Annotated in this window: 224 protein-coding genes, 3 pseudogenes and 1 riboswitch (2 of these 228 only partly in view); of the genes and pseudogenes, 81 read left to right on the top strand and 146 right to left on the bottom strand. The window is 52.4% G+C overall.

Annotated features, from left to right (window positions below; all coding sequences use genetic code 11):
* The 3 genes from NST04_RS05215 to NST04_RS05205 all read left to right on the top strand — a co-directional run.
* Positions 1 to 465, top strand: partial view of an ATP-binding response regulator gene (locus NST04_RS05215; protein ID WP_341183440.1) — the end only. The gene continues 735 nt to the left of window position 1, outside the view; 465 of the gene's 1,200 nt are visible here — the last part of the coding sequence; its start codon lies beyond the left edge, outside the window; its stop codon occupies positions 463 to 465.
* A gap of 123 nt (positions 466 to 588) precedes the next feature.
* On the top strand, positions 589 to 1,449 hold the full coding sequence (locus NST04_RS05210) for a helix-turn-helix domain-containing protein (RefSeq protein ID WP_341183439.1): 861 nt from the start codon (positions 589 to 591) through the stop codon (positions 1,447 to 1,449).
* Between the two features lie 81 nt (positions 1,450 to 1,530).
* Positions 1,531 to 1,914 carry a VOC family protein gene (locus NST04_RS05205; RefSeq protein ID WP_341183438.1) on the top strand — a complete coding sequence of 128 codons (384 nt, stop codon included), beginning with the start codon at positions 1,531 to 1,533 and terminating at the stop codon, positions 1,912 to 1,914.
* 229 nt (positions 1,915 to 2,143) lie between these two features.
* Here NST04_RS05205 and NST04_RS05200 read toward each other — a convergent pair whose 3' ends face one another.
* The 3 genes from NST04_RS05200 to NST04_RS05190 form a co-directional block, all read right to left on the bottom strand.
* Positions 2,144 to 3,070 carry an AEC family transporter gene (locus NST04_RS05200; protein WP_340750983.1) on the bottom strand — a complete coding sequence of 309 codons (927 nt, stop codon included), beginning with the start codon at positions 3,068 to 3,070 and terminating at the stop codon, positions 2,144 to 2,146.
* A gap of 686 nt (positions 3,071 to 3,756) precedes the next feature.
* Positions 3,757 to 4,239 carry a transcription elongation factor GreA gene (gene greA / locus NST04_RS05195; RefSeq protein WP_036691918.1) on the bottom strand — a complete coding sequence of 161 codons (483 nt, stop codon included), beginning with the start codon at positions 4,237 to 4,239 and terminating at the stop codon, positions 3,757 to 3,759.
* 116 nt (positions 4,240 to 4,355) lie between these two features.
* On the bottom strand, positions 4,356 to 5,822 hold the full coding sequence (locus NST04_RS05190; protein WP_341183437.1) for an MDR family MFS transporter: 1,467 nt from the start codon (positions 5,820 to 5,822) through the stop codon (positions 4,356 to 4,358).
* A gap of 226 nt (positions 5,823 to 6,048) precedes the next feature.
* Here NST04_RS05190 and NST04_RS05185 point away from each other — a divergent pair, with 226 nt between their 5' ends.
* From NST04_RS05185 to NST04_RS05170, 4 genes are all read left to right on the top strand, one after another.
* The gene (locus NST04_RS05185) at positions 6,049 to 6,480 is read left to right on the top strand and encodes a MarR family winged helix-turn-helix transcriptional regulator (RefSeq protein WP_341183436.1); all 432 of its coding nucleotides are present in this window, start codon (positions 6,049 to 6,051) and stop codon (positions 6,478 to 6,480) included.
* Between the two features lie 96 nt (positions 6,481 to 6,576).
* Positions 6,577 to 7,746, top strand: a complete 1,170-nt coding sequence (locus tag NST04_RS05180) for an ATP-grasp domain-containing protein (protein ID WP_341183435.1) — start codon at positions 6,577 to 6,579, stop codon at positions 7,744 to 7,746.
* A gap of 13 nt (positions 7,747 to 7,759) precedes the next feature.
* Entirely contained in the window at positions 7,760 to 8,512 is a 753-nt protein-coding gene (locus NST04_RS05175) for an esterase family protein (protein WP_341183434.1), read from the top strand.
* A 12-nt stretch (positions 8,513 to 8,524) separates the two neighbouring features.
* Positions 8,525 to 8,995 (top strand): hypothetical protein, encoded by a 471-nt coding sequence (locus NST04_RS05170; protein WP_341183433.1) that lies wholly within the window; start codon positions 8,525 to 8,527, stop codon positions 8,993 to 8,995.
* Between the two features lie 148 nt (positions 8,996 to 9,143).
* Here the strand turns inward: NST04_RS05170 and NST04_RS05165 are convergent, their stop codons facing one another.
* The 11 genes from NST04_RS05165 to NST04_RS05115 all read right to left on the bottom strand — a co-directional run bounded on the left by NST04_RS05165 (position 9,144) and on the right by NST04_RS05115 (position 19,571).
* Positions 9,144 to 9,431, bottom strand: a complete 288-nt coding sequence (locus tag NST04_RS05165; RefSeq protein WP_341183432.1) for a DUF6509 family protein — start codon at positions 9,429 to 9,431, stop codon at positions 9,144 to 9,146.
* 33 nt (positions 9,432 to 9,464) lie between these two features.
* Complete coding sequence (gene rlmN / locus NST04_RS05160) at positions 9,465 to 10,553, bottom strand: 23S rRNA (adenine(2503)-C(2))-methyltransferase RlmN (protein ID WP_341183431.1); 1,089 nt, start codon at positions 10,551 to 10,553, stop codon at positions 9,465 to 9,467.
* Between the two features lie 191 nt (positions 10,554 to 10,744).
* Positions 10,745 to 11,101, bottom strand: coding sequence for a nucleotide excision repair endonuclease (locus NST04_RS05155; protein ID WP_036722768.1), 357 nt, complete (start codon positions 11,099 to 11,101; stop codon positions 10,745 to 10,747).
* Between the two features lie 98 nt (positions 11,102 to 11,199).
* Positions 11,200 to 11,748, bottom strand: coding sequence for a TetR/AcrR family transcriptional regulator (locus NST04_RS05150; RefSeq protein ID WP_341183430.1), 549 nt, complete (start codon positions 11,746 to 11,748; stop codon positions 11,200 to 11,202).
* A gap of 53 nt (positions 11,749 to 11,801) precedes the next feature.
* Complete coding sequence (locus tag NST04_RS05145; protein WP_341183429.1) at positions 11,802 to 12,986, bottom strand: nitric oxide synthase oxygenase; 1,185 nt, start codon at positions 12,984 to 12,986, stop codon at positions 11,802 to 11,804.
* Between the two features lie 47 nt (positions 12,987 to 13,033).
* Positions 13,034 to 13,882, bottom strand: a complete 849-nt coding sequence (locus NST04_RS05140; protein ID WP_341183428.1) for an EcsC family protein — start codon at positions 13,880 to 13,882, stop codon at positions 13,034 to 13,036.
* Positions 13,883 to 14,042: 160 nt separating this feature from the next.
* On the bottom strand, positions 14,043 to 14,324 hold the full coding sequence (locus NST04_RS05135) for a hypothetical protein (protein WP_341183427.1): 282 nt from the start codon (positions 14,322 to 14,324) through the stop codon (positions 14,043 to 14,045).
* 90 nt (positions 14,325 to 14,414) lie between these two features.
* Positions 14,415 to 15,836, bottom strand: coding sequence for a hypothetical protein (locus NST04_RS05130; protein ID WP_341183426.1), 1,422 nt, complete (start codon positions 15,834 to 15,836; stop codon positions 14,415 to 14,417).
* Between the two features lie 159 nt (positions 15,837 to 15,995).
* Entirely contained in the window at positions 15,996 to 16,541 is a 546-nt protein-coding gene (locus NST04_RS05125; RefSeq protein ID WP_341183425.1) for a hypothetical protein, read from the bottom strand.
* 76 nt (positions 16,542 to 16,617) lie between these two features.
* Positions 16,618 to 18,609 carry an FAD-dependent oxidoreductase gene (locus NST04_RS05120; protein WP_341183424.1) on the bottom strand — a complete coding sequence of 664 codons (1,992 nt, stop codon included), beginning with the start codon at positions 18,607 to 18,609 and terminating at the stop codon, positions 16,618 to 16,620.
* Positions 18,610 to 18,749: 140 nt separating this feature from the next.
* Entirely contained in the window at positions 18,750 to 19,571 is an 822-nt protein-coding gene (locus NST04_RS05115) for a MerR family transcriptional regulator (protein ID WP_341183423.1), read from the bottom strand.
* A 204-nt stretch (positions 19,572 to 19,775) separates the two neighbouring features.
* On the opposite strand from NST04_RS05115, the gene NST04_RS05110 reads away from it, so the two are divergent.
* On the top strand, positions 19,776 to 20,879 hold the full coding sequence (locus tag NST04_RS05110; protein WP_341183422.1) for a GIY-YIG nuclease family protein: 1,104 nt from the start codon (positions 19,776 to 19,778) through the stop codon (positions 20,877 to 20,879).
* Between the two features lie 20 nt (positions 20,880 to 20,899).
* Here the strand turns inward: NST04_RS05110 and NST04_RS05105 are convergent, their stop codons facing one another.
* The 6 genes from NST04_RS05105 to NST04_RS05080 form a co-directional block, all read right to left on the bottom strand.
* Positions 20,900 to 22,135 (bottom strand): alpha/beta hydrolase family protein, encoded by a 1,236-nt coding sequence (locus NST04_RS05105; RefSeq protein WP_341183421.1) that lies wholly within the window; start codon positions 22,133 to 22,135, stop codon positions 20,900 to 20,902.
* Positions 22,136 to 22,273: 138 nt separating this feature from the next.
* On the bottom strand, positions 22,274 to 22,708 hold the full coding sequence (locus NST04_RS05100; protein WP_341183420.1) for a DUF3021 family protein: 435 nt from the start codon (positions 22,706 to 22,708) through the stop codon (positions 22,274 to 22,276).
* A gap of 15 nt (positions 22,709 to 22,723) precedes the next feature.
* A complete protein-coding gene (locus NST04_RS05095; RefSeq protein WP_341185181.1) occupies positions 22,724 to 23,008 on the bottom strand; it encodes a LytTR family DNA-binding domain-containing protein in 285 nt (94 codons plus the stop codon).
* Positions 23,009 to 23,451: 443 nt separating this feature from the next.
* Positions 23,452 to 25,080, bottom strand: coding sequence for a copper amine oxidase N-terminal domain-containing protein (locus NST04_RS05090; protein WP_341183419.1), 1,629 nt, complete (start codon positions 25,078 to 25,080; stop codon positions 23,452 to 23,454).
* Between the two features lie 232 nt (positions 25,081 to 25,312).
* On the bottom strand, positions 25,313 to 26,167 hold the full coding sequence (locus NST04_RS05085; RefSeq protein WP_341183418.1) for an SDR family oxidoreductase: 855 nt from the start codon (positions 26,165 to 26,167) through the stop codon (positions 25,313 to 25,315).
* 130 nt (positions 26,168 to 26,297) lie between these two features.
* Complete coding sequence (locus NST04_RS05080; protein WP_036722791.1) at positions 26,298 to 26,882, bottom strand: NAD(P)H-dependent oxidoreductase; 585 nt, start codon at positions 26,880 to 26,882, stop codon at positions 26,298 to 26,300.
* Between the two features lie 121 nt (positions 26,883 to 27,003).
* On the opposite strand from NST04_RS05080, the gene NST04_RS05075 reads away from it, so the two are divergent.
* On the top strand, positions 27,004 to 27,438 hold the full coding sequence (locus NST04_RS05075) for a MarR family winged helix-turn-helix transcriptional regulator (protein ID WP_341183417.1): 435 nt from the start codon (positions 27,004 to 27,006) through the stop codon (positions 27,436 to 27,438).
* Between the two features lie 31 nt (positions 27,439 to 27,469).
* Here the strand turns inward: NST04_RS05075 and NST04_RS05070 are convergent, their stop codons facing one another.
* Positions 27,470 to 28,900, bottom strand: coding sequence for a DHA2 family efflux MFS transporter permease subunit (locus NST04_RS05070; protein WP_341183416.1), 1,431 nt, complete (start codon positions 28,898 to 28,900; stop codon positions 27,470 to 27,472).
* A gap of 73 nt (positions 28,901 to 28,973) precedes the next feature.
* On the bottom strand, positions 28,974 to 29,579 hold the full coding sequence (locus tag NST04_RS05065; RefSeq protein ID WP_341185180.1) for a TetR/AcrR family transcriptional regulator: 606 nt from the start codon (positions 29,577 to 29,579) through the stop codon (positions 28,974 to 28,976).
* Positions 29,580 to 29,828: 249 nt separating this feature from the next.
* Here NST04_RS05065 and NST04_RS05060 point away from each other — a divergent pair, with 249 nt between their 5' ends.
* On the top strand, positions 29,829 to 30,869 hold the full coding sequence (locus NST04_RS05060) for a C40 family peptidase (RefSeq protein ID WP_341183415.1): 1,041 nt from the start codon (positions 29,829 to 29,831) through the stop codon (positions 30,867 to 30,869).
* A 155-nt stretch (positions 30,870 to 31,024) separates the two neighbouring features.
* Here NST04_RS05060 and NST04_RS05055 read toward each other — a convergent pair whose 3' ends face one another.
* Complete coding sequence (locus NST04_RS05055) at positions 31,025 to 31,366, bottom strand: zinc ribbon domain-containing protein YjdM (RefSeq protein ID WP_341183414.1); 342 nt, start codon at positions 31,364 to 31,366, stop codon at positions 31,025 to 31,027.
* 149 nt (positions 31,367 to 31,515) lie between these two features.
* Between NST04_RS05055 and NST04_RS05050 the strand changes: the two genes are divergently transcribed.
* The 3 genes from NST04_RS05050 (at position 31,516) to NST04_RS05040 (ending at position 34,063) form a co-directional block, all read left to right on the top strand.
* Positions 31,516 to 32,001: a GNAT family N-acetyltransferase gene (locus NST04_RS05050; RefSeq protein WP_076156467.1), complete on the top strand. Its 486-nt coding sequence runs from the start codon at positions 31,516 to 31,518 to the stop codon at positions 31,999 to 32,001.
* Positions 32,002 to 32,070: 69 nt separating this feature from the next.
* A complete protein-coding gene (locus tag NST04_RS05045; RefSeq protein ID WP_341183413.1) occupies positions 32,071 to 33,045 on the top strand; it encodes a catalase family peroxidase in 975 nt (324 codons plus the stop codon).
* Between the two features lie 130 nt (positions 33,046 to 33,175).
* On the top strand, positions 33,176 to 34,063 hold the full coding sequence (locus NST04_RS05040; protein WP_341183412.1) for a diacylglycerol/lipid kinase family protein: 888 nt from the start codon (positions 33,176 to 33,178) through the stop codon (positions 34,061 to 34,063).
* Between the two features lie 62 nt (positions 34,064 to 34,125).
* On the opposite strand, the gene NST04_RS05035 is transcribed toward NST04_RS05040, so the two are convergent.
* From NST04_RS05035 to NST04_RS05025, 3 genes are all read right to left on the bottom strand, one after another.
* Positions 34,126 to 35,001 carry a phosphotransferase family protein gene (locus tag NST04_RS05035; protein ID WP_341183411.1) on the bottom strand — a complete coding sequence of 292 codons (876 nt, stop codon included), beginning with the start codon at positions 34,999 to 35,001 and terminating at the stop codon, positions 34,126 to 34,128.
* Between the two features lie 177 nt (positions 35,002 to 35,178).
* Positions 35,179 to 35,655: a DinB family protein gene (locus tag NST04_RS05030; RefSeq protein WP_341183410.1), complete on the bottom strand. Its 477-nt coding sequence runs from the start codon at positions 35,653 to 35,655 to the stop codon at positions 35,179 to 35,181.
* 219 nt (positions 35,656 to 35,874) lie between these two features.
* Positions 35,875 to 36,420, bottom strand: a complete 546-nt coding sequence (locus NST04_RS05025) for a hypothetical protein (protein ID WP_036691837.1) — start codon at positions 36,418 to 36,420, stop codon at positions 35,875 to 35,877.
* 118 nt (positions 36,421 to 36,538) lie between these two features.
* Here NST04_RS05025 and NST04_RS05020 point away from each other — a divergent pair, with 118 nt between their 5' ends.
* The gene (locus tag NST04_RS05020) at positions 36,539 to 37,453 is read left to right on the top strand and encodes a phosphatidate cytidylyltransferase (protein ID WP_341183409.1); all 915 of its coding nucleotides are present in this window, start codon (positions 36,539 to 36,541) and stop codon (positions 37,451 to 37,453) included.
* Between the two features lie 74 nt (positions 37,454 to 37,527).
* Here NST04_RS05020 and NST04_RS05015 read toward each other — a convergent pair whose 3' ends face one another.
* From NST04_RS05015 to NST04_RS05005, 3 genes are read right to left on the bottom strand one after another with little or no spacing between them, the layout of a single operon-like run.
* Entirely contained in the window at positions 37,528 to 39,744 is a 2,217-nt protein-coding gene (locus tag NST04_RS05015; protein WP_341183408.1) for a carbohydrate-binding domain-containing protein, read from the bottom strand.
* Between the two features lie 27 nt (positions 39,745 to 39,771).
* A complete protein-coding gene (locus NST04_RS05010) occupies positions 39,772 to 40,455 on the bottom strand; it encodes a DUF4956 domain-containing protein (protein ID WP_341183407.1) in 684 nt (227 codons plus the stop codon).
* Complete coding sequence (locus tag NST04_RS05005; protein WP_341183406.1) at positions 40,448 to 41,191, bottom strand: polyphosphate polymerase domain-containing protein; 744 nt, start codon at positions 41,189 to 41,191, stop codon at positions 40,448 to 40,450. The genes NST04_RS05010 and NST04_RS05005 overlap by 8 nt, the downstream gene beginning before the upstream one ends.
* 166 nt (positions 41,192 to 41,357) lie before the next feature.
* Here NST04_RS05005 and NST04_RS05000 point away from each other — a divergent pair, with 166 nt between their 5' ends.
* Both NST04_RS05000 and NST04_RS04995 read left to right on the top strand, forming a co-directional pair.
* On the top strand, positions 41,358 to 42,035 hold the full coding sequence (locus NST04_RS05000) for a response regulator transcription factor (protein ID WP_341183405.1): 678 nt from the start codon (positions 41,358 to 41,360) through the stop codon (positions 42,033 to 42,035).
* Complete coding sequence (locus NST04_RS04995) at positions 42,035 to 43,309, top strand: sensor histidine kinase (protein WP_341183404.1); 1,275 nt, start codon at positions 42,035 to 42,037, stop codon at positions 43,307 to 43,309. Before NST04_RS05000 ends, NST04_RS04995 begins: the two co-directional genes overlap by 1 nt.
* A 109-nt stretch (positions 43,310 to 43,418) precedes the next feature.
* Here the strand turns inward: NST04_RS04995 and NST04_RS04990 are convergent, their stop codons facing one another.
* Positions 43,419 to 44,486, bottom strand: coding sequence for a polysaccharide deacetylase family protein (locus tag NST04_RS04990; protein ID WP_341183403.1), 1,068 nt, complete (start codon positions 44,484 to 44,486; stop codon positions 43,419 to 43,421).
* Between the two features lie 318 nt (positions 44,487 to 44,804).
* Here NST04_RS04990 and NST04_RS04985 point away from each other — a divergent pair, with 318 nt between their 5' ends.
* Positions 44,805 to 46,460, top strand: coding sequence for a cellulase family glycosylhydrolase (locus NST04_RS04985; protein ID WP_341183402.1), 1,656 nt, complete (start codon positions 44,805 to 44,807; stop codon positions 46,458 to 46,460).
* A 452-nt stretch (positions 46,461 to 46,912) separates the two neighbouring features.
* On the opposite strand, the gene NST04_RS04980 is transcribed toward NST04_RS04985, so the two are convergent.
* The 4 genes from NST04_RS04980 to NST04_RS04965 form a co-directional block, all read right to left on the bottom strand.
* On the bottom strand, positions 46,913 to 47,440 hold the full coding sequence (locus NST04_RS04980; protein ID WP_341183401.1) for an SMI1/KNR4 family protein: 528 nt from the start codon (positions 47,438 to 47,440) through the stop codon (positions 46,913 to 46,915).
* 14 nt (positions 47,441 to 47,454) lie between these two features.
* On the bottom strand, positions 47,455 to 48,072 hold the full coding sequence (locus NST04_RS04975; protein WP_341183400.1) for an HNH endonuclease signature motif containing protein: 618 nt from the start codon (positions 48,070 to 48,072) through the stop codon (positions 47,455 to 47,457).
* A gap of 180 nt (positions 48,073 to 48,252) precedes the next feature.
* On the bottom strand, positions 48,253 to 48,999 hold the full coding sequence (locus NST04_RS04970) for a nucleotidyltransferase family protein (RefSeq protein WP_341183399.1): 747 nt from the start codon (positions 48,997 to 48,999) through the stop codon (positions 48,253 to 48,255).
* Positions 48,996 to 49,691, bottom strand: a complete 696-nt coding sequence (locus NST04_RS04965) for a TetR/AcrR family transcriptional regulator (protein WP_341183398.1) — start codon at positions 49,689 to 49,691, stop codon at positions 48,996 to 48,998. The genes NST04_RS04970 and NST04_RS04965 overlap by 4 nt, the downstream gene beginning before the upstream one ends.
* A gap of 195 nt (positions 49,692 to 49,886) precedes the next feature.
* Between NST04_RS04965 and NST04_RS04960 the strand changes: the two genes are divergently transcribed.
* From NST04_RS04960 to NST04_RS04950, 3 genes are all read left to right on the top strand, one after another.
* On the top strand, positions 49,887 to 50,687 hold the full coding sequence (locus tag NST04_RS04960; RefSeq protein WP_341183397.1) for an SDR family NAD(P)-dependent oxidoreductase: 801 nt from the start codon (positions 49,887 to 49,889) through the stop codon (positions 50,685 to 50,687).
* Entirely contained in the window at positions 50,687 to 51,820 is a 1,134-nt protein-coding gene (locus tag NST04_RS04955; RefSeq protein ID WP_341183396.1) for an SMP-30/gluconolactonase/LRE family protein, read from the top strand. The genes NST04_RS04960 and NST04_RS04955 overlap by 1 nt, the downstream gene beginning before the upstream one ends.
* A gap of 223 nt (positions 51,821 to 52,043) precedes the next feature.
* On the top strand, positions 52,044 to 52,247 hold the full coding sequence (locus NST04_RS04950; RefSeq protein ID WP_341183395.1) for a hypothetical protein: 204 nt from the start codon (positions 52,044 to 52,046) through the stop codon (positions 52,245 to 52,247).
* A 29-nt stretch (positions 52,248 to 52,276) separates the two neighbouring features.
* Here NST04_RS04950 and NST04_RS04945 read toward each other — a convergent pair whose 3' ends face one another.
* Positions 52,277 to 53,092, bottom strand: coding sequence for a DNA-binding protein (locus tag NST04_RS04945; protein WP_341183394.1), 816 nt, complete (start codon positions 53,090 to 53,092; stop codon positions 52,277 to 52,279).
* A gap of 161 nt (positions 53,093 to 53,253) precedes the next feature.
* On the opposite strand from NST04_RS04945, the gene NST04_RS04940 reads away from it, so the two are divergent.
* The 4 genes from NST04_RS04940 to NST04_RS04925 are packed head-to-tail and all read left to right on the top strand — an operon-like array spanning position 53,254 to position 54,563.
* Positions 53,254 to 53,604: a helix-turn-helix domain-containing protein gene (locus NST04_RS04940; RefSeq protein WP_341183393.1), complete on the top strand. Its 351-nt coding sequence runs from the start codon at positions 53,254 to 53,256 to the stop codon at positions 53,602 to 53,604.
* Positions 53,594 to 53,953 carry a helix-turn-helix domain-containing protein gene (locus NST04_RS04935; RefSeq protein ID WP_341183392.1) on the top strand — a complete coding sequence of 120 codons (360 nt, stop codon included), beginning with the start codon at positions 53,594 to 53,596 and terminating at the stop codon, positions 53,951 to 53,953. Before NST04_RS04940 ends, NST04_RS04935 begins: the two co-directional genes overlap by 11 nt.
* A 12-nt stretch (positions 53,954 to 53,965) precedes the next feature.
* Complete coding sequence (locus tag NST04_RS04930; protein ID WP_341183391.1) at positions 53,966 to 54,313, top strand: helix-turn-helix domain-containing protein; 348 nt, start codon at positions 53,966 to 53,968, stop codon at positions 54,311 to 54,313.
* Positions 54,314 to 54,332: 19 nt separating this feature from the next.
* Positions 54,333 to 54,563 carry a hypothetical protein gene (locus NST04_RS04925; RefSeq protein ID WP_341183390.1) on the top strand — a complete coding sequence of 77 codons (231 nt, stop codon included), beginning with the start codon at positions 54,333 to 54,335 and terminating at the stop codon, positions 54,561 to 54,563.
* A 345-nt stretch (positions 54,564 to 54,908) separates the two neighbouring features.
* Here NST04_RS04925 and NST04_RS04920 read toward each other — a convergent pair whose 3' ends face one another.
* The 4 genes from NST04_RS04920 to NST04_RS04905 form a co-directional block, all read right to left on the bottom strand.
* The gene (locus NST04_RS04920) at positions 54,909 to 56,639 is read right to left on the bottom strand and encodes an Imm51 family immunity protein (protein WP_341183389.1); all 1,731 of its coding nucleotides are present in this window, start codon (positions 56,637 to 56,639) and stop codon (positions 54,909 to 54,911) included.
* Between the two features lie 366 nt (positions 56,640 to 57,005).
* On the bottom strand, positions 57,006 to 57,518 hold the full coding sequence (locus tag NST04_RS04915; protein ID WP_036691785.1) for an SRPBCC domain-containing protein: 513 nt from the start codon (positions 57,516 to 57,518) through the stop codon (positions 57,006 to 57,008).
* A gap of 23 nt (positions 57,519 to 57,541) precedes the next feature.
* Positions 57,542 to 57,862, bottom strand: a complete 321-nt coding sequence (locus NST04_RS04910) for an ArsR/SmtB family transcription factor (RefSeq protein ID WP_036692208.1) — start codon at positions 57,860 to 57,862, stop codon at positions 57,542 to 57,544.
* A 140-nt stretch (positions 57,863 to 58,002) separates the two neighbouring features.
* Positions 58,003 to 58,461: an Lrp/AsnC family transcriptional regulator gene (locus NST04_RS04905; RefSeq protein ID WP_076156441.1), complete on the bottom strand. Its 459-nt coding sequence runs from the start codon at positions 58,459 to 58,461 to the stop codon at positions 58,003 to 58,005.
* A 172-nt stretch (positions 58,462 to 58,633) separates the two neighbouring features.
* Here NST04_RS04905 and NST04_RS04900 point away from each other — a divergent pair, with 172 nt between their 5' ends.
* Both NST04_RS04900 and NST04_RS04895 read left to right on the top strand, forming a co-directional pair.
* Positions 58,634 to 59,812 carry a serine hydrolase domain-containing protein gene (locus tag NST04_RS04900; protein ID WP_341183388.1) on the top strand — a complete coding sequence of 393 codons (1,179 nt, stop codon included), beginning with the start codon at positions 58,634 to 58,636 and terminating at the stop codon, positions 59,810 to 59,812.
* A gap of 23 nt (positions 59,813 to 59,835) precedes the next feature.
* A complete protein-coding gene (locus NST04_RS04895; RefSeq protein ID WP_341185179.1) occupies positions 59,836 to 61,056 on the top strand; it encodes an MFS transporter in 1,221 nt (406 codons plus the stop codon).
* A 136-nt stretch (positions 61,057 to 61,192) separates the two neighbouring features.
* On the opposite strand, the gene NST04_RS04890 is transcribed toward NST04_RS04895, so the two are convergent.
* A complete protein-coding gene (locus tag NST04_RS04890) occupies positions 61,193 to 62,041 on the bottom strand; it encodes an anti-sigma factor (RefSeq protein ID WP_341183387.1) in 849 nt (282 codons plus the stop codon).
* A complete protein-coding gene (locus NST04_RS04885; RefSeq protein ID WP_341183386.1) occupies positions 62,034 to 62,615 on the bottom strand; it encodes an RNA polymerase sigma factor in 582 nt (193 codons plus the stop codon). The genes NST04_RS04890 and NST04_RS04885 overlap by 8 nt, the downstream gene beginning before the upstream one ends.
* Positions 62,616 to 62,817: 202 nt before the next feature.
* On the opposite strand from NST04_RS04885, the gene infC reads away from it, so the two are divergent.
* Both infC and NST04_RS04875 read left to right on the top strand, forming a co-directional pair.
* Positions 62,818 to 63,324 carry a translation initiation factor IF-3 gene (gene infC, locus NST04_RS04880; protein ID WP_341183385.1) on the top strand — a complete coding sequence of 169 codons (507 nt, stop codon included), beginning with the start codon at positions 62,818 to 62,820 and terminating at the stop codon, positions 63,322 to 63,324.
* A gap of 372 nt (positions 63,325 to 63,696) precedes the next feature.
* Entirely contained in the window at positions 63,697 to 65,103 is a 1,407-nt protein-coding gene (locus NST04_RS04875; protein WP_341182742.1) for a transposase, read from the top strand.
* Positions 65,104 to 65,417: 314 nt separating this feature from the next.
* Here NST04_RS04875 and NST04_RS04870 read toward each other — a convergent pair whose 3' ends face one another.
* The 4 genes from NST04_RS04870 to NST04_RS04855 form a co-directional block, all read right to left on the bottom strand.
* Positions 65,418 to 66,011 (bottom strand): GNAT family N-acetyltransferase, encoded by a 594-nt coding sequence (locus NST04_RS04870; protein ID WP_341183384.1) that lies wholly within the window; start codon positions 66,009 to 66,011, stop codon positions 65,418 to 65,420.
* A gap of 101 nt (positions 66,012 to 66,112) precedes the next feature.
* Positions 66,113 to 67,819 carry an ABC transporter ATP-binding protein gene (locus tag NST04_RS04865; protein WP_341183383.1) on the bottom strand — a complete coding sequence of 569 codons (1,707 nt, stop codon included), beginning with the start codon at positions 67,817 to 67,819 and terminating at the stop codon, positions 66,113 to 66,115.
* Between the two features lie 326 nt (positions 67,820 to 68,145).
* Positions 68,146 to 68,613, bottom strand: coding sequence for a tetratricopeptide repeat protein (locus NST04_RS04860; protein WP_341183382.1), 468 nt, complete (start codon positions 68,611 to 68,613; stop codon positions 68,146 to 68,148).
* 86 nt (positions 68,614 to 68,699) lie between these two features.
* Complete coding sequence (locus NST04_RS04855; protein ID WP_036722843.1) at positions 68,700 to 69,938, bottom strand: ATP-binding protein; 1,239 nt, start codon at positions 69,936 to 69,938, stop codon at positions 68,700 to 68,702.
* A 224-nt stretch (positions 69,939 to 70,162) separates the two neighbouring features.
* Here NST04_RS04855 and NST04_RS04850 point away from each other — a divergent pair, with 224 nt between their 5' ends.
* Positions 70,163 to 70,960, top strand: coding sequence for an AIM24 family protein (locus NST04_RS04850; RefSeq protein WP_036722844.1), 798 nt, complete (start codon positions 70,163 to 70,165; stop codon positions 70,958 to 70,960).
* Between the two features lie 35 nt (positions 70,961 to 70,995).
* Positions 70,996 to 72,294 (top strand): GNAT family N-acetyltransferase, encoded by a 1,299-nt coding sequence (locus NST04_RS04845; protein ID WP_341183381.1) that lies wholly within the window; start codon positions 70,996 to 70,998, stop codon positions 72,292 to 72,294.
* Between the two features lie 79 nt (positions 72,295 to 72,373).
* Here the strand turns inward: NST04_RS04845 and NST04_RS04840 are convergent, their stop codons facing one another.
* Complete coding sequence (locus tag NST04_RS04840) at positions 72,374 to 72,658, bottom strand: alpha/beta-type small acid-soluble spore protein (protein ID WP_341183380.1); 285 nt, start codon at positions 72,656 to 72,658, stop codon at positions 72,374 to 72,376.
* A gap of 72 nt (positions 72,659 to 72,730) precedes the next feature.
* Complete coding sequence (gene hprK, locus NST04_RS04835; RefSeq protein ID WP_076080767.1) at positions 72,731 to 73,648, bottom strand: HPr(Ser) kinase/phosphatase; 918 nt, start codon at positions 73,646 to 73,648, stop codon at positions 72,731 to 72,733.
* 148 nt (positions 73,649 to 73,796) lie between these two features.
* Here hprK and NST04_RS04830 point away from each other — a divergent pair, with 148 nt between their 5' ends.
* The 3 genes from NST04_RS04830 to NST04_RS04820 all read left to right on the top strand — a co-directional run bounded on the left by NST04_RS04830 (position 73,797) and on the right by NST04_RS04820 (position 77,998).
* Positions 73,797 to 75,458, top strand: coding sequence for a histidine kinase N-terminal 7TM domain-containing diguanylate cyclase (locus NST04_RS04830; protein ID WP_341183379.1), 1,662 nt, complete (start codon positions 73,797 to 73,799; stop codon positions 75,456 to 75,458).
* 88 nt (positions 75,459 to 75,546) lie between these two features.
* Positions 75,547 to 76,476: a phosphotransferase enzyme family protein gene (locus tag NST04_RS04825; RefSeq protein WP_341183378.1), complete on the top strand. Its 930-nt coding sequence runs from the start codon at positions 75,547 to 75,549 to the stop codon at positions 76,474 to 76,476.
* 118 nt (positions 76,477 to 76,594) lie between these two features.
* Complete coding sequence (locus tag NST04_RS04820; RefSeq protein ID WP_341183377.1) at positions 76,595 to 77,998, top strand: S-layer homology domain-containing protein; 1,404 nt, start codon at positions 76,595 to 76,597, stop codon at positions 77,996 to 77,998.
* Positions 77,999 to 78,059: 61 nt separating this feature from the next.
* Here NST04_RS04820 and NST04_RS04815 read toward each other — a convergent pair whose 3' ends face one another.
* On the bottom strand, positions 78,060 to 78,569 hold the full coding sequence (locus NST04_RS04815; RefSeq protein ID WP_341183376.1) for a GNAT family N-acetyltransferase: 510 nt from the start codon (positions 78,567 to 78,569) through the stop codon (positions 78,060 to 78,062).
* 152 nt (positions 78,570 to 78,721) lie between these two features.
* Between NST04_RS04815 and NST04_RS04810 the strand changes: the two genes are divergently transcribed.
* Positions 78,722 to 79,090 carry a DUF1304 domain-containing protein gene (locus NST04_RS04810; RefSeq protein WP_341183375.1) on the top strand — a complete coding sequence of 123 codons (369 nt, stop codon included), beginning with the start codon at positions 78,722 to 78,724 and terminating at the stop codon, positions 79,088 to 79,090.
* Between the two features lie 38 nt (positions 79,091 to 79,128).
* Here NST04_RS04810 and NST04_RS04805 read toward each other — a convergent pair whose 3' ends face one another.
* The 5 genes from NST04_RS04805 to NST04_RS04785 form a co-directional block, all read right to left on the bottom strand.
* Entirely contained in the window at positions 79,129 to 79,950 is an 822-nt protein-coding gene (locus NST04_RS04805; protein WP_341183374.1) for a methyl-accepting chemotaxis protein, read from the bottom strand.
* Between the two features lie 231 nt (positions 79,951 to 80,181).
* Complete coding sequence (locus tag NST04_RS04800) at positions 80,182 to 80,730, bottom strand: DinB family protein (RefSeq protein ID WP_341183373.1); 549 nt, start codon at positions 80,728 to 80,730, stop codon at positions 80,182 to 80,184.
* Positions 80,731 to 80,806: 76 nt separating this feature from the next.
* Positions 80,807 to 81,754, bottom strand: a complete 948-nt coding sequence (locus tag NST04_RS04795) for a helix-turn-helix transcriptional regulator (RefSeq protein ID WP_341183372.1) — start codon at positions 81,752 to 81,754, stop codon at positions 80,807 to 80,809.
* Positions 81,755 to 81,787: 33 nt separating this feature from the next.
* Complete coding sequence (locus tag NST04_RS04790) at positions 81,788 to 83,164, bottom strand: amino acid permease (protein WP_341183371.1); 1,377 nt, start codon at positions 83,162 to 83,164, stop codon at positions 81,788 to 81,790.
* A gap of 141 nt (positions 83,165 to 83,305) precedes the next feature.
* Positions 83,306 to 83,385: riboswitch (glycine riboswitch) on the bottom strand.
* Between the two features lie 128 nt (positions 83,386 to 83,513).
* Positions 83,514 to 84,446, bottom strand: a complete 933-nt coding sequence (locus tag NST04_RS04785) for a DUF5643 domain-containing protein (RefSeq protein WP_341183370.1) — start codon at positions 84,444 to 84,446, stop codon at positions 83,514 to 83,516.
* A gap of 243 nt (positions 84,447 to 84,689) precedes the next feature.
* Here NST04_RS04785 and NST04_RS04780 point away from each other — a divergent pair, with 243 nt between their 5' ends.
* The 5 genes from NST04_RS04780 to NST04_RS04760 all read left to right on the top strand — a co-directional run bounded on the left by NST04_RS04780 (position 84,690) and on the right by NST04_RS04760 (position 91,794).
* The gene (locus NST04_RS04780) at positions 84,690 to 85,643 is read left to right on the top strand and encodes an ABC transporter permease (RefSeq protein WP_341183369.1); all 954 of its coding nucleotides are present in this window, start codon (positions 84,690 to 84,692) and stop codon (positions 85,641 to 85,643) included.
* Between the two features lie 15 nt (positions 85,644 to 85,658).
* On the top strand, positions 85,659 to 86,573 hold the full coding sequence (locus NST04_RS04775) for a carbohydrate ABC transporter permease (protein WP_341015813.1): 915 nt from the start codon (positions 85,659 to 85,661) through the stop codon (positions 86,571 to 86,573).
* A gap of 69 nt (positions 86,574 to 86,642) precedes the next feature.
* A complete protein-coding gene (locus tag NST04_RS04770) occupies positions 86,643 to 88,238 on the top strand; it encodes an ABC transporter substrate-binding protein (protein WP_341183368.1) in 1,596 nt (531 codons plus the stop codon).
* Positions 88,239 to 88,425: 187 nt separating this feature from the next.
* Positions 88,426 to 90,162 carry a sensor histidine kinase gene (locus tag NST04_RS04765; protein WP_341183367.1) on the top strand — a complete coding sequence of 579 codons (1,737 nt, stop codon included), beginning with the start codon at positions 88,426 to 88,428 and terminating at the stop codon, positions 90,160 to 90,162.
* Between the two features lie 6 nt (positions 90,163 to 90,168).
* Positions 90,169 to 91,794: a response regulator gene (locus NST04_RS04760; RefSeq protein WP_341183366.1), complete on the top strand. Its 1,626-nt coding sequence runs from the start codon at positions 90,169 to 90,171 to the stop codon at positions 91,792 to 91,794.
* A 136-nt stretch (positions 91,795 to 91,930) separates the two neighbouring features.
* On the opposite strand, the gene araA is transcribed toward NST04_RS04760, so the two are convergent.
* Genes araA through NST04_RS04745 form a run of 3 tightly spaced genes read right to left on the bottom strand, consistent with a single transcriptional unit; the run spans position 91,931 to position 95,722 of the window.
* Complete coding sequence (araA, locus tag NST04_RS04755; RefSeq protein ID WP_341149929.1) at positions 91,931 to 93,355, bottom strand: L-arabinose isomerase; 1,425 nt, start codon at positions 93,353 to 93,355, stop codon at positions 91,931 to 91,933.
* Positions 93,356 to 93,409: 54 nt separating this feature from the next.
* On the bottom strand, positions 93,410 to 94,105 hold the full coding sequence (locus NST04_RS04750; RefSeq protein ID WP_340750843.1) for an L-ribulose-5-phosphate 4-epimerase: 696 nt from the start codon (positions 94,103 to 94,105) through the stop codon (positions 93,410 to 93,412).
* 3 nt (positions 94,106 to 94,108) lie between these two features.
* On the bottom strand, positions 94,109 to 95,722 hold the full coding sequence (locus tag NST04_RS04745; protein ID WP_341183365.1) for a xylulokinase: 1,614 nt from the start codon (positions 95,720 to 95,722) through the stop codon (positions 94,109 to 94,111).
* 281 nt (positions 95,723 to 96,003) lie between these two features.
* Between NST04_RS04745 and NST04_RS04740 the strand changes: the two genes are divergently transcribed.
* The gene (locus tag NST04_RS04740; protein WP_341185178.1) at positions 96,004 to 97,104 is read left to right on the top strand and encodes a GntR family transcriptional regulator; all 1,101 of its coding nucleotides are present in this window, start codon (positions 96,004 to 96,006) and stop codon (positions 97,102 to 97,104) included.
* 123 nt (positions 97,105 to 97,227) lie between these two features.
* On the opposite strand, the gene NST04_RS04735 is transcribed toward NST04_RS04740, so the two are convergent.
* The 3 genes from NST04_RS04735 to NST04_RS04725 all read right to left on the bottom strand — a co-directional run bounded on the left by NST04_RS04735 (position 97,228) and on the right by NST04_RS04725 (position 100,178).
* Positions 97,228 to 97,971, bottom strand: a complete 744-nt coding sequence (locus NST04_RS04735; RefSeq protein ID WP_341183364.1) for a hypothetical protein — start codon at positions 97,969 to 97,971, stop codon at positions 97,228 to 97,230.
* Positions 97,972 to 98,082: 111 nt separating this feature from the next.
* Positions 98,083 to 99,456, bottom strand: coding sequence for a sensor histidine kinase (locus NST04_RS04730; RefSeq protein ID WP_341183363.1), 1,374 nt, complete (start codon positions 99,454 to 99,456; stop codon positions 98,083 to 98,085).
* Positions 99,457 to 99,479: 23 nt separating this feature from the next.
* Positions 99,480 to 100,178: a response regulator transcription factor gene (locus NST04_RS04725; protein WP_341183362.1), complete on the bottom strand. Its 699-nt coding sequence runs from the start codon at positions 100,176 to 100,178 to the stop codon at positions 99,480 to 99,482.
* A 299-nt stretch (positions 100,179 to 100,477) separates the two neighbouring features.
* Between NST04_RS04725 and NST04_RS04720 the strand changes: the two genes are divergently transcribed.
* From NST04_RS04720 to NST04_RS04695, 6 genes are all read left to right on the top strand, one after another.
* The gene (locus NST04_RS04720) at positions 100,478 to 100,735 is read left to right on the top strand and encodes a GlsB/YeaQ/YmgE family stress response membrane protein (RefSeq protein WP_036722871.1); all 258 of its coding nucleotides are present in this window, start codon (positions 100,478 to 100,480) and stop codon (positions 100,733 to 100,735) included.
* Between the two features lie 132 nt (positions 100,736 to 100,867).
* A complete protein-coding gene (locus NST04_RS04715; protein WP_341183361.1) occupies positions 100,868 to 101,584 on the top strand; it encodes a lantibiotic protection ABC transporter ATP-binding protein in 717 nt (238 codons plus the stop codon).
* Complete coding sequence (locus tag NST04_RS04710) at positions 101,577 to 102,305, top strand: lantibiotic immunity ABC transporter MutE/EpiE family permease subunit (protein WP_341183360.1); 729 nt, start codon at positions 101,577 to 101,579, stop codon at positions 102,303 to 102,305. The genes NST04_RS04715 and NST04_RS04710 overlap by 8 nt, the downstream gene beginning before the upstream one ends.
* Before the next feature lies 1 nt (position 102,306).
* A complete protein-coding gene (locus tag NST04_RS04705) occupies positions 102,307 to 103,065 on the top strand; it encodes a lantibiotic immunity ABC transporter MutG family permease subunit (protein WP_341183359.1) in 759 nt (252 codons plus the stop codon).
* A gap of 33 nt (positions 103,066 to 103,098) precedes the next feature.
* Positions 103,099 to 103,761, top strand: coding sequence for a response regulator transcription factor (locus NST04_RS04700; protein ID WP_341185177.1), 663 nt, complete (start codon positions 103,099 to 103,101; stop codon positions 103,759 to 103,761).
* Positions 103,749 to 105,146, top strand: coding sequence for a HAMP domain-containing sensor histidine kinase (locus tag NST04_RS04695; RefSeq protein WP_341183358.1), 1,398 nt, complete (start codon positions 103,749 to 103,751; stop codon positions 105,144 to 105,146). Before NST04_RS04700 ends, NST04_RS04695 begins: the two co-directional genes overlap by 13 nt.
* A 14-nt stretch (positions 105,147 to 105,160) precedes the next feature.
* Here the strand turns inward: NST04_RS04695 and NST04_RS04690 are convergent, their stop codons facing one another.
* From NST04_RS04690 to pnuC, 4 genes are read right to left on the bottom strand one after another with little or no spacing between them, the layout of a single operon-like run.
* On the bottom strand, positions 105,161 to 105,601 hold the full coding sequence (locus NST04_RS04690; RefSeq protein ID WP_341183357.1) for a DUF6097 family protein: 441 nt from the start codon (positions 105,599 to 105,601) through the stop codon (positions 105,161 to 105,163).
* Positions 105,602 to 105,621: 20 nt separating this feature from the next.
* Entirely contained in the window at positions 105,622 to 106,515 is an 894-nt protein-coding gene (locus NST04_RS04685) for an NUDIX hydrolase (RefSeq protein ID WP_341183356.1), read from the bottom strand.
* Between the two features lie 25 nt (positions 106,516 to 106,540).
* On the bottom strand, positions 106,541 to 107,551 hold the full coding sequence (locus NST04_RS04680; RefSeq protein WP_341183355.1) for an AAA family ATPase: 1,011 nt from the start codon (positions 107,549 to 107,551) through the stop codon (positions 106,541 to 106,543).
* On the bottom strand, positions 107,548 to 108,225 hold the full coding sequence (gene pnuC / locus NST04_RS04675; RefSeq protein ID WP_341183354.1) for a nicotinamide riboside transporter PnuC: 678 nt from the start codon (positions 108,223 to 108,225) through the stop codon (positions 107,548 to 107,550). Before pnuC ends, NST04_RS04680 begins: the two co-directional genes overlap by 4 nt.
* 381 nt (positions 108,226 to 108,606) lie before the next feature.
* Between pnuC and NST04_RS04670 the strand changes: the two genes are divergently transcribed.
* Together NST04_RS04670 and NST04_RS04665 are read left to right on the top strand one after the other, a co-directional pair.
* Positions 108,607 to 112,152 carry a DUF3289 family protein gene (locus NST04_RS04670; protein WP_341183353.1) on the top strand — a complete coding sequence of 1,182 codons (3,546 nt, stop codon included), beginning with the start codon at positions 108,607 to 108,609 and terminating at the stop codon, positions 112,150 to 112,152.
* Positions 112,153 to 112,180: 28 nt separating this feature from the next.
* Positions 112,181 to 112,687: a hypothetical protein gene (locus NST04_RS04665; protein WP_341183352.1), complete on the top strand. Its 507-nt coding sequence runs from the start codon at positions 112,181 to 112,183 to the stop codon at positions 112,685 to 112,687.
* Between the two features lie 121 nt (positions 112,688 to 112,808).
* Here the strand turns inward: NST04_RS04665 and NST04_RS04660 are convergent, their stop codons facing one another.
* A complete protein-coding gene (locus NST04_RS04660) occupies positions 112,809 to 114,920 on the bottom strand; it encodes a TerD family protein (protein WP_341183351.1) in 2,112 nt (703 codons plus the stop codon).
* 532 nt (positions 114,921 to 115,452) lie between these two features.
* On the opposite strand from NST04_RS04660, the gene NST04_RS04655 reads away from it, so the two are divergent.
* A complete protein-coding gene (locus tag NST04_RS04655) occupies positions 115,453 to 115,854 on the top strand; it encodes a RidA family protein (protein WP_341183350.1) in 402 nt (133 codons plus the stop codon).
* 103 nt (positions 115,855 to 115,957) lie between these two features.
* On the top strand, positions 115,958 to 116,749 hold the full coding sequence (locus NST04_RS04650; protein ID WP_341183349.1) for a hypothetical protein: 792 nt from the start codon (positions 115,958 to 115,960) through the stop codon (positions 116,747 to 116,749).
* A gap of 58 nt (positions 116,750 to 116,807) precedes the next feature.
* Here NST04_RS04650 and NST04_RS04645 read toward each other — a convergent pair whose 3' ends face one another.
* From NST04_RS04645 to NST04_RS04600, 10 genes are all read right to left on the bottom strand, one after another.
* Entirely contained in the window at positions 116,808 to 119,330 is a 2,523-nt protein-coding gene (locus tag NST04_RS04645; protein ID WP_341183348.1) for a hypothetical protein, read from the bottom strand.
* Between the two features lie 30 nt (positions 119,331 to 119,360).
* Positions 119,361 to 120,449, bottom strand: coding sequence for a HAMP domain-containing sensor histidine kinase (locus NST04_RS04640; protein ID WP_341183347.1), 1,089 nt, complete (start codon positions 120,447 to 120,449; stop codon positions 119,361 to 119,363).
* Positions 120,442 to 121,140 (bottom strand): response regulator transcription factor, encoded by a 699-nt coding sequence (locus NST04_RS04635; RefSeq protein ID WP_341183346.1) that lies wholly within the window; start codon positions 121,138 to 121,140, stop codon positions 120,442 to 120,444. The genes NST04_RS04640 and NST04_RS04635 overlap by 8 nt, the downstream gene beginning before the upstream one ends.
* A gap of 23 nt (positions 121,141 to 121,163) precedes the next feature.
* Complete coding sequence (locus NST04_RS04630) at positions 121,164 to 122,489, bottom strand: ABC transporter substrate-binding protein (protein ID WP_341183345.1); 1,326 nt, start codon at positions 122,487 to 122,489, stop codon at positions 121,164 to 121,166.
* Positions 122,490 to 122,540: 51 nt separating this feature from the next.
* On the bottom strand, positions 122,541 to 123,701 hold the full coding sequence (locus NST04_RS04625) for an RND transporter (RefSeq protein WP_341183344.1): 1,161 nt from the start codon (positions 123,699 to 123,701) through the stop codon (positions 122,541 to 122,543).
* A gap of 44 nt (positions 123,702 to 123,745) precedes the next feature.
* Positions 123,746 to 124,621: a carbohydrate ABC transporter permease gene (locus NST04_RS04620; protein WP_341183343.1), complete on the bottom strand. Its 876-nt coding sequence runs from the start codon at positions 124,619 to 124,621 to the stop codon at positions 123,746 to 123,748.
* A gap of 13 nt (positions 124,622 to 124,634) precedes the next feature.
* Positions 124,635 to 125,501 (bottom strand): carbohydrate ABC transporter permease, encoded by an 867-nt coding sequence (locus tag NST04_RS04615; RefSeq protein WP_341183342.1) that lies wholly within the window; start codon positions 125,499 to 125,501, stop codon positions 124,635 to 124,637.
* A 145-nt stretch (positions 125,502 to 125,646) separates the two neighbouring features.
* Positions 125,647 to 126,597: a hypothetical protein gene (locus NST04_RS04610; protein WP_341183341.1), complete on the bottom strand. Its 951-nt coding sequence runs from the start codon at positions 126,595 to 126,597 to the stop codon at positions 125,647 to 125,649.
* Positions 126,594 to 127,151 (bottom strand): RNA polymerase sigma factor, encoded by a 558-nt coding sequence (locus tag NST04_RS04605; protein ID WP_341183340.1) that lies wholly within the window; start codon positions 127,149 to 127,151, stop codon positions 126,594 to 126,596. Before NST04_RS04605 ends, NST04_RS04610 begins: the two co-directional genes overlap by 4 nt.
* 152 nt (positions 127,152 to 127,303) lie before the next feature.
* Positions 127,304 to 130,846: a family 16 glycoside hydrolase gene (locus tag NST04_RS04600; protein WP_341183339.1), complete on the bottom strand. Its 3,543-nt coding sequence runs from the start codon at positions 130,844 to 130,846 to the stop codon at positions 127,304 to 127,306.
* 380 nt (positions 130,847 to 131,226) lie between these two features.
* On the opposite strand from NST04_RS04600, the gene NST04_RS04595 reads away from it, so the two are divergent.
* From NST04_RS04595 to NST04_RS04565, 7 genes are all read left to right on the top strand, one after another.
* Entirely contained in the window at positions 131,227 to 132,642 is a 1,416-nt protein-coding gene (locus NST04_RS04595) for an alpha/beta hydrolase family protein (RefSeq protein WP_341183338.1), read from the top strand.
* Between the two features lie 60 nt (positions 132,643 to 132,702).
* Complete coding sequence (locus tag NST04_RS04590) at positions 132,703 to 133,395, top strand: response regulator transcription factor (RefSeq protein WP_341185176.1); 693 nt, start codon at positions 132,703 to 132,705, stop codon at positions 133,393 to 133,395.
* Between the two features lie 100 nt (positions 133,396 to 133,495).
* Positions 133,496 to 134,314, top strand: coding sequence for a sensor histidine kinase (locus tag NST04_RS04585; RefSeq protein WP_341185175.1), 819 nt, complete (start codon positions 133,496 to 133,498; stop codon positions 134,312 to 134,314).
* Between the two features lie 5 nt (positions 134,315 to 134,319).
* The gene (locus NST04_RS04580; RefSeq protein ID WP_341183337.1) at positions 134,320 to 135,273 is read left to right on the top strand and encodes an ABC transporter ATP-binding protein; all 954 of its coding nucleotides are present in this window, start codon (positions 134,320 to 134,322) and stop codon (positions 135,271 to 135,273) included.
* On the top strand, positions 135,251 to 135,985 hold the full coding sequence (locus tag NST04_RS04575; protein WP_341183336.1) for an ABC transporter permease: 735 nt from the start codon (positions 135,251 to 135,253) through the stop codon (positions 135,983 to 135,985). The genes NST04_RS04580 and NST04_RS04575 overlap by 23 nt, the downstream gene beginning before the upstream one ends.
* Positions 135,986 to 136,316: 331 nt before the next feature.
* On the top strand, positions 136,317 to 137,222 hold the full coding sequence (locus NST04_RS04570) for an alpha/beta hydrolase (RefSeq protein WP_341183335.1): 906 nt from the start codon (positions 136,317 to 136,319) through the stop codon (positions 137,220 to 137,222).
* A gap of 94 nt (positions 137,223 to 137,316) precedes the next feature.
* On the top strand, positions 137,317 to 138,078 hold the full coding sequence (locus NST04_RS04565) for a class I SAM-dependent methyltransferase (protein ID WP_341183334.1): 762 nt from the start codon (positions 137,317 to 137,319) through the stop codon (positions 138,076 to 138,078).
* 390 nt (positions 138,079 to 138,468) lie between these two features.
* On the opposite strand, the gene NST04_RS04560 is transcribed toward NST04_RS04565, so the two are convergent.
* The 10 genes from NST04_RS04560 to NST04_RS04515 form a co-directional block, all read right to left on the bottom strand.
* Positions 138,469 to 138,888: a VOC family protein gene (locus NST04_RS04560; RefSeq protein WP_341183333.1), complete on the bottom strand. Its 420-nt coding sequence runs from the start codon at positions 138,886 to 138,888 to the stop codon at positions 138,469 to 138,471.
* Between the two features lie 75 nt (positions 138,889 to 138,963).
* A complete protein-coding gene (locus NST04_RS04555; RefSeq protein WP_341183332.1) occupies positions 138,964 to 139,941 on the bottom strand; it encodes a sigma-70 family RNA polymerase sigma factor in 978 nt (325 codons plus the stop codon).
* 17 nt (positions 139,942 to 139,958) lie between these two features.
* Positions 139,959 to 141,047 (bottom strand): ankyrin repeat domain-containing protein, encoded by a 1,089-nt coding sequence (locus tag NST04_RS04550; RefSeq protein ID WP_341183331.1) that lies wholly within the window; start codon positions 141,045 to 141,047, stop codon positions 139,959 to 139,961.
* A gap of 25 nt (positions 141,048 to 141,072) precedes the next feature.
* Entirely contained in the window at positions 141,073 to 141,810 is a 738-nt protein-coding gene (locus NST04_RS04545) for a hypothetical protein (protein ID WP_341183330.1), read from the bottom strand.
* A gap of 44 nt (positions 141,811 to 141,854) precedes the next feature.
* Positions 141,855 to 142,415, bottom strand: coding sequence for a DUF4303 domain-containing protein (locus tag NST04_RS04540; protein ID WP_341183329.1), 561 nt, complete (start codon positions 142,413 to 142,415; stop codon positions 141,855 to 141,857).
* A gap of 29 nt (positions 142,416 to 142,444) precedes the next feature.
* The gene (locus tag NST04_RS04535) at positions 142,445 to 142,915 is read right to left on the bottom strand and encodes an SMI1/KNR4 family protein (protein WP_341183328.1); all 471 of its coding nucleotides are present in this window, start codon (positions 142,913 to 142,915) and stop codon (positions 142,445 to 142,447) included.
* 32 nt (positions 142,916 to 142,947) lie between these two features.
* Positions 142,948 to 143,484 (bottom strand): hypothetical protein, encoded by a 537-nt coding sequence (locus NST04_RS04530; protein ID WP_341183327.1) that lies wholly within the window; start codon positions 143,482 to 143,484, stop codon positions 142,948 to 142,950.
* A 37-nt stretch (positions 143,485 to 143,521) separates the two neighbouring features.
* Positions 143,522 to 143,794 (bottom strand): hypothetical protein, encoded by a 273-nt coding sequence (locus NST04_RS04525; RefSeq protein ID WP_341183326.1) that lies wholly within the window; start codon positions 143,792 to 143,794, stop codon positions 143,522 to 143,524.
* A 34-nt stretch (positions 143,795 to 143,828) separates the two neighbouring features.
* Positions 143,829 to 144,452: a hypothetical protein gene (locus NST04_RS04520; protein ID WP_341183325.1), complete on the bottom strand. Its 624-nt coding sequence runs from the start codon at positions 144,450 to 144,452 to the stop codon at positions 143,829 to 143,831.
* 6 nt (positions 144,453 to 144,458) lie between these two features.
* Entirely contained in the window at positions 144,459 to 145,031 is a 573-nt protein-coding gene (locus tag NST04_RS04515) for a hypothetical protein (protein ID WP_341183324.1), read from the bottom strand.
* 103 nt (positions 145,032 to 145,134) lie between these two features.
* Between NST04_RS04515 and NST04_RS04510 the strand changes: the two genes are divergently transcribed.
* Positions 145,135 to 145,764 (top strand): pentapeptide repeat-containing protein, encoded by a 630-nt coding sequence (locus tag NST04_RS04510; protein ID WP_341183323.1) that lies wholly within the window; start codon positions 145,135 to 145,137, stop codon positions 145,762 to 145,764.
* A gap of 85 nt (positions 145,765 to 145,849) precedes the next feature.
* On the opposite strand, the gene tnpB is transcribed toward NST04_RS04510, so the two are convergent.
* The 3 genes from tnpB to NST04_RS04495 all read right to left on the bottom strand — a co-directional run bounded on the left by tnpB (position 145,850) and on the right by NST04_RS04495 (position 148,568).
* Positions 145,850 to 146,923, bottom strand: coding sequence for an IS200/IS605 family element RNA-guided endonuclease TnpB (gene tnpB, locus NST04_RS04505; protein WP_341183322.1), 1,074 nt, complete (start codon positions 146,921 to 146,923; stop codon positions 145,850 to 145,852).
* Between the two features lie 6 nt (positions 146,924 to 146,929).
* Positions 146,930 to 147,331, bottom strand: a complete 402-nt coding sequence (gene tnpA, locus NST04_RS04500) for an IS200/IS605 family transposase (RefSeq protein WP_341183321.1) — start codon at positions 147,329 to 147,331, stop codon at positions 146,930 to 146,932.
* 193 nt (positions 147,332 to 147,524) lie between these two features.
* Entirely contained in the window at positions 147,525 to 148,568 is a 1,044-nt protein-coding gene (locus NST04_RS04495; protein WP_341183320.1) for an SDR family oxidoreductase, read from the bottom strand.
* 117 nt (positions 148,569 to 148,685) lie between these two features.
* Between NST04_RS04495 and NST04_RS04490 the strand changes: the two genes are divergently transcribed.
* Positions 148,686 to 149,219, top strand: a complete 534-nt coding sequence (locus tag NST04_RS04490; RefSeq protein WP_341183319.1) for a TetR/AcrR family transcriptional regulator — start codon at positions 148,686 to 148,688, stop codon at positions 149,217 to 149,219.
* Between the two features lie 63 nt (positions 149,220 to 149,282).
* On the top strand, positions 149,283 to 149,939 hold the full coding sequence (locus tag NST04_RS04485; RefSeq protein ID WP_341183318.1) for a glycosyltransferase: 657 nt from the start codon (positions 149,283 to 149,285) through the stop codon (positions 149,937 to 149,939).
* A 107-nt stretch (positions 149,940 to 150,046) separates the two neighbouring features.
* Here the strand turns inward: NST04_RS04485 and NST04_RS04480 are convergent, their stop codons facing one another.
* From NST04_RS04480 to NST04_RS04465, 4 genes are all read right to left on the bottom strand, one after another.
* Positions 150,047 to 150,412 carry a GntR family transcriptional regulator gene (locus NST04_RS04480; protein WP_341183317.1) on the bottom strand — a complete coding sequence of 122 codons (366 nt, stop codon included), beginning with the start codon at positions 150,410 to 150,412 and terminating at the stop codon, positions 150,047 to 150,049.
* A complete protein-coding gene (locus tag NST04_RS04475) occupies positions 150,409 to 151,065 on the bottom strand; it encodes an ABC-2 transporter permease (RefSeq protein ID WP_341183316.1) in 657 nt (218 codons plus the stop codon). Before NST04_RS04475 ends, NST04_RS04480 begins: the two co-directional genes overlap by 4 nt.
* Positions 151,058 to 151,912, bottom strand: a complete 855-nt coding sequence (locus NST04_RS04470) for an ABC transporter ATP-binding protein (RefSeq protein ID WP_341183315.1) — start codon at positions 151,910 to 151,912, stop codon at positions 151,058 to 151,060. Before NST04_RS04470 ends, NST04_RS04475 begins: the two co-directional genes overlap by 8 nt.
* A gap of 83 nt (positions 151,913 to 151,995) precedes the next feature.
* Positions 151,996 to 153,252 (bottom strand): acyltransferase family protein, encoded by a 1,257-nt coding sequence (locus NST04_RS04465; protein ID WP_341183314.1) that lies wholly within the window; start codon positions 153,250 to 153,252, stop codon positions 151,996 to 151,998.
* A gap of 249 nt (positions 153,253 to 153,501) precedes the next feature.
* Between NST04_RS04465 and NST04_RS04460 the strand changes: the two genes are divergently transcribed.
* A complete protein-coding gene (locus NST04_RS04460; RefSeq protein ID WP_341183313.1) occupies positions 153,502 to 154,416 on the top strand; it encodes a helix-turn-helix transcriptional regulator in 915 nt (304 codons plus the stop codon).
* A 24-nt stretch (positions 154,417 to 154,440) separates the two neighbouring features.
* On the opposite strand, the gene NST04_RS04455 is transcribed toward NST04_RS04460, so the two are convergent.
* The 4 genes from NST04_RS04455 to NST04_RS04440 form a co-directional block, all read right to left on the bottom strand.
* Positions 154,441 to 155,463 carry an alpha/beta hydrolase family protein gene (locus tag NST04_RS04455; protein ID WP_341183312.1) on the bottom strand — a complete coding sequence of 341 codons (1,023 nt, stop codon included), beginning with the start codon at positions 155,461 to 155,463 and terminating at the stop codon, positions 154,441 to 154,443.
* A complete protein-coding gene (locus NST04_RS04450) occupies positions 155,460 to 156,110 on the bottom strand; it encodes a GNAT family N-acetyltransferase (protein ID WP_341183311.1) in 651 nt (216 codons plus the stop codon). Before NST04_RS04450 ends, NST04_RS04455 begins: the two co-directional genes overlap by 4 nt.
* Positions 156,107 to 156,892 (bottom strand): MerR family transcriptional regulator, encoded by a 786-nt coding sequence (locus NST04_RS04445; protein ID WP_341183310.1) that lies wholly within the window; start codon positions 156,890 to 156,892, stop codon positions 156,107 to 156,109. Before NST04_RS04445 ends, NST04_RS04450 begins: the two co-directional genes overlap by 4 nt.
* Positions 156,893 to 156,956: 64 nt before the next feature.
* Positions 156,957 to 157,847 (bottom strand): LysR family transcriptional regulator, encoded by an 891-nt coding sequence (locus NST04_RS04440; RefSeq protein ID WP_341183309.1) that lies wholly within the window; start codon positions 157,845 to 157,847, stop codon positions 156,957 to 156,959.
* A 137-nt stretch (positions 157,848 to 157,984) separates the two neighbouring features.
* On the opposite strand from NST04_RS04440, the gene NST04_RS04435 reads away from it, so the two are divergent.
* Complete coding sequence (locus tag NST04_RS04435; protein WP_341183308.1) at positions 157,985 to 159,133, top strand: MFS transporter; 1,149 nt, start codon at positions 157,985 to 157,987, stop codon at positions 159,131 to 159,133.
* Between the two features lie 120 nt (positions 159,134 to 159,253).
* Here NST04_RS04435 and NST04_RS04430 read toward each other — a convergent pair whose 3' ends face one another.
* The 3 genes from NST04_RS04430 to NST04_RS04420 form a co-directional block, all read right to left on the bottom strand.
* Complete coding sequence (locus tag NST04_RS04430; protein WP_341183307.1) at positions 159,254 to 160,777, bottom strand: malate:quinone oxidoreductase; 1,524 nt, start codon at positions 160,775 to 160,777, stop codon at positions 159,254 to 159,256.
* 174 nt (positions 160,778 to 160,951) lie between these two features.
* A complete protein-coding gene (locus tag NST04_RS04425) occupies positions 160,952 to 162,160 on the bottom strand; it encodes a hypothetical protein (RefSeq protein WP_341183306.1) in 1,209 nt (402 codons plus the stop codon).
* Between the two features lie 481 nt (positions 162,161 to 162,641).
* Positions 162,642 to 163,190, bottom strand: coding sequence for a pyridoxamine 5'-phosphate oxidase family protein (locus NST04_RS04420; protein ID WP_341183305.1), 549 nt, complete (start codon positions 163,188 to 163,190; stop codon positions 162,642 to 162,644).
* Positions 163,191 to 163,339: 149 nt separating this feature from the next.
* On the opposite strand from NST04_RS04420, the gene pdxR reads away from it, so the two are divergent.
* Positions 163,340 to 164,773, top strand: a complete 1,434-nt coding sequence (gene pdxR / locus NST04_RS04415) for a MocR-like pyridoxine biosynthesis transcription factor PdxR (RefSeq protein WP_341185174.1) — start codon at positions 163,340 to 163,342, stop codon at positions 164,771 to 164,773.
* A gap of 22 nt (positions 164,774 to 164,795) precedes the next feature.
* Here pdxR and NST04_RS04410 read toward each other — a convergent pair whose 3' ends face one another.
* The 9 genes from NST04_RS04410 to NST04_RS04370 all read right to left on the bottom strand — a co-directional run bounded on the left by NST04_RS04410 (position 164,796) and on the right by NST04_RS04370 (position 174,129).
* Positions 164,796 to 165,062, bottom strand: a complete 267-nt coding sequence (locus tag NST04_RS04410; RefSeq protein WP_341183304.1) for a hypothetical protein — start codon at positions 165,060 to 165,062, stop codon at positions 164,796 to 164,798.
* 76 nt (positions 165,063 to 165,138) lie between these two features.
* The gene (locus tag NST04_RS04405) at positions 165,139 to 165,549 is read right to left on the bottom strand and encodes a collagen-like protein (protein WP_341183303.1); all 411 of its coding nucleotides are present in this window, start codon (positions 165,547 to 165,549) and stop codon (positions 165,139 to 165,141) included.
* 126 nt (positions 165,550 to 165,675) lie between these two features.
* Positions 165,676 to 166,227: a GNAT family N-acetyltransferase gene (locus NST04_RS04400; protein WP_341183302.1), complete on the bottom strand. Its 552-nt coding sequence runs from the start codon at positions 166,225 to 166,227 to the stop codon at positions 165,676 to 165,678.
* A 24-nt stretch (positions 166,228 to 166,251) separates the two neighbouring features.
* Entirely contained in the window at positions 166,252 to 167,229 is a 978-nt protein-coding gene (locus NST04_RS04395; protein ID WP_341183301.1) for a phosphotransferase, read from the bottom strand.
* Positions 167,219 to 168,118, bottom strand: coding sequence for an NAD-dependent epimerase/dehydratase family protein (locus NST04_RS04390; protein WP_341183300.1), 900 nt, complete (start codon positions 168,116 to 168,118; stop codon positions 167,219 to 167,221). The genes NST04_RS04395 and NST04_RS04390 overlap by 11 nt, the downstream gene beginning before the upstream one ends.
* A gap of 13 nt (positions 168,119 to 168,131) precedes the next feature.
* Entirely contained in the window at positions 168,132 to 169,676 is a 1,545-nt protein-coding gene (locus NST04_RS04385) for a class I adenylate-forming enzyme family protein (RefSeq protein WP_341183299.1), read from the bottom strand.
* A 70-nt stretch (positions 169,677 to 169,746) separates the two neighbouring features.
* The gene (locus NST04_RS04380; protein WP_341183298.1) at positions 169,747 to 171,069 is read right to left on the bottom strand and encodes an SMI1/KNR4 family protein; all 1,323 of its coding nucleotides are present in this window, start codon (positions 171,067 to 171,069) and stop codon (positions 169,747 to 169,749) included.
* Positions 171,070 to 171,229: 160 nt separating this feature from the next.
* Positions 171,230 to 172,990 carry a dihydroxyacetone kinase subunit DhaK gene (gene dhaK / locus NST04_RS04375; protein ID WP_341183297.1) on the bottom strand — a complete coding sequence of 587 codons (1,761 nt, stop codon included), beginning with the start codon at positions 172,988 to 172,990 and terminating at the stop codon, positions 171,230 to 171,232.
* Complete coding sequence (locus NST04_RS04370) at positions 172,987 to 174,129, bottom strand: glycerol dehydrogenase (RefSeq protein WP_341183296.1); 1,143 nt, start codon at positions 174,127 to 174,129, stop codon at positions 172,987 to 172,989. Before NST04_RS04370 ends, dhaK begins: the two co-directional genes overlap by 4 nt.
* 171 nt (positions 174,130 to 174,300) lie before the next feature.
* On the opposite strand from NST04_RS04370, the gene NST04_RS04365 reads away from it, so the two are divergent.
* Positions 174,301 to 175,302: a PocR ligand-binding domain-containing protein gene (locus tag NST04_RS04365; RefSeq protein ID WP_341183295.1), complete on the top strand. Its 1,002-nt coding sequence runs from the start codon at positions 174,301 to 174,303 to the stop codon at positions 175,300 to 175,302.
* A gap of 33 nt (positions 175,303 to 175,335) precedes the next feature.
* Complete coding sequence (locus NST04_RS04360) at positions 175,336 to 175,605, top strand: hypothetical protein (RefSeq protein ID WP_341183294.1); 270 nt, start codon at positions 175,336 to 175,338, stop codon at positions 175,603 to 175,605.
* Positions 175,606 to 175,634: 29 nt separating this feature from the next.
* Here the strand turns inward: NST04_RS04360 and NST04_RS04355 are convergent, their stop codons facing one another.
* Positions 175,635 to 176,777 (bottom strand): DUF7832 domain-containing protein, encoded by a 1,143-nt coding sequence (locus NST04_RS04355; protein ID WP_341183293.1) that lies wholly within the window; start codon positions 176,775 to 176,777, stop codon positions 175,635 to 175,637.
* Positions 176,778 to 176,802: 25 nt separating this feature from the next.
* Positions 176,803 to 177,645, bottom strand: a complete 843-nt coding sequence (locus NST04_RS04350; RefSeq protein ID WP_341183292.1) for a hypothetical protein — start codon at positions 177,643 to 177,645, stop codon at positions 176,803 to 176,805.
* Positions 177,646 to 177,784: 139 nt separating this feature from the next.
* Between NST04_RS04350 and NST04_RS04345 the strand changes: the two genes are divergently transcribed.
* On the top strand, positions 177,785 to 178,639 hold the full coding sequence (locus NST04_RS04345) for a LysR family transcriptional regulator (RefSeq protein ID WP_341183291.1): 855 nt from the start codon (positions 177,785 to 177,787) through the stop codon (positions 178,637 to 178,639).
* 27 nt (positions 178,640 to 178,666) lie between these two features.
* A complete protein-coding gene (locus NST04_RS04340) occupies positions 178,667 to 178,921 on the top strand; it encodes a helix-turn-helix domain-containing protein (RefSeq protein WP_341183290.1) in 255 nt (84 codons plus the stop codon).
* 362 nt (positions 178,922 to 179,283) lie between these two features.
* On the opposite strand, the gene NST04_RS04335 is transcribed toward NST04_RS04340, so the two are convergent.
* The 5 genes from NST04_RS04335 to NST04_RS04315 all read right to left on the bottom strand — a co-directional run bounded on the left by NST04_RS04335 (position 179,284) and on the right by NST04_RS04315 (position 183,971).
* Entirely contained in the window at positions 179,284 to 179,748 is a 465-nt protein-coding gene (locus NST04_RS04335; RefSeq protein ID WP_341185173.1) for an SMI1/KNR4 family protein, read from the bottom strand.
* 128 nt (positions 179,749 to 179,876) lie between these two features.
* Positions 179,877 to 181,082, bottom strand: coding sequence for a hypothetical protein (locus tag NST04_RS04330; protein WP_341183289.1), 1,206 nt, complete (start codon positions 181,080 to 181,082; stop codon positions 179,877 to 179,879).
* Between the two features lie 155 nt (positions 181,083 to 181,237).
* Positions 181,238 to 182,206: a helix-turn-helix transcriptional regulator gene (locus NST04_RS04325; RefSeq protein ID WP_341183288.1), complete on the bottom strand. Its 969-nt coding sequence runs from the start codon at positions 182,204 to 182,206 to the stop codon at positions 181,238 to 181,240.
* 68 nt (positions 182,207 to 182,274) lie between these two features.
* Positions 182,275 to 182,742 carry a hypothetical protein gene (locus NST04_RS04320; RefSeq protein ID WP_341183287.1) on the bottom strand — a complete coding sequence of 156 codons (468 nt, stop codon included), beginning with the start codon at positions 182,740 to 182,742 and terminating at the stop codon, positions 182,275 to 182,277.
* Positions 182,743 to 183,143: 401 nt separating this feature from the next.
* Positions 183,144 to 183,971 (bottom strand): helix-turn-helix transcriptional regulator, encoded by an 828-nt coding sequence (locus NST04_RS04315; RefSeq protein ID WP_341183286.1) that lies wholly within the window; start codon positions 183,969 to 183,971, stop codon positions 183,144 to 183,146.
* Positions 183,972 to 184,087: 116 nt separating this feature from the next.
* Between NST04_RS04315 and NST04_RS04310 the strand changes: the two genes are divergently transcribed.
* A complete protein-coding gene (locus NST04_RS04310) occupies positions 184,088 to 184,930 on the top strand; it encodes an NAD-dependent epimerase/dehydratase family protein (RefSeq protein ID WP_341183285.1) in 843 nt (280 codons plus the stop codon).
* Between the two features lie 21 nt (positions 184,931 to 184,951).
* Here the strand turns inward: NST04_RS04310 and NST04_RS04305 are convergent, their stop codons facing one another.
* From NST04_RS04305 to NST04_RS04295, 3 genes are all read right to left on the bottom strand, one after another.
* Positions 184,952 to 185,356: a VOC family protein gene (locus NST04_RS04305; protein WP_341183284.1), complete on the bottom strand. Its 405-nt coding sequence runs from the start codon at positions 185,354 to 185,356 to the stop codon at positions 184,952 to 184,954.
* Positions 185,357 to 185,453: 97 nt separating this feature from the next.
* On the bottom strand, positions 185,454 to 186,449 hold the full coding sequence (locus NST04_RS04300) for a zinc-binding dehydrogenase (RefSeq protein WP_341183283.1): 996 nt from the start codon (positions 186,447 to 186,449) through the stop codon (positions 185,454 to 185,456).
* A 320-nt stretch (positions 186,450 to 186,769) separates the two neighbouring features.
* Positions 186,770 to 187,138, bottom strand: coding sequence for a DoxX family protein (locus tag NST04_RS04295; protein WP_341183282.1), 369 nt, complete (start codon positions 187,136 to 187,138; stop codon positions 186,770 to 186,772).
* A gap of 191 nt (positions 187,139 to 187,329) precedes the next feature.
* Between NST04_RS04295 and NST04_RS04290 the strand changes: the two genes are divergently transcribed.
* Positions 187,330 to 187,692 carry a winged helix-turn-helix transcriptional regulator gene (locus tag NST04_RS04290; RefSeq protein ID WP_341183281.1) on the top strand — a complete coding sequence of 121 codons (363 nt, stop codon included), beginning with the start codon at positions 187,330 to 187,332 and terminating at the stop codon, positions 187,690 to 187,692.
* Positions 187,693 to 187,735: 43 nt separating this feature from the next.
* Here NST04_RS04290 and NST04_RS04285 read toward each other — a convergent pair whose 3' ends face one another.
* From NST04_RS04285 to NST04_RS04260, 6 genes are all read right to left on the bottom strand, one after another.
* Entirely contained in the window at positions 187,736 to 188,143 is a 408-nt protein-coding gene (locus NST04_RS04285) for a hypothetical protein (protein WP_341183280.1), read from the bottom strand.
* Positions 188,144 to 188,282: 139 nt separating this feature from the next.
* Positions 188,283 to 188,978: an ABC transporter ATP-binding protein gene (locus NST04_RS04280; protein WP_341185172.1), complete on the bottom strand. Its 696-nt coding sequence runs from the start codon at positions 188,976 to 188,978 to the stop codon at positions 188,283 to 188,285.
* 5 nt (positions 188,979 to 188,983) lie between these two features.
* The gene (locus tag NST04_RS04275; protein ID WP_341183279.1) at positions 188,984 to 190,105 is read right to left on the bottom strand and encodes an ABC transporter permease; all 1,122 of its coding nucleotides are present in this window, start codon (positions 190,103 to 190,105) and stop codon (positions 188,984 to 188,986) included.
* Between the two features lie 121 nt (positions 190,106 to 190,226).
* Complete coding sequence (locus NST04_RS04270; protein ID WP_341183278.1) at positions 190,227 to 190,793, bottom strand: TetR/AcrR family transcriptional regulator; 567 nt, start codon at positions 190,791 to 190,793, stop codon at positions 190,227 to 190,229.
* A 51-nt stretch (positions 190,794 to 190,844) separates the two neighbouring features.
* Positions 190,845 to 191,456 carry a suppressor of fused domain protein gene (locus tag NST04_RS04265; RefSeq protein ID WP_341183277.1) on the bottom strand — a complete coding sequence of 204 codons (612 nt, stop codon included), beginning with the start codon at positions 191,454 to 191,456 and terminating at the stop codon, positions 190,845 to 190,847.
* 30 nt (positions 191,457 to 191,486) lie between these two features.
* A complete protein-coding gene (locus tag NST04_RS04260) occupies positions 191,487 to 192,074 on the bottom strand; it encodes a TetR/AcrR family transcriptional regulator (protein ID WP_341183276.1) in 588 nt (195 codons plus the stop codon).
* 263 nt (positions 192,075 to 192,337) lie between these two features.
* On the opposite strand from NST04_RS04260, the gene NST04_RS04255 reads away from it, so the two are divergent.
* The gene (locus NST04_RS04255; RefSeq protein ID WP_341185171.1) at positions 192,338 to 193,492 is read left to right on the top strand and encodes an MFS transporter; all 1,155 of its coding nucleotides are present in this window, start codon (positions 192,338 to 192,340) and stop codon (positions 193,490 to 193,492) included.
* 220 nt (positions 193,493 to 193,712) lie between these two features.
* On the top strand, positions 193,713 to 195,374 hold the full coding sequence (locus NST04_RS04250; protein ID WP_341183275.1) for an ABC1 kinase family protein: 1,662 nt from the start codon (positions 193,713 to 193,715) through the stop codon (positions 195,372 to 195,374).
* Between the two features lie 70 nt (positions 195,375 to 195,444).
* Here NST04_RS04250 and NST04_RS04245 read toward each other — a convergent pair whose 3' ends face one another.
* The 5 genes from NST04_RS04245 to NST04_RS04225 form a co-directional block, all read right to left on the bottom strand.
* The gene (locus tag NST04_RS04245) at positions 195,445 to 196,752 is read right to left on the bottom strand and encodes a sensor histidine kinase (RefSeq protein ID WP_341183274.1); all 1,308 of its coding nucleotides are present in this window, start codon (positions 196,750 to 196,752) and stop codon (positions 195,445 to 195,447) included.
* A complete protein-coding gene (locus tag NST04_RS04240; RefSeq protein ID WP_341183273.1) occupies positions 196,727 to 197,425 on the bottom strand; it encodes a response regulator transcription factor in 699 nt (232 codons plus the stop codon). Before NST04_RS04240 ends, NST04_RS04245 begins: the two co-directional genes overlap by 26 nt.
* 23 nt (positions 197,426 to 197,448) lie before the next feature.
* On the bottom strand, positions 197,449 to 198,378 hold the full coding sequence (locus NST04_RS04235) for a phosphatidylinositol-specific phospholipase C/glycerophosphodiester phosphodiesterase family protein (RefSeq protein WP_341183272.1): 930 nt from the start codon (positions 198,376 to 198,378) through the stop codon (positions 197,449 to 197,451).
* A gap of 164 nt (positions 198,379 to 198,542) precedes the next feature.
* Entirely contained in the window at positions 198,543 to 200,165 is a 1,623-nt protein-coding gene (locus NST04_RS04230; RefSeq protein ID WP_341183271.1) for a response regulator transcription factor, read from the bottom strand.
* Positions 200,143 to 201,969 carry a cache domain-containing sensor histidine kinase gene (locus NST04_RS04225; protein WP_341183270.1) on the bottom strand — a complete coding sequence of 609 codons (1,827 nt, stop codon included), beginning with the start codon at positions 201,967 to 201,969 and terminating at the stop codon, positions 200,143 to 200,145. The genes NST04_RS04230 and NST04_RS04225 overlap by 23 nt, the downstream gene beginning before the upstream one ends.
* A gap of 210 nt (positions 201,970 to 202,179) precedes the next feature.
* Here NST04_RS04225 and NST04_RS04220 point away from each other — a divergent pair, with 210 nt between their 5' ends.
* The 5 genes from NST04_RS04220 to NST04_RS04200 all read left to right on the top strand — a co-directional run bounded on the left by NST04_RS04220 (position 202,180) and on the right by NST04_RS04200 (position 207,825).
* Positions 202,180 to 203,448 (top strand): sugar ABC transporter substrate-binding protein, encoded by a 1,269-nt coding sequence (locus NST04_RS04220; RefSeq protein WP_341183269.1) that lies wholly within the window; start codon positions 202,180 to 202,182, stop codon positions 203,446 to 203,448.
* A 102-nt stretch (positions 203,449 to 203,550) separates the two neighbouring features.
* Positions 203,551 to 204,426 (top strand): carbohydrate ABC transporter permease, encoded by an 876-nt coding sequence (locus NST04_RS04215; RefSeq protein ID WP_341183268.1) that lies wholly within the window; start codon positions 203,551 to 203,553, stop codon positions 204,424 to 204,426.
* A 13-nt stretch (positions 204,427 to 204,439) separates the two neighbouring features.
* Positions 204,440 to 205,285, top strand: a complete 846-nt coding sequence (locus NST04_RS04210; protein ID WP_341183267.1) for a carbohydrate ABC transporter permease — start codon at positions 204,440 to 204,442, stop codon at positions 205,283 to 205,285.
* Between the two features lie 21 nt (positions 205,286 to 205,306).
* Positions 205,307 to 206,416 (top strand): glycoside hydrolase family 172 protein, encoded by a 1,110-nt coding sequence (locus NST04_RS04205; RefSeq protein ID WP_341183266.1) that lies wholly within the window; start codon positions 205,307 to 205,309, stop codon positions 206,414 to 206,416.
* Positions 206,417 to 206,511: 95 nt separating this feature from the next.
* Positions 206,512 to 207,825, top strand: coding sequence for an ABC transporter substrate-binding protein (locus NST04_RS04200; protein ID WP_341183265.1), 1,314 nt, complete (start codon positions 206,512 to 206,514; stop codon positions 207,823 to 207,825).
* A gap of 134 nt (positions 207,826 to 207,959) precedes the next feature.
* Here NST04_RS04200 and NST04_RS04195 read toward each other — a convergent pair whose 3' ends face one another.
* From NST04_RS04195 to NST04_RS04170, 6 genes and pseudogenes are all read right to left on the bottom strand, one after another.
* A complete protein-coding gene (locus tag NST04_RS04195; protein WP_341183264.1) occupies positions 207,960 to 208,826 on the bottom strand; it encodes an SDR family oxidoreductase in 867 nt (288 codons plus the stop codon).
* Positions 208,823 to 209,362 carry a hypothetical protein gene (locus tag NST04_RS04190; protein WP_341183263.1) on the bottom strand — a complete coding sequence of 180 codons (540 nt, stop codon included), beginning with the start codon at positions 209,360 to 209,362 and terminating at the stop codon, positions 208,823 to 208,825. Before NST04_RS04190 ends, NST04_RS04195 begins: the two co-directional genes overlap by 4 nt.
* 99 nt (positions 209,363 to 209,461) lie before the next feature.
* On the bottom strand, positions 209,462 to 210,010 hold the full coding sequence (locus tag NST04_RS04185) for a MarR family winged helix-turn-helix transcriptional regulator (RefSeq protein ID WP_341183262.1): 549 nt from the start codon (positions 210,008 to 210,010) through the stop codon (positions 209,462 to 209,464).
* A gap of 52 nt (positions 210,011 to 210,062) precedes the next feature.
* A complete protein-coding gene (arr, locus tag NST04_RS04180) occupies positions 210,063 to 210,485 on the bottom strand; it encodes an NAD(+)--rifampin ADP-ribosyltransferase (protein WP_341183261.1) in 423 nt (140 codons plus the stop codon).
* Positions 210,486 to 210,649: 164 nt separating this feature from the next.
* A pseudogene (locus NST04_RS04175) lies at positions 210,650 to 211,508 on the bottom strand (hypothetical protein).
* A 40-nt stretch (positions 211,509 to 211,548) separates the two neighbouring features.
* Positions 211,549 to 211,884: a winged helix-turn-helix transcriptional regulator gene (locus NST04_RS04170; RefSeq protein ID WP_341183260.1), complete on the bottom strand. Its 336-nt coding sequence runs from the start codon at positions 211,882 to 211,884 to the stop codon at positions 211,549 to 211,551.
* Positions 211,885 to 211,988: 104 nt separating this feature from the next.
* Between NST04_RS04170 and NST04_RS04165 the strand changes: the two genes are divergently transcribed.
* Positions 211,989 to 212,369, top strand: a complete 381-nt coding sequence (locus NST04_RS04165; RefSeq protein ID WP_341183259.1) for a RidA family protein — start codon at positions 211,989 to 211,991, stop codon at positions 212,367 to 212,369.
* Between the two features lie 215 nt (positions 212,370 to 212,584).
* On the opposite strand, the gene NST04_RS04160 is transcribed toward NST04_RS04165, so the two are convergent.
* From NST04_RS04160 to NST04_RS04135, 6 genes are all read right to left on the bottom strand, one after another.
* On the bottom strand, positions 212,585 to 213,001 hold the full coding sequence (locus NST04_RS04160) for a hypothetical protein (protein ID WP_341183258.1): 417 nt from the start codon (positions 212,999 to 213,001) through the stop codon (positions 212,585 to 212,587).
* A 216-nt stretch (positions 213,002 to 213,217) separates the two neighbouring features.
* Positions 213,218 to 214,519: a helix-turn-helix domain-containing protein gene (locus tag NST04_RS04155; RefSeq protein WP_341183257.1), complete on the bottom strand. Its 1,302-nt coding sequence runs from the start codon at positions 214,517 to 214,519 to the stop codon at positions 213,218 to 213,220.
* Positions 214,520 to 214,553: 34 nt separating this feature from the next.
* A complete protein-coding gene (locus NST04_RS04150) occupies positions 214,554 to 215,495 on the bottom strand; it encodes a hypothetical protein (RefSeq protein ID WP_341183256.1) in 942 nt (313 codons plus the stop codon).
* A gap of 119 nt (positions 215,496 to 215,614) precedes the next feature.
* Entirely contained in the window at positions 215,615 to 221,131 is a 5,517-nt protein-coding gene (locus tag NST04_RS04145) for an S-layer homology domain-containing protein (protein WP_341183255.1), read from the bottom strand.
* Positions 221,132 to 221,403: 272 nt separating this feature from the next.
* The gene (locus tag NST04_RS04140) at positions 221,404 to 222,114 is read right to left on the bottom strand and encodes a transglutaminase-like domain-containing protein (RefSeq protein WP_341183254.1); all 711 of its coding nucleotides are present in this window, start codon (positions 222,112 to 222,114) and stop codon (positions 221,404 to 221,406) included.
* 29 nt (positions 222,115 to 222,143) lie between these two features.
* Positions 222,144 to 222,908 (bottom strand): AraC family transcriptional regulator, encoded by a 765-nt coding sequence (locus NST04_RS04135; protein WP_341183253.1) that lies wholly within the window; start codon positions 222,906 to 222,908, stop codon positions 222,144 to 222,146.
* A gap of 89 nt (positions 222,909 to 222,997) precedes the next feature.
* On the opposite strand from NST04_RS04135, the gene NST04_RS04130 reads away from it, so the two are divergent.
* Together NST04_RS04130 and NST04_RS04125 are read left to right on the top strand one after the other, a co-directional pair.
* On the top strand, positions 222,998 to 223,999 hold the full coding sequence (locus NST04_RS04130) for a serine hydrolase domain-containing protein (RefSeq protein ID WP_341183252.1): 1,002 nt from the start codon (positions 222,998 to 223,000) through the stop codon (positions 223,997 to 223,999).
* A gap of 91 nt (positions 224,000 to 224,090) precedes the next feature.
* Positions 224,091 to 224,981: a hypothetical protein gene (locus NST04_RS04125; RefSeq protein ID WP_341183251.1), complete on the top strand. Its 891-nt coding sequence runs from the start codon at positions 224,091 to 224,093 to the stop codon at positions 224,979 to 224,981.
* Positions 224,982 to 224,998: 17 nt separating this feature from the next.
* Here NST04_RS04125 and NST04_RS04120 read toward each other — a convergent pair.
* The 4 genes and pseudogenes from NST04_RS04120 to NST04_RS04105 form a co-directional block, all read right to left on the bottom strand.
* Positions 224,999 to 225,280 (bottom strand): annotated as a pseudogene (locus NST04_RS04120) (putative quinol monooxygenase); the annotation flags it as partial.
* A 66-nt stretch (positions 225,281 to 225,346) separates the two neighbouring features.
* Positions 225,347 to 226,312 (bottom strand): annotated as a pseudogene (locus NST04_RS04115) (helix-turn-helix transcriptional regulator); the annotation flags it as partial.
* A 44-nt stretch (positions 226,313 to 226,356) separates the two neighbouring features.
* Positions 226,357 to 226,887: a DinB family protein gene (locus NST04_RS04110; protein ID WP_341183250.1), complete on the bottom strand. Its 531-nt coding sequence runs from the start codon at positions 226,885 to 226,887 to the stop codon at positions 226,357 to 226,359.
* Between the two features lie 118 nt (positions 226,888 to 227,005).
* A complete protein-coding gene (locus NST04_RS04105; RefSeq protein WP_076156184.1) occupies positions 227,006 to 227,587 on the bottom strand; it encodes a TetR/AcrR family transcriptional regulator in 582 nt (193 codons plus the stop codon).
* Positions 227,588 to 227,805: 218 nt separating this feature from the next.
* Here NST04_RS04105 and NST04_RS04100 point away from each other — a divergent pair, with 218 nt between their 5' ends.
* Complete coding sequence (locus NST04_RS04100) at positions 227,806 to 228,828, top strand: MBL fold metallo-hydrolase (RefSeq protein ID WP_341183249.1); 1,023 nt, start codon at positions 227,806 to 227,808, stop codon at positions 228,826 to 228,828.
* Positions 228,829 to 228,935: 107 nt separating this feature from the next.
* Here the strand turns inward: NST04_RS04100 and NST04_RS04095 are convergent, their stop codons facing one another.
* Together NST04_RS04095 and NST04_RS04090 are read right to left on the bottom strand one after the other, a co-directional pair.
* The gene (locus NST04_RS04095; protein WP_341183248.1) at positions 228,936 to 229,376 is read right to left on the bottom strand and encodes a hypothetical protein; all 441 of its coding nucleotides are present in this window, start codon (positions 229,374 to 229,376) and stop codon (positions 228,936 to 228,938) included.
* A 122-nt stretch (positions 229,377 to 229,498) separates the two neighbouring features.
* Positions 229,499 to 230,443, bottom strand: coding sequence for an MBL fold metallo-hydrolase (locus NST04_RS04090; RefSeq protein ID WP_341183247.1), 945 nt, complete (start codon positions 230,441 to 230,443; stop codon positions 229,499 to 229,501).
* 188 nt (positions 230,444 to 230,631) lie between these two features.
* Here NST04_RS04090 and NST04_RS04085 point away from each other — a divergent pair, with 188 nt between their 5' ends.
* Positions 230,632 to 230,686 carry the 5' end (the start) of a MerR family transcriptional regulator gene (locus NST04_RS04085; RefSeq protein WP_341183246.1) on the top strand. The gene runs 341 nt beyond the window's last position, so only the first 55 of its 396 coding nucleotides appear in the window; the start codon lies at positions 230,632 to 230,634; its stop codon lies off the right edge, out of view.

Genomic DNA, 230,686 nt, shown 5'->3' with positions numbered 1-230,686 from the left:
TGCCTCAAGGAGACCGTTGATCTGTTCCGGGCGCTGGCCAGGGAACGCAGCCTGACCCTGGAGACCTCCATTGATCCTGACATTCCTGCCCTGCTCATCGGTGACCCCAACCGTCTGCGGCAGGTACTGAATAACCTGATCGGCAATGCCATCAAGTTCACGCATTCCGGCGGCGTCAAGGTGGATGTCCGCCTCCGGCAGGTCATAGACAAGCTGCTGGAGCTGGAGTTCATTATCGAAGATACCGGCATTGGCATTCCGGCGGACAAGATGAAATATCTGTTCCAGCCGTTCACCCAGATCGGTGCCACCATCAACCGCAAGTTCGGCGGCACCGGACTCGGCCTGTCCATCTGCAAAATGCTGGTCGACCTCATGGGCGGCAGGATCTATGCTAAGCCTGATGTAGTGGGCGGAGCTACCTTCATCTTCACCATCCAGGTCGCTGAAGGCCAGCCGGACTAAATCCAACTCCACGGAAGACACAAGAAGCTCCCCTTCAGATGATGAAGAGGGAGCTTCTTTGTTATGAATAAGGTTTATTGTAGAATGGAATGAACAAGCCGCGGAAGGGGATGAGCTCTATAGATGGGAACCTCCAGATTCCCTTTGTTCCAGCGGAACTTCGTTCTGCAAGCGAGAAGTAAAACTCATCATTGGGAAGGCGCTGGCCCCCTTTCGATAAAGACATTTCGGAATGGCCGTGCCTATTACAAAACAAAGCTCGGGCATTATGCTGTGGAGGAAGAGGGCTATCTCCTTTTAAATGAGGGGGAGCCGTACGGAATAGACATTGAGTCAGACACAGAGGTCGACTCTTTTTGTGTATTTTTCAAGGCAGGTTATGCTGAAGAATTTCTTAAAGCTATTCATGTCGGAGCAGAGAAGTCTTTGGACGATCCATTCTCAGAATCTAAGCACCCGCTGCAATTTTATACAAAGTCATACCGTCATAGTCACTTGATCACTCCACTTATCGAGAACTTCAAGAATTCCTTGCCTGTACTCGGCAGCGAGAATCTCTGGATCGATGAACAGTATCACAATCTAATCCAAGCACTGCTTAACGTCCATCAGAAGATGGCTCAAGAAATTAATACCGTCCCCGGCACGCGCCCGGCCACCAGGGAGGAGCTGTTCCGGCGGTTAACCGTAGCATACGAGTACTTGCATGCGTATTACAACCAAAACGTGTCTCTTGAAGAAGTCTCCAAAGTCGCATGTCTCTCTAAAAACCATCTGATCCGCAACTTCCGTCACTTTTTCAAAAGAACACCACACCAGTTCATCCTCGAAAAAAGGATATTTGAAGCACAGCGTCTCCTTTCTCAAACGGAAAACAGTGTAACCGAGATTAGCCTAAGCATTGGCTTCGACAATGTCTCTTCCTTCAATAAAGTGTTTAAACAAAGAACGGGATTATCGCCCCAGATGTTTAGAAAAAAGTGATTTTGGAAAAGTAATGCTTCATCGGCACATGTTACATTTACAGCGTGGAACATACAACCTACACAAGGGAGCGATATTTATATGAATTCAGAATTTCAAATTAAAGGCATCGGGCAAATATCTATTGGGGTACATGACATGGAAGCTGCTACCCGGTTCTATCAAGATACTCTAGGACTCAACCTGTTATTTCAGATCCCAAACATGACTTTCCTGGAGTGTAACGGAATTCAGCTGGTCTTGAGTATTGCTGAAGACCAGCGGTTCGATCATCCCAGCTCGGTGTTCTATTTCCAGGTTGACAATATTCACGCATCGTACGAAACGTTGGCCAGGCGGAATGTACATTTCCTGGACAAGCCGCATAAAGTAGCTGAGATGGGTCAAACCGCAACCTGGATGACGTTCTTTCAAGACCCTGATCAAAATGTACATGCACTGATGAGTGAAGTGCCTGTGTCTTAATAATTACTTCTGAGGGCTGACGCGGCACACCCCATCCCATTGTGGTCGGTTTTCCGATTACATTTGGCTGATGCGGCACACCCAGTCCCATTATGATCGGTTTTCCGATTACATTTGGCTGATGCGGCGCACCCAGTCCAATTATGATCGGTTTTCCGATTACATTTGGTCCGCGTACCCCGTGCCAGCAAATTGTATGCTGTTTTTCGCATACAATCGGCCCGTGGGCCTATCCCCCCACCGCCGCAATCAGCACGGGCAGGACAAGGAAGGAGGCCAGTGTCGTCCAGACGATACAGCGCGAGACCAGCGCAGGCGAGCTGCCGAAGCGTTCGGCCAGGACGACGGAATTGACTGCCACCGGCATGGAAGCCAGAATCAGCAGCACCGAGAAAAGGGGGCCTGTGATGTTCAGGGCGAGCAGCACCAGCGCGGCCAGTAGCGGAGCCAGCACCAGCCGGACGGTCAGCCCTGTCCAGAAGGCCAGCTGCACATTACGCTCCGTATGCGCTGCGCGGACCTTCACCATCTGCGCACCGAGGATCGCGAGCACTACCGGCGAATACGCTCCGGCGGCCATGGATACGCCCGAGGCCAGCTCATGCGGCATATGCAGACCCAGCGCCCGCAGCAGCAGCGCCAGAATGGCGGCGTAGATGGCCGGCAGCGAGAAGACTGACTTCAACGCGCTGCGTACAGAGAACTGTGAACGGGCGGCAAAATACACGCCGATCGTATTCACGATCACCATCTGGGCGATGACGTAGACCGATGCCTTGTCCAGGCCCAGCTGGCCGAAGGCCAGCAGCACCAGCGGCAGGCCGTAATTGACGCTGTTCGTGAAGGTGGAAATGAGCGTAAGGCCGGCGGCTTCCGGCGGAGCCAGCTTCAGTATTTTGCCGATCAGCGTTGCCACCCCCCATAAGAGGAACAGGTTCAGCAGCGAGAATGAGAGTGTCTTATAGACATCATCGAAGGAGATATCTGCCGTAGCCAGCGTGTCGAGAATAATAGCCGGACTGAGAAAATACAGGTACAGCGTCAGCAGAGGCTTCGTATCGAGCTGTTTATACCGTCCAAGCAGCGCTCCGGCGGCCACCGGAATGGACAGCGGCACGATGACCTCAACAAGTGTCGTGAGTACAGTCTGAATCACAAGCCAGGACTCCTCTATGTAGTAGTTATTTCTACTATAACCCTCCTTAGCAGGGAGCGTCTAAGACAAGGAAGCAATATCCTTGATAGCAATTGCCTATGGCAGCCCGCTGCATACATTCCCAACCAAACAACCGCGCAGCAGCACGGCTTCGCGGTTTTTTGGTGCATGAAATAAATAATTCGGGTGATTGCCGGACTGGGAGTCTCTTATATTGCCAAAAAGACACCTATCCTGCTATTGCGGACTGAGGGGCCGTTATTGGGTCTGGACGAGCCGAAAACAAGAGCAAATAAGTTAGTTAAGAGCACCTCAGTCCTCCGAGCGTGCAGAATAGCCCAAACGTCTGAAATAACGGCCTCCCAGTCCGCATGGATTGCGGTAGCATGGATGATATATGGCTGCGATAGGCAAAACTACTGAATTCTACGTACGTACCCAAGACTATACAAAATAACCCCACAAAGCCATCCATGCCGCTGACGCGGCACCACAGAAAATGGAAATGGTTACACGCTTATCTTCATCTACAAGTGGAAACGGCTTTGCCGTCCTTTTAAAGGACGGGACCGTTTCAGGGAGAAATAGAAGGATAAGTTATCGTGTGCAACATATAATTTCTTATATTTTTAAAAAAATCCCGCACCCTTAAATTAAGGTCACGGGATTCCGGTTAGTTCTTCGATTTACAGCATTTTGATCTCAAGCAGCTCGTATTTGATGATCCCCATCGGGGCGTTGACGCTGATGATATCGCCTACCTTTTTGCCGATCAGCTCTTTGCCGAGCGGGCTCTCGTAGGAGATCTTGTTGTCCAGCACATCGGCTTCCGCCGGTCCAACCACTCTATATTCGATCTTCTCCGAGTACTCTACATCGTTAAGGATAACGATGCAGCCTACGCTGACTGTACTCAGATCCATATTACTGGCATCCACGATCTGGGCCTTGATCAGCATTTTCTCCAGAATCATAATGCGGGTCTCCATGAAGGATTGATCCTCCTTGGCGGAGTGGTATTCGCTGTTCTCCTTCAGATCGCCGTAGCTGATCGCCAGCTTAAGCCGGGCTGCAAGCTCCTTGCGTCCTGCTCCCTTGAGTTCCCTCAGTTCTTCCTCCAGCTTAGCCAAGCCTTCTTTAGTCAAAAACACTTCGTCATTATTAGACATGTATACAACTCCTATTATTTGCTCGCTTTATAGTATTCTAACTCATAATCGCCCAACATGCGAAGAGAAAGCGCTATAACGCATGATAAAGGAGTATTTACGGCAGAGTCACAGCTTCAAGTCTCCACCTGTGGAGCAGGGGCAGCTGCGGGCTTGCCGCTACTGCCTCGCAGGAGGAAGGTCAGCGGAATAGCCAGCAGTCCCACTGCCGTAGCGATCAGGAAAATATCCTGTACGCCCATCGTCATCCCCTGCGCCTTCAGCAGAGAACCCGCTGCCCGGGCCGTCCCGTCCGCCAGCTCCTGCTGATGGGCCAGCGATCTGGAAGCGAGCAGCGAGCTGAATACGGCAATGGACAAGGCACCTGTAGCCTGGCGGACCCAGTTGGTTACAGAGGAGGCATGGCCGGTTATGGCTCTTGGCACCGCCGACATGCCGGCATTGGTCACCGGCATGAAGGCCAGTGCAATGCCGACATTGCGCACCGCCATAAGCACCGCTACACGGGTATGGGTCACGGCCAGCGTGATGTGGGCAAGCTCCCAGGTCGAGGCGCTTAGCAGCAGAATGCCGCCCAGGATCAGCCAGAACGGGCCGATCCTGGAGTACAGCTTGCCGACCACGGGGGACAGTACAGCCATCACGATCGAGCCCGGCAGCAGCACCAGCGCGGTCTTCAGCGGGGTGGACTGCTGGATATCCTGCAGGAAGACTGGGATTAGGAAGGTCCCCGAGTATAACGCAACGGTGATAATACAGTTGATGATCAAGCTGTAGGTGAACCGGCTCTGCCGGAAGACCTGCAGGTTCAGCAGCGGCTCCTGGAGCGAAAGCTCCCTGCGGATGAAATACGTTAAGGCCGCCGCCCCGACCAGCAGCAGGGTAAGGGTATTCCATGACGTCCAGCCCCAGGCGCCCCCTTTGTTGAAGGCCAGAATAATGAACGCGCTGCTCAGAATGACTGTGACGAAGCCCGGCAGATCAAAGCTTCTGCTCCCGGTGTTCTGCCGCTGGAACGGCAGGCACTTCAGAGCTACGGCAATGGCAATCAGGCCAATCGGCAGATTAATCACGAACAGCGATTTCCAGCCGAAGTATCCGGTCAGCCAGCCGCCGAGTGTCGGGCCGAAGGCAGGCGCCAGCATCGAGGACAGGCTCCAGAGGCTCATGGCGAAGGCCTGCTTTTCTTTGTCGATAAACTGATAAATCATCGTCATGGTGGTGGGGATAATCAGGCCGCCGAATATTCCCTGGATAATGCGGAAGGTAATCAGTGAGTGAATATTCCAAGCCACCGTACATAGTGCCGAGAACAAGGTGAAGCCCGACAGGGCGAATACGTACAGAACCTTATAGCTCCATTTATCCCCGAAATAACCCACCACAGGCGCAATGACGCCGGTAGCCAGCAGATAGCCGGTAATCATCCACTGTACGGTGCTGATCCCGGCGTGAAAGTCCTTCAAGAAGACCGGGAACGCTACGTTAATGGTGGTTGTACTGAGAATAGCCATGAAATTTCCGAAAAAAATGGCCAGAATAATCAGCCAGAATGATGAATGTTTTGCCGCCGGACTGCTCAAGGGCGCTCTCTCCTCTATTTTGCGGTTCACCTTAATATAGGTGTATGATACAATAAATTTAATATATGTGTATGATACAACTATATGTTTGAAAGTCAATGTGACTTATTTCATGCTTCTTTCATAATGAGGCGAGAATATCAGGCGGCCTTAGCATAAGGCCGGTATTATCAATTATACTAGGGAGACATATGACAAAGTAACCGGTAAAGGACGGAATCTAACTATGGCTGACGAACAGAAGGACAAGCACCTCGAAGCTCTGAACCAGGAGCTGATTACGCTGATCCGCCACGGCTCGCTGGATAAGAAGCATGGCGGTCTGGACCGCTCCTCGTATACCCTGCTCCAGCATTTGTCGACGCACGACAAGGTAGGCGTTAAGGCGCTTGCCGAACAATTCGGCCTTGACACCTCTACCATCAGCAGGCAGACAAGCGTCCTGGAGGCGAAGAACTATGTGGAGCGGGTGCCTGATCCGCAGGACGGGCGCTCCAGCTATTTTCAGCTAACTGCGCTTGGTGCACAGACCTTCGCCGAGGCCCGGGACATCCGGCTTGCGCGCTACGGGGAGATCTTCGAGGACTGGTCCCCGGAGGACTGCGGACTCTTCAGCGGACTGCTCGCCCGGCTCAACCGCACCCTGCAGCAAAAATAGCACGAAGAGGATTGACGGATACTGGCGAAGCTGGTAGATTGAATTAATCATACAAAATAACTCGGAATTATATTTTAGTCAAAGGGGCCGGTCTGCATGAACTTTATTTTCTTTTCCCCGCATTTCCCCAAGAACAGCGCTGAATTCTGTACGCATCTGCGGGAGCAGGGGGCCACGGTGCTCGGGATTGGCGATGCAGCCTATAACCAGCTGGAGGACAAGCTGAAATCGGCACTGACCGAATATTATAAGGTAAGCAATCTGGAGAGCTATGAGGAGATTCTGCGGGCTGTCGGCTATTTCACCCATAAATACGGCAAGATTGACCGCTTCGAGTCGCTGAACGAATACTGGCTGGAGCAGGATGCTGCCATCCGTACGGACTTTAACATCTACGGCACCAAGTCGGATTTCGTCCATAATCTGAAGCAGAAGTCCAAGATGAAGGAATTTTTCCGCAAAAGCGGGGTAAGCACCGTCCAGTTCTCCACCGGCACAACGCGTGAGAGCGTCGAGAGCTTCATCCAGAGCGCCGGCTTCCCGCTGGTGGTGAAGCCCGATCTTGGCTCCGGGGCCAGTAATACGTATAAGATCAATAACGAAGAGGAGCTACAGCACTTTTTTGACACGAAGCCGGAGAATGTTGCCTTCATTATTGAGGAATTCATAGACGGGGTTATTCTCACCTATGACGGCCTGGTGGACAGGGACGGGAATGTGCGCTTCGCGGTCAGCCACCTGTTCGAGAACAGTGTGATGGATGTCGTCAACACGGACAATCACCTCTACTACTTCTGTCTGCGGGAGATCAGCCCGGAGGTGGAGGAGGCGGGGCGGAGCATTTTGCAGGCTTTTGACATCCGGGAACGGTTCTTCCATATCGAGCTGTTCAAATCGCACAAGGATGGCCGGATCATTGCCCTGGAAGTGAATATGCGTCCGCCTGGCGCCTGGATGACTGATGCCATTAACTTCGCCTATGATGTCAATGTGTATAAGGAATGGGCCAGCATGGTTGTGCACAATGAGGTTGGCGGACCATACGAAGGTAAATATTATACCGGCTATGCCAGCCGCAAGAATCATAAGCATTACGCTCACAGCCATGAGGACATCTACCGGGCATTCGGCGGGAAGATTGTCAATTATGACGAGATTGAAGAAGTCTTCAGCAGAGCAATGGGCAACCGCGCTTATCAGTTCCGTTCCCCCGAGCTATCGGAGGTCAGAGACATTAGAGGCTATATTCAACAAGAAGAGGGATAGGATGTGTTAACGGATGAGGATAAGCTACCATAAGGAGTACAGCCACAACCTGGGCAGAGACATGGAGTATAAAATATACGGCCACGCCGGCAAACCGATGCTCGTCTTCCCCACCTCACTTGGACGCTTTTATCAATATGAGGATTCGGGCATGATCGATACGCTCTCGTCCTTCATTGAAGCGGGCAAGCTGCAGATCTGGGCCTGTGACAGTCTGGATGAGGAGACCTTCTTCTCCACCCACTGGAACAATGAGGACCGGATACACCGTCATGAGCAGTATGACAAATATATTGCGCATGAGCTGATTCCCGGCATCCTCCATGAGAGCAAACAGAATAACGGCGGGACCAACCAGCGCATTCTGATCTCCGGCTGTTCGATGGGGGCTTATTACAGCGCCAGCTTCTTTTTCCGTTATCCGCACTATTTCGATACCTTAATCGCCCTGAGCGGCGTTTACTCCACCTACTACTTCTTCGGCGACTATATGAGCGGGAACGTCTATCTTAATTCACCGCTGCATTATCTGCCGGGGCTGACGGATGAACATTATCTGAACCAGTACCGCAGCAGCACTATTATCGCCTGTGTCGGTCAAGGGGCGTATGAGGACGAGATGCTTCATGAGACCCGGCTGCTTCAGGAGGTGCTGGCGCAGAAGGGTATTCCGGCCCGGATCGACTACTGGGGCCATGATGTCAGCCATGACTGGCCGTGGTGGAACAAGCAGATTCATTATTATGTGGAAGGCTGCTTGGGCTAGTGAGGCCGGGAATTGAATTCATTTGAATACAATGATCCTATCGGATGGATGGGATTACCTGCGCTGCGCAATGTATGCTGTTTTTCACATACATTCGGCAGCGCGAGGGCTTCCGGGCTGATTGTAATCGGAAAACCGATTACATTCGGCAGCGCGAGGGCTCCCGGGGCGATTGTAATCGGAAAACCGATTACATTTGGCAGCGCGAGGGCTTCCGGGCTGATTGTAATCGGAAAACCGATTACCTTCGGCAGCGCGAGGACTTCCGGAGCGATTGTAATCGGAAAACCGATTACATTCGGCAGCGCGAGGGCTTCCGGGGCGATTGTAATCGGAAAACCGATTACATTTGGCAGCGCGAGGGCTCCCGGGCTGATTGTAATCGGAAAACCGATTACATTCGAGCCATATACCTACATCCGAGTACAATGTATGCTGTTTTTCACATACATTCGGGCCAGATGCCGCTGTACCAGCCAATAGTACTCGTTTTTCAGCATACCAAGTTCACTCTTGCTCCTCGCGGCTAACCTTAGCCACATTCAGCAACTAAGTACTCTGCGAATCAAGCATCAAAAAAGGAACTGCTGAAATGAGCAGTTCCTTTTTCTTTGTCGGCTGCCGCCTCTTACTATGCAGGTACATGCTCCGAACAGAACTGAAGCAGCGCCGCTTCCTCATCTTCTTCCATATCGAAATCGAGCAGCTGGCCTGAGGAGGTCTCCAGCAGATCGTAGCTGACCATGCTTGTCTGCTCTTCTTCCACTTTGACAATCACGCGGGCGGACACGCCGTTCTCCACGTACAGCTCATCATCCTCCGGCACATCAATGTTCACGACGAACTCATATCGCTTGCCGCTTAGGATATTAAATGGATCTCTTACGTTCTCCACGGTGTAGCTTGTAAATGTCAACAAGTTGCATTCCTCATTTCTCAATTCACTGCCAGATTATTGTAACACAGTATCTGCGGCTTTGCCTTTGGTCTTCTTGATCTGCTTGCTGCGCAGCTGTCCGCAGGCCGCATCAATATCAACGCCCTGCTCCAGACGGGTGCTGACGCTGACGCCCTGCTTCTTCAGCGTATCGAAGAAGGCACGCACCGACTCCCGGCTGCTCCGCTGATACTGGCTATGCTCATCCACGGGATTATACGGAATCAGGTTGACGTTCGCCAGCTGGCGGCGATCCCCGATTAACTCAGCCAGCTCCAGCGCATGCTCCTCGCGGTCATTGATATCCTTCAGCAGGATATACTCCAGCGTGATTCTCCGGTTCGTCTTCTCCAGATAGTAATCAATCGCCGGCATTAACTTCTCTATAGGAATGGCCCGGTTAATCTTCATAATCTGTGTCCGCAGCTCATTATTCGGGGCATGCAGCGAGATCGCCAGATTAACCTGCATATTGGCGTCGGCGAATTCTCTGATTTTGTCCGCCAGGCCGCTGGTGGATACGGTGATTCCTTTGCCGGCAATCGCCAGACCCTTATGATCCTTGATGGTAATCAGGAAGTTCAGCAGATGCCGGAAGTTATCGAACGGCTCGCCGATCCCCATAACCACGACATGGGTGACCTTCTGGCCGTGGCCTGCCTGATCCAGATAATGCTGAACCTTCATAATCTGCTCCACAATCTCGCCGCTGGTCAGATCCCGGCTCTTCGCCAGCAGTCCGCTCGCACAGAAGCTGCATCCGATATTACAGCCGACCTGAGTAGTGACACATACGGACAAGCCGTATTTCTGCCGCATCAGCACGGTCTCAATCAGGTTGCCGTCATGGAGGCGGAAGAGGAACTTCACTGTACCGTCGGCTGATTCCTGCTTCACATGCTCTTCCATCGTCTGGAACACATAATGCTCTTCCAGCAGCGCTGTGCATTCCTGATTCATTCCGTCCATCTCGGCGAAGCTGGTAATCCGCTTGCGGTACAGCCATTCCCAGACCGCAGTGGCCCGGGATTTCTTGTGCCCATGCTCCAGCAGCCATGCCGTTAATTGCTCCAAAGTCAATCCATAAATGGATTCTTTATTCATTTCATATCCTCTTTTCAAAACATTAAAGTTCAACCTATCTATTTTACCTTGACAGGGACATTAGCAGCAACAATACCTTATTGTCTCAAATTTCGTTAGTTAAAACAAGAGGAAACGCTGCGGAATCGGGGTCTTGGAGCAGGGAAAATAAAAAGCGCAGTCCGCAGGGACCACGCCTTTTCCGTCAAACCTTATTTATACAGAACCTTCTCGACATTGTATTTCGCGCGAAGCTTGTTCACAATGTAGGTCTCATAGATCTCTCTGTCCACCGGATCTTCGACGAGGCAGACTTCAATGCGGGTAACCTCATCGCGGTGGGGCTTCATCACAGATACATTGTCCTCGAAATGCTTCTTGATCCGCGGTCTCAGCTTGCGGGCCTTGCCCACAAATAACAGCTCGTCCTGATCATTGTAGAACATGAAGATGCCGCCTGCTTCGCGGGTAATCAGGTGGAAATCGGTAAATCCGTAAATGTGGCTCAGTTCAGGGTTAGCTTGCTTGTAAATAATAACTTCCGGTGACGGAATGGTAATGCTGATCATTAAGCTTCACTTCCTCATTGGATATAGAAATAAATAGTATCACAGAATGGGTAACGTGACTATTTGTATCTTGTGCAAATTGCCCGCTGGCCCATAGATTACTTACGCTTCGGCTTCAATTCCGGCATACCCAGCGTAAGAGCCATATTGCACAGCATCGAGTTAGCCAGGAAGGTGCTCACCTTCACCTCAGGATGCGCAAACCCGGCTGCGGTAAACTTACTCTTCATCAGACCGGTTACCTCCTGCATTCCAGCTTGCATGGCCTGCCGGATCGCTTCATCCCGGATGCCGCTTGCCTGCACCTGCAGAATCAGCTCGTTCGGATAAGTCTCCATCAGCTGCTCATATAACTGGATGGCTTCGGCTAGCATTTGTTTTTTGGGGGCGCGAAATCCGGCAAAAGTACGGAGAATCCGTTCAAACGCACGCTCCAGTGCAGCTAAGAACAGCTCCTCCTTATTCTTGAACAGCTTGAAGATATACGGCTGAGAGATTCCCACCTTCTCCGCCACCTGCGCGGTTGTTGCCCGGTAATAGCCATACTCGGCAAAAACAATCACCGCCGCCTCCAAGATCTGCTCCCGGCGATTCACAGTAAGGGTCTCATCTCCCTGTAAACGGATCTTAGCGGATTGCTTATTCATATAGGCTTCCCCCTTATGCCGAAGCATCCGCTCCCGCAACGATTGGTAATTGATCAATCACTCTTCATGGACTGATGGAAAGGGCATCCTTTCGCTTCCTCAATCTCACGCTGTCCAGAGTCGGCCTGTTGCTTCTTCCGGTAGACGAAGCGCGGGCTTAGCTGCAAATCACGCAGCTTATTATCATTCCAGATCGGCGTGGAGGACGGCGACATCGGCGGAATCAGCCAGCCCCACTTGCCTGACACTTCCCGTCCCTGCTGCTGCTCCTGCTCCTGGAAGCGGACGAACTGGTCTGCGGCGGTATGGTGGTCCACAATACTGACCCCCGCCTGCTTGAAGGAATGGAGGACGGCGCGATTCAGTTCCAGCAGTGCCCGGTCCTTCCATAGCGAGGTATTCGTGGAGCGGTCCAAGCCCAGCAGATCTGCCACCGCAGGCAGGCGGTTGTAGCGGTCCGTATCGCCGAAATTCCGCGAGCCGATCTCCGTCTCCATGTACCAGCCGTTAAATGGCGCTGCCGGGTAACGGATGCCGCCAATCTCCAGGCACATGTCCGAGACAATCGGAACGGAGTACCAGCGCAGGCCCAGCTCCGTGAATTGAGGGATCTCCGGGTGGCTGAGCGGCACCTCCTGTACAAGTCCTGCCGGGATAGGGAAGCAGCGGGGTTCCTCCCCGCCGATGCTGATCACGAGCGGCAGAATATCGAAATCCCCGCCCGTGCCCTGCCAGCCCAGCTTAAGGCAAACGGCAGTGAATTCATCGGAAGCCGGATCACCGGCACGCGGATGCTCCCCGTTATCGGGATAACCGGCATAACGGATGAGCTGATGATTCCAGATCCGGATGGCACGGCCTTGCTCCTCTTCACTGCGGAAGACGGTAATGACCGGCCGTATCCGGCCGCCGTTATTCGCATGCTTCATATGATGCAGCAGCGCCTCCGCCACCTCTTCTACAGTCTCTGCTCTGCGGGCGTCAATCACATCTAAGGAATGCCAGAACAGTCTTCCGATGCAGCGGCTGTTATGGCGCCAGGCCATCCTTGCCCCGTGCGCCAGCTCTTCTCCTGTATGCCTGTATGTACCTGTGCGCTGCACCTCTTCCCGTATGTCCGCCAGACGCAGGTCCCGTTCACCCTCTGTTAACCCCAGTTCCAGATAGCAGGCCGTGATGAAGGATTCCGCCTGCCCGATCAACTCCTGAGTGTTATGCTGTGAAACTGTGTGTTTCATCTTCTCTCTCCTATCCATGCGTGCCCTGCTGCAGTACCCTCAGCGTATCATCTCTGCTCCAGCTCTGCCAGTCTGGAGATAATCCGTCTTTTGCGGTAGAGCATCCGCGCTGCCTCCGTCACCTCTTCCAGCGTCTTCCGGTTAAGGTAAGCGCCGAAGAACATGCCTGCGACCGGAACGGTCTGAAGCAGCTTTTTCCAGCCCCAATTGTCACGGTATACGGTCACTACCTCCTTCCAGCCCTGAATCCTGGAGACGGTCTCCTTGGTTGCGGCCAGAATATTGCCGTCTCCGCCCGCCTGCAGATTCAGTTCCTTCAGCAGCGTGCGCTTCCCCACTACATCGGAGGAGGCGAACTGCATCACCTTAACGGTGAAGATCCGCTCCGTCTTATCGGTCGGATCATAGCCATAACAGAGGCCAATCTCCTGAATCGCCTTCAAAGAGAGGCCCAGCACAGCCGGAATATCGGCAGCCAGTGTGAAAATCCCGCCGAAGCCTGTAGTCGCCCCCTGGGCCGTAGCCGTATTCCGGCTTCGCCCCGCGATCTTCATTGCCACTTCATCCATCACAGCCAGAGGAAACGGCCCATCTTCCGGAGCTCCCGCCGCCCGGCTTGTCTCTTCCATCAGCTTGCCCACCTTGCGCCCGGCCACCAGATAGTTGCCGCCGTTCTGGATGTAGCCGCCCAGTTCATCGAGCAGCCGGCCTACCTTATCGTGGATAACCTTTGGCGTAATTGCATCAAGCAGCTTGAACGGCAGCCGGGTAATCCGGTCCCAGATCATCAGCCTATTCTGCTCTTTCTCCCACTTGGTAATCTCCTTAAGCGCGGCATACAGCATCTCCGGTGTCTCCGGAGGACTCCATGAACCGGTGTTGTCTGCTTCTGGCATAGTATGTACCTCCCCTGAATGGTCTTGTCATTACCTTATAACCTATTTCATAACAAATGATTGCAGAGGCCTCCCATTCGCTCCTTGGGTACCATCAACAGCAAACAGGCACCCCGGATCAACTCCGGGAATGCCTGTTCACCTTAGCCCGCTTCAGGCTTTAATCTTGGAATTCGCCTGCCTGCTCATCCAGCGAAGACAATCTCCGCTTCTCTTCCACCAGTCTCTCTTGGACCAGCTCGACCCCTTGTCTGCCGACTGAACCTTCCGGGGCATGGCGCACAGCTTCTTCAGCGTGCTCCAGACTGCTCTCTGCCTGATCTATTATCTGCCCGGTCGGATGACTCGAAGCCTGGGTTACAGCGTTGTGCAGCTTCGTCACCGCATCGTGCGCCTGATCCACCGTACTGTTGGTGCGCAGACTGGATTCGTAATGCTTCATAAAATCCTTCCCCCTCCATCTCGGTTTCTGTTCCTCTCTAGGATGGATTGGAGAGCGCAATCTTATGCGGCGATCCCGGCTCAGAATCGCCTACACCAGGAACATGGCGACAATCGTCATGGCCGTCAGACCCAGCAGGACCGGCTTCAGATTGCGCCGGGCCAGCTCGAACGGGCTGACGCCGCAGATCGCAGCGGCGGGAATAAGCGCCCACGGGATCAGGGTGCCGCCGCCGACCCAGATGGCGGCCACCTGCCCCAGGGCGGTCAGGGTCGCCGCGCCGGAATGGATCGCGGCGGCGAACAGCCCGGCAATCGAGCCGGCCAGCGAGATGCCGGAGAACCCGGAGCCGTCGAGGCCGGTGATCGCGCCGATCACCGTCAGCGTTACGGCGCCTACCGCCCCGTTCAGCGGCACGTGATTGGCCAGGGCCACGCCCAGGTCGTTCACGATGCCGTGCGAGCCGTCCGGCAGCACCTTGCCGTACAGCTCGGTGAAGGCGGCGTCGCCCAGATAGAAGAAGGCGGCAATCGGGATAACCGGCCCGAAGACCTTGAAGCCGAAGGTGAAGCCTTCTATGAGATAGGCGGTGATCTTCTCCAGTCCCTGCCCCTGGCCGCGATGGGCCAGCAGGGTAACGGCAATCAGGATCAGCACGGCGGTCCCCCCAACCAGCGCGGTAGCATCGCCGCCTTGCAGGTGAAGCACGAACATGCCGATCACATCCAGCAGGAACAGCAGCGGAATAGCGATAGCCAGACCTTTGCGCAGACGGTCACTCATGAAGACAGGCTGGTCAGCCTCCGTCCCCGCATCAGCGAGCGGCTCTGCTGTTCCCGGGGAAGCGACCAGACCGTCTCTCCAGGTGCCGTTCTCCTGGTCCCGCTTCATCATCCAGAATGCGCTCACCGTCGTGACAATCCCCATCACAGCAACCAGGGGGATACTGGCTTGCATCACGCTGGATACTGGAAGACCGGCGGCATCCGCCGTAAGCTTCGGAGCGCCTTGAATAATATAGTCGCCGGAGAGGGCGATCCCGTGCCCGAACAGGTTCATGGCTACCGCTGCGCCCAGCGCAGGCAAGCCGACCCGGACCGCCACCGGCAGCAGAACCGCCCCTACCAGCGCTACCGCAGGGGAAGGCCAAAAGAAGAACGAGGTTACCATCATAATCAGTCCGATTCCCCAATAGGCCATCGCCGGTGTGCGCAGGAACCGGGTGAGCGGCGATACCATCGTCTCATTAATGCCTGTTATAATCAGAATCCGGCTCATCGCCACGATAATGGAGATAATCATGATGGTGCCGAGCAGCTCCTTAGTCGCATAGACAAAAGAGTTAAAGATCCCCGACACCGACCCGCTAAGCGTCGCCGTTGCCAGCAGCCCGAGCGCCAGAATCCCGGTCACACAGATCATGGTTGTATCACGCCGTTTGATCAGAAGCGCCAGAATGAACACAATAAACACCAGATACACCCAGTGAATCGCAGTAAGCTGGATACCCATTAGCCATACGCCCCCTTTCTACTTACAAATAGCAAGCAGGTGCTATATGCTATGCAGGAGGATAGGCTATTGTTCGCCTCAGGGACGGCAGGATCGAACAAAAAGACCCCCGCCTCCACATCACATGGATTCAGGGATCTTATTTGCGATTACACTCTGTTACCGGTGCCTGCCTGCTCTCCTGGCCCGGAGGAACGCGAGCTGCTTCAGCCTGTCCTGATCGTATAAGCTGCCCGCGATTTCCGGTTGCCCGGTATGTAGATGGGTAATCTCCTGCACTGCTGCCGGTCTTGCGGCGGCAGGAAGAAGCGTGGAGGTGCCGTCCCTGTAAACGATCAGGCTATGGCCGGGCGAGGGGTGCGGCTCGCGCACATACTCGTCAAGGTAGCCATATACCTTACGCTGCATCACAGGATCTTTGCTCATCTGCTGCAGAATATTCGGAGCGATTACAAGCTCTCGCTGATCCCTCCGGTCTCCTGCATCAGTCTTCTTCCCCTTGCTGCCGTCTTTGGCTACCGCCATAATGCGGACGGACAGACCGTACCTTGCCTTGATTCTGCGTGCCTGATCTTCAATTGCCGCTCCCACAGCCGCCATCATCTCCGGGAAGCTGAGCTGCGAGGACCCGGCGGAAGTGTGCTCCGCCTGTTGCGGTGAGCGGGTCAGCGAAGCGGCGTTGATTCGTGATATGGGAATATACATCGAACGTTCCTCTTCTCGCGCGTAAAGTTCAGGACAACTCTTTATCGGCAAAAAGAGGAATATTACTTATAACGCGCTATTCCTTAGCCAATGCGCCCGCAGCCGCATCCTCGCCGCCGAGCCGCCCGGAGGTGAAGGAGTAACCCAGTCCAACGCCGTTGCCTACATAGGTATCGTTGAATAGCACCCCTTCAGACTCTACGCCCACGGCATACAGTCCTTTGACCGGCACACGCTTATCATTCAGCACCTGGAACTTGGTATTGACCAGCAGACCGCCCACCGAACAGAGGTTGTTGATCTCGGCAATAACGGCGTAATACGGTCCGCTGCTGCCCATAGGAACCAGATATTCCTTCGCCTTGCCGAACTCCGTATCAGTGCCTGTCTTCGCTGCTTCCTCATAGAGCTTGAAATCAGCGGCAAACACCGCAGGGTCCATCCCTGCATTCTTCGCCAGCTCCTCCAGCGTATTGCCCTTGAAGCCGTCGCCGTTCGCTACCATGGATTCGAAGACTTTATCGGCATCCTTCCATGGCTGGTCCAGCGTGAACTTGTCTTTATAGGAGGCATAGAATTCAGGCGGCATACCCGGCAGCTTAGGCGCCTGAAGCCCCTTCATCCCCTTGGTCTTAAGCGCATCCAGCTGCGCCTGTGAGACAATAACCAGATGATACGCTCCGTTAAAAGCACTGGTATTCGCTGCCGCTACCGCTGTAAGCGTCGCGGCCTCATCTCTGAATCTCGCGCCCGAAGGGCCGACATTCATCAGGGTTGGCAGGTAAGACAGCATCATTGGATAGCTGGCTTCAAACGGCTCATACTCCGTCTTCAGCTTATCTGTAGCTCTGGCCAGCGTCTGGTGCAGCATCTGCCCGCCGAAGTTGTCAGGCACCTTCGCGCCGATCTCCCAGGACATCTTCAGCCCTTCGCCGATGTTCTGCCCAAGCCCGCCGTTCACGCCTTCGAAGCCAAAAGCTTCCTTAACCATCTCTTTATTCCCGGCATAACCGCCGGTAGCCATTACCACGCTCGCTCCTGATATCTCCAGAGTAGTTCCGTCAGACTTCTTGGCCACGACTCCGGTAACCTCTCCATTAGCGCCCGTCATCAGCTTCTGTGCAGTGGCCTCCGTGATCACCTGTCCGCCGCCCTTCTCTACGGATGCTGCAAGCATCTTGCGCAGCAGCTCCTGGCGGGTCTCATAAGGAGGCAGCATATGGAGCTGTTCCCCGGCGAAGTTCAGGAAGGTAGTGGTGTAGCCCTTGCCGGTCAGCCAGTCATAGGTCTCGCCCGACTTCGTGACGTACTGGCGGATCGCCGCCGCATCCACACGCCAGTGGTTATTCACGATCCAGTCAGCAATCTCCTTCTCAACTTCCACTTTCAGCCCGCTGCTTAGCGCGGCAGAGGAGTTGTAAAATTTACCCGCCCAGGACAGGTTGCTCGCGCCGCCGATCGTCGCTGTTTTCTCGATCAGGATGACCTTCGCGCCCTTATCCGCTGCTGATACCGCTGCCGATACACCCGAAGCACCTGCTCCCACAACGACAACATCCGCCGACAGCTGCTCGGTCTTGCCTTCTCCCGATTTCACTACAGCCTTCGTTTTAAAAGCCTCCACATTGCCGCCCGCCTGCTTAAGCGCTTCCTCCACAGCGGTCAGAATCGCCTTGCTGGACTCCGACGCCCCGCTGACGGCATCAATATTCAGGGTCTGGCCGGATAGAATCTCCTCCTTGACCTTGTTGATCGCCTCTACCCCGATGCCGGCGGTTTCGTTCTGGCTGACCACATTGATTCCGGTAATGACCGAATGATCATCAAGAGTCACCTCAACCTGAATCTTGCCGTCTTTGCCTTCAGCCTCTGTTTTATAGGTTCCCGCTTTGAAGCCTGCCGGTACAGCACTTGTATCCGCTGGCTGCGACGCCTGCGGCGAGGCAGACGGCTGCTCTGAAGCTGCCGGTGCAGCGGCATTGTTACCGCTGCAGCCGCTAAGGAGCGACAGGACCAATACCAGACATACGGCGAATAAGAACATTTGCTTTGTTGCTTGCTTACGCATCAATTTCTCCCCCTGTGTGGTTAATGCAGCCCTGTTTCTCTCTCTAATAGAACTGCTGACTACCGCACACAGTGTAAACCTTGGTACAGTACCAAGGTCAATGAACAATATGTGAAATTTTTCTCAAAGTAGAGCGGATGCTACTCCGCTTCTACCGGAATATTAATCTCCAGATACGTTTTGCTGCCGTTACGCGTGCGCTCGGTGAACAGAATTTTACCGCTGATATCTCCGCAAATCTTATAATTCCTTGACTGCACATACTCCAGCATGAACCCGAAAGCCCCCCGCTCCAGGTAATCCTCGTGGCCGCTGACAATGACAGCAGAGATGCAGACCGCCGGCTCCAGAACCTCTACACCATCATTCAAGCAAACCCCGAGCTTCACCTGATCCTCCGCAAGCAGGCCAAGTCCCCAGCTATACTGCAGATCCCCTAATCCGCAGACGCATTCGCCTGCCTTATTCTCTACCCGGAAGGAATAGAAGGTGAACGGCAGCAGCTCCATCCACGCCTGGACCGTGTCTTTGAGCTCCTCCTTGTGCAGCAAATGATTCTTGTTCGTCTGCTGAATCCGGTACATGCCCGGCACCTGCTTCATCTTGCACGTATACAGGGATGCGCTGACCTGCGCCAGCTCCGCCTGAATCTCCTGAATCTTGCCGAGCAGCAACGTGCTGCGCCGGATCTCCTCCTCCAGCTGCATACCCGCAGCGGCAATCGATTCCATCACTTGCTCACACGGCGCTTCCTTAATCAGCCCGGCCACATCCTGAAGCGGAATTTGCATGCTCCGGTACCATCTGCTCGTCAATAAATTCCGTGCATCGAGATCGTTGAAATACCTGTAGTTATTATGATGATCCTTCATCGGCCGGACAATATCATGTTTCTCATATAAGCGCAGTGTATCTGCCGTCACTCCAAGAATGGATGCAAATTCACCGATCGAATACTTCATCAGCAGCCCCCCAGCTTACTTGATCGCATACGTTCATGCCTGTCGTTCATGTCGTTAATGATAGAGGGTTTGGCCGGGAGACATTGTGGGTTATGTCACACGCTTCTGCCGGAGGACCGGGAAGAGCTTTTCCTGTCGCAGGTGGCGGCGGCATGGTCTATACTTGAAAGATACGGAAGAAACTGATGAACGGAGGCGGCTGCCATGCCCGCACAGCTAACAGACAAGGTCGCCGGCCTGCCCTTGACGCCTGGCGTATATCTGATGAAGGACGGCCTGGGTCATGTGATTTATGTCGGCAAGGCGAAGCAGCTGAGGAAGCGGGTCCAGTCTTATTTTTATAATAATAAGGGGCATTCGCCTAAGGTGAAGCAGCTGGTTAAGCATATCCGCGATCTGGACTACCGGCTGACCGATACAGAGCTGGAGGCCTTCATGCTGGAATGCCAGCTGATCAAAGAGATCAAGCCGATGTATAACCGCAAAATGAAGAATCCGCTCGCCTACAGCTATATTTCCATCGTGGACAAGGCGCCTTACCGGCAGATTGAGATAGGCTACGAGCCAAGTACAGAGGCGGGCAGCCTTGTATATGGCCCCTATACCAGCCGGAGTACGGTGGAGAGAGCGGTGCTGGGCATCAAGGAATCACAGCGCATTCTGTGCAGCAGTCCCCATGCCCGCAGCTCCCGCTGCCTGAACCATTCGCTGGGCTTATGTATCGGCATGTGCGGTGGCGGGGAGGCAGCTGTGGCGCAGTATGAAGCCGTCATAGACGAGATGATCTGCTTGCTGGAAGGCAAGGACAGCGGAATTGTAACCGGACTGGAAGCCCGGATGGAGGACGCTGCGCTGCGGTTCGACTTCGAGACCGCAGCCAAATTCCGCGATTATCTGGGAGCCGTCCACTCGCTGCTGCAGAAGGAGCAGGTGATTGAATTCACCGGAGCGAACAAGAATATTATCGTGCTGGAGCCGGTGGACGAACAGTCCCATAAGCTGATCCTGATTAAGGGCAGCGTGATTCTCTACCGCACCCTGCTGGCAAGAGACGCGCTGAACGAAGGGCAGCTTACCGGGATGATCGCGGCATCCGCCCGGGAGGTCTTCCGCAGCAGCAGCCAGACCGCCGCTACGGAAGAGATGAGCCGCCACAAGATCGACGAGGCCCAGATCATCTACAGCTACCTGAAGAGCAGCTCCAGCCATTATCTGCTCGTCCCGCCGGAGTGGCTGGAGGATGAGGGTCTGACGGGGTTAGAGGAAGGGATAGCGGAATTGGTTCAGTCCTCTGTCTTGGATATGTAGCAATTGATTCTTCTTCACCCTCAATACACCGCCTGCGGTGCAAACTGCCCAGTGCCTTTTAACGTATAGTCGTAAAATTCAAGAATCAGCCTATTCATCGTCTCAATACAGTAATACTTATCGATATCCGCCCGTCCGTGTTGAAGCACATTGGCAAGTATCGGGGAGAACAGCGGCAGGTCGGTCAGGCTTAAGTGCTTGGCCCCCTCAAAATGAACGGTATACGCGTCCTTGAAGTTCGGATTGGCGTTGTTATTCGCTGCGTAAGCCGAGTTCTTCCCGAGCTGTCTCCACACATCGTCCGTATATAGGTTCAGCAGCGGTACGCGGTAGGGCTCATTAGTGGCAGCCAGATCATTGATCTTCCGGTCATAAACCAGCTCGGTGAAGAACGGGGCATCCAGATTCACAACAGCATCCACATCGCTGCGCTCCCGGCCAAGCGCGACGCTTGCCGCACCACCCATAGAGTGGCCGATTACGCCAATGTGCTCCGTATCTATCCGTTGGTACACGGGGTCTCCGCTACTGGCGGCTTTCTCCAGAATATTATCAATCACCAGATTCATATCCGCGGTCCGCAGCTTCATCCATTTACGCGTAAGTCCGTACAACTCTTCTACGGTGTACACTCCATCTTTGTTAGAATCGCTAACCTCCCGCATATACGCTGCATTAACCGTAGTGACTTTCCCGTCCACACCCTGTGTATAAAAAGAATGGTATGGATGATCGATGGATACCACAACATAGCCGTGACTGGCCAGCTCCGTGAAGGTTGAAGCGTTGCTCTCTCTAACCCCGAAGGCTCCATGAGAAAAGACGATCAGCGGATACTTGCCCTCCGTATGGCGCGGATACCAGAATTCCACATTCACCCGCCGGTGCTCCCCCGTATCTGTAAACTCCTCTACTCGGATAGGGTCTGTATAGGTGTATACAGCCGTACTGACTTCATACTCCCCGGTCACTTCAGGTGCACGGTACTGCGGGAACAGAATAGGCGGGATAAGTGCGATTAGCAGCGCCACAGCGGTTAGCAGCCTTTTCCACACCCGGGTTGAACGCCTGAACGGTCTCACGTCTGTCTTCTTGCGGATCAGATCCACCGAGCCTTTCAGCGCAAAAACAAACAGTAATACCGCCAGTAATACCCAACTGAAGCTCCAATCGATAACGGGGGACCATGTCAGAATAACGAAAACGATAAACAGGGTAATTCTAATCCAGCTTATGAGCTTAATGCGGCTGTGCATAGGGATTCTCCTTTTCGCGTCAGATGATGATCTCATCATAAAAAACTGCGAAAAGGGTGTATACCCATTTACGGTAAGCTGTAGCTACAGGGCAATAAGATGCAAAAATTCTTCATGAAACGGGGGTTAACTCCAGGATTACTCGCGGACTTCCTGCTTCACCGCCTTCAGCCGCTCATTAATCTGCTCCGCTTCCTTCTTATCCTTCTCATAGGACAGCAGACGGACAATGGCATAGACTACAGCGATTTGCAGGGCAAACAGAAGTGCAGCGGATACACTGGCCACAGCTCCGATCAGGCTGGCAAGGGTGATCAACAGAAGCTCCAGCAGGAGAAAATGAATAACAATTCTAACACGCATCGCCCGCTCGCTCACCTCTTCAGGAGCGTACAACATCAAGCCTGTCAATGCTCCAAGCAGGGAGAAGCCCATAATCGTATAGATGGATATCAGGTCAAAGGCGAGTTCCGGGATAAAAATCTGCCGCAGCACCGTAATGATAATGATGATGGATGCGAAGATAACCAGAAAATCGCGGATGATGTCTTTGGCAACCTCAGAACGCTTCATGCTGTGACCCCTCCTTTATAATCCAAGTCTTTGTTTGAGTGCGGGTACATACTGTCTTGAAATGACTACACGTTCCCCATTATCAAGCAGTGCCGTGAACCTGCCGCTGAGGGACGGACGCACGCTCTCGATCTTGGCGATATTCAGAATCGTTGATTTGGAGGCGCGAAAACAGTTCTTGTCCCGGCACAGCTCCTCCAGCTCATACAGCTTTTGCTTCACTTCATACACCTGGTTCTCGCTGTAGACGAATACTTTACCGTCCACGGCTTCGAAATAATAGACATCACTGAGCTTAATGCGGCTGACCCTCTCTTCCTGGACTCCCAGTAGGACAAGGGTCTCTGCCTTAAGCTTATGTACTATCTGACTGATCTCTTCAGTTGCTTCATAGCATCTGATGATGATTTCCTCTTGCTGCTCCCTGCTAATATGCTCAATAGAAATTCGGATAGGATCACCTGCGATAATTCAGATTTGAAGGTCTGTTGCCTAATTAATGTACATGATACGGGAACCGCTCCCATACGACAAATATAACTACTACAGGTACGCCAAAAGGCTGGTGCTGTTCATGTGTGGAACCTTCCTTATCTGATAGGTTGTCAATGTAAAATATGGATTCCGCGCGCAACAAAAACCCGCAAACGGCACCTGTTACAGTGAGCCGCTTGCGGGTTTGATCTACTTTTGGCCTCGGTTTAATCCTGGCCTAATATAGAGGGTTAACTTCTGCACCTTAATTACATACTCTTAGTCAAAGTAATAGACTGATCTGCATTGCCCCATTGTACGTTCCAGCCCAGCAATTCGGTGATGAAACGAAGAGGAACTACGGTTCTGTTGTCGTCGTTCACGAAGACTTTGGCGCCGACGGATTTTCTCATGCCGTTGACTTCCATGAAGTCTTTATTCATCCAGAATACAAGGGTGTCGTTGCCTGCCATAATAGTAACCTGCTGCGCTTGCTTATCCCATTTGACCTCTGCCCCGATGCCTTCACTCAGGTAGCGAAGCGGGATGTAGGTCATTCCGCTCCAGATGAACGGCTTGGTATCCATTTGAGTTACTTGTCCGTTAATGTTCAGGACGCCGCTGCCCACCTTCATCCAGACTTTCACCATGGAAGCAGGATCTGCCGGTGTTGCAGGTGCGGGTGCTGCTGCATCCTGGAACTTGTCGTTGAACTGCGTAACAATCGCATTGCCCAGCGCTTGGCCTACACCGAACATCGTCTTGTAGCCCTCGCGGTTCGTCTTATAAGAAGCGTCATAGCTGCCCGCTGCATATTGCGTAAGCACCTGCTGCACCTGGTTCTCGTGAGTGGTCAGTGCAGATTGCCCCGCTGACTTCGGCAGATTGCCTGCTGTAGCCGAATCAAGGAAGGCTGCGAATTCAGTGGTGAAGCCGGCGATACGCGCTTCCACTGCCGCTTTTGCCGCTGCATCATTGTTCTTCACTGCTGATACGAAATCAGCCTGGGCATTCACATGATTCGTGACCCAGATCTTCTCGAAGGCCGCCGCCCCGTCCGCACCATAGATGGAAGCAATGGCTGCCTTGAAGTCTGCCGTATTCATGGCTTCGGCTGCAATCAGCGCATTGGAAGCCGCTCTTCCGTCATATTGCTCCTGCATTTGCAGGACGGACAAGGCGAAGTGTTCACCCGCTAACTGGTTGAGTGCGGATCTCAGATCAGCAGCCTTGGTATCTGCCTTGGTATTCTCGAATTTAGCAGGCATTTGCGTAGTAATCGCACTGGACAGGGCCTTGCTGATGCCGAACATCTCTGCGTACCCCTTACGGTAGGCTTCATAAGCGCCCTTGTAATCGCCGGCTGCATAATCCTCGAACACTTCCTGGACATGGTTCTCATGACTGCGGATAACCTGCTTCGCGGCAGCTGCCGGAAGCTTGCCCTCTGTTGCCGTGCCGAGGAAATTCCCGAACTCGTCTACAAAGCCGCTAACTTTATCTTCTGCTGCTTTGACGGCCACCGTGTCCTTGTTCTTCGTCGCCTTCACCAGATCGTCGGTGTACTTGTTATGTGCACGGAAAATCCGTTCAAATTCTGCCGCTCCTGCATCGCCGTACAGTGAAGCAATGGCGGGCTGCATATCGAGCGCGTTCTGATCAAGCGCCTGGTAGGCCGCTGCCGCGTCCTTGGTGCCGTCATAAGCCGTCGTCATTGCAGTTACGGCAAGGGTGAAATGCTCGGAGAGCAGATAATCCAGGCCTGCTCTCAGCTCGGCAGCCGGTGTATTCACCGAAGCCTTCATCATCGCGGCTGCCGGGGCTGCCTCCGCACCTGCCAGCGCAGGGATCATCAGGGTCAAGCTTAACATCGGAACGACTAATTTCTTCATCTTCATCTCACTTCACTCCTTAGATTGGTGTAATATGTGTTGTTCACGTTGCCTGTTTGCCTATACATATACTGAAACGCAGCGAATTCAGGTTTGGATCACAATCCCGGCTAAAAAAATAAACACCACCCTCAACAGCCGAGAAATCAGAATTCCTATACACAAAAAAGCCGCCCGCCGGTATCAAATACCGGAACAGGCAGCCTCTTGTAATAATATAACCTGCTTGCAGATTGAGTTACGCCAGCAACGCGCGTACACCTTCACTCAGCGGGGTAAGCGGACGGTTCAGCAGCTTCGCAAGGTCGCCGCTCTCGATATTCAGCGCACCATCACGGATGGCTGCCTGAATGGCAACCACGATCGGCAGCGCCGCTTCCGGCACACCGGCTTCGCCCATTACCTTCGCATAGGTGGCATCATCCACCTGTTGCACGGCAACCTCCTGGCCCAGAACCTCGCCGACCACCGCTGCCAGCTCTGCCTGGGTAAGCGGAGTGCCGGACAATTCGTAGATGACGCTCTCACGGCTCTCTCCAGCCAGAACAGCCGCTGCCGCTTCAGCATAATCGCCGCGTGTAGCCCAGCCTACCTTGCCGTCTTCGGCTGAGGTCAGCCAAGGAGCGCCGGCCTTCACGGCCTGAATGGAGCCGGCTTCGTTCTCCAGGTACCAGTTGTTGCGCAGGAAGGCATACGGAATACCGGATTCACGGATGAACTCTTCTGTGGCACGGTGTACCGGAGCCAGGAACAGGGAGCTGTTATCAGCATCGCCTACACTGGTGTAGACGATGAAGCGTACACCTGCACGGACAGCGGCATCTACAGCTGCCTTATGCTGGCGGATACGGGTGTCATTGTCGCCGTCAGCCGAGACGATCAGCAGGCGCTCCACTCCGGCAAAAGCGGTATCCAGTGTCTCCGGCTGATCAAAATCGCCATGGCGGACATCGACGCCGCGTGCCTTCAATGCTTCTGCCTTCTCCGGGTTTCTGACACTGGCTACAATATTCTCAGCGGGTACGGTCTTCAACAGAGTCTCTGCTACGATGGAACCAAACTGGCCTGTTGCCCCTGTTAATGCGATCTTCATTCTTCATTCCTCCATTTGGGTTGTTGTATTTCAATCCCGGCTATCAAAGCTCACGTTGACAGCGGTAATTACTAATCATGTAACCATTGTAGTTACAAGTTGACCGAATGTCAAACCAAATGTTTCGTCCTCAGCCCACTGTCTTGAAATAGCGGTAGATCTGCTCCAGCTTCTTGCTATGCTTCCCCTTCTTGCTCTCCATGTTACCGAATTCGAAGAACTTCACCTTACGGATGCCCACGTAGTTGAACAGGGCTTTGCGCATCAGTATCTTATGCGAGTTCCCCAGCCACAGCAGCGGGTAGTGGGTCGGCCCCTTCATGCTGGAAATGCAGATCACGCTCTTCCCCTTGAGCAGCCCCTCAGGCAAAAGTCCGCCCTTATCCCGGTAGGCGAAGCCCGATGCAAACATCCGGTCGATGTAGCCCATCAGCATCGCTGGCGGGCGTCCCCACCAGATCGGATAGACCAGCACGATCTGATCGGCCCATAGCAGTTGCTCCCTGTACTCTGCAAGCTCCGGTTCCCGGTACATATCCCGTCTGCGCCGATTTTCATTGAACACCAGGACCGGATCGAATCCGGCCTCATACAGATCAAGCACCTTCACTTCCGTAATCTTGGCATTCTCCTTGCTGCCGCGCAGTACTTCCTCCAGGAAGGCGTAGCTCAGGCTCTTATGGTTCGGATGGGTGTAGATCACAAGTGTATTCATCAGTGGTATTCCCCTTTAGTTGTCATTTGATAACCAAAACATAGCACAGCCGTAAATTACTTGTCAAATGATAATTGTTTTTTGATAATTATTCTGGTATCGTGACCTCTGAGGTGATCTTATGGACAACAACCATCTATTTCAGAAATTTATAGCCTTCACTGCCGCCGTCCATCAAATAACGAACGATATTTCCAAAGATGTGAACTCAGACGGCTTAACGCCGCTGCAATATAAGATTGTCGAATACATCGCCGTCAGCCAGCCTGTTACGCTCAGCGAGATCAGCGACTGCATGAACATGTCAATGCCCAATACCAGCAGGGAGCTGAAGAAGCTTAGCGAAAAAGGGCTATGTACCCGTGTCACCGACCCCGCTGACCGCCGCAGACAGGGAATTACGCTCTCCGCTGCAGGCGAGGCGTTGATGAATGAGGCCTTCGGACAGATCGCTGTCCGGTTCGAGCAGCGTATTGCGGCTCTGAGCGCTGAGGAACGCAAAGAGACCGAGCGGGCGCTCGATCTCTTGCAACAGAAGGTATTTTATTTGAACTGAGGATAAGGGCTGCCCTGCATTCTATGAGCGGTTATTTCACAGCAACGCCCTTCGCTGCAATCTCCGCAGGCGCAGGAGCAGGAGCCTCCTTGCGCTTGAGGAACAAGGACAGGATCAGCGCAGCCACCGCGGCGCCTGTGGTGACCATAGAAGCCACATTCATTCCGTGAATTAAGCTATGGACATCGCCCGTCTGCTTCAAGCCGCCGCCGCTGTAGGTCATAATAGTGACAAGCAGGGCCGTCCCAATGGAACCGGCGACGGTACGCAGTGTGGTATTCACGGGAATTCCGTGGCGGATCAGGTCAGGCGGCAGAGAATTCATTCCGCTGGTGATGACGGGCAGCAGGGTCAGGCTGACGCCAGCCATCCGCAGAGAGTAGCCGACCATCAGGAACATATAGGACGTGTGCTCCGTCAGATTGGAGAACAACAGTGCAGAGATGACCGTCAGGCTGATTCCGGTAATGACCATCGTTCTGGCACCTATTTTATCGAATATTCTTCCCGCTATCGGGGACATGATACAAATCAGAATCGCACCCGGCAGCAGCATCAGACCTGACTTCAGCGCAGTATAGCCAAGCATGGTCTGCATATACAGCGGCAGCAGGAGCTGCGCGCTCAGCATGATAATCATCAGGATCATACTGATTACTGTAGCCATCGTAAAGGCAGAACTGGTGAACACCCGCAGCTCCAGCAGAGGATTCTCCATCTTCAGTTGCCGCCACACGAACAGGCAGAGCGCGATGAACCCGACCGCGAGGGAAATTAGCACCTCGGTGCTTCCCCATCCTTGACTGCCGGAGACACTGAATCCGTACAGCACACCGCCGAAGCCGAGCGAGGATAACGTCATGGAGAGCGCGTCGGCCTTACTTTTTACCTGTGGCGTCACGTTCTTCACCAGAAACACGCCCAGGAGCGTAAGCAGCAGCGAGCAAGGAGCCAGAATATAGAACAACAAGCGCCAGGAATGATCCTCCACGAGCCAGCCGTTCAGCACAGGTCCGATCGCCGGAGCGAAGTTAATCGCCAGCCCGATCAGCCCCATCGTGAACCCGCGCTTGGCTACCGGGATGAGAATGAACGTCAGGGTCTGGACCAGGGGAAGCATAATGCCCACTCCGACCGCCTGCACAATTCTTCCGGTGAGCAGCAGGCCGAAGCTCGGGGAAACCGCACACAGAAGCGTCCCCGCAGTCAGCATGCCCATCGCAAAGACGAATACCTGCTTCGTCGTGAAGCGCTGAATAAGATAAGCTGTAATCGGAACAACAATACCCGTCACCAGTGCAAAAGCGGTCGTTAACCACTGCACGGTGCTCGCAGACAACCGGAACTCACCCATAATGTTAGGCAGTGCCGTATTCAGCGAGGATTGATTCAATAGCCCCGCCATTGTCCCGATAATTAGAATAGCCATGATTAGATTGGTTCCCTTTGGTGCCTTCTCCATCTCTGATTCTCCTTTATCTGTTCATTTAAAACTAACTAGTTGTTTATAATTACTGAGAAGAAAAAGCCGCCCCTTACAGTAAAGACGGCTCCATGACGCCATGGATAATAAATTGTACGATCTGACTGGTGGCCTGCTCTCTATTTTGCGGGGAATCCAGATTGCCGAACACGTGCTCGAACCTTGAAGACGACTGCAGTGTCATAGCAATCATGTTCATGGCCAGCATCGGAAAAAGTGCGGGGTCCAGATCCCGGCGGAGGATTCCGTTCCTCTGGGCGGCCAATGCAACCTTATACATCTGAGGATCATCGTCAAGACGGTAGCTGATCTGATTCAAGGTCTTCCAGCCTTCCGCAGCCTCCCAGAACAGGATTCTCAGGTAAGTCCGGTGCTCCAGCAGGAAGGAGACCGTCTGACGGGTCCAGTAATCCACGAAATTTTTGAATGCGGACGGGTCCTTGAGTTGCTGCTCATCCTTCAGCAATTCGCTGATGAACGAGCCGGTGATCTGTTCACTAACCTGGTCCGCCCGCTTGACCACTTCCGTGTACAACCCTAATTTGTCGCCATAATATTGGTAGATCAGGCTTTTGTTATACCCGGAAGCCTTCGCAATGGCATCAATCCGTGCCGCTGAGAAGCCGGACTCGGCAAAGATCTCCTCGGCTGCATCCAGGATAACGCCCCGGGTCCGGGCGGCATCGTAGATTTTGGCGCTGCGTTTGTTCCCAGTTGTGGTTATGGTTGTTACCCCCTATTCCTATTTATAACTAACTGGTTAGATTGTAATCTGCATCCTAGCGGATGTCAAGCGCGGTTCTTACAGCCTTGTCTGCGAAACGTTGCCAACAATTGGCACAAAACCAATTCACACCAATCGCGTCTAACTGGAGAGAGTTAAATCTATCCATAAGGTGATGAATCCATGACAACCAGAACAACTATACTGCTGTCTCTGCTAGGACTGGCCCTGACCGCTACGGCGGGCGGTAATGCCCATGCAGATGCAGCACCCTCACCCCGGCCCATCTCCATTTACCTGGACGGGCAGCAGCTTCAGCCGGAGACCCGGCCGCTGAACATCAGCGGGACTGTACTGGTTCCCATGCGGGGGCTGTTCGAGGCCCAGGGGGCTGAGCTCTCCTGGAACAACGCAAGCAAGACCGTAACTGCCGTCAAAGGCGGCACTGCACTTACCTATACCTTAGGCTCGTCCACTGCTCTGCTGAACGGGAAGACCACCCAGCTGGCGGTACCGGGACAACTATCGCAAGGCTACAGTATGATTCCCCTGCGCTTCGTCAGTGAAGCCCTGGGCAGCGAGGTGAGCTGGGAGCCGGCTTCGGGCTCTGTCCTTATCTCCTCGGCGTCCGCCTATGAGACCTCGGTCACCTGGGGGGTCAACCTGCGCAGCACCCCGGATGCCGGGAGCAGCGCCACCAGTCTGGGCCTGCTGCCCGCCGGAAGCAAGGTCCATGTCATCCGTGAGGTTAATGCCCTCTGGCTGGAGGTTCGGACCACAGATCATATGAGAGGATATGTATCTTCCAAGCCGAAATTCACGGATTACAGAAGCCCTTCCCTGCTGCAGAAGCAAGGGGAAGCCCTGATTGCTTCAGGTAAGAAATACCTGAATACCCCTTATGAATTCGGCGCTTCTCCGAACCAGACGAATACGTTCGACTGTTCTTCTTTTGTGAAGCGTGTATTCGGGGATACGCTTGGGATTGAGCTTCCCCGCGTCTCTTACGATCAGGCAGATGAAGGCCGGAAGGTTGGCCTGGACGAGCTGCGCACCGGAGATCTGCTCTTCTTCACCGCCAGGGGTCTCGACATCGGACATGTAGCCATCTACGCCGGAAATAACCGGATACTGCATACCTACTCCAAGGAGCAGGGTGTACATATGGAGGATTTCAGCAGCAAGTGGAAGCAGCGGTTTGTTACCGCGCGGCGGATTCTATAGCGGGGAGAGAAAGCGGGAATTCAGCGGTCCCCTGTAACAGTTGGATTTTCTACACTTGCTGCCTAAGCAAATGTCGCATTCAGGAGTAACAGTTGGAAAAAAGGCACTTAATCTGACAAGTGCCTTATTTCCATCTCTTCCGCATCAGCTTCATGCTAGGCCTTGCGCACAAACTCCGATTTCAGCTTCATTGCGCCGAACCCGTCGATTTTACAATCGATATCATGGTCGCCGTCCACCAGACGGATATTCTTCACCTTCGTGCCTATCTTCAGAACGGACGAGCTGCCTTTGACCTTGAGATCTTTAATCACCGTTACGGTGTCTCCGTCAGCCAGGACATTGCCGTTAGCATCCTTCACTACCTTCTCATCCTCGCCGCTTGCGCCCGCTGCATCCAGAGACCACTCATGGGCACACTCCGGGCAGACCAGCAGCGCTCCATCCTCATAGGTATACACAGAGCCACATTGCGGGCAATTTGGTAATTCACTCATTGATTAATAATCTCCATTTCTGCTTAATGCATGTTGTATTGGGTAAGTCTGCTTTATTTTAGCATATTCCTGCGCATGGTAGTTGAATAGTTCATATAATTATATTAATATCTAATTAGATATATAATTAATTTTAAGCGGGTGATGATATGATTTGGTTAGAACCAGTACTGGACCCGTTAGCGCCGGAGAGTCTGGATATTCAGGCCTCCATCCTGAACTCTCAGCCTGAATTCAACCAGATGGTCCTGCATAAGGCGTTTCTGGAGCCCCTGGAGCTGGAGGAGGAGAACCGCAACAACCTCACTATGGGGGAGAAAATGCTATACATCAGAAGCCATGACCGGATTGCCGGTCTGATCACCTACCTGCCTGACTATAGCGCGGATCATTATCCGTGGATCGGCCTGCTGGTGATTCACCGGCAATACAGCCGGCAGGGGATCGGAAAAACCGCCGTACATGAGCTGGAGCGAATGTTCAGGAATCATGGCCTCAGCGCCGTCAGACTAGCCGTTCAGCTGGAGAACAAGGCCGGGGAGGCCTTCTGGACCCGAAACGGGTTCGCCCCGGTCAGAAGAGCGACCGATAACCACAATAACGAAGTGGATGTTTACGAGAAGCAGTTTAGATGAATGGCCGGTGTGGTAAGAATTAGGATGTAGATTATTCCATTTCAATGGATATGCGGGAGGGGTATGAGCGTGAATGAGGGCAAGAATGAAGCTGAACTGGACGGACAACTGCCGGCAGGGGAGCAAGCTGCGGCTGAAGGGCTGGCCGCCGAGGCGGTAGACGCGATCGAGAACCTGTCCGGTGTCCATCCCGGATACCGCCGTGCCCATGCGGCGGGAGTCTGCTGCCGCGGCTTCTTCCGGCCTAGCGGACTGGGAAAGGAATTCACGGAGGCGGAACACCTGCAGGAGCAGCAGGTGAACGCCATTATCCGCTTCTCGGGGAGCTCGACCGATCCGGCACTGGCGGATCTGCTCTCTCCTGCCAAGGGAATGGCTGTCCAATTCATCCTGCCGGATGGCGAGGTTACAAATCTGGTTGGAGTGAGCGTCCCTGTCTTTTTTGCCCGGACTCCGGAGTCCTTCATCGACATTGTACATATGGCCCACCGGCTGCGGACCGGGACACTCGGACCGATTGAGCTGATGAAGGAGATTGTCAGCCACTTCAGCGAGAGCAAGGAGGCCCTGCTCGCGGTGCGGCGGCTGATGCCGCCTGCCAGCTATGCCGAATGTCATTACTACTGCATACATGCTTATGTGCTGGTCAATGCCGAAGGCAGGCAACAGCCTGTCCGGTTCGAGTGGGTTCCCGAGAAGGGCGTGCGCACACTGACGCTGGAAGAGGCTGCGCAGCAGCCGGACCGCTATCTGGAGGAGGAGCTGGAGCTGCGCCTGAAGGATGAACCGGCCATTTTCCAGCTTGTCGCCGTTCTGGGCGAGGAAGGCGATGCTACGGACGATCCCACGCGCGCCTGGCCCGAAGAGCGCCGCAGAATCGATCTCGGCCGGCTGCATATTTCCGAGATCTACCCCGATCCGAAGTATCTGCTCATGGACCCTACGATCCTTACAACCGGCATGCTTCTCTCGGATGACCCGATTCTGAGGTTCCGCAGCGCGGCCTACGCCGAATCTTATGGACGGCGGATCGAAGGAAGATAGCCGCTGCCTGCTGCGGCAGATATATCGCTCAGCGCCAAAGGGACACTGCGCCCTTTGGCGCTTTTGATTCAAACGCTATACTTAGTTGGTTAATGGATATTAATCCGGTTACAACAGAGAGGAGTGCAGTATGCAGCAGGCCATGGTCATCATGAACCCGTCGTCGGGCAAGGCAGAGGCGCGGGATTATATCCAAGCAGCGGAAGAGGTGCTGCAAGGTGCAGGATATCAGGTTACCGTCCAGGAGACCACAGGGGAAGGAGACGCAACCGCCTTCTGCGTTCAGGCCTGCGCCGAGTGTTATGATCTGGTGGTTGCCATTGGAGGAGACGGCACACTCCACGAGACGATGAACGGCCTCACAGATCAGCAGCACCGCCCCACACTTGGCATTGTGCCGATGGGCACCGTCAATGATTTCGCCCGCGCGCTACAGATTCCGCTTGTTCCTGAAGAGGCAATCCAGAGCCTGGCTTCGCCACGGACCCGAAGAGTCGATATGGGCCGGCTGAATGACCGGCTGTTCGTCAATGTGGTGGCCGCAGGCTCTCTGGCAGGCTCCCTCTCCTCGGTTAGCTCCGAAGACAAGAGCCGGCTCGGGTTCCTTGCTTATCTAAAGGAGGGCATTAAGGAGTTGGCCAGCAATAATGCACATACCCTGACGATTACTCACGACGGGGAGATCTGGGAAGGCTCCTCCCCGCTGTTCATTGCTGCGCTGACGAATTCCGTCGGCGGCTTCGAGAAGCTTGCCCCCGCTGCCGCTGTAGATGACGGCCTGCTCCATTGCTTCATCGTCAAAGACCTGCACCTGCTGAATTCCGTTACGGTCAGCATCTCCCTGCTGCTAGGCAATCTGCGGAATCATAAGGATGTCATCTACTTTACAGCCAAGGAGGTCTCCGTCCGCTCCACCGAGCCGGTACAGACGAATGTGGACGGCGAGCAGGGTCCGCCGCTGCCGATCCGCTTAAGCACCATTCCGCGCCATATTCAGGTCGTGGTGCCGGAGGACTGATCAGCCCGGACAACTCAGGCGTTCCAAGCTACAGAGTACAAGCACCAGCAAAAGCATCTACCTTAGCGGATTCCATGAAACTCTGCGAAGTCCTCATCCAGTGTCCATTCGAGACGTCTGACCCATTCACGCTGCACCTCCTTGGGCGCTATCTGCAGGCGGTGCAGGATATTCCATACCCTGTACAGACTCGCCGCCTTCATCTGGTGCGCAGTGAAGGATAACGGGTTAACAGACAGATAGCCCTGCATGAAGGCCGTGTTGAGCAGTACGGATTGTACGGGATAATGGTGCTTCGTGAACCAGCAGACCCAGGCTACATCATTCAGCGGGCTGCCCCATTCCGCCCATTCCCAGTCCAGCACATGCAGCAGATCATCGGCTTCACAGAGCAGATTATGTACTCCGTAATCGCCATGGGTCAGGACCCAAGGAAGCTCTCCGGCCTCCGCAGCAGACAGAAGGTGAAGCGACTGCCTGCCGAGAGCGGCGGGGACGAATTCCAGCTTCTGAATCACCTCACTCAGTGCTGACCTGTTGCTGATCCGGATCTGTGTCTCTTGCGGCTGATAAGATCGGGAATGAATCTGGGCAGCCAGCAGCTGCCCCATTCTGCTGTAGATCCGCTCGGCTCTTGACCAGTCCCTGGCATCCAGAACGGATTGGGCGTTCCCGCCCTGCATGCAGTCCATAATGATGATGCGCATTCCGTCCATCTCTGCCACCTCATGCACCACCGGGGTATCACAGCTTCCCTGTACCAGCCGCATGACCTCAACCTCATTGAGCGTATCTTCATTGGACATATTTGTTATTTTGGCTACAAGCGGCGGCTCCGCCCCCGCCATCAGATAGGTGAGATTCGTATATCCCCCTGTCAGCCGTTCCAGCCGGCAGGCATACCTTGCTTCCAGACCTCTGATGATGTTCTCAATCATGATATGATTCCCTCTCTTTTTCCTTCTGTAAGCCTTTATCCCAAGAATATCACATGCTCCAGTTAATTACAGGTTAAGGTATTCTGCACAGCAAAAAGACCGGCACGGGAAGTCTCAGCCAGTCTGTCTGTCCGGGTTATACCGCTCACCGGGCCGCTATGCCCCTGAAGGCAGCTCCTATTGCCGGGCCTGCGCGTACAGCTTATGCAGCAATACGATCTGGCCGATATGATAGGCATTATGCGTCGCCGCATTGCTGATCAGCTCCCACCATGCCGCCGGCTCCGGGAACCCGTTCACCTGATTCTCCAGCCCTTCCTCGGACAAAAGGTTCTGCCAGGCCAGCAGGGTATCCAACAGTCGGCCGCGAAGCTCGCCGAAGGAAGTATCCGCAGGAAGCACGAAGCTCAGACGATTATCGCCCACCGGAGGCACGGCATCCATATGCCCCTCCCGGTACCGGGTCTGCCAGGCTTCATTCCAGTACAGCAGATGAGCGGTAAGCTCGGCAATGCTGTACAGCCCTTGGCCGGGTTTCCAGAAGGCTTCCTCCTCTGTAACTTCCTCTGTTGCCTGCATATACGGCAGATGCCAGCTGGGGTCATTGGCGCCAGCCAGCAACTGATTGGCCAGCACATCCTTAGCATGAACCATTTGCTTCACGCTCCTTTTTCCCTGAAAATATCAAACTCCGGGCGGAATAAGCCAAGTAAACTTCTTGTATAAATAAAGTCACCCTGCAGGTGACGGATAATGGCGCTTTCTCTCACCAGCCGCTTGTAAGGAGCAGAATTGTTGCACTTTTTGCAGGATTCCTCTATAACTATTTCCTAAAAAACAAAGTCCCCTCCCCTACCGGGAACGAGGACTTCTCTACTGGCTGGAGGGCTTGTATTCGCTCAGCTTGCCGTAATAGACCAGATGCAGCCGGTCGCTCTGCCGGAAATCATCCGGGGTGACAAGCGCTGGCAGCTTGTTCCATAGCTTAATGCCCGAGCGCTCCAGAATCTCGGCAACGAACTGCGAACAGAAATACGAGTTACTGAACTCCACCGGCTCCTTGAGTGCAATACCGATGACGCCGAGGATATTGTAGAGATACTTCTGGCGGCTGCGGATGAAGACCTGGAGCACCCGCTTCATTTTCTCAACCTCACGGTCCGTAACCTGAAGCTCGTAGATGACGCAAGTCGTCTCTGGATATTTACTGTAGGTACCTGTGCGGATATCCTCCTTCACGAACCCGCCGTTCAGCGGATTGGCCGGATGCTTCCTTCCAAAGCTATATAGCTCGGACAGCTCCCTGTTAAACGAGATCGAGGCATGATTATACGGCGCTTTGGTATACCCCTGAATGAGCTTCGTGAACAGCGTTCCCGTATTGGTGAGCATGATGTACACCGATGGATCTGCTGACATTTACAATATTTCCCCTTATCAAGTCAGTTGTTTTACTTCATAATAAGCTGGACGCTCTGTCTATTTTAGCATAAAATCCCTATATTGAAATGATACCCGAGACAAGTTGGTGATTGTAATGAACCGTTCTTTATTCACACTAGTTCTAATCTTTGCAGCTCTATCGGTGATCCATGTGCTGTATCTTGTGGTAAGCAGACTACAGAAGGACAAGGATTATACCGGAATCGGCTTCCGCATCCGAACCTGGTGGGGCATGCTGTTCATCTTCTGCCTGGCTACCCTGTCCAACGCCCTGGTGTCCCTGCTGTCCCTGATGGTCCTGAGCTTCTTCGCCCTTAAGGAATACTTCTCCATGATCCGCACCCGAAAAGCAGACCGCAGGCTGTTCCTCTGGGCATACCTGTCCATTCCGCTGCAATTCTACTGGATCTACATTGAGTGGTACGGGATGTTCATTATTTTCATTCCGGTCTATGTGTTCCTGCTGCTGCCGCTTCCCCGGCTGATCAACAAAGGCACGCTAGGCTTCCTGCGCAGTGTCAGCGCAACCCAGTGGGGACTGATGCTGATGGTATTCGGGCTCAGCCATCTGGCTTACTTCCAGTTCGCCACTCCGGAGTACGGGGCAGGTCTGGTCCTCTTCCTGGTGGTGCTGACTCAGCTCAATGATGCCATTCACTATCTGGCTTCGATCTATTTCGGCAAACACCGGATCGTTCCGACCGCGAATCCCCATCTGACCTGGGAAGGCTTCGTCTGCGCGTTCGTGGTGACTACAGCAGTCTCGTACCTGAGCTATTCTCATCTTACACCGCTGAATCCGGCCTTTGGCTATCTCTCCGGCATGCTGATCAGTCTCAGCGGCTTCTTCGGCAGCCTGACAGTCTCCGTACTCAAGCGGGATCTGCTGATCGGGGATGACGACAAATTCGCAGCGCTGCAAAAAAGCTACCTGAGCCGCGTAGACAGTCTTGCCTACACCGCACCGGTATTCTTCCATGTCATCCGCTACTATTTCGACTTCATGTAGCCGCTGATCACACTTAATATTGTGCAAAAATAGAGACTATCCGCTAATGGATAGTCTCTTCTATACTGTCCCGCTTAATTCGTGCTAGTACCTGCACCCTCTGGAGCTGTAGTGCCCGCATCGGCCGGCTTCGTCGTACCCGCATCTGCTGGCTTCGTTGTACCAGCGTCCGCAGGCGGCGTGCCTCCTGCTCCGCCAGGTCCGCCTCCGGCTCTGTTGCCTCTGCCGCCGCCGAAGCCGCCGCCTCCCGGCCCGCCCATACTGCTTCCGCCTGTGGTTACACCCGAAGCATTCACCCAGGTCACCGTATTGGTGATGTCAAAAGCAACAAATTTGCTGCCCCCGCTGTACGTCCCGCCGGTATACAATCCGTCTGTGGCTGTTCCGGTAGAGCTGCCTCCGGTGTAGACGGTATAAGAGCCGTCCGTAAGCTCTGGAGCGCTGACCACTACAGTCTGGAAGCTCTTCGCCGGAGCGAAGGTCAGAATGGCCTTGCCGTCAGCATCTTCCAGATGAACCATCGTTCCAGCCTGCTGAGTTGCTGCGAATTCCACGCTTACCGAATACTGGCCGGAGTCCTCGCCCGGAGCCTGTGCCATTCCTGATGCACCTGCGGCTACCAGGAATCCGCCGGTGATGTTGAAGGCTCCGTCATAATCCAGGGCGCCGTTGCCGGAGTTCTCGGGGCCATACACAATGACGGTGCCGCCGGTCATAGTCACTGAGCCGTTGGAGTCCAGGCCATCGCCTGCGGCATCTACGGTCAGGGTCCCGCCGCTGATGGTCAGCAGGTTGCTGCCGGTGCTGCTGAACGAATCCTGTGCCTGCGTTCCTGCTGCCGCATTGGTATCGTTGCCTCCAGCCACATTGACGCCATCGTCTGTGGCTGTCACATGAATCTCACCGCCGGATATGGTGATGTCCGCTCCTTCTATCCCTTCATAGCTCTCCGTAATATTGACGGTGCCGCCTGATATGGAGACCAGAGCATCGGCGTGAAGCCCGTCATCCCCTGTAGCGATCTGGAATTCTCCATCCGTTACCGAGATACTGCTGTTGCTGTGCAGCGCATCATCTGCGGCATCCACCGTGAAGCTTCCGCCGTTCACCGTCAGGTCCCCGCCTGCCTTAATCCCTTTGGCGCTGACGGATTCCGTCTCCGCCGCTGCTGCGGTGTCAGTCTGTGCCGCTGCCGCGGTGCTGCTCTCCGCTGCTTGGGGCTGGTCAGCCGCCGGCGCAGCATCCATCGCAGGCGGCGTACCCCCGGCTTCTCCCGGAGCAGGGAAGCTGCCGTCTTCCGGCCTCTGGCCGAAGCCGCCGCCACCCATCCCCGGCCCGCCCTGACCGCCGGTCTTCACTTCGGCGTTCACATAGCCGCCGCCAGTCACCAGCGTATAGGTGCCGCTGTCGATGACAGCAGCGGTCTCCGCTTGAAGCCCGTCATTACCGGCTGTAATGTCGAAGGTTCCGGCGGCAATGGCGATGAAGCCCTTGGTGGCATCCTTGTCATTGGTCGATTTGATGCCGTCGCCTTCGGCATGAATTGTGATATTGCCGTCCTGAATGGCAATCATGTCCTTACCGACAATACCGTCATCCGCTGCCTTCACTTCGAGGGTGCCGGATATGATTGTCAGATCATCCTTGCCGGTGATGCCGTCGTTGTAGTTGCCGGTGACCGTCAGCTTGCCGGTGCCGTTAATCGTCAGGTCCGCTTTGCTGAAGAGCGCAGCGCTTGGCTCATCCTCAGCTCCATCTGCGAATACATACGCAGCTCCATCTGTCACACTGTTATCCGTGCCTTCCTGCAAGGTGATGACTACTTTGCCGGCTTCCTTGATGTAGACGGGAGCATTATCGTTGTCCGTCAGGTGGGCACCGTTCAACACGAGTCTTACAGTACCTTTTGCCTGCTCATCTACAATAATCTGTCCGTCACTTAGTGTGCCGCTGAGCACATAAGTGCCTGCCTCCGTAATGGTCACTGTGCCCTCTTGCGCTGTGGCACCTGCGCCATCTACCACGGCATTAGTTCCAGCCAGAGTTATAGCGGTAGAATCCGCTGCCGTCCAGGCGGTTACAGCATCCTCTTCCTCCCAGGCCACAAGATCCGCTGTCTTCACACTTGCCGGCTGCACCGCGGCAGAGGTACTGCTCTGAACGGCCTCAGCTGTTGTACTCACGTTGTTACTTGTATCGGATGGCGTAGCTGCTTTTGCACTGCATGCCGACATAACTGCGGCGCATAGCAGCATAAGTCCAATTTTACCGGCTGTTAATCTGTTCTTCATCAGTCATCATTCCCTTCCTGTAGCGGATTAATATTCGTTCATGACGGGCGCCATGGTCAGTGAGAGATCCAGGTTCCCGTTGCGGGTACGGATGGCGTCCAGCAGCTCCTTCTGGCTTGTCTGCTCATTAATCGTTACGGCATAGACCAGCTCATACAGGCTGCCCAGCTCCGTGGTTCTGATCTTCTTCAGCTCGTAGGCCACATTGAAGGTGTTGAAGACCTCCGCGAAGGCTTCCTCATAGCCCAGATTCTCAGGAATCGTTACCTTCAGTGTCTTGTGCATCGACTGCTTGCGCCCGAAGCCCGTCCGGTTAAGCAGGACCATCAACACGCAGAGAAGCAGGGTGAAAAATACTGCATAACCGAATGCTCCTACGCCGCAGGCCAGCCCGGAGGCCATAGTGAACAGGACGAAAGTGATGTCCTTCGGATCACCGGGGGCGCTGCGGAACCGGATGATCGAGAAGGCGCCCGCCAGGCTGAAGGCCCGGGCCACATTGCTGCCGATAAGCAGGATGATAATCGCTACAATAACCGGCAGCAGAACCATGGTCAGCGTGAAGCTCTGTGAGTATCCGGCAGGGCTCGTCTTCATGTAGGTGAAGCTGATCAGACCGCCGAGGATAATGGCGATGACCATGGTTAAGGCAGCATTCATGAAGGTTAGTTCCGAAGTAGACTCAGCTACGGAAAATATCGAATCAAGCATAGCGGACACGCTCTCTTTCTGATTGGCTGTTTCGCAGCATTTTTTTATATTCGTTGCCGTATTTGGAGAAGCTGGTGCGGTACATCTGATGCTCCGACAGCATCCTGGCCAGCCAGACCGGAATGGTCTTCTCCGCCTTCACTTCCATCAGCCATTGCCCCGGCTCCAGCAGCTCCTCGCCATACACACCATGCTCCATCTTCAGATCATACCGGCGGCAGCGGATATTGGTGTCGAAGGTGATGCGGAGGTCCCGGTTGTTTTTGCAAAACATGGCTTTGCGGTCATAGGACAGATACAGCTTCGGCTGCAGATCATAGCGGGTCAGCAGGTACTTGATCTCCCCGATCACCTGCTTGTTCATATAGCTCTCGAATTCAGGCTCCCTGCCGCTATCGATGAATGCATAGGCTTCATCCAGCTTCAGCGGGGTTCTTCTTTTGTTGACCAGGCCCAGCACCTTCTTCTTGATCTCCAGATAGACTCTGGTGTCGCCTTCAGGAATGCCGTAGGCTCTGATGCGCAGCTTCTCCCTGTACTTCGGCTTCGCCAGGCTGCTGCGGATCAGGGAATTCTGCGGGGTGTCATAATACAGATTGGTGATGGAATAATATTCGTGCTGCTTGTTGTATGCATCAGGCTCCATATATTCCAGCAGTTCGTGATAGAGCTTCAGATAGGATTCATGGTCGAACAGATACTTGTTCTCGTAACGGTTGAAGACCTCAATAGCCATGGGGATCAGTTCCTTTCAGGGGGGTAATGGGTGCCGCTTGCTTATGAATGTATCTTAGCCTCCGAACCTTTAGTGAATCTTAAATGGATTAAGGTTGATTAAAGGTCACCTTGATATAATGGCACCAGCGGCAAATACATTACTTAGGAAGAGGATGAGCCAGCCCATGAGAATATTAATCGTAGAAGATGAGGTCCATCTGGCGGAGGCCTTAACCCAAATCCTCAAAAAACACAATTATTCGGTAGACGCGGTGCATGATGGCCGAGCCGGTCTCGATTATGCGCAGAGCGGGATCTATGACCTGCTGCTGCTGGATATTATGATGCCGGAGCTAGATGGAATCAGCGTGCTGAAGGAACTCCGCAAGGACGGAATCTCCACACCTGTCATCATGCTTACCGCCAAAGGGGAGATTACCGACATGGTGACCGGACTCGATCATGGAGCAGACGATTATATCGCCAAGCCGTTCGCTTCGGAGGAGCTGCTGGCCCGTATCCGGGCTGCCCTGCGGCGTAAGGGCGAGGTGATTCCTGACGATGCCCTGAAGTTCGGGGATCTGGAGCTGAACACGGCCAACCCGAAGCTGACGGTGAAGGGCAAGGAGATGAAGCTGAATCTGAAGGAGACGGAGCTGCTGGAGCTGCTGATCCTAAGGAAGCAGGCGGTCACCTCGAAGGAGCAGATCATTGAGAAGCTGTGGGGGTTCGATTCCGATGCGGAGCATAACAACGTGGAGGTCTATATTTCTTTTTTGCGTAAAAAGCTGGCCTTCCTGAACTCGGAGGTGCGCATCAGCACGATTAGGGGCGTAGGGTATGTGCTGGAGGGGAGTGCCTGATGTTCAATAAACTCCGAACCCGGTTCCTGATTGTCAATCTGGTCACCATCTCCATTATCATGCTGGTGGCCTTCGCCGCCATCTACATCTTCACGTACCGCAATGTGCAGGCAGACATCTATATGGCGCTCCACCGGATTGCGGACATGCAGCAGCGGAGTCCGGGCGATGGACAAAGTCCGCCTGGGGCAGGAGGCGGCGGGGGCAGAGGGACAATGCCCATGGATCAGGGGCCGATCGACCCTTACCAGCCGGAGCGCTCCGTCTCGTTCACGGTGCAAACAGATGCCAGCGGTACGCTGACCGGCAAAGAATCGAAGTTCACGATGGACGATGAACTCTATAGCGCCGCGCTGAAGGAGGCGCTCAGCCAGGGCAAGGACACCGGCCAGTTCACGCTGGACGGCAGCCGCTGGATCTTCATGGTGAAGCCTGTAAGCAGCGGACAACAGTTTGTCTTCATGGACATCACCGCCCAGCAGCAGATCCTGACGAACCTGATCTATACCTTCGCAGCTGTCGGCCTGCTGACGCTGGTCATCCTGTACTTCACCAGCCGCTACTTTGCGGGGCGCTCGATTGCGCCGGTGCGGGAGGCTTTTGACAAGCAGAAGCAGTTCATTGCCGACGCCTCCCATGAGCTGAAGACGCCGCTGACGATCATTAACACCAACGCGGATGTGCTGCTGGCGAACAGTGAGGATACAATCGGTAATCAGGCAAAATGGCTGCAATATATCAAGTCCGAGACCGGGCGCATGACCCGGCTGACTAACGATCTGCTGTACCTGACAGAGATGGATGACTCCCGGACCGGGAAGCTCCACAGCAGATTCAATATGAGCGAGGCAGTTGAGAATATTATTCTGACCATGGAGGCGGTCATCTTCGAGAAGAATCTCTCCTTCGACTATGACCTTCAGCCCGGGCTTACCGTGCTGGGCAACAGCGAACAGGTGAAGCAGGTGGTCATGATTCTGCTGGATAACGCAGTGAAATATACGAATCCCAAGGGCGCTATCCATATCTCCCTCCATAAGCAGAACAGCGATGTCCTCCTCTCCGTCTCGAATACCGGGGAAGGCATCGCTGCGGAGCATCTGGCGCGGATCTTTGACCGCTTTTACCGTACGGATACCTCCAGAGCGCGCAAGCAGGGCGGCTACGGGTTGGGTCTGGCTATCGCTAAGTCGATTGTGGACCAGCATAAAGGGAAGATCTATGCAAAGAGCGTGGCCGGAGAGTCCGTGACATTCTATGTACAGTTGCCTTGAGGGAGCTGTAGCAGATCTGAAGACTGACAGAGAAGGATTGGGCTATAAAAGGGGGTGCCCCGTCAGCTATGTTCTAGCCGGCTGGGGCACCCCCTTCAATATTGTAGCTTTAGTTGATTTCCAGATAATCAATATAAGCATCCCAAGTCCCGTCATCGGCGGTAACCACCAGCTCAATCACCTGATTGCCGGTTCCATGGCTGACATTGCTGATCGTATAGACCGCGGGGCTGCTTCCGCCATAGTAGAAGGTCCCCTTCGTCACCCCGCCGATTTTGAGGTCCACCCTGGCCATATTGGCGTTATTGGAGGCTCCGCGCAGGGAGAAATTATGGGTGCCGCTGGTGAAATTCTGAGTGTACTTCACGGAATCATTATTGGCGTATAAAGCGACTCCAGCGAACGGGGAACTGATGTTAGCAGTATATTGGCCCGCCTTAGTCATACTCTCCGCCTCTACCTTCGTTGCAGCGGGGCCAGGACCATTGCCGCCATCAGGCGCAACCGCCTTGCCGGTGGACGGGGAGATCATGCCTGAACACAGGTTACGGTTCTTGAGGTTCTGCGCAATCTGCGGAACCGCCTGGAGCGTGGGCTGATACTGGTCATGCATCAGGATGACATCCCCATTCTTCATCGTGCCCACAGCGGCCACGATCTGGGCGGTTCCCGCTCCGTTCCAGTCCTGAGAATCCACGTTCCAGAGCACTTCGGTAAGTCCGTTCTGGGCCTCAATGGATTTGAGAGTCGCGTTAGTCGCCCCGTACGGCGGACGGAACAGCTTCGGAGCAGTGCCGGTAATGGATTGCAGCGTCTGCTGCGCCTGCGTAATCTGAGACGTGACCTGGGAAGCGCCCAACTGTGTCAGATTAGGATGCGACCAGGAGTGATTGCCGATCCACATTCCTGCGTTCTTCTGGGCCAGTACAAGCGAGGGATTGTTCTGCGCATTCTGCCCGATATTGAAGAACGTGGCCCGCAGGCCATTCTGCTGCAGAGCATTAAGCAGATTCGTCGTGGTGCTTGGATTCGGACCGTCATCATACGTTAGTGCTACATACCCGGCCGAGCAATCGGCAGCGAACACCCTCTCCCCGCCCACCGCCAGCGACCCCACAAATAAAGACACGACAAGCGACCCGATAGCTGCCCATTGTATAGCTTTCATTCTAAACATTCTCTTAATCTCCTCTCTCGGATTGAATAGTTTGCTGACTGTACCCGTTAAGGCTGTAACTGTATGTATACGCTCTGTTGATATCAATCGCTTACATTAGTAATTATAGCAATAATTCCCTTTTTAAGCTAGATGTGATTCTTGTAATTTGTGATTTTAATAGCCACTAAGGAGAGATACGGCGACGCCGGTAAGGCGCTCCTAATTTATTCAATAATTTCCCATAATTCAGACCTGTCCGGGATGAATAGGTTTTCATTTTACCCGTATGATATAAAGTTCGGCTTTATCAAGAACCATATACGAGGAGGAAGATGAATGACCTTTGGTTTCAGGACACTGGGGAAAATGCTTTTGGCTCTAACACTGCTTGCAGGTACCGCCGCTATTGCCGGACAGCCGGTGAAGGCTGAGGGGGCAGCGAAGCTTTTTTATCACACCTCGGGCAGCCGGATTGTAGATTCGCAGGGGAACCCGGCCGTGTTCAACGGATTGAACTGGTTTGGCTTCGAGACGCCGAACTATTCCCCGCACGGATTATGGTCGCGTTCCATGGATGATGTGCTCGATCAGGTCCGCGCAGAAGGGTACAACCTGATTCGCCTGCCGTTCAGCAGTCAAATGTTCGACCCCGCTTCCCAGGCCAACAGCATTGATTATGCCAAAAACCCGGACCTGGCCGGTCTGACTCCGATCGAAATTATGGATACCTTAATCGAAAAAGCCGGCCAGCGCGGCATTCAAATCTTCCTGGACCGGCACCGCCCCGATTCCGGCGGGCAGTCGACGCTCTGGTATACGGCCGCATATCCTGAATCCCGCTGGATCAGTGACTGGGTGATGCTGGCTGCACGATATGCGAATAATCCTACGGTGATCGGTGCCGACCTGCATAATGAACCTCATGGCCCGGCAAGCTGGGGGACCGGTGATCTCAGCACAGACTGGCGGCTCGCAGCCCAGCGGGCAGGGAATGCCATCCTTGCGGTGAATCCGCATTGGCTGATCATCGTCGAAGGGATCGAGCAGAATGTGCAGGGTAACACCAGCAAGTACTGGTGGGGAGGCAACCTGACCGGGGTGCGGAATTATCCGGTAACGCTTACCGTGCCGAATCAAGTGGTGTATTCCCCGCATGATTACGGTCCCGGGGTGGCGGAGCAGCCGTGGTTCAGCGATCCTGCTTTTCCGGCAAACCTGCCTGCGATATGGGATCAGACCTGGGGCTATATCAGCAAAGAGAACATTGCCCCTCTAATCATGGGTGAATTCGGAGGCCGCAGCGTGGACACCCTCTCGGTGGAAGGGAAGTGGCAAAATAAACTAGTCGATTACATCGGCACGAATGACCTCTACTGGACCTACTGGACACTGAACCCCAACAGCGGGGATACCGGCGGTCTGCTGCAGGATGACTGGGCAACCTGGAACCGGCCGAAGCAGCTCATGCTGAACCGGATCATGAAAACGGTCACTTTCCCTCCTATTGAACAGCCCGGCGGCCCCGGGACAGGACCTATAACCGCCACTCCGCTCTACCGCAGTGATGAGACCGGCAACAATGTGGGCTCTATCCGGGCAAGTCTTCAGCTGAAGAGCACTTCCACCGTTCCCGTCCCGCTCAGCCAATTCACGATCCGTTACTGGTTCACGCAGGATGGCAGCACCGCACACACCATGGAGATTGACTACGCCGTCGTCGGCAAAAACAATATCCAGACCACCATCGTCCCGCTCACAGCGCCGGCCCCTGATGCCGATGCCTACGCTGAAATTTCCTTCAAGGACGGGGCCGGCAACCTGGCTGCTTCCGGCTCGACCGGAGAGATCCAGTTCCGCATTCACAAGGATAACTATGCGAATTACAGCCAGGCTAACGATTACTCCTTCCGGCCGCTGCTAACCAGCTTCACCGCCAATGACCGGATCACTGTATACCATAACGGCACGCTCATTTACGGTATAGAACCATAACAAATGGAAGGAGCTGTCCCAAAATTCATTGAATGGATTCTTGGGACAGCTCTTTATTTTTGAGTAAGGCCAACGTGCACACTTGGTTGGATGCTCTGCGAACGGACCGCTGTTTGGGTCACTGGAGAGGTTGCGGATTATAAAGAAGACTACATCTTAGCGGTATGTCTAATGAAGATGCCAAAAAGTTTATTTGGACAACTGAAGAACAAACGGGGTTCCGACGATTTTGGCGATGCGGCTTGGGGAAAGTGAAGTTCGAAGTCGGTTGGCTTTCGTTCGCCCATCATAGATCACTATTCAAAATAGGAAAAGCGAGAGGAGGTACACCCCGGTTAAGCGCCGCAGTGCGTCTCACTCTCGCCTGATTTCTACAATACAAATATCATGACTAAAGCCCATCAAACGGCCAAAGACGCCAAATATCAGTCATTAAAAATCTAAAGTCATCTCTAAGAATTATGATTCCAAGACCAAAAAAAAGCTCCTTGTGCTGTTATAAGTCTATCAAACCATATTTCAAAGTTCAGGTTTATTGGTTCACCTTCATACTCTGCTGAATCATAAACAGATCGATCGAGTAGGTAGTCTTCCCTACCTTCCTTTACTCTGTTGGCATTTACACAAATAAGTGTCTGATCATATTTAGCTATCACGTAGATATGAGACGGGGCAGGATAACGTTCTAAATAATCTTCAATCTCATCAAGTCCCAAAACATACCACGATGGCTCGACCTTCTCTTCTTCGTCTTTAAATAACTCTGCACCATTATGGATTGAAAGAAACAGTTTTAAGCTATTAGGTAGAATTAATCCAGTTTCCTTTTGAAAATCATCAATTTCTCTTATAGATGCAGGTTTTGAAAAGGAACATGAAGTGTTTAGTGTATAACCTTGAGTTCTTTGAATAACGTTTAAAGAAGATTTACTTAGTCTTCTTTTTAGTCCATCCAGTGTTAAATCAAGTAAATTGGGCACTATTTTCATCCTTTTTATTTATAATATGAAAACCAGAACGAAAATTTAAGATGATGATCTGCCCATAAAGGAATTAGGTTAGAAAAATCATTGTTTCCTCCATATTCTAATGGACGAATATGATGAATTTCAATCGGTTGCGTCCAATTGACATAACCATAATTACTATCATAATAATTTCTATAAGCTGTTCTTACTGAATTATTAAAAGTTTCTCTAAGTGGCGCTGTATAGGATGAACTGTAAGTAGGCCACTCAGTTGAACTAGGCATTGTAGCGTTGAGATAACCATGAACATCCACATTTTTCCAAGATGGATATCTCTGGCCCAATCTATTTAACAATATATCTACTTCCCAATAGTTATTACCTGCTGTTCCAAGTTGACCTGTTTGGGGGTTTACAACCCATATGCCAAAAGCACTATTATACGTTGAATAAAAATATGTTTTATTGACCGTTATAGGTTTTGTTACAGCTTGGCCAACCCATATTTGACCTGCACTCCATGCAACGTTGAGTTGGGTGAACAAACCTAAGGAAGCAAATCGTTCTGTTCCTCTGTATAATGCACTCACAGCCTCAATACTTGTTGGCGGTGTGCCAATAATGTTATTTATTTTTATAACCAAATAAGGGGATGTAGTCTCGGTAACTACAAGGCCTGATTTAAGCTCTACATAATCTGTTCCTATACCGATTGCTTTTTGACTTTCATTAGTTAAATCACGATCATAGAAATTTTTAACTTGTGAATTTTCACTAGATTCTTCCTCTGCCCGTGCGTTTTGTTGATTTTTAACTAACCCAGGTTACTCTGCCTGTTCCTCCAGCCTCGCCCGCATCTGCGCATAGGCCTCCGGGGTGCCGACATCCTCAATCGTGCCCTCCGTATAGTAGGCCCGCATCTCCTGACGGGAATGCAGCCACTCGGGAAAATAACTCGGCGCATCCGGGTTGCCCCCTTCCGCCAGATAACGGGAGAACAGCGGCAGCGTAGAACGTTTGTAGATGTACAGCGCAAATACGCCAATGTTCGAGCGGGGCGCCTGCGGCTTTTCCTCCAGGGACAAGACCCGATTCTGCGCATCCAGCTCCGCCACGCCGATACTGCGCAGCTCCGCCGGATCATCTACCGTCCGCACCAGAATACAGTCGGTATCCACCTTGTGAAAATAGTCCAAATACCCCGCCAGGCCGAAGCCCAGCACATTATCGCCCGCCAGCACCAGCAGATCCTCCTGCGGCTGCTCCTGCTCCAGCACAAACTGGATATCGCCAATCGCGCCTAAACGCCCCTCGGGAGAAGAAGTGCCGTCGTTGAGGATACGAACCTGCTTGCTCCCTTGGTACTGCCCGGCCCACTGTTCAAAAGCATGGAAAAAGCGCTCATTCGTCACCACAAGAATCTCCGAAATCTCCTCCAGCACCTCCAGCCGCGCGGCCAGCAGATCCAGAATCGTCCGGCTTCCCTGCACCGGCAGCAGCGGCTTCGGGGTGTCCAGCGTTAACGGATACAGACGGGTGGCATACCCCGCAGCCAAGATTAAAGCAATCATCCTTTGCTCGCCCCTTTGCCTGGTCCGGGTGCCGCAAACAAGGATTGGGATAGCAAAGCCATCGTCTGTTTGTATACGGTATGGGCGGTTAAGGTATCTCCAAGGAATCCACCCATATACAGATGAATTACACCGTGCAGTGAGGACCATATGACGGCGACAAGAGCCCCGGTCTCTTCCTGATCCGAAATAAGCCCCTGCTGCTGGGCGGTAATGATTAGAACCTGTAGTCGGCTTATGGCGGTCAACGTTCCCTGCATACTCTCCGCATCCGGCTTGAATTCGGCAAAAGCCCCTCCGAACATCAGCTTGTAATAGCTGCTGTAATCCTGTCCGAACTGCCAGAAGGCTTCGCCCAGCTCCAGCAGATGCTGCCGGAGGTCAGCGGACGGCGGCACCTCTTCAAAACGCAGGGCCAGCAGCTTACAACCTTCAAGATATAACTGCTGGGCCAGCCCCTCTTTATTGACAAATAGACTATAGATAATTTTGGTGGAACAGCCCATTCTTTGCGATACTCTGCGTACAGTGACGGCCTCCGGCCCCTCTTCCTGCAGAATATCTGCGGCTGCATCTACCACTAGCTTACGGAGATTCTCCGTATTTTGCAGACGGGCTTCCTGATAGGTCTTCAGTGTCCGGCCCGTGGATGGCGAGGACTTGTCTTCGTTATGGATAGGAATCACCTTCATTCGGTTATCAATGTTATTGACCAGCAACAGGGTTGCCGGGTTCTAACAGGAATTCTAAACATTCGCACCTGGGATGTCAATTAAACCCTTACGTGAAAAAATTAGATTGACACACGTGTGATGTTTTGGTTACTATGATTCACATAGGTAACGTTGTTACCAAAACAAAACATTGGTTCAGAAGGAGAATTGAAAATGAATATTAAAGGGAAATGGTCATTGGTCACCGGAGCCTCTTCGGGAATCGGAGAACAGTTTGCAAGACAATTAGCCAAGGAAGGCAGCCATCTGGTGCTGGTCGCCAGAACCAAAAGCAAACTCGAGGCGCTCGCAGCCGAATTGACGCGCAGCCATGGAGTTCAGTGCCGGGTGATTCCGCTGGATCTATCGCTCGAAGGCGCTGCCGGAGAGCTGTACCAGCAATGCCAGCAGCTTGACCTGAATATCGATCTGCTGGTGAACAATGCGGGTTTTGCCACCCATGGCCTGTTCGAGCAGGTCTCCGGCGAGCGCCAGCATGAAGAGGTCATGCTCAACGTAGCCGCTGTAGTCGATATGACGCATCTCTTCCTTCCCGGAATGCTCCACAGAGGAGCAGGTGCTGTGATCAATGTATCGTCTACCGCAGGCTTTCAGCCGCTGCCTTATATGGCCGTCTATGGGGCGACCAAAGCTTTTGTCTTATCCTTCACCGATGCCCTCTACTGGGAGAATCGTGATCGTGGCGTACAATTCTTCGCCCTGTGTCCAGGCTCGACGGAGACTAATTTCTTCAACGTGGTAGGTACGGAGGATGCCTCTGTCGGCGGCGCGAAGGACTCGCCGGAGCGGGTAGTGGCCCTTACACTGCGCGCTATGGCCAGAGGAAAACAGTACGTTGTTCCGGGGCTCCGCAATTACCTGAGTGCCCAGATCACCCGGTTCATGACCCGCAGACAAAGCCTGCGCCTGGTCGGGGGTATGCTTCGCCCTACAAACCCTAAGGAGAATGTCTAATGTCTACAGAAACTAATCAACGCAAACGGTCCGCCGGTAAGCATATCCGTAGATGGAGCTTGATCCTGCTCGGAATAATCGTGCTGGGAATCGCCGGATTCCTGCTGATGCCAGCCCCGGTAGAGCCTGCCGTGTGGTCTGCACCTGCCGCCCCTTCTTTTGAGCAGGAGGGTCCCTGGAAAGAGAACAGCAAGCTTAGCTCCGCAGAGCTTGTGACAGACCGCGCGAAGTTCCCGGAATTTATCACTTTTGATGCTACGGGCCGCCTGTATACAGGCGACTCTGACGGTAAAATTTACAGAGTGGCCTTCGATGCGGAAGGTAAAGCGCAGCCAGCCGAAGTGTTCGCCGATACCCAGGGAACACCTAACGGGCTGAAATTCGATGCTGCCGGAAATCTGATTGTGACGGATATTCAGAAGGGGCTGCTGTCGATTGGCAAGGACGGGAAGATTGAAGTATTGGCCACAGAAGTAGATGGAGGGCCGATCTATCTGGCGAACGAGCTGGATATCGCGCAGGACGGAATGATCTATTTCTCCGATACCTCTAACTACGGCAAGGTCATGTTCAAAGAGATCGCCGAGAACAAACCGCATGGACGGTTGTTGAGATATGATCCGCAGACCCGGCAGACCACCGTTCTGCTGAAGGATTTATATTTTGCCAATGGGGTCGCATTGTCTGCTGAAGAAGATTTCGTGCTTGTTGCTGAATCGTACCATTATCAGTTGACCCGATACTGGCTGAAGGGGCCCAAGCAAGGCACCTCGGATATATTCGCGGAGAATCTGGCGGGGTTCCCGGACAATATCACCCGTGATGAACAGGGGCATTTCTGGGTAGGGGTATTTACAACCCGGCTGGCTTTTGCCGATTACATGCACAGTCATCCTTGGGTAGCCGCGACGATGTCCAAGGTTCCGCAAACCTTGTTAGATGGAGCAAGTGCCCCGGTAAAACACGGACTTGCCGCAGAATACGGCCCCGAAGGCGAGCTTGTGAGCAGCTGGCATGATCCGGAAGGAACCTTGTACGGGATCACCACTGCCGTAAGCCAGGGAGGATATTTATATCTCGGAACTGCACCGGGCGGAAGCCAAGGGGTTCACCGGGTGCTTTTGAAACCGTAAGATTGCCACATTGAGGCAGCCCAATAGTAGCTCACTCCGGCAGGAGGGGCTGCTGTTGCGGTTCACCACATCCGCAAGCTTAAGACCCACCTGCTCCAGACGACCATTCATATGATTCAGTGCACCTTCCACCTGCTTGTCTGGTTATTTTGCAGGGTAATTATGGTAGAATTACAAGGGAGTCATTGAGATAACGGGTATCATACCTGAATGGAGGATAAGCATGAAAACATTCCTTGCCTCAAAATCTTTTCTGGTCACATCAATCTTGTTCAGTCTGCTATTCATTGTGAATCTGACTGCAACACCAGATGGTACAGCCATAGACATGGTATTCAGTATCCTGAAGTCTGTCTTGGCGGGGGTAATCAGCGGATTTTTGATTGGCGGAGTGATTTTTCTTTTACGGAAGAAGGACAAGATTTGAACACAACTCCACTTACAATGACGGGATCTTCATACTATTTGACCGAGGCACTCCTGTAGCAATTCATGATATCCCCCGGCCTGTTCGTCCGTCACTCCTTCCCGCAGTGCTTCGAACAGCGCCAGACAGCGCTTGAAATTCCCGTCATGTCCGGACTGATGGGCCAGTCTTAAAGATTGCATCATCCAGTCCAGCGCCTCCTGTATTCTGCCTGTCCGTTTATGATATAGCGCTAAATGATAACAATAGCTGAAATAGTGCGAGAGATTGCCTGCATCTTCATAGTCCCCAAACCCGGCACTCTGCTCCGCGAACGTATGCAGCAGATCATCCACATCTAGCCCGTAATCCACCGCAGCCTGCAAAATAGTCCCTAACCCCGGCAACAGCTCCTCCGGATGATCCTGCAAGAAACAGCAATATTCCTCCAGAAGTCCAGTCTGCCCTGAGAGAATATCCACCATATACAAGTTAGCACGCGCCAAGCCTCTGAACTCCTCGGCAATCACCTCTCCTTCTTCCCCCAAATCCTCCATCCAGCCCAGCTCAGCATAGCGGTATATCATCTCTCTAGCGTCGTCATACTTCTGCTGCTTCTGATAAGTGATGCCCCGCATCAAATGACTGAACCCGAAATAATATACAAGCGGACGCTGCATGTCCATAAGCGGTACCGGAATTCCTTTAGCCTTGTGATACTGCCGCTCCTCATAGATACACTGCGCATAGCTGTAAAGAATACCTGCTGTATTCAGCATCTTATCCCAATCCTCTAAGCGATTTGCCATTTCCAGCATTTCAACGATAATGTCCGGATTGAGTATTTTTAGAATAAAAGGGCGCATGGTTGTGCCTCCTTTTTCCATTTTAAGTTAATTGTATAACTAAATATACATTTGGTCAAGATAAAAAGTACTTTTAAGTACTAATATTATAAAGATTACTTTGTCTTTGATGATCTGTAATGGTTAACATACCTCTTCTAACCTTAAGTGGAGGTGATCCCATGAATTTACCAGAAAGTGTAGGAAGTCGGATACGTGAGCTTAGAAAAGCTAAAGGATGGACCCAGGAGCAACTGGCGGAAGCTGCATCACTTCACTACAGCTATATAGGTGGGGTTGAACGCGGAGACCGCAATATTTCTTTGGAGACCCTGGAGAAAATAATAGCTGCCTTCCAAATCCCCGCTGAAGAAATTTTTCGTTTCGAGGATCATACCGACCGCCGTAAGGTGTTAGATGAACATATGACTTTGATAAGTAGCAGGAGTACTAATGAGATAGAAGCGCTGACCAAGATCAATCGGGAAGTGGTGGCTACATTAGATAGCTCCGAAAATAAAGATGGCAGATGAATTCAAACCCGAGCTTGTAAAAAGAATCGGGGAACGCATCCGAAGATTACGCAAAGAAATGAACCTCTCGCAAGAACAGCTTGCAGAACGGTCCGGTCTACATACTAATTATGTGGGTCAAGTTGAACGCGGAGAAAAGAACCTCACGCTTGAGACCTTGGAAAAGGTCGTTACAGGGTTAAACATATCGCTAGAGGAACTGTTCCGTTATATTGGACCCATGGAGCAAAAGGATGCTCTTAGTCAGATTATAGAGTTACTGGTTGAGCGCCCCTCAGAAGATCAGAAAATGGCACTTAGTTTGCTAAAATCGGTTTTAGAGTGGGAAGAGAAGAAACATGACCTTTGAGAATACTACGCTATGACAGACTTACGGAATACAGTCGGAGACCGAATGCGCGCTATAAGAAAGGCCCAAGGATTAACACAACAGCAATTAGCCGAGCTATCCAACTTGGATGATGCGTACATAGGAGCAGTTGAGCGTGGGGAGCGGAATTTTTCTATAGATACCTTAGAGAAGATCGTAACAGCATTACAAATTCAACCCAGCGAGTTATTTCTCCATTCTCAGGGTCTTAACGAGACTGAGGCTGCGCAGCAGAAAGCCCTTGATGAATATGCGGGTATTGTCAGCAGGTTAAGTGTGAAGCAAATCACTACTCTGCAGAGGATTGTTAGCGAGGTAAAAGGAGCTTTTGAAGCATAAGCATTCCTGAGGTGATCCCATGAATTTACCAGAAATTGTAGGAACGACCCTGGAGAAAATAATAGCCGCCTTCCAAATCCCTGCTGAAGAAATTTTTCGTTTCGAGGATCATACGGACCGCCGGAAGGCGTTAGATGAACATATGACTTTGATAAGTGGCAGAAGGACACACGAGATAGAAGCTCTCACTAAGATCAATCGGGAAGTGCTGGCTACCCTGGATAGCTCCGAAAAAAAAGATGCCAGATGAATCCAAACCCAAAGGGATGCTGCTTAGTAAACTGAACTCGGTTTTGAGAAAAGAGGAGTATTATGGGATCTCCAAGTGGAATGATTATTTTCTCAGCAATATCAACTATATTTTTGGTTGTATGGGTTATCGGAGCTCTGTTAATAGCAATATTCCCCTTTAAGTCCTGGGAGCTACTACAAGGATGGAAGGCACGCAGAGAGCCATCCTCCTCCTATTTTATAATGGTAAGAGTACTGGCATTTATTATGCTTATCATTGGTATTGTTCTACTTTCCTTAAACTTGTTTCACAATTAATAAAAAACAGGACTGCCCATATACAGGCAGCCCCGTCTGATTCGTCCTAATCCAGCTCCGCACGCGAGAACAGATCGCGGATGAGCTCATTATCCTCACAGGCCCGCTTGAAGGCAGTGGCGAACTTGACCAGCGCCTCGCCATCGGAGGAATAGGCGCAGAACATATCTGCTTCCGGGTCAAACCGGATGATCTGGGCCAGCTCAGGCATCCGCTCCTCCAGGAAGACTGCTGCCAGAGAGGCCCAATCATACCCGCCCCCTTCGAAGCCCTCGTCTTCCCGCGCGGCGAATACCTCCGTCTTATAGCTTCCTGCATTCAGAATCACGGACTTGCCGCCGTTATCCTGCTCCACGATAATAAAAGGCTTCAGATCCGCAGCTCCCGCCGATTCCGCCTCTTTCAGCTTCTTCAATAACTGTTCCTTCGCCTCATCCGTGAACCGGAGCGTCCCGTTCGTGTTCACGATCATGCCTTGGCGGACCCGGTCGTCCAGCCAGTCCGAGATGAAGCCCGGGGCATATCCGCCTGTGCTGAATTCACCGCCGAACGCGATCATTTTGGAATATACCTCAAGATATTGGTCACGGCTCGTATTCGGGTAGACGCGCGTATAGAGCCAGAATTGCAGATCATACATCAAGGTGGACCGCTCGTCCGCATGAAGAGAGAAGTGGCCCTTCTCCTCCACAATGGCGGTGCTGATCCTGCGGATAACGCCCTCTATATCGTCCACTTCCGTAACCTTGTCGCACAGCTCCTGCAACAGCGGTGAGAACGCCCCGGACGCCACTGTCTTCAGGTCATCCTCCTTATCCTCCTCCGAGGTATCAAACACCTCATCGTTCACCAGCCCGCGGATGAAGGTTTCGAAGTCGGGGGCCAGGAACGTAATCTCATAATCGCCCTCCTGGTCCACATGAATCACCTCAGGTTCACCCTCCGGGCCGCAGTGGCGGTAATCCAGCATGATGACATCATGTCCGGCAGAAGGACAGTCTCCGAAGACCACGCCAATGTCGGGGTAACCCCACTCCTCAATCATGAAGCGGCTGCCCAGCTCTCCGCAGAGGGAGTAGCTTTTGTCACGGCCGATCCCGGCAATTCCTGATATCGCGACATGGTTCTCCGCCCAGGAGGTAGATTCATTCACCGGAAAACAAGTATTCCGCGGAATCCCCCCGTTATGCTGCTTCATCATGGCAATGTAAGAAGCTGGCAGCTTATAGCCCAGTTCTTGCTCGACTGAAGCAATCAGCTCGTCACTGGGCAGCGGAGAGACATACTCCTTCAAGGCGTAGTCGCTGTCCTCCCAGAAATCCGCACAGAAATCAAGGAAAGACCCAAGGTCTCTGCCGCCGCTCTCTCTGAGCAATTTAGCATTATGTATCGCTTCGGCACGCCTGGCCTGCTCTCTGGCCTCACGCTGCAAGCCTTCCCGGCTGTACTCCAGCATATTCTGAATATCTCCGTCTCCCGGCTCCAGTTCATCTGCACGTGCAAACGCTTGGACAGCCTGCTCGTACTGCTTCAGATAATAGTAGGAGTACCCTGTGCGAAAATGCCACAGCGAATCCGCCTTGCCTTCCTCTGCAATGCTGAGCAGCAGCTCCAGCGCTTTGTCGTAATCTCCCAGGTTGTTATAGGCTCTGCCCAATTGGCTGATACATTCATAATCTCTTGCCTCCGGAGGAATCTCCAGAAGACGGTCCACAATCTGCTGAAATTCATTCTTGTCAAGCCAACGCTTCACTTGTGCCAGCAACGCTTCATCCATACCTTTTAGCCTCCCTGTTTGGACACTGCAAAACAAGCCCATCCCCAAATTCCGCAGGCGCGCTTGCCGTCAGTTCATTCACTATTACCCATTCACCGGAAAATCGGGAAATTAAACAGGCCCCGGTTAACATAGATATCTCCCGGCTCAAGTGGAAACGGCTTTGCCGTCCTCTCAAGGACGGTACCGTTTCAGCGAGAAATAGAAGGATAACTTATAGCGTAAAACATATAAGTTCTTATATTTCAAAATAACCCCGCAAAACGAGGCTTTAGCTTCGGCTTCTATACCAAAAAGAGGCTGTCCCTGCCTATATCCGGCATCAGGACAGCCCCCTATAATATCATTCCTATACATTCCGGCAATTTACTGAATCGACTGCAGATGCTCCCCGAGACGGTCCCAAGTTTCGGTAATTCCCTGGATCATCCCCATATCCATGACAGTACGGAGCGCTTCTTCGGACTCATATTTCGAGCGGCTGATCAGCTTCGTTCCGCCCCCCTCCGTCTCTTCAAAGATCATGCTGACCAAAGTAGACGGCATTCCTTCGGTTTCATTGCCTTCGGCATCCGAGAAGTAATCGGTGTAGACAAAGCTCTCGCCATCAGTAATTTCATGATAGACGCCCTTGCCCCAGGATTCCATTCCGAAGAATTCCCCCTGCTTCTCATCGACACACTTCATACAGTAATGCCAAATACCGCCCGGACGAAAATCAACGCTGCAGAAGGGAACAATCCAGCCGCGCGGGCCCCACCACTGCTTCAGATGCTCTGCCTCAGAAAATACTTTGAATACCAGCTCACGCGGGGCATCGAATACACGTTCCAGAACCAGCTCAAGACCTTCTACTCGGGAAATCATTGTGCCAGACATTCCTAATCCCTCCTGATAGTCATTCATTTGTCTTCGGACTGTAACTGCCGCAGATAGTCATCCAGATTGTCGAAGCGTTCACTCCACAGCCTGCGGTAAGCTTCCAGCCAGGCATCCATAGCCTTCAGCGGCTCCGTACGCAGCCTGTAGTTCCGGCGGTTAGCCGCCGCTTCCACCTCAACCAGTCCGGCTTCCAGCAACACACGCAAATGCTTCGAGGCCTGAGGCTGACGGAGCGTGAGCCGCTCGGCGATATCGCCTACGCTCATCGGCCCGTCTTTCAGGATCTCTACCATCCGCAGCCGCGTAGGCTCAGCAAGTGCGCTAAATGTCGTTGTGTCCATCATTTCAGCATTCCTTTAATCAAGCCTTTTAGTATTTCGGGTACATTCAAAATATACCCTAATGGGAATATTCCCGTCAAGGAATATTTTAAAATTGTCGGACGGCTTCTGCTGCTCTTTTGCTTCTCATTACTTGTTGTCTATTCGAGCAGGTTAACGCCTGCCGCTTCCAGCGAAGGAATAAGATATTTATGGTCTATGGGCGATGACATCACAATTAGAATCGTATAGTTCCCGTATTTATCGCATTCATTGCCGAACTGCTCCAAGGCTTGCGTGGAATCGGTCATTACTTTTAACAGATAGTTGTGCTCTCCGCTGATCCGGTAACATTCAACGACCTCCGGAGAGGAGCGGCAGAATTCCATGAAGGCAGTACATTCTCTGGAGTGGAACAGCATATAGGCAGCCGCATGTTTTCCAATCTTCTCCGGTGAGATTATGGTGCGATACCCGCTGATTACCCCATTTTCCTCCATACGTCTAACTCTTTCTGTCACTGCGGGTTGTGATAGGCCCACACATTTCCCGAGTTCCGTCATAGATATTCTCGCTTGGCTCTGAAGATGAAACAGAATCTGCTTATCCGTATGGTCCATTCCATTCAACTCCTTTAATTTTAAAGAACTTTGTGCAAACTGCCTTGTTTTTAACCGCCGGACGGCTATTATAGCTTGGTTGCCTTATGTAATCCGATTAACTTATTTTATATAATATACTTACATTAGTAAAGCAAACCTTGCTTTAACTATAGTGAAAGGATGATAACTGTTGAGTACACAGTATTTGAACACGATTAATCCAGACCGCCTCCCGGCGCGCATTGATAAAGTTATTGAGCAGACTCTTACTGACAAGCGCCTGGCGGGCGCTGTCATCAAGGTAGCGTTAGATGGGAAGCTCCTATATAGCCGGGCTGCCGGCTTTGCAAGCCGTGAACTGAAGCAGCCCATGCGGGAGGATACCTTATTCCGGCTGGCATCGGTTTCCAAGCCGATTACCTCAACAGCTGCTCTGGTACTAGTGGCCCAAGGCCGCTTGCTGCTTGATGACCGGGTGGACCGCTGGCTACCGGAGTTTCAGCCACGTCTGAAGAACGGCAAGCGGGCGGAAATCACGATACGCCACCTAATGACGCACACCGCTGGTCTAACCTACCGCTTCTTTCAGGAAGAAGGCGGCTCCTATGAGCAGGCCGGGGTATCCGATGGCATGGATCAGTCTGGTATTACGCTTGAAGAGAATCTGAAGCGGCTAGCGTCTGTTCCACTCCTCTATACACCAGGCACCGAGTGGAGATATTCTATCGCAACAGATGTGCTGGGGGCGGTGATCGCAAGGGTTACCGGAACCACGCTCAGTGAAGCCATAGATATACTCGTGACCCGGCCACTCGGCATGAAGGATACCGGCTTCCTTGCAGTGGAACCGCAACGGCTGGCCACCGCTTACGCCGATGACGTTCCGGGCCTGCGGCCTATGGAGAATCCGGACAGGTTGGCCTTTGTAGAAGGAACGGCGGGATTCCGGCTCGCTCCGAGCCGGGCGCTAGACAGCACCGCCTATGCTTCCGGGGGAGCCGGTATGATCGGCAGCGCCGGAGACTTCCTCCAATTGCTGGAGACGTTGCGGAAGGGCGGGGCGCCCCTGCTGCCGGAATCACTGGTCCGCGAAATGACTACCAACCAGATTGGTGACCTCTCCATGCCCTTCTGGCCGGGACGAGGCTTCGGCTTGGGATTCACAGTGCTTAAAGATCCTGCTGCAGCCGATACTGCAGAGTCCCTTGGCACATGGCGCATGGGCGGTACCTATGGGCATTCGTGGTTCGTCGATGCCAAGCAGCGACTAAGCGTGGTCGCCTTCACCAATACAGCACTGGAGGGCATGTCGGGTCCGTTCACGGTTGACCTGTGTAATGCCATCTATGGCAGATTGGACCCGTCATGAACAATACCAAAGAGAACGCCGGGATGAGCAGCAGCACCATTGCTTCCCCGCAGCAGAGCTCCAGTTCTCCTGCTTCCGTACGCCTTCCCTGGGCTGGATTACTTGCCCTGGCGATGACCGGGTTTATCTGTATTCTGACTGAAACGATTCCTGCCGGACTTCTGCTTCAGATCAGCAAGGGGCTTGGAGTCACAGAGGCCATGGCAGGCCAGCTTGTTACCCTCTATGCCCTGGGCTCGTTAGTCGCCGCCATTCCATTGACCACGGCAACACGCGGCTGGAGGCGGAGACCCTTGCTGCTAGTATGCATCCTTGGTTTTCTCATATTCAATACCGTTACTGCCTTATCTTCGAACTATCCCCTGACGCTAACGGCCCGCTTCTTCGCAGGTGTGTCCGCTGGTGTCCTGTGGGGAATGATCGCAGGTTATGCCCGGCGCATGGTACCGGAGCAGTTGAAGGGACGGGCTATGGCTATTGCAATGGCGGGAACACCGCTTGCTTTGGCGTTTGGCGTGCCAGCCGGAACGTTTTTGGGTAACCTTACAGGCTGGCGTAATATCTTTGGCGTCTTGTCGCTGTTCGCTCTGCTGCTGACCATTTGGATACTCTGGAAGCTGCCGGATTATCCGGGAGAAGCTGCAGACAAGCAGCTAAATAAGGTCTTCACAAGGCCCGGAGTGCGGCCGGTCCTGTTTGTAGTGCTGGCCTGGGTATTGGCCCACAATATCCTGTATACCTATATAGCACCGTTCCTTACTCAGGCCGGGCTGCCAGGGATCGTGGATTTGGTGCTTCTTATTTTCGGTATTACCGCACTTCTTGGCATCTGGTTAACCGGTATCTGGATTGATCGTCACCTGAGGCTGTTGGTTCTGATTAGCCTCACTGCATTTGCATTGGCATCTGTCCTGCTTAGTATAGGCAGCAGCAAGCCTTTCGTGATCTATCTGGTAGTTGCTGTATGGGGCTTAACGTTCGGAGGAGCAGCTACGCTGCTGCAAACAGCAATGGCCACAGCTGGCGGAAAGAGCGCAGATGTAGCGCAATCCATGCTTGTAACCGCATGGAATCTGGCCATTGGCGGGGGCGGTGTAATTGGTGGAATTCTTCTCGAAACAACGGGTGTTATGACATTTCCTTGGGCGTTGTTTGTCTTGCTGGTCCTTTCCTTATGGATAGCAAGACGCAGCAGAACACATGGATTTCCTCCCGGAATCTTGGATAATCATCGCAATAAGTAACCTCACCACTCTGCGTCCTTCATTTGCAGCCCTGTATAATAGTCTGCATAGCGATAAAACAGCCGGGAATCCTCCCGGCTGTTCAGCTTTTAGTCTATTCATTTCCGCTCGACCGCCTGCGGCATTACACTGCCCGCTACCCCTGCTTAAGCGGCGCTGTGAGAATCATCTTCCCGCGCGGGGTAACGCCTGCGCCATCCGGCTCCAGTGTAACGGCTATGGTATCATAGGCCTTCGGGTCAAACGAATAATACAGCGCCCCGTTTCCGCCCTGTGAGATGAAAGTGCCCGCATTCACCGGCGAGTCCCCTTTGATCAGCCATACCTGATAGACCTCCGTGCCGGTAAGCTCCGGCAGATCTTCTGCCTGAAGCACAAGGTGGGTGCCGGTAGGGTCTGCGACAATCGTTGCTGTACCCTTGGCGGTAACCCCTTCTCCCGCCGGACTAAGCGCCACCGCCTCATTCACCTTAAGCCCCTGAAGCGGTCCGGTGCCGGAAGCCAGCTGCTGCTTCAGCTCAGACACATTGCCGCGCAGCTGGCCAGTGTAGACGACCAGGAGCAGCACAGCCACAGCCAGTCCAAGGCTCAGGTACCCCCAGAACCGGGTTCTCTTGGGCTCCGGGATGCTTAATTGGGGCAAACCCTGCTCTGCCGGAGGAGTCCTCGCTGGCTCATGCTCCGCAGCTCGCTCTGCATCAGGCTGGATATTCAGCAGACGGGTCTCCGGCCGGGCTGCCGGTGCGCCCGCATTCCCGGATTCCAGCACCCGTGACAAGATGCGCTCCTTCATGCCGGAGGGCGGGTCTACGGGCACAGAGGCAAGCGGAAGATGGTCCAGTACCTGGCGGTATTCCTCCACCAGCTCCCTGCATTCCGCGCATTCTGCTGCATGGGCAGCGAATTGCTGCATTTCCTCCGCCGTCAGTGCGCCCAGCGTATATAATTCGGCCAACTCACAGAGTTCCTCATTGTGTTCACTCATGTGCATGATCCCTCCTTCCCCAGTGCCGTAAAGATTTGTGAAGCTGCTTCATCGCCAGCCGGACTCTTCCCTTGACCGTTCCCAGCGGGATTGCCGCAAGCTGGGCTACCTCCTGCTGGGTGTAGCCCTGGTAATAGATCATATCCATTACCTGCTGCTGGTCGCGGCTTAATCCCAGCAGCGCCTCCCTGATCTCTTCCCCCGCCATCTGCAGCTCAACGAGATCCTCGGTGAGCGCACTGTGGTCCTGAACCTGCTCCAGATTCCCGGAATCGGCCGATTGCCGCGGCAGCCTGGCGTCCCGCTTACGGAGATAATCAATCGCCAGATTGCGGGTCACTGCGAACATCCAGGTCAGCAGCTTGCCCTTACCGAAGTCAATCTGCCCCGCATTCTTCCACAGGCGCAGGAACAGCTCCTGCATAACCTCCTCGGCAGCCATCGAATCCTTCACGATCTGGTAAGCAAAGCTATAAATGACCCGTTCATACCGGTCATAGAGCAGTTCGAGGGCATTCGAGTCTTTCTGTGCAATAAGCAGAATTAACTGCTTATCGTCAGCTGTGTCATTCAATTGCCATCCCCCATTCAACAGAAAATATAGTAGTGCCAGTGGTTCCATGCTGAAAAACCTGCGTCCACTGAGTATAACCGCTTTGCACAACCGTCTCAACCTGCCGGCCTGACGGGTGCAGGCATCCGGCAGCTGTTATTGAAGCCCTGCCCGCTTCCATATATGATAGCTATATCATATCCGCAAAGGGAGGATTATTTCCGTGGCCGTACTGATTAATGAACAGATTAAGGCAGCCGAGGTCGAGCTGACCGGGCTGAGGGGCGAGAAGCTCGGCACCGTATCCAGAAGCGAGGCTCTGTCCATGGCCAGAGCCGCAGGGGCCGACCTGGTCTGCACCTCGCTGATGAGCAGCCCGCCACCCTGCAGCCTGGTCGCCAAGGGCAAAGGCAAAGCGGCTGCGCAAGCCGCACGCAAAGGCGATACCAGTCGTCCGCAAGGCGGCAGCAATGAGAAGGTGAAGGAGCTGCGCTTCACCGCTCATATTGAAGAGCATGACTACGACACGAAGCTGCGTCAGGCGGACAAGCATCTGCGCTCCGGCAAGCCGGTGCAGCTCGTCGTGAAGTCCTCCGGCGCCAAGGAGGCCGCCGCTGCGAAGGCAGTGCTGGAGCGGCTCGTGGCCGATCTGAAGGAGGCCGGAACCAAGGCCTCCGGGCTGCAGACCAGCGGCAAGGGCGCACAGGTACGGATAAATCCGCGTACTTAAGTTGTCTGATCAAGGCACCCTTAAGCCTGAATGATGTGCGGGTTCAGAACTGGCTGGACTCTACTTCTGTTGCACTTTATACATTAGCTGACCCCGAAATTGGTCTAAAAATTGATTCTATTGCACTCTGTACAGCAGAATCTGGACAAATAAGGGCTTTCGGGCAGAATTCAAGAAAACCATTGTATAAAAGAGACAATTTCATAATTCAAAACCCTTGCTATATCTGGTTTTTTTGAGCATAGAAAAAGGAGTACCTCCCCAAATTCTCGAAGTTATAGGCGACGAAACCAACACCCGAGAAGAAAAGAGGTAATCCCTATCTATTCTATTCGACAAGAAGAACTGTTTTCCTTTGAGGAATTGCTCCAGATGGCTCCGGAAGATAAATACAGCCAAATCTTTGAACACTTACATTTAGCTCCAGTTCTATTCGCACTGGGGAAAAAGAGCCATCGCGGACGGCCTGAAAAATTAAACGTACCTGCCATGATCTACTCGCTGCTGATTGCTAAAATGGAGAACATCGAGTTTGTCTCTGCCTTGGTCCGGCGATTGAATCATAGCAACGAATTTCGAGTCCAGTGCCGGTTTACGGGCTCGGACAACATTCCCAGCCAGGCCTCCTATTCTCGTTTGATTCATGCGCTGGAGCAAACGGGAATGCTGGAACAACTGCAGGATCGCCTAGTCACATCTGCCCTAGAAGAAGGGTTTGTGAGCGGCACCCATCTTGCTGTGGATTCCTCCATGGTCGAGGCGTGGGATTGCCAATTTAGCGAATCGGCCTCCAAGCGTCGTGCGGCTCGCCGGGAGCAAAAGAAAGGTGAAGCTCCGGTGGCTGAACAACTTCAGCTCGAACATTCCGAGCCTGAGCCGAAGACGGTGAACAAGCCGCTGAAGAAACCCAGGTATAGCAAGCCTGGTCGTCCGTCCCCGGCGGAAAAGGAACGTCGGCGCGAGGAAATGGAAGCTTATGAACAAAGTCTCGGACCGTTCCAGAAAACCATTGAAGCGATGTTGCCCTACACGTACGATGAACTGCTGACCGCGTTGCCCCGGCATGCTGCGCGTTGTGACAAGAAAAATACGAAGGGCCGAATGACCAGCTATTACGGGTTCAAGGCGAATCTGCTGGTCGACACGGACAGCCAGTATATCCTAAGCGGCCTCTGGAGTTCAGCCCATCCGAATGACCAGCGTATGGCGGTCGTCCTTCTCAAAGGCCTGCTCCTGAAGTTTCCCATGCTAAAGGTCAAGCATATCTTGGGCGACAAGGGCTACGACTGCGCGGCAATCTACCAGTTGATTCATTCGCTCGGCGCCTATCCTGCGATTTCTCTGATTCACCACAAAGACCCGCCTGCGGGAATGAATCTGGATTACACGCCGGTGTGCGCTCAAGGGCATGCGTACCGTTACGACAGTTTTGAGGCCAAATATGAGACCCTGAAGTACACCCGGCCTAGTGAATGCCAAGGCTGTGCGCTGTCCGGTACCTCTTGCCAAAAAGTGTTTAAAATTCGCATCCAAACGGATTTGCGTTTGCATACCTATCCCGCCAGAGGCAGCGAAAGTTTTACCACGCTATACAACAAGCGGACGGCCGTGGAGCGTGTATTTGCCTATCTCAAAGAGTATTTCGGGTTGAAACGCACACGCCACCGCGGTGTCCGGGCAAGTGTCGATTTCCAGCTCAGTACGCTCGCGTACAATTTGAGCAAGTTTGCGTTAGACAAGTTGAACCAACAGTTGAAAGACTCCCAGCAAGTAGCCTGATTTTTTAAAAATTGATTTTAGATTTTGGCCAAATCTTGCTATTTAGCAAACTGAATTATGAAATTGACTCTAAAATACAACAGATGATTATTTAGCTTAGCTAAGCCCGAATTCTATTGCAGAAAATACAATCAGTCTAAAAAAGTGCTGCAATGCCGCGTGAGACAGCGATAGGGAGTCCTGCTCATACACAACAGGTGCCATCCTATAAGGACGGCACCTGTTACTAAAATACGGCTTAGCAAGCCGTAATCTCTAATCTTCCGGTCTTCTTCCACGCTTCTTCCAATTATATATTCCGCGCATATCCCTCGTCAGTTCATCGCCCGCCCGCTCAGCATATGGTCATTTCCCGCCTTGAAAGCCCGCTCTACAAACCGCTCCTTCGTCAGCACATGCAGCAGTTCCCCGTTGCAGTCCTCATAATCACCGGTCAATCCGGCCAGCTCCTGCTCCACCCGGAAGCCCAGCTTCCGGAGCACCCCGAGCGACGCGGTGTTGCGCGGATCTGCCTTGGCGTATAGCTGCTCCAGTCCGATCACATCGAAGGCGTAGTCCGCCAGCGCCGCAGCGGCTTCGGTAGCATATCCCCGGCCCCAGTGTTCACGCCCGATCAGATAATACAGCTCTGCATCCGGCGCCCTGAACTCCAGCACACCGGCCCCGCACCAGCCGATCAGCTGCCCGGTCGCCTTATCGCAGATGGCAAATGAATACTTGAACGGCAGCTCAAACGGCGTATGATAGCTGAACATCAGCCAGCGGAACATGCCCTCATACTCATGCCTCGGCATGACCTCCATATGCATGAAGGCCAGCACCTCCGGGTTCTGCATGAGCTCGAACGAAGCCGATAGATCACTTTCAATATATGGACGGATGATTAAGCGCTCCGTTTCGAGCCTCATTGTGGATAATACCGGATTCATAATACGCAGCCTCACCTTCGGGTTCTCTCTGTACCCCAGCATAGTTCAGGCACAAGATCGTCCACAAGGTAAAAGATAGTTTAATCCGTTTGCCCCCTGCCGTTATTCCACAGCGTACGGAATGAAGGGCAGTCCCGGATCAGGGAATCGAAATCCCCTTCCCCCGCCAGCCTGCCTTGCTCCATGACCAGAATCTGATCCACGCCGCTGATGAAGTTCAGCCGGTGTGCGATAATAATGACCGTCTTATGCCTGAACTCTGCGAACACCGTCTCCATCAGGCTGCGCTCCGTTATATTGTCCAGCGCCGATACCGGCTCATCGAGGATGATCAGATTCCGCTGCTGCAGGATCGCCCGGGCAAAAGCCAGCCGCTGCCGCTCCCCGCCCGACAGCTTCAGCCCGCGCTCACCGACCCTCGTCTCCAGCTTCTCCGGCAGCGACAGCACCTTCTCCTTCAGGTGAACCTTGTCCAGCACCGCATACAGCTCTTCATCCGGGACGTCTTGCTCAAACACCATGTTGCCCCGGATGGTGGTGTCGAAGATCGGACTGTCCTGCGACAGATATGAGATGTGATCATAGTAGCTGTCCAGACTCAGCTCGTCGATATCCGTGCCGTCGACCAGCAGCTGGCCGCTATTTTTTTTGAGCAGGCCCGTAATCAGCTTAATAACCGTTGACTTGCCGCTGCCGCTTAGTCCGACCAGAGCAACTGAGGTTCCGGGCGCGACTGAGAAGGACAGCCGGTCCAGCACCTGTACCTCTCCATAGCTGAATGATACATCCTTGAATTCAATGCTGCCCTGTAGCTGCGCAAGCGCCTTGCCCTGCTCCAGATTCCGGTCCTCCGGGGCATTCAGGAAGGCCTCGAACCGCTGATAGGTGACCCTGTTCAGCTTATAGCCGACGAATAATACGTTGAAGATGGCGATCGGCGTATAAATTTTCTCAATGAACATGAACAGCGCGACCATGACCCCGACAGAGGCCTGCCCGGAGATCACATTCTTCACGCCGTACAGCAGCACAACCACCTTAATGACCGTAATGAACAATTCGAATAAGGCGAAGAAGGATTCATGAATCATCTGCAGCTTCGCGCTCTGCCTGATGATCTGTTGTGCGGCTCTGTTCAGTCTGCCGATCTCCTGCGCGTACTTCTTGTTGGTGCGGAAGACGACCAGCTCCATGAAGCCGCGGACCCCGTACCGGGACATGGCCTCCTGCTGCATAAGCACCGATTCCTTGATCCGGTAGAGAACTTTGAGCAGAATATTCGTTAACAGGAAGATAACCACGTACCCGCCCGCAATCACCAGCATGATTCTGGTGTCATAGTAGCTGATGAAGAGCAGGCTGAAGAGAATCGTAGGCAGCAGCTCATGCAGCGTGTGGAGGACAAAAGAAAACAGAATACTGTTCCCGGCCGCCGCGCCGTTCTCAATCACCTTAATCATCTGGCCTGTGCCCATGTTCTGATAGGCGGAATAATCCATTCTGGAGATTTTGGACAAGGCCATAATCTTCAGTCTTTCTGTGATGCTGTTCGATAGATAAGCGCTGGGATATTCATCCGCATAATTCAGCAGGACGTTCAGGCCGAGCAGTATCCCGTAGACGACTACTCCGTAGAGGATTTCACGGAAGCCCGTTCCCGCCACCGCCTGATCCAGAATCTTCTGGAAGACTACAATACCCAGGCTGCTTAAGAGCTGAATGGCGAAGCCGAGACCTATATACAGAGCGGCCCACCCTCTGAGGTGGACAAGACATTTTTTTAACATGATCACAATCTCCAATCTTATTCATAAGAGTATGGCAAAAAAGCCGGGAACTCTCCTCGCCACTCCGCGCCAAAGACTCCTGCCTCAGCAGTGTAGTCTTCAAGCGGAATAACTCAGTGTCCCGGCTCACAAAGAATGACCTTCCAGGCACCGTTCAAGAATCCAGTTAGCTGTGACCAAGAGGACAGACCTCCCCCTTGGTGGCTGGTACGCGTTCTACCCAGCCCGATAACTAGTTCCTTGCGACGGTACGGAATGGCATCCATTTCACCTCTTTGATAAGATTGACTTTCATTGTATGCCTCGGCCAGACCGGCCGTCAAGCCCTAGTGCTTCGTCTCTTTTGCCGCATCCGAATCCGCATCGGGACTGGCATCTGCGGCAGAATCCGCTTCGGCAGCTTCTTCTGCATCCTCGCTATCCTCGTCCGCAGCGGCCAGCGCCGCCTTCTCACTGCGGCTCCATTCCAGGAATTCGAGGGTATCCTGATCCTCAGGGTCCAGCTTATTCGCCTTCTTGAACGCCTTGATCGCCTGATCGTACTCGTCCAGATAATAGTGGGCGTAGCCGACGCGGAAATGCCACAGCGGGTCTTTTTTACCCTGATCTGCCGCTTTGTTGAACCATTTAAGCGCTTCCCGGTAGCGGCCCAGATTGTTGAGCGCCCGGCCCAGATGTACCGCCAGCTCTTCATCGATCAGCGGTGTAGGCACCTCTTTGATGCGGGATACGATTTCTTCATATTCGTCCGCCTCATGCCAAGCGTTCAATTGCGCGATTAATTCTTCTCTCATTACCCATAGCCTCCCGGTTAATAGTTCCAAGTTCTCTTAGAGATACTTTATCATTTTCACACCAAGTTTCCCACTGTTGCCGTGCGCTAGGCCGGGATAATGATCCGGAAGACAGTTCCCTTGCCCTTTTCGCTGGTAACCTCAATACGGCCCTTGAGCTTGTTAATCGTGTTATAGGCCATGACCATTCCGAGCCCTGTCCCGTCTGCCTTGGTGGAGTAATACGGCTTGCCCAGCCGCGAGATCTCATCCTTGGTCATTCCGACACCGGTGTCGCGGATGGTAATGATAATACTCTGTCCGCTCGCGAAGACAGCAATAGACAGGACCGCATCCTCCACCCCATCCATCGCTTCAATCGCATTCTTGTACAGATTAATCAGGCATTGCTGCATCTCATTACTGTCATAATGGGTGCTAAGCGGGTTGTTGAAGCTGAATTCAACCGCAACCTTGTGGATCGTGGCATACGGCAGGATCACATTCTTGGTGTACTCACATTCAGCCTTCAGGTTGGAGTAGACCCGGCTCTCCGACTGCGGCTTGGCAAAAGACAGATAATCGCTGATAATCTTCTCCGCCCGGTTCAGCTCCAGCAGTGACAGCTCAACATACCCCTTCTCCTCCGGGGAGAGGTTCTTGGAGAGATTCAGCAGCTGCAGGAAGCCGCTGGTCACGGTTAACGGATTGCGCATCTCATGGGAGACACTGGCCGCCAGCTCACTGACCACATTCAGCCGCTCCGACTGCATAATCCGCTCACGGTTCCTGAGATTCGCCAGGATCTGCTCCAGCAGGATCATTAGGATCGCCATGACCACCGCATGCGTAGTTAAGGCATAGAAGGCAAGCGTCCAGAACTGGGTATCCAGCTTATTCATGATCTGGCCCAGAATGATCAGATAACAGCCCATCGTCAGGACCGCGATAGAGGTAGCCCACAAGATCCGTCCCTTGGGCTTAGAACGGAGAAATCTGGCGCTTATGGAAGGAACCAGAATGAGGACTGCTGTCGAAAAAAGTAAAGATTGGACGGTTCCCTCACCGCCTATGTAGAAACGGTACACATTCAGAATCACATATAAGGGCAGGGTATGTTTGTACCCTCCATACAAGGCCGCAATCACAAACGGAACATACCGCAAGTCAAAGATGAACCCGGTCTCCAGCCGGATCGGCTTGGCGATACACAGGATCATGGTGGCGGCGATGAGCAGTACAAGAATCTTATGATTGTAGGCGTGGGGCCTATTTTCGAAGAAAATCAGAAATATCAGCACCGGAAACAGCATAAACAAAAAATTGAGCAGCAGCGTCTCAAACAAGGCTAACTTCCTTTCGGTTCTAATGCTGGTGTCAAGAGATACGTTTGTATTCTGAGCACTATACTTAGAACATTACGCTAACCTGATATTAGAAGTAAAGGAATTATTGTATGCGTTTTTTCTCCCGGAATTCAAGGAACCCCGCGAGAAGTGTCGAATACGTATGCTTTGAAGGCATGATGCACAGCATTGCATAACTACAGCAACCGAAGGAGCGGGTATCGATGGCTTTTACCATTAATAATCTGAAGGACAATTCCAACGTAATCATTAAAGAGCAGCTAGGCGGCTTCAGCATCATCGAATACAAAGAGGATCTCAGCACCACTACCCGGTATGAAGCAGAGACCAACTTCTTCATGAGTAAGAGCAATATGCGCAACAAGCAGCTGATGATTGAGCTGAATAACAATGAGGTGATGCTGAGCGCCGGAGCCATGCAGTATATGATCGGCAATATCGAGATGACCTCCGGCATCAAAGGCGTAGGAGGACTGATGCGTAATATGCTGTCGGGGGCGGCAACCGGAACCAGTGCCGTCAAACCGCTCTACAAGGGAACCGGAACCATCCTGCTGGAGACCACCTACAAATACCTCTGGCTGATTGATGTGGACAACGACCATATCGTAATCGATGACGGCATGTTCCTGGCTTGTGAGACTACGCTCGACATCTCCGTTGCGGCACGCAAAAACATCTCCTCTGCCGTCCTCGGCGGTGAAGGGCTGTTCAACCTGAGCGCGCGCGGCAAAGGGATTCTTGCCCTCGAAGCTCCCATTCCTTCCGAGGAAGCTGTCGTGGTCGAGCTGCAGAATGATGTGCTGAAGGTGGACGGTAACTTTGCTCTCATGTGGTCCAACTCGCTGGACTTCACAGTTGAGAAGTCAGGCAAGACCCGTCTGGGCTCCGCCGCCTCCGGCGAAGGCCTGGTCAACGTGTACCGGGGAACCGGCATGGTCTGGCTGGCCCCGCTCATGAATTACAGAAACAGCCTGCTTCAGGGCACGCCTACTTCTTAATTCTCTCTATTTCTCTCGAAAGGAAGTACCCTCTAATGCCTATCCAAGCAGTACTGTTTGATTTCGGGAGACATTTCGAAGAATTTCAGAATGACGATACCATTATAGCGTTGCTTCAAGATTTGAAGGCCCAGGGAATGAAGCTTGGGGTCATCACCGGAAAAAGCAGACGGGCCTATCAGATATCGGCGGGAGCGCTGGATTTGGACCGTTTCTTTGATCTCTCGATTACTGGAGATGATGTGGTGAAGCCTAAGCCTGATCCTGAGGGAATTCACTCCGCTCTGCGGATTCTGGGTATGAATTATTCCAATGCCATCTTCGTAGGGGACAGCAATGCCGATATTCTCGCGGGCAAAGCAGCAGGGCTGCGGACTTACGGAGTGCGCTGGCTATCGACCTTCCAGAGTCAGACTTACGAGGTTATGCCAGACGGTATTTTCGAGAGTGTTGCCGAATTCCGCCAGCTTCTTAAGCTGGAGAGCATCATTCCAATGACCTACCATTCCAGCCGGCAAGCGGCAGACATTACGCTGCTGGAGCAGCAATGCACTCAGGCGGATTCTATCCAATTGAACTCAGATCTTGAGCATCTCGTCAAAAAAGACGGTGACCATTCCCTGCTCTGCTACCGTGGCGATCAGCTCATCGGCCTGCTTAGCTGGTTCGCTGCCGGGGGCGATGAGGCACAGATCAATGCCATGGTCCATCCGGATTATCGCCGGAACGGTGTATTCCGCAGACTGATAGAACGGGCAACGAAAGATATGGCACCTCTAGGCATTCACAGGCTCAGCTATAGAATTCCAGGAGGCTCAGAGACAGGGATCGGCGCAGCCCTGGCCCTTGGCGCCCACTTCGCCAGATCTGAGTACGCGATGGCTTACGTCCCGCACAACACATCGCTACACCCGGTTGAGGAAGATCTGCGGCTGCTCCCGGCCACACCGGCAGATTGGGAATTCATAATATCCTGCTCCTCCCAGGCATTCGTAGAACCGGAAGATACAACACGCGAGTACTTCACTCAGACGGATGAGCCGGAGCGGGTAACCTATATCGCTTGGCTAGAGAACCGGGCGACCGGTTTGATCCGGGTCAATTATATTAATGAGGATACCGCATTTATTCATAACTTCTGTATACTGCCTGCTTGTCAGGGTCAGGGAATTGGCGGGAAGGTGCTAAGGCAAACCGTCAGTATTCTATTGCAGAAGCCTTATCCGGTAATTCGCCTCAGCGTAGTCACCGAGAACGTCCGGGCTTTGAACCTCTATCTCCGTGCCGGATTTGAGATTAACTCAGAGTACAGATATTACAGCGGCAGCCTGTGACTTAAGCCCAAAAAAGATCCTCTTTCTGATTAAGAAAGGGGATCTTTTGCATGCGGGCTCCTATATCCTATATCGCATTCTAAGACTTCTGCTTACCCGCAAGCTGCTCCTGGGCCAGGCGCACCATCTCGCGGACCATGGAGCCGCCGATTCTGCCGCCAATCTGTCCGGCCGACCCGGTGGTCAGCTTGCCGTTATTTCCGGCTTCCAGTGGGATGCCCAGCTCTTTGGCTACCTCGTATTTCACATCGTCCGGATGATTCGGATCCACGTGATATCCTTCCTGCCGCATAACCTCTGCTTTGAACGTCTGCATTCCCTGGGCGGACCCTGGTACAGCATATTTCCTGCTTCTTCTCGCCATTTACGGACACGCTCCCTTGCTGTCTTTCCTCTAAGTTGCCCAGGAGCGCGTGTCTTCATTCCCTGCCGCCCTTTAAGACTGCATCCCGTCCTCAATCCGCTGCATGAATTCTTCCACCGCACTGTATCCGAGCTGCTTGAGATACCAGTTGTTCGCAGCCGCTTCAATCAGACCGGCTACATCACGGCCCGGCTGAAGCTGGACCTCGATATGCGGGATCTGCACCCCGAGATATTCGGTGAACTGGGGCACCAGCTCCAGCTCATTGTTGAGTGAATTCTCCTGCCAGGGGGCAAGCTCAATATCGAGCACGATCCGTGTCTCATCCTGGAACGCCCGCCGCCCGTACTGCCGCACGACATTGATCAGGCCAATGCTGCGCAGCGCCAGGAATTCACGCGTGGTCTCATTATGGGTTCCAAGGAGCGTCGCCGGACCCAGCTTCTTCAGCACCACAATATCATCCGCCACGAAGCGGTGGCCCCTGCGGATCAGCGTATGTGCCGTCTCGCTCTTGCCGATCCCCGACTTGCCACGCAGCAGAATACCGATCCCCGACACGTTAACGCATACCCCGTGGATCGACAGCTCCGGCGCCAGCGTCTTCACCAGGAAGCTGTCCAGCTTGGCAATGAATTCGGTGGTCACCTCCGGCGTCCGCAGCAGCGGAATGCCCTCCTGGTCGCAGAATAGCGTCAGATAAGGAATCTCCTGCTGGCCGCTGGTTACGATGAAGCACGGCGGATGATATTTGACGATGTTGCCGATATGCAGCATCCGCTCCTCTACACTCAGCGTTAACAGGTAGTTAATCTCTTTACGTCCAAGGACCTGCACCCGCTCCATCGGAAAAAAATCAAAATAACCGACAAACTCCAGACCCGGTCTGTGCGTCCTTGGACGGGTGATGTTACGGTCCATCCGGCCCGCTCCCGCAAGCACCTCCAGATGGAATTTCTCTACAAGACTCTGCACGCTAATAGATTTCATTTGCTCCCCTCCCAATCCAATATTTTCCGATAGATTTATCTAAAAATCTTGTAATCTGCACACGCTAATTATATATTAAAAACAATATATAAGACCTAAGACCCACAAAAATCAATAAATACTATTAAAATCAAGAAGGTGTAACATATTGGCTTTAGCCTCTTGGATCGACCTGATTATGTGCTTCCTTCTGTTCCTGCTGCTCATCTATATCGTGGCTACGGTCACGATTACCAAGCTGCACAAGGTCTATTTAGGGTTCCATTTCGCCATGCTGATCTGGCCCTACTGCCAGTTTGCCATCCGGACCGTTGATGATCCTCTCTATCAGCTCTTTTATGTGAAGCTTGCCTTCGTGGATGCTTCCCTGCTGGGCCTGGGCTGGATCTTCTTCACGATTCTGCTCGCCGGACAATCCCAGTTCCTTACTAAAAGAATGGTGTCCGCGCTGGTAATCCCTGCAGTACTGACATCCGTTGGAGTGGTGCTCAATCCTTATGGATGGTTCGTCCGTCCGGTGAACGGCGGATACGTGGAGCGGACCTACGGACCTATTTTCTGGTTCAGCATGGCCTTCCTTGTCATTGATGCGCTCATATCCATGTATGTCATATACGTGGCTCTGACCTCTAACCAGGCCGCGCGGATCAAGAATCAGGTTATGTACATGCTCAAAGGCATTACGGCGCTGTGCGTCTTCCTTATGATCGACGTGCTTCTCAATGTCATTCTGGATGACTATTTACCGGTAATTCCGGGCTTCACTTCACTGGGTATAGTGGTGTCGGCTACGTTCTTTGTGATTACAATCCACCAGGACAAAGTATTCGATATCGTAACTATCGCCCATCAGGATATTATCAATACCATGGAGTACGGAATTCTCGTGCTGGATGACCAGGAGCAGGTCGTGGAGATCAATCATGCCCTGCATCCCTATATCCCGCTTGTGACGGGTGCGGCGTTCAATATAAGCAGCTATCTGCCGGATGACCCTGCCTTGAAGATCGGGTCCTTCCTTGAGAAATACCATGAGTACCCGCTGGAGACGGCCGAGCTGGAAATTCTGCATCCCGTTATCCAAATGGTTGTCAGTATTCATGCAGCGCCGATCATAGTGAGCGGCAGCCGGGTCGGGCGGATTGTCACCTTCCAGAATGTTACCGAGATCCGGCGGCTCATCGATGAGACGAACCAGCAGAATGCCATCCTGAAGGAACGCAACGACTCGCTGGTGAAGGTACAGGAGGAGCTGTTCCAGACGAACGGCAAGCTGAGGAAGCTGGCGATCACGGACAGCCTGACCGGCTGCTACAACCGGCATTATCTGATGCAGCAATTGGAGCAGGAGGCGCTTCGGGTCAGCGGTACCCGGACACCTTCGACTATTATACTGATCGACATCGATTTTTTCAAAAAAATCAACGACCAGCACGGCCATCTCGCCGGAGATGTGGTCCTGTGCAGCACGGTGGAGCTGCTGCAGCGCAGCCTGCGGCCCTCCGATATCCTGGCCCGCTACGGCGGAGAGGAATTCATCATCTATTTGCCGCATACGGATGGAGCCGAGGCGCGGCGTCTGGCCGAGCAGCTCAAATCCGGGGTTGAACACAACACCATCCATATCGATTATATCGATGGGCCCGTGTCCATCACCATCAGCATGGGGCTGCTCAGCATCGCCGAATTCAAGATCCCGCCTGCCATGGATGCGACCACCTACCTGAACGACCTGTTCAAGTCTGCCGATAAAGCCTTGTACGCCGCCAAGCATCAGGGCCGGAACCAGATTGTTGCGGCGGAGGTTTAATTATAATCAATTTTTCTCTATACATCTGTGTTTCTCCCCTAGGATAATGAATAGCAGTTGGAGCCATTCATAAAGGGGACGCTGCCAGATGAACCATGATCATCTTATCCGTGAGATTAACCAATCCTACCCGTTACGTATTGAGCAGATCAAGCTTCACCGGGAGATGATTGGCTCGGTTTATTTGGCAGAAGGCGGGAATAAGCGTTATGTGCTCAAAATATACCGCAGCTTCAAAACGGCCGATGCCATGCAGTCTCTTCGAATTCTTGACTACTTGCACGCTCATTCCTTTCCGGCTGTGACGGTGCTGAGAACTGTCAGACAAAAGAGTCACATTCTTCTTGAAGCCCCGGAGGGCCGGCAAAACGCTGTGCTCTTCGACTATGTAGAGGGTGACAATCCTGATGGATTTGCCGAAGCGGAGCTTATCGGTTACCAGACAGCCGAGCTTCATAAGCTAATGCAGAATTACCCTGGAGAACAACTGATTAAGCGGACAAAAAATGAATATATTGATGATTATCTCTCTATTATGAGCGAACTGGACTGTGATTCAAACTCCGTGGCTGCTCTTAACCAATATGGAAATGAATTGTGGGGCCGTATGTCAAAGCTTCCACAGGGCTTTTGTCACGGCGACCTTCATACAGGCAATATGATTAGGAACCGCAATGGGCAATATATCTTTATGGATTTTGATGATGCCTCCGGCGACTATCCCGGCATGGACGTGGCATACATGTCTGACGCAACTCATTTCAATCGATATCAAGACTCAATGTATGATACTACCCAGCGTTTATTCGAACGCTTCTATACCGGGTATTGTAAGGTGCGAACCCTGAGTAACATTGAGATCTACGCGATTTTTGACTTCATTGCGGTAAGGCATTATCAGATTATCTCCCGCATTGTCCGCTGCCAGGGGCTACAGTCTGTAACGAAAGAATTCTGCGATGAGCAGTATGGATGGCTTATGAGATGGCAGGAGATTTGTATGAGAAAACGGCACTAGCCCTAAGCGGCCAGTGCTTTTTTTATAATTTATTTTTTTATTTTTACTGGAACCTTTTTGACTACGCCGCCGTCTATGATCACAAATAAACTACAAACTACTCACGAGGTGACTGGACATGAAGAAGACATTCAAGATGATCACCCTATCCGCAGCAGCCGCTCTGGCGCTCAGCTTCACAGGGCAACAATTCGCCTCGGCTGCAGCCTTCAAGGATATCCATAACGTGCAGGATAAAGACAAGATTATCGCGCTTCAGAACAGCGGCCTGATTAAAGGCATCAGCGCGGACCTGTTCGGCCCGAACCTCAGCATCACAGCAGCCCAGGGGGTGCAGATGATCGTCAGTGCGCTTGATCTGAATCTGGATACGATCCGGTTCGTGAAGGAGCCGCATGCTACCGACTATTTCAAGAATGCCAACGACTCCGCCTGGTATGCACAGGCGCTGATTATTGCTGGTGTGCACGGCTTGGACCTGCCTGCGGATCTGAAGCCTGGTGAGAAGCTGACCCGCGAAGAGTTTACCTATCAGCTCATTGATGCGATGGAGAATACGAACCGTCTGCCGATGATTAAGCCGGTGGTGGTAGAGTACGCCGATCAGGATCAGGTGAAGGTAGAATACTCCGGTGCCCTGCAGCGTGCGCTGAATTACGGTGTCCTGAAGCTGGATAACAGCGGCAAGCTTAACCCGAAACAGGAGATCACCCGTGCGGAAGCGGCAGTAGCCATCAGCAATGCACTGTCTTATCTGAAGGCACATCCGGCACCGGTGGCTACGGACGAGGTGCTTACAGCAGCACAAGCCGTACAGGTGATAAAAGAGGTGGCCCGACCTGCAGCGGATCTGCAAATCAAGATTGATCCGGCGGCCGGCATGTCCCGCGAAGAATTCACCTATCTGCTGATCCATACTCTACAGACCAGCGGGCAACTGCCGATGATTAACGTCATTCCGGTAGAGGTGAAGGACGGCGATCAGATCAATATCCTGAACTCGGGTGCCATCCAGGCCGCCATTGCCTTCGGCTTCGTGGAGCTGGATGCTGCAGGTAACTTCAATCCGAAAGCAGGGATTACCCGCCCTGAAGCTGCTTCTATTGCCGGGAATGCGGCGAACTATCTCAAGGCCCATCCGGCGCCTGATGCTGTAAATGAGTACATCACTGCCACCGAGGCCGTACAGTTCATCAAGGATGCTGCCGGACCTGAGGCGAATCTTCAGATCAAAATCGATCCGAATATGAGCGTGACCCGTGAATCGTTCACGTATCTGCTCATCAACACACTCCAGAGCAGCGGCCAACTGCCGATGATCAAGCTGATCCCGGTGGAGATCAAGGATAATGACAAGATCAATATCCTGAACTCGGGAGCCATTCAGACCGCGCTTGCCCTCAAGATCGTGAAGCTGGATCAAGATGGAAGCTTCCATCCGCAGGACGGTGTCACCAGTGCTGACGCAGCGGCAATGGTCAGCCAGGTGAAGGCTATCCTGAGCGGAAAATCTGCGAAGTAAGCAACCTTCCCTTCATCTTTGCCCCTTCTGCCGTAATGGCAGGAGGGGCTTTTGCTGTATTTTACAGCATCAGCACCATCAGATCCTCATCCAGGTACTCGCTGCCAAGCTTCATCGCCTTCGGCTCTGTGCCGTAGCGGACGAATCCCAGAGATTCGTAGAGTCTTTTGGCCGGAACGTTATTGGAGGTTACGGTCAGCGTCAGCAGCTCCAGTCCCGGCGCGGCCTTCGCCCGTGCTATTAGCTCAAGCATCAGCGCACGGCCCGTGCCATATTTACGGGCTCCTGGATCTACATATACTGCATAGACATGAGCTTTGTGCTGAATCTTGGGCCTGCTCTCCCGGAACAAGGTGGCCATTCCCGCCAGTCTCTGCTCCCCATCCAAGAAGGCACCCAGGGTGAAATGCTCATCCGAGGAGTCCAGCTTAATCCGGGTAGTCTCGATAGACAACTTCGCTTCCACTTCATAGGAGCTTAGAAAAGCTTCCGGGTGCTGCTGCAGCGACTGCAAACGAAGCGCCCGGTAGACTTCGGCATCAGACGGGGTTAACGTTCTTATATGTATCACTCTTCTTGCCCCCTTACATTCCAATTTTACGATTTGTAGTAAATTGACAAATATCAAAAAGTCCGGTATATTTAAGTTCGTAAAATTATATTTTGCACAATTTAAATGATAGGCTTAATTCGACTCACATCACTTGAAAAGAGGGACTCTTTATGATGACTGTAAGTTTAATTCTTGTTGCCTTAGTAGCACTAGAGCATGTGTACATACTAGTACTGGAGATGTTTCTATGGACCACCCCGAGAGCACAGAAGGCGTTCGGATTGACCCCTGCGTTCTCCCGGGAGACGAAGTCGCTTGCTGCCAACCAGGGCTTGTATAACGGCTTCCTGGCAGCCGGTCTAATCTGGGGCCTGCTGCATCCGAGCGCAGACTTCGGTTACCAGCTGCAGCTGTTCTTCCTGATCTGCGTGGCGGTTGCGGCCATCTACGGCGGACTCACCTCCAAGAGATCCATCCTGCTGATGCAGGGCCTACCAGCCTTCCTGGCGCTGGCGGCTACAATTATCGCACATCTGTAAGATTTGCGGGCTTATCCAGGCAGCTTCCACACTTACCCTCACAGCTTCTGCGCGAACTGATTCAACTGCTCAGACATCGCCCGGATCTCCTCAATGAAGCTGGACATCTCTTGCGTTGAAGCTGCCTGCTCTTGTCCCACTGAGGCAATCTGACCGATGGATTGGCCGATTCCCTTCATCGCTGTCTGGATCTCCCGCAGGGTGTCCCGTATCCGCTGCGCGGATTGCTCGGTCTCCTGTGAGAACTTGCGGATTTCTCTGGCGACAATGTCGAAGCCCCGGCCCTTCTCTCCGGCATGGGCGGCCTCAATGGCCGCATTAATTCCAAGCAGATGCGTCTGGTCGGCAACCTTCCTCAGAACAGCCAGCACTTCATCGCTTTTTTGGACACTTGCAGCAGTGGTCTCAGACTGGACCAGCAGCTTCTGAGAGAAGCCGGCCAGCTGGTTAGACCCGCCCGCTACCTGCATGATCCGCGCATTAGCCTGATTCAGCGACAGTGCCATCCGGTCGGCAATTTCCCGCAGCTCGGTCTGTCTGCGCACCTGAATACAGACCGCCCCGCAGACACGTTCATCCTCTCCATGTACCGGAAGGACCGTACCCACAAATTCGTATCCATAATACTCTTTGGGAACGTTGGCCCTTGAGTATTCATCATTTTTCAGTGCATGATACAGAGGTTCGTCTGCGTGAATAATCTGCCCGGCGCGAATCCCCAGATCAATGGAATCCCCAGGGTAATAGGCGAGAAACTTCTCGGTATCACAGACGGCAATCGAGATATCGTATGGAAAAGCAGCTTTCAGAACGGGCGCGAGATTTATTATATCTTCAAGGGAGCGTACGATGTTTTTCATAGGTGAGGGTCTCCTTTTATTCAGTTAGCTTCAGGGTACTGCGAAATTAAGAGTTAAGTTCGACATGTTGCGACAAACCTCCTTTATTCAAAAATGAATAATTAAAATTTGACCATTGTGATCGCTTTTTCGATTACATTTAGCCCGTGAGCCCTCGACGTGATCAATGTAGCAAAATAGCCGGAGCCCTCAGTTACTACTGACAGGCTTCGGCTTATTGGCGTTCTTTTATTACGCTACACTTGATCCTAAGAAATCCTTCAACCGGTTCAGCTGCAGCAAGTGATGGCGGTAGTGCATCTCAATCAGCAGATACCATTCTGCCGCAGACAAGGGGCCGAACCGGGGATGAGGGGCGGTGCTGTGCTCAGGTGCCTGCGCAAGCTTCGGCAGGGTCTCGCGCATACGCTCCATCACTGTGTTCAGGCCTTGGATCAGCTGCTCCTTGCTCTCCGGCTGCACCGGCGTATACTGCGGTGACGGCGGAACATGAACGCGCACAGGCGGGAAGCTGCCCCCGGCAAAAACCGCTTTACCATCCGGAGTCATCTCTGCTTCCTTGCCCGCCGCTTCCCCGTTCCCGGCCAGACACAGATCGATATTACGGAGCTGCATGTACAGCGCCGATTGTATCAAATGCTGAACCATCTGCCCGAGGGACCACTCTCCGTCAGCCGGCTGCCGCAGCAGCTGCTCCATACTGAAGGTATCTAATTCCATAAGATAGTGATTCGCAGTCTTTTCAAATTGCTGTAAGGCTTCCGTAGTCTTCGTATTCATATTCATAGGTTTCAGGCAGCTCCTTTATTCTTAAGGTCTGACCTGAATATACACAAACGCTACTGACAACGTTATGTCAGTAGCGTTCCAGCATTTTTGCCGCTTCCTCCCGCACAAGCTTCCGCAAGGCTTCCGGCTCCAGGACAACCGCCCCCGCTCCCCAGCCAAGCACCCATTGCAGCAGGTCCCCGGGCTGACGCACGCGGAAGGTCATAAGCCTGCCGTCTGCCCGGTCCTCCACGGCCTCCAGATAAAAGTTATTCGATTCAGCAGCCTTGTCAGCGATCTCGGGATGCACCAAAATGCACACGCGTACATGGCGGTCATCCTCCGGCTGGTACGCGTGCAGATCGAAATCAGCAGGCACTTCGAACCGGTCGTCCAGAACGGTAAGCCCGCTCATTCTGGATAACCGGAAATGACGGATTTCCTGCCGCAGCCAGCACCAGGCGACCAGGGTCCAGGCACCTCTGTTCAGGACAAGTCCATACGGCGAGGCGGTTCGGACACTCCGGTGACTTCCGTCAGCTTCCTGTCTGCCCTTCGTATACCCGAAGCTGATCTTCCGCTGCTCCAGAATCGCGCGGCGGATCTGCTCCATGTACTCCTTGTCCTGTCCTTGCAGCTTATCTTTACTGGTACTCAGCAGCAGGATGCTCTGGCGGAGCCGGGCGGCATTCTCCTTGGTATCACCCGGCAGAATCGCTTCAATCTTCCTGCCTGCTGCGGAAGCCCGGTTACCATACTCCGTATCGAACCGTTGCTCCACGAAATCCGTCCCGATCAGCAGAGTCACAGCCTCCTCCGCTGTGAAGCTGACCGGGGGCAGGAAATACCCCTCTACCAGTGAATATCCCTGACCTGTAGCTCCTACCACCGGCACTCCGGCTTCACTAAGCGCCTGGATATCGCGGTAGATGGTTCTTACACTGGTCTCGAAGACAGACGCCAGATCCTCTGCCCGTACGACTCCTTTGCGCTGCAGCTCCAGTACGATGGCTAACATGCGGTCTGTCTTGTTCATGCGGCGGCTGCACCTCTTCATCCTGAAATCAGTTTATGTATTGATTATACTGATTTCCTGTTCACTTTTCTCCTTACGGCTTCTGATGGAGTACAGAACGAACAGCAGGATGAACCAGAGCGGAGTGAACAGCAGCGCCGGACGCGTCTCATCGGCAAAGAGCATGATCACAAGAATGGCGGCAAACAGCGTCAGAACAGCATAGTTAATCACCGGGGTGAACGGCGCTTTGAATTTGGAAACGGCATGTAAATCCGGGCGGTTCCTTTTATACTTGATATGGCAGACTAGCACAACGCCCCAGACCCAGATGAAGCAAATAGCGCTGATCGTAGTCACGATGCCGAAGGCCTGACCCGGAATGAGCTTGCTGAGCAGTGCTCCGGCAGAGATCACCAGGGTGGAGATAAACAGGGAATTCGCAGGCACATGATTCCGGTTCAGCTTGCCAAGCTGCGGCGAGGCCTGATTCCGTCTGCTCAGATTGTAGAGAATCCGGCTGGTCGAGAACATCCCGCTGTTGCAGGCGGAGGCCGCCGAGGTTAAGACCACGAAATTGATAATTCCCGCAGCAATCGGAATCCCGACCAAACTGAAGGTACGCACGAACGGGCTTTCCGCCGCGCTAAGCTGGGTCCAGGGATTAATGCACAGAAGCACGAAGAGCGCGCCTACATAGAAGAACAGAATCCGCAGCGGAATTTTGTTGATTGCGGACGGGATGTTTTTCTCAGGATTCGCAGTCTCCGCTGCCGATACCCCCACCAATTCCACGCCGACATAAGCGAATACCACCATCTGGAAGGAAAATAAGAAGCCCTTCACCCCGTTCGGGAACACGCCCCCATGCTCCCAGAGATTGCGGACTGACACCGAGCCTGCATCCGTCTTGAACCCGGTCACCAGCAGGACAATCCCCAGGCCGATCAGAGCCAGAATTGTAACCACCTTGATCAGAGCAAACCAGAATTCGAGTTCGCCGAAGCTTTTGACCGTGAGCAGATTGAGTCCGAGCAGAATGATCAGGCAGATCACGGCCGGTACCCACTGCGGAATATCGAACCAGTACTGCACATAGACGCCCACCGCAATCACATCGGCCATCGCCGTCATAATCCAGCAGAACCAGTAGGTCCAGCCCGTAATGAATGCCGCGCGCGGCCCCAGGTAATCCTCAGCAATGTCTGTAAAAGATTGATACCCCGCCTTCGAGAGCAGCAGTTCCCCCAGCGCCCGCATCACAAAAAACACGGCGATTCCCACGATCAGATACGTGAGCATGATGGAAGGCCCGGCCTGCTGGATCGCCTTGCCTGAGCCGAGAAATAACCCTGTTCCAATCGTACCGCCGATAGCGATAAGCTGGACATGCCGGTTCGCGAGCTCTCTTTTTAATTCTGTCTGTGCCATTCCTGTTTCCCCCTTAATGAATTCAACGCTGCAAATAACGCAAAAAAGGAGACTGGATATCATCCAATCTCCCGGTTCATAAGAGGTTCCAAATAAGCTATCTGCCTACGCTGAAGGAAATCAGCCAGGGAAATAGAAATCCGGTACTCTTCTGTCCTTTTGCCTGAGATTGTGAACCCTTCGGCGCTGCGGTCTCCCGCAGTCTCTCCAGAAGCTGCTCCAGCTATAGTGTGATCCATAGCCTTCATAGCTTGCGAATATTTAATTATTTGAAGCGGACTTCATCTAAATATTTGTCAATTCTATTCATAGCCCAGACTTCTGTCAATAACATTAGTTACATCGCTTGTTATTTAACCGTAATTTTGGTTTCCAGATCTTTATAATAGGTTTTAGCCCATTGGCCCTGTTTGTCCTTGAACATTTTCCCGCTGGCATCCTTGGCATACGTAAACGGCTTAACACTAATGGTCTTCGGGACGGCCGGAAAAGCACCGTAGTTCTGCTCCTCGGTACCGCTTGTCTTAACCTTCTCAAACGGCTTGCCCCACGGCGAGCTCACATTTCCCTTCTCATCCACAAGGTCATATAACATTCTTTCCGGGTTCCCCTTGGACTTGGCCGCTGCCGGAACTTCCCCCTTGAAGCTCACCTGCAGAGACATTGTCAACGGGGTCATCTGGAAGGATGTCACTGTGTAGCTGAATGTGCTGTTCTTTTTGGAAACGCCCGGCTTCACGGTTAACAGGGTCCCCAGCTTGTTCACTTGAACTTTAAATATAAATGGCTCCTTCACCCCGTTGGCGTATGCCTTCAGCGTAAGGTCGAACTTATCCGGGATTTGCTGCTTCATAGCTCCTTTAGTTAGCCGGATCAACGCCGTGTCCGTATCTTCGGAATTTGTGGAGATGGACGTATCGTACAGCAGCTTTTTCCCATTGACCAATACATCCACAGTTCTGGATGGGTCCATGAAGGAACCATACTTGTCTACCGTCCCTCCCTCCTGCCGGATGCCTGCGACAAGCTCATTACTGTCATAGATCAGATCGGTTAGTGTCAGGGTTACCCCCTCCTGGGTCACGGCCTGATTCGGGGCGGCAGCAAGCTTTTTCTGAACAATCGCCTTCAGAGTGGCGTTATCGCTGATCGCGAATACGCTGCCAGCCTTAGTATCCTTGTTGACATCGGCTGCCGCCGCTACGGCTACAGTGAATCCCCCGCCGACAACTGTTCCTCCGAGTACAGCGGTTACTGCTGTTGCTATAATTGCTTTCTTCATGGTATTTAAGCTGATCGTGTACATAGCTTTTCTCCTTTACTGATTAAGAATATACAGGTATAACGTTCCCCTCCTGCCGGTTTGTGACAAGAGCGCTGAATTCACGCGCTCCGTACAAAGTCATTTTTGAATAAACAGAGTCATTTCCAAGAAAGAATTCCGAAGGGCTGCTCTACTATAATAAATTCATCCAGAACAAGTAGAGTGAGGTTAGAACTTATGGCAAATCCCGCACCACAAGCTATGAACACCAAGCCAGCGACACCGCCCCAGGGCCGTTTCGGCCGTCTGCTGCACAATATCGTGCGATACCGGGTGCTGCTGCTGATGCTGCTGCCCACGTCGATTATCTTTTTCATCAACTGCTATATTCCGATGTTCGGATTATTCATTGCCTTCAAGAACATCAACTACATTGATGGCATTATGGGCAGTCCCTGGGCCGGGCTGGATAACTTCCGGTTCCTCTTCGCCACCTCTGACGCCCTGCGCGTGACGATCAACACCGTGGGGTACAATGTGGTCTTCATTATCTCAGGCCTAATTCTCTCCGTCTCGCTGGCGATTGCGATCAATGAGGTGCGTAACAAGCTGGCTTCGAAGTTCTTCCAGACCGTGATGATTATGCCGAACTTCCTGTCCATGGTCGTGGTCAGCTTCATCGTCTATGCCTTCCTGCACCCGGAGTATGGCTTCCTGGTCAAGCATATTCTGCCGATGTTCGGCTACTCCTCGGTGAACGCTTATATGCATCCTAACGCATGGCCTTACATTCTGTGGATCACCAAAATGTGGCACTCCATCGGGATCGGCAGCGTCATCTATCTTGCAGCGATCACCGGCATCAGCGAAGAGCTGTACGAGGCTGCGGTGATGGACGGGGCCAGCAAATGGCAGCAGATCACCAAGATTACCCTGCCGCTGCTTACGCCGATCATGGTCATTCTCACGATTCTTAATATGGGCGGTATCTTCCGCTCTGACTTCGGGCTGTTCTACCATGTGACCCTGGACTCCGGTGCGCTGCGCTCGACTACGGACGTCATCGACACCTATGTCTACCGGGGCCTGATCCAGCTCAATGACCTGGGGATGTCCTCTGCGGCGAACTTCTATCAATCGGTCGTCGGCTTCTTCCTGGTCATCGGCGCGAATGCACTGGCCCGTAAGCTGAACCGCGATACGGCTCTTTTCTAGAAACGGAGGATTCTAATGACTACTGCATCCCGAAGCAACCCTTATACCAAAGGCTCTACCACCGCCCAGATTATTCTGAATGTGTTCTTCATCGCCTTCAGCCTGGCGTGTATCCTGCCGATCGTGCTCATTGTCGCTATCTCCTTAACCAACGAGAAGGCCTTGACGCTCCAGGGTTACAAGTTCTGGCCCGATCATATCGATGCGTCCGCGTACCAATATTTGTTCAAGCATTCGGAGACACTGGTTAAGGCGTATGGTGTCAGCTTGACCGTTACCCTTATCGGAACTGTTCTGGCCGTGCTGCTGATTGCACTGTATGCGTATCCGCTCTACCGGAAGGATTTCCCTTTTAAAAAGACATTCAACTTCTATCTGCTGATCACGATGCTGTTCTCGGGCGGACTGGTTCCCTTCTATCTGCTGTACGTGAATTATCTCGATCTGAAGGACTCGCTGGTCGCTCTGATCCTGCCCGGCTTGTCCAATGCCTTCTATATCTTCATCACCCGTACCTTCTTCCAGCAGACCATCCCGGAGGAGATGATTGAATCCGGCAAGCTCGACGGAGCTTCGGAATGGCGGATCTTCTTCCAGCTCGTGCTGCCGATCTCCCTGCCTGTACTGGCGACCATCGGACTGTTCACTACGCTGATGTACTGGAATGACTGGTTCAACTCCATGCTGTTCATTAATGACACCAATAAGTTCTCGCTGCAGTACGTCATGATCCAGATGATCCGCCAGGCCGAATTCTTCAAAACCCAGCTTGCCGGCACCGGTGTCGCCCTGATGGTACAGGAATCCGTTCCAACCGAAAGTCTGCGCATGGCCATGGTTGTGCTGTCGATTGGTCCCATTCTGTTCATCTATCCGTTCTTCCAGAAGTACTTTACCAAAGGCCTCACGATTGGGGCGATCAAAGGTTAATGGGTCTAGCTCTGGCGTAAATGCCGGTTAGAATATATGATCTAATTATCATTGAGGAGGTTCATACAAATGAGAACAACCAGAAGCTCGGGCGCGGTGCTTGCTGCCCTAACCGCCGTGATACTGGGCATTACCGGATGCGGCGGGGGCAATTCAGGTGCATCCGCCCCGTCCAAGGCAGAATCGACAGCAGCAGCTACAACAGCAGGTACGGAAGGCAGCACGAATCCTGACACCTCAACGTTCCGCAAGCTGAAAGTGTACACGGTCGGGAATTTCCCGCAAAATGATACCAAAGCGGTTGTAGACGAGATCAACAAGTATCTCAAAGAAAAAATCAACGCCGAGATTGACTTCCAGGGACTCCCTTGGTCCTCCTGGGCTGAGAAGATGGCATTGGCCTATCAATCCGGTGAACAGGTCGATTTGACCTTCGCTCCGAACTGGGCGGATTTCGCCAATAACGTAGCCAAAGGCGCATTCCTCCCGTTGGATGAGCTGCTCGATAAATATGGACAAGGCATCAAGGAGACGCTGGACCCCCGCTTCTTTGACGGCGGCAAGGTAGACGGTAAAATCTACGCCATTCCGACCAATAAGGAAATCGGCGAGAGTCATACCATTATGTTCCGCAAGGATCTGGTGGATAAATACGGCTTCGATGTGAACTCGATTGAGACGCTGGAGGATCTGGAGCCATGGCTGCAGACGATCAAGGAGAAGGAACCGGCCATCGCGCCAATCTGGCTCTCCGGCAGCGGCTCGGATACCCTGGGCTACTTCGACAAGACCAGAGAGAGCATGAAGGAGAACTTCCGCTATGAGCTGGTGGCAGGCGCTCCTGCCGGAATCGTCCTGGATACCAAGACCGATAAGATGGTGATCAGCTCGATGGAGTCTGACACCGCGATCTACCGGATGAAGCTCTACGGCGACTGGTTCGCCAAAGGCTACATCAATAAAGATGCGGCAACGACCAAGACCAGTACTGAAGACGCTTTCAAGGCCGGCAAGACTTGGATGAAATTCGGTTCTGACAAACCGGACTCCGACAAGGAAGATTCCATCGCCACCGGCATTGAGCTGGTGAAGCTGAAGGGGAATGAACCTGAGATCAGCACAGCCAGCGTCAGCAACTCCATGATGGCCATCGGACGCACCTCAATTGATCCCGAGCGGACGATGATGCTGCTGAACCTGCTGCATACCGACCCGGTTCTGGTCAATCTGATTGACTTCGGCGTAGAGGGACGGCAGTATGTCAAGGTAGAAGGCAAGGACAACTTCATCAAGCTGCCTGACGGCATTGCTACCCGTGCCGATACAGGCTGGGCGCCGGGCATTGAATGGATGTTCGGTAATCAGACCATAACCTACCTGTGGGAAGGCGAAAGTGCCGATAAATGGGAGAAGTTCAAGGCCTATAACGAGAGCGCCCATAAGGTGAAATCCTTCGGCTTTAACTTCAATACCGATGCTGTCAAAACACAGGTCTCCGTAGTCAGCAATATTATCAAGGAATTCCGCCCGCTGCTGGAAACGGGCAGTCTGGGAGTAGACAAGGTGCTGACGGAATACAATAATAAACTGAAGGCTAACGGCATTGAAGAGATCCGCGCCGAGGTTCAGAAGCAATACGATGCCTGGAAGGCAAAACAATCCTAAACAAACAAGTGGAAACGACGATGCCGTCCTTTTAAGGACGGCACCCGTTTCAGCGAGAAATATAAGGATAAGTTGTCGTGTGGAACATACAATTCCTTATATTTTAAGCTAAGGGGAAGGACGGCTGCCGTCCTTCCCTTTCCTGCCGCTCAGCGTGTAAATGTACCTAAGGATAAGGGGGAAGACTGTGAAACTATCATTGCGATTCAAAGTGAGTGCTCTTGTCTTGCTGCTGGTCACACCGCTGTTCCTCTTCCTCTCCTACACCAATCTCTATTCCACCAACATTGTCCGGGAGAAGGTTGCGAAGTCTGCTTCGGACACGTTGACCCTGCACTTAGGTACACTCGATGAGCTGCTGGAGCAGACCAGCCATTATCTGCTGCGTACCGCCAATGAAAATATGCTGCTGGAGCTCTATTCGGACAGCGGGCCCGACAGCGTCAATTATTATCTGTCCATCCGCAAGCTGATGGACCAGTGGTACAGCGATGTCAGCTACTACACTATTATCCGCAGTGTCTTCGTCTACCATCAGGACCGGGACGAGTTATTCCTCAGCAGCCAGAGAGAGTATTACCAGGAGAAGGAGGTCATTGCCTCCGGGCTGTCCTCGCGCCTGAAGTCTCCTAATCTCCAGGGTTCCCTGAAGTGGGAGACTGTGACCCTCGGCGACGAGCCGGTGTTATTCAAGGTGCTGCCGGACAAGAGCGGACGGCTTCTCATGGGGGTACTGGTCAGTATTGATTCTCTGGCCCAGCCGCTGACCCAGCTGGAGTCTACCGGAGGCAGCGGGCAGGTGGGCATGATCGACAATGACGGTAAATTGCTCTGGGGCCAGTTCTCCAGTGAAGATCTTGCGCTCATCCGCACCCAGCTGGGACGCCCTGACCGTCCGGTGGACGCAGCGATCCGGCTGAGCAACGGCAATTCTTATCTGCTGATTGACAAGCCTTCACAGTATTCCAATCTGAATGTCTTCTTCCTGCTTGACGAGAAATCGATTCTGGACGAGCTGCCGATCTTCCAGCGGATCATCAAGGTCATTCCCTTCGCCATTATCCTCGTGATGGTTATCCTGCTGGCTCTGCTCAGCAGACTGGTGTTCAAGCCTATCCAGCAATTGACCAGCGGGATGCGTATCCTTGGTAAGGGACAGCTGGAATACCGGCTGAAGGACGGCAACAGCAGGGAGTTCCAGATCATTACAATGCAATTCAACCAGATGGCCGAGCAGATCGGCAATCTCAAGATTGATGTGTATGAGGAGCAGATGAAGGTGCAGCAGGCCGAGCTGAAGCATCTTCAGGCGCAGATCAATCCCCATTTTTTCATGAATTCCCTGAATATCGTCTTTCATCTGGTAGAGCTGAAGCAATATGCGCTGATCAAAAAAATGATCGGACATCTGGTCTCCCACTTCCGCTTCATTATGAATACCAATGACGCCTGGATTCCGCTGCGCGGCGAGCTGGGTCATATTCAGAATTATATCGAGATTCAGATGGTCATGTATCCGAACAAGCTGTCTTATGAGGTGCAGCTTCCGCAGGAGCTTGAATCTACACTGATACCGCCGCTGCTGATCCAGCCCTTCGTCGAGAATGCGATCAAGCATGGATTCATCAACAATTCGAAGCCCTTCAATGTTGGCATAACTGTCCGTGAAGAAGCCGGGGAGAACGGCAACACCTGCATTGCCATTCAGATCCGCGATTCCGGGCCGGGCTTCTCCGCGGCTCAGCTCGACATGCTCAATCAAGGCGTGTATGAGCGCAAGCCGACAGACCGCCATCTGGGAATATGGAACGTATACAGACGCATGCTGATGTTCTATAACAACCGGGCACGGCTTACCTTCCGCAATGCCCCAGACGGAGGCGCGGTTGTGGAAATCAGACTACCCGTTCAAAAGGAGCTGTGACGTTCAATGTACAGAGTTCTAATCGTTGACGACCAATACTTCGCCTTGCTCGGCCTCCAGCAGGGGGTGGATTGGAGCGCGCTTAGCGTATCAGATGTCTGTCTGGCGGAGAACGTGGATCAGGCGATTGCCATTCTTGAGCAGCAGCCCGTAGATCTGCTGATCTGCGATATCGAAATGCCGGGCAGAAACGGCCTGGAGCTGCTGTCCTGGGTGAAGCAATCCGCTCCCGGCACGCTGACGATTATGCTGACCTGTCATGCCGATTTCGAGTACGCCCAGCGCGCGATTCATCACGGTGCCTTCCATTATCTGCTCAAGCCGGTAGACTATGAGGAATTGATGAAGATCTGCCGTGAGGCGCTATTCGAGATCAGCAAGCAAAAGGAGCAACAGCAGTTCGAGACCCTGATCCAGGAGTACCGGAGACAGTGGGAGCATCAGCTCCCCCTGCTGGTGGAACGGTTCTGGCAGGATATTCTCAGCCAGCGGGCGGCGCCCGTACTGGAATCGCTCACCCTTCCGGCGAACACCTACAATCTGGATCTGCAGCCCGGAGACCGCTACTTCCTCGCCCTCCTGGGGCTGGAGCAGTGGAAGGAGAACCTTAGCGCACGGGATGAGACGATTATGGAGTATGCACTGCGCAACATGGCCGATGAGCTGCTGCTAAGCGGGCTGGAAGGCACTGTGCTGCAGGATCAGGTCGGCCATAATCTGGCGGTCATCTACGTGCGTGGCGATATGAACACCGCCAGGCATAAGCTGGAGCAGAATGGCCGCAATTTCCTGGATACCTGCGGGCGGCTGCTGCATTGCTCCCTGTCGATCTACATCAGTGCGGGTGTCCCTCTGTCCGGTATCATGAGTGCATACACGGATGTCACGGAGCGGGAACAACGCAACCTGAACCGTTCGCGTCAGGTGTTCGGACCGGAGGATCAGGCGTATGGCCGAGATCAGCCGCTTGCGCCTGTGCCTCAGGCAGCGCCTATGCATATCTTCGGAGAGTGGGCGACCCTTCTGGAGCTTGGCGAGCTGGAGGAGCTGGAGCGCCGCGTGACGCTGTGGTTCTCGGGCATTGAGCCTGGCCGCTGGACAAGTGAGCTGCACCGTCAGCTTATTCACGGCATTCTGTTCATTGTACACACCGTTCTCGCCAAAAAAGGCTTATCCGCACACGCCTCAGCCGAGCTGAAGCCCTTGATGGATAAGGAGAATTATCCGAAGCAGTCCGCTTCGCTCCAGCATTGGGCGCTGGAATGCCTGGGAGCCGTAATGCGCTTATTACAGACCAGCAATAACGTATCCTCGGCCACGGTCACCAAGATCCGGCAGTATATCCGCTCGCGTCTGAGCGAAGAGATCACCCGCGACGAACTCGCGGCCTATGTCTATCTGAACCCGGCCTATTTGTCCCGGCTGTTCAAGAAGGAGACCGGGCTGTCGATCTCGGATGTGATCATACAGGAGCGGCTGCAGAAGGCCAAGCAACTGCTGGAGGAGACGGAGCTGAAGATTACCGACATCGCCGAGCAGGTCGGATACACCAGCCTCGGCAGCTTCTCCAACCTGTTCAAGCGGATCGTCGGCACCACGCCGCAGCAATATCGTGCGCGGAATAAGAAGTAAGCGGGGCAGGCAGATGTCTTTTGCATACCGCCGGCCGCGCCCACCATACCCGCCAAACAAAAAGAGCGAGAAAGGCTATACGCCCTCTCGCTCTTTTTAACATGCACTCGCTGTTAACTTTAACAAGTAACTCTTATTACTTAATAATTACGTATTCCAGTCCTACCAGCTTGGCGTAGGTAACGATCTGATCAGTAGTGAGGTTCAGCGATACAACGGTATGGTGGCCGCCGCCGTTCTCGATCCAGGCTCTAACGCCGTCCTGGAAGTTAGGCTTCACCTGCCACAGTACACGGGCTACCGGCAGATTCGGAGCTGGAACGGTTGGCTCGAAGGCGGTAACTTCGTTAATCAGCAGCTTGTAGTGTGTGCCAAAGTCAGCCATCGACACTACGACGCCTTCGCCTGCCTTGCCGTCGAAGACGAGACGGGCCGGATCTTCACGGTCGCCGATGCCCAGCGGGGACACGATGATCTTCGGCTGGTTGCTGGCCAGGCTCGGATCAACCTCCAGCATGTGGGACTGGAGAATCGCTTCCTGTCCGGCTGCCATTTCATAAGTGTAATCTTCCATGAATCCGGTGTTCAGGTTGTGGCTCATCACCTTCATCAGGCGGTCCAGAGCCGCAGTCTTCCAGTCCCCTTCTCCAGCGAAGCCGTAGCCTTGGGCCATCAGGCGCTGAACCGCCAGACCCGGAAGCTGCTTCATGCCGTGCAGGTCCTCGAAGTTAGAGGTAAAGGCATTGTAGCCGCCTGCATCCAAGAAGCGCTTAAGAGCAATCTCATAGCTGGCCTGCACCTTCACGCTGGCTTCCCAATCTTCCTTGCTGTACGTGCCGTAATCAACGGCATACAGCTTGGTATATTCTGCGAACAGGGCATCGATCTCTTCCTGCTTCACCTCATTCACATAAGCCACCAGATCGCCGATGCCGAAGTAGTCTACGGTCCAGCCGAACTGGATCTGGGCTTCTACCTTGTCGCCTTCGGTCACGCCAACATTGCGCATATTGTCGCCGAAGCGGGCAACCTTGATGTTGAAGCCTTCGTTATAAGCTACGGCAACGTCCATCCACTCAGCAATCTGCTTCTGGACTTCCGGGCGTTCCCAGTATCCTACAACGACTTTGTTCTGTTTCTTCAGACGGGCATTGATGAAGCCATACTCACGGTCGCCATGGGCAGCCTGGTTCAGGTTCATGAAGTCCATGTCAATGGTCGCCCAAGGAATGCTCTCATTATACTGGGTAGCCAGGTGCAGCAGCGGCTTCTGCAGCAGCTTCGTGCCGCGAATCCACATTTTGGCCGGGGAGAAGGTGTGCATCCAGGTGATTACACCGGCAACCTCGTCACGGTAGTTCACTTCTTTCATGATGGAAGTGATTTTGTCTGCGCTAACGGCCAGATCCTGCAATACCAGCGGATAAGGAAGCACCCCGCTATTGTTGAGCGCATCGGTCATTTCCTGGGCATGAGCCTTCACTTCACCCAGTGCTTCATCTCCGTACAGGTGCTGCGATCCTACGACGAACCAGAATTGCTTGTCGCTTACTGTTGACATATCATTCATCCTCTTCTCTATTAGTTTGGTGAAAATTAGTTTGGTATAAATCAGTTACTTCTGTCCGTAATACGCGTCCTTGCCGTGCTTGCGCAGATAATGCTTGTCCAGAATCCGCTGCGGCAGCTCCTCGGCGAAGGTGTTCAGCTGGCGGGCGAAGTGGTTCATCTTGGACACTTCCTCCAGCACCACACTGTTCATCACGGCAGCATGGGCATCCTTGCCCCAAGTGAACGGCGCATGGCCCTTCAGCAGAACGCCGGGAATCGCCATAACATCCAGCCCCCGCTGTTCAAAAGTCTCAATGATCACATGCCCGGTCTCTGCTTCATACCCGCGGTCAATCTCTTCCTGGGTCAGGAACCGTGTACACGGTACAGAACCATAGAAGGTGTCTGCATGTGTCGTCCCCATAACCGGAACGTCCAGTCCGGCCTGCGCCCAGATGGTCGCCCACGTGGAATGCGTATGCACGATGCCGCCGATCTCGGCATAATGCTTGTAGAGTACAGCATGGGTAGCTGTATCCGAAGAAGGCCGCATCTCTCCTTCCACCACATTGCCGTCAAAATCCACAACGACCATATCGCTCGGCTTCATTTTATCGTAGCTGACTCCGCTCGGCTTGATGACGAACAGGCTGCTCGCCCGGTCCACCGCGCTCACATTGCCCCAGGTGTATTTGACCAGCCCGTGCTTAGGCAGCTCCAGATTAGCCTCGCATACCTCTTCCTTCAGTTGCTCCAGCATGTGTTAATTCCCCCCGTTCTCTACGAGATGATCTACAGCGGCCTGCTCAATCGCCAGACCCGCCGTGTAGCGTTCCATGAACAATTCAAAGCCCTTCACATCTGCCGCAACCGGATGAATAGTCTCGCCTTCGATATCCTTGAAAACCTTCTGGTCGAGGAAATCATCCAGACACTCCTGCTGCCCTCTATTCTTCATATAAGAAGCCAGAATCGCCATGCCCCATGCGCCGCCTTCTCCGGCTGTTGCCATCACAGAGACCGGCACATTCATCGCAGCGGCTACAATTCTCTGTCCGACAACAGGCGTCTTGAACAAGCCGCCATGCGCCAGAATGCTGTCGATGGACACCTGCTCCTTCAAGGTCAGAATATCCATCCCGATCTTCAGTGCGCCAAAAGCGGAGAACAAATGCGTCCGCATAAAGTTGCCCAGCGTGAACCGGCTCTCCGGCGAACGGACGAACAGCGGCCGTCCCTTGTCCAGCCCGGTAATATTCTCACCCGAGAAATAGCCGTAGCTCAGCAAGCCGCCGCCATCGGCGTCTGCCTCCAGTGCTTTATTGAACAGAACGCTGAACAGCTGCGCCGGATCAGCCTTGAAGCCCATCGCCTCCGAGAATTCCCGGAACAAGCCGACCCAGGCGTTGATATCGCTGGAGCAATTGTTGGCATGTACCATTCCCACCGGACTGCCATCCGGGGTGGTCACCATGTCAATCTCAGGATATACCGCCGTAAGATCCTTCTCCAGCACGATCATAGCGAATACGGAGGTGCCTACAGAGATATTACCAGTCCGTTTGCGGACACTATTCGTAGCGACCATTCCTGTTCCGGCATCGCCTTCCGGCGGACAGAGCGGAATGCCTGCCAGCAGGTCCCCCGACTCATCCAGCAGTCTAGCACCGGCTTCTGTTAACACACCCGCCTGCTCGCCTGCAGCGTAGACCTTGGGCAGAAGATCACTCAGCTTCCAAGGGTAATTCTTAGCGGCAATCAGCTCATCAAACTGGCTGACCATGGCCGGATGGTAATTCTGCGAAGCTTCATCTATAGGGAAGACCCCGGAGGCATCGCCAATCCCAATCGCCTTGCTGCCGGTCAGCAGCCAATGGATGTATCCGCCCAGCGTCGTTACGAACGTTGCCTGCGGAACATGCTCTTCCCCGTTCAGAATCGCCTGATACAGGTGGGCAATGGTCCAGCGCTCCGGAATATTGAACTGGAACAGCTCTGTTAATTCCTTGGCCGCCGCACCGGTTGTAGCATTGCGCCAGGTCCGGAACGGAACCAGCAGCTCGCCCGTGCTGTCAAAGGCCATATATCCATGCATCATTGCTGAGAATCCGATCGAACCGACAGTAGTAACCGTAATCCCGTATTTCTGTGCAACCTCCTGCTTCATCTCGCGGTAAGCGGCTTGCAGGCCCTTAATAATATCCGTCAAAGGATACGTCCAATATCCGCCTTCCAGCAGGTTCTCCCACTCGTAGCTTCCGGATGCAACCGTCTCGAACTGCTGATCAATCAGGACGGCCTTGATACGTGTGGACCCAAATTCGATACCCAGTGATGTCTCTCCCTTAAGTATCGCTTGCTTGATGTTCTGATCCATGCCCACGTTACTCCTCTCTGAACCAAACTGTGTTACTTACGAATCTAAAGAATGCGCTTCCTTTATGAACAGGTTTAGTATATTTTTTGTTCGTACATTTGTCAACAATAGATATAAGATATACCTACAAATTTACCGGAAAAACACCCCTATTTTACGCAAATCATTAGATATAGTAGACATCGGAGGATATTAAGCTTATATTCAAGCTATAATATGTACGTACAACTACAATAATTTATCCATTTCAAATAAGAACAACTATGAAAGAAGTGACCCGTGTGCGAACCAAGTACCAGATCATATTCGATGAACTCAAAAGCAATATCCTGTCCGGCACCTACAGTGTAGGCGAACAAATTCCTACGGAGTCGGCGCTGCAGGAGATGTACGGCGTCAGCCGCCAGACCGTGCGGAAGGCCATTCTGGAGCTGTCCAACGAGGGGTTCCTGCGGAGCGAAAAGGGCTCAGGCACCTATGTCAGCCACCAGTTCCGGTCCAAATCCGGGAATGGCGCGGGCAAACGGACCATCGGCGTAATAACCACATACCTCTCCGATTATATTTTCCCCTCCATTATCCGGGGGATTGAAGGCAGGCTCAACGAGGACAACTATTCCCTGCTGCTCGCCAGCACCAATAATGATGTGGCCCAGGAGAAGAAGGCGCTGGAGATGATGCTGTCCTTCGGGGTAGACGGGCTGATTATTGAGCCTACGAAAAGCAACCTGTACAACCCGAATATCGCCTACTACCTGTCGTTCAAGGAGCAGGATGTCCCGTTCATCATGATTAACGCTTATTATGAGGAGCTGGAGGTGCCGTTCTTCTGTCTGGATGATGTACAGTCCAGCTATCTGGCGACCCGGGAGCTGATCTCGAAGGGGCATACCCAGATCGGGATTATTGCCAAAATGGACGATCTCCAGGGCAAATACCGTATGAAGGGCTATATCAAGGCGCTCGGCGAAGCCAAGCTGCGCTTCCACCCGGAGCAGGTGCTCTCCTTCGATACGGAATCGAAGCAGGCGCTGTCGGCCAATCTGGAGCAATTCCTTACAGATAACAGAGAGGTGTTGACCGCTATCGTCTGTTATAACGATGAAGTGGGGCTGGAAGTGGTCAAGGTGTGCCGCGAGCTTGGGATCTCAATTCCGGGCGAGCTGTCGATTATCGGGCAGGACAATTCCTATATTGCCAAGAACGCGGGGATCAAGCTGACGACCTTAACCCACCCGCAGGAGCAGATGGGCCGGGATGCGGCCGAATGGGTCATTAAGAAGCTTCAGGGTAAAAAGGACCTGAAGAGCAGCACCTACTATCTGCCTGAGCTGATAGAGGGGGAGACGGTGCGGGTGCTGGAACCAGCTCCAGCGGAATAGGATAGTCCGCCCAGAAATAAGCTTAAGCTACACAGACAAACAGCCCTGACCGCTTCATGACCGTTACAGGCCGTGAAGCGGCAGGGCTGTTCTTATTTAATCTGGCAGAACCGGGGGACAGGCTTAGTCCAGCAGAGTAGAGATGCTTATGCTTTCAATCTTAGCGCCCTTGACATGGAACAGAATATAATCCACATAGTTGCTTGGGGCGAACCGGTAGTCATCCTCTTCCTCAGGTGCCCCGTCTCCGGTCAGCTTGCCTTCGGGATAGGCTTTTTTGAGTGTGTCCAGGCTGTCTCCGACCTTGATATTACGGACCGTAGTGTACTTCGGATCGGTAATCTTAATGCTGAAGATGTAGAACTGCTTGCCGTCACCCGAATCAATCGTCTTAATCTCAAGGCCCGGGAAGGTATACGTGTTCTCTGTTCTGCCGATCAGGGTATCCATATTCTTACCGTCATCCAAGGAATACGTGTGCGATTTCTTCGCCGTTGCCTTGCCCAGCATACTCTCCAGCTTAGCATCATCCACAATGTCGGAGAGGGCGATGGTGTGATCCTTATGGACAAAAGCCAGCTCCTTCAGAATCACATTTCCTTCCTTCTCAATGGTTCCCTCCTTGATCGCCTCGGAGCTGCCCGCTGAAGCCGCTGGGGTTGGCTCGGCCGTAGCAGCTTCAGTCGCCGCAGGCTCAGCAGCAGGGGTAGCCGAAGATTCCGGTGCCGCTGTGGACACCGCTTCAGCTGTAGGTTCTGCCGAAGGGGTAGCCGCCGGAGCGGCCGAATCGGACTGGCATCCGGCCAGAAGTGTCATTAACAATACTGCGGGCAGCAGCAGCGCTGCCGGTTTTTTAAATGTTCCCATAAGTAATCCCTCCATGAATGTACGCGTTTGGCGCGTTGTTTGTTTGGTATGAGGTTAGTATACGAAAACCATTTATTAGTGTAATAACAGAGTTGTATCAGTCTTGTAACGTTAACTAAGCGGCAGATGGATAGAGACGGTAGTTCCGGTTCCGAGCTGGCTCTCTATGCTGAGGTGCCCGCCGAACTTCTCGGCGATCTCCTTACAGATGGACAGCCCCAGCCCCGTTCCGCCGGCCCCGCCGGCATTGCTTGCCCGGTAGAACCGCTCCTGTACACGGGTAAGTTCATCCGGGCTGATTCCGATGCCCTGATCGCTGATCTGCACGATGGCTTCCTGCTCTCTGGTTAACACTTCAATGCTTATCCGGGTGCGGGAATTGGAATACTTCACGGCGTTGTCCAGCACATTAGCGATGGCATGGGACATCAGCACCTGATTGACATTGACGAAGACCGGCGGTCCCTGGCGGATCGTAAGCTCTATCCCCTTACTGTCCGCCTTGACCCTCAATCCGGCGGCTACCCTTGCGGCCAGCTGTGCCAGATCTGTCTTCTCGGCATCGATTCCATCCTGTCCTGCCTTATCGAAGCGCGACAGCATAAGCAGCTCATTGACCAGCCGGGTCAGGCGGTCCGATTCATTCACCAGATGGAAGTAGATCCGCTGCAGCTCCTCATCCTCATCCTCGCCTTCGTACAAATATTGTGAGAACCCCTTGATCGCAGCGAGCGGCGTCTTCAGCTCATGGGATACGTTCGAGACAAACTGCTTCTGATACTGGATATAGTCGCTGAGCTGAATGCCCATCCGGTTCAGGCCTGCAGCCAGCATGCCCAGCTCATCCTTCCTGTTCAGGCGCACCTCCCGGAACTGCTGCTTGGAGAAGCTCTCTGTCGCGCCAAGCAGATATTTGATCGGCTTCGTTGTATTCCGGGCAATGAATAGACTGGAGAGTGTAATCAGAATAATGAATCCTCCTGCACCGGCGAACAGGATATAGCGGATCTGGTCCATCATCGTATAGAAATAAGAGACATCCTCCACGAACTCGTACACATAGCTGTTCTGATAATATTTGTCTTGAATCGGAACCGCGAAGTACAGCAGGTGATCCTCGGAGACCGTATACGCATAATTGCCCTTAAGGGCGTTCTGGATATTCCCTGGGAAAATGACGGGGGTCTTGTTATTAATCACAATTCCGTCAACGGCGAGTCCCAGCAGCTTCTGGCTGCTGTCGTAGATCCGCACCTCCTTGACGGAGGCTTTTAACGTCTCCAGCGCACTTCTCGCCACCGCCTCCATCTGCCCGGCATCCACCTCTTGTTCGAGCCTGGAGAGCACCTCCCTGAAGGACATCTCGCCGAGATCCGCCTTCTCCATCATTTGCTTCTCTATCGTTACGAAGCTGAAATAGTCAATCGCCTTATTCACCGAAATAATGATCACGGCAAAGGACAGCACCGAGAACAGCAAATACATTAGCACCAGCCGGGTCGCGTATTTCAGGCGGAGCCACCTCCCAGCTGATAACCGAAGCCGTAGACAGTCCTGATATATTTCGGATTCTCGGCATCATCCTCCAGCTTCTTTCTTAAGCGCATAATCGTCATATCCACGCTGCGGCTGTCGCCCATGAAGTCATAGCCCCAGACGATCTCCAGCAGCTCATCCCGGGTATAGATTTTGTCAGGGCGCTTTAGCAGCGTCTCCAGAATCCGGAATTCCTTGGCTGTCAGAGCCACCGGAACGCCGCCCTTCTGCACCACCCGGGTCTCCAGATCGAAGGTCAGCTCCTCATGAGAGATCCGGGTATCTTCAGCATCTGCGGGCAGGCCGCTGTTCTGGGCTCTCCGGAGCACCACCTTGATCCGCGCCAGCAGCTCCCGGTTATCGAACGGCTTGGTCATGTAATCCTCAGCCCCCAGCTCAAGTCCCAGCACCTTATCTATAATCTCATTCTTGGCCGACAGCATAATGACGGGAACCGCCTGCCGTTTGGTGATCTCCTTGCACAGGTCATAGCCGGAGCAATCGGGCAGCATCAGATCCAGCACCACCAGATCCGGCTGAAAAGCATCCAGGGCCGTAAGCCCCGCACTTCCGTTCTCCGCTGTCCGCACCTCATAATTCTCTCTGCGGAGCACAAGCTCGATCAGGTCCCGCAGGGCCGCTTCATCATCAATTACGAGAATTTTGTTCATCCGATCCCTCCTCCTATACCTAATATTAACACCGCGAGAGCACGTTAATCTCCCTGTCACCGTCCGAACCCCCGCGACGACCCATTGTGTTCGGTTTTCAGCCCTGTTAGAGCTTGGCAACAAGTGGAAACGGCTTTGCTGTCCTTTTGAAGGACGGTACCGTTTCAGCGAGAAATAGAAGGATAATGTATAGCGTGAAACATATACATTCTTATATTTAAATAAACCTTCGACAGATGGTTCACCTTATCCGTATTTCAACATACCTTGAATAAACCAACTAGAAAGGGGACAAATCAATGTATCTGCTCTGGGTAATCATCGTAGGGGGACTCATCGGCTGGCTAAGCGGCAATCTAATCGGGCGAGATGTTCCGGGAGGCGTACTCGGCAATGTAATCGCCGGGTTCATCGGCTCCTGGCTGGGCTCCGAGCTGCTTGGTCCAAGGGGCCCTGTAGTAGGTGGCTTCCACATTGTTCCGGCCATTATCGGCTCCATCGTTGCACTATTGATCTTCTTTGCCCTGGCCCGCGGCGGCGCCTTCCGGCGCCGTTAATCCTTCCTGCCGGCCGCTGCAAAGTCAACACAGAGCCCCTCCTGTTCACCAGGCAGGGGGCTCTGCCATGTCATCCTTACAGAATCCTTAGAATCTGCCCTTAGAGTAGAGGTAGAGAAAGGATGATATACTATGCAGGATAATATTCTGGAAATACAGAATCTATGTAAAAGCTTCAAGCGCCAGACAGCCGTCAATAACGTATCGTTAACAGTCGCGCGCAATTCCGTCTACGGGCTGCTCGGTCCGAACGGTGCAGGCAAATCCACCCTGCTCAAAATGATTACCGGGATGCTGCGCCCCGATTCCGGGAGAATCTGCTTCCAGGGCCGGGAATGGACCCGGAAGGACTTAAGCCGGATCGGCGTATTGATTGAAGCACCGCCGCTGTACGATAATCTGACCGCCCGGGAGAATCTCAAGGTACGCACGCTGGCCCTCGGACTGCCGCTGTCGCGTATCGAAGAGGTGCTTGCTGTTGTCGATCTGACCGCAACCGGGAAGAAGCGGGCCGGACAATTCTCCATGGGCATGAAGCAGCGGCTCGGCATCGCCATTGCACTCTTGAACCAGCCGGAACTGCTGATTCTGGACGAGCCGACCAACGGGCTGGACCCGATCGGGATTCAGGAGCTGCGGGAGCTGATCCGCTCCTTCCCGGAGCAGGGAATCACCGTCATCCTGTCGAGCCACCTGCTCTCCGAGGTGGAGCAGACAGCCGACCATATCGGCATTATCGCAGGCGGCGTGCTGGGCTATCAGGGAGCGGTCTCCCCGGATCAGGATCTGGAGGCGCTGTTCATGCAGGTCGCAGCAGCCCACCGGAGGGAGGGTGCCGCCCATGCTTAATATCATTAGAGCGGAACACCTGAAATGGCGGCGTACCTTCATTCCCAAGCTGGCCTGGATCGCTCCTGTATTCACTCTGTTCTTGTGCGCTGTTCTGATGGGCGGCGGCTTTTTTCAGAGCGGGTCTTATAACTGGTGGTACACGATACTGTTGCCCGGAGCGCTGAGCCTGGTCTGTTCGCTGGCGCTGCAGAAGGACGCGAAGCTGAAATACCGCGGAATACTGGCCTTGCCCTTTACACCGGGAACGCTCTGGGCCGGGAAAATCATCGCCTGTGCGTATTGGCTAATGGCTGCGCTCCTCGTGTTCCTGACCGGGGTTACAGCCGGGGGGCTACTGTTCGGACAGACGATTACACTGCTGGGCAGTCTGGCGGGCAGCATATTGATCTTCCTAACCTTCCTGTGGCAGATCCCGCTGTGCCTGTTCCTGGCGGCCCGTCTCGGATTATTCGCAGCGGTCCTGCTGAACCTTGCCGGTACTATTCTAGGTGTAGTTCAATTCGACAAGGGCGGCTTATGGGATTACATCCCCTATACGATTACCTTCAGGCTCATGTGTCCGGTGCTGTCCATCCTGCCGAACGGCCTGCCGGTTCCTGCGGACAGCCCCCTGCGCAGCACGGATATGATTCTTCCGGGTACGCTGGTCTCTCTCGGATGGTTCGCCATCCTGTTCCTGCTCACCACCGTATGGTTCCGTAGACAGGAGGCGAAGTAGCATGAATGCACTTCCGGGTCTGCTCAGAGCCGATCTGCTCAAAATGCGGCGCACCCCGTTTCTCCTGATCCATCTGCTGACTCCGCTGATCGGGGCCGGCCTGTTCCTGGCCTATTATTCCATCTCTGCTGCAAGTGAAGCGGGCAAGGTGATGGGGTTCATGCAGGCAGTCGCTTGTGCGTTTCCTACCCTCATCGGGCTAGTCTGTGCGATGGCGGCGGAGCAGGAGGCCGCCTCCGGAGGGTTTCAGGGGATGCTAGCCCTGCCTGCGGGCAGGACAACAACCTTTTTGAGCAAGCTCCTGCTCCTGCTGGGATTCAGCCTGGGGGCGGTCCTGCTGGTCTTCGTCCTGTTCAGCGTGGGCTTTGCCGGAATGCTGGGGCAGGACCGGCACGGCATACCCTTTTATCTCACCGGCTCTGTGATCCTGTTCGCAAGCAATATCCTGCTCTATCTGCTTCACTTCGCGCTCAGCCTGCGATTCGGACGGGGCGTCTCTGTCGGCATAGGCATCACGGGAAGCCTGCTCGCTGCCCTGATGCTGACCGGTCTTGGCGATATCCTGTGGCCGTATATCCCCTTCGCCTGGGGCGGCCGTTTTCTCTCCCTGCTGGAGATTCAGCATTCGGGAGGCTTGCCGCCTTTTGCCGAAACGGGATTGGCCACCGGCGTATCCATCTGCATAGTAGCAACGATAGCTGCCGGCCTCCTCAGTATGGTATGGTTCTACAAGTGGGAGGGCCGCTCTGCGGATAACTAGCCTACTAATCTGTAAATGAGGGAATCCATGACTATGGCCAAAATACTTGTGGTAGACGATGAACCCGCCATCCTGTCCCTGATAGCCAACGCGCTCAGTACCGACCGCCATCTGGTAACCACCTTCTCTGATTCCACGCTGGTGCGCGGGACCGACCTCGGTGCATATGACCTGATTCTGCTGGATGTGATGATGCCCGGCGTGGATGGCTTCACCCTGTGCCGGGAGATCCGCACGGCGGTGGATTGTCCCATTCTTTTTTTGACGGCGAAGACGCTGGAAAGTGACCTGATGTTCGGACTGGGGCTGGGGGCGGATGATTATATTATGAAGCCCTTCGGCATAGGCGCGCTGCGGGCGCGGATCAACGCTCATCTGCGGCGGGAGAACCGGGAGAAGCGCAACATTCTGTATATGGACCCTGTTCGCTTCAACCTCTCCGGTAAAGAGCTGTACGCCCGGGAGGACAAGGTGCCGCTGACCAAAAGTGAATATGAAATCTGCGAGTTTCTGGCCCGCCACCGCGGTCAGGTCTTCTCCAAAGAGAATATCTATGAAGGGGTCTTCGGGCTTGACGGGGAGAGTGACAGCAGTGCCATTACGGAGCATGTTAAGAACATCCGCGCCAAGCTGGGCCGGTACGGGCTTGAGGCCATTGAAACCATCTGGGGGATCGGATATAAATGGAAGCTGTAAAACAACGCAAAGCCGTGCGGCTGCGCACCTTTTTTCTGCACTACCTGCTGCTGTTGAGTCTCGGTACCGTTCTGCTGCTGGGAGTATTGCTTGGCGCATTCACACTGGCGTTCGCCCGAGGGGCGCTGCTGCCTGCCAACTATGACGAGAAGGAAATTGCCCAGTTCAAGCAGCAGCTGGCTGCGGGCGTAGCGGATAAGTCTCCCCAGGTCCCGGGCCGGCTGGAGTACACCGTATTCACCTTGGACGGGAAGCCGCTGGCCGGCAATCTGACAGCTAAAGAGGCGGAGCAAGCCTGGAGAATTGTCCGGGAGGGGAACAACAGAAGCTCCTACTACTACACCACCGCTGAGCATGGGCAGAAGCTGTGGATCTTCCGCTATGTCCTGACACCGCAGTATGCTTCTCCAGTGCTGCGCAGCGCGCTGCCGAATCCCCAGCTCCTGGGACCCTCGCTCTTCGTGCTCGGGTTCCTGCTGATGGCCGCCCTGCTCGCGGCCCGGTTCGGCCGGAAGCTCTCGGAGCGGATGGCCGGCCTGCAGGATGCGACCGAGAACATCCGGCGCGAGAATCTGGAGTTCACCGTCCAGCCCAGCGGCATCCGGGAGATTGACGAGGTGCTGGGCTCCCTGGACCGGATGAAGGATGCCCTGCAGACTTCACTGGAGCAGCAGTGGATGCTGGAGCGCTCCCGCAGCGAGCAGATCTCCGCGCTGGCCCATGACATCAAGACGCCGCTGACCATTATCCGGGGCAATGCCGAGCTGCTGCAGGAGATTGTTGAGACGGAGCCGCAGCGTGAATACAGCGGCTATATCCGCCGCAGCGCCGAAGACATTGAAGCCTTCGTGCAGGAGGTCATTGACTTGTCCAGGCTGCAGTCCGGCTCATCCCGCCAGCAGACGCGGGTCCCGGCGGCAGAGATCGTGGCCGAGCTGGAGCTGCAAATGAAGGCCCTGGCTGCGGGCAGGGACCTCAAGACCTCTATCCGGCAGGAGAAGCTGCCGGAATTCCTGTACATCCACAAGGAGCTGCTGCTGCGGGGAATCATGAACCTGATCGCCAATGCGGCCGAGCACACCCCGCCTGGGGGAAGCATTGCCCTGCTCGTCCAGGGTGAAGCGGCGGCGGTTCAGTTCACGGTTACCGATACCGGCAGCGGCTTCTCAGCGGCCGACCTCCGGGAGGCGACTAACCAATTCTACCGGGGCGATCCGAGCCGCAGCTCCGGGGATCATCACGGAATGGGGCTCTACATTGCGCGGTCTGTGGCCGAGCAGCACGGAGGCAGTCTGAGCCTCAGCAACGCCGCACCCTCCGGGGGCGGGAAGGTCACGATGCGCATTACCGTGCCTGAGCAACGGCCCGGCCCGGGGGTAGACTAAAACGCTGTCTGCGGTCAGGCGGCGTTTAGTCCCAGCTTTCTTTTCAGCTCCGGATAGATCCGGCCGTACAGCTTCCGCCGCAGCGCCGAATGATACAGGGCCAGCACCAGTGTCACTACGATCAGCGCGGCAGGTACGATATAGAGCACCGGATGATCCACGAAATAGCCGAACACATCATAACCCCGGTTGATATACCTGCCGTAGATCGCAGCGATGGCAACCACCAGCAGCACCGGCAGGGCGAACAGACCGGACAGGATGTTGACCTTCTTCATCTTTTTGTAGGTGGATTGAAACGCGCTTTCACCCTGGGCTTCTTCGAGCAGCATGACCTGCTTATCGAAGGAGTCGCTTTTGCGTACCGGCATCTTGGATTGTGTAATGTAGTTGTGCAGCACATCGAGTTCGTGGCTGAATTCCATTGTTTTTAATATTGCTCTTCCTGCGTTCATGGATGGTTTCCTCCTAAAATTCAGACTTCTCCCCAGTTCCGCTGATACAAGCGGCGGGAGGGGGTGTGTTCCGTAGGCTCTGTGTACAGGTTGGTCGCGGTTATAAGCGCAGCCATCTTGTCCAGGAAGACCGCCTTCGGAATCTCCTGGCCGAGAATCAACTCGTAGACCTGCTGCAACTCGGCCAGAGTGAATTGCTCAGGCATTAAGAGCAGCGCGATTCCGGTTCTCTCCGTCTCCTGGCGCAGCCGTTCAATAGCATAGGCAATGATCTTGGCGTGATCAAAAGCGAGTCCGTCATTGGACAAGACGGCATATTGCACCGATCTGGCTGCCGGTGTCGCTGTCAACGTCTGTTCAATCACTGCTGCCAGCTCCTGTCCGCCCGCTTCCAGCCGAAGCTCATAGATACGGGTGCGGATGCAGCCCGGCTCCAACAGCTCCTTATGCTCCTGCCGGAGCTGGTAGCTTACCTTGAACCATGCCGCAGCCTCGGCATCATCCCCGGCCTCTAATTGGATGCGGCGGCTGTCGACAAGCGCCATATAGCTGCTGCTGATCACCCAAGTACGGGGATCGCGCCCGGGGTCAGAGAAGGTGCGAAGCTGCTCCAGATATACGCCGGTGACGCCGGTCTCCTCCTCCAGCTCGCGTGCGGCCGCCTGATCTGTGGTCTCGTCCGGCTGGGCGAAGCCGCCGGGCAGCGCCCACTTGCCCAGGCAGGGATGCCCGCCTCTGCGGATCAGCAGGAGACGCAACTCCTTCGCCGCAGCCTCAGGTTCCTGGTCCTCCGCTGGATCTATAACAGTGAAGATTACCATATCCGCCGCCACGGAAGGCCGCTCATAGTCCCCGGCCCGGTACTGCTCCAGGAATTCACGCTCTGTAAGTCCGTTACCATCTCTTAATTCCACTCTCTCCGCCTCCTCTGCCTCTGGTTCAATGCACCAGTTCTCCGAAATAGTTCCCGTACGGCTTGAATTTTGCCAGTACACTGTCCACCTTGCTTATACGTTCCGTAAGCGTGCCCCTCAAGGTAATATAGGGAATCCGCCGCTCCTTCAGATCCGCGATAATCTGCTGATGGAACACATGCCGCTTCTGATCCCCGCTGCGGTCCCACGTGTCGTCATACGGAATATCATCGTCGCACAGGAAGAACAGATCGTAGCGCTGCGCGTTCTCCAAGGCCAGCCGGGTCAGCAGCTCAGGTGCCTTCCCGTGGTAATCCAGCGCATACATATACGTGGTGATCGCATTCGTATCGACGAATAAATACCTATTGGCCTCAAGCAGCGCCTGCTCTTCCCGCTCCAGATGCCCCACCGCAATCTCGTCAAAAGCCTCCAGCCCAATCCGGCGGTCCACCTGATGCTCCGTCCAGTAATCCCGCCCGTATTCGCTGGCGAAGGCTGTGCCGTACTTGCGGGCAAGCGCTTCGGTAATCGTAGACTTCCCGGTAGACATCGCCCCTACGAATACCACTTTCGTAATCAAATCGCGGTATACCAGCCCGCTGACATAATCCCGGTATTTGTAAGGATCGGAGCGGACCATCGTGGCCGATACCGGCACCTGTACCCGCGCTTCATCCACCCGCCGGTCGATAGCCCCCAGCGCCAGGCTCATATGCGCTCCATAGAACTCGCTGGAATAGAAGTGAGTCACCTGCTCGCCCTTCAGCAGCCCCAGGATATATTGTTCTTCCTGGATCTCATGCTCTCTATCATCCGAGTACCCGTCCGGCCCGTCCCAGGCCTCGATCACCCGGACCGCAGGATAGAGCCTGCGAATCCAGTTCGCCCGGACCTGTAGCGGAACCGGAGAGACAGTGGTCTCATAGATCACCACGATCAGCTCGTCGACCTCCTGAAGCGCCGTCTCGAACATGAACTGGTGCCCTTTATGCAGCGGAGCGAACTTCCCGAGGGTTAATCCGAGTGTCTTCATGCCAGTGCCTCCTTCGCCCCTTTATTCCAGTTGTAGTAGCCGTATACCGCATTAATCAGATAGGCGCTCCACATCACAATCATCAGCAGGCCCTCCCCGCTGCCTTCAATGGTCCGGATCACCCAGAGCAGCACGGTGAACATATTCAACACAATATAGACCAGCCACTGCTCCTTGAAACGCCGCACCATCAGGATCGTTGCCACTACGGATAGCACGGTAGTCAGGGCATCGATGTAAGGTGAATTCTGCCCCGGGATGAAGGATAGACTGTAGCCGAGCAGCAGCGCCCCGGCAATGCAGATTCCGATGGTCAGTACGACCCCACCGGCCTTCATCTGGCGCATGGACAGCTTGCCGCCCTGCATATTTCTTTTCCACATATAAAAGCCTACAATATTCATGGGCACAAAGAATAGCAGATTCAGCATAACCTCGCCAAATAATCCGTTGATATAGGCCAGATAAGCATAACCAAAAGTATTATACATCCCGAATCCATAGCTCGCCAGCTTCCCCTTCGCCGTCAGCACCACGCATAGTACCCCGGTGATGAAGACCGTGAACCCGAAGAACGAATCCTTGGAGATCACTGTAAAAACAACCGCAATCAGCGTAAATATCACCAGCCAGGCGAGTTCAAACCCGCTCCAGCGGCCCGCAGCCCTCTTCATGTTTATCCCTCCGGTTCATTTCCTGATGTACAGGCAATTACTTATTAACTAATTGATAATTACAATTTGTTAATATCAAGATAACAGATTATTTGGCAGGGCGCAAGCAGTAATTTCCACTATGAAGACATTCTACTCTGAAGTCCTCCAGATACCGGTTGATTACAGCGCAATAGGAAGCTTTAACGTTTAGAATGATGCAAACTGCAGCTTAGCTTTCCCGATAGACCAGCCTGGGGCTGGTCCTTTTTGTCGTTCTTCTACTTTTATTCCATTTGTTGTTGCCTAAACCTCTTTATGCAAATATGATAGATTCATAGACTCCAAGATCTTACAGATTCCCCACCCAATTAATGATCCTATGAGGAGGAACGGCAAGCAATGTTCAGGACAAGAAGTACGAAACGGGGCTTCATCTTATTAGTCATTATGGTTTTGGTGTTCTCTTCGCTCCAGCTCAGGCCTGCCTTGGCGCAGGAAGACACGGGCGGCAAGCAGCATACGGCCTATACAGGAGAGGGGTACGAGGTAATCTACACGGTTTCCTCTAAGTGGGAAGGCGCCTTTAACGCCGATGTTACGATCAGGAATACAGGCACCCGGACGCTGGAGAACTGGACTCTTGGATTCACCTCCCCCTATGAGATCACGAATATCTGGAATGGACGGGTGGATTCCTACGAGAACGGCCTATATGCCATCAAAAATGCGGGAAGCAATCAGGATATTCCCGTAGGCGGCAGTGAGAGCTTCGGCTTCACAGCTTCCGGTGAAGGAGAATTACAACTGCCCGCAGTGTTTGAGTTGCTGGGCGGGGACCAGATCGTGCCGGCCGGGCAATACGAGCCCAGCTTTAAGGTAACCAGCGACTGGGGCAGCGCTTTTAACGGCGAGATTGCCATTAAGAATCTGTCGCCGTCCACCATTGAGGATTGGACGCTAGAGTTCGATTATGAAGGTCAGCTGGACCGCTTCTGGACGGCTGACATCACCAGTCATACCGGCAATCATTACGTTATACATAATGCGGGCTACAATGCCAACATTCAGCCAGGCGAGACCCTTGTGCTCGGCTTCTCCGGGAGTCCGGGGAATGTGACAAGCGGGCCTTCCGGCTATCAGCTGACACAGATCTCAGCCCGGCAGGAAACCCCTGGGCCGGAGACGGTCTCCGTGCAGCTGGATACGTACGGCCTTCAGCTTCAGACCAGTCCGGAGGGAGACTATTACTTCCTGACCTCCAAGATGGACAGACTGACCGGAACACTGGGAGGGGCATCAAGCGTCACAGCCCTTACCTATCAGATTGAAGACCGAAATAAGGCAGTCCTCCAGCAAGGGACGATCCCTGTAAGTGCGGCGTGGTCTGCGGAAGGAATCGGGCTTGGGATCGGATACAATCAGCTGAAGCTGCGCGCACAAGTTCAAGACGGGACTGAAGTGACCCAAGAGTATATTATCGTGAACTTCGACGAGAGCAATCTGGATAACCTCGGGATTGACCGGGAGAAGGACAGTGATAATGACGGAATCAGCGATTACTATGAGGACCATTATGGCCTCTCCGCTACCAGCAAGGATACCGATGGCGACGGGTTAAGCGACCGGGATGAGCTGCTCGTGCTGAAGCTGAACCCGCTTGAGCCGGATAGCGATAAGAACGGGATTGCTGATGGTGATGAAGACTATGACGCAGACGGATTAACCAACCTGGAGGAACTGCGGCTTGGCACCAGCCTCATAGGCGAAGACAGTGACGGCGACGGTCTTAAGGACGGGGAAGAGGTTCATACGCACAAGACCAGTCCCCTGAAGGCCGATACCGATGGCGACGGACTCTCTGATGGCTGGGAACTCCAGATTGGCAGCGACCCGCTTGTGCCTGAGACGAAGTTCGCAAGAACATTGAAGGCAGAGGTGACCGGCGCCAAGGCCCTTCCAAGTGTGACCGTTGAAGGGATCACGGCGGAGCAGGTAGACAGCTTGTCTGTCCAGCCGGTTCAGGACGGCATTCTTAATGATACAACCATTCCCGGGTATATTGACCAAGGTTATAATTTCTCCATTGACGGAAGCTTTGAGAAGGCAACCATTTCCTTTGAGTTTGATCAGAGCTTATGGAATCAGGCAGACTTTGTGCCGCAGATCTACTATTACAATGAGGAATCGCAGCTGTTCGAGGAGCTGCCGGATCAGCAGGTAACCGGGAATGTGGTCTCGGCAGAGACGGCTCATTTCTCCAGGTACATTCTGCTGAACAAGACGGTATATGAACAGGTCTGGCAGTATAAGTTCCTGTTTGATGAAGGGCAGGAGCATTATTCGGGGATGGATATTGCCTTCGTCATTGATTCCTCGGGCAGTATGTCAGATAATGACCGGAACAATGTGAGAATCAGCGTCACCCGGCAGTTTGTTGATCTGCTGACGGACAGTGACCGCGGGGCTGTGGTTGATTTTGACGACTATGCTACAGTATTATCCGGCTTCACTTCAGACAAGGCGATGCTGAGTCAGGCTGCGGGACGGATTGATGCGTACGGCGGAACGACGCTGAGCAGCGGAATTTCCAGTGCGCTTAATCTGTTCGCAGCCGGCGGGAGAGCAGATGTCCTGAAGTACATTATTATGCTAACTGACGGGGAAGGCTCTTATGACACCGCACTGACCAAGCGGGCTGCCGATCAGGGAATCATCATTTATACGGTGGGCCTGGGCAGCAGTATTTCGACCAGTGTACTGAACAGCATGGCCCAAGGCACCGGCGGCAGCTATTATCACGCCAGCAATGCCAGCCAGTTGTACGGAATTTTCGATACGATTGCCGAGACTTCCGACCTGTACAAGGATACCGACCAGGACGGCATCAGTGATTATCATGAGAAGGAAATGCAGGCCGGAAGATTGCGTGTCGGTACTGGCGGTGCGGCCATCAGGTTGAATTATCTGGATGCCGACAGCGATAACGACGGGCTTAAGGACGGGCAGGAGATCCGCATTACCAAATCCGGCGACAAGGTCTACGCCTATTTGTACTCCAATCCCAATCTGGCCGATACGGACGGTGACGGATTGAACGATGCCGTGGACAGCCGAAGACTGATTTCAGATGTAAGTGAGGCGCTCATCCTTCAATCGAATCACCGGGAAGGCATTCTAAAGACTGCCGCGCCGGGAACCTCTCCTGTCTCCGATGACCTGACGTTCAATGACTACACGTATGGTGAATTGCTTAAGCTGGGTCCGGTATTCTCGGTGGCCAGGATTACGCCCGAGTCCATGATCTGGGGCGAGATGGCCCTTCTGTTCGTTGTCGGCAAGATCGGGGCAACGGATGATATGAAGTTCGTTCTTGGCGATCTGATCTCAACATTCAAATACAGCAAAACCATTAATGAAGGAGCCTCGGTAGCCCTTGGTGACACCTTCGATACCAGCAAATATATCAAGTATCATAACAGCCAGCTGGACAATGCCGTCATCACTGACGCCAGCACCCAGAATTATGTACAATTAATCCGGAATTTCGTGGTGCAGGAGCTGCGCAGCAATCACGGTGATCTGTCCAGACTGAGATTTGACCCGAACGGAAGCCATAATGTGGTGAACAATTACGTGAATCAATTCCCGGCCAGTCCGTATCCGGTATTTACGGAGAAGACCAATCTGGCCTTGTCTCTGGCCATCCACGCCTTCCATGGTCATAATATTACCATTAAGGATTTCAAGAACAACGGAGGTCAGTTCAGCGGCAAGCTGGTGTTCCATTTCTATGACCATTTCGGCCTGGATGCTGACGATGAGATCAATAATCCGGGATTTGTGGACTGGTTCACCCTCCAGCACTACGAACGGTTCAACGGCAAATATGTACCGTTCATTACCACGATTGATTACGAGCTGCCCTTCAGCGGCTCCATGAACTAATTCTAAGTAGGTCAGGCAGGTGAAGCTATTGAGTCGCAGGACACGGGTCCTTCTTGGCATAACCCTTATACTGATGCTTGCAGCGGCAGGCTTCATCATCCGGTATGATCCCTCCAGAGCGCAATACAATCTATTCCAGGAGCACCGCGGGACGTTCGATACTGTGAAGACGGAGACCCTACTGCTGATGGACGGCCTGGATAAGGGGCGCAATATCGGGAATACCTTCATCTATTCCAATAATGGAAATGCGGCTGCCCCTATGTTCTTCGAGGGTACGAACGCAGGCTTGCAAGACAAGATCCGGCAGCTAGCTGCGTTGTCCAAGGATACGCTGAACTTCGTGCGCTACAGCAGGCAGGACGGGAAGGATCTCCTGCGGTTCGTCTTCGACTGGGAAGGGGAGCATGGCCCCACCTATCATATTGTGTATGGCGCAAGTCAGCACATGGTTGAGCAGGCATATGCAGCAGAGCCTGTCCCATACAAGCTGTCCGCATTGACAGAGGGCTGGTATGGGATTGAGATCAAGTAGCGGTGAATTCACCAACTGAACAGCGTGAAACATATAAATTCTTATATTTCAAAAAGGGAGTCCCAGCCATGTAATGGCTGAGACTCCCTTTTCTTTTGCACAAATAAGGTAACCGCTCCGCTCACACCACATATTCGGCCATAATCTGCTCAATGTGGTACGGAGTCACGCCCTGATCCACCGAGAATACGGTATCGGCCTGCTGCGCGGACGCAGCCAGCTCACCGCGGGCCTTGGCGTGAAGCGTGAATAGATCGTACAGATCAGGCTTCCGAAGCGAGGTCATCGCCTTGCCGATAATCACCATCCCCTTCTGGTTAGCCTCCACATTATTAGAATAGAAGGGATCTCTCGTCAGGGACAGGTCTGTCCAGATCACGGTCCGCTCCACCAGATCCAATATCACAGGAATGGCAATTTGGGTATCTGCGGTGACATCTATCTTATTGGACACCGTAGCCGGCTCATAGATTTCACCGGACCGGGGCTTCTTCCGCATCATCCACCCGGTGAAGCACTCCGGCAGATTGCAGTACGGCTGTCCTGTGAAGGAATGGAGCGTAGCCACCACATATCGTCCGCCGTACTCGACCATTGAAGGAATATGCAGGTCGATGAACTCGCTGGCCCCGTAGGGCGCCGTTACAATATCTCCGCTATGGGCTGCCTGATATTGTGCGGAACGCAGATTCGTATACGAGATATGCTCCATGTACTGCCAGTTGTGGTCATACAGCACAGCGGACAGGTCAATATCTACACGGCCTGTAGGTGTACTGTTCACCTCCCCCTCCTTCCACCAGCAGAAGAAACGGATTGTATTCCCTTCGGCCATCGGAATCCGGCTGCCCCGTACAAGCGTATGCAGCGCTTTGCTGGCTGACCGCTGGGAGAACGGCACATGATAATCTTTAAGTCGCTCGTCAATATATACCTTACCCAAGGAGGGCTGCACAGAGAAGCGCGTAATCAGCGTCTGCTCACAGAGGTCCACAATCTCACGGCAGGACCCTTCATCCAGCTCCGGCTGTGTATTCGGGACCGCCCAGGCTTTGGCTATCATCCCTTTGGGAAAAAAGACTCTCAGTTCCTGCCCCTCCCGCTGGCGGGCGAAATGGTTCTTCACCTGCAGCAGCACCGGGGTCGATACCTGATTGGCTACTTCTCCGAAGGCCATCACCACAAACTCCGGCTCCCGGGTCATCCGCAGCAGTTGGGCCAATCTTCGGGCGAATTCACCCGGACGCTGCGCCAGCAGATCCAGTGCCGTCCACATTTGGTGATACTGAAGAGCAAGCTCCACACTTCCGTTAAAGGTCGTGAAGGCTTTGTTGTTGCGCAGGATATCAAAAGCCTCCTCACAGCGCTTATACCGTAGCTTATACTCCGAAGGATGCAGAATCTCGCCAAGGCGAATCCAGCGCTCCTTATATCTCAGCATATCCTCCGTGATCGTCTGACACCGCTCCAGTAGTCCCAGCAGCAGCCGGCGTTCGCGGCGCTTGAACTTGCGAAAGCGGGTAGGCGCCGCCAGACTGACATCGCCTTCCGACCAGGCCACCGCCAGCCGCAGCACATCGGTTGCCGTCTTGAAGTAAGGGCTTATTCGCGCCACATCCGCCTTATCATGCTTAAGCAGCGACGCCGCCACATATCCGGCATTCTCCTTGAACGGAATCTCCGGCGGCAGGAGTTCATCCAGCTCTTCGTTGGCTGTATTCGCAATCACAGCGTCAATGTCCTTCTGATCCTCTGCCGAGATCGAGCCCTTGGCCTCTATCAGCTGGCGGATTAGGGTCCGGAACTCTGTGATGCTCCCCAGGTCAATGGCCTTCAGCTTCACTTCATCCTCAAGGGGCGTTCGCTGCGCAGTCTCAACATCTGGAAGCTCCCAGGTGTAGTAATGGTACATTGCATTGAAATACAGCTCCGCCTCGTCCTCCTGCATCACCTGCTCCGGGAAGCCCGGATACACCGGTGCGTAATTCACATGCGCGCCAATCATCCGTTTCACATCCGCAATCAGCGGATAATACAGATGCTCGAAATCCTCACGGGTCAGCTTCTGGACCGCCCGGAATAAGGCAGGAGACAGAGTATATCCAAGCCCCTGCAGATTACGGAGGGCAGCAGCCAGATACCCTTTTGGGAGCCGCTTAATACCCTCTGTGTCTGGGGTGTGTTTCAGCATGATTTTGCCTGCTCTGCGCAGGTAGATTCGGTTCATTCTCATAGTAAAAGTGTCCAGGAGAGCTGTATCCCTACTTGGTTTCAGTCCATGGGTAGAAGGAAGGAATACAATAGCCTGGACGCCTCCTCTCCGGATAAGCATCATAAGTATACTTCAGGAGAGCTGCGGCCCTAATTCATCCAATTTGAGTAGAAGGAAGGACCGCAATAGCCTGAAGATGATCTCCCGGCCAACGTGCAGCCGTTTGATGGTTCCATCATCGCACACGGTCCGGCAGGCCAACAGGGCGAAAGTATTACGACACAGGGAAAATTTAACTTATTTTTCAGCCCCCGGACCCCTTCATGCCATATATTTTTGTTTTTCCGTATCATGTGTTATCCTCTTTACTGTAAGTTAAATTTTAAAATACTTAGGAGGGATACCTGATGAAGAAGAGGTCTATTCAATATCTGTCTGCTGGAATCGGGTATTCCACTGCTGTTTTTTTCTAGAATCCATTCAGACGGGATAGGTCTGTCCAGAATAGTCTAAAGCGAACAAAAACAGCGAATTTAAAAGGAGACTTACAATCATGAGCCTAAATAACAATGTCATTCAAAGATATAATCCCGAGAATATAGCCCAACCGGTTGGAAGCTACAGCCATGTGACGAAGATCAGCAGAGATGCTGAAATGTATGTCTTTTCCGGCCAAATCGGGATCGATCAGGACAATAATATCCCCGCAGAATTCAACCAGCAAGTGACCAATACGATGGGCAATATTGTTGACATTCTGTCCTCTCAAGGACTAACCCCGGATCATGTGATTAAAATCAACATCTGGGCCACGGAGGAAATCGATTGGGATCATTTCTATTCCATCTGGAATGAAGTGTTCGGCCCTACGCCTCCCTCCATGACGGTTGCTTATATCCAGAGCTTGGGACTGCCTGAGTTGAAGATTGAACTGGATGTTTGGGCGGCTGGTTAGAGCGTAGCGTAATTTAATGCACCCAGAACAAGCCCTAGAAGTATTCTAGAGGCTTGTTTTGGGGTGTCATGGGGACTTCATGGCTTATTAAGGAGGGATTTGCATGAGGAAAAAGATATTCCTGACAAGTGTTGCCTCATTTTTGTTACTTCTACATTTACTCTCACCTATACAGGCCCAAGGCGTTGCAGAAGATGTGGTCTCTTTTGCCAATACAGAGGGTTTGAGTTTAATTAAAGAAGGGTTGTCTAAGGACCCCGAGGGATACGGTTATGCCAATGATACAGAGATTGGTGAAATTACTGTCGGTGAAGGAATGCAGATTCATTTTATTGATGGCGCAAAACTAATGGAGGCTTCTGACAGTCTACTTGAAACAGTTACTCCTCAGGAATCCTGGGAATTTCTTATTTTGTCGAATGGGGTACCCAAATCCAAGATGGTCATTCAAAAAGATTCAAACGGTTCTTATCAGGTTAACGAGTTCGGGGGGAATCCTGAAACCTTGGCTTATGCCATTCAAGCTCTGCAAACTGAGGGGAATGTGAGCGAGCCTACCCTTATCCGTGAGCGGGACGAATATATCGCTGCTTTCAAAAAAGATAATCAGGAGCTCATTATTGCCCCACAGCAGGCCTCATCAACAGAATCAAAAGGATTAAGCAGCAATTCAGAACCTCAACCACCGGAGCATTTAATAGATGTACTGCAATCCTTACAAAACAATTCCTCAGAGGACGCCAAAGATGGTTCGGGAACTGTTGCTTCTGCATATAATACTGATGATAGTAATCACTTACTAAGACCTATTATGATAAGCGCTCTAATTGCACTAGCAGTCGTGTTCATAATGTGGATCTATCTCAGAAAACGGAAGTCATCCAATCCAATATAAGAAAAACAGGCCGCTTTCCCTCCCCGGAAAGCGGCCTGCTTCATCATCTGCTACCCTATCACTCCCCCTCCCCTTTCTTCGGCGCAGCCCGTTCATACACCACAGGATACGTCTCGCTGCCCAGCAGCATCCGCTTGCCCTGGAACTCGTCATAGATGTTCACCCGCACCGTGGCGCTGGAGAGGGCTTTGTACGCCCGATTGTTCAGGCTAAAGGACAAGCTATCCGTTAACCCGGCACCTGTCACTTCCTCGCCCAAGGAGAGAAGCTTCTCCGAAGTCTGGCCGAACGGATCGATCAGCTCGGCTACCAGCTTATGCTCATTGAGTCCGGCTACGTAGAGTCCGCTGCGGGTTAAGCGGTAGCTTAGCTTCGCCTCGATAGACTCCCGGTCCTCAAGCATCACGGCTGTAGCCTGGGTGACGGACAGCGAGAACGGGAACAGCTCCAGCTTCTGAAGAGACGGCTGCGGGGCGGGATTCGTGGCGTTAAGCGCCAGACCCATGGTATTAATATAAGCAGTCGACGCTGCCCCGGGTGCTGTCAGCTTGCCTTCGGCAATCCCTTCCCCAAGAAAGAGGGTCAGCTCTGAAGCATTGATCTCCGGCGGAAGCTTACTCCAGACGGTGACGAGACTTTTCTCTTGAGGATTCAGGGCTGTCTCCGGCTGGCTGAACACCGCTTCGAAATACTGCTGATCCGGGGTTCTGTAATAGCCCACCAGCTGCGCGGGCGGGGTTCTGCGCAATTCCTCGTTCGTCATCGTCAGCTCCGTATAGATCAGCTTGGAATCTGTCCCCGGATAGACCCGGGTCTGTCTCTCCAGTATCTCTGCCTTCTTGCCGGTCAGCCCTATATGGAGGGGCTCTCCGGCAGCCGCCGTTCTCAGGGTATTCTCCACTTGGCTGGTGAACAGTGTCAGGAAATTCGCTTTGGCCTCCCCCGAAGGATACTGAAGAATGATCTTCAGCTTCGTGAGATTATAGGCATAGGGAAGGTTGCCTGCGATATACAGCACGGCTGTTTCCCGGGGAGCCAGATGAGTTGCAGAGCCGTCGATCACAAGCTGCGCACTGCCGCTGATGTCCTTATCCCCCGCCTTCAGCAGCGCTGTAAGCGCCGGGAGCTGCACCGTGGTTGCACCTGTATTGCGCAGGCTCACCTTTGTTACTACCTGATCCTGGTCCGACCATGGCAGACGTTCCACCGCTTCGAGCTTGACTACGAAGGTTCCCAGAGGGTTCTGCACAGGGTATTCCGTAGCCAGCAGATGATCCGGCTGCAAGGAATACGGAATCTGGAAAATCGCTGCCGGGAAGGCAATCCGGTCCGCTTCCGCCGGCTCGGTCATCTGCAGCCGGAGCATACCCTGCTTGAGCTTCAGGGGCAGCTCGGCGCTGAGTTCTACGGTCTGCTCCTCCAGCGGCTTCAAGATAAGGCCCGCCAGGGCTGTATTGCTGACCGGGTAGCTGTAGCCTTCGGCCGTAGTCAGGTTGAACGGGTACGCCGGAAGCGTCACTGCCTGATTGCCCGCGTTGCGCACGCGGAATTTCAGGCTCCATTTCGCCAGATTATCCTCCGCATAGACCGCCGCGCTGGCTAATTGGGTATCAATCATGCTGTTATTGACCTTGAGCCTTTTCACGGCGTTCACAGGGACGTTGAAGTCAGGCGCTTCCGCTGCGGGCAGCTTATATTCGGCAACCGGCAGCTTCATTTGCAGCGCATCGTCCTCCTGAACGAATTGCAGGGACATATTGTCCAGTTTTGTATAAGAAGGAAGGTCCGCCAGGTAGTAGAGGATTCTTTTCTCCTTGGGCTGGATCGGGGTGTCCGCCTTGTCCGCCTTGTCCGCCTTCAGTTCGAACCTAGAGCCTCCCGGCGATACAAGGTATCCCTTCAGGCCCGTATCCTTAAGTACCTTGGCTCCCGAGTTGATGAAGCTGACTCCAACCCGGGCATATACCTTCCCGTCCATCTTATAGATATGCAGGCTCTCCGCCTTGCCGGTCACCGGCAGCTCTCCCAGGGTCAGCTTCTTGCTCTGGCCCCTGGGGGTCACTGTAGAGTAGGAGCCGGGAATCGTGAACGTTCCCAGCTTCTTCTGATAGCTCGCCTGGCTGAAATCCCAGCCGAACAGGGCGATGCGGACTCCGTTTATTTTGGCAGCCTTCCCCGCATTGACGTAATACGTAACCGATTGGCTGCTGTTAGCAGGAATGGACTTGATGGCAGCACTGCCTGTTACCGGTTTGCCTTGGATCACAGCGCCGCTTGAAGTGGTGACCTTGGAGAAATAATCGATCAGGCTTACATTGCTGCCCGTTCCGTTGTAGTAATTCAAGGTGTACGTGAGTATATTCCCGCTCTCCTGAGGCTGAAGCGCTGCGTTCAAGAGCTTCACACTCACGCCGCTTTTCAAGGAGACCGCCCCCAGTCCCTCCAGAGCGGGTAAGGCTGCGTTCGCCGCTGTTCCCGCTGAAGATCCGGCGGCTGCCGTATAGGCTCCGAAGGCGATGGACTGGCTGAGAACCGCCAGGCTTAGCATGGCAGCAGCATATTTTCTTTTGGAATGATACATGATTCTGATTCTCTCCTCCCTTAACTTCGCTTACGCTTGCGGCAGCCGCATCTCGAATCTTGTCCGTATCTCGTTACTCTCCACAGACAGAGTTCCCTCATGCTGCTCTACGATGTTCCGCGCAATGAACAGACCCAGACCCGTGCCGCCATCCTGATGCGTCCGCGCCCGGTCCCCGGAATAATACATCTCGAAGATATGCGCCTGCTCCTCCGGCGGAATGGGATTCCCGTAATTGATCACCTCAACCGCTACTCCACCTGAATCAGGACGGCTGTTAATATCCACATACACGCCTTCCTGCCCATAGCGGGCGGCATTGGTCAGCAGATTCCCCAAGACCCGTACCAGCAGCTCCCCATCCCCATAGACGCTTAAGCCGGGGGTAATATTCAGCCGGGAGGTCAGGCCGTTCCGCTCAAATACCGGGTATAGCTCCTCGTTCAATTGCCGGAGCAGCTCGCCGATATCCAGGTGCGTCCTCACCATAGGCAGTGTGCCATAGTTCATCTTGGTGATCTCGAACAGTCCGTCAATCAGCTTCTCCAACCGCTGGGACTTGGTGAAGGCAATGGTGGCGTAGTGTCTGATCGTCTCCATCGGCAGCTTCTCCTCCTTAAGGATCAGATCCAGATAGCCAAGCACAGAGGTGAGCGGCGTACGCAGATCATGGGCCAGATTGACGACCAGCTGATCCTTGCTGCTCTCGGCGAAATCGCCCCGTTGCACCGCTGCCAGCAGCTTAGCCCCTGCCGCATTCAGATCCTCTGCAATCGCACTGAACTCATCCCTTGAGGCAATCTTCACCTGATTCTGAAATTCCCCGTTAGCCAGATGATGAATCCCGCTGGAGATCTCGTTAAGATAACGGATATAAGGCTTGGTGAACTTGAAAAAGAAGATCAGCATGAGCGGAATGAACAGCATCAGCGATACGTTGAAGTCCCCGAGCCTATAGATGAACCGGCGCACTTCCGCCTCCGGGTCCTCCCACTTCACCCCGGAGTAATAGAGCTGAAGCAGCTTGAAGATCCCATAGGTCAGACTGGCTGAGAGCAGCATGCTCACCCCCAGCAACTGGACTAATCTGGCCCGGAAGCCCCGGGCCCGCTTATTCATTGAACGTATACCCGACGCCCCAGATGGTCCGGATGAAGCGGTCCTTGTTCTGGTCCTCGCCCAGCTTCCTGCGCAGCGTACGGATATGCACCATCACGGTATTGCCGGATTCGTAGTACGCTTCGCCCCATACCTGCTGAAAAATATTCTCGGCGCTGAACACCTGCTTAGAGTGGCTGGCCAGCAGATAGAGGATGTCGAACTCCTTAGGCGTGAGGTCAATCGCCTTCCCGTATAGCGTAACTGTATGCCGGTCAGGCGATATAATAAGCCCGCCCGACTCCAGCACCGGGGCCTGATGGGCAGCCGGAGGCTGGCTGAACTGCCGGGAACGCCGCAGCTGGGAATTGACACGGGCCAGCAGCTCCATAGGGTTGAAGGGCTTAATCATATAATCATCCGCTCCCATCACAAGGCCGGTAATCTTATCGAAATCTGAGGTCTTCGCGCTTAAGAAGATAATCGGCAGGTTATGCTTCGCCCGGACCTGGCGGGTAACCTCGTACCCGTCCAGCTCCGGCATCATAATATCCAGGATCGCCAGATCAATAGACTGTAACTGAATGGCCTGCACCGCGGCCCGGCCGTCAGGCACCTTGATACAGTGATACCCTTCCTTCTGCAAGTGCAGGGCAATCAGGTCGGCAATCTCCTTTTCGTCCTCTGCGATTAGAATCGTGGTTCGCTTCATACCGGGACCTCCCAGGCCTTGATCTATTCGTTAAGGTACGTAGTCGCCTTGTTCTGAATCAGCTTGGCCACATCCTCTGCCGTCTTCTGTCCGCTGAAGAACGCGTTTGCCTCCTCACCGATGATGTTCAGAATCTTCACATCCATCATGGCGAAGTTATCCGCTGTATCCATCATGTCTTGGAACACCTTGAATTGTCCCTCTGGAACACTTGCAAGCTTGCCGTCCGGGAGCTTATACGTCCCGCTCTTCACCTGCTGCTGAAGCTCACTGAACTGCTTGTCATTAAGCGACCGGAGCAGGGAGAAGCCTTCTCTGCTCTGCAGGGACTGAACTTCATCAGAGAGCAGGAACTCCATGAACGTCCAGGCTTGTTCGGCAACCGGCGATTTGGCCTGTATCGCAAATGTATAGTTCGGAATAATTCTCATGGCCCCGGAGTTTCCGCTATGCGGCTTATACAGCAGCTTCGGATTGGCGAAATTGGTATACGGAACGTTGATGAAATCCGCCGGGCCCTGTATAACGGCAGAATAGAACAATTGATTCTCGGTCTCCACCGGTTCTGTGGTCATCAATTTCTCTTGATACATCTCGTTAATCTCCCGCATCATAAATATGAAGGCAGGGGAATCAAACTTGGCCTTGCGCGCAGCTACGTCTACGAACTGGTTATAGCCGTCGACCACCATCTCCTGAAGCAGCATATCCGGCGGATTATTCGGAAGCGCGTAGCGGTGTGCGGACCCCGCCTGCTGCCCGGACGCAATCAGCGATTTGGAGATTTTCTGCCATTCCTGCCAAGTCCAGCTCTTATCGTCGATCTCTGCTTGCTTAAGTGCATCCCCGTCTCCAAGGAATGCTCTCAGGCTGAACCCGGACGGAATGATATAGGTGCCCCCGTTCACCTTCAGCGCATTCAGCACATTCATTTGCAGGTCCTCCTGCTTCAGCGTCTTCGACTGCTTGAGGTAATCATCCATATTAAGGAGTAGCTTCTTACTCACGTAATCACTGGCGGGCAGACTGCCCGTTTCATAAATATCGGCTCCTTTGCCTGAGAGCAATGCCGTACCGGCGGTTTTCTGATACTTCTCATAATCCGGCCCCTCCATCTGCTCGCTGATCCCCTTATACGCCTGAATCTGCAAATCGATATCCGGATAAGCCTGTTCAAACTTCTGCTCTACCGCACGGTAGAACTCACTATCCTGCTGGACCGATAACGTAAGAACCGTCTTTCCTCCTGTGCTCGGAGCTTCTGCACTGTTCCCTGAACTACACGCTGACATTAGCGTTGTAAAAGCAAGGCTCAGCCCCAGCCAGCCCATTTTGTTAATCATCTTCATCTTTTCACTACCTCCAAGTAATTGTTCGTATAGTAGGCCGTACTCCTAAGACTATTGCAGACGGACGCGGTTCCCGTCCTGCAAGGGCTCACTGCTCTCCAGAATAATCATCTCATCCCCATACAGGTTATCCGTCTGAATCATGCTGTCCGGACCATTCGTGATACTGGAGCGGATCTGAACCTCGCGGGCGACAAACGTATTGCCTAGTGCACCCCTCTGCTCCTCGATGGTATAGACGAAGCTTCTCCCGCCCGTCTGATGGATGGCCTTAGTCGGGACCACCACACCCTCCTGAAGGGATGGCTTCTTCAGCTGGAACTGAACCTGCTCACCCCCCTGAAGCGAACCGTCGTTCATTACAATGAAGACCGTCTTCTGTGCGATATCCTCCGCCCCGCTGGTATCCTCACCGGCAGAACTTCCGGCACGTGCCTGAGCGCTCTTGATCTCTGCAATCTTTCCCGTCAATATCCGGGCCGATGGCCCCTCAGCAGATTGAACCTCCACCTCAAGCTTCTCCCCTACGGTAATTCCAAGGCTGGATAATAGCCCCGCGTCCGCAGTGAAATCGAATTGGAACCCCTCGCGGCTGCTGGACAGCACCACATCCGGCTCGCCCGGTGACAGTATCCCCGGAAGGGCATTCAACCGGGTTACAATCCCGTCGAAGGGTGCCTTCAGCTGCTGCTCCGCAGTTAACCGGTCTCTCATCTCCGCAATTTTACGCGCCTGTCTGGCCTGATCCTGCTTGCCTGCTTCAATCTCGCGCCGGGCCTTGCGAATCTGGAGCTCATCCCCTTCTGCATACGTCTGAATGAACTGATCCTGCAAGGTCTGCTGCCCGAGCTTTTGCTTATCCAACAGCGCGATTTCTTCCTGCAGCCCAGCTTCGGCAGACTGGCTGTCATAGAGGATCAGTCTCTGCCCCTTCTTCACCCGCTCTCCCTCCTGCACAAGCACCTCCCGGGGCTTCCAGCCGTTATCATTCTGGAGCTTCACTTCCTTCACTGGCCGCAGCATCCCGCTGCCCTCCAGCGTGAATTCAAGGCTCTTGCTCTGCGGCGTGACCGTCGTCACCTTGGGCAGGGTCAACGACTGCAGCGTATTGCTGAAGAAGGTGAAGAAGAGTAACACGCCCAGTAGCAGCAGGGAGGCTATTTTAATGTTTTTTTTACGCCTGCGGTCTGCGGGTATTGCTGTCATCTCCATTTCCCCGCTCTCCTCCTATCCTCATAAGTCACTCACATACGAACCTAGCCCTTAATCCCGGATAACTGGATGCCTTCAATGAAATACGTCTCCGCATACAGGAAGAGCAGCACCATCGGGGCCATGTAAATTACAGAAGCAGCAAACGCCAGCCCCTTCTCACTGCTGACATTCGATAAGTAGACGGACAAGGGCTGACGCAGCGGATCATCCAGGAAAATCAGCGGCTGCTCCACCATATTCCAGTAATCGGCGAATAAGAGAATCGTAAGCGCGGCCAGACCCGGCTGAACCATGGGAACAATAAGGGTAGCAAAAATCCGTAAATGTCCGGCTCCATCCATCTTGGCCGCTTCGATATAGGCATACGGAATATCCAGCATGAACTGCCTGAGCATGAACACACCGAAGGCCGCAAAAATACCAGGCAAGATAATGGCTCCCGGGCTATTCAGCAGCCCCAGCCGGTCGGCCATGATGTAGTTGGGCACCAGGGTTACCTGAAAGGGCATCAGCATCGTCAGGACATAGACCAGAAACAGGAGCTCCCGGCCCCGGAATCTTAGCTTGGAGAATGCGTAAGCAGCCAGCGCAGCTATTACCGTCTGTCCGGCAATGATGGGCACCACCAGGAACACCGAATTCCAGAACATCGACAGGTACACCGGGCTCTCCAGCAGCACTTTGCCGTATTGCTCCAGGGAGACCTGATCGGGCAGCCATTTCAGATTGGCGAACGGATCGCTCCTGCCCTCTATGACCGTGTTCATTTGTCCGACCGGACCGTAATTGATCCCTATCTCGCGGCTACTCATGAACGAATTGATGAGCGTGACCCCAATCGGGAACAGCATCAGCAGGGCGACCACTCCCATAATGACGGTTAATATTAACTTGGGTAAGACTTTATCAACTCGCACTACCTCTCCACCTCTATTCCATATTTCGACGGTACCGGCGTTCCATGGCGAACAGCCCGAGAACAAGGATCAGAATGCCGCCGACCATCAGGGTAGATGCCGCTGTCATCTTCGGGAGGTCCAGGGACAGGAACATATTGTTCATAAAATGCTGCAGCATATAGATACTGTCATGCGGATATGGCCCGGCCAGCAGAAACGTCTCCCGGAATACCTTGAAGGAGTTAATGACCGACATCATGACCACAAAAAACATCGTAGAGGTTAAGTAGACCAGCGTGATGCTCCGGAACTGCCTGAAACGGCCGGCCCCTTCAATTTGGGCGGTTTCATAGTAATCCTTCGGGATCTGCTGCAGTGCGGCCAGGAACAGGATCACGTTGTACCCGATGTTTTTCCACACATACATCATCATAATTACATTCCGCGCGGCCTCCGTCTTCATCCAGTCCACCCGGGCCAGGCCGAAGCCGCTCAGCCAAGCATTCAGCGCCCCGTTCCAGTCGAACAGGATCTGCCAGACCAGGATGATGGAGGCGACAGGAACGACCAGCGGAAGAACGTAAGCAGTCCTGAGCCATTTCTGAAAATACAGCTTCTTATGGAGCAGCAGCGCTAACCCGAGCGACAGCACAATCAGCAGCGGAACACTCACTATACTGAAGTAGAAGGTGTTATAGGCTGCCTTCCGAAAGGAATCGCCCGCGATCAGCTCCCGGTAGTGATGCAGACCCACATACTGCCCGTCCACCGCACGGTCCATGAAGGAATAGAACACACCCATGCCAAACGGAATCAGATAAAACAAGGCAAACCCGATGAGACTGGGTGCCAGAAATAACCAAGCCGCCGATGAATCCCTACGGGCCCAATTCTTCAAGTTGCTCCCTCCCTGTACTCAAGAATAGGCGCAACTATTTAAGAACAAGTCGGGTAAAGATTAAAAGTTTCTTAAATTCTCTCCACAAAAAAAGCCGCGGACGGATGTATTATCCATTCGCAGCTCTTGCAAGGCACCGCATACTTTACTTCAGGTCGGCAATCTCCATGATTTTATCCCTGAACCGGTACGTCACACTAACATTCTCGATAATTGCTGTGTCGTTGTAGGCCAGAGAACCCTCGAACGCTAACGTATCGTTGTCCTTCCATGCCAACCGGTCGGCATAGCTGTAATTCTCATGATCCGGGCGGGCCCAGAGCTCCAGCTTCTGCTGTGCACCAAGCTTTATTCTGGCCGATTCAACTAGCTCCGGGCTGTTCATGCCCTCCTCCACATTCATGATCTGCACGAATTCACTTTTATTCGAGCGGGTCACCACCGCAAGCAGCTTGCGGTCCGGGGACGGGAGGATTTCCTTAATGTACATGGAAGGGGCGGCGAAGCTGAAATACGGTTCAAGCACATCGTCCTTGATCCGCCACAGCACATTCTGGGTGCCATAATCCGAGTAATTGTTGAATAAGGCGAATACGATGCTCCCGTCGGCCATTTTGTGGAGGTAGGGACTGCGGTAGCTTTTGGACAGCACATCGATGGCAAAAGCCGCCGACTCCGCGATCTTCGCGGAATCATTGGTCAAGAAGGGCTTCAGCTTCTCTAGCGCCAGCTCCCGTCCCTGCGGATCATTGAAGCTCTCCACCAGCCGGTTCACGGCAATGTAGACATACTCATCGTTGCCGCTGGATAACGCCTGCAGGAATTTGTCCGCCTCATACTGCACACGGGGGGCCAGCTCCATATCCTCTGCGGTCAGGTAACGGATGTATGGCTCTGCCGCTTTATTCTTCGTGTATTCCGTAGCGAGCAGCGCGGTAGCCGTAGAACTGTACACGATCAGGCACGCGACCACGGCGATCCATTTTTTAGAGAACCGCCCTCTCCGGCTCCTGCCCCTTGCTCCACTCTGTTCAGCCGCTTCAATCAGCGCCTCGTCAATCTGCCCGATCTCCCGGTATAGCTCTTCCCGTCTCATAGGTGCACTCCCCCCTGCTCCAGATGTATTCTAAGCTTCTGTCTGATCCGGAATAAGCGGGACTTCACCTGGCTGCTGCTCATATGGAACCGCCCCGCAAGTGCCTCTACCGAATCCGAATACCAATACCGCCTCACAAAAAGCTGCCGCGCCTCCTCCTCCAGCCCGTACAGGAATTCATTGATTAACCGCGCGGTTTCACCGGCGGCATACTGAGTTTCCACGGTCTCCGCCGAAGGCAGGCAGTCCTCCAGCTCCTCCAGAATCACCTCAAGCTGGCGGCTCCGCTTCTTAGCCGTATTATACCCATGCTTGTCGAGCGCGATATTTCGGGTGATCCGCCCCAGAAATACCTTTAGCCTGCGGGGCTGGTTAGGCGGAATAGCATTCCACGCGGCCAAATAGGTGTCGTTCTCACACTCTTCGGTATCGGAGGGGCTTGCGACAATATTCCTGGCGATCGCCCGGCAATACGCACCGTATTTGCTCCGGGTCTCTGCGATGGCCTGCTGTGAGCGCTGCAAGTATAGCTGAATGATTCCCTGATCTTCCATCTGCTAGTTTCTCCTTTGGCATCCTCTTATCTATATAGTAGAGAATTCCGGGTAACGGTTGCACTTATACGCTAATCTTTTTTACGCAAAAAATCCTGGCACATAAGCATCACTGCTTACACACCAGGATAGGGAGAGTACTACTCTATAGGTTAACCGAGGACCGGCGGGTCCTGCTCATCCGTGCTGTCATCCTCCAGGTCTGCCGGTTTCAGGGTTACACTAATGTCTACAATCAGGGTATCCGTCAGTTCCGTATCTACCCAGGCTGTGCCGTCCCATACCTGCTTGCGGTAGATGACGGTTATCTTGTAATCACCTGGAGCAGACGGAACATAGGCGGCCTGATACACCTCATCCGTTACGGTGAATACACCTGTTACGCCTTCCTCCGTGGAGCTCCAGGCTTCCGGATAATAACGTTCATCTCCAGGGGCAGCAGGTGCTACGTTCTGGTTGTGGCCTTCAGCCGTCAGAGTGATGGTCTCCCCTGCAAAAGGGCTGCCCGGGCTAATGCTGAGCCGGTTGCCTAGAGGAGTAACCGCCTCATACACATCGAGGGTTACCGTCTTAAGCGTACTTGCCGTCACCTTCTGTATGCCGGTAACGCGGACGTTATCGAACACCGCATTCTGGGACGTTGTTCGGAAGCCGATTTTCCCTGCGGTTAATTCTGTGATCGGGTTCGTCCATTCAAGCTTCAACTGGCCGTCCACAAAGCCTAGAATTCTGTTCCCTTTGATGACTGCCTTCAGCGTATACCATTGATTTGCAGCCGCATCGGCGAAGAGGGTACTGGACACGGGGGTCAGCGTTCCGTTTACCGCCTTGAACAGCTCCAGCTTCTTGTCGTTGACATTGATCCGGTACATGTAATAGTTATTGGCGTCCTGCACCCGGAAAAGAATACCGGCATTGGCATTGGCGATGGGAACCTTCACTTTGGCTTCCATAGCAATATCTTGCCATGAACTCCCGGCTGTAATGAGCGCCGTTGAATTGCCTTTTGTCTGAATCAAGGCTTTCGTACTGCCGTCCGTGGTTACACTCCAGGTCCCGCTGGCAGCCGTCCAGCCTGCCGTATCTCCATCCTCAAAGGTATCCGTGAACCGGACAGAATTAGGATTCGCGTCAATCGGGGTCTCGTCCACATCTGTAACCTGAATCGTGAAGCTCTTCTCCAGAGACAGGCCGTTGGCATCAATGCTCTTCACCCGGATGCTGTAGCTGCTCTTCGCTTCATAATCCGGCATGGTGCGGAGGATCAGCCTGTCTCCCTGCGGGGCAATGGAGAAGCTGCTGTTATCGGCGTCTCCTTGCCCGGGAACCAGCGCGTAGGTAAAGGTCTGGCCCGCATCCGGATGGGCTGTAGTGAAGGTGCCTACTACACCGCCTGGAGTAGTCAGCTCCGGCACCTGAGTAGCGCTGAGAGTGATATCAGTGGGCGGACTATGAATGGCGGTCACCTTGGCATCGTCATACCAGACCCCGGCTGAAGTGGTGCGGAAGCCGATTCCGCCCGAGGTTAATTCATTGACCGGATTGGTCCATGTCGTCTTCAGCACTCCGTCCACATACCCTTTGATGGTATTGCCCTGGACCGTTGCCTTAAGGGTATACCATTGGTTCTTGACAGGCACAAACGAAGTATTCGAGACCTGTGTCAACGTTCCCGCTACAGCCTTGTAGAGCTGCAGCTGGCTTGTGCTGGCATCGATCCGGTACATATAGAAGTTGTTCTGATCCTGCACCCGGAAGACAATACCTGCGTTCTCGCTTCCATTAATGAGAGGCAGTCTGGCTCTGGCTTCATACGTGTAATCTGTCCAGGATGAACCGGCTTTGGCGGTAATCAGCGCCGCCATAGTCTGGCTGGTGGACAGCACCCGGTTCCCTGTTCGATCGGTTACCGCCCAACTGCTGGCGCCTGAAGCCACGGTCCAATCCGGGAGCAGCCCGGAGGTGAAGTGATCGCTGAACCAGGCCTGATCCGTATTCGCGAAGACGACTCCGCTTACATTCTCATTCTTGATGCTCACCTTCAGGTCACTGAGATTCTTCGCCAGCGTTCCTTTGACCACCACATTTTCAAAAGTTACCCCGTTCACCATCCCGCCTCTGGTGGGATTGCCCTGAATAGGAGAATCTCCCCCCGTCTCGCGGACATTGATGTTCCGGAGAATAACATTGCTTACATCCCCTGCTGTACTGGTGGAGACCCGCAGCCAGTAATTGCCGAACTGGTTGATCCCCACCCGTTCAATATCAATATTCTCGAAGGTCACATCCTGGGCCCAGCCTTCAACCGGGAGCGGATTCTCTGTATAAGCATGGTCCACCAGCAGCGCCCGTGCACTTTGATAGACGTAGGAATTGCGGATGGTTACGCCAATCTGCGGCGTGCAGATGCCCATGCCCAGCTTGAAGGCAGCGCAGCGGGTCCAGGCGAAGCAGTCCTCGAACACCACATTCTCCAGATGCTCGATGGCACCCGGCCAGTCCTTGGACATACCTTTCTGCGGCCAGGTCTTGGTGGAGAAGGTATCGTCATCCGAGATGGCAAGGGCGTGCTTCACCAGCACGTTCTGGCTCTCGTTAATATCGATGGCATCATCTTCAAGCGTAAATAAATCCTGGTATCCCTTATAGTTGGTGATGGTTACGTTATCGGAGCGTACCACCAGGAACGCCCAGAAGCCCCCATCTCGCAGCGTTAACCCGTCGAACTTGAAGTTGCTGGTGGCCATCGGCACCACCAGGTTATTGATGAACCCCTCTCCCTGCTTATGGGTTGCAGGCGGGTTCGTCATCTTGCGTTTGCGCATCTCTATCCCTTTGCCGTCGATCGTTCCGCGTCCCCGCATGGTGATATTCACGGAATTGGTGGCGGTACGGATAAAATAAGTTCCATCCGAGATCGAATCCTTGCGGAAGTCATTCCGGTAGTCCTCGCCCCGGCCTGTGCCGACAATGACGGCTCCTCCGGCCAGGTAGAACGTAACATTGCTTTTCAGAGTCAGATTGCTGCTCTTGTACACGCCTGCCGGAATATACACAATGCCGCCTCCGGCCTGATTGGCCGCATCAATCGCCTGCTGGATGGCGCCCGAGGTGATCGTTGCCCCCGTCTTGTCTGCGTTGTACGGTGCAGCGGTCACATTGTAGATTCCCGGGCCGGAGGACGCGGGGATGTCTGTCTCCAGCGGATCGGCGGCGATCACGAGTCTTTTGCGGCGCTTGTCCGGGTCCTTCTCATTCGGGTCTTCGTTCGCAGGTGCATTAATATCCACGATCACATAGGTAGAGGCCGACAGGGTGAAGGTCAGCTTGTTGCCGTTGACCGTTCCCGTGATGTTCTTAGCCAGCGGACTGATGGAATAGGAGGTGATTGGCTTGTCTGCCGTCACCTCAAGGGTGATCGTTCCGTCAAAGGAGAACTGGGCGTAGTCATAGTCGGGTAAATACTTGACGACGGGGACCGCCTCATTGTTCACCTTCAACGAGTAGACAGAAGACGGAGTATAGATAGACGGCATCGGGTAATTCTGAATAGTTGCCGGGCCAGCAGCGGCCACCTGCGACACCGGTTCCATTCCCGGTTCCGGTTCAGCCGCACCGGCGGTCTGTGGCGGGATGAACCCCGTGAATGCGACGGCAAGCACCAGCAGCAATCTCAATACTTTGCGAGTAAGCATAAATACCTCCTCCAGATCGATTTGGCTCCAGGCAACCGCTTTCAATTCCCAGCAGGATACATAGAGTCATTCCTTACTATAATCCCGGGCCAAAAAGAAAGGAGGGTGGCAAACCCACTCTCCAGGGATACAATTATACTGTTCTGCACCATCTGTTAATCTTAGATGTAATGCATTATTAGATGAAGGACGCAAATCCAGATATTTGGAAGCTTCTATACCTTTCTATTACCCTGCCTCTTCGGGTATGACCCGTTGCGTCCGATCTCCTAGATAATCCAGAACAACCCTGACTTAAGAGATAAGTAAGAATTGCGTAAGGAACCAGAAAGTTCCGGTGGTTATACTTTTAACTAAGAAACAGCGAAAGGGTGAAACGAATGACTTTCCTGGAATTGTGTACGTTAGTCGTCAATTTTGGCTTATTAGGTTGGGTGATCGGGAAGAAGAGAAAGGCGAATGCTTCATGGCGGCAAGAATGGCCCGCAGGTGCAGCTCTGATAGTTACGCTTGCTCATTTGGGGATTGACGGGGCCAGGTGGCAGATGATTCCCGGTTACGCCGCGCCTATATTTATAGGGCTCTATATGGTTTACCGAAGGAACAAGACCGGCAGAAGAAAATGGTGGGTCGTCGTACCGAGTTTTGTGGTCCTTACGATTTATGCGGTCGTTTCCTTCTTTCTTCCTGCGGTGATGCCGATCTTTCAATTCGCTAAACCGACCGGCTCTTATTCCATCGGAACCCGTGTCATTCATCTGCAGGACGCGGGCAAGGAGCTTATGGTTCAAAGCTGGTATCCTTCGGAGGTGGGAAGCTCCGATAAACGAACAGCTTATATTCAAGATGTTCCTGAGGTGACGACAGCCCTGTCAAAAATGTTGGGGTTTCCGGGGGGCACTTTCCGGCACTTGGCGCACATTCGAACACATGCTTATTGGGAAACCAAGCTGTCATCCTCGGAGCCCTCTTATCCGGTTCTTATCTTCTCGCATGGCTTGGGCGGAGTTCGGAATCAGAACACGTTTCAAATGGAGGAATTGGCGAGTCACGGCTATATCGTCTTGAGCATCGATTATCCCACATATGCCGCGGCAACGGTTTTTCCGGACGGCCGTGTCGTTCGAGACGAGCATCAGAACCTCGTCGGGGCAGAAACAGCCGAACAGGATCGGCATATGAATGACTGGGCGACGGAAGCGACGTTCGTCTTGGATCAGCTCGATAAACTCAATGGCAGTGAGTGGTTCCAGCACAAAATGGATCTGCAGCGTATTGGTATGCTTGGACACTCATATGGCGGGTCCACATCGGTATACATGCTGCAAAATGATGCGCGTGTCAAAGCCGCCTTGAATATGGACGGAGGAATTTTTGGTTTACCGGTTGATTTCAAACTGCTTCATAAACCGTTGTTCATGATGGCTGCGGATGCCTCGCTTGATGTAGAAGCTTTCAACAAATCCTTGGATTCCTATACCGAAGACGAAGTATTGAAACAGTCTGGAAAACCAAAAGCCTGGCATAAAGCCAATATGGATGATCTGATGGCTCGAAGGGAAAGAATGCTGGCAGCTGGCGCGTTAGCGCTCGTTTTACCAAACAGTTCCCACCTCACCTTTTCCGATTTGCCACTTTATGCGCCCCTGCTTTTTGCGCCGAAAGGGGACCTTAAAAGAAAGCACGTGATCATTAACAAGTATACGGTCGCCTTCTTCGATTATTATCTTAAAGGAGATAAGACAAGCTTCTCGCGAATTGAGAGCTATCCTAACGTTCAATTTCACGGTCTGTGATCGGTCCATGTTATACTATCATCATACAGCATAATCATTGGAAATGGTGGAGATCACATGTTGCAGCGAGTTTTGCTTGTGGAAGATGATCCGGAGATAAGCCGCATGGTTGAGCAATATTTAACAATTGAGGGATTTTCCGTTGTCTGCGCTTTTGACGGGGAGAGTGTGATCGCCTTTACGAAGAAGAGTTCCTTCGCTATGATCATTCTTGACTTAATGCTGCCGGGTATGGACGGGATGGAATGCTTGAAGCAAATCCGATCAAGCAGTCTTATCCCTGTCCTTATCCTTTCCGCCAAAGGGACGGAGATCGATAAGGCGATCGGGCTTGGGTTCGGAGCAGACGATTATTTAACGAAGCCCTTCTCCATGACTGAGCTCGTGGCGCGGGTGAAGGCATTGCTTCGCCGAGCTTCGTATTGCCCTGTTCCACACAGCAGAATCGTTCGGACGAAGGGAATGATTATCGATCCTGAAACCTACTCCGTTCACAAATATGATCAAATGATTCAATTGACGTTGAAGGAATTCCAAATTCTTCACTTACTCGTGACTCATCGAAACAAAGTGTTCACGAAAGAAGAGATTTATGAGAGAGTGTGGAACGAGGAATATTACGAAGATGCCAATATCATTAATGTACATATGAGCAGGCTGAGGGAGAAGATAGAAGACGCTCCTTCTTCCCCTATCTATATCAAAACTGTATGGGGAATCGGATACAAGTGGGGAGAGATGGACATTGAATAGTATCTTGATTCTTGTCATTGTCTTCCTGCTTATATGTCTCTATGTGTCCCGGACTAAACGAACCCGGGACATTCGTGCTATCGCCACTAGCTTGAACGAGATGCTCGCAAGCAATACACCGCAAAAGTTATTTTTCGCTACTAACGATTCCACTCTCCAATATCTGCTTGTTGCAATCAATCGCATGCTTAAAGCCCACCAGCACGAATCCATATCCTATGTACAGAAAGAGTTGGCGATGAAAAGAATGCTGACCAACATCTCGCATGATTTGCGCACTCCTCTCACGATTGTCTTAGGACTTATCGAAACGATTCTTCACAATCCCAACATGACAGTACATGAGAAGGAGCAATTGCTCCTCAAAATCCATAGCCGAGCCCAGGAGATCGTCCTGTTGATCAATCGTTTTTTTGAACTGGTACAACTGGAATCGGAGGATTTGGAGCTTCCGCTAGCGAAAATCAACGTGACTGAATTATGCAGACGAAATATCCTCCTTTTCTACCATGATATGGAATCCAAAGGTCTTGAAGCCGATCTACAGCTTTCAGAAAGGCCAGTCTATACGTTGGGTAATGAAGAAGCTTTCAATCGAATTCTGCAAAATCTGCTCTCGAATGCGATTCGGTACGGCTCCGACGGGAGCGTAATCGGCATGGCGCTGCGCGAAGAAGGGCCGTTTGTAAATGTCGAAGTGTGGGATCGTGGCAGAGGAATAAGCAAGCTTGAGCAAGAACTCGTATTTGAACGGCTCTACCGGACAGAAAATGACCTCCCTCACATGCGAAGCGAAAAAGGAACGGGGCTGGGTCTCTCGATCTCCAAGCGGCTTGTGGAAAAAATGGGGGGCTGCATTCGATTGGAGAGCCAGCCCATCGAAAAAACGATAGTGACCGTGCAGCTTAAGCGAATTTAAATTAGATGAGGGATGATGCTGTGTCTTACGTCGTAAGAACGAATGACCTTTCGAAGCAGGTGGCAGGAAAGAACATAATCGTTCGACTGAACATGCAGGTGAGGCAGGGGGAAATATACGGACTGATTGGTTCGAATGGCTCCGGGAAAACGACTCTTTTTAAGCTGCTGACGGGTTTATGGAAGCCACTAAGCGGAGAGATTGAACTTTTTGGCAGACGTATCGGTCATCGATCCTATCAACACTTTCAACAGGTCGGGTGTTTGATCGGAACTCCGCGTTTCTACGAGAGGATGTCCGGTAGAGAAAACCTGGAGTTGCACTGTAAATACATGGGATATTATGATGAGAGGGTTGTAGACGAAGCGATAGAGCTTCTGGACTTGGGAGGAGTTGCGGGAAAGCCGGTACATACCTATTCTCTTGGCTTCACGAAGAAGCTGGGGCTTGCAAGAGCCATCATGTTGAAACCTCCGCTGCTGATTGTTGATGAACCTGCGAACGGAATAGATACAATCGGAATTCATATGCTGCGTCATGTATTTCGCAATTTGAACCAGCAGTACGGGATGTCGATCGTCATTTCCAGCCATCATATGGGAGAGCTGGAGCAAATGGCGGATACCGTTGGGATATTACGCGAGGGCAGGCTCATGAAGGAAGCGTCCATGACTCATATTAGAGAGGCTCACACAGGATATCTGGAAGTGAGGACGAGTGATTGCAAGAAAGCGGTAGCGCTTCTGGATACGCTATTGGACATAACGAAGTATCTTGTGATCGGTCCGAACACTATACGGATCTATGAATCCTCACTGGACTCCGCAATGATTGTCAAAACGCTGGTCATGCACGACGTGAAGATAGATGAAATAACGCATAACTCCCATACGCTTGAGGACTTTTTCATTCGAATGATGGAAGGGAAGGATCGAGATGATTCGTCTGATGAAACTTGAGCTCAAAAAGATTAAGCTCGGCCCTTACATCATCGGCTTTTGCCTTCTGAATGCTGCAATTGTTGGAATCATTTATTCCCTCTTGTCCGTATTAGACCCGCTTGACGTTCAAGTGATGTATCCTAGTTATCTCAACTATGAGTTTGTTTATAAGACTGCGCTAACGATGGTGAAGATATCAGCTACCCTGTTAATGGCTATTCTGCTAGCACAGCTCGTAGTCGGGGAGTATAAAACCGGTACCATCTCGACTCTGTTCCTCTATCCCATTTCACGGAGGAATCTGCTGCTTGCCAAACTCCTTTTAGTCATGTTGCTCGGGTTCGTCTTCATGCTCGTTTCCATGTCGGTTTCGGTTGCTTTCTTTTACGTTGTCAACCCATTTACACACTTCATTCCAGAACCGATCTCGGTGTTCGCCGATAGGCGACTTATTGGGGAAACGGGATTCCAGTCCCTTCTGACTGTGGCCGCGAGCTTCATCCCTCTAAGCATCGGAATGCGCAAAAGATCGGCGACAGCTCTGCTTATTGCGTCGTTCGTTCTGGCAATCATTCTGTATTTGCCGATTAACGCTCCAAACAACGACATAATCTTCAGTTCAAATCCGTGGATCAGTCTGATTTTCGCGGCCGCTGGAGTAGCAGCCGCATTCGAGACCCTCTATAAAGTCGAAAGGAAAGATGTTCTACTTGACGTTTTTCCTTATTGACAGGGGCAAGTACCGGCGTTCATCATACGCAAGCATGATGCTCAGTATCGCAACCGGATTGTAAAATAGCCAACTTAGTAACACGGCGAATGCAAGTTAGAAAAACCGTCAGGGAAGATCTCCCTGACGGTCTTTTTAAAGCGCTTTATAGTTCCATTTGCAAATGACAATTCACTGAAAAGCAGAGATGAAAAAACAATTTACATAATATGTTAATTATGGTATCCTCAAGATGGATGCGCTTACATATTATGCCGGAAAGGGGAGTGACTCCGTTTTTAAGAGGAAAGGCGATTTGGGTTCACTAATCAACCAAAGGAGGATATATGAAATGAAAAAAATTATGACCCGTATTGCAAGTCTGGCTCTGGCCACAGCCCTGCTGTTGCCTGCAATGTCTTATGCATCGCCTGTGACAGAGGATCAGGATCTGAGCCTCTCTGCGGATGCCGCCGCGGCTGTAACCAGCACCATCACTCCGGCTCCGCAAGGCTATGCATCTTACCGCAATAATATTCCGCACGGCAACGTACAGCAGATTTCTTATTATTCGACTACCGTAGGCAAGTCAAGAAACGCGATGGTATACACCCCTCCGGGCTATACCCCATCCAAGACCTACAATGTTCTCTACCTGCTGCACGGCATCGGCGGGGATCAGAACGAATGGCTGAACGGGATGAATCCGCGTAATATCCTGGACAACCTGTACTCTGAGAACAAGCTGGAGCCGATGATTGTCGTGTTCCCGAACGGCCGCGCTATGGCCGATGACCGCCCGATCGGCGATATTTATGCACCGGACAAGGTAGCCGCCTTCGAGCGGTTTGAATTTGACCTGATCAATGACCTCATTCCTTATGTCGACTCCCACTTCCCGGTATACAAGAATAAGCAGAACCGCGCCCTGGCCGGCTTATCCATGGGCGGCGGGCAGACCCTGAACTTCGGCCTGAAGCATCTGGACAAGTTCTCCTGGATCGGCGCGTTCTCCTCTGCTCCGAATACGAAGTCGGCCTCACAGCTGATCACTAATCCGGCGCAGACGGCCAGCCAGCTGAAGCTGCTCTGGATCTCCTGCGGCGCTTCGGACGGCCTCTTGTATATCAGCCAGAATTTCCATAACAGCCTGACCAGCATGAATGTCCCGCATCTGTGGTATCTGGATGTCGGCGGACATGAAGGCAAGGTCTGGAGCAGCGGACTGTATCAGTTCTCGCAGCGGATCTTCAAGTAATCCTGATCATAGCCTGCCTTCCCCTGATCCGCTAAGGTAGGGGGAGGGCAGCATTTCAAGATAAGCCCGGCCATACTACAAGGAGGGCACTACGATGGATGCGATAACCGATTACTATGATTCCTATGATGAGGAGGGAAGGCTGTTCAGGGATAACGGGCATCAGATCGAATGGATCACAACGATGTCTTACTTCAAAAAGCTGCTTAAGCCGGAAGCCTACATTCTTGACGGCTGTGCAGGAACGGGGAATTACTCCTTTCAGCTTGCAGAAATGGGGCATAAGGTAGTTGCCGGAGATATTGTTCCTCATAATGTAGGCATCATCAGAGAGAAGCAGCGCGTACGCCCGGTGTTGGCTGATATGTATACAGGAAGCATCACGGATTTATCACGTTTTGACAGCGGAGTTTTTGATGTTGTTTTGAACATGGGGGCCTTTTATCATATCGGCAATGAAGACCGGCAGCTTGCCATGACCGAATGCCTGCGCGTACTGAAGCCGGGCGGATTACTCGCGGTCTCCTATATTAACAATGCCGCCGTTTCGGTATTGAGCATAAGTGATGGACTCAGGAACATGGAAGATGTACTTACCTGGCATACCAACCAGACGAAGGATGGTCTATTCCTACATATGTCACCTCAGGAAATGGAACACATGGCCGCAGCCTATCATACAGAGATCGTTGCCCATCTTGGAACAGACGGGATCGGCTATCTTCTAGCTAACCATATTAATGGGGCGCAGCCAGAAGATTTCGAACACTGGCTTCAGTTTCATCTGCGGACTTGTGAGGATAAGAGTCTGCTCGGGTATAGTTTGCATGCACTGGCGATTGTGCGAAAAGTGTAAATACAGACTCACCTAACGGATAATTACGTTCTGCTGCGCACCACACATGGGTAGATCCGGAGCCCCTGGCCTTACGCCAAGGCGATTATGTTCAGTTATTCGCATACATTTGCCCCACCCGCCTACGCAACGCCGAATGTGATCGGTTTTTCGATTACATTGGGTCCACGCGCCCATGCAATGCCGAATGTGATCGGTTTTTCGATTACATTTGGTCCACGCGCCCATGCAACGCCAAATGTGATCGGTTTTTCGATTACATCTAGTCCACTCACCCACGCAACGCCGAATGTGATCGGTTTTTCGATTACATTTTGGTCGATGTATTCGCCAGAGAGCAAAAGAAGGCTGCACGCTCATCGCGTGCAGCCTTCTCCAATCATCTCTACTCTACCCAAGCTCCGTATAAATCTGGAACGTCACCCCGAACTTATCCGTCAGATCGCCGAAGCCGGGGCTGAACGGCTCCTCCCGAAACGGCATATTGATTTGACCGCCCTCCTGCAGCGCATCAAAAATTCTCCGCGACTCCTCCACACTATCCGTAGTAACGCAAATCGTAACCCGCTTCCCGCTCTCAACCGGCGTACCGCCGGGAGTATCCGAGAACATCAGCTCCGTGCCGCCCACCTGTACCTTGGCATGGGCCACCAGACTCCGTACCTCATCCGGGAACGTGTCCGGGAGGTCCGGCATATCACCATACGTCAGGATGGAGAGAACTTCAGCACCCATAGTCTGTGCATAGAACTGAATAGCCTCCTGCGTGCGCCCCTCCAGAGTGATGTAGGGAGTAAGTTTGACTGTCATTGTGTGTTCCTCCTTGAGTTCGGATTGGAATTGCCTGTGTGATTCATTAGTATAGACGTTCCGGCCGCGGCAGAATCATCGGTGCTCCGGCAATCCGAAGCGAATAAATAATTCAGTATCTATAAAATGATGAACATGCGCGATCTTCCCCCCGCTCAGCTCAAGCACATGAATCGCCCACGGGACCAGCAATCCGTCTTCTCCAGAGGGAACATATTGGGCAACGGCAGGCCGGTTCCCATTCACTCGGACCGGCATCAACCGCGAGCCCACACAGTGACTGCGTGTGATCTGGTAGAAGGCCGCGAGATCCGCGCCGCCTTGCACCCACATCGTAAATGGCGGCATCGACAGGCTGCCGTTCTCCTGGAATAAGGCGAGTAGCGCCGCAATATTGTATTGTTCAAAAGCCTCCACGTACCTGGTAATCAGTCCTTCGTCCACTTCATCATCGTCAGCCTGCAAGGCCTCGGACCGGAGCTGTGCCTTCGCCATGGTTGCCCGTGCCCGCTGCATTGCGCTGTTCACTGCGGCCACGGTCATCTCCAGTGCCCCGGCGGTCTCGGCTGCCGACCACCGGAAGACCTCCTGCAGAATCAATACGGCACGCTGGCGGGGCGGCAGCAGCTGAAGCAGTGCAATGAAGGACAGCCGGAGGGTCTCTCTGCTGACCATGATATTGCCCGGGTCATCCACATAGCCCGGAGCGGGCCAGATCCAGGAATGCTGAGGCAGGCTCTCCCGAGGCTCCGTAATGGCAGCGGCCGGTTCCGAGAGATCCATCGGCAGCGCCCTTCGCTTGGCACTTCTCAGCCGGTCCAGACAGACATTGGTGGCAATTCGGTACATCCAGGCCCTGCGTGAGGCCTGCTGCCTCACCTGCTCCTGGTGCTTCCAGGCCCGGATCATAGTATCCTGGACGGCATCCTCCGCCTCGAAGATAGAACCCATCATTCGGTAACAATACCCGGTTAGCTCGGAGCGCATATCCTCCAGCCCGTTCAGAGTCTCGGGGGTCGCAGGGGTCTCAGGGGTCTCATAGTTATGATTCATTTCAGACAGCCTCTCCTTCATGATCCGTCCAGCTCTCCCTCCATGAACTGTATGAGGTAATGTTCAGGCTGCTCAAGGAATTCCGGGAAGCTGCACAGATCTGCATACGTCTGATGCTCCACATCATAACAGCCGAGCTGCCCCTTCTTCTGCGGATTCCAGACCAGCACCAGACCGGAATAATTGTCGATATCGGCAGACAGGCGCAGCAGCTTGCGCCGGCCAGCCTTCATCTCTATCGTGTCAGTGAAGCTGAAGAAGTCAATGTACCCGATCTCATACTCATTGGGGACCAGCGTCAGGCGCAGCTCGTCCCCGGTAAGGAATTCGACCAGTTCATCCGGCAGTTTATATTTGGCCAGCTCCGCTTTCTTGTTCGCTGCATTATGGACATCCGGCGGTTCCAGCGATTTCAGGTATTCCGCCATGCCAGTATGCTTGCTGCCGACCGCAATCGTATACGGCCGCTCACCGTCCTTCTCCGCTATCATTATGTCCGCACCGCGTTCTACCAGGAAGCGGACCATGTTCAGATTCCCCATCCGGGCAGCCACCGTCAGCGGCGTCGCCCCGTAAGGATAGACCATATCCGGCTTGTTGTAGTTGATATCCACTCCCTGATCCAGCAGATAGGTAAGGGTCTTCAGATCATGGTCCGAGGCAGCTTGCCGCAGCACGGCACCAGCATGTTGCCGGATGTCCAGACCCAGCTCATGGATCAGCGGGATATTATTCTTGTTGCCATAGTAGGCCTGTGAATAAGCGCCCGATCCTGTCCGGCTGAGCAGGTCCAGCTTCGCGCCCTGTGCAGCAAGGTAGCGGACGATATCCTCCTTGCCATAACGGACCGCCCGCAGGAAGGCCGGATTCTGGCGGACATTCAGCTTCGCGCCATGCTCCACCAGCAGCTTCACTACCCCGGTCTGCCGGGTAATAATTGCCAGGTCTAGCGGACTGATCGTGGTACGCTTGCTAAGCTCTAGCTCCGCTTCGATATCCCAGCCCGCAGCAATCGCAGCCTGCAAGGCCGGAACATCCCCCTGATAGATCTGCAGCGCCCGCTCCGGCAGTACCTCGAATTTCCCTATGTCCTTCAGGACAATCATCCGCACCCCTCCTTATTCTTCACTCCTAAGCATACAGCTCGCAGCCCATCGACAGAAGCCACTCTTTCATCCTGGCAGATACCTGCCCGGCAGCCTGCTCATAGAAGACGGCTACCTCCTGCCCACCCGCCAGATTCAGGCGGATATAGCCCCCCAGCTCCCGATAGAACAGGTAGCAGACGTAAGGATTAGCAATGAAGAGATCCGGCGGATGGTCCGCCCGGTACAGGTCAGCCAGCTCCGTGAGCGCCAGCCGGCCCGCTCCCGGCGGCATCCGCAGGAAGAAATGCTCGCGGGTCCCCGTCCACGGCTCATAATAGACGCTCTCCTCCTGGCTCCGCCCATACATCCGGCGGTAGATGCCGTCCAGGATGAGGGCATAGCCAACAGCCTCTTCCTCTTCCACGGCTGGCAGCGGGATCGCTTGAATCTGCTCCGCATGACGAGGCAGCCACAGCAGCCCGTTCACCCGGGGATGGACCGCCAGGAAATCACCGTCCACAGTGGACCCGATAGCGGTACACTCGCCGATCTGCTGCTCCGTTATAGGGCTGTCTTCATCATGCTCCCATAACCCGTATTCGGCAAAAGGCCGCAGTACCTCCGGGTCAGGCAGCTGCACATTCATCCACCCGCGATACGTCCCTTCACCATACTGCTGTAAGAACTGGAGGTACGCTGGCGGATACAGAACGGTGTTCTCTGCTTCGAGCTGCTGCCTGTGATGCTCTGACAGCCGTTTGGGCTCAGATACGATATACATTCGGCATTCCCCCGGTTTCCAGCGTGAGTTATTCATCAATAATCTTATTCTGCTGCTTCCGCCAGCCAGGCCTGCATCGCCGGAGATTCTGCCCGGTTCAGCCGCAGGGCAATGTCCGTATTCCCCTCATCCGGCGGCATCACCTCGGCAAGCACGCATACGTCCTCACGCGGCTGATTGAGCGCGAACAGCCCCTCAGCATCCAGCATCCGCATCGCCAGCTCCATGGCCTCCAGCCGCAGCACGAACTCATGATTCCCTGCGTCAGCCTCCAACACTGCAATGGACGGACGCGCCTGGAAGGACTGCTTGACCTCATCGAAATGCTCATCCCCGAAGCAGCAATAAGGCGAATCGGCATAAGACCATTTGATCAGCCCGGCGATCTCTGCTGCCGGCGTGCTGCCGTCCTCTGCCTGTCTGGCCGCTTCCTGCTCCAGTGCTTCCCGCGACCAGGCGGAGATGCTTGGCGCATGTCCCTCACCCGTTGTGTATAACGTACAGTAATAATAATGCTCCCCATTCGCAAAAAGCTCGCGGAACGCCCTCCGGGCCGCCTCCGCAATCTCCGCCGCCAACCGTTCTGTTTCCTGCGCTGTATTCATGGCTGTCCTCCCTCTAACTGGCTGCTCCACTAAGGAATTCTAGGAGAACGCTCATCAATCAGCTGCTCCAGGAATCCGGCGAATGTCGGGGCGTATTCCTCGATCAGATCATTCATCAGGTCATAACGCATGACCGGAAATTCTCCCTGTTCATCGGGGGAAGAGGTGTCGAAGTAATACAGCTCATCGCTATCCGGCACGAACAGATCCATGCGATGCGGAAACCGGGCTACCCACCATTCCTCCGCCAGATTCAGCCTGTGGATATACAGCAGATCCCAGTCGGTATACTCCCTATGCTCAGGAGCAACCAGCGTCAGAATTTGCCCGTCCCCCAGGCTGGCCCCCCCATACTGGGTCAGCCACCAGCGGTAAGACGGCGGCAGCTTGAAGCCTAACTCCTCCTCGGCATCGGCAATCCAGCTCTCCTCGGCCCCATGGCCCGGAAACCACCTTATCGCGGAAGGCTTGCTCAATTTCTCGGTTAGATGCTCATACATAGTATGCTCCCCTCTCCCCTGCTAAGGGATGATTATAGATTATCAGGATGAACAGCGGCTGGTGCATCACTATTCATGCGCAGCAGGATATACTCAATCTCCTCCAGCGGCAGCTTTAAGGTCCGGCTAACCTCATAGAGTCCGATCTCCCCGGAGAGGAGGAGGCGTGCCTGATGGATTTTCCCCTCCAGCCAGTTATTGGCCAGCATCCAGCATTTCACCCGTTCCAGCAGCTCAGCTTGGGCAGTCTTACCGGCATGCTTGGTATACTTGGCAAGGGATTCTGCCAGATAGCTGTACAGGTGAATGCCCAAGGCCTCGCGCTGCTCGTTCTTGGACATGCGCTGGTACAACTCGTAGCTTAGGCTGAGATCCAGATAGAGGGTATGATCCCCGCTGTCAAAACGTCTGAACGTTCTCCGCCCATAGCTATCAGGCAATACCCGGAACACCACAAAGATAGCATAGGGAAACTCCCATGTATTTGCCAGTTCCTCTAACGGCATCAATTCATCTCTAAGTACACCCACACAGGTTCCATGGGTATCCAGCGTAAAACCCAGTTGCATATTAGCACCCCTCCCCCGCGCTTAAGACATGCTTGAATTATTTCCCCCTTCTATAGGCGTCTGCCAGTTGGACCAGATACCAGACGGCCGCACCGGTCAGGGCCGCGAACAACAGATTAATACAGCCGAATACAAGAAATAACTTGGCTTTGCCCGGCCCGATCCGCACAGCAGCAATAAGCTGGAGAATCGCAGGGAGCAGGAACATCAGCCAGGAGACGGTGATCAGCTTTTCGGTCTTGAAGCTCCACCATACCGCACCGCATGATAAAGCCAGCACGCCCCAGGTACACACCAACTTCAGCGCCATCTGTTCCCCTCCCTTTCATGGATAATCCAATAGATCAGCTAGGCCCTGGCTGCCTATGGATCACGAGTCCGTATTGTCTGACCATCCAGGAGTCGCTTAAATCTTCAGCCGCCGCACGGCTTATGCGTGCAGAGGGCTTCTGTTCCGCCATCGCCTCCGGGTCTTGCGCGGAGAAGCGGAGAGGCTTGGTCATTTTTTGAATAGAGCCGGTAATTTCCTTGTACAGGGCATAGCTCAGCGGCTTGTGCTCCCGCACATCCTCATAGAGATAATACTCCCCTTGCTCATCCTGAGCATTGACTCGGTGCCCCTTAGGGCAGGAGATCATAATGCAGGGCAGCTCGTTCTCTGCCCATTGCCCGTGATAGGGAATAGAAATCCCCTCATTTCTCGCAAAAAAACCAAAGCTCTCCGTATCCGGCAGAACCGGCATCGAATAGATGAAGAAAGGGCGCACCCCGCTCTCTTTTTCCGCAGCTGTATAATATTGATAGAAGGCGCGATACGCCTCCACCACCTGATTCTGATCATGCTCTGTATGGGTATAATTGGTTAAATAATACCGCACCTGCGTGGGCTCCAGAAGCTCTACAACTCTCTTAAGCTCCTCGGGTGTGATGAAGAAGCGCAGCTTGTAGAATCCGCTGTTTTTTAGCATCTTCTTCTACCATTCATACGTAACAAAGCGCGCTCTGAGCGTCTCTTCATACGGTAACCATTCCGCATCGCTCCATAGAGACATTCCAGTAATTTCAGACAGCCGTTTCACCGCTTGCTCCGGGCCCGTAAGGCTGATGAATGCGCCGAAGCTCTCCTCCTCCGCTTGCATCCCGAGCACCCGCTGGATATATTCGTCAGCTATGCGCTCTTCCCGCAGCTGTTCAATTTCCTCCCGGGTCCACGGCTCACAGAAGATTCGTTCGGCCTGGATCTCCCCCTGCTCAAAGAACGACAGCTCGAAGATCTCCTCATTCATATATGCCACCGTCATCACCGGCTCCTGTAGCAGCCCGGACAACGTTCTGCCTGCCTTTTTCACCGTACCCCATACGAAATAATCGTGAAGCACGCTGATCCAGCCCTCATTACTTTGGCTTACATAGATAACGGCCTTACGCTCCGGTGTGTCAGGATAACCCAGTACTTTGCCATGCTTGCCGGTCAGCTCCTGTAAGGCTTTCAGGGTCTTTTCCAGGTCACCTGACTTGATATGCAGATTTGCAAACGATCTTCCCACGGGTGGATGGCCTCCTTTAATGGCTTGTCTATAGTGACTTGGCATACTAACATATAAACTAGATTTCATTTATTTTACCAAATTAATGTAAGGAGGGGCTACCTTGAATAAGAAATTCCTCTTGGCCAGATGGCAGGACGACCAGCTCTCTGAAGTGAACCGCCGTCTAGCCGCGATTTCAGGTAAACATAATCTCCATCAAAAGGACCGTTCCTTTCCCATCTCCCCTTATGGATTGACGGAAACAGGACTCAAGGATTACCGGGGAGTTACTCTGACCGAGAGCATACAGTACCTCACTCTACAGGATATTGATTTCTCTTACTCACGCTTCGAGGATGCGGCAAGCCCCAACACCTCAACGCTCACCCGTTGTTGCCTGGACGGTGTAAGACTGGACAACAGATTCGTGACCCATACCTTCAATCACTGTTCCTTCCGGGGAGCGAAGCTGAATGGCGCCAGACTCAGCAAGTCGTTCCAGGATTGTGATTTCACAGGCTGCAACTTAAGCAAAGTGATCGCAAATGATGTGTCCTTCACCCGCTGCCGCTTTGATGACGCCAACTTCCGCAGTGCCTTATTGTTGTATTGCCGGTTCGAGGAATGCAGCTTTGAGGGGGCGCTGTTTCAAAACGGCTCAATCGCCGGAAGCCGCTTTGCGGGAGAGGCCCGCTTGCTCCCTGAGTGGGGGAATACGATACAGGATCATGGTGAACTACCATCCACCTAAGAGGTGGCGGCTTCTTGGTCAATGAAGCTACTGCTCCAAGTTTACCCAAGCTCAAAGGCTAGTCCCTAGCCCAATCATTGCAATATCACATGGCTAGTTTCAGTAGGTTTTGAGCAGCGTTTACATCCCGATCATGATGCGCGTTACATTCTGGACAAGTCCACTCTCGCAAGGCGAGATTCTTCACCTCTGCGTTCTTATAACCGCAACAGGAGCAAAGCTGACTGCTTGCATAGTGCTTAGGGGCAATAATCAGTTCTCTGCCATACCATTGAGCCTTATATTCAAGCATGGAACGGAACATACTCCAAGATACCTCGCTAATCGCTTTTGCAAGTTTGTGATTCTGCATCATATTCTTTACACGTAAGTCTTCCATCACGATGACTTGGTTTTCGTTTATCATTTTGGCAGACGTTTTATGCAAGAAGTCTTTACGCTGATTCGCTATTTTTTCATGGTGCTTGGCAACTTTCAGCCTAGCCTTATGACGGTTATGGCTCCCCTTCTTCTTCCGCGATACATCCTTTTGCAGCTTCGCTAATCGCTTTTCAGACGTACGCAAGTACTTAGGATTGGATATGATTTCGCCATTTGAAGTAATAGCAAAGTCTTTCAGCCCAAGATCAACGCCAATCTTCGTATGCATGTTGGGCAACTGGACGATATCCGTTTCAACCAATACGGAAGCATAATACTTTCCCGTTGGTGTTTTTGAAATCGTGCATGATTTGATCAGCCCCACGAATGGTCGGTGCAGCTTGATTTTGATGCCCGTTTTTAGCTTTGGAATCTTGAGATATCCATCTTCTATAGCCACTGTTCCATTTTGGTTATTCGTTGTGAAGCTATGATTATTCGTCTTCTTGCTCTTGAATTTAGGAAATCCCGTTTTCTTATCCCGTAAAAAATTCTTATAAGCCTTGTCTAAGTTCAGTTGTGTATTCGCTAAGGCAAGGCTATCGACTTCTTTCAGCCAGTCGAATTCCTTTTTGTATTGTGCGGGTGTATTCCTCAGCATCGTTTTCGTTTGCTTGTAATGTTCAATCTTATCTGCAAGCATTCTGTTGTAGATGAAGCGAACGCATCCGAACACTTTAGCGAAGTAGTGTTGTTGCCCATGGCTCGGATAGATACGGTATTTGTAGGCTTTCAGCAATGGCGATCACCCTTTCACACCTTGGTTTTCGATGTATTTTTGAATGACGTCTATTGGCGCTTCACCCGTTGTAAGCAAGCAATAGGAGCGTGACCAAAAAGCCTCTTTCCAAAGTGATTTTCGGAGGGTAGGAAACTCCTTTTTGATCAGCCTAGATGATGCACTCTTATAAGCGTTGAGAAATTTAGAAATGTCGGTATTAGGATGAGTTTTCATTAGAATATGAACGTGATCCCTGTCATGATTCCATTCCTGCAAAGTCACATTGTAAGTAGGCTGAATGTATGCAAATATCTCTTTCAGACGTTCGGATATTGGATCTGTAATGACTTTCCTACGATACTTGATGACTAGAATAAGGTGGAAGTGAAGGGAGAACACTGAATGGTTATTCGAGTCTAATTCCATTGATTTCACTAACCTTTCCAAGATACGACTGAATACTTTGATTATAGCATCTTAGGCGGTAAGAATCCATGTAGATTAGACCGTTTCCATTCATCCCCCACTTAAAGAAGATGGGAGAATTCTGTCAACTGAGGGTTAAATTTGAGGATTGACCACCCCGTCTCCTTTTCTGTCATCGGAATGGTCACTTTTGTCATTTTATCTTCTCTTTAATAATGTCTATCATACTTCTCCCAGTAGCTATAATAGCCTCCTCTGCCGGGCGCGGGTTCCATCCCAGAAGACGTTTGGCCTTCTGATTACTCGTTGACATATCCTGGCCCAGAAGAGTAGCTATCATTCTTAGCTTGGGATTGAACAGCGCCGCGGCGCGGACAAGCAGATTGGGCATTTCCCTCGTAGGCACTTGTTCTGCGTCCTGCCCCAGGTGCTTCTGCAGAATCCGGGCTACCTCCAGCGTAGAGAGATTCTCAGCGCTGGAAGCGATGAACCGTTCCCCGCTGGCTTCGGGCCGCACCATAGCCAGAATATGCAGTGCGGCTACGTCCCGGACATCCACATAATCGGAATAGATCTTGGGGACCGACTTCAGCTTGCCCTCCAGCATGTTGCGGACAATCTCATTAGAGTGAGAGTAATCCTTGCCCAGAATGGGTCCCATCACACCGACGGGATTGACTGCAGACAGCTCCAGCCCTTTGCCTTCATGGCGGATAAACTCCCAGGCTGCCTGTTCAGCGAGGGTCTTGGATTTTTGATAGGGATGGATGTTCGCGTCTGTATTGGACCAGTCCTCTTCAGTATAAGAGCCTGCATGCTGCTTATGTCCCACTCCAATGGCTCCGAAGGCAGAGGTTAGGACCACACGTTTGACCCCGGCCTCGCGCGCTGCTCTTAGCACCCGCAGAACCCCCTCACGCGCCGGCTGAATCATTTCATTCTCGTCTTTATATATCCGATTAGGCGTTGGAGAAGCTACATGAATCACATAATCCGCCTCCTTCACCGCCTGATTCCAGTTCTTATCCGAAGTCAGATCAGCCTCTATAAACGACAAGTCCTCTATATTAGCCCCGCCGCCCGCCAACACCATGGCCTTCACTTCATCCTGTCTGCCCATAGACCGCAGAGTAGCCCGAACACGATAATCCTTCTCCAGTAATTGCACAATAATATGCACAGCGATGAATCCTGAGCCTCCAGTCACCAGCACTACAGGCTTGTTATGCTCTCCCATAATCAATATCTCCTCCGGTAGACGTTACACTTGTAACGTGTTTTACCCTATAATAAGGCTGGACCTTATCGCTATCAAGCCGTTAACAGGCATGTGTGACAGAATGGAGGAACTGTAATGGCAGCCACCGATCATGCACAATTGATCAAAAAAGACACCCGGGAATGGATCACGATTGCCCTGCTGGAGCTGCTGCGGACGAAAAAAATGTCAGAGGTGACCATCTCGGAGCTTGTCAAAAAAGCCGGGGTCAGCCGGATGGCCTTCTACCGGAATTATGACAGCCTTGAGCAGGTCGTGACCGGATACTATGAGCCTAAGTTTGCCGATATCTTCTATAAAATCGCCCACAAACCGAATCACGAGCAAAAGATAACGGATCTGACCCGCTTTTTCCAAACCTTCTCCGCTGATTTCCGCCTGGCGATTGAAGGCAATTTCACAGGGCTGCTGTATCAGATCTTCAAGCACCATATTGCACAGTTCTACGATGAGCTGATTCCGTTTCCAGACTGGACCGGGGCAAGGCGGGAGTATTGGATTCATTTCATGAGCGCCGGCGTATTTGAGATCTGGATCATGTGGATCAGGAATGGCCAGCAAGAGACCCTGGAGGAGATATCCGCGCTTATCCGGCTTTTTCACAAATAATTATCATCCATTCTAGCCATAATAACGCAGATTCGCGCATCCCATACAAAGGAGCAGTTGATTGTGAAAAAGCTATGGTTAACGGTGTTTACTCTGGGGCTCGTCTTCAGTCTGGCCCAAGCTGCGGTTCCGGTACAGGCGCTCGCGGCCGCAAAGAAGGAAGCTGCCTGCATAAGCCCGCAAGTGGTGCAGCTGGGAAGCGAGATGCAGCAGGTGTGGATTGACCACACCATTTGGACGCACAACTATATTGTCAGCGCCCTCTACAATAACCCGGACCAGAAGGATGTCCTGGAGCGGCTGCTCAGGAATCAGGAGGACATCGGCAATGTCTTGGGGCGTTATTACGGGGAGGCGAACGGCAGCAAGCTGGCCGGACTGCTGAAGGAGCATATTCAGATCGCCGGACAGATTGTCGCGGCCGCCCAGAAGGGCAATGCGGGAGAGGTACAGAAGCTCCAGGCCGACTGGCACCGGAACGCCGATGAGATTGCCCGCTTCCTGAGCGGATTGAATCCGAACTGGCCCGTGAAACAGGTGCAGGATATGCTGTACGAGCATCTTCAGCTCGTGACGGACATCGTGCTCGATATCCTCAAAGGAGACTATGCCGCTTCCATTGCTGACACCGATAAAAACGAGGTCCACATGATTCATTTTGCCGACCTGCTGACCGAAGGCATTGTGAAGCAGTTCCCGGAGCAATTTAAGGGAAAATAGACGGACCGTCCCGTAGGCGGACGAACCTAGCAGACATACAAACAGGCTTTTCACCCTCCCCCTAGGGATCGTGAAAAGCCTGTTTCTACGTTTAATCTCTCCGCGCTTTAGTAGATCTTGCCCAGCAGCGCGGTCACTTCATCAAGGGTAAGGCCGAAGGACTTATAATACTGAATGTCGCTCTCCATCTGCTTCAAGACCATCTCATTACGTATCCGCAACATCTCATCCGGTGAGAATTCGGCGACAAAGCAGCCTTTGCCGGTTACCGTGTTGATCAGCCCGCTCCGCTCCAGCTCCTCCCAGGCCTTCTTGACCGTGATGACGCTGACACCAAGCTCCAGCGCAGCCTGGCGGATCGGCGGCAGACAGTAGCCGCTCTCCAGCTCCCCCTGGAGAATCTGCGCGCTGATCTGTTCATGCAGCTGCTGATAGATCGGCTTCTCGGAGGTGCTGGATATCGTTACATTCATAGAATCTCCACTTTCAGGAATCTCTTCACCGCAATCCGGTAGGCCAGCAGGTTACAGGCAATGAAGATCAGGACGCCGCCGGCCAGAATGGAGAGCTGCAGCCCTGTCCGGTCCAGCCCGGAGCCGTAGAACAGGCTATGCAGCCAAGCATTCTGGATACCAGCCCACTGGACCGCAGCAGCGAACAGGACGGCTGCAACGGTCGATGCCGTGGTTGCTAGACCATACTTATAAGCTGACTTATAGTATATCGGAATGAAGATGAGATTGAAAAGCGCCATCATAATGAAGCACATACCCCAGAAGCCCATATGCGGCGCAAAGAAGAAATATTGCATCTTCGGGTATAGCTGAAAGGTAAATATACTGGCAATCATGGCGACCAGCAGATGCATCAGCTCCAGAATGACAAGTACAGTGACTCTGGACTTCACAATATCGCTCTTGGTCACAGGCATTATGGTGCTGAACATCAGATCATTCTGGCTTTTGAAGCCGCCGAAAATGTTCGGTACCGTGATGAAGCAGAAGTACAGCGGTACCAGGAAATAGAGCCAGCCGGGAATCAGCATAAGGCCGCCCATCAGGAAGGGCAAGACAAAGAACCAGGGATTAACGCCTAACTTCAAATCCTTCAGCACCAGATTATACATATACACCCTCCTTTTTGGCAAAGTAGATCATGATGTCATCCAGAGTCGGGATGGCCGTGTTAAGTGTCCAAGCGGAATCAATATCCCGGGTATGGATCAATCCGTTGAAGCCGAAGGAGTTGGTTTTGTAAGAAATCAGGCGGTCCTTCACCCTGCTCAGGTCAGCCTCGCTCCCGCTAATCAGGCGGTAGGATTCCTTGAACTCATTTTTCTCGCTACTTGCCACAATCTGCCCTTGTTCAATGAAGGTGATGTAGTCGGCACAGCGTTCCAGGTCGGAGGTAATATGGGTGGAGAACAGAATGCTAAGCTCCCCGCTGACAATAAGCTCCTGGAAAATATCGAGCAGATCATCCCGGGAGACCGGATCGAGTCCGCTGGTCGGCTCATCCAGAATGAGCAGCTTGGCGCCATGCGACAGAGCGAGAGTCAGGCTGTACTTAACCTTCATGCCGGTGGACAGCTCAGCGATCTTCTTGTTCTCGTCCAGCTTAAACCGGCTCAGATACTTGTAATATGTGTCATCATTCCAGTTCTTATAGAACTTCTTCGTGATTCCCGTCAGCGTCTTGATCCGGCTGCGGGTGTAGAAGTTAATATCGCCGAAGGCGCAGCCGATGTCCTGCTTCAGTTCCATCTCATGCTCCGCGATATTCTTACCCAGAATATGGATCTCGCCGCTGTCCATCTGAATCATATTTAGAATGGATTTGATCGTCGTTGTTTTGCCGGCGCCGTTCACGCCGATGAAGCCCATAATATATCCCTGCTCCAGTTGAAAAGATACGTCTTTGAGCTGAAAATTCGAATATTTCTTATTCAAGTGTCTAACATCCAAAGCCAGCATAACTAACCCCCTCAACAAATTGTGTATTCCGTGTATACACAATGTATCATGGAGATTTCACAAAGTCAACGGTTCAGTGAAGATTAGGCTGCCGCCTCCGCAGGCTTCTCCTTCGGCTTGCGCCGGAAAAACGGCTTGCCCTTGGACCAGTTAATGAACGGCTGCTCGATGAGATAATACGAGAGAGTCGCCGCTGCGTAAGAAATGGCTACAACGGTGAGACTGATGCCCAGCCAGCGCCACACATCCCTGACTCCGGCAAAATGGAAATCCTGAAGCCCGTACTTCTCGATCAAGGTAATGAACAGGTAGTGCCATATGTACAGGCCGAATGACACCTTGGCCGTAAACCTGAAAAAGCGGTTATCCAACACACGCCCGGCCACCCGGCTGAACGGTGCGGTAAACAGCACGATGCCGAACAATAGGGCATAGACCGGGAACAGATACGGCTGCTGCTGGAGACTGAAGTCGAATTCGCCTGCGTGGCGCATCCGCCAGATCAGGAACCCGGCCAGACCCAGAGCAAGCACTGTGGCGGCATCGAACACGCCCAGCCTGCTGAGCCGTTCCACTTTGGTACGGCGCTGGAGCATGGCATTCGTGATGCCTGCGGCCAGAATGCCGATGATGAAGTGGCCGAAGAAGCCAACCGGATTGTAATTCGGCATCCAGAATTTTGCGCCGCCGACTTGGCCGTAGTCCCAGCCCCGGCCCTGCTCGCTTGGAGTAAACCAATGATGAATGAGGGCATTGGCAGCAAGCACCAGCCCAAATACGGCGACCCAGAACAGGATCGCCTTACCGAAGGAATGCCGCTTGCCGAGCATGAATAACACTGCCATGAAGAGTGGCATCAGCAGATAGCAGAAGACCTCGAAGCTGATGGACCAGAGCGGTCCGTTCAAGTCGGAGGGGAAGAACGTGGTGTAGTGGAAGCCTGATGTGAAGGTGAACGCTGTGGCAATTCGCTGCCCCAAGTACTCCATCGGAATATCCAGCCTCCAGGTCAGGAGCAGACACACCAGCATGGATACATAGAAGCCGGGCATAATTCTTGCGGCACGGCGCAGGGTGTACGTCCGCAGGCTCGGATACGGCCCGTTATCGAGATACGCACTCCAGAAGGGAAACGACAGCAGGAAACCGCTTAACAGAAAAAACAGACTGACCCCGCTATTCCCAAGCAACAGCACGGATTGCAGCTCCTGCACCCAGGGCTTTTGTGCGGGCGGCATCAGCTTTTGCGATAAGTGATGCAGGATGACTGACAGGCAGGCGATCGCACGAACGCCATCCGCTCCTGTTAGCCGGGTATTGCCCAGGCGAATCGTTGGCATCAGCTCAACTTCCTCTTTTCATGAGTGAATTCCTGAATATATGGCGCAGACCGGTCTCAGGTACTCCTATCTTTCCATAGATCCAGGCCAAATCCTTCAACGATTCAGGGCGCCAACGCATAAAATTTTGCAAGCCGGGTTTTCTATCCCATTATTGCTAATTATTCGTAAGATAAATGGAGTATAATACACGATAGGTGACGGATAGATGTCACCATTTCATATTTAACTCAAGAAAGAGGGAAGCGGATGGACAAGGTCGAACGGCTGATTACCATCATCATGATTCTGCTCAAAAAAGACATTGTGCCCAGCTCAGAGTTCGCCCAATTATTCGGCGTGTCCAAACGGACGATTCTCCGCGATATGGAGACGCTCAGTCTGGCGCACATTCCTATATACGCCACACCCGGCGTGCAGGGCGGCTACGGCATTATGGAAGAATACAAGATGGACAAGCGGCTGCTGAGCAGCTCCGACCTGGAGAATATACTGGCTGCGCTCGGCGGGCTGGGACAAATTCTGCTTAGCGAGGATGTAGCCATGACGATTCGAAAAATAGAAGCGATGGTTAGCCCGCTCGCTTCCAAGGGGTCGGTTCAGCTGTCCTTCTATGGCTGGGAGGGACGCGCGGAGCTTGCCGGAGCCATGAAGCTATGTCAGGAGGCCATCGCCGGGAGCTGGCTGCTCTCTTTTGACTATACCGATAGAACAGGTTCTCCTACGACACGGACGGTGGAGCCTTATCAGCTTCATTTCAGTGAATCGAGCTGGTATCTGAAGGGCTTCTGCCTGGAGCGGATGGGCGAGCGGATGTTCAAGCTCTCCCGGATGGAGCAGCTGAAGCGGAAGGGACAGACCTTCAGCCCCAGAGCGGACATGCTGAATCAGGCACGGAAGGCTGAAGTTCCGCCACAGTTAACCGAAGTGAAGGCACTGATCTCACCTTCGGTCAAAGATCAATTCATTGAACGGTATGGCCGCAAGAGCATCGAAGTCTATAACGCGGAACAACTGCTGGCTACGTTCCACATTCCGCAGCACCCGGTCGGATATCAATTCCTGGCCGGCTTCGGCACTCAACTGGAGATTATGGAGCCGAAGGCATACCGTGAAGAATTCCGTAAGTATCTGCTGGAAATGATGAGCCGGTATACGCAGTAATTACTGCGCGAAGAGAACGTGCTCTTAATTCAGCTCCTTCAGGAAGTCCTCAATCTGATTCATATAGCCCGGCACGGTGATGTGCCGCGGGGCGAACAGACTGATCATGAGCGCCCGGAAGCTGGAATCCGCCGTCTTCTTGCTCAGCATGGAATGCTCTGCCTCCGGGAAGACAGCGACGCTCAGCAGCCCCGGCAGGATCATCTTGCGGTACACCTGCTCCGTCTCCTGCCAGTCGACATGAATATCCTGCTGGCCCAGCAGCAAGAGTACCGGCGAGCGGAACTGCTTAAGATCCTGCTCGGCATCCGACTGGTAATTCTTGCTGACAAAAGTCCACCGCTCCCTCGTCATCGGGTCATCCTCCCGCACCGCAGCCAGATAGTCTTCATAGCTCGCCTTTCGCGCCAATAGCTGCCGAACCTCGTTGTTAGCCGCCTCTTCAGCTGCGATTTCCGCCTCCGATTTCCCTTCCTGCAGCATCTGCTGCCGGGTATGATAGGCACCCTGGCGCAGCCAGTTGACGGCCGGGGAGACCAGAATGCTGAAGGCGAGCGGTTCCTTCCCGGCCAGCTTGGGAATTACCCATCCGGCCTGGCTCGCACCCCACACCCCGATCCGGTCCGGGTCAATACCCGGCTGCTTCCGGGCCCAGGCAATCGCTTCACGCGCCTCCTCTACCCGGTCGTCGATGCTCTGGTCCAACCAATTGCCTGCGGAACCGCCGATCCCTCTTTTATCAAGAGATAAGGACGCATAACCCAGGCTGGCTAACTGCTCCCACAGCGGCTTGTAGCCGTCATCATGCGAAGCGTTAATCGGCCCGTCCCCGTGAATGAACAGAACTAATCCCAACTTGCCGGAAGTTGCAGAAGATTCCTTAGGCAGCACCAGCGTCCCGGTCAGCTTGCCTTCAGGGGACTCTATCTGGATGGCCTGCTCCACCATCTCAAAACGGTTCTGCTGCACGACATAGATTCCTGCCCCGCCAACCAGCAGAAGTACCGCAACACATAGGTAAATCCAGATCTTCTTGTTCCTCATCATTGCTCTATCTGTCCCCCTTTTTGAATCAGGACCATGTATTCCCATGCCCGTTCGCCCAATACTAAATACAGAAGCTGCCTGTTCTGACGGGCACTTGTCTGGAAGAACAGCCGCTCATAGAGCTGTCTGGCCCGCGGATTGCTGGCCGCAACGTGCAGGCTGAGGCGGTCCAGGCCGGGGTCGGCAGCCACAACTTCCCCGGCCCATCCGAGCAGTTGCCGGCCTACGCCCTTGCTGTGGTGGGCCGGATGAACCGCCAGGTCGGTAATATAACACTCGCCGGCCTCGGGGTAATGTTCAAGTGTCGCCAGACCAGCCAGCAGCCGGACCATGCCGCGTCTCCTTAGCAGAGGGAATACAGCCGGTAACGGAGGCAGCCGCTTACCCCTTACCAGCTGATCCGCCGCAGACTTATATTTCATCCCGATGCTGCCAATCACCTCTCCCTGCTGCAAGGCGACGCTTCTGGGGGCGAACGGTCCGGCCGGAGCATAGTCGAGAAGCGTCTCCAGACCCTTGGCCAGCACATTCCCGCTGAGGTGCAGCCGTCTGTGGAACTTGGCTTGGAACGCCTGGGCCAGCAACTGGCTTACCGGCCGGTTATACCGGGGTTGCATCGGCTCTATCGTAATCGGTGCAAGGCTCATACCGATCCCGCCCCTTCCTCAATCACTCCCGGTTGGATCAATGCTTTCAGTTCATAGTGCAGCTTGCCCGGAGCGAACAGTGACAGATACGACCGCTCAATTACCACCAGGGGCCCCGCCAGCGGAATCGCTTGTGCAGCCGCATAGGTCAAGAAATGGTCACACTGTTCTTCAAGCTCCTCCTCCTGAATCACACATTGGCGGATCAGATAATCCCCGGCCGGAAGAGTCAGATCGCCCGGAGCCTGCATCTCCAGATACAAGGTCACGGCCTCCTGTTCATCTGCCACATAATAAATATCCGATTCGAACAGATCCGGTATCCCTGCCGCCTGCTGCGCCAGCAGCGCCGCACTAAGCTGACTGTGCGAATCCAGCTTCATCAGCTCGGTGAGATGGACTTCAGGCTGCAACACCCTCTGAAAGGGCTCCGCCTGCGAGCTGTAGCTCTGCTCCTCCTCCAGCATTTTGCGGATGAACTGCCGCAGCTTCTGAAGACGCTTCAGCTCCTGTTCGATCCCTCCGAGAGAGTGCTCCAGCAGCCCGCGATGCTGCTCCGGACTATAGCTCATACATTCGTTAATCGACTGAACAGGCACTTCAAGCTTGCGGAGCAGCAGGATGTGCGCGAGCTGATACACTTGATCCAGACTGTACATTCTGTACTGATTCTCACCGGTATACGCAGGCTGCAGAACACCCTTCTCTTCAAAATACCGGATCTGATGGACCGATACATTCATCAGCTTGGCCAGTTCACTAATCGTTATTTCATTTCTCATCCTAATCACTCCCCGGGCTGCGGCTTGGAATATCTCTACGATACACCCTAGGTCTGACCTAAGGTCAAGGGGAGGACTCGAGATCCCGGGCCAGACGGATAAAAGCCTCAATAGCCGGGGAGAGCCACTTCTCCTCATGCCAGAACATTTGGGTGGCAAAAGATACTGCGGTCAAATCCCATGGCAGGGAGACAAGCTCCCCCCGCTTCAATTCTTCGCTTACGGCCATTTCAGGCAGGATGGCGATGCCCATCCCCAGCTTCGCGCATTGTTTGATTGCCTCTGCACTATGAAACTCCAGCTCCGTGATACCCGCCATCCCCTTCTGGGATAGGCTGCGCTCGAAGAAGCTGCGGTAGGAGCACCCCTGCTCTGTCAGCAGGAAGGTCTCGCCGTGAAAATCCTGGATAGCCAGCGCCGGACGCGATGCCAGCGGATGATCGGGAGCAGCCAGGAGGCAGAAGCGCTCGTCTGTTATTTTTTCTCCGCAAAATCCGCTCTCGCTCTTCACTTCATCCAGCATGAAGATCACATCGACATCCCCGTCCCGCAGGCTCTGCCTGAGACTCGGACTCACGAGCGGCAGGAAGATCAGCCGGACTCCGGGATGAAGCTGGCGGAACCGGTGCAGCACAGCGGGAAGTCTGTAAGTGCATAACGTCTCATCTGCACTGATTACGATGGTGCCTGTCAGCTCACCGGGCTGCTTGAGGGCATGCTGCGCCTCCTCCACCATACACAGGATGTTGTCTGCATAACGCAGGAACGTTTTGCCGGTATCGGTTAACGTCACATTTTTGCCGAGCCGGTCTACCAGCTTCACCCCCAATTCTTCCTCCAGGGCCTTCATTTGCATCGTAACCGTTGAGGGAACATAGTTCTGCGCTTCGGCGGCTCGGGCGAAATTAAGCGTGGAAGCCAGCGTATAGAAGGTTTTAAGTTGGCGCAATTCCATTCGATGTCACTCCTTCGTTCAAAAAAAATGAACGTTTCGTTCAGAAACGTTTCTTTGACTTAACCTTAGCAGCATCGTAGAGTGATGACAAGAACGGCGGCCGATTCCGTTATGAATGTACAAGGAGTGGGAGAAAATTGAATAACAGATTGACGATATATATTCTGGCACTTGCCGTTTTTCTGATCGGGACGATTGAATATATTATTACCGGTGTGATTGAGATGATTGCCGCAGATCTTGGCGTATCCACCTCCGAAGTGGGGCTGCTGGTGACCGTATTTGCGCTGTCCGCAGCCATTATTGCACCGGTGCTCATTGCATTGACCATTAATATGGACCGCAAAAAGCTGCTGCTGACCGCCCTCGGCGTGTTCATTGCCAGCAACGGGCTGATGCTGCTGAAGTTGCCTTATGAAGCTATGCTAGGAGTTAGAGTTATCCAAGGGGCAAGCGGGGGCATAGCTACTGTAGTCGCCATGGCTGTAGCTACAAGGCTCGTGGAGAGGGAGCGGAGAGGCAATGCGATTGGCATTATTCTGATGGGACTCAGCAGCTCGCTGGTTCTGGGCGTACCGGCCGGCACTTTTTTCAGCGGATACTTTGGGTGGAGGGCTCTGTTCATCATCGTCGGGGGGCTCAGCCTTATTCCGCTGTGCATCATCTCAGCCAAGGTCCCTGCCATAAAAGAAAAAGAAGCCGTCACCCTGAAGATGCAGCTCTCTGTGCTTAAGGATTCCAGAATTGTTACCGCTCTGGCGATCAGCTTATTGTATGTAGGGGGTTACGCTACACTCTTCACTTATATTACCCCTTACCTGCAGGCCGCATCCTCTCTGTCTGTCACCGAAATCAGCGGGGTGCTCTTCCTGGCGGGCGTCTGCAGCTTCATGGGCTCCAAGTTAGGCGGGCAATTGGCCGATTCTAGAGGATCGAAGTTCACCATTATCGCAGGACTTCTGTTACAAGCAGCCACACTCCTCCTGTTCGCACTAACGGGCGTTCCGGTGATCGTCCTTCTCCTGATCCTGATGCTCTTCATGCTGGGCACCTGGAGCATCTCCCCTGCGCAGCAGCTTCTGCTGGTCACCCTGGTTCCCCGGAACCCGGATATGGCCCTGAGCGTAAACACCTCCTTCATCCAGTTCGGATTCGCGCTGGGATCGGGCTTAGGCGGCTATGTGATCAGCCGTACCTCTGTGCTCCACCTGAACTGGGCGGGCCTCGCCGCTGTAGCGGTAGCTCTGATTCTGGCCGTCCGGCTGTTCAAGACTCAGAAGGCTTGATCGCACTTGAAGTACTCAGGCCGGGAGATGAACACAGCAAGACAAAGAGGCTATCCCCAGGGATGGCCTCTTTGCATGTATAGAAGAGCTGGCTGGTGATCAGCCGCACTTACTCTATTGCTACAGATGATTGACCGCGGCTGGCGGCTCATGCCCATCTGTTCCATTCGTCAGGCCCAGCGTGTGCGCTGCGGAAGCATGAATGTCATTCAATAGCTTCGGGTTAGCGGACAGGGACATGCCGTAGGCAGGAATCATCTGCTTGATCTTCGGCTCCCAGGCCTTGATCTGCTGCGGGAAGCACTTGGTGATGACCTCCAGCATGACAGAGACGGCCGTGGACGCCCCTGGAGAGGCTCCCAGCAATGCGGCGATGGAGCCGTCCGCGCTGCTGATGACTTCCGTTCCGAATTGAAGCATGCCTTTGCCGGCTGCTGTATCCTTAATAATCTGCACCCGCTGGCCCGCTACCACCAGCTCCCAATCCTCGCTTTTCGCATCCGGGATGAACTCCCGCAGCGCTTCCATGCGCTGTTCTTTGGACAGCATGACCTGCCCGATCAGATATTTGGTCAATGACAGATTCTTCGCTCCTGCTGCAAGCATCGTAACCAGATTATCCGGCTTGACCGAGGTAATCAGATCGAACATGGAGCCGTATTTCAGGAACTTGGGCGAGAAGCCGGCAAACGGCCCGAAGAACAGGGATTCCTGCTTATCGATCACCCGGGTATCCAGATGCGGAACAGACATCGGAGGTGCACCCACCGCAGCCTTACCATACACCTTGGCATGATGCTGGGCTACAATCTCCGGCTTCTTGCAGACCATGAACAGTCCGCTTACCGGGAATCCGCCAATCTTTTTGCCTTCCGGAATACCGGATTTCTGCAGCAGATGCAGGCTTCCTCCCCCGCCGCCGATGAAGACGAACTTGGCGTTATGACGCTCTGTTACGCCGCTGGCGAGATTCTTCACCTTCAGCTCCCAGGAGCCGTCCTGCGCGCGCTTCAGATCATCCACCTGATGATTATATCTAATATCGGTGTTATTGCTCTGTAAGTGGTTGAACAGCATGCGGGTCAGAGCGCCGAAATTCACATCCGTTCCCGAATCGATTTTGGTCGCCGCTATCGGCTGGTCCAGCTTCCGGTTCTTCATCATCAGCGGAATCCATTCCATCAGCCGCCTAGGATCATCGGAGAATTCCATGCCTTGAAACAGCGGACTATTTGAAAGCGCTTCAAATCGCTTTTGTAAAAATGCAACGTCCTTCTGTCCTTCCACAAAGCTCATATGCGGCACAGGTACAATGAAATCCTGCGGATTGTGTATTCGTTTCTGGCTCACCAGATAGGACCAGAATTGCTTGGAGAACTGAAATTCCTCGTTCACCTTAATCGCCTTGCTGATGTCAATCGATCCGTCCGGCTGCTCTGTAGTATAGTTAAGCTCGCAGAGTGAAGAATGCCCCGTTCCCGCATTGTTCCATTCTCCTGAGCTCTCCTCCCCGGCACCCGCACGCCGCTCAAACACGGTTATTTGCCAATCCGGTACTAATTCCTTTAACAGTGAACCAAGTGTTGCACTCATGATTCCAGCACCAATTAAAATAACGTCTGTTTTTGTTTGTTGGTTGCTCATATTATACCGTCCTTCTACCCTACGATTTGCAGGAAGGATGCAGGCACTCCTGCTTAGGCGCCATAGCAAGCCAGCGCGGACCAAGTCACACACCGTTTGGATCAATCCTGATCCTAGTTTATCACTAATGAAACTAAATTTTAAGATTTATCTTAATTTTTATAAACTTTTTAATTAATAATCACGGGCCGCATCGAACCAGCCCTGCGCCACTTCCTCTGTTATAGGCTGCCCGATCTGGTGCTCTGACTGGCTGAGCTGCCATACAGCTTCGCCAAGGTCTTCCCTCTCGGTAGTCTCGATGCCCTTCAGTGAATTGAAGCGCAGGGTGAAGGCGGTAATGGCTGCTTCCGCCTCTTCAAGAGTGCGGGCCTCCGCCATAGCTGCTTGCGCAGTATCATAGGCTTCGTTCGCCAGCTTGGCCAGACGCTTCGGCCAGGCCGCAAACGGGCGGCCGTATTCGCTCTGCCACCACTCCGGCTTCCTGAGCTGGCTTATGGAGGCATAATCATCCCAAGAGCGGACCTTGGCGCGCGCCTTCATCTGCTGCCGCAGACGTTTGCCTACGGCCTCCTCGACATTGTAGGCGATGAACCGGTCCAGCAGCGGCCATGTATCCAGGGAAGGCAGGCCTTCCAGCTCCGGCATGAAACGGAGCTCCAGGCTGGTCAGCCCCGTCAGGCGGGCAAGCGCCTCCAGATCGCAGAAGCTTCCCCACAGGCTGAGCGACTCCAGGTTCGGGAATTGCTCCAGGCCGTCCAGCGAGATGGGCTGGCCCAAGGGCGGGCTATTCAGCGTCAGGTGAGTCACACCCTGCAGCTCCCCCAGATCCGGCAGCCGGTACGGCGCATCGCTCCTGCGCCGGCTCATATTCGGTACTAAGGCCAGAGTAGTCGGCAGATGACCGGAAACCGAGAAGCGGGTCAGATCGCCGGACAAGCTCAGGTTGTACAGCTTCTCCGGCAGAACCAGGCTCAGCTGTCCATTTGCCAGAGGTCCCAGTTTGATGCCCAGGGTATAGATGTTCGCCCGGCTACCGTCCAGCGAAGCAGCCTCCGGCAGCACCGGGGTCCAGCTTAGATTCTCAATAGGCCGCCGCTCCGCCCATTCCAGGAACCCCGCATCACCGCCGGTATAGCTCAGATATCGCGGCCAGGGGGAGCCTGCGGGTGTGGCGAACGGCTCGAAGACGGACCAGTTGATGCGCTCATCGGCAGCGACCAGCACCTCTGCCGGTGGCTTCGACTCCCTGGGGCCGATCGATAAGCTGCCCATACCGGGCTTGCGGTCAAGCGTGTGGCTGCCGGGCCCCGTCAGATCAAGGACATACCTTCCGGGTTCTGTAATCGGAGCCGGGGGAAGAGCTTGGTTATCTGTGGACATTTGCTTCATCCTTTCTGCTCGAACCTACCTGTTTTCTTAATACTACTAATATTCTCTATACTACCTTTGTTTGCTATTCTAACTCAACCATACGACATCGTGGGGTTCACAGCAAATTTGCCGGCCCTCTATCCTCGCTTACATTTGGTCCGTAAGCCCCCACCCGGCCCATTGTAATCGGTTTTTCGCATCCATTTCCGTTCATGCTCCCCTCGCGGCGCATTGTAATCGGTTTTCCGATTACATTTCCGTTCATGCCCCCCCTGGCGGCCCATTGTAATCGGTTTTCCGATTATATTTCCGTCCATGCCCCCCTGGAGGCCCATTGTAATCGGTTTTCCGATTACATCCGCCCCAGCACATTCCCCTCCCCGCACATTGTGTTCGGTTTTCCGCATACATTCGCCCTTGCCATAACGCGAACAAGCCCGGGCCGTTACCGGCCCAAGCGCTCATTCCCTCTTCAGTTGGAGTGCAGTCCCTACATACTCTGCACTTCATTCGTCCCTGGCTTGTACATACTCTCTGCTTCAACCGGATTCTCTTTGGCTGTCAGATGCTGGGGAGTGATCCGGCATACCTGCACCGGCCCGCCGTACACAGCCGAACGGTATTTATCGACATGCTGTTTGGATAACGGCCGGTTATAGTACCCGGGCACATATTTGTTCATCATCTCCTGCAAGACCTGCGTAGCCTCATCCAGATCCGTCACCGGCTCAGCCTGCCCGAAGACCATCACGCTCATATAGGCGGTATCCGTCTTGGCGGGCACGGGGTTCGTAATCGTCCCATATTCCTCACAGACCGTGAAGCATACCTCTGAATTCTCACTCATCACCTGATTGCGTCTTCCATCCCCGGCCCCGTGAAAATACAGCTTTCCGTCCATCCATACATAATTCAGCGGCACAACATAGGGACGATCCCCATCCGCTAATCCCAGAAACCCAATTCTCGCCTGCATTAAAAACTGTTCAATCCTCGCCTCATCCTTGCATTCCCTAACCTTGTAACGAACCGGATTCATATCGAACCCTCTCCTTCCCGCGTCCTCCGCGTATACGTTATTCGGTAGTATATCAACTAATGGACTGTGCTAAAATATCCAAAGAAGACGGTTCCGAGCAATCCATAACGAAAAAACGGAACCTAAGCTACGACTAGGAGGGATGCGTTATAATGTTCGTCAACCGTAACGACAAGGCCCCGATCTGGCAGCAATTGCTGAATCAGGCCATTCATAATATTACACAAGGCATCTGGGCGCCGGGCGAGCTGCTGCTCCCTTCACGCGTGCTCGCCGAGCAGCTTGGAGTCTCCCGCTCCACGGTGCAGCTCGTCTACGAGGAGCTGCTCAGCAGAGGGTATACCGTCACCTCCCGGCGGGGCGGAACACGGGTAAGCGACTGGAACCCGGCCATTGAAGCGCCTCAAGAGGAGTCGGTGCCGGAAGGACCCGTTCCTCCTTCCCTTCCCCTGCTGAACTCAGCGGTAGATCAGCTGCAGGACTGGTTCGGAGGCCATCAGCCTCAGGCGGTGGAGATCGATTTCACCCCCCACGAGCCTTATGTGGATAGAACCTTCCAGAACCACTGGCGGCAATCGCTGCTTCACGCCTCCGCCGCAATGGACGTATCCGACTGGTCCTACGGCAATCCCTATGGTCTCCTGCCGCTTAGGGAGCAAATCCAGCGTTATTTGCTGCTTGAGCGGGGGATACGGATTGAGACCGATCAGATTCTGTTGACCTCAGGCGCACAGCACAGTCTTGATCTGATTGCCCAATCCCTTCTCACAGAAGGCGATACCGTCTCTGTGGAAGATCCCGGCTTCCCTGCGGCCTGGATGGCGATGAATTACCGGCAGATGCACGTAGCCCCTGTCCCGGTAGACGGGCATGGTCTTGTGGTTGACCAGATCCACCCGGAATCGCGGCTGGTGTTCGTAACTCCATCGCACCAGTGCGCCATAGGCTCCGTGATGTCAGAGCCGCGCAGGCAGCAATTGCTGCACCAGACCGTTCAGGAGCAGCTATGGATTATAGAAGACGGCTATGACAGTGAATTCCGCTACCGCGGCGACCCGTTGCCCACGCTCTATAGCCAGGCGCCGAATAATACCCTGTATATGATGAGCTTCTCCAAAATGATCGCCCCGGCCATCCGCATCTCGGCGATTGTCGGCCCGGCCCGGGCCATTGCCCAGTTGGCGCGTGTACAGGAGCTGACCTACCGCCACCTTCCGGTGATGGACCAGCTCACCTTGACCCACTTCATCCAGAAGGGGCATTTCATGCGCCATATGCGCAGAGTCCGCAATGTCTACCGCCGGAGACATGAAGCCATCACCAAAGCGATAACCGCAAGCGGTCTAGGCGAACGGTTCACCCTGAGCGGAGCAGAGACGGGGCTGCATGTCTTCCTTGAGGCGGAGCCGGACTACAACGAGGAAGCCGTGACCCGGTTAGCGCTGGAGCAGGGAATTCGGGTATACCCGCTTGCCCATTACTGCCTTAAAAGCCGCAGGAAGGGCTGGGTGCTGGGGTTCGCCAAGGTGGATGAGGCCTTGATTGAGCAGGGGATTCACCGGCTGGCCGGGCTGCTCTTATAAGCGTGCTAATTCAGGGCTTGTCCTAGCTGAACAGTGAAGTAATACCCAGTGCAACGAACAGAAGCAATCCCAGTCCCAGCAGAATGCCGCCCATCAGCGAATACCGTACCTCTCGCTGAAACGATGCGGTGCCGGGTCCCCCCGGTGCCGGCCGACCCGGCTGGGCCACACTCTCCAGACGGGTACGCCGGCCTGTGCGCCGCCGCTGATAACCCATAATCAGTAACACTACCCCGAGCAGACTTAAGAAGCTGCCGGGATAGACAAATGCCATCCACAGGTTGCCCATAGTACACCTCCCTGTCCGTGATCTTGATCTATACTTAACCAAGTCATGGTATGCCAAACAGGGAGATGCAGCCAGGCTAGAAGCAGGTGAACGAGCTAACCCGGTTCAGATCAATTCCGAAGTATCCCCAGAAGAAGCCGTTCCACCGGAAGCCGGCAATCGAATTCCGGCCCACAAATACCGGATAGAACCAGAATTGCTCCCCGTTATTCAGCCAGATATACGTATTGCGGAACAGGCAGCCTCTGATGCCGCCGGGGTCAACCGCATAAGCCGTAACCGCCGGTGCTTGCGGTACGAATTGCGGCGGTGGCGCTGTCGGTGCTGCTACTCCTCCCGGCGCACCCCCGGGCGTTCCCGGAAATCCTCCGGGCCCTCCGCCTGGAATCCCTGGAGTCCCCGGCCCTCCCGGCAAGCCTGGTCCACCCGGAAATCCCGGTATCCCCGGAAATCCTCCGCCGCCTCCCGGCACTGGTATAAATCCCATATCTATTGCTCCTCTCTCGCTTCATTAGGCATAATCATCATATGCATTCGCGGAGAAGATGCCTGGGCGGATGCCCAGCTGCTATGGGCTTTTAACTGCCTCCTGCCTAGCCGAGGGTAACCGGCACTATAGCTCCATTTTGACACGGCCATAATAATCCGATAACTCGAACTCCTTGAGCGGAATATACCCCTGCCCTGTAAGAACAGTCCTGCGCTCTACCGCAGCGTCGATAGCTTTGGTCATGATCCATTCCACACCGAATTCATAGTAGAAATGCTCCTGCACCAGCTCCAGGACAGCGCTCAGCACCCCTTCCTGCTCATAAACGCTCATCAGATCTATGCGCAACACGCCATGCACCCCATAGCCGGGAGCCTCCCCGCGGTTAAACATCTCCACACTTCCGATGATCTCGTCAGTAGGATTCCAGATGATCGTCATGCGGACAAACTGCTCCGCGTCATAGCTGTACCGCCAGAAATCAAGCGCCTGCTTCATCCGCTCCGCTGTTGGATAGTAAAACGTATCGCCGTTGCAATTATCCGAGTTAAAAAAGGGTACCGCCTTCTGATCTGCGTAACAGTTAAGCAGACCTGCAATATCTTCCTCTTGCACCGGCCGCAGGGTGATCTGTTCATTTTTAAATATTGGACAATGCTTATAGATGGTGTACATCGTCTTCCTCCTCCTCATGGATCATCAGACTATATCGTAAGAGCGGAACTCATCAATGAACTCCTCCAGCCAGTCTTCCGTATAATCCAGCGCACCGCTGTCACTAATGAACTCGACATCCAGTCCCATCACCCACAACCGGCGGGCCATCATAAACAGATCAATTGCAGATTCATCTTGTTCGGAAAAGTCTCTGACCGAGCGGTAACCCGACATTAATGCCTGCCACAGCGGTTCCTTCTTCTCGTGCGGCAGACGTTTTCTGTGCCGGACCTGGGCCAAGTCGTAGGCCCGCCAACCCGGAGCCGCCCATTCAAAATCATAATGCGTGAACGTATCGCCTTCCTGGAAGGCATTGTTATTCCCGTGCAAATCTCCGTGGCAGATCCCCCAGTCCAGGCCCGGACTAGCAGCGTTGATCCGCTCCGTTAATGCACCGGCGAACTCTCGCAGGTACGCAGCTGAGCGGTGTCCCTCACCGAGATAATCCACAATACGGTCCAGCGGCCGGGAGATCAGAGCGCGGGTATCCAGATCCGGTCTAGGCAAATCTAAGGAGACCCTGTCCATGGCAGCATGCAATTCAGCAGCGGATTTTCCGAAGGAAGCACATGATTCCTCATCATGCAGCACGTTCTCCGTGCCTGTCAGATAACTGTAAATCACGGCAGCTCTCGGGCCCTCCGGCGCATCGATGACCGTATATAAACTGCTGTTCTTTTGAGGGAGGGGAACGGAAACCTTTGTATGTACTGCGCTCAGTTGGTGTTCCAGCTGTGTCAAGAGGGACAATTCATAGACAACATCACTTTCAGCTATCGATTGGCGGTAGATCCGAAGAATATATGTGCCTGTGCCGGTACGGATTCTGTAAGTATCGTTCAGGCCGCGTAACCAGAACAGGCAATCCTTCCAATCTCCAAGGTCATACAGAGAACTCAGACAGTATTCCAGATACTTTGGATCTAGAACGGAACGCATGGCCTTCGGTTTAGGATACATTTAGCTCTCCCCTAGCTTGCTGCTCCAGCCGGACAACGGTCTCCTCGAACGTTTTGACCGGGCTGTAGCCCAGCTCGTTTTTTATTTTGTCGCAAGTATATGCCGTTCTTATAGGGTCTCCGCCCGGTATAATGAACTTCTTGTTCAAGGCAAGACCGATCCGCATCGTAAAATCTTTCTCCGGATAATTTCCGTCAATGGCGTTATAGCACTGATTCACAGCCGCAGGCTGCGTCGCTGCCAGTACACACATCTCAGCCAGGTTGTCCGCGTGCACCCAGGGCGTTAAGTCCTCCGGATGAATCCAGTCCACTTCTCCGCAATCAGCAAGCTTAGTAATCAGTCTGTCGCCCCAGTGCGAGTTGGAATCGGAGCAGATCACTCCAGGACGTAGGATCACACTTGGCAGCCCGTCAGCCATTGCAGCCTGTACAATCCGTTCCGATTCACACTTGGTTGAAATGTAGACCTCCCCGTGGCCGAAGGCAAGACTGCTGGCCTCATCCAGCTCCACCTCTCCATCAAAATGACCATAGACCGATACCGTAGAAATATGCACGAAGCGCTCCACTCCCGCAGATACAGCGCCGTGGGCCAGACTCTGGACCCCCTGGATATTGGATGCCTCGGCAATCCCCTGGTCCTCCCCCAGATACGCCGCAGCGTGAATGATAACGTTCACATTTTGAAGTGCGTCCTTCATGGCCGCTCTATCGGTCAAGTCTCCGATGACGGGTGTAATGCCTAGCTTTTCACATAGTGCGATCTGGTCCTTATTTCGGATAAGTCCCTTGACCTCCGCTCCCTCGCTGAGGCATCTTTTTGCAATCTTATCTCCTGCTGTGCCCGTAACACCTGTAACGAGAACGACTTTATCTCGAAGTCTCATGGAGAACCTCCTTTTAGTAAATACTATTTTTTATCGCCTTCTTATCTATTTTGCCTACGGATGTCCTGAATAGTGAGTGAGTAATCACTAATCGGGTAGGCAGCTTATATTCAGCTATCGATTGACCGCAGAATTGTTGCAAGTCCTCTAGAGCGAGTGTCTGCATATGCTTAAGTACAACTACTGCTGTGACTTCTTCGCCTTCATCCGGCAAGGGTGTTCCTATAACAGCAGCCTCAAGAATAGAGGGGTGTGCGCTTATTACCTGCTCCACTTCAACGCAGTAGACATTAGAAGCTCCTACTATAATCATGTCTTTCTTGCGGTCTACAATGTATAAATAGCCGTCTTCATCCAGTCTGCCAAGATCCCCCGTATAGAGCCACCCATTTCGGATGGTCTTGCCTGTCTCTCCCGGGTTGTTCCAGTAGCCAAGCATAATCTGTTCACTTCGGCATAGGATCTCGCCAATGTCTCCTTGCTCTACTTCTTGCCCTGAGTCATTGACTATACGAATCTCAAAAGGCTTCTGGCCCCAGCGTTCCATATGGGATGGATTTCCGACCGATTGCAGCCGATGCAGCTTCCCTTCTGCAAGACACTCCTGCACGGATAAGAAGCTGATAAATTGGCCGCTCTCCGTCTGTGAATACACCTCGGATACCTGCGCGTTAGGGAATACTTCAAGCGCTTCATGCAAGGTCTTCCCACTGATAGGAGCACCTCCGCAGGATATGCCTGCCACAGACCCGACTTCTCTGGAATGGTTGCCTGCCAAGGCAGTGATATCCCTGAACAGAAGTCCGACTGTTCCCAGAAATCTGATCTGCTCGCGCTCAATAATGTCTATGACTTCGTTAACCTGCAGCGGATAAGAATCCGGATAAATGAGACAGCCCCCTTCAAAAAGAGTTGTCCAAAGGATAAATTGGCCGGTAAGATGGGCTTGATTAGGAACAAGCGATTTCTTGGCCGGATTATGCCCTCCGCCCCTTGCAGGGTTCATGAAAGCCCACTTTCTGATCGCACGATGGGAGTGCATCACTCCCTTGGAGCGTCCCGTTGTACCCCCGGTATAAATAAGAAGAGCGACATCATCCGGCTCTGCTATATACCATTCTGTTAGTGGAGAGGACACCGCTATTAAATTCTCTAAGGACAGGCCGCCGTTGACCGGCTCAAACGAGATGGTAAAAGCTACACTGGGCGCTGAAAGAGAAGAGGTTATTCTAGGATAATCCGCATCGTACACTATAGCTGTTGGGGCAGCATCTTCAAGGATCTGATGCATCTCTGCAGGAGTCAAACCTGGAGAAACCGTAACTGGAATGGCTCCTATAGCAATTACGGCACATTCTGCAATCACAAGATATGGGCAAGGATCAGCTGCAAGCGCCACCCGTTCACCGGGACCTACTCCCAAGTCCTTCAGCCCTCCCGCCACACAGCTTACCTGATGCAGTAATTGTTGATAGGTCAGATACTCATTTCTATACTTTGTAGCATAGCGATCTGGCTGTAACCGGGCCACATGAGGCAATATTTCTGAAAGAAGCATGCGTATACTCTCCCCTAACAACAATTTTAACAATTGTTCATTTCATGATCAGTTCGTGCCTAAAGACTTCTCAGCCGAAATAATCGTCCGGCAAGTGCAGTTCCCGCAGGCAAGCAGCGAACTTTTCCCTGAAATTAGGATTCCGTTTGTATTCCGGCCAGACCGCCTTATAGTAAGGCAGCAGCTTCTCATGCGGAATAACGTCCCAATATGGAATGGTGCTGCGCACCACCTCTGTACCACCACTGCGGAACATTTGTCCAATGATCTCCCCGTTCTCCTGCTTGTTCCGGCAATCTCTCACGGCATAGACCGCAGCCGTCTGCATATCCAGGCTGGCATGGCACAGGAAGGGTGCGAAGTCGCTGAAGCTTACAGCATCGCAGTCTTTGAGGATATAACCTGCATAACGCAGGGTTTCTGCGTCGTCAACGTGCTCAAGCCTCTGCCGGATCAGCGGAATAAATTCGGTCCGGTCCTGATTCTTGCCGTGAGTATTCAGAATGATTAAGGCGTGCAGCACTCCCTCCGCGTCATCCGACTGCAACAGCTTCAGCAGATAGGGCCTGCCCGCCGCAAAAGTTGTTTTGCAGAGCAGCGAGATGGCTGTCTTGGAATCCCGGGGGCTTTGCTCAGCCACATTGTTAAGGAATTCCAGGGTGGTCGGGGCGATTCGCTTGAACTTGAACATAGCCTCCAGCGCCTTGACCTGCAGCTTCCCGTCAGGGGTGGTCCGATACAACTGAATGAGCGTATTCTCGTCACCCGGCAGCCGGGTGCCAAACCATGGGTTGTGATAATCCATAATAATCTCATCCAGCCAACGCTCGTACCAGTCCAGGAAGTTGTCCTCATAGACGAAGAAGAACGGGTGATCGGGATAAAAATCCGAAGTATACACAATCCTTCCCCGATGCTTCCCTTCCAGCACCAGATACATCTCATAATCGCAGCCCTGGGTGCCGATACACAGCATTCCGCCAAGCGCCTTGTTTCTGGCCTTCTCGTATTCTTCATCCGGGATGTCCCGCTCGCCCGTCAGCGGCTCCGTCAGGAGATTCCATTCCTCTGCGGTCATCCCCGGATGAAGTGCCGCCCGCCCCTGGAGAGCAGGAAGCTCGGTATAAGAGGTTGCCTGATCAAGCGGATAGATTCCGTAATACGGTCCAGCCCCGCCGTTGCCGATCTCTATCAGGAACCCGGCAAAAGGCTCAGGAAGCTGGACCCCGTAACGGGCCTCCCAATCCGCCAGCTCCTCTGCCGGAAGCTTCTCTTTCAGCTTGTATTGATGCGATGAGGCCCCGAATTCTGCGAACTCCGCATCCTTGCACAGAGCCTGCCCCAGCTTCGTCTTGATCCGCTCAAGCTGCGCTGTCTGCTTCTCTAACTCCATGATGATCCCTCCTGCATATTCAAAGAATGTCACATAATGGCCTGGCCGATTGTCTTCCATCATATCACACCCTGCATATATTTCAGGTTCCTCGTTCACTAGACAAGAATAAGCCCGCCGTCACGATACAATGACAGGCGGGCTTATAACGATTCAACACTTACTGGACAGCGTTAGACAGCTCTGTGAAAATAACCCCCAGGGCAAATGCGCCAGCATCCGGGTAGCCGATGCTGCGCTCACCTACCGTCCCGGCCCGGCCCATCCGCGCAACGATGGATTTCGTACGTTCCGCCCCAGTGACAGCCGCTTCGGCCGCCTTGGCGAAAGCCTCCTTCAAGGACAGCTTCTGCTCCGCACTGCTCTTCCAGGCTTCGGCACAAGGAATCAGCGCATCGATCAGCGTCTTATCTCCCACGACTGCCCCCCGTCCGAAGGAGCGTTCGCCGGTAGCCTGAATGCCCTGAACCGCTGCTTCCAGCATTCCGGCCATCTCCAGCGTATTCAGCGAGGTCCGGCCTGTGGCATATTTGCCTGCTGAGCGGAAGGCTGAACCCCAGATTGGACCGGAAGCTCCGCCGCAATGCTCCATAATAATCAGCGAGCAGGCCTGAAGGAAGCTGCCGATATCCGTAGCGTGATGCTGCACAAGCTCCTTCCATTCCCGCTTCAATTGCTTGAAGCCCTTGGCGACACTCATCCCGAAATCTCCATCACCGGCATGGGCATCCAGCTCACAGAAGGGAGTCTCATTCGCGATAATAATCTCACTCATCTTATCCACCAGATAGATGATGTTCGTAAGCCGCAACCGCTCATCATGGAGGATGGCGAAGCTCGGATCAGTCTCTGCCGTCAGGCTCACCTCTGCCTGAGACTCCTGCTGCGGAAGAGGGCTGACATATTGCACCGGTCCAAGCTTACCCGTTAACCGGAGCGCCGGAGTATCGCAAGGCTCAGCAAGCCATCTGCGCAGCTCATCATCCAGCTTCATCAGGCTGATGGAAGCGCCGGCCATATCTATGCTTGTCATATAGTTGCCTACAAGCGATTGGCGGATGATGATTCCCCGTTCTCCCAGACTGCGGATTACAGAGTGATTGAGCAGATACAGCTCCTGCAGAGGGGTTGCGCCGAAGCCGTTGACCAGCACTACCACTTCTCCGCCGCCCGGCTGATCCAGGTTCAGACTGGCCAGCAGGGCAGTGATCATACGTTCCGCCAGCTCATCGGCGCTCAGCAGCTTTTCTCTGCGGATGCCCGGCTCCCCATGAATGCCGACCCCATACTCCATCTCATCCTCCTGAAGCTGGAAGGTAGGCGTACCCTTGGCCGGAACCGTGCATGAGGTAAAAGCAAAACCAAGACTGCGCACATGCTCTGCCGCATGTTGCGCGGCCTGCTTCACCTCTGAGAGCGGCAGTCCGGCCTCAGCAGCCGCCCCGGCAACCTTATGCACCAGAATCGTGCCTGCTACCCCTCTTCGCCCTACAGTATACAGGCTGTCTTCTACTGCAATGTCATCCTCAACCTTCACATAGTCCACAGCCAGGCCGTCCTCAGCCGCCAGATAAGCCGCATTCTGGAAGTTCATCATATCGCCGCTGTAATTCTTGATGATCAGCAGCGCGCCCTTATGGCCGGTATGGTTGCGGATCGCCTGATAGACCTGAATCTGTGACGGGGAGGCGAAGACATCCCCGCAGACTGCGGCATCGAGCATTCCCGGTCCGACCAGCCCGGCATGCGCCGGCTCATGGCCGCTGCCTCCGCCGCTGATCAGCGTTACCTTGTCAGGATTGGGCGCAGACCTGGAGATAATTTTGTATTTGCTGTCGAAGGTCAGCTGCGGATAAGCCATCACTAGTCCGCTGCACATCTCACGGACGAGATCCGACGGGTCGTTGATTATCTTTTTCATACGCGCTGCTCCTTGCTCTTCTTGAAGGCTTCACCCAGCTTGTCAGCAACAGCAATGGCAGCGGCAACCGCTTCAGCGGTAACCGGGAATGGCATCGAATGAATCGACTCCTCCGGGATACACGCCTTGCGGGCCACTTCCATCAGCTCCTCATGGGAGATGGAAGCGACGCCAATATCGGCCAGACATACGGGAAGGCCGACAGAGTGGCAGAAGGACAACACCTGATCGATCTCAGCCTGCTGCGCATTCTCCAGAACGAGCTGTGCAATCGTGCTGAAGGCCACCTTCTCGCCATGATAATAATGATGAGTGCCTTCAAGCGCCGTCAGACCGTTATGGATAGCATGTGCGGCAGCCAGACCGCTGCTCTCGAACCCGAGCCCCGACAGCAGGATGTTCGTTTCAATAATATTCTCCAGCGCCGGTGTCACCACGTTCTGATCGCAAGCCAGCTTGGCCTTGGCGCCATCCTCCAGCAGTGTATCGTAGCATAAGCGGGCAAGGGCCAGCGCGGCTTTGGTGCCTTTGGCCTCCGTAATCACACCTGCATGCACTCCGCAAGGAAGCCCCGCATTGACATTGGAATAGGATGCCGCAGTAGCTCTGGCCTCGAAGTAGGTGGAGAGGGCATCGCCCATCCCGGATACCAGGAAGCGGGTAGGAGCCTGCGCAATAACAGTCGTATCAATCAGCACCACCGATGGGCTGGCTTTGAAGTAAGCATAATCCTCGAAAGCGCCTTCAGAAGTGTAAATCACAGCGGAATGACTGGTGGGTGCATCGGTGGCCGCAATGGTAGGCACGATAATCAGCGCCTCGCCTTCTGCCACACATTTAGCCGTGTCGATGGCCTTGCCGCCGCCAAGACCGATGGTGCAAGCACACTTGTGCTCACGGGCCAGCTCCTGTAGTCTGGAAATCTCCTGCCGGGAGCATTCGCCCTGGAAATCCCCCTTCACGAGAGTAATGCCGAATTGACTGCTGGTGGCATCAAGCTTGGCTTGTACACGCTTCACATCATCGGGGTGCGCAATCAGCAGGGCCGATGTGCCGAAAGTACTGACGAAGTATCCCAACTGAAGCAGCTCATCCTCACCTTGTGTGTACTTACCCGGGCTGATAAAGGTTCTTCTCATTCCTTCATTCCTCCTTTAGTCGTATGTCCCCATTATAGACAAGTGGATAGAGCGGCGCATGGGACAAAGCAAACGAATTAATATGCTGCAAAATAGTATTATTATGTTGTCAGCATCTGAATTATAATGATCTTGTTCTCATGTTGACTGTAGATGGAAAGGGTGAACCGGATGCAATCCAAATTCGACTTGAAGTATATCATTGATATGGACGAATGGGGCAAGCTTCAGGAATCGTTGTCCCTTGTGACGCGCATGGCCATCATCATGGTCGATTATAAAGGCGTGCCGGTTACGGCACATAGCCGCTGTCAGGCCTTCTGCCAGACCGTGCGCAGCGACAAGGAATTCTCAGCCTATTGTCAAAAATGTGACGCGCGCGGAGGTCTGGAGGCTGTGCGGCTGAGCCGGCCCTATATCTACCGCTGCCACTTCGATATTCTCGACATTGCTATACCTATCATTGTCGATAATCAGTACATCGGTGCCCTGATGGCCGGACAAATCCGGCTGGCGGAGGGAAGCGGCCCGAATCTGGAGCAGATTGTATCCCGTCCGCAGCAGGACGCCATGACGGAGGACCGGGCCCGCAAGTATGAGCTGCTGCCTGTCATGACCTATGAGGAGGTAGTAGCCACCGCCGATATGCTCTATCATTTGTGCAACTATGTGGTCAAGGAATCGATCCTGAAGCATGAGCTGCTGGAGCGGAACGGGCAGGTTGAGGCCTTGAATCCACAGGAGTCTAAGCTCCAGCTTAAGCTGCCGCCTCTGCCCGCAGAGCCGCCCTCGGCTCCCAAGACTCCGGCCACTTCGGGAAGCGCATACAAGACGGAATGCATAAGTCCTACGCTACAGCCTGCTTTGGACTATATGCTAAGCCACCGGGAGGAGAATTTCTCGCTGAAATCGCTGGCACAGCTATGCCATATCAGCCCTAGCTACTTCAGCCGCCTGTTCACCAGGGAGATGGGCGAGAATTTCTCACTATATGTTGCGCGCATGAAGATCGGGTGGGCGAAGGAGCTGCTGGCAACAACCGATTGGTCCGTCAACGAGATCAGCAATCACTTGAATTTTTGCGATGCCGGTTATTTCATTAAGATCTTCAAGAAATACGAGTCGGCCACTCCCCTGTCCTACCGTGCTTCTCTCCTAACCAATCGAATATAATAGATGTACACTATTCGAGCAGGAGGTTATCTTATGAAGCTGAACGAACAAGGTGTACTCATCATTGAAGAGCAAGATATACACAATCTCTACTTTTATCTGGTTCATGACGGGACGGCGTTCAAGGATTCTTTCCGGTTCGAGATGGGACTTCAGGGGATTGAGCTTCATCCCGGCAGCGTATCCGCCGTTGATCATCCGCAGGCCATGCCCGAGGGCTGCCCGGAAGAAGACCTCCCCCTTGTGCTGGAGGCGATCTATTCGGTCATCCGGGAGGATGATCCGGGCTTCGGGGTGTGGTAGCAGCTGCTTCACCCGGCATGTCTCTGGTATCAGGGAAGCGTCAGACCGTGCCTGAAGGCCAGCTTCACATCATTCTCACGGTAATAGGCGGAATAGTCCCAGGATTCTCCCTCACTTAGCTTCTGGTAGGTCTGATGAATATTCCGGCGCCAAGGCGAAGGTCGGCTGTTGAAGTAATTCGTGAAGAAACGCTGCGCCTGCTCCCCTGTGCCGAAGCACAGCAGATAGGCCAGCGGACTGGATTCAGCATCACAGATGCCGGGGAATCCTGCGCCGCAGGCGGCAAGCTGCTCCAGTGCGCGGGGACGGTCCGCGAATAGCGCGAACAGCGGTAGGACACGTTCCCCGATCATCTGACCGATCTCTAGCAGGGAGGAATCCAGCTGTGAGCCAGCGACCTGCCAGACGATGGCGCTTGATGATTTCTGCGGCCTGCGCAGCGAGCCCAACAGTACGGTATCGTCCCCTCTGCCGGTTTGTCCGGCAAGCCATTTTTTGAGGGACTTGCTGGCAATCCGCAGGTTCACCGTCATCCGCACATCGGTGCGGGTATTGTAAGATTCTGGGTGGAAGGATAACTCGAACACGGTGTCCTTGTCGGCCGCTGTTTTTTTCCATACCGTACCCGCCTTATTGGATTTGAAGCCCTCTGCCTGGAGGAACTGCTGCCCGGTCTGCTGGCAGGCCTGAAGGAATTGCGCTTTGGGATCGAGCTTACGGTGGGACGGGTCCTCAGACCAAACTTCCCACTGGGCATAACGTTCGTCCAGCAAGGGCTGCAGGCGGTCATAATTCTCCCAGGTGTTCTCCACATGATAGATACTGGGGTATTGGTTGAAGACCTCACAATAATCATTAAGATAGCTTCCATACTGAGCAGCGAACGCCGATTGACCGTCATAATAATCGGCGGCGAAGGTATTACCGAGCTCGTTCAGATCCTCATCCCAGAACTTCCCGTCACAATACTCCACCAGGTAGTCCAGCCCCGTGAGCTCACGCCGCTTCAGCCGCTTCAGCGCCTCCGCCGACTCCTCAAGGTGAAATTCGCCCGCCATTCCGTGGCCCAAAGCCCAGGCCAGGAACATACCGATATGAATTCCGCCATTCTCTTCCGGCAGATCCGCAGGATAATCTCCCCCGAAATGCCAATCGATCCGGTCATATGCCATATGAGTCTCCTTTCTGCCAGCAGCTCTAGCTCCCGGCTTCCCTTCTTAATAAGTATTGGTACACCTCATCATTCACCAGATCCCACTCTACTTTGCTTTCAGGAATCTGAGCAAGCGGGGTGGTCAGCAGGGGATGGTCTACTGTAGCGGCGGTTAGTCCCTGGGCCCGTCTTATTTTTTGGATGAGCCGGACCTCATAAGGGATGTAATTCAGACATAGAATTTCTGCGAATTTACGGGGAAGATCCAGGGAGCTGTAGATATGGTAATCGCAGATTTCACCCATTAGGCTGCGCAGCAGCTCTTCATCCGTAGTAGACCAATAATCGAGAAATCTCCGGTACACATGCTGCTCCGGCAGCACCGGATACAGCTCCTGATTGATCTGCTCCGTGACGAATAAGTCATGTAACAACGCCATGAACAAATGATGCGTCTCCTTGTGGGCATACCGCTGCGTATCTTTTTCAAATATCATCTGGAAATAATCTCTGGCCAATTGTGCCAGCTCCTTCATATCCCATAGCAAGGCTACTCCTATGATACAGCCTATCGTTCTTGAAGAGACCTCTTTATACTTGAACAGTCTCCGCAGAATATACTCCTCCCAATACAGAAACCGGGTAACATACTTCCACCCTTCCGTATCCCCGTTCAGAATCAGATTTTTTGGATAATCTCCGCCATGTACACCAATTCCAAGCGTCAGGTTTCTGGCAATGGTTTCTTTGTATCCGTCTTTGATGTCGTTCTGGATGCTATCTTTAATTAACGTGTACCATTCTTTGAGTTCTTCTTCAGATACGGTTTTCTTCTGGAGGGTACGAATCTCTTTGTTGAATACATTCATTATTTTGCGGTGCTCCATCTGCTCACTCCCTGTAAGAGATCGTTAATCCAGGCGGCCCTTTCGGGTGCCGGATTTGTCATCAAGGATAGAATTCAGTACAATGATCAGCATCGGAAGGTACTACCCTAGATTATGATATACAGAAGGTGACACCGCAATGGAAAGTGGAGATTTGAGGATTTTTCAGGCTGTGGCCCGTGAGGGTACGATTACGAAGGCTGCGCAAGCCTTGAACTATGTACAGTCGAATGTGACCAGCCGGATTCAGTTCCTGGAGGCCGAGCTGAAGGTCCCGCTGTTTCACAGGTCTAACCGTGGGATGACATTAACGCCTGCGGGCGAGAACCTGCTGGAATACGCGAATACCATACTTATGCTAATGGACGAGGCTGTAAAATCCACACAATACTCCGAGCACCCGTCCGGCCCGCTGCGGATTGGCTCTATGGAGACGACAGCGGTTATTCATCTGACATCCATGATCGCTGGCTACCATTCCCGCTACCCCGATGTCCATCTGTCGCTCATCACAGGCGAAACGCATGACCTTTTGCACAAGGTGCTTAATCACAAGCTGGATGGTGCCTTCGTCTATGGGCCCATAGACCAGCCGGATATTGGGCATGTTGCAGCTTACGAGGAGGAGCTGGTGCTCATTGCTGAACCGGGGACAAGTGAGTTGCATGAGTTGCTGCACAAGCCCATGCTGTTCTTCGACGTTGGCTGCACGCACCGGGTTAAAGCGGAGCGCTTCCTGCGTGAAAGCGGGATGCATTCGGTTCAGATCCGGGAATTCGGCACGCTGGAAATGATTCTAAACGGAGTATCTGCCGGACTCGGCGTCTCCCTGCTGTCTAAGTCCTCCATCCGCAAGGCGGAAGAGGCTGGACGAATCACTTCCCACCGCCTCCCCGAAGAATACCGGAAGCTTGAGGTATGGTTGATCTACCGCAGCAACGCCGTGCTCTCCAGTGCAATGTGTAGGTTTATGGAGATGACGGGGCAGGGATAGATAATGGACATAAAAGGAGTATTTTCCTTGAACGATACAACCAATACCCTTAAACAAATTATCGGAAAAACCGTTAAAGCGATACGACTCAAACAAGGCCTGAGCCAAGAGGACCTTGCTCACGAATGCAACGTGGACCGCTCCTATATTTCCATGATCGAAGTTGGCCGAAACGAGCCGTCTGTTACCAAAATATTTGAGCTTTGCAGAGGTTTAAAAGTCGCCTCCGATTTTATTAAAATGGTTGAAATAGAATATAACCAAGGCCGGGAGCAGGATTAAAAGAACACAATCCAACTGAGGATAGAGATGGCCCGCAACCACGACCGCTAACAAGTGGAAAAATGCTGCTTATTTCTTCAACATCTGACGCTAACAGGAAATTAAGTGGAAAACCAGCATCTGCTGCCACCGGTTTTGGCACTTCTAGTGAGAATTTGAACATTTAGGTGTTATTTTTCCAACTATTTCTGGAGTATATGCCATTCGTTCGTTAGCAAGTGTACAAAATCCATCTATTCTCCTTATGCATTCTGATTGCCTACACTCCACCCTCATCCAATGAAAAAGATCAGAACCTAATCTTTCAGGTTCTGATCTTTTCCATCTTTCCGTCATATAGTGCCGATCCGGGAGTCAGCCCTTCATCCTTGCTTCGAATTCGACATCATCCAGGCCAGGAATTCTCCAAACGAATCGGACACCTTCTCAACCTCTTCGAATTCAGGCTCACATCCATGAACAATAGCCCCGCTATCCGTTGCAATGGCATAGAAGGAATAACCATCCTCCACAGACATTACGATCGGCAAGTGATGATCCCACCAGGCCGTGATCTCTGACTGCCAAGCTGAATCACCCGCTGCGGCCTCCAAACTAAGCAGTTCGAATTCATTCCACCGGAACTCAGTTTCCGCGCTATGATTGAACTCAGCCTCACCAATAAACCAGGTTTGCTCATCCGGTGCAACGCACGTCTCAACCACCTTTAGAAATTCTAGATACCCATCAGGTAGTCCTGTATATCGGGAAGTAATGCCGTTATCTAAATGTAGCTGAGAACCGGACTTCCTCCTTATCTCCCAGCCCTTCTCCTCCGCCCAAGTCATAAATTCCACAACATGAGCTTTCCCTTTTCCATTATTCATGTCCAAATGTTACACCTGCCCATCTGCTTAAGAAATGGAAACTCCTAGACTAATATACCATTTCCGCAGGTTTGCTTACATACAACAGGTCATTCCGTTACCTTGATCTGCCACGTTGCCTCCCTGTCCTCCCACTGCTTACCGTTAGCCACATGATATTCTCTTTCCGTGGTACCGTCTGTTTTGGTATAGCTGATGGCAAAGACCTGGCCTTTTTCGATCAGCATCGGATATTGATCATACGTAAGAACACTACCTGTCAGCGGCAGCTTGCTTACATCTTCATAAGCCTCCTCCACCCGCCAAAATTCCCGGAAGGCGTAATCCTTGAATCCGTTCAAATCCTGCTTGCCAAAATACGATGCCGCATACTTCTTGCCCTGTAATGTGATGTGATCCACCCGGGCAGGTTCAATGTCTTTCTCCATCCAGCTTATGTCCTCCGAATGCAGGTTGCGGCCATAGTACTTATGTAATTGATTCGCCATACAAGGAACAGATTTAGTGAAAAGATCCATTTCATTGACTCCGGTGTGCGCTGAGCCGTAAATCCCCATAATGCTCTCGTTACCCAATTTCTCAAATTCACGGATGAAATTCTCCGCCATCTTATTCTCCCGGTATACCCTATCATAACTACTGTAATATCTCTCGCCCTGCTGAATCGCTTCGTTCGTTAAGATGTACATCTTCGACCCGTTCAGATGATGGTCTGCCAGATAAGACAAGAAGCGCTCGCCGGTAGTATCCCCTTGATGCCCAACATCTGTTCCGTGGAAAATAGTATCCGGACATCCGCTTTTTATTTTCTGAAAAAAGGTCTTCGTATAGGGAACGTGACTCTGAGTCCCTTCCCAATCCTGATAAAGCTCCTCCAGAATGTCGTCATTGTCTGATTGCATCCACAGGTTCAAGTATTCGGCAGCATAATAGGACTGCTCCACGAATAGGTGTCTCATTCCCTTGTTGTGGTAATAATCAGACCAAGCTTCGTACTCCTTGTCCATAATCTTGGCCACCCCATGGGATTCGCCATACAGATAAATCTGGCCGGTCGCTTTGGTCGTTAGCGGGGTGGCCGCAGGGGTTGCCTGGGCCAATTGGGCAGGAGGTGCCGATGGACTGGCTGGTTGTGCAGATGGACTTGCTATTTCATTCTCAGAAGAGTTGCCGCTGCAAGCTGTCAGGCTGCTGATCAGAAGGATAGCGATTAGGGCAAGCAGCAGAGGGCGAGCAAATCTTATTCGCGCCTGAGCCGCTACGCCGCTGTATGTATTGGAACTTTTTACATCCATAAGAAATATCGCCCTTTCATCATTAACTCCTACAAGTTAATCACAAATTATGGATGTCCTCAGTGCTGTATGTCATGCGTAGAGTGCATTACTCTTCTTCTGTATGAAATCAGTAAAGCACCCACCCTATGAGAGCAGCAGGCGCTTTGCCGTAATTATGACTTCCGTACAGGCCGGACATACTTGAAGTAACGCTCCGGGTTGAAATAAAAGTAGATGATCCGCCCGGGGGTGGAATCGAAGCAGTAACCGGTGCCCGTGTAATCAAAAGCGGCCATCGCCTGCTCCATCCGTTCCTCGACACTGCGGTTTTCCTGCTCGTAATCGAATGGCCCGTGCTCAAACACAATATACTCGGCCTCGGGAACATCTGCCATCAGCATCTGCGCAGGGACTTCGCCTTCATAATCATAGGGGAGACGTACCCCATAACACTCTGTACGCGGAAATCCCCAATCGCAGAGTCTGCCGTCCGGGTCATTCATATAGGCCATAATCTGGCCGTTGCCGCTGTTCGTATCGCTTCCGCCGTCATCATCCAGCTTCCCCTTGATACTATCCAGCAAGCCGCTGATGGTCTCGCAGTCCTGCCCTGGAATCAGGCTCTGCTTCTGCCAGAAATCCCAGTACCCGTTGCTCTCGTAGTTCTTAATGTGCAGGAATTTGTGCGCGGGAATGGTTACGAAATAAATCTTAACCTCTTCTGTAGATTTAATCATGCCAACCTCTCCTAGTCCGAAAAAGTAGCGGTCAAACGGGTTGATTTTGGTCCGAAGGACTACAGGATACGGGTGTCTCCGGTACTCGCTTGGGGCAACACCGTAGGTCACCTTGAACGCGCGCGTAAAGGCTTCATGGGAGGAGAATCCATAGTCGAGCGCAATATCCAGTATGCTTTTTCCGCTATCCCGCACCTCCTTCAGTGCAAAAGCCAGCTTCCGGTGGCGAAGGTAATCCCTAAGCTGCATCCCGGATATCTCTTTGAATTTCCTCGTCGTATGAAACTCCGAATAGCCCAGCTTGTCAGCGAGAGATTGCAGCGTTATGGCCTCACTGTTATGCTGCTTGATGCTGTGGTCCATATCATCGACAATGGTCTGAATCTGCCTGTGCCACTCGTACACCGTCCGCTCCCCCTCGTTCCAACCGCTCTATGTTCATTCTAGAATACTGGAAAAGGCATTTCTTGATTCTACTTGCGGCATGGGATCAGCTTCATCTCTGTAAGATGGTCCAGATTGATCTCGATCCTCAGCTCATCATGCTCATTCAGCGCGATTAATGTCCGGTCTTCAATACTTAATTGCTTGATAGGATTAGTGGCATCCGAGAAAAATGCCCACACCAAACCACCGCCCGCATCGGTGCAGGCAATGAAGCCCTCGTTCCCCATCTGCCCGTCCCCGCCATAGATTGTACCGCCCTCATAATCCAGACTCGTCCAGGCATCCACAATGGTCCAAGGATCATCATTATACTTCACAATGCTCTCAATCGTTGTATCACACAGGGGGTGGCAGCTCATTGTATGCTCATGGGTATTTGGGTCGTAGCAGGTCTCGATATTCAGAATCGTAATGCTGCCATCTGCATAAGCCATACAATTGATCCCGGGCAGCTCATGCTCCTCCGTCCAATGCTTCAGGATTAAGTTACTCATGGCTCTCTCCTTCAGCTTCGTTGGTTTTTGTCTAATATACCTTTTCTGTTAACCGCTCCGTTATCCCTTCAAAAGGGTAAAGACCATCCTATACGGCTGGGCTGGAGGTTCAAGAATGCGGAACCCAGCGGACTGGGCTTGTTAAATCTCTCTCACCGGCCGCTTGAATAGAGCATTGTTGCACATTTTGCAGGATTTCTCTATAAAGGTTACTGGATGTGGGTACAATGTTGCATTATTTGCACAAATTCCAATGCAGAGAGCAAGTTAGGGCTGACTTTGTTGCACTTCTTGCAACATTTCGGCATATACCGCTCCTATTGGACTACATTGTTGCACATTTTGCAGGATTTCTCCAAAAATATTATTCCTCAGGGAAGTTTTGGAAATGTTGCCCAAAGCTAATTCTCCATAGTCTCCAGCATACGCTGCAGCCGCACACTTGTATCTGTTGAAGCTGTGTAGATCATCACCTTCAGGTCCGGGTTGCCTGGAGGCTGCAGGGTCGCATGCTCGAACTCCATCTCGCCGATACGGGGATCATGTCTCCGTTTGTGGTGGTCTGCTACAGCCTGAACCTCATGAAGCGGCCAGATCTCGCGAAAGAGCTGGCTATTCTGCATGAACTCTTCTATGAGCTCCTTATACCTCGCATCCTCAGGGAAGCGTGCGTAATCCGCCCGGAACTGGGCAATCAAGACTTTAACCCCGGTTCCCCAACTCTCTACGCTCGCCCCCACCCCTGTTAAAAGATACCGGATCCAGTTAATTCTCTCCAGCTCCGTATCCACAGACGAAGGTAACCGGAACACAAGCTCAGCCGCCTTGTTCCACATCAACACATCCCAATATCTCCCCAGCACAAAAGCCGGGTGCGGACCAAGCACCTGTATCATCCGTTCTATGCCCGCAGGAATGTGCTGATCCGCTTCCCTATCCTGCTGTACCGGTCTGGCCAGTAGATGCAGATGCTGGCGTTCATCCTCTGTTAGTCGCAGCGCTTTGGCTATGTTATTAAGGACATCCTCCGACGGATTGATGCTGCGGCCTTGTTCCAGAGAGGTGTACCACGAGGTTCCGATATAGGCAAGCTGAGCCACTTCTTCCCTCCGCAGCCCCGGAATCCGCCGCCGCCCGTAGGATACCAGCCCCACATCTACTGGGGTAAGGCGCTCCCGGCGCGTACGCAGAAATTCACCCAATGACGTTCTGGATAATCCGTTCTCCATGGAATCTTCCCCCTTATCCTGACACTCCCAATCATACGATAAAGGCAGGAAGGATGCTATTCGCGCGTCCCATTATACTCCTCCTATGACTTAAAACAACTAAGGAGGATCTGAAGATGAAGATTTTTGTAACCGGAGCAACGGGTAAGGTAGGAAGCCGACTGGTTCTGCGCCTGCTCCAGCGCGGCCATCAGGTTACGCTGCTGGTCAGGGATGCTGCCAGGGTGGAGGAGCTTCGTCAGCAAGGGGCTGAATGTGTCGATGGTGATCTTCTACAGCCGGAAAGTTACCTTGAAGCGCTGCGGGGCAATGACGTTGTGGTGCACTTGGCCGCCCAGTTCCGGGGTGTAGATGAGCAGACCACCCGGACAGCCAATATTGACGGCGCTGTGGCCTTGGCCCGTGCAGCGCTGGATGCGGCTGTACCCAGGTTCGTATTCGCAAGCACTAACCACGTCTACGGACCGGGGGAGTATTCGCGGCCCAGCCGGGAGGAGGATGAGCTCCGGCCTGCTTTTGCCTATCCCCAGAGCAAAGCGGAGGCTGAAGCAGCACTGCTGGCTCTCCACCGTGAACAGGGCTTAGGGCTGCGCATTATACGGCTTCCCTTCGTCTATGGTGAGCGCGACCCCCATATTACGGAGGCTCTGCCCTATTTCAGCCAATGGAATCCGTCTAGACGCATCCATATGGCCCATCATGCAGACGTCAGCCAAGCTCTGATGCTCGCCGCCTTCACACCGGGAATCGATGGACGAATCTATAATGTAGCTGACGATGCGCCAATCTCCGTAGCCGAGATGCTTCAGCTTCATCAGGCCAAGTCCTCGCCGGAAGCCACGCACCAAGAATATGATCCCTGGGATATGATTGTCGATACCTCACGGATTAGAGACGAACTGAATTACCGGCCGATCTATCCGTCGTTCTATACGGCAAGAGATGCCGGAGCGTTATGAGGGGAATCGCTTAAGATTCCGTCAGGGTCTGCCAACAAACCGTTTCACTGCATCCTCCGTCACCGGCTGAAAGAGGTTCACCAGGTTGCCGTCGGGATCACGGAACAGCATCGACCGGTTCCCCCACGGCATTGTGGTTGGCTCCTGCACCCACTCCCCGACAAGCGGCTTAAGACGCACATATTCAGCATCGACATCATCGACGCGGAACTCCATAATGACTGTGCGGTTACTGGCCGCTACTACAGAATCAGCACCAAATAGCTGTGCAGTACTGGAGTGGCCGATGGCCAGGGTACATGCGGGCATTACGAATTCGGCAAATACAGGAGCAGGCCGTTCCGCCGTCACCCCTGTCACTTGCTCATAGAAATCAACCAGACGATCGATGTCGTCAGTAATGATACGTATCGAAGCGAAATTCATAAGATTCATCCTCTCTTGAATGTTTACATGTCCAATGATACAAAAACGCTACTGACAACGTTATGTCAGTAGCGTTTGTATATCCTGCCTTCTATCCTTAGCCTATTCTCAAGGCAATGTTCCCCAGCTGCTCCGCACGCTCCATCCGCTGAAGGGCAAGCGGGGCCTCCGCTAAGGAATACACGCTATCCATGATAGGGTGAATCTGATGCTGCTCCATGAACTGAAGCATAGCGGTGAACTCTTCATGGCTGCCCATAGACGTTCCAAGCACCTGAAGCTGCGGGAAGAATATCGCTCTGGCCGGAATGGTGAGATCATCGCCTGAGCTTGCGCCGAACATGACGATTTTACCATTAGGCTTGATGACCTCGAAGTATTGCCCGAATGTGGCTGGACCTACGCTATCCAGGATCAGGTCCACAGGGTGGTCCCCGATTTCCTTCCGCCAACGGGTGTTGCTATCTATAACCTGTGTAACAGGTAATTGAAGAGCCTCAGCACGCTTCGCTTCACTTCTGGACGTAACCGTGACCTGCGCCCCAGCCGCTGCCGCCATTAGAGCAGCAAACGTAGCCACCCCGCCGCCAATGCCAGGAATCAGCACATGCTCGCCCCGCTTCAGGTTCCCTCTGGTAAATAACGCCCGGTACGCTGTGAGTGCCGCTAAGGGTAACACACCTGCTTCCTCCCAGGACAGATACGCTGGCTTTGGCATAACATTCTGCGCAGGCACAATCACATATTCCGCAAAAGTCCCGTCTGCAGGGTACCCTAATATGTCAGGAACCACAGGCACCTCATCCGCCCGATCCCAGCCGAGACATGGATTAATGATGACTTCCATCCCCCGAACCAAGCCGGTTACCCCTTCACCCGTCTCTTCAATAACGCCCGCCCCGTCTGAACCCAGCACGCAAGGATCAATCGGGTCAGAATCACCTTCTATAGCAGAAGCAGCAGCGATAATGAACAAATCCCGGTGATTGAGTCCGGCGGTCTTTAACCTTACCTTGACCTGCCCCTGTTCAGGACGCTTGTCCGGATGCTCCATATACTGCAGACCCTGCGGTCCAAGTGTGATTGCCTTCATCTTCATATCCTCCTATTACGCTGTAGTGGCTTCATACAAAGTGTAGGCTGTTACAGCGGTTAGGTAAAATGATTAGAAGAGAAGGTGAGTATCATTCATAATGATAGCTGTAATATCCGAAAGGATAGCTGGCGCCCTCTCGAAGCAAGGTCTCGGAGTTCCGCCCATTTTGATCAAAAAGGGCTGGTCCGCCGATCCAGCCAGCCCGGGGTCCGTCCGTTATGGCCGGTTCCGCATAATACAGCATACTGTCTGTTCTCCGGGTCAACAGATTCATTAAGATTGCCCTAATTCCACCCAGCGTGGTCAAGGGACGGGGCTTAGCCTCCCTGCAAGAGCCGGAAACGACCGGCAGCAATGATGACCGCCAGCAGTATAAAGATGATGTTGATCCATACATTAGATTCGCCCCGAAGTAGATGGAAGACCAAACCGGAACCCGCGGCGGCAGCCAGACCAATAGCGGCGATCGGAGTGAGCTGCGGTAGTATTCGGAGTGCCATCGGTAAAATCAACCCTAAAACACCCAGCAATTCAGCGATGCCGATTCCCATAACCAACCCCTGCGGAACATCATTCACCCAGCTCCAGGCCGCCCGGGCCGAGTCCAGCTGAAAGGCCTTGAGCCAGCCTGAATACAAGAACCCCGCGCCTAGAACAATTTGTAAAACCCATAGCACAATATTCATATACAGTGTCACTCCCTCTCATATGTGCACGCAAGCACCATCCGCGCCCCATCCACCCGGGAAGGCAGTTCTTCTTGCGCTACAGAAACCTTAGCTGCATAATAATATGAAGGGTTTCATATGAAAAGTAGACACTTTAACTAAACCTAGTTACCTAAAAGATACCTTACGTGAATCAAGGGGGCAGCGGCATGACCTACTGTAAATTCGAGTCCGCATTAGAAATCTTCGTGGGGAAATGGAAGCCTGTCATTCTGCTGCGCTTGTTCTCTAACGGCACCATGAGATTCAGCGAATTGCAGCGGGCCATTCCTGAGATCACCAAAAAAATGCTCACACAACAATTGCGTGAGCTGGAATACCACAATATTGTCCACCGTGAGATTTACCACCAGATCCCGCCGAAGGTGGAGTATTCCATCACGGAATACGGGCGAAGCTTGTCAGGCATTATGCAGGCCATGAACGATTGGGGAGTCACGCATATCGAGCATCTGAACCAGTTATACGGCGCAGAACGTGTCAATGAACCGGAAACGGACCAGCACCACTAACATTCCGAAATCTCCATATGATCGCGGGATCTCGGATAGATGCTCAATGAAACCTCATGCCCCTTGAATGATACCACCAGAGGATGCGGATGACCTCATCTCCGATCTGGATCTCCTCCAGCTCTTCACTTTCCGCCATCTGCTTCCCCCGCAGGAGAGCGTGGGGTGGCCAGCAGGCCGGCGTAAGCCGGCTCTCATCCATCATTCTGGGTATCGGGGAATCAGGGGCAGCCTCCAGATGATGGGCGATGAGCTCGCATAGATAGGCAAAAATCCGCTCCAGCGTCTCTCCGCCTAAGTCGCCCGGCATAGCCATCATCCATTCTGTACCCCGCGCTTGTCCACTGGACAGGTGATTCGCGGATAACCCGGCTGTCGCAAATCTCGCGACCCCCTTCTCCTCCGCCGCCGGAAAAAAATAAATCTCGATCCGGACTGTCCCGGGCTTCATTAAAGTGATCCAGTTCTCCGGCATCTGCCACACCCTGGTATACGCATCTAAGATGACAGTCCTGCGGATATCGAGGGAAAGCTCATTTGCTTTGCTGCAATCATTGGATATGGCGAACACCCTCCCCGTTGACTTGGTATTATACGATGGACTCCAGTCCTGCTACAGTTAATCTCCCGTCCTGCATCCGGTACACCTTATCGCAATATTCAAGCATGCGCTCGTCATGTGTGACCATAATCGCTGCTTTGCGGCGTGTTCTCACCTCATGGGCAATCAGGGAGACCACTTCATGGGCACGCTTGGTATCAAGACTTGCTGTCGGTTCATCTGCCAGAATGATGCCGGGATTATTGATGAGCGCACGGGCAATTGCTGTCCGCTGCTTCTCACCGCCTGACAATTCTTCCGGGAAGCTGTTCAGCTTCGAGCCCAGGCCCAGCTCTTCCAGCAGTTTAACGGCGAAGGCTTTGTCTTCTTTGTTCACCTTCCCTGACATCTTTTTTACGATGAGCAATTGGTCCAGCACACTTAGATAAGGAACCAGATTTGATGATTGCATAATGAATCCGACTTCTTTCAGCCTTAGATCCGCAAGTTCCTGTGCCGTAAGCTTAGCAATAGCATGTCCATTCAGCTTAGCCTCCCCCTCCGAAGCTTTCAGCAGTGCTCCGGCAATAGACAAGAATGTGCTTTTCCCTGAACCCGACGGTCCGACTACAGCTACGAACTCACCCGGCTCCACGGATATAGACACATGATCAAGTGCTGCGATCCGGTTGCTTCCTTCAGCATAATACTTCGTGACTTCACTCATGTGTAATCCCTTAGTCATTGTCATTATTCAGCCCTCCCGAGCGCCTTGAGCGGATCAATCTTAGTAATCTTCCGAACCGATACCAGCGAACTTAACATAGCGATAACCAGCAGGATCACAGAATATGTCACGACAAGAGTAGTCTCCAGCTTAAACGGCATACCCTTCGGCATAATGGCTGCTGTTCCATAAGTCAGTAAGACTCCGACTACAATGCTGGTCAGCGATAGCACCAATACTTGCGATACAATGGCTTTGCTTAAGAATCTGTTACTGGCACCTATGGCTTTCATAATGCCGAACTGGTTCGTTTTCTGCATCGTCATTACGTAAAAGAATACCCCAAGCACGAAGGCGGCGATTGCAAGCAGAAAAGCCAGCATCATTAGAATCGTCCCGTTCTCTTCTTTGTACCCTGGCATTCCCTGTACTGCTGCCGACCGGGTAACTGTGTCTATACTCGCGAGCTTGCTGTTCACGACGCCCGGATCGATATCCTTGCCTTGCAGCATAATCGCATTAACGGGCCCGGCAACGCCTTTATCCGAACCAGGAGCTGCGAAGGCAATCTTCCGCCATTCGCCCATTGGAGTGAATACAGAGGCAACGTGGTTGTAGGTCTGATTCTCCACAAATCCTATAATCGTCAATGATTCCGTCGTGCCGTCTAATTGAAAAGTGTCCCCAACGCCATAGCCCTCATCCTTCATGGTCGAATTTACTATCACACCCTTAGGATTCTCAGCAGATAGGCCTTGCCCTTCCACGACAGACGGTTCCAGGAAGCTTCCCGGGTTAATTCCTATAATCGCGATATCCAGCTTGTCTTCATTCTTGGTGCTGTTTGCCTTCATCGCTGTTGCCATGCTAGTTCCCATAGGTGCAGCGCCATTCACGTTGGGCAGCAGCTCGACTTCCGCCAATAATTGATCAGACAGCAGCGACTTGCTCATTGAAGACTGTGACCCTTCTTCGAAAATGACATAGTCCGCCTTCATTGTCTTAAAGGTTGACGCAGCCAGCGTAGACAGACCATTCCCTAAGCCTGATAAGATAAATACCAGCCAGGCCAGGAGCACGAAAATGATGATGATCATTAAAAATCTCATTTTACTGTGCATCAATTCTTTTATTGCTAAAAACATTCCTTTTCCCACTCCTTCATATTTTTTTGACACAAGTGTCGAATTTAAGCCGCCATTGCATCTGACCCTTTAATTAAACAATATATATGACACATGTGTCAAATTGGACTCAAGACTACAGCTACTTCTTGGCCCCTCCGATCCACATTTGAAACAACAGCTTACCCCATGCAGGAGTAGGGATATTCAGCATATTAGGCGTATCAATCAGGTTAAAGAACACACCAATAAGTACAGGAAGTGGGATATCCTGCCGCAGGTCTTGATTCTGCTGGGCGCGTTCAAATAAGCGGGATAATTGAATTTTAAGCGTCTGATGTCCTGCCTCAATATATTCGAGATCTCTCGCCGCTGCAGCAGAATTAGCTGTGTTAATTTTACTCGCATTTCCCAAAAGCTGATGTAACGCAGACTCCTCCACGTAAATGAGCAGCAGCTGTTCAAGGGCATCCATCGGGTCAGCCTCATCAATGGCTAAAGCCTTGTCTACAACCGCCGCCATTACGCGCTTCATACAAGCCGCCACAATCTCTTCCTTATTCGCATAATACTGATAGATAGTGCTTCTGGCTCCTGACAGATGCTGTGAAAGCAGCTTAAGATGAAATCCGTCATATCCATGCTCAAGCACCAATTGTTTGGTTGTGTCCAGCAGCTCTGTCTCTGTAAAAGACTGTTTTCTTCCCATTGCATCTCTTCCGTCCTGTCTTTGGTGATAGATATCATTAGTTTAGCATGGTTAGTGAGCATTTCCCAATGGCCGCCGCGGATCAATAATGGAAGGCTCGATCTCTTCGATGTAGGAATCAAAGGCCTCCACGCCTTCATTTAAAATTAATGCAGCCTCCTGCGGCGTGACTGGTAGCGCCCATAGGATCTCAGCCCTCTCGCTCCCGACCTGAATCTCCTCCAGCTCTTCACTTTCCCCCCTCAGCTCATCCAGCAGAAAAGCAGTGGTTGTCCAGTTAGCCGGAGCAAGCGGGCTCTCCTCCATCACTCTAGGTATCCGTGAATCACCTGCGCTCTCTATATGATGGGCGATAAGATCACAGAGATAGGTAAATATCCGGTCCACAGACTCCCCGCCTAAGTCAGAGGTCAGAGCCATCACCCACTCCGTACCCACAGCTTGTCCACTCGGGCGGTGAGTCACCGATAACCCGACTGTTGCGAACCTCGCCACCTCATTCTCAGCATCAGCCGGAAAATAATAAACCTCAACATGGACGGCTGTTTCGGGTTTGCTCAAGACGATCCGGTATTCCGGCATCTTCCACTCCCGGATATAAGCCCCTAAGATCACTGTTCTGCGGATATCGAGGGAGAGCTCCCTCTCTTTGCTTGATTCCATATAGATAGCAATCACCTTCCCTCTTTTTGATTAAGATATAGCCACTAAAGTAAGGATCTGTTTCACAAAGTTATCAGTGACTACCCTGTCCGGACGGGACTTCAGGAACACCGTGAGTCCTATTAACGAAATGACCAGTGTCTGCGCCAGATTCTTGGCGTTAATCCCGGGATCAAGCTCCCCTGACTGCATGCCCCGTTCAATCGTTTCCTGGAAGATGACCGAGAGGTACATCTGATGTTCCCTGGTCAGGATCTCGAACTTCTCATCATGGGGAGCCAGTTCCACCATTGAATTGATGCAGAAGCATCCCGTGCTCGGGCTTTTCTCATACTCTTTCGCCACCACATCTTCAAAAAAGCTACGGAATGCCTCTTTCACCGAAGAATGCTTGTGCAGAATGCTGCGGACATAGGCCGCATGGGAACTCGTATATTTTCGCAAGGCAGCTTCAAATAATCCTTTTTTATCTCCAAAGGCAGAGTATAGGCTTGGACGCTGAATGCCCATTCTTGCGGTTAAGTCGCTTAAGGAGGCCGCTTCGAACCCTTTTTCCCAAAACACATGCATCGCTGCCTCTAGCGCCTTATCCTGATCAAATTCACGCGGCCGGGCCATAGCACTCCCTCATTTCATAACGAATGGTATATTACGATTGTATTTCGCGGAGTCGCCCCTGTCAATTAGAGCGTTTTATATCTGATTCTTTCCGTTTCTCCCTTGACAAATAATTTTTGTTAACGGTATATTTATCAGGAATTATTTAGTACCAATCAGTATGTTATTATATCTCTAAGTCGAAGGAGGCGTTATCTCTGGTGAACTTTGTAAAAGAACCGCAAGCTATTACTGCACCCTCCGGGCCAACGCCTGCATCTTCAATGTCCCGCAGGGTAGCACTTCTGTTCGCCATCACCTGCGGACTTGCCGTCGCCAACATCTATTACGCGCAGCCCTTGCTGGACGCGATCTCCAGCGAATTCGGGATTACGCATTCATCCGTCGGCATCGTGATTACAGTGACTCAGATTTGTTATGCCCTTGGACTACTCTTGCTGGTGCCGCTCGGCGATCTGCTGAGCCGGCGCTGGCTGATTGCCGGACAGATGCTGCTATCCGTGCTGGCTTTGATTGTAGTGGGTACTGCCCCCACCAGCATGGTGTTATTCATAGGCATTGCTACGGTCGGGCTGCTTGCGGTAGTGACACAGACGCTTGTTGCGTTCGCAGCCACCCTGGCTGCCCCGGCTGAACGCGGACGAACGGTAGGTGTGGTGACCAGCGGAATTGTCATTGGGATTCTGCTGGCGCGGACATTCGCCGGCGTGCTAACCGATCTGGCCGGTTGGCGTTCAGTCTACCTTGTCTCGGCGGGACTCACGTTAATCATGGCAGGTGTATTGTTCAGGGTGCTGCCGCAATCTGAGCCCCGGAGAGAATCCTTATCCTACCCGCAGCTTCTCCGTTCGCTATTCACGCTATTCGCAGAGGAAAGGCTCCTGCGCATCCGCGCCGTGCTATGCCTGCTGATTTTCACCGCATTCAGTATATTGTGGACTTCCCTGGTGCTTCCTCTCAGCGCTCCGCCGCTGTCTCTGTCCCATACGGCGATTGGAGCGTTTGGCCTCGCCGGAGTTACTGGAGCCTTAGCAGCGGCGCGGGCAGGCCGTCTGGCCGATCGGGGTTTAGGGCAAAAGACCACCGGCGTGGCGCTGACTCTGCTGCTCCTCTCATGGCTGCCAATCAGTTATACTCCTCATTCGCTGCTCGCGTTAGTCATCGGGATTATCCTTCTTGACCTGGCCGTACAAGCCGTACACGTCACCAATCAGAGCATGATCCTTAATCTGCGCCCGGAAGCCCGCAGCAGGCTTACTGCCGGTTACATGGTCTTCTATTCCATTGGCAGCGCCACCGGATCAATCGCCTCCACCAGTATCTACGCCTATGCGGGCTGGAATGGAGTGTGCCTGCTCGGTGCAACGGTCAGTGCTGTGGCTCTGATATTCTGGGCGTTGACCCGCCGTGTTAAATAATTGATACACCGGTGTTAAGTCCACTAGGCCGCTGCCCAAACACCTAACCGCCCAAGCCTGTAATTGTATATATGGCTGGTATGAAATATCATACAATTAGGCACATGGATGATTAGAAGGAGAGATTTGGGATGCAGCATAATAACTCCGTAGTAGATGAGCAAGAATGAGCGAATTCCTGAAATTAATGAAGGATGCAAGATTCAGAAGAACCATGCAGATGATTTTCAAGTTCGCCTGGGATTATTGGTGGCTGGGCAGGATGAAATTCTTGATGTCAAGGCGGCGCTTTGCAGCGAAGCAACAAGCCTTATACCGCAAGCAGGCAGCGTATTTCACGACAACCGCTATGGATATGGGCGGGCTGATTATCAAGCTTGGGCAGCATGTGAGTGCGCAGGTAGATATGCTGCCGAAGGAAGTTATTGAAGAATTGTCCAAGCTGCAGGATTCTGTAGAATTCGTAGATTTCTCCGAGATCCAGCAGAAGATAGAGCGTGAACTCGGGGTATCTATCAGCAAGATGTATGCTGAGTTCGATCAGGTTCCTATTGCAGCCGCCTCCTTCGGACAGGTCCACCGGGCAACCTTACGGACAGGCGAACAAGTCGCCGTGAAGGTGATGCGTCCCGGGGTCGAAGATATTATCGCGATTGACTGGAAGTCCATCCAGGTCGCCATTTCGTTATTGAAACGCCAGAAGATCATTACAGACTTCATGGATCTCGATGCGGTATATGAAGAGTTTCATGACACCATTATGGAAGAACTCGACTATCAGCAAGAAGGGCGTAATGCAGAAGATTTCAAGCAGCAGTTAGCCCACCGGAAGGATGTCGTGATTCCAGACATTCATTGGTCCTGTACCACTTCGCAGGTGCTGACCATGGAGTTTATGGCGGGTGTCAAAATCAATGATTCCGCCACGCTTGAGGCCTGGGGCGTGGACCGGACCAGACTTGCGACGTCGCTGATCGAAATGTTCGTGGAACAGATTCTATTGAATGGCTTGTTTCACGCCGACCCCCACCCGGGGAATGTGCTCGTGCAGCCTGACGGCACCATCGCCTTGATTGATTTTGGAATGGTCGGGCGGATTCCGAAGGATATGAAGACCCAGATGGTCGCCCTTCTGCTGGCCGTATATCTGAAAGACGCCCACGGTGCCATCGATGCCCTGAACAAGTTGAGATTTTTAAGACGGAATGTAGATCTGGAGGTCTTCTCCAGGAATCTTACGTTATTATTCGAACAAATCAACGGGGATACGTTTGATCTGAGTTTTGTGACCTCAGGCGACAATGTGGAGGAATTACGCAATTTCCTCTACTCCCAGCCTTTTCAGTTACCCGCCAATACCACCTTCCTGGGCAAAGCTATAGGCACCGTGTACGGCCTCTGTACCGGACTGGACCCTGAGCTTGATCTGGTCGGGACGGTTAAGCCCTATGTGGAACAGGTAGTGCGCCGCGATCTGCGGGGAAGTGTCATCTCCAAAGTTATCGAGGATGGCAAGGGTATGCTCAAAGACATCCTTCCGACGACCAAGAAGTTCATGTCGGCCATCGATAAAATGGACAGCGGCGGCTTACGGGTCAAGCTCGCAAGCTCGCTTGAGCAAAAATTAATCGAGACGCAGAACAAAAATACACAGCGGTTGATTGCCACCATCATCGGTGCAGTATTACTTCTGGCCGGGGTCAACCTGTGGAATGAAGTGAATCCCATCGTCTCTTATGTATTCGGCATCCTGGGCCTGCTCGTTATGCTCAGCCAGCTCCGAACGAGACAAGGCCGCCGTGACGAAAGAGCTGCAAGGCAAATTAACGCTATGCGTGAACGTAGCCGCTTGGAGAAGCCTCGCCATACATCGCGCAGATGAAAAAACGGCATTGCCGTCCTTTAAGAGGACGGCAATGCCGTTTCCACTTGTCTGATCCGGGATTCGTCCGCTACAAGCTTCGCTTCGGTAAATGCAGAATCACGTTGAATTGATCGCCGTGAATCTCGACCTTGATCTCCCCGCCATGCAGCTCAACGATGCTTTTTACAATGGCCAGTCCTAGTCCGGAGCCCTCTGTCTGGCGGGATACATCTGCTCTTTTGAAGCGTTCGAACAGCTCCTCCGCAGCAAAATCAATCTCATAAGCAGAGGTGTTCTGAATCTTGAATACGACCAGATCAACCGTTTCGTCCAAATAAATATAGATTCGGGTTCCTGGAAGCGAATATTTCTGCGCGTTGCCGATTAAATTTTCGAATACACGCCACATTTTATTGCCGTCCAAATACGCATGGATCGGGAATTTTGCGATTCTCTCCCGGATCACGAGCGACGCTTGTCCCAGATTGGTGTTGGACTCGGCAATTGACTGCATCAACAAGGTTGCAACATCGACATACTCTATATCCAGCTCTACTGTGCCGCTGGTCATCCTGGAAATTTCGAACAGGTCTTCAATCAACAGCTTCAGCCGGAGTGCCTTGCGGTCGAGGGTTTCAATATAGGATCGGGCGGTCTCTGTAAGATGCTCTTCTTTTTTTAATAAATCGACAAAATTGATAATGGACGTAAGCGGGGTTTTCAGATCATGTGATACGTTGGTAATCAGCTCTGTTTTTAACCGTTCGCTCTTCACTTGACTCTCCAGCGCGCTTTGGTACCCGGCCTTCATATTGTTAATATAGCCGGCAAGTCTGGATAGAGCATCCTTGCCGGTATCCTGAATCGCATTCTGAATATTCCCTTCGGCGATCTCCTTGCTGCCGTTGATGATGGCGGCGAATCGTCCAAGCTTGACAAGGATATATGGGACTACGATCAGCACATACAGCAGTTCATACAGTAAGGACCAGCTCAGTAGGTCATTGCTGGAATATGTGGCTGCTAACCAGGCACAAATACCGGCTATCGCCGTAAGCAGAAACATCAGGAGGAGGACAAGCGTTATTCTCCAATTGTGCAGACTGCTTCTGATAGCGGTTCTCCATATATGAAAGTAATCCATCAGCACACTGCCGTGCCATAAGGAGCGTTCCTTCAGAGGCTCATTGAAATAAAGAAACAATCGGCCTGACAGTATGCCAAGGATTATAGCGGCAAGCAGCTTCTGACTGAAGCTTACAATTGAAAAATCCAGATTCCGCCCAACCCTGTAGTCCATTATCCCAACAATCCATAAGATAACAGCGGCAATGAAGACCAAAAGGTCAATCAGGACACGCCGGTCTGCTTTACTTTTTCTCGATTTTGTATCCAATTCCCCATACCACCTTTAAATATTTTGGGTCTTTGGGATTGATTTCAATTTTCTCGCGAATGTTTCTAACATGTACGGCAACCGTATTCTCTGAAGCAAAGACTGGTTCATTCCACACGAGCTCATAAATCTCTTCGATCGAGAATACTCTCCCCTTGTTCTCCATCAGCAGCTCCAAAATTTTGTATTCCTTCGCGGTCAGTCTGACGTCCTCTCCATCAACCTCAACCGTCTTCGAACTTTTGTTCAGCTCAAGCCCTCTTACTTGAAGGATCTCTTCCCTGTTCGGCTGGAAGGAACCCAGATTCGTGAACCGGCGCAGTTGAGACCGGACTCTGGCCACCAGCTCAAGCGGATTGAACGGCTTCGTGATATAATCATCAGCTCCAACGTTGAGACCCACAATCTTATCGGCATCTTCCGACTTCGCGGAAAGCATAATGATCGGTATGTTTTTTTTCTCACGAATTTTAAATGTCGTCTTGATTCCATCAAGCTGCGGCATCATGATATCCATCAGAATGAGATGAATGGTTTCCTGTTCCAGGATTTCCAGGGCCTCCAGTCCGTTGGACGCCGTAAATACATCCACATCATCGCTTTTCAGGTATATCACGAGCGCTTCCCGAATCTCCGGTTCATCATCTACAACCAGAATATTATTTTTAGCCAATATTTCTCACCTTCATCCTGATATTAATCATATTTGCCCATCCGGAAGGGTTGTATCCCGCCAGACCCCATTTTCCCGGAGACAGTGCCGGCAAGCATTGGCTCTTCCGGTGATTTTTCCCGATCACTGTAAAATCCATGCACCCCGAAGGTAGTCAGCAACTGCTTAACCCGGCTGCTGTTGACGGTGTGAACATAGCTTTTGACCCCGAGCTTATTTAGGGCCGGAACCAGATTGGGGTTAATAAACACGCGGTATAGTGGCATGGCGACCGCTGTAAGCTGTTTGTCCCTTGCAAACTCAACAATACTTTCGGCGGATGCGCCAGTTTTGTAAAGTGAATACATTTTGTTAGGAAAAGGGTAGATCTCCATTACTGTGTCATACATTTCCGGGCTGAAAATTTCAGGTATCATCCGGTCAAGCAGTGCAGGATCAGCAGTACGCGCCTCATTGACCAGATTCGTAAACTGCTGCTCAATCTGCTCGTTGCTGCCTGCCTTCATATCCAGAATTAAGTCAAAATCACGATATTGCTGCATCAGCTGCAGGATATCCGTTAATGTAAGAGGCTGGAATCTGCCCATAATCAGCGAGTTGGCAAACTGATGCTTGGTTACCGTTCGTCCGCCATGAGCAGCCAAATCAGGCTGCAGCCTGTCCGACCAATCATGTCTGGCTACAAGCTCCCCATCCGCCGTCTGCACAAGATCAACCTCGAACAAACGGTAGCCTCTATTGTAATTGCTTATGAATGCTTCATAAGAATTGGTGTAGCTGGCGCCTTCGACTTCACCCAGTGCATGCGCAATAAGCCTATGGTCCTCCCACCCGCTGGTGCCCGCTGCTATAGAGGCGTCCTGTTTCTGACCTGGCCATACCAGCCCCCAGTTACACCAGATCAGCCCAGCCGAAATGACGATTACTAAGCTTAACATAAACGTTCTCTTCATTCGTCTCACTCCTTTGTTATCCCGTTGAAAGTCATACTACAGGACCCCAATGAAGAAGAACTGGTGAAAAAACGAATGAATGTATGAAGTTTGTCTCTACTTTCCCCAATAAGAAATTGTGGTTATCATGCCTTCTGGTTTATTCAATCACTGGATGGCTGGCTCTACTCACCGCCATCCTCCCCCCCTGCCTCCTTGCGCCACTCCCGCGGGGTCATGCCCGTTAGCTTGCTGAAGATTTTACTGAAATAACGGCTGTCCGGGTATCCAACCCTTTCGGCGATGGAAGCGATCTTGTACTGTTGGTTCGTAAGCAGGATTTTGGCGTTCTCAATGCGGACCCGTTCCAGATAATCGGACTGATTCTCGTGGAACACCTGTTTGAAGCGGCGGGAGACATATTCACGGCTCAGGAAGAACTGGCTTGCGATTTCCTGGAGCGACAGATCGTGCATATAATTAAGGTCAATGTACTGCTTGATGGAATGAATGACGTTGTATTCCCGGATCCGCGAATCTTTCAGCACCTCGGCGATTTCCAGACAAGCATTCGTCCACTCCCTCTGCCATTCCTCCAACGACAGCCGACCGTCGGTGCCGACCGGAAACAGCCACTGAGAGGAGTTCCGGGCGGATTCGCCTGCGGTCCGGTCCGTATCCTGCAGCAAATGGCTGCGGAGCATTTCAAATTCATACCGCCAGTACTTCAACTGTTCCCAGGTCACGGCATGAAGTTGTCCAATCGCCTGTATCCAATTGGCCACGGCCCCCTTAATCTGCCGCTCCTCCCCTTTGTGAATAGCGGCCGAAATCGAGCTGCTGTAATCGGCCAAGACGATTCTTTTGTCGGAAGTGGCGGCAGGGATGTCGTCATAACTGTGAATCCAGGTGCCCGGTCCCACAAAGGAAACGGAAAGAGCGGTCTGCAGCATCTGTTGAAATCCGGTGTGAATGTCCTGCGGGAAGGAGACCCTGCCGCTGCAGGCAAAATGAAAACGCGCTCCAAGCACACGGTAGAGCGCCTCATTGATGGCTGTCAGCTTTCTGCTGTTGCCCCCAAAGTCACCGGTCAGCAGCAGCAGGATGCCATAATTGGGATCGGCATGCTTGAAGGCATATCCATTCCTGGAAGGACCGATAACCTCATTGCAGATGTTAAGCATTAAGAAATACAGCAGGTCAATATTCCTTCCGAATTTCTCCAGTACAATACGCGGCAGCGGATCAGAGATCAGCATCACGAGCTGGCATTCCCGGACGGCGGACCACTCGAAGGAGGCCTGAAGCTCATCAGCAACTATAGAGTAGCCATCCGGCTGTGAGACAACGCCTGACAGCATTTTGTCCCAATACATAGGCAGGGTTTTGTTGATCTCGACATCCCTGCGGATATTCAGCCGCCGCGCTTCATCATCTTTCCGCCACGTATCCACCGCATTGCGGAGTGCTTCCAGCAGTTCATTGCGGTTAATCGGCTTAAGCAGGTAGTCAAGTCCGCCGTGCCTCATCGTCTTGCGGATATAGGTGTAGTCATCATAGCCGCTGATCACAATCCTCTTCGATTCAGGCGCATGCTCCCCGATCCATTGCAGAAGCGTCAGGCCGTCCACATTGGGCATTTTCATATCCGTAAAAATAATCTCCGGCTGCTCACTCCGGATCAGCTCCATAGCCGCTGCCCCGTCGCAAGCTTCCAGCACATCGGTGATCTGATAATCTTCCCACTGGACCAGAAGCCGGATTGAATCTCTTACATCGGTCTCATCATCCACGATCAGTACTTTCATAGAGCCTGCCGTCCTTTCGTTGCGGGATTCTGATCACTACATAAAAGCCCGAAGGCTGGACCTGTCCTATCGATACCCCGGCCTCGTCATTAAAGAATAAGGAGAGTCTTGAGATCACATTGATCAGACCGATACTGCCCCCTACCGTTCCTCCGGAGGCTTCTTGCATCATGCGCTGCTTCAGCCGCTCCAGGTTCTCCGGCGAAATGCCCTGCCCGTTATCCCGGATTGAAAGAGTCAGCCCATCTTCGCCACTTTCCAGCTTAATGTCTATTTCGGCATTTTGCATCGATTCAAATCCATGCTTGAAGCAGTTTTCTACAAGAGGCTGCAGGATCATTTTGGGTACAAGCAGTTCCAGAGCGGAAGGTTCGGCAATGTCAATGGTGTAGTGCAGATGTTCCTTGAACCGCTGCTTCTGCAGCTCCAGATAGGCCTCCACATGAGCTATCTCTTTGGCGAGAGGGACAACGGACTCCTCGGTATTCATAGTGTAGTGCATCATTAGCCCGAGCGAGGAGGTCAGCTCGTATATCTTGGGCACCTTGTTGTGCAAGGCCACAGATCCGATGGACTGCAAGGTATTAAAGATAAAATGCGGATTGATCTGAGCCTGAAGCGCCTTCAGCTGGTTATCCTTGTTGGCAAGCTCCAGCCGGAGTTCCCGCATAATCAGATTGTCGATCGTATCGACCATATTCTTGATCGCACTGCCAAGCACACCGACCTCATCGCTGCGTTCCGAATCCCCATCAAACTGCAGCTTTCCCAATTTGATCCGCCGGATCGACTCAGTCAATTTCTTGATCGGGGTGGTTAGCTTAAGCGACACGTACAGCGTTGCCGCAACCGAAATGACCAGGAAGGTTATCAGGACAAGCACATTCATCCGAAGCACGCGTGAGGCGTTGTTGTATAGATAACTGTCCGGAATCTGCTTGGCTACAATCCAGGTCCGCCCGAACAGTTCAAATCTCTCGAAGACGACAATCCCCTGGAAGCCGCCGTTCTCTTGCCAGTAAAAGTGGCCGGAGCCATAGCTATAGCGGGCATGCTCCAGCCAGGCATAAGACGGCTTTTGCCCAATCTGACTTTCTTCGGAGGCATAGATGACGGTACCGGTATCATCCAGCAGATAGATGTTTTCTTCTCCCTTGTCATAGAGCATGTTCATGATATTACGAAAGCCGTCAAGCTTGAAGTCGATGGATACTATGCCGACCCTCTCTTTAAGCGGCGCCCGGTAGACCGGGCGATGAATGGTAAACACAGTGTTGGACGGGCTGTAGGGGAATTCCTCCATGCCGTAATTATGCGATGGGTGGGGCGGCTCCATATAGGGGTCATTTTTGTCCACCGGTTGAAGGAAGTGGCCGTCAAGACCGGCGTTGCCCGCCGTCCGCTTCAGATAGCCGTTGATCAGCAGCCAGGATTGATGGGTCAGGTCAGAGTAGAGATAGACCTGCTGAATATCCTTGGCCGACTGTTCAATGGCATGAAGACCGGAGTAAATATTAATCTCGACCAAAAAATCGCTGTAGCCCCGGTTCAGGATGTTATAGAGGCTATTTGGCATTTGAATATTGTTATATACGTACAGGGAAATGCTGTTCATCCCGCTGAGCAGATTGCTCAAGCTTGTAGTCCCTTGCCGGACCGTGTTTGAGTTTTCCCGGATAGCGTCTTCTTTCAACGAGTGCCTGGTATAGAAGTAGGAAATCAGGATAGATGCGGTGATCGGCAGGAGGATGGCGACCATCAGAAACATGCTCAACTTATAGCGGATGCTGCGGCGGAATTTCATGGCGGTCCCCCTCGCTCTACGAATTGGTTAACAGTCTAGCACCGCCTTGCAGGAAGGTCAATAGAAAGCCCCGGTGCTGAAATGGATATATGACCCATATCACGATTTTACACATTTTTGATCAATTACGGCTGTTTTTCGCTGGTGTGGCAGCAGCTATACTGAGATTGTAAAGCGCTTTCAAGAAAAACAAAACAGGGAGGTTATGGTATGAAACGATTTTGGTCCCTCTTCTTGACCGGCTCCTTAACGATCGCGGTTGCACTGTCCGGTTGCTCCGGTAATAACTCCAAGGCAAACGAGACGGCAGCCGGAACCCAGGATGGCGGCAACGCAGGCAAGGATGAGATTACCCTCTACACTATTCAGTCCACGAATCCTAAATTTCAGGATTGGCTCAAAGAAGCGGAGGAAAAGAGTGGCGTGAAGATCAACTGGGTCGCCGCGCCGACCGATTCGGACACCCGCCAGCAGAAGGTATCGACGATCCTTTCCTCCGGTGACAATACCGTTGACATCCTTGAGATCAATGATGAAATGGCAACCTCTTTTAAAAATGCCGGTTGGCTGGAGCCGCTGCAGGATACGGTCCTGACTGATGATGTGCGGAAACAGCTGCCGCAGGGCTATATGAAGGATATGCTGACCTCAAGCAAAGGTGATCTGATCGGCGTCCCCAGCTACACCGGTTATCTTGGCCTGTGGGTCGATCAGAAGAAGCTCGATGCCGCAGGCATGACTTCCATTAACAACGAAGAAGACTTTGTGAAATTTCTGAAAGCGACGACCAAAGACGGTCAGTACGGATACGGCGGCTCCTGGGAAAAGACGTATGTCTTCAACGAAATCGCGACCTTCGTCAATCTGTTCGGCGGCGATTACTTTGACTGGAGCAATGAAGGCAGCCGCAAGGCAGTCAAATTCATGTACGACATGGCCAATACCTGGAAGGTCACACCAGTGGATCAAATTGCGGACAAATATGAACAGATGAACCAGAAGTTCATCGACGGCAAATATGCTTCCGTCTTCATGTGGGGGACCGGTACGGATTACAAGCAGGCGAACCGCTACGGTGAAGATCAGATCCATATGATCAATATGCCGGAATTTGCGAAACGGAGTATCTTCACGGATTCCTGGAGCTATGTCCTGAACTCGGCTTCCAAGAACAAGGATGCTGCCATTAAGTTCCTGAAATATGCCGCCAGTGAAGACGGTGAATTGAACGGCTGGAAGAACTTTGACCGCTATCCGGCCAGAGCGGATGTTGCGGCCCAAGAAGAGGTTACCGGAGACATCAAGACTATTTACAGCGAGATCCAATCGACCAACGAGGTGCATGGGCGTCCGATGCTGCCGCAGACGATGGAGTTCATCTCCGAGATGGGAACGCTGTTTCAGAACTACATCCAGGACAAAATTACGCTGGATGATTTCTGCAAAAAAGCACAGGAAGCCGTTGAACGTTACAAATAATCAGGGCCATTTCCCGGCAGCACAAGCAGGCTGATCTGTAGATGCCTGCTTGTGCCGCCCCTATTCTACGGATATGGCTAACCTGCGAGGAAGGTGCATTTCATGTATGCCAGCAAAAAATATTGGATGATTGCCTGGATTCTTGTACTGCCGGCGCTGCTGATCCGGATCTTCACGACCATATATCCCATTATCGAAACCTTCCATATCAGCTTGTTTGAGGTCAAACTGCTGCAGGGCATCCGCAGGTTTGTCGGCTTGGATAACTATGTTCAGCTTTTCCACGATTCGAAAATGATTACCTCTATCCGGTTTACGGCCATTTTCGTTGTGGGATCGATGATTGGCCATATTGTGCTCGGAATCATCCTGGCGCTAATTCTCAATATGAAATTCAGCGGACAAAAGGTGCTCCGAACCATCGTGCTGCTTCCCTGGGCCATGCCGATGGTCGTGATCGCGATGGCGTCCAAATGGGCCTTCAACAATGAATATGGTCTGATCAATGACTTTATCCGCCGGTTCGCCCCTTCCTTCAATCTGGACTGGTTGATCTACACCAATACAGCCCGCAGCGCCGTAATCGCCGTGGACCTATGGAAGGACCTGCCCTTCTTCGCCATTCTGGTGCTGGCCGGTCTGCAATTCATCTCCTCGGACATGTATGAGGCCGCCAAAATTGACGGAGCCGGAAGCATCCGCTCCTTTTTCAGTATCACGCTTCCGCTTATTTCCAGGAACATTCTGATGCTCAGCATATTCTTTACCATGTGGCGCATCACTTCCTTTGATGTTGTATACGCGATGACAAGCGGCGGGCCGGGTGAGAGCACCGCACTTATTGCCTACCGGGTAACCACCGAAGCGTTTACGAATCTGAATACCGGCTACGCCGCTTCGATTGCCGTCGTGCTGTTCCTGGTGATGGCTGTACTCAGCGGGCTCAGTATGTCGGCAGCCAAACGCGTAGACTATTAAGGAGCGATATCCTATGATCCCCAAAAACTCCAGATCTGTGCCGCTGACCCTGACCATATGGGGACTCGCTGCCATTGTCGCATTTCTTATTCTTTTTCCGCTGTGGTGGATCTTTATTTCTTCCATTACACCGGCCGGAGAGCTATTCTCCAAACCGGTCAAGTACTGGCCGGCCCATCCGACCTTGGACAGCTACCGTTATCTGATCAAGAATGTTGGCCTGTTGCCCAAAATAGGAAATACCGCAATTATTGTGGGGCTATCCATCCTGATTGGTATGGTCATCTCCGTCATGGCTGCCTTCAGTTTTGCCCGTTTCCGCACCAGAGGATTATCCATTGCCGTCGGCTTCCTGCTGGCCTCCATGCTGATTCCCGATGTGGTGACCGCGCGGCCGCTGTATGATTTTCTGCGCAGCGTTCATTTATACGATACGTATACCGGCCTGATCATCCTGTATATCAGCGGTATTCTTCCGTTCACCATCCTGATTCTGCAGAACTATCTGAATGATATTCCGGTCTCCATCGAGGAATCCGCCTCTATTGACGGCTGCGGCTTTTTCCAGTCGATGTTCTATGTGACGATTCCGCTCCTGAGACCGGCGCTGGCAACAGTATGTATCGTCAACTTTATTACCTGCCTGAACAATTTCTTCACACCGCTGTTCTATTCCAATGGCATCTCTGTGCTCTCAACAGCTATTACACAGTTGCCTCTTAGAGACAATATGTACGCGGTGCCCTGGGATCTGGTTAGTGCTATGGGCTGGATCATCATTCTGCCCATCATTATATTCGTCGCCATCTTCCAGAGACAGATCATGGAAGGCATTATGGCCGGCGGCGTCAAAGGCTGATTACCGAGAGGAGAAGAACAAATGAATATCAACCCGTTCCAGGGAGGACTGTCGTCGCTCCCTCTGATCAAGACCGGCAGAAGCCGGGCCATTAACGCAGAGAATCCGCACGGTGAAAAAGGAAAAGGAGGGATGGCCTCCGGCCCTCTCGGCCCCTCCCGCAAAGGCTCCCCCTGTATCCGGGATGTGGCGCCCGGGGCAACTGTAACGCTGGCTGAGATCAGCGGCCCTGGCATTATCGAGCACATCTGGATTACGGTGACTGATCATACCGAAGCGGATACTTTTGTTCTGCGCGATCTGGTGCTGCGCATGTATTGGGACGATGAGACGGAGCCTTCCGTTGAGAGCCCGCTGGGCGATTTCTTCTGCAATGGCTTCGGGAGAGGCTGCACCGTCAATTCCCAGCCGATCGTTGTCAATCCGACAAGAGGATTCAACTGCTATTTTCCGATGCCGTTCCGGAGCAAAGCCAGAATTGAAATCGAGAACCAGCATGAAGCGTCAATTCCTGCCTTCTTCTACCAGATTGATTATTGCCTGCATGACGAGCTGCCTGAAGATACGGCTTACTTCCACGCGCAATGGAAGCGGCAGCGGATCACGGATAAAGCGGAGGATTATATCATTCTCGACAACGTCAAAGGCCGCGGCCAATATGTCGGAACCTACATGGCACTTACCACGCTGGAGCGCTACTGGTGGGGAGAGGGCGAGATCAAGATGTATATCGACGGCGATAAGGAGTATCCGACCATCTGCGGCACCGGCACTGAGGATTATTTCGGGGGTGCCTGGAGCTTTGCGACTCAAAAGGACGGCAAGACGATCGAGAACACGTACTGCACGCCATACATGGGCTATCCCTACTATTCCAGCCATGACGAGGCCGTCCATAATCCGTACCACAATGACGATGCGCCGCCCATGCGTGGATTTTACCGCTGGCACATTCTGGACCCCATCCGGTTCCAGGAGGATCTGAAGGTTACCATTCAGCAGATCGGCGTGTATAAAAAGGGGCTGTTCGAACGCCAGGATGACGTGGCATCGGTCGCCTATTGGTATCAGACTGAGCCGCATCAGCCTTTCACACCGCTGATGGGCAAGGAGGAACGCTGGCCGCGCTAATAAGCGCGGCAGCAGGAACAACGGCTTGTTTCCTCTTTGGGGGGATGGCGTTTATACTGGATGTGCAGCCATCTTGATTGACGAAGGGATATGCCATGAAGCTTAGATCCATGATCTTGACTGCCCTTGTGCTGGTCCTGGCCGTTATTGGCACGGCGTGCCGGGGGAACAATAACCAAGTCGTGAATGACTCCGGCCCGGCAGGTGCGACCGCAGAGCCGGCCCCTACACTCAAGATCTTCAATTTCAAGGTCGAAATGGCCGAGCAGCTGGACACCCTGGTCAAGCGGTATCAGGAGGAGACCGGCGTGAACATTGAAGTTGATACCTGCGGCGGCGGCTGTGATTATAGTGCGGGACTTAAGACAAAGTTCAACTCCGGTGATAAGCCCGACATTTTTTTTGTGGCAGGCTACACCGATCTCGAGTTGTGGCAGGAGTATCTGGAAGATCTGTCCGACCAGCCATGGGTAGACGATATGCTTGATTTGGCCAAGCCGGCTATTACGAAGGACGGCAAGATTTACGGGATGCCGCTCGCCCTGGAAGGCTGGGGCTTCATTTATAACAAGGACCTGTTCCGCCAAGCTGGCATCCATTACACTCCCGCCACGCTGACGCAGCTGCGGGAAGCGGCCGCTAAGCTTAGGGCGGCCGGCATCCGTCCTTTTGAGAACGGCTATGCCGAGTGGTGGATTCTGGGGAATCATCTGCTTAACACCGCATTCGCCCAGCAGCCAGATCCGCTTGCATTTATTGAACGGGTGAAGAATGGCAGCGCCGCTCTGACAGACAATACGATATTTAAGCAATGGACGAACCTGATAGATTTGACCGTCGAGTACGGCCAGCCCAATCCGCTGCAGACGGATTATTACACACAGGTTGCTAACTTTGCGAACGGACGCGCCGCCATGATGCAGCAGGGAACCTGGACGCAGCTGCAGCTCGACAAGCTCCACCCGAACCTCAATATCGGATTTCTGCCGATGCCGATCAACGATGATGCCCAGGCTATGAACAAGCTTCCTGTTGGCGTTGCGAATTATTGGGTGGTGCTGAAGAACTCAAGAACAGAGGAAGAAGCCAAAGCCTTCCTGCGGTGGCTCGTATCTTCCCGCACCGGCCAGGCGTTCATCGTGGATGATGCCAAGCTCATTCCGGCGTTCAAGAGCATTCCGGCAACCGAAGCTAAGCTGGGTCCCCTGTCCGGGGAGATTCTGTCCTACATCAAGGAAGGCAAGACACTCCCCTGGTTATGGCAGCTGTACCCCGGCTACGAAGCGAACACCTGGCAAATGGCCACGCAGATCCAGTCGTATATCGGCAAGAAGATCGGGAAAGAAAAAATGCTTCAGGAATTCCAGAACATCTGGGACGACATGTCGGCAAAAGAAGCTAGCGAATAGCAGAGCCGCAAAAGGGAGATCAACAGCTGTTTATCGCTGCTAATCTCCCTTTTTGTAACCCAATCGTTGGTACGTTAGCCCAAACGGTGTGATTTCAATGCTATTGATTCCGGGCAACTCACGTTGATGATCCTCTACCGGAAATTTTCTACACTCTCATGCAGAAAGGCTTCCAGCTTACGCGGCTCTCTGCCGAGCAAGCGCTGCACAGTGTCATTTGGACGTTCTGGAACTACCGTAGCCATGGATTGAATTTCCACAACATGGTTCGCAAGCCAAGGAGGCATATGCCCGTGTTCGATAAGATTACGGAGTAGTTCCTGGGGTTCCAAGTTGATGTAACTGATTGGCCTATTAAGCAGAGCGGATAGCCGATCCGCGATCTGAGGATAGCTGACAATCTCTGAACCCGTAAGCGTATATACTTGGCCGGACACCTCAGGGTTAGTTAGAGCTTCTGCGGCAACATCTGCGATATCGCGGCAGTCAATGAAGTTACATGGTGAATTGCCCATAGAGCCGAAGAAAACATTTTGGGTTGTAATTGTTGGGGCAAAGCGCATTATGTTTTGCATGAACGCATAAGGCCGCAACACGGTGTGGGTGAGACCTGATTCCCTCAGCGCATTCTCGATTTCTTGATGCCAGCCCGCGACTGCTACGGGAGCGCTTTGCTCAAAGGCAGGGCTGGATATTTTCACGATGTGTTTGATTCCAGATTCGCCTGCAAGCTGAATGATTGAAGTTTCCCATTCGATTTGTCTTGGACTGTTGGACAGGGCGAGGAAGAGCTGGCTGGCACCTGTAAAGGCGCGGCGCAGCGATTCGGGGTCAGCAGCATCTACCCATGCGACCTCGATAGCCGACCGGCCTTTTTCTCCGATCTGATTACGCAGCTTCTCCGGCTCTCTGCTCAGAGCCCTGGCGGGCACACCAAGATCAATCAAACGTTCCACAAGCGCACGGCCTATCGTACCTGTTGCTCCCATAATAACTATCATTTTTTCATTCTCCTTTTGGATGACAATTTAGTTGCGGCGGCAAGACGCCACCGCCATATCACTATCGTGCTTGCTATGAATCCGGACAACGGGAAGTCGATCCAGATGCGGTCGGCCCAGGCCAAGTGAATGCCCGGCATCATAATGTCTAGTACACCGGATGTCACCCATGCCGCGCATAGGCCACACAAGGACCCGGCTAATGCGAACCCTCCTACCACAACCAAGTGAAGTGCGCCTAGAACCCATCGCATATCGCCCACTCGGCTGCGTAACAAAAGGCCCATCAGCAAGGCCATCAGGGCCGATGCACCGCCGATTGTGGTCAATGCCCCTATTTGAAGCCCCCTGTCAGCAGTGATCAGCCCCCCAATACTTGCCATGATGGCAGGAGCAGCATAGGCCATTACAACTTCACGCCATAATACAAAGGCCTTATTCCTGGAACCAACCGTCTTGATACCGTAAGCATCATCGGTCTGATTCGGGTATTTTATCTGGTTCATTTCGTTGCTCCCTTCTTTCTTTGAGATCATTCAATTTCATGGCTTTCAGCGAAATATAATTAGGTACCTAACTATATGGGAGTAAAAATAGGCTAGCATTACTAGCCCATTCTACTCATTACTGATGTTTCATTGCGGTTTCGAGCCTGGTTCGTTCGTAAGTGCAGCGATGCCCTGTGTAACCCGGCCCAGCAAGTCGAGAAATACGCTGCGCTCATCGCTACTGAGTAAGCCCACCATGGCTTCCAGCCAGGCGAAATGCTCAGGAGCCATTTCACGTAGCTTCTTATCTCCTTCTTCCGTCAAAACAACCGATCTCTGACGGCCATCTTCTGAGCTTAATCGCCTGGATACCAGGCCATCACGTTCAAGAGTGTCGATCAGACCCGTCACTGTAGCACGTGTAACGCCTAAATGCTCCGCTAATTGCGAAGGCAACTCTTCTCCTTCGTTATCCTCAAGATCGGCCAATACACGATATCGGCCTGTGGATAAGCCGAATCTGGAGAAATGAACCTCGGAGGCATGCCCAAGCTGGGCCCCAGCTGCCATTAGCCTAGACGCGACAAGTATAGCTTGTGCGTCAATGTCGAGGTTATAGCGGTCAATCTGACGCTTGGATTGTACAAGGGAGGGAATAGCCTCCATGTCATTTAATTTATTATTCTTGTTGTTCATACATGTAGTATGGCACCTAACTACTTTGGTGTCAACCTGCTATTTGCAGGACTCAATCGTATATTACATTCTTCCCTTCTTCAGTTAGTTTTTTTAAAGACAGGAGCATATGATTGATTTCTTCATCGGAATGTCTTTCCCATGAACTTAATTCCGCTAATATCTTCAGAGGGGATTTAGACCGGTATGAACGTGTTGGGTTTCCGGGAAATCTTTTATCAGTCAAATTCGGATCATTCTCGAACTCACCTACGGGCTCCACAATATAAATTCTCTCTTTTGAATTTGAGTTGGATTTTGCTAATTCAGCCCCCCATTTAGCAGCGTCTAACGTTGCCGTAAAATAGATATGATTCGATTTTTTATCCTGATAATTGGATAAATACAAGGGTTCAAGCAAGTCTCCTATTTTCAATTCTGCTTTCGTCCCATGGAAGAACGGACCTGGATCTAAGATGTTTTTGTTGTCATTCATATAGGCACACCCCTTTAGGTTTTGACTTTCGTATAAGAGTATAAGGCTACAGGGGCGCAAATTGTAGTCTATAAAAAAATTCCAAATCCGGTTATAATATAAGTAGAGAGTTATATATTTAGCACCGGAGCTTCAACCTTTTCGCTGTCTGTAACGGCAAATTGTCAGCTTGATTGGATATAAACGATATAGCGGAAATTTTCAATGGCCTTGATCATTCGGGAGGGAACTCTACCCAGGTGATTATAAAAACTGAACGGAAACTTAAAAACATGTCCAAAATCCCAGTCATGATGGGCATAATCCCTAGACCAATATTCATATTCAATCGGCAGCCATTCGGACCGTTCTGCGCGGGCGAAGTCCTCTTTTAAAATAGCTGACATGGCCGAGATCGAACAGAATATTCAACGCATGCGAGAAGGTCAGCATATGGCCTATTAAATCGTGATGAGCTTCCGCTCTATAAATGGTACGAAAAGAAGACAATTCAGTTAATATGAATGCTGACAGCTGCCCGGCATTCGCAATAGCGGGAAAATGATCGTTCTCATCAATCTCCAATTTCCTCACATCAGACACGGAATACCCGATCCAAGATCTCCCGGGGATAGACTTGTCGAAAGAACGAATCAATGTGGAGATTCCCAGGATTTCATCCTTCGTCCCCCATCCCCCCAGCTCTTGAATGGCCAACAAGCTTAGCGCCGCATAGATCACATTGTGTCCGACCCAATGCAGCTCATCGATCCCGGGCTCCAATGATTCCAGGATCATTTTTTCCGCGGCTCCAGGATCTATTCCAACCACGGGAGGAGCTGCTCCTCGGGATGAATGTTTATCGAGCATCGTCCCGGATTGAGCCATTATTCTGTTAACGGTATCCTCAGACGTCGAGTTTTCTTTTACAAAAAAATGACCTGCAATCGCCGCCGCCCCAAAATGCGCTTCCCAAACATCACCCGTCACGCTTTTACATTGAGAAATAATCCATAGTCCGTCTTCAAGCATGCTTCTGGCCATTCTTTTCCCCCCAATGAACTTGTCGCATGTATGGTGAACCTCACCGGTTCTGTGCTCCCCACTCGCATAACTGCTCCAACACAGGCAGCAGCGTCTGTCCTTTCGTTGTCAGCGAATACTCCACTTTGGGCGGAATCTGCGGATACTCCACGCGCTTCACCAGCCCGTCGGCCTCCAATTCCTTAAGCTGCGCGCTGAGTACCTTGTACGTCACCGCTCCGAGCTGTCTCTGCATTTCATTGAATCGGATAGACGGATTGGCGGACAGCAGATACAGAATTGCCATCTTCCACTTCCCGCCGATTACGGACATCGTATAACCGAACGGAGTGTCTTGGATCACCGTTTCCTTGCCCTTCAGATCAGAAATGCCCATGTTCACACTATCCTTTCGGATAGTAGCCCACTTCTTTGTGCGTACTATCCCTTTATTTTTGCTCAGTCTATAATAGCCTTACTTTAAAGTAAAGGGGTTAAGACATGACGACCATTCGCACGTACAACCATAATCTCTGGGATCACGGGATTTCGCAGGGGTACCTTGTTGACAACACGCTCTATATCTCGGGACAGTTCTCCCATGATGCGGAGGGCAACTTCGTCGGAGCAGGCGATATTCAGGCACAGATGACGCAGACGCTGGAGAATTTGGATACCGTGTTAGAAGAGTTCGGAGCAACAAAGGATAATCTGGCTTACGTGGAGCTGTATCTGACGAATGCGCAGGAGCATGGGGAAACTGCGATCGGACTTTTCAAAAAGTATGTCGGAGCGCACCGGCCGGCGGGGAGCATGATCGGGGTGACTTACCTGGCATTTCCGGAACAGTGGGTAGAGGTGCGGGCTGTGGCGCATGTATGATTCCGTGCGGCAGGGCAGCGAGGAAATTACCTTTTGGCGCTAATGTGAATTTATTTCCCATACAAGTGGAAACGACTTTGCCATCCTTTTAGGGACGGCACCGTTTCAGCGAGAAATAGAAGGATAAGTTATCGTGTGCAACATATAAATCCTTATATTTTGAAAAAGGAGAGTCAGACCCGTTAAAGGTCTGACTCCACCTGCTCCTCAAACCTTTATGGCAGCAGTCCCATATACATAAGCTCGGACGGATTAGCCGGGTTGTGACCCAAGCCGACCCGATCTCCGGCGCGCGGAATTTGGATTTTCGATACGAGCGTTTCTAGTGTCTTCTGATACGTTCTCCCATCGTTCTCCGTCACGTTCAACACGAGGACGAGGATCGGATCGAAATTGATGAGCTTTCCCGTATCCGTCACGGATACGACGACAGCGGTTGCACTAAGCGGCACGGTGCCGCTCGATGCCAATTGCGCCTGTTTTGCCGTAGCCAGACTTTGGTTAATGAGATCCTTGTGTTCTTTGGAGACCATGGTTTTCATAACTAGCCCCGATATTCCTTTGTTCATTATCTTTTCTGCCTTCTCCAGACGATCCTGCGGTTCCTTCTTTTTTCCGAACAATCCCCACATACGCTTCACGCCTCTCTTCGTTTGATTTGTCGTTGTATCTTAACTGTATACGATTGCCATTAACCCAGACAATAGTATCGGCGGCATACAAACAAGTGAGCGATAATGCGGGTTTTCCTTCCGATTCACGGTTCATTTTTTTCCAAATGGGGCTTTCTTGCAAAACTAAGAGCCTCAGACGTTATTCAATGCTCCATGGGTTCTAAAATTTTGTATTTAAACCTGACGGGAAGGCCCTCCCCCGCCGTTATTCCTTAATAAATATACCAGCTTCCGGTAATACATGGACGATTCCTTATAGCGGCGGCCTTCCTCACACACCACCGCCAACGCTTCGTACAGCTGCTCAAGACGCATCTCATGCTGGTTGGATTCGAAATAAGGCAAGCATTCCAGCGCAAGGTTCTGAAATTTCTCCATGTCCCCTTGGGACAGCGCCAGCTGGCTCTCATAGAAAGCCAATGCCATCTCCTGATCCGTATTGGTGCGGGAAATTCGCAGCCGCTCAATTCCATGCGAGAGCAATCCCCAATTTTTCTGGGCAAAAGCGGCTTCACACCGATATATGGTCGTAACCGGCTCAAGCTTCTTCCGGGTCTCCTCCGGCTCCTTGGCGATCATTGCCTCGAAACGGGCGATTTCGTCCAGCGCTTTATCCAGCTCTCCAGTCATCGTCAGCATAACAATCCGGTTGTTCATAATCGTCGTGATCACATCGCCTGGCTGTTGTAAATAAACGAGGTTGGCTTCGGCCATCGACAGCGAACGCAATGCTTCCTGCACAAGGCCCATCGCGAAACAATAGCCGCTGTATGCCACATACAGACCGGATAAACGGTGAAACAGCCGATCATCGACGATTTGCTGCATGGTTTGCTCAAACACCTGCTTTGCCTGCTCGAACTGTTTCAGCAGAATGCATGATTCCATCCTGATGTTCTGCGCCATGAGCCATACTTCCGACCCCGGCTCCACAAGCCCGATTAGGCGGTTCACATCATCCAGCACGTTGTAATAAAGGCTTTTGGAGCGGAAATACTGGATTTTGTATAGCAGAAGCGCCTTTTTTAAGGGTAATGGCAGATCGACTTCGTCAGGCTTTCCGTACTTTTCCAAATAATGATTCAGGTAGGATTGATGCAAGTAGTCGTAAGCGGTCTGATCGTTCATCTGTTGATAGTAAACGGCTTTCATAAGGGCAGTCGTTAACTCTACGACGAGTGCATCATCCCGATCGTCCAGAGCATCCACGTAGCTTTCGGATACCGCCCCCTCGGACATGGTCTGGAAGATGTGTTCCGCCCGCTTCAGCGCCTGCTCATCCGTAGTTACCGCGGCGGTCAAATAGCTGACGGGGACGCCCAGACGGCCCGCAATATGCTCCGACAAATCGTCGGCTAACGGATACCTGCCTGCTAATATATTGGCAAAATGGGCCTGCGTAACGAGTCCCTCCACAAGTTCTTTCCTCGATATTTGCTTTTTCTTGCACAGAAGCTCGATACGTTCCTTGAGCATAAGACTCACCTCTGCCTTCTACCTATTTGTGGTTCTATACGATATATCGGAAATTTTCAATGGCCTTGATCAATGGGAAGGAAACTCTACCCAGGTGATTATAAAAGCTGAACGGAAACTTAAATACATGTCCAAAATCCCAGTCATGATGGGCATAATCCCTAGACCAATATTCATATTCAACCGGCAGCCATTCAGACCGGTCGGCCTTGATCAATGGTTGACGGTCAACAGGAGAGCTTAATTGGACCGGATATTCCGCTTCAAGATTGTGACTGGCCCGAAGGACTTTAACCAATTTAAGAAGCGGGAGAAGTCCTCTTTTAAAATAGCTAACATGGCCGAGATCGAACAGAATATTCAACGCATGCGAGAAGGTCAGCATATGGCCTATTAAATCGTGATGAGCTTCCGCTCTATAAATGGTACGAAAAGAAGACAATTCAGTTAATATGAATTCTGACAGCTGCCCGGCATTCGCAATAGCGGGAAAATGATCGTTCTCATCAATCTCCAATTTCCTCACATCAGACACGGAATACCCGATCCAAGATCTCCCGGGGATTGACTTGTTAAACGAACGAATCAATGTGGAGATCCCCAGGATTTCATCCTTCGTCCCCCATCTCCCCAGCTCTTGAATGGCCAACAAACTTAGCGCCGCATAGATCACATTATGTCCGACCCAATGCAGCTCATCGATCCCGGGCTCCAATGATTCAAGGATCATTTTTTCCGCATCTCCAGGATCTATTCCAACCACGGGAGGAGCTGCTCCTCGGGATGAATGTTTATCGAGCATCGTCTCGGATTGAGCCATAATTCTGTTTACGGTATCAAGAGGGATCGGGTTTTCTTTCACAAAAAAATAACCTGCAATCGCCGCCGCTCCAAAATGCGCTTCCCAAACATCACCAGTCACGCTTTTACATTGAGAAATAATCAATAGTCCATCCTCAAGCATGCTCCTGGCCATTCTTTTCCCTCCTCCAATGTACTTGTACTTACCTCTCCTATGATACGGTTAAGCTTAACAGGTCTATCGGCGAAAAAAAACAACCATTGACGACTCCAGGTCATCAATGGTTGTTTGCATTACTTATCAATCAGGTCAGTTACTTTGAGCATTCTTGCGATCAATGCAGTGACTTCAGCACGAGCCATTGGTGCTTTTGGATTAAGGGATTGCGGTCCATTCCCTTGGATGATTCCTGCCTGGATCAGCTGAGCCACATCGCCTTGTGCCCAAGCCGCTACGTTTGTTCCATCCGTATAAGATGCCAGTGTAGAAGCGATCTGCTCTTGACTTGGCACATCTTCGGATTGAATCAACCGGTACGCGCGGGCAATCATCGCGAATCCTTGCTCTCTCGTAATCTGCTGATTACCTTTGAAGTTACCGTCATCATAACCGCGAACAATATCAAATTCATTGGCAATCGCTACAGAGTCTTTGTACCACGCAGAAGCAGGTACATCGGAGAAATCAGCTTGCGTTACATTTTGACGCATTAAGCCTAGTCCAGTCACTACAATCTCTGCAAACTCAGAACGGCTTACACTCCGGTTAGGCGAGAACGTGTTATCTCCATTCCCCTTCAGACTCAATCTTGCTGCAATGTTGTTGACATCCGCTTTGCTCCAATGGTTTCTTACATCATCGAAATCCTGAGGATTCCAGATCACCGAGTAAGTACCACTGCTGCGCAAATCATTAATAAGTGCGAAATACCGGTTATTGATCTTCGTAACAACCGTTGGTACATGGAATACGGTGCCGTCCGGGTTGACGATAACGCCTGTTGTAATCCGGTTCGGGTCAATGCCTTCCGGAAGAGCAATGCTTTTCGGCGCATAACCTTTCAATAATCCTGCTCTATCTGTTTTCCCGTCATGCATAAAGCTCAAATCGAGATCAACAGGATGTACAAGCAATTCATAGCCGGTCAGAGTTGCCTTCTCGCGGGCAAGGTTTGTTACATCGTCTGCAGAACGTTTGATCTTGATGTTCACGGCAATATTGCTAATTGGCGCGTTGCCGAACTGTCTGCTAATTGCGTTCACATCAAGCTGTCCTGCAGGAACCGGGTAAATCGCCAGCACATCTTCAACATCCAGACTGGACCCGGTATCAGCAATCTTCTTCAGATCTTCAAGCGTCAGACCTTGAACTTCGACATTACCATTACCCGGTACGCGGATGCCGAGTTTATGTCCCTTACCGTCTGCAATGAAGCTGGCAAGTTTATCCGGATCGATGGTAACCATCGCTTGGTCTCCATTTGGTGTTACAGTGCCCGTGGCAAACGATTGATCCGCACCGTTGACGGTAGTTACAATGTTCGTATTTTCCGTCGCCGGAGGGGTAGGTGGAGTAATAGGATTGTAGGTCCCCGAATTGCTTCCACTGCCGTCGCTACCACCGCCATTGTTGCCGCCGTTACCGGGAGCTTTCTCACGCACGATGATATAGATGTATTCATTGATTAGCTCGCCGGCTGTATTAAAGACACCGACTCTGATCTCATTCTCACCTTCATTAAGCGGCAGCTTATTCCACTTGTCAGAAGCATACTCTACATTATTTACGGTGATTTTCACCTGAGTATCGTCTGGATATTTTGCGACTGGATTCAGGCTGATACCATAAACGTTATTGGTTACTGTACCCTTATAATTCTTATTCTGATTTGGATCGAATTCAGGAGTTAATTGGATAGCTTGGCTGCCTTCATTCGTTAGACCAACCAGGTTTATTTCTTGCAGTTCTCCACTCGTTACAATGAGATCATCCAGCGCCTTTTGCAACTCGGCCAGCGCCCGATCTACCTGTTCCTGCGTAGCCTCTGGATTGTTCAGCATGGTGTTGGCCTCCGTAAGCTCAAGCTCCAGCTTCGACCAGCTTTCTGCCGTGTACTCTTTCTTGTCGAGCGCGCCTGCTTCGCTTACCTTAGCTTCTAGAGCCGTCTTGTCGACTTTAATCTTCTCCAGTTGGCCGATCGCGTCGGTCAACTTGGTCACCGCTGCATCTACTTGTTCCTGCGTAGCTGTTGGATCATTCAGCACGGTGTTGGCTTCCGCAAGCTCCAGCTCCAGCTTCGACCAGCTTTCAGCTGTGTACTCTTTCTCGTTGAGTGCGCCTGCTTCGGTCACTTTCCCTTGAAGAACGGTCTTGTCGACCTTAACCTTCTCCAGTTGGCCGATTGCGTCGGTCAACTTGGTCACCGCTGCATCTACTTGTTCCTGCGTAGCATTCGGATCGTTCAGCACGGTGTTGGCTTCCGCAAGCTCCAGCTCCAGCTTCGACCAGCTTTCAGCTGTGTACTCTTTCTCGTTGAGTGCGCCTGCTTCGGTTACTTTCCCTTGAAGAGCAGCCTTGTCGACCTTAACCTTCTCCAGTTGGTTGATCGCGTCGGTCAACTTGGTCACCGCTGCATCTACTTGTTCCTGCGTAGCATTCGGATCGTTCAGCACGGTGTTGGCTTCCGCAAGCTCCAGCTCCAGCTTCGACCAGCTTTCTGCCGTGTACTCTTTCTCATTGAGTAAGCCTGCTTCGGTCACTTTCCCTTGAAGAACGGTCTTGTCGACCTTAACCTTCTCCAGTTGGTTGATCGCATCGGTCAACTTTACCACCGCTGCATCTACTTGTTCCTGCGTAGCCTCTGGATTGTTCAGCACGGTGTTGGCTTCCGCAAGCTCCAGCTCCAGCTTCGACCAGCTTTCTGCCGTGTACTCTTTCTTGTCGAGCGCGCCTGCTTCGGTCACTTTCCCTTGAAGAGCGGTCTTGTCGACCTTCGTTACGGTATATGTCACTGAATCTGACGGTTCCGAATCCACATAGGCATCATTATCCGACTTCGCATTTACAGTTACCTCGTAGCTGCCGGGCTCCAGTCCCAATGTCGACAAATCGAGTTCTGCTCCATACACGGCTTTGGTAATACTGGTGCCGTCACTTAACTTCACCGTTACTTCATAATTGTCTGCATGGTCTACAGGACCCCAGGATAGCATGTCCTTATTCAATTGAGCATTAGGCTTCGCAAGCTTTATAATATCCTTGTCAAAAGCATCTACAGGAACTCCGTTACTCCCCTTCAAGTTCCCTTTTCCGCTATAGGACACAGTTACCGTCTTGCCGGCGATGTCTGTTCCGGATGGTAATGTAACAATCAGTTTTGTGGTGTCCACCGGATCAACCTTAATAGTAACCTGACCCATCGGCACCTCTGTACCATCCATTTCAACGAAGAAACCAGTTGAATCAGTTAGCACTACATTTTGATCAAAAGTGAAGACAATTTGTTTACTATCTGTTGTAGCTTGATCAAGTACCGCACTTATCAGCTTAGGGGCTGGCGCTGCAATCGTGAAGTATGAACCATTATTCAAGTCTTCACTGCTAAGCGTCACTTTACCGTCAACTAGTTCGTAGAACTTGTCCTGATGATCGAATTGATCGTCTGCACTGACAACTAAATATAGAGGCCATTGTTCAGCCGTTTCTACTTTATCTACTTGGAATGTAACCTGAACAGGTGGCCCAGATGCCGAAACTTTGTCGGCCCAGTTAGTTTTCTCCACCTTGTAAATGCGTGCAGTATGCTTTAGACTTTCATTGTCTTTATCAATTGGACTAATGAACTCTGTCCCAGCCCCATTATCGCTAAAAACAAAAAATGATCTGTCGTTAGCAATCTCCTCGTTATTCTCTTCATTAGAATTAGCTACCATAGCTCCTAATGAAATCGCTAAATTGGCGCCGTTATCTTGAGATTTCGATTGTTTCTGATTCAATGCCCCTTTATCGTCACGCCCGATTCCGGTGATACGGGTACCGTAGCCCTGATTATTAGCTGCAGTCCACATCGTAGAGGTTTGCCCTGCCGCATGATCACTTGTGACATAATCGATTAATTGACCACTAGCATTTTTCAATGTCAGACCATACTTCAAAGCGAGGTAGCTGTTAACCTTATGGCGCTCAGTCTCACTTAATTTTTTGTTGAATACAATGACTTCGGAGATGGAGCCGTTAAACCGGCTATAGTGACCTGCACCAATGTATACTTTGCTGCCGGCGGCAAGAGTAAAATTAACTTTATGTTGATCTCCGGCACCGTTAATTGGATTCAACTGTTTTCCATCTAAAGAAAAAGACCATTGGTCTTGATTAGGATTTCCAGAGTCTGCTGCACTCCATATATTCATAACTCGTGTTTTCTTCAAGTCAAATCCTGTGACATCAATATCTTTAGACGAATCCGAGCCAAAATAGGTACGAATCAGATTGCCTGATCCATTTCCATATGCAGAAGTCGCGGCATACTTACCACCTAAGTCCCAAGGAAAACCAGCAAAATTACTGCTTGCTTGAACTGAGAATACTTCCCGTTCTGTGTCCTGTGTAGTACCTAAAGAAGCTTTTTTGAAATAGGTAGTAGACGAAGTTACCTGAATAGCGGGATTATAGTTCACAGCATTAGCGCTATATGGAATAATTCTGTCGGTCTCATTTCGGTCCCATATTTCATTAATGGCCAAATCTTGTAACTCGGTAACTCTGCCACTCACAGGCTTAGCGCTCTTGCCTACATCTACCCAAGAAATCAATCCATTACCTACTCCCACCCCGCCAGGGGCAGGTGCCTTTTTCCATACCAAAGCATTGCCTTCTCCATACGCAGCAAATATAGATGGGGTGTTGTCCGCAATCAGATTCTCGATACCCTTCAGATCCCTGGAAATGGCCTCCCCAAACTTGCTTCCTTCCGTCATCCCGGTTTGCACAGTGATGCCCGCTTTCCCGGTGAAGTCTCCGTTCAGATAAAGAAGATTAGAGCTTTTCAAATTAACGTTTTGGCCCTTGCCCGATGCAATCAAATTCGCAGTAATCTGTCCAATTCCAGACAGGATGAATTTACCTGCTGTGACTTCAACGCCTCCGCCAGTATTCCCTGTAATTCGGCCTCCACTCATAGTGAATTCCCCATTACTCATAAGGATCGCACTCGTAGCCGTACCAGCATACTTATTACCGCTGATTTCTCCCCCGGTCATTTTGACAGTCGATGCCGGATCACTTACGTAAATTGCACTTGCCGGCAAGTTATAAATATTATTATTCCGTAAATTCGCGCCATCTTCTATGGTTAGACTTGAAGCACCGTATACATTAACGATTCTTCCAGCAGACGAAGTTCCCATGCCGTCAATGATGATATTCTTCAATGTAAGGTGACCATCAAGCAGATCTAGAAGTGTTCCACTACCCCCACGCTTAATCACAGCAGTTTGGGAGGCATTAGGATCTGTTGTGATTGTAATTTGTTTGCCCCCTTTGAGCTCTAGGAACTTCCCGGGCTGAACGGGTGACAAAGTGATATCATCCATGACATATATTGTTCCCCCGCTGACCACCTCTTGATTGGCTTTGGGGAGAGTGGCATAGGGCTTATCTTCGGTCCCGTCACCTGTACTGTCATTGCCATTGCTTGCTACATAAATATCCGAAGCATCAGCGTAGCTCACTGAAGTTCCGAAGCTTAATCCCATGCCCGTGAAAACAAGAGTAAAGATCAGAAACATAATTCCAATTTTCCGCAAATTCATGTTGTTGCTTACCATTTAGTTCATCCCTTTCTGAAATCGTTTTGGTATGTAATAGCACTCTAAATGCAAATGCGCCGAATCATATGACATACCTCACAATTGTAAAATAGGGACCTATACAATTTCTAAACAATTGTCGGAATCTGTAGATGTTTTCAGCTTATTTTATAGTTTTATAGGCTATCGGAGACAGAAAAAAGCAGCCTTGAAGGCCGCCTCTGTTATAATAACTTCAATTGCCCATTCCATTTATATAGATAACGAATTATAAATCAGTTAATCATCCCGCCCCGCCTGATGTGATCAACGTTCCGGTTCATCAGATGCCGGACCACCCTGGTGTAGACTATTTTCTTGATCGGGCTGAGCCCTTGCGGATGAGCGGAGAAGAAGGCATCGGGGCTGTCGTAAATCCCGAAATCCTGAACGATGCCTTCTTTTTGCACGTAGGTATCATTTTCGTTCCAATAAATTTGCGGATTTTGAAAATTATCTGTTGCAGCGCCATATCCGCAAAAGGAACCCGTACACTGTTCAAATTTCTGCTGAAGCTTGGTCAGATAGGGGACATCCAGTATAAATCCCTCAATATTCAACCACCTAGCTTCATATAGCACTTCAACCCAGCTATGAATGATCTCCTTGGGGGACAGCTGGTAATACCACCCTTTCATGGCCCCCTTTTGCAGCCTCTTATCGATGGCAAATCCATGCATACGGCAGGGTACGCCCACAGCCCTTAGCAATGCCATGAACAGCACACCCTTTGTATTACACTGGCCGTAGCCATCCTGCAAGACTTCCGAGGCCGGAATATCGTCCGCCCGGTTATAGCCGAACCGGATTTCGTCACGGACGTAGTTATAGATGCCGAGAATCTGTTCCTTCCGGGACATCGAATCCCACCGGCGGCTGTGAACAATTTGCTGGAGCAACGGGTGAGCATAGTTCAGCAATTCAGTTTCCTTCAAGTATGCACTCATGGAACACACCTCCTGCACCCATTGTAAGGTTAATGCAGGCTGGAAACTTTTAAAAAGACGCTATCTTTACGGATATCCTTCGCCGTCATGCCCAGCAACTGCTTGCTGGTAGCAGCTAAGTGGGACGGACTGTCAAAGCCTGCAGCCATCGCCGCATCCGTAATGCTGAGCCCCGCAAAAATCAAATAGACGGCCTTCTGCAGCTTGTGCAGCACCATGTATCCGCTAAGCGAAATACCTGTGTTTTCTTTGAAGAGATGCGACAATCTGCTGTTGGACAAACCTAACTGCCGGGCGAATTGACTGACGGAGTGCTCGGAGCCGGTGCAATCTTTGAGGAGCTGAATAAACTCTCTGATTCTCGGATCAACAATAGCGGGTTTCACCTGCTCTACAGCCAATAGCCTCATGAGTTGTCCCAGAAAAGAATGATAGCTGTCCGGGTCCTTAACGCCGGCGTACTGCTCTTGCACCAATGCACGGATGCTCCTCATCACTTCATGCGGGAATATGTGGAACTGCTGCCCCTCCAGAACCCGCTTAAAGCTTGCCGCCATCTCAGAGGTGCTGTCGATCAGAAGAAGCATCAACGGGAGGCCTGCCTCTTTTAACCGATGAACGGCGTTCGAATTGATAATGATCCCTGGACAACGCAAGCTTAGCCCCGCTACCTCAATGTCAAATTCATCTGTTAAGGAGAACGTCACCTGTAGAAAAGAATGCCGGTGCTCTTCCGCATCAATTGAATCAGACACCACCATCAGGTGATGCTCCGCTCCATATAAATTCATCATGTTCGAATCACTCCAGGCTTAACTCTTTGTAGTATGATTTTTATATTCTATACTGGCATGTTTATTATAAACAGAGGTGAAGTGAGATTATGTTCTTACAAAAAGAAGTAGTGCATACCAGAAATGATAAATACTTGGCGCTAACTAATCATGTCATTAAAGCTAAGAACCAGATTTCCTCTTCCGCAGCCGCTACATTTATCATCCATAATGACACCATTGTTAATGAAAATTACTTTGGCTCATATGAGTATAATTCAAAGATACAATCAGTAGCGCCCTCAACCCGGTTTAATGTTGCTTCCGTAAGAAAGTCATACATTGGCTTTGCGATCAGCTTGGCCTTATACCAAAATAAACTTTCAAGCATGGATGATTATATTTCTGATTACTTAGAGGATCTAAACCTAGCCGCTGTCCAAGGGGTTAGAATAAGACATTTATTAACGCATACTCATGGACTTAAAAATAATCATGAAAAACTTTTCCCGCCGGGAACAAGTTGGAATTATAGTAATACAGGGATCAATATGCTGATTAGATTAATACGGAAGTTATTTAAAGCGCCCCTGTCAGAGGTCATGCAACAATATGTTTTCAACCCCTGCAATTTCATTGAGACAGGTTGGTGTAAGAATAGAGTTGAGAATTTAGTATGGTTAAATGAAGACTATGCTGATGACCAAGGTGAAGAAGCCAATCTTTTTGTAAGTGCCCGTGAATTGGCTTGTTGGGGTTATCTTCACCTGAACCGAGGACTCGTTAATGGACGCCAGATTGTTCCGAAAGAGGTTATAGAACAAGCTACAAGGAATCAGAGCCCAGCCAAACTTGATGATGCATTGCCTAGAAATGGCTTCACTTGGTGGATTCAGGATAAGCCTAGAGCTATTTCTGAAATAGGAAACACACTCCCACCCGGGTCCTACCAAATACTGGGGCTAACTGGCTGTGCCTGTTTGGTTATTCCTGAACATCGGTTAGTCGCAGTTAGAATGTACAATCAAACAGGTCCAAATCCACCAGGGTACGACTACTTAGAGGATATTAAGACATTTGGAGACAAAATCTTATCGTGTACTTTGAACTAATGATTAAAATGTTTTCTCCAAGTGTAATTGGTGAAGAAAGTCAGGTAGGGCTGAGTATAAAAATAACATCTTCTTCGGGAGGGCGATGTTGATGAGTGATACTGCGAAGGGTCAGCAAAAGCTAGGGCAGCAAGAGCATATTGAGATGCTGCCATTGTTCTCTACCACGGACAGGAACGGACGGATGACTACGCTTCAGCCTGGACGCCGCATAGGACGAGTGGCTCCAGTGCTGCCGTGGTTGTTCGCAACCGCTGTACTGTGGGCACTAACAGGCTCCGTGCCATTCGGCGCCCTGCTCGGTCTGGCACCGACACCGGCGGTCAACATTTTCCTCGGTCATCCGGTCACTGTGATCGTCGCCGTGGTGCTGCTCATCGTCTCGATCGGTGCGACCAGCGGATTGTACTCAAGTGCGGCCCAGCAGTTTGGACAGACCAGGGTAGCTGGTCTATTCAGAACGCTAGGAGTCACAGGAGGACTCACCGTAATCGCGGGAGCCCTCCTGCTCTGGACGCTAACAAGTAATCCATCGCAACCCTTCGATCTGGAGGCAATAGCGACATCGCCGACGATCCCGAAAGAGCTCGGCGCCGTCGTCGGAGCTGCCTGCGCCCTCTGGGCCGCCATTGCCCTCCTGCGGCTGCCCGGCTCTACCGCCCACGCCCGGCGGCGTCAGGCGGACATCGAGCGACTCCGTGTGGAGGGTTCGTCGTACACCGGGACGTTGACCGCTGTGAATTTCACTAATAGTTGGCTCTTTCATTACCCGATATTCACGGTTGAGGTAAATTATATCGTTGACGGTGCTTCTCGTGTCGTCTCAGCACACATGCGTACCAGCTCCGACCGTGTTCCCGTCGTCGGTTCGCGAATGATCGTGCTGACCGATGAACGCGGAACCATCCACGTGGACCTGGACCCGGCGGGTGGAGCGGTATTCGAGCCGGACGTGGATAAGTACGCCCCGTCGGATGGTTGATTTAACGGACCAACTCTTTATACATCTAATCCCTTGCCGCCAACGGGGCGGAGCCGAACCTGTTCTGCACCTGCGATTAAAGGACGTGCGCGTTGAATGACGGCCAGCACTTCTTCATTCTTGAGAGAGTTGGCATGAGCCTCTGCATCGCTCCACAGCTCCGTGACCCAGATCGTATCGGGGTCATCTACGGATTCATTGATAATATAGAGCTCACAGCCCGCCATATCCTTCAAGCTACGCGAAGCTTCCAGCAGTAATGAAGCGAGTTCTTCCCGTTTCCCGGGGCTGGCCGTCAATCTTCCGTACATCGCAAATTTGCTCATATCCGCTCTTCTTCCCTTCTTATCCTCTGATTTTATTTGCATCGCTTCGTAGTGTTTAAACATTTCGAGGCTGACCTTAGCCATTCGATCGATTAGTATTTGCGGCTCAAGTATCTCAAGAGACTTCCCGTACGGAAGAAGAAAGTACGGAACATATGTCCGCAGCGACAGTTCTCCCAGCTTAAAAAGAGCTTCGCCGGGCTGCCTGCGTTCGATCAGTGCATGACCAAACAACCAATGCTTGCATAGCTCGTTAAGCGCGTGTTCATGTCCCTGCAGTCTTACGATGACTAGCGTCTCAGCCTCGAGCGAATCCGGAAATAAAGAATGTAAGAGGAAATCCCTCGCGGAAAAGGCAGCCGGACGTTCGAAGCGGGTATCCGCTGCCTCCAAACGGACGATGCGATCCACCCGGAAGCTTCGGATCTCTTGCCGCAACCGGCAGAACCCTATAGCGTACCATATCCCTTTCCAATGCACGATGCCGTAGGGGTCAAGGACCCGATGGCTTGGAGTAAGCTCCGGTCCTTTGGCATAGTGCATATTCAGCGACTCTCCCCGGGCTACGGCCTCCTCTAACCTTTTGAGCAATTCAAGTTCTCTCGCATCCGTGGGTGTCTGGATGACGGCAAGCCCGCTGCTATGTCTGTTAATCCGCTCAAGCTGCTCTTCATTCGTGTATCGCTTCAGTTTATCGACCGCCCGGGAGAGCGCATCCGTGAACGGATAGCCCGCTTCCCGTGCGAAGACGGATGCATGTACGAGCGCCTTCTGCTCTTCGGCATCGAAGAGCAGCGGAGAATCGACGAATTCACCGAGAAGCCGGTAACCGCCGTTCGGACCGGCATCGGCAATAATCGGGGCGCCGCTTGCGCATAGTGAATCAATGCACCGGTATACGGTGCGAACATGAATCTCCAAATCGTCTGCAAGCTGCTGCGCCGTCATCCGCTTTCCCGAACGAAGCAACCATAGGATGGACAGCATATTATCCGCTTTTGACAAACCGTTCCTCACTCCCTAGACCGTTTGTTTCATTGTAAAGGAACTTAGATTAAAGGTGTTATCCCTTTCTCGACCCAAGTATCGTAAGTCGGACCGTACACATTAGGCACTCGAAGTCCGGCCTGGCGCATGAGAACGGTCATTTGTCCGCGATGATGCGCTTGGTGCATGATCGTATAACGAAGGGAACTTCCGTTCTGCCAAGCTTCCTTCTCAATCATGACCGACTCGCGCAAGGATTCGTCATTCCACTGTGTTTGAACCGCGTCCAGTAAATTCTTGCTGATCCGCCGATACTCCGAAGCTATAAATGCAGCAGAATCCGGAGCTTCTTCGCCTCTGGATGAAGCTTCGAAAGCGAGCCCCAAAGTTGTCATGTAGTGCAGCGATTGAACCAGATGCCAGGCGATTTGTCCCAGCACTCGTCGGCCTTCGATAACCTCCTGTCCAAGAGAATCATCCGTAAGTGCATCCAGTACGGTAGCAGTTAATTCCGCCTCGCTAGTCCATTCCGCAGCGAAGTCTTCAATTTTTGTATACATTTTCCGTTCCTCCAGTCCGTTATTGGCTAACACAAGACAAGCATACAAAAAAAACACTGACAGTTACGGTCAGTGTTTTTGACTCAACCTGAAATTTTTTTGAAGGAACTGATATACAGCATGAAACCTGAGTAAATGGTACTCACAAAGCTTATGACTGAGACAACATTCCTTTTACAAACAATGAGACACTGTGCTTGTAGAACTCTTCTTCAGTGATGAGCTCGGACTGATATTGCCGGTGAATCAGCTCGCTCATCTGAAATCCGTAACACATCGAGAGAAAAGACATAGCAGTAAGACGCTCATCCTGTCTAGCTATCACTTTTTTCTTCTGCAGGCGTTCAAAATATTCAACCAGCAAGGAGTGCAGCTTCACTGGCGGCTCAGCCAGCACCCTGTCCAATTCAGGAAGCATTCCTGTGTCACGGATGCCAATCATAATGATGTCCGCATTGTTATGGAAGAACAATCGGTACTGCTGGCTTACATTCAGCAGATCGACTTCCGGATTATCGGTTGCGTCCTCTTTTAACAGCTTCTCAAATTGCGGGATATCTGCATGTCTTTCAACAATGGCTTCCAATATGCCTTGCTTGCTTCCAAATTGCCGAAAAATCGTAGATTCATTGACTTTAGCTTCCGTTGCAATGGCTTTGGTGCTGACTCCCTGATAGCCCTTCTCTCTGATGAGCCGTGTCGCGGCTTCAATGATTCTGTCCGAAGTATTCATTGTATTTCCCCTTTTGAATATGTTAAGCCTATTCTACTACAAGTTTTGCATATGCAGCGCCTCCATCCATATAGTTGTGTGATGTTGTTCTGCTGCAATCATAAACCATAGAATAAATGCATGCAAGCACTCGCTTGCATTTATGTTTTCCCTTCTCTATAATAAAGGCATAATCAGTATGCTTTATCCCAAGAACACATACGCAAAGGAGAATTTTTATGAAGTATGGACGTATTATCCAAAAACCCCGCGTCAAATTTATTGAAGTCGCAGCTGGTGTCTTTGCCGGTATTTCGCCGTATCGCGGTATCAGTTGGGCCAATGCCGGGTTCATCAATAAGGGTGAAGGGCTGGTGTATGACACGTTTTTTGATTTATTCCATGCGCGGGAAATGCGGGAGGCTTATAAGGAAGTAAGCAACGGCGGCTCTCCCGCATATGTGGTGAACTCGCACTATAACAGTGACCACGCCTGGGGAAACAAAGTGTTTGAAGATGCTTGCATTATTATGCATAAGGAAGCCTCTAGAGAGCGTCTCACCGAAAATATCAGCTGGATGGACAACGTCATTAGAAGAGGGAAGGATTCTCTGGAATCGACTTCGGGCGAGCGGTTTTTTGCAGCAGAATTTGAAGGATTCGACCTGGAGGGCGTGGAATGGGTATACCCGAATATTCAGATCAAGGACGATATCAGCATCCGTCTTGACGATACGGAAGTCATGATTTACAACGTAGCCCCGGCCCACTCCGACAGTGACTTGCTGCTGTGGATGCCCAAAGAAAAAGTGCTGTTTGCCGGCGATGTCGTGTTTAACGGTTGTACGGCATACAGCGAGGAAGGAACTCTCAATTGGGTTAAAGTGCTTGATCGCATTATTGATGAAATTAAACCCGAAATCGTTGTTCCAGGACATGGCGCCATCTGCGGCCTGGACTTCGTGAAGGAGCAGAGGGACTACCTCCTGAACCTGATCAGCGAGTTCAACAAGCATTACAATGACGAAATTGATTCCTTGTCCTTGACCAAGCAAATTGATATTTCCCGCTTCCTTCATTGGATTCAGCCAGAACGCTTGTATGTTACCGTGGATATCCTATTGAAAAGCAAACGGGGGTTATCCCCCCTTCCAGCCTGGAACGAGGTGCCTGCTAAGCTGGAAGACATGAAAGCTTTTTTGGCCGAAAAATATGGCAATCTGATCAAGCCATGGGACCCTATGAATGTATGGCAAGAATAGTAATTTGAAGCTAGCGTATGAAAAACGAAAAACGGCCCTGCCGCAAACCATGCGGACAGAGGCCGTTTTCTTTCAAATACTTGTAGGATGCATCCAAGTTGTAAAAGTTACGGAAAATCGAGCTCATCATCGATGACACGGAATATCTCCCTGCTCCGCGCCGGATACCGGGCATCCAGCTCTTCCCACTGCCGCTTCGGTAAAATCAAAAATTCGTGCGTATCCGAAAAATATGAGTCCTCAAACAGCCGGATTTCGTATTTGTCCCGGATCAGCTCCTGAAAGCCGCGAATCGTGATGTAGCGGTCTTGTCTGCTAAAGGTAAGCGCAATCGAATGCAGTTGTCCATTGTAGGTAACGTCCAGTCCCTTGTCCGTTGATGTCACCTCAACCGTTTCATCTGGAAGCCGTTTACCGAACAACCGGACGATCTCCTCGTCCTCTTCTCGCCAATCTACAGTGACGCTGTACGCAAAAGTAAATTGCTCAAGCTGTTGCCCATCTCCTTCGAATAGCAATGTCAGTTCGCTGTCGCTTGGCATTCTCATCCCGGCATCCTCCCTATGTTCACTCAATTAAAATACTATATACAGATAATAACCTTGTTGATCAGGCCCAAACCAGATGCTCTACAACTTGGTAGAATCTTATTGTAAGGTTGCCGATTGTCTCATCTGTTGTTTTGAACAAGCATACTGTTAAAGAGCCAGCGAAAGTTCCATTTGAAATACTGGGGCAGATGCCAATCCTCATACCCTTTTAGTACACCTTGCTCCAGCCAGTACGACTCTGATTGCCCGCTTTTTACAGCACCAGCAACATAAGCGATCATTTTCTCCAAAAAGCGTATGACATCTGTGATTCGTTCTGAATGAGAGATATCTCCGTGCCCCGGAACGACAGTATCGATCTTGAGATCTTGTTGCATGCGTTTAAGGATGCGTATCCAGGCGTACGGATTACCGTAGGGAATGACCGGAATGGTCTTAGTTGATACCAAATCACCTGCAATCAAAGTTCGCTCCTCTGGAACATACACCACGGCATCACTTAATGAATGACCGCCTCCGTAAGACAACACTTCGATGGTTCGCTTTGTTCCCCGAATCACGAGTTTGTCGTCAAAGGTTATCGCGGGGACCACCCTGCGAAGGGAAGGGATCGTATCATACAGCGCATGCTGCACGGAAAGATCATAGTCGATTTCAGTGAGCATATGAGGATCTCTTTCCTGTGAACGCATGTTATTTAGGCTAGTTATTAACTTACGAATGTTTTGTTGCATGGCATCAATATTCACTTCACCCATATCAGCAAGCAAATCTCTTGTCCACACAGTAGATATCAATTCGCTGTTCATAAATTCCTGATTGCCGTTGACATGATCTCCATGGAAATGTGTATTCACTACGTATTTGACCGGTTTGTTCGTTAATTGTTCAGCAGTATGACGTAACAAAGCAGCAGAATTCGGCAGATTAGTGGTATCCACTACCACGGTTAAATCCCCAAGATCAATAATGGCTGCATTTCCCAAAGAGCCGCTGCCGGGAACCGAAATAGCCCCCCAGATACCCTCCGAAGCCTGCTGAATCGTGAAATATTCGTTGTTCATTGTGACACCCCTTTAGTGTTTGTTCCTGTATTCGAATGAGTAACGTTAACTTACAAGTTAGAGTCAACTGGAAGTCAAGAGTTTATTCAGTACAAGGCTGGGGCGAATGTACACATTGGCTTTGAGCTAGCTAAAGGCTGTATAATATCTTTCAATATCAGCTTTCATAAAGGAGGAACAGTAATCCGATGCTCACCATCAGTCAAGTGTCAGAACAAACAGGACTAACTCCTTATACAATCC

The sequence above is a fragment of the Paenibacillus sp. FSL H7-0756 genome, from assembly GCF_038006765.1.
Classification (GTDB): domain Bacteria; phylum Bacillota; class Bacilli; order Paenibacillales; family Paenibacillaceae; genus Paenibacillus_AQ.
Note: the sequence above shows the minus strand (reverse complement) of the source record. Positions and strands in the feature narration are given on the sequence as shown.

Excerpts from the sequence above, each read along its gene's own strand:
- NST04_RS04135 (WP_341183253.1), bottom strand. The coding sequence starts at position 222,908 with ATGATGAATTTATATGGAGCGGAGCATCACCTGATGGTGGTGTCTGAT.
- NST04_RS04600 (WP_341183339.1), bottom strand. The coding sequence starts at position 130,846 with ATGCTTACTCGCAAAGTATTGAGATTGCTGCTGGTGCTTGCCGTCGCA.
- NST04_RS04705 (WP_341183359.1), top strand. The coding sequence starts at position 102,307 with ATGAATGCACTTCCGGGTCTGCTCAGAGCCGATCTGCTCAAAATGCGG.
- NST04_RS04660 (WP_341183351.1), bottom strand. The coding sequence starts at position 114,920 with ATGAGAATGAACCGAATCTACCTGCGCAGAGCAGGCAAAATCATGCTG.
- NST04_RS05130 (WP_341183426.1), bottom strand. The coding sequence starts at position 15,836 with ATGGGTATCCAGCTTACTGCGATTCACTGGGTGTATCTGGTGTTTATT.
- greA (WP_036691918.1), bottom strand. The coding sequence starts at position 4,239 with ATGTCTAATAATGACGAAGTGTTTTTGACTAAAGAAGGCTTGGCTAAG.
- NST04_RS04925 (WP_341183390.1), top strand. The coding sequence starts at position 54,333 with ATGAATTTACCAGAAATTGTAGGAACGACCCTGGAGAAAATAATAGCC.
- NST04_RS05075 (WP_341183417.1), top strand. The coding sequence starts at position 27,004 with ATGGACAACAACCATCTATTTCAGAAATTTATAGCCTTCACTGCCGCC.
- NST04_RS05070 (WP_341183416.1), bottom strand. The coding sequence starts at position 28,900 with ATGGAGAAGGCACCAAAGGGAACCAATCTAATCATGGCTATTCTAATT.
- NST04_RS05210 (WP_341183439.1), top strand. The coding sequence starts at position 589 with ATGGGAACCTCCAGATTCCCTTTGTTCCAGCGGAACTTCGTTCTGCAA.
- NST04_RS04465 (WP_341183314.1), bottom strand. The coding sequence starts at position 153,252 with ATGCCAACGATTCGCCTGGGCAATACCCGGCTAACAGGAGCGGATGGC.
- NST04_RS04535 (WP_341183328.1), bottom strand. The coding sequence starts at position 142,915 with ATGTATGAGCATCTAACCGAGAAATTGAGCAAGCCTTCCGCGATAAGG.
- NST04_RS05205 (WP_341183438.1), top strand. The coding sequence starts at position 1,531 with ATGAATTCAGAATTTCAAATTAAAGGCATCGGGCAAATATCTATTGGG.
- NST04_RS04495 (WP_341183320.1), bottom strand. The coding sequence starts at position 148,568 with ATGGGAGAGCATAACAAGCCTGTAGTGCTGGTGACTGGAGGCTCAGGA.
- NST04_RS04155 (WP_341183257.1), bottom strand. The coding sequence starts at position 214,519 with ATGCTCAAGGAACGTATCGAGCTTCTGTGCAAGAAAAAGCAAATATCG.
- NST04_RS04225 (WP_341183270.1), bottom strand. The coding sequence starts at position 201,969 with ATGAAATTCCGCCGCAGCATCCGCTATAAGTTGAGCATGTTTCTGATG.
- NST04_RS05145 (WP_341183429.1), bottom strand. The coding sequence starts at position 12,986 with ATGAAACACACAGTTTCACAGCATAACACTCAGGAGTTGATCGGGCAG.
- NST04_RS04555 (WP_341183332.1), bottom strand. The coding sequence starts at position 139,941 with ATGAATCATAACTATGAGACCCCTGAGACCCCTGCGACCCCCGAGACT.
- NST04_RS04610 (WP_341183341.1), bottom strand. The coding sequence starts at position 126,597 with ATGAGACGGGAAGAGCTATACCGGGAGATCGGGCAGATTGACGAGGCG.
- NST04_RS04910 (WP_036692208.1), bottom strand. The coding sequence starts at position 57,862 with ATGGACACAACGACATTTAGCGCACTTGCTGAGCCTACGCGGCTGCGG.
- rlmN (WP_341183431.1), bottom strand. The coding sequence starts at position 10,553 with ATGAATAAAGAATCCATTTATGGATTGACTTTGGAGCAATTAACGGCA.
- NST04_RS04315 (WP_341183286.1), bottom strand. The coding sequence starts at position 183,971 with ATGGAGAACGGATTATCCAGAACGTCATTGGGTGAATTTCTGCGTACG.
- NST04_RS04785 (WP_341183370.1), bottom strand. The coding sequence starts at position 84,446 with ATGAAGAAAGCAATTATAGCAACAGCAGTAACCGCTGTACTCGGAGGA.
- NST04_RS04770 (WP_341183368.1), top strand. The coding sequence starts at position 86,643 with ATGAGAACAACCAGAAGCTCGGGCGCGGTGCTTGCTGCCCTAACCGCC.
- NST04_RS04820 (WP_341183377.1), top strand. The coding sequence starts at position 76,595 with ATGAAGAAGACATTCAAGATGATCACCCTATCCGCAGCAGCCGCTCTG.
- NST04_RS04160 (WP_341183258.1), bottom strand. The coding sequence starts at position 213,001 with ATGTGGGGATTGTTCGGAAAAAAGAAGGAACCGCAGGATCGTCTGGAG.
- NST04_RS04635 (WP_341183346.1), bottom strand. The coding sequence starts at position 121,140 with ATGAAGCGAACCACGATTCTAATCGCAGAGGACGAAAAGGAGATTGCC.
- NST04_RS05115 (WP_341183423.1), bottom strand. The coding sequence starts at position 19,571 with ATGAAGTATTCGATCGGTGAATTTGCATCCATTCTTGGAGTGACGGCA.
- NST04_RS04730 (WP_341183363.1), bottom strand. The coding sequence starts at position 99,456 with ATGTATTTGCTGTTCTCGGTGCTGTCCTTTGCCGTGATCATTATTTCG.
- NST04_RS04205 (WP_341183266.1), top strand. The coding sequence starts at position 205,307 with ATGAATATCAACCCGTTCCAGGGAGGACTGTCGTCGCTCCCTCTGATC.
- NST04_RS04320 (WP_341183287.1), bottom strand. The coding sequence starts at position 182,742 with ATGAGTAACTTAATCCTGAAGCATTGGACGGAGGAGCATGAGCTGCCC.
- NST04_RS04810 (WP_341183375.1), top strand. The coding sequence starts at position 78,722 with ATGATGACTGTAAGTTTAATTCTTGTTGCCTTAGTAGCACTAGAGCAT.
- NST04_RS05180 (WP_341183435.1), top strand. The coding sequence starts at position 6,577 with ATGAACTTTATTTTCTTTTCCCCGCATTTCCCCAAGAACAGCGCTGAA.
- NST04_RS04745 (WP_341183365.1), bottom strand. The coding sequence starts at position 95,722 with ATGGATCAGAACATCAAGCAAGCGATACTTAAGGGAGAGACATCACTG.
- NST04_RS04905 (WP_076156441.1), bottom strand. The coding sequence starts at position 58,461 with ATGGACCATACGGATAAGCAGATTCTGTTTCATCTTCAGAGCCAAGCG.
- araA (WP_341149929.1), bottom strand. The coding sequence starts at position 93,355 with ATGTCAACAGTAAGCGACAAGCAATTCTGGTTCGTCGTAGGATCGCAG.
- NST04_RS04670 (WP_341183353.1), top strand. The coding sequence starts at position 108,607 with ATGTTCAGGACAAGAAGTACGAAACGGGGCTTCATCTTATTAGTCATT.
- NST04_RS04385 (WP_341183299.1), bottom strand. The coding sequence starts at position 169,676 with ATGCTTCTTTCAGAAATATTGCCTCATGTGGCCCGGTTACAGCCAGAT.
- NST04_RS04360 (WP_341183294.1), top strand. The coding sequence starts at position 175,336 with ATGAAGCTGAACGAACAAGGTGTACTCATCATTGAAGAGCAAGATATA.
- NST04_RS04265 (WP_341183277.1), bottom strand. The coding sequence starts at position 191,456 with ATGGAATCAAGCAAAGAGAGGGAGCTCTCCCTCGATATCCGCAGAACA.
- NST04_RS04865 (WP_341183383.1), bottom strand. The coding sequence starts at position 67,819 with ATGTTAAAAAAATGTCTTGTCCACCTCAGAGGGTGGGCCGCTCTGTAT.
- NST04_RS04525 (WP_341183326.1), bottom strand. The coding sequence starts at position 143,794 with ATGGCGCTGAAGTTGGTGTGTACCTGGGGCGTGCTGGCTTTATCATGC.
- NST04_RS04345 (WP_341183291.1), top strand. The coding sequence starts at position 177,785 with ATGGAAAGTGGAGATTTGAGGATTTTTCAGGCTGTGGCCCGTGAGGGT.
- NST04_RS05080 (WP_036722791.1), bottom strand. The coding sequence starts at position 26,882 with ATGAATACACTTGTGATCTACACCCATCCGAACCATAAGAGCCTGAGC.
- NST04_RS04480 (WP_341183317.1), bottom strand. The coding sequence starts at position 150,412 with ATGAATGTAACGATATCCAGCACCTCCGAGAAGCCGATCTATCAGCAG.
- NST04_RS04565 (WP_341183334.1), top strand. The coding sequence starts at position 137,317 with ATGGATGCGATAACCGATTACTATGATTCCTATGATGAGGAGGGAAGG.
- NST04_RS04790 (WP_341183371.1), bottom strand. The coding sequence starts at position 83,164 with ATGGCACAGACAGAATTAAAAAGAGAGCTCGCGAACCGGCATGTCCAG.
- dhaK (WP_341183297.1), bottom strand. The coding sequence starts at position 172,990 with ATGAAAAAGATAATCAACGACCCGTCGGATCTCGTCCGTGAGATGTGC.
- NST04_RS04250 (WP_341183275.1), top strand. The coding sequence starts at position 193,713 with ATGATTTTCAAGTTCGCCTGGGATTATTGGTGGCTGGGCAGGATGAAA.
- NST04_RS04210 (WP_341183267.1), top strand. The coding sequence starts at position 204,440 with ATGATCCCCAAAAACTCCAGATCTGTGCCGCTGACCCTGACCATATGG.
- NST04_RS04700 (WP_341185177.1), top strand. The coding sequence starts at position 103,099 with ATGGCCAAAATACTTGTGGTAGACGATGAACCCGCCATCCTGTCCCTG.
- NST04_RS04920 (WP_341183389.1), bottom strand. The coding sequence starts at position 56,639 with ATGGATGAAGCGTTGCTGGCACAAGTGAAGCGTTGGCTTGACAAGAAT.
- NST04_RS05135 (WP_341183427.1), bottom strand. The coding sequence starts at position 14,324 with ATGAAGCATTACGAATCCAGTCTGCGCACCAACAGTACGGTGGATCAG.
- NST04_RS04935 (WP_341183392.1), top strand. The coding sequence starts at position 53,594 with ATGGCAGATGAATTCAAACCCGAGCTTGTAAAAAGAATCGGGGAACGC.
- NST04_RS04520 (WP_341183325.1), bottom strand. The coding sequence starts at position 144,452 with ATGCTAAAAAACAGCGGATTCTACAAGCTGCGCTTCTTCATCACACCC.
- NST04_RS05110 (WP_341183422.1), top strand. The coding sequence starts at position 19,776 with ATGCCCGCACAGCTAACAGACAAGGTCGCCGGCCTGCCCTTGACGCCT.
- NST04_RS04570 (WP_341183335.1), top strand. The coding sequence starts at position 136,317 with ATGAAAAAAATTATGACCCGTATTGCAAGTCTGGCTCTGGCCACAGCC.
- NST04_RS04440 (WP_341183309.1), bottom strand. The coding sequence starts at position 157,847 with ATGGAATTGCGCCAACTTAAAACCTTCTATACGCTGGCTTCCACGCTT.
- NST04_RS04695 (WP_341183358.1), top strand. The coding sequence starts at position 103,749 with ATGGAAGCTGTAAAACAACGCAAAGCCGTGCGGCTGCGCACCTTTTTT.
- NST04_RS05120 (WP_341183424.1), bottom strand. The coding sequence starts at position 18,609 with ATGCGTAAGCAAGCAACAAAGCAAATGTTCTTATTCGCCGTATGTCTG.
- NST04_RS04950 (WP_341183395.1), top strand. The coding sequence starts at position 52,044 with ATGAAAACATTCCTTGCCTCAAAATCTTTTCTGGTCACATCAATCTTG.
- NST04_RS04460 (WP_341183313.1), top strand. The coding sequence starts at position 153,502 with ATGGACAAGGTCGAACGGCTGATTACCATCATCATGATTCTGCTCAAA.
- NST04_RS04335 (WP_341185173.1), bottom strand. The coding sequence starts at position 179,748 with ATGACTTGGGCGGAGGAGAAGGGCTGGGAGATAAGGAGGAAGTCCGGT.
- NST04_RS04300 (WP_341183283.1), bottom strand. The coding sequence starts at position 186,449 with ATGAAGGCAATCACACTTGGACCGCAGGGTCTGCAGTATATGGAGCAT.
- NST04_RS04450 (WP_341183311.1), bottom strand. The coding sequence starts at position 156,110 with ATGAGCCTTGCACCGATTACGATAGAGCCGATGCAACCCCGGTATAAC.
- NST04_RS04800 (WP_341183373.1), bottom strand. The coding sequence starts at position 80,730 with ATGAATACGAAGACTACGGAAGCCTTACAGCAATTTGAAAAGACTGCG.
- NST04_RS04405 (WP_341183303.1), bottom strand. The coding sequence starts at position 165,549 with ATGGGATTTATACCAGTGCCGGGAGGCGGCGGAGGATTTCCGGGGATA.
- NST04_RS05040 (WP_341183412.1), top strand. The coding sequence starts at position 33,176 with ATGCAGCAGGCCATGGTCATCATGAACCCGTCGTCGGGCAAGGCAGAG.
- NST04_RS04760 (WP_341183366.1), top strand. The coding sequence starts at position 90,169 with ATGTACAGAGTTCTAATCGTTGACGACCAATACTTCGCCTTGCTCGGC.
- NST04_RS05090 (WP_341183419.1), bottom strand. The coding sequence starts at position 25,080 with ATGAAGATGAAGAAATTAGTCGTTCCGATGTTAAGCTTGACCCTGATG.
- NST04_RS04165 (WP_341183259.1), top strand. The coding sequence starts at position 211,989 with ATGACGACCATTCGCACGTACAACCATAATCTCTGGGATCACGGGATT.
- NST04_RS04845 (WP_341183381.1), top strand. The coding sequence starts at position 70,996 with ATGCCTATCCAAGCAGTACTGTTTGATTTCGGGAGACATTTCGAAGAA.
- NST04_RS05175 (WP_341183434.1), top strand. The coding sequence starts at position 7,760 with ATGAGGATAAGCTACCATAAGGAGTACAGCCACAACCTGGGCAGAGAC.
- NST04_RS04840 (WP_341183380.1), bottom strand. The coding sequence starts at position 72,658 with ATGGCGAGAAGAAGCAGGAAATATGCTGTACCAGGGTCCGCCCAGGGA.
- NST04_RS04625 (WP_341183344.1), bottom strand. The coding sequence starts at position 123,701 with ATGGAGATGACAGCAATACCCGCAGACCGCAGGCGTAAAAAAAACATT.
- NST04_RS04330 (WP_341183289.1), bottom strand. The coding sequence starts at position 181,082 with ATGGATGTAAAAAGTTCCAATACATACAGCGGCGTAGCGGCTCAGGCG.
- NST04_RS04640 (WP_341183347.1), bottom strand. The coding sequence starts at position 120,449 with ATGAATAAGCGGGCCCGGGGCTTCCGGGCCAGATTAGTCCAGTTGCTG.
- NST04_RS04140 (WP_341183254.1), bottom strand. The coding sequence starts at position 222,114 with ATGAGTGCATACTTGAAGGAAACTGAATTGCTGAACTATGCTCACCCG.
- NST04_RS04645 (WP_341183348.1), bottom strand. The coding sequence starts at position 119,330 with ATGTATCATTCCAAAAGAAAATATGCTGCTGCCATGCTAAGCCTGGCG.
- NST04_RS04370 (WP_341183296.1), bottom strand. The coding sequence starts at position 174,129 with ATGAGAAGAACCTTTATCAGCCCGGGTAAGTACACACAAGGTGAGGAT.
- NST04_RS04290 (WP_341183281.1), top strand. The coding sequence starts at position 187,330 with ATGACCTACTGTAAATTCGAGTCCGCATTAGAAATCTTCGTGGGGAAA.
- NST04_RS04455 (WP_341183312.1), bottom strand. The coding sequence starts at position 155,463 with ATGATGAGGAACAAGAAGATCTGGATTTACCTATGTGTTGCGGTACTT.
- NST04_RS04805 (WP_341183374.1), bottom strand. The coding sequence starts at position 79,950 with ATGAAAAACATCGTACGCTCCCTTGAAGATATAATAAATCTCGCGCCC.
- NST04_RS04875 (WP_341182742.1), top strand. The coding sequence starts at position 63,697 with ATGGCTCCGGAAGATAAATACAGCCAAATCTTTGAACACTTACATTTA.
- NST04_RS04355 (WP_341183293.1), bottom strand. The coding sequence starts at position 176,777 with ATGGCATATGACCGGATCGATTGGCATTTCGGGGGAGATTATCCTGCG.
- NST04_RS04400 (WP_341183302.1), bottom strand. The coding sequence starts at position 166,227 with ATGTACACCATCTATAAGCATTGTCCAATATTTAAAAATGAACAGATC.
- NST04_RS04650 (WP_341183349.1), top strand. The coding sequence starts at position 115,958 with ATGAGGAAAAAGATATTCCTGACAAGTGTTGCCTCATTTTTGTTACTT.
- NST04_RS04150 (WP_341183256.1), bottom strand. The coding sequence starts at position 215,495 with ATGGCCAGGAGCATGCTTGAGGATGGACTATTGATTATTTCTCAATGT.
- NST04_RS04275 (WP_341183279.1), bottom strand. The coding sequence starts at position 190,105 with ATGTTTTTAGCAATAAAAGAATTGATGCACAGTAAAATGAGATTTTTA.
- NST04_RS04985 (WP_341183402.1), top strand. The coding sequence starts at position 44,805 with ATGACCTTTGGTTTCAGGACACTGGGGAAAATGCTTTTGGCTCTAACA.
- NST04_RS04990 (WP_341183403.1), bottom strand. The coding sequence starts at position 44,486 with ATGTTTAGAATGAAAGCTATACAATGGGCAGCTATCGGGTCGCTTGTC.
- NST04_RS04170 (WP_341183260.1), bottom strand. The coding sequence starts at position 211,884 with ATGGGCATTTCTGATCTGAAGGGCAAGGAAACGGTGATCCAAGACACT.
- NST04_RS04530 (WP_341183327.1), bottom strand. The coding sequence starts at position 143,484 with ATGCAACTGGGTTTTACGCTGGATACCCATGGAACCTGTGTGGGTGTA.
- NST04_RS05015 (WP_341183408.1), bottom strand. The coding sequence starts at position 39,744 with ATGAAGAACAGATTAACAGCCGGTAAAATTGGACTTATGCTGCTATGC.
- NST04_RS05150 (WP_341183430.1), bottom strand. The coding sequence starts at position 11,748 with ATGAATAAGCAATCCGCTAAGATCCGTTTACAGGGAGATGAGACCCTT.
- NST04_RS04390 (WP_341183300.1), bottom strand. The coding sequence starts at position 168,118 with ATGAGACTTCGAGATAAAGTCGTTCTCGTTACAGGTGTTACGGGCACA.
- NST04_RS04725 (WP_341183362.1), bottom strand. The coding sequence starts at position 100,178 with ATGAACAAAATTCTCGTAATTGATGATGAAGCGGCCCTGCGGGACCTG.
- NST04_RS04220 (WP_341183269.1), top strand. The coding sequence starts at position 202,180 with ATGAAACGATTTTGGTCCCTCTTCTTGACCGGCTCCTTAACGATCGCG.
- NST04_RS04720 (WP_036722871.1), top strand. The coding sequence starts at position 100,478 with ATGTATCTGCTCTGGGTAATCATCGTAGGGGGACTCATCGGCTGGCTA.
- NST04_RS04710 (WP_341183360.1), top strand. The coding sequence starts at position 101,577 with ATGCTTAATATCATTAGAGCGGAACACCTGAAATGGCGGCGTACCTTC.
- NST04_RS05185 (WP_341183436.1), top strand. The coding sequence starts at position 6,049 with ATGGCTGACGAACAGAAGGACAAGCACCTCGAAGCTCTGAACCAGGAG.
- NST04_RS04395 (WP_341183301.1), bottom strand. The coding sequence starts at position 167,229 with ATGTATCCTAAACCGAAGGCCATGCGTTCCGTTCTAGATCCAAAGTAT.
- tnpA (WP_341183321.1), bottom strand. The coding sequence starts at position 147,331 with ATGGAATTAGACTCGAATAACCATTCAGTGTTCTCCCTTCACTTCCAC.
- NST04_RS05055 (WP_341183414.1), bottom strand. The coding sequence starts at position 31,366 with ATGAGTGAATTACCAAATTGCCCGCAATGTGGCTCTGTGTATACCTAT.
- NST04_RS05020 (WP_341183409.1), top strand. The coding sequence starts at position 36,539 with ATGAACCGTTCTTTATTCACACTAGTTCTAATCTTTGCAGCTCTATCG.
- NST04_RS04260 (WP_341183276.1), bottom strand. The coding sequence starts at position 192,074 with ATGGCCCGGCCGCGTGAATTTGATCAGGATAAGGCGCTAGAGGCAGCG.
- NST04_RS05000 (WP_341183405.1), top strand. The coding sequence starts at position 41,358 with ATGAGAATATTAATCGTAGAAGATGAGGTCCATCTGGCGGAGGCCTTA.
- NST04_RS04630 (WP_341183345.1), bottom strand. The coding sequence starts at position 122,489 with ATGAAGATGATTAACAAAATGGGCTGGCTGGGGCTGAGCCTTGCTTTT.
- NST04_RS04825 (WP_341183378.1), top strand. The coding sequence starts at position 75,547 with ATGAACCATGATCATCTTATCCGTGAGATTAACCAATCCTACCCGTTA.
- NST04_RS04655 (WP_341183350.1), top strand. The coding sequence starts at position 115,453 with ATGAGCCTAAATAACAATGTCATTCAAAGATATAATCCCGAGAATATA.
- NST04_RS04860 (WP_341183382.1), bottom strand. The coding sequence starts at position 68,613 with ATGAGAGAAGAATTAATCGCGCAATTGAACGCTTGGCATGAGGCGGAC.
- NST04_RS04255 (WP_341185171.1), top strand. The coding sequence starts at position 192,338 with ATGTCCCGCAGGGTAGCACTTCTGTTCGCCATCACCTGCGGACTTGCC.
- NST04_RS04550 (WP_341183331.1), bottom strand. The coding sequence starts at position 141,047 with ATGATTGTCCTGAAGGACATAGGGAAATTCGAGGTACTGCCGGAGCGG.
- NST04_RS04280 (WP_341185172.1), bottom strand. The coding sequence starts at position 188,978 with ATGACTAAGGGATTACACATGAGTGAAGTCACGAAGTATTATGCTGAA.
- NST04_RS05060 (WP_341183415.1), top strand. The coding sequence starts at position 29,829 with ATGACAACCAGAACAACTATACTGCTGTCTCTGCTAGGACTGGCCCTG.
- NST04_RS04125 (WP_341183251.1), top strand. The coding sequence starts at position 224,091 with ATGAGTGATACTGCGAAGGGTCAGCAAAAGCTAGGGCAGCAAGAGCAT.
- NST04_RS04445 (WP_341183310.1), bottom strand. The coding sequence starts at position 156,892 with ATGAGAAATGAAATAACGATTAGTGAACTGGCCAAGCTGATGAATGTA.
- hprK (WP_076080767.1), bottom strand. The coding sequence starts at position 73,648 with ATGAAATCTATTAGCGTGCAGAGTCTTGTAGAGAAATTCCATCTGGAG.
- NST04_RS04350 (WP_341183292.1), bottom strand. The coding sequence starts at position 177,645 with ATGGAGCACCGCAAAATAATGAATGTATTCAACAAAGAGATTCGTACC.
- NST04_RS04780 (WP_341183369.1), top strand. The coding sequence starts at position 84,690 with ATGAACACCAAGCCAGCGACACCGCCCCAGGGCCGTTTCGGCCGTCTG.
- NST04_RS05030 (WP_341183410.1), bottom strand. The coding sequence starts at position 35,655 with ATGGTTCATGCTAAGGATGTGCTGGCCAATCAGTTGCTGGCTGGCGCC.
- NST04_RS04475 (WP_341183316.1), bottom strand. The coding sequence starts at position 151,065 with ATGTATAATCTGGTGCTGAAGGATTTGAAGTTAGGCGTTAATCCCTGG.
- NST04_RS04490 (WP_341183319.1), top strand. The coding sequence starts at position 148,686 with ATGGCAGCCACCGATCATGCACAATTGATCAAAAAAGACACCCGGGAA.
- NST04_RS04190 (WP_341183263.1), bottom strand. The coding sequence starts at position 209,362 with ATGATCTCAAAGAAAGAAGGGAGCAACGAAATGAACCAGATAAAATAC.
- NST04_RS04775 (WP_341015813.1), top strand. The coding sequence starts at position 85,659 with ATGACTACTGCATCCCGAAGCAACCCTTATACCAAAGGCTCTACCACC.
- NST04_RS05125 (WP_341183425.1), bottom strand. The coding sequence starts at position 16,541 with ATGTATATTCCCATATCACGAATCAACGCCGCTTCGCTGACCCGCTCA.
- NST04_RS04185 (WP_341183262.1), bottom strand. The coding sequence starts at position 210,010 with ATGAACAACAAGAATAATAAATTAAATGACATGGAGGCTATTCCCTCC.
- NST04_RS04090 (WP_341183247.1), bottom strand. The coding sequence starts at position 230,443 with ATGAACAACGAATATTTCACGATTCAGCAGGCTTCGGAGGGTATCTGG.
- NST04_RS04095 (WP_341183248.1), bottom strand. The coding sequence starts at position 229,376 with ATGAGAATGCCAAGCGACAGCGAACTGACATTGCTATTCGAAGGAGAT.
- NST04_RS04195 (WP_341183264.1), bottom strand. The coding sequence starts at position 208,826 with ATGATAGTTATTATGGGAGCAACAGGTACGATAGGCCGTGCGCTTGTG.
- NST04_RS05005 (WP_341183406.1), bottom strand. The coding sequence starts at position 41,191 with ATGGCTATTGAGGTCTTCAACCGTTACGAGAACAAGTATCTGTTCGAC.
- NST04_RS04305 (WP_341183284.1), bottom strand. The coding sequence starts at position 185,356 with ATGAATTTCGCTTCGATACGTATCATTACTGACGACATCGATCGTCTG.
- NST04_RS05155 (WP_036722768.1), bottom strand. The coding sequence starts at position 11,101 with ATGATCAGCATTACCATTCCGTCACCGGAAGTTATTATTTACAAGCAA.
- NST04_RS04235 (WP_341183272.1), bottom strand. The coding sequence starts at position 198,378 with ATGAAGAGAACGTTTATGTTAAGCTTAGTAATCGTCATTTCGGCTGGG.
- NST04_RS04850 (WP_036722844.1), top strand. The coding sequence starts at position 70,163 with ATGGCTTTTACCATTAATAATCTGAAGGACAATTCCAACGTAATCATT.
- NST04_RS05010 (WP_341183407.1), bottom strand. The coding sequence starts at position 40,455 with ATGCTTGATTCGATATTTTCCGTAGCTGAGTCTACTTCGGAACTAACC.
- NST04_RS04380 (WP_341183298.1), bottom strand. The coding sequence starts at position 171,069 with ATGGAGTTAGAGAAGCAGACAGCGCAGCTTGAGCGGATCAAGACGAAG.
- NST04_RS04680 (WP_341183355.1), bottom strand. The coding sequence starts at position 107,551 with ATGAAGACACTCGGATTAACCCTCGGGAAGTTCGCTCCGCTGCATAAA.
- NST04_RS04750 (WP_340750843.1), bottom strand. The coding sequence starts at position 94,105 with ATGCTGGAGCAACTGAAGGAAGAGGTATGCGAGGCTAATCTGGAGCTG.
- NST04_RS04580 (WP_341183337.1), top strand. The coding sequence starts at position 134,320 with ATGAGGGATGATGCTGTGTCTTACGTCGTAAGAACGAATGACCTTTCG.
- NST04_RS04560 (WP_341183333.1), bottom strand. The coding sequence starts at position 138,888 with ATGACAGTCAAACTTACTCCCTACATCACTCTGGAGGGGCGCACGCAG.
- NST04_RS04895 (WP_341185179.1), top strand. The coding sequence starts at position 59,836 with ATGAGCAGCAGCACCATTGCTTCCCCGCAGCAGAGCTCCAGTTCTCCT.
- NST04_RS05025 (WP_036691837.1), bottom strand. The coding sequence starts at position 36,420 with ATGTCAGCAGATCCATCGGTGTACATCATGCTCACCAATACGGGAACG.
- NST04_RS04995 (WP_341183404.1), top strand. The coding sequence starts at position 42,035 with ATGTTCAATAAACTCCGAACCCGGTTCCTGATTGTCAATCTGGTCACC.
- NST04_RS04735 (WP_341183364.1), bottom strand. The coding sequence starts at position 97,971 with ATGGGAACATTTAAAAAACCGGCAGCGCTGCTGCTGCCCGCAGTATTG.
- NST04_RS05050 (WP_076156467.1), top strand. The coding sequence starts at position 31,516 with ATGATTTGGTTAGAACCAGTACTGGACCCGTTAGCGCCGGAGAGTCTG.
- NST04_RS04365 (WP_341183295.1), top strand. The coding sequence starts at position 174,301 with ATGCAATCCAAATTCGACTTGAAGTATATCATTGATATGGACGAATGG.
- NST04_RS04295 (WP_341183282.1), bottom strand. The coding sequence starts at position 187,138 with ATGAATATTGTGCTATGGGTTTTACAAATTGTTCTAGGCGCGGGGTTC.
- NST04_RS04545 (WP_341183330.1), bottom strand. The coding sequence starts at position 141,810 with ATGTATATCGTATCTGAGCCCAAACGGCTGTCAGAGCATCACAGGCAG.
- NST04_RS05085 (WP_341183418.1), bottom strand. The coding sequence starts at position 26,167 with ATGAAGATCGCATTAACAGGGGCAACAGGCCAGTTTGGTTCCATCGTA.
- NST04_RS04795 (WP_341183372.1), bottom strand. The coding sequence starts at position 81,754 with ATGAACAAGACAGACCGCATGTTAGCCATCGTACTGGAGCTGCAGCGC.
- NST04_RS04420 (WP_341183305.1), bottom strand. The coding sequence starts at position 163,190 with ATGAATCCGGTTCGTTACAAGGTTAGGGAATGCAAGGATGAGGCGAGG.
- NST04_RS05140 (WP_341183428.1), bottom strand. The coding sequence starts at position 13,882 with ATGCCAGAAGCAGACAACACCGGTTCATGGAGTCCTCCGGAGACACCG.
- NST04_RS04145 (WP_341183255.1), bottom strand. The coding sequence starts at position 221,131 with ATGAATTTGCGGAAAATTGGAATTATGTTTCTGATCTTTACTCTTGTT.
- NST04_RS05100 (WP_341183420.1), bottom strand. The coding sequence starts at position 22,708 with ATGAAGCGTTCTGAGGTTGCCAAAGACATCATCCGCGATTTTCTGGTT.
- NST04_RS04965 (WP_341183398.1), bottom strand. The coding sequence starts at position 49,691 with ATGAAGGTGATTCCTATCCATAACGAAGACAAGTCCTCGCCATCCACG.
- NST04_RS04585 (WP_341185175.1), top strand. The coding sequence starts at position 133,496 with ATGCTCGCAAGCAATACACCGCAAAAGTTATTTTTCGCTACTAACGAT.
- NST04_RS04310 (WP_341183285.1), top strand. The coding sequence starts at position 184,088 with ATGAAGATTTTTGTAACCGGAGCAACGGGTAAGGTAGGAAGCCGACTG.
- NST04_RS04715 (WP_341183361.1), top strand. The coding sequence starts at position 100,868 with ATGCAGGATAATATTCTGGAAATACAGAATCTATGTAAAAGCTTCAAG.
- NST04_RS04595 (WP_341183338.1), top strand. The coding sequence starts at position 131,227 with ATGACTTTCCTGGAATTGTGTACGTTAGTCGTCAATTTTGGCTTATTA.
- NST04_RS05105 (WP_341183421.1), bottom strand. The coding sequence starts at position 22,135 with ATGCACAGCCGCATTAAGCTCATAAGCTGGATTAGAATTACCCTGTTT.
- NST04_RS04945 (WP_341183394.1), bottom strand. The coding sequence starts at position 53,092 with ATGCGCCCTTTTATTCTAAAAATACTCAATCCGGACATTATCGTTGAA.
- NST04_RS04200 (WP_341183265.1), top strand. The coding sequence starts at position 206,512 with ATGAAGCTTAGATCCATGATCTTGACTGCCCTTGTGCTGGTCCTGGCC.
- NST04_RS04870 (WP_341183384.1), bottom strand. The coding sequence starts at position 66,011 with ATGAGGCTCGAAACGGAGCGCTTAATCATCCGTCCATATATTGAAAGT.
- NST04_RS04270 (WP_341183278.1), bottom strand. The coding sequence starts at position 190,793 with ATGGGAAGAAAACAGTCTTTTACAGAGACAGAGCTGCTGGACACAACC.
- NST04_RS04940 (WP_341183393.1), top strand. The coding sequence starts at position 53,254 with ATGAATTTACCAGAAAGTGTAGGAAGTCGGATACGTGAGCTTAGAAAA.
- NST04_RS04470 (WP_341183315.1), bottom strand. The coding sequence starts at position 151,912 with ATGCTGGCTTTGGATGTTAGACACTTGAATAAGAAATATTCGAATTTT.
- NST04_RS04690 (WP_341183357.1), bottom strand. The coding sequence starts at position 105,601 with ATGAACGCAGGAAGAGCAATATTAAAAACAATGGAATTCAGCCACGAA.
- NST04_RS04955 (WP_341183396.1), top strand. The coding sequence starts at position 50,687 with ATGTCTACAGAAACTAATCAACGCAAACGGTCCGCCGGTAAGCATATC.
- NST04_RS04230 (WP_341183271.1), bottom strand. The coding sequence starts at position 200,165 with ATGAAAGTACTGATCGTGGATGATGAGACCGATGTAAGAGATTCAATC.
- NST04_RS04430 (WP_341183307.1), bottom strand. The coding sequence starts at position 160,777 with ATGAGCAACCAACAAACAAAAACAGACGTTATTTTAATTGGTGCTGGA.
- NST04_RS04915 (WP_036691785.1), bottom strand. The coding sequence starts at position 57,518 with ATGTCTGGCACAATGATTTCCCGAGTAGAAGGTCTTGAGCTGGTTCTG.
- NST04_RS04100 (WP_341183249.1), top strand. The coding sequence starts at position 227,806 with ATGAAGTATGGACGTATTATCCAAAAACCCCGCGTCAAATTTATTGAA.
- NST04_RS04890 (WP_341183387.1), bottom strand. The coding sequence starts at position 62,041 with ATGAGTGAACACAATGAGGAACTCTGTGAGTTGGCCGAATTATATACG.
- NST04_RS04105 (WP_076156184.1), bottom strand. The coding sequence starts at position 227,587 with ATGAATACTTCGGACAGAATCATTGAAGCCGCGACACGGCTCATCAGA.
- NST04_RS04425 (WP_341183306.1), bottom strand. The coding sequence starts at position 162,160 with ATGTCCACAGATAACCAAGCTCTTCCCCCGGCTCCGATTACAGAACCC.
- NST04_RS05035 (WP_341183411.1), bottom strand. The coding sequence starts at position 35,001 with ATGATTGAGAACATCATCAGAGGTCTGGAAGCAAGGTATGCCTGCCGG.
- NST04_RS04575 (WP_341183336.1), top strand. The coding sequence starts at position 135,251 with ATGATTCGTCTGATGAAACTTGAGCTCAAAAAGATTAAGCTCGGCCCT.
- pnuC (WP_341183354.1), bottom strand. The coding sequence starts at position 108,225 with ATGAAGAGGGCTGCGGGCCGCTGGAGCGGGTTTGAACTCGCCTGGCTG.
- NST04_RS04960 (WP_341183397.1), top strand. The coding sequence starts at position 49,887 with ATGAATATTAAAGGGAAATGGTCATTGGTCACCGGAGCCTCTTCGGGA.
- NST04_RS04970 (WP_341183399.1), bottom strand. The coding sequence starts at position 48,999 with ATGATTGCTTTAATCTTGGCTGCGGGGTATGCCACCCGTCTGTATCCG.
- NST04_RS04215 (WP_341183268.1), top strand. The coding sequence starts at position 203,551 with ATGTATGCCAGCAAAAAATATTGGATGATTGCCTGGATTCTTGTACTG.
- NST04_RS04130 (WP_341183252.1), top strand. The coding sequence starts at position 222,998 with ATGTTCTTACAAAAAGAAGTAGTGCATACCAGAAATGATAAATACTTG.
- NST04_RS04410 (WP_341183304.1), bottom strand. The coding sequence starts at position 165,062 with ATGGGCAACCTGTGGATGGCATTTGTCTATCCCGGCAGCTTCTTAAGT.
- NST04_RS04285 (WP_341183280.1), bottom strand. The coding sequence starts at position 188,143 with ATGAAGCCCGGGACAGTCCGGATCGAGATTTATTTTTTTCCGGCGGCG.
- NST04_RS04930 (WP_341183391.1), top strand. The coding sequence starts at position 53,966 with ATGACAGACTTACGGAATACAGTCGGAGACCGAATGCGCGCTATAAGA.
- arr (WP_341183261.1), bottom strand. The coding sequence starts at position 210,485 with ATGAATGACAACAAAAACATCTTAGATCCAGGTCCGTTCTTCCATGGG.
- NST04_RS04605 (WP_341183340.1), bottom strand. The coding sequence starts at position 127,151 with ATGGAAGATCAGGGAATCATTCAGCTATACTTGCAGCGCTCACAGCAG.
- NST04_RS04540 (WP_341183329.1), bottom strand. The coding sequence starts at position 142,415 with ATGAATACAGCGCAGGAAACAGAACGGTTGGCGGCGGAGATTGCGGAG.